The sequence below is a fragment of the Streptomyces sp. NPDC044719 genome, assembly GCF_056433405.1.
Window position 1 is genome coordinate 51,214 of the sequence record NZ_JBWKHE010000012.1, and the last position, 163,890, is coordinate 215,103.

135 protein-coding genes, 2 tRNA genes, 1 other RNA gene, 1 pseudogene and 1 riboswitch are annotated in these 163,890 nt (G+C 71.0%); of the genes and pseudogenes, 52 read left to right on the forward strand and 87 right to left on the reverse strand.

The features are described from left to right. Nucleotides 1-121: 121 nt before the first annotated feature. A complete protein-coding gene (locus AC07DF_RS37400; protein ID WP_478981345.1) occupies nt 122-841 on the forward strand; it encodes an ATP-binding protein in 720 nt (239 codons plus the stop codon). 138 nt (nt 842-979) lie between these two features. On the opposite strand, the gene AC07DF_RS37405 is transcribed toward AC07DF_RS37400, so the two are convergent. Together AC07DF_RS37405 and AC07DF_RS37410 are read right to left on the reverse strand one after the other, a co-directional pair. Beyond that, the gene (locus tag AC07DF_RS37405) at nt 980-2,440 is read right to left on the reverse strand and encodes an MFS transporter (RefSeq protein WP_478981347.1); all 1,461 of its coding nucleotides are present in this window, start codon (nt 2,438-2,440) and stop codon (nt 980-982) included. Nucleotides 2,441-2,570: 130 nt separating this feature from the next. After that, complete coding sequence (locus AC07DF_RS37410; RefSeq protein WP_478981349.1) at nt 2,571-3,902, reverse strand: DUF445 domain-containing protein; 1,332 nt, start codon at nt 3,900-3,902, stop codon at nt 2,571-2,573. Nucleotides 3,903-4,104: 202 nt separating this feature from the next. Between AC07DF_RS37410 and AC07DF_RS37415 the strand changes: the two genes are divergently transcribed. Further along, nucleotides 4,105-5,439 (forward strand): SGNH/GDSL hydrolase family protein, encoded by a 1,335-nt coding sequence (locus tag AC07DF_RS37415; protein WP_478981351.1) that lies wholly within the window; start codon nt 4,105-4,107, stop codon nt 5,437-5,439. A 31-nt stretch (nt 5,440-5,470) separates the two neighbouring features. On the opposite strand, the gene AC07DF_RS37420 is transcribed toward AC07DF_RS37415, so the two are convergent. The 5 genes from AC07DF_RS37420 to AC07DF_RS37440 all read right to left on the reverse strand — a co-directional run bounded on the left by AC07DF_RS37420 (nt 5,471) and on the right by AC07DF_RS37440 (nt 9,407). Continuing rightward, nucleotides 5,471-6,157 carry a DUF1707 SHOCT-like domain-containing protein gene (locus AC07DF_RS37420; protein WP_478981353.1) on the reverse strand — a complete coding sequence of 229 codons (687 nt, stop codon included), beginning with the start codon at nt 6,155-6,157 and terminating at the stop codon, nt 5,471-5,473. A gap of 33 nt (nt 6,158-6,190) precedes the next feature. After that, nucleotides 6,191-7,159 (reverse strand): ABC transporter ATP-binding protein, encoded by a 969-nt coding sequence (locus AC07DF_RS37425; RefSeq protein ID WP_478981563.1) that lies wholly within the window; start codon nt 7,157-7,159, stop codon nt 6,191-6,193. A gap of 25 nt (nt 7,160-7,184) precedes the next feature. After that, nucleotides 7,185-8,006 carry an ABC transporter permease gene (locus AC07DF_RS37430; protein WP_478981565.1) on the reverse strand — a complete coding sequence of 274 codons (822 nt, stop codon included), beginning with the start codon at nt 8,004-8,006 and terminating at the stop codon, nt 7,185-7,187. A gap of 13 nt (nt 8,007-8,019) precedes the next feature. Continuing rightward, nucleotides 8,020-8,820 carry an ABC transporter permease gene (locus tag AC07DF_RS37435; protein WP_478981567.1) on the reverse strand — a complete coding sequence of 267 codons (801 nt, stop codon included), beginning with the start codon at nt 8,818-8,820 and terminating at the stop codon, nt 8,020-8,022. A gap of 155 nt (nt 8,821-8,975) precedes the next feature. Then, nucleotides 8,976-9,407, reverse strand: coding sequence for a hypothetical protein (locus AC07DF_RS37440; RefSeq protein ID WP_454360189.1), 432 nt, complete (start codon nt 9,405-9,407; stop codon nt 8,976-8,978). A gap of 256 nt (nt 9,408-9,663) precedes the next feature. Between AC07DF_RS37440 and AC07DF_RS37445 the strand changes: the two genes are divergently transcribed. Then, complete coding sequence (locus AC07DF_RS37445) at nt 9,664-12,762, forward strand: transglycosylase domain-containing protein (protein ID WP_478981356.1); 3,099 nt, start codon at nt 9,664-9,666, stop codon at nt 12,760-12,762. Nucleotides 12,763-12,768: 6 nt separating this feature from the next. Here the strand turns inward: AC07DF_RS37445 and AC07DF_RS37450 are convergent, their stop codons facing one another. From AC07DF_RS37450 to AC07DF_RS37460, 3 genes are all read right to left on the reverse strand, one after another. Beyond that, nucleotides 12,769-13,089, reverse strand: coding sequence for a DMT family transporter (locus AC07DF_RS37450; protein ID WP_184593181.1), 321 nt, complete (start codon nt 13,087-13,089; stop codon nt 12,769-12,771). Nucleotides 13,090-13,121: 32 nt separating this feature from the next. After that, nucleotides 13,122-13,189: riboswitch (guanidine-III (ykkC-III) riboswitch) on the reverse strand. Between the two features lie 53 nt (nt 13,190-13,242). Continuing rightward, a complete protein-coding gene (locus AC07DF_RS37455; protein WP_094052261.1) occupies nt 13,243-13,599 on the reverse strand; it encodes a GroES family chaperonin in 357 nt (118 codons plus the stop codon). Between the two features lie 44 nt (nt 13,600-13,643). After that, on the reverse strand, nt 13,644-13,973 hold the full coding sequence (locus AC07DF_RS37460) for a DUF3618 domain-containing protein (protein WP_399025439.1): 330 nt from the start codon (nt 13,971-13,973) through the stop codon (nt 13,644-13,646). Nucleotides 13,974-14,068: 95 nt separating this feature from the next. Between AC07DF_RS37460 and bcp the strand changes: the two genes are divergently transcribed. From bcp to AC07DF_RS37480, 4 genes are all read left to right on the forward strand, one after another. Then, complete coding sequence (bcp, locus tag AC07DF_RS37465; RefSeq protein WP_478981359.1) at nt 14,069-14,536, forward strand: thioredoxin-dependent thiol peroxidase; 468 nt, start codon at nt 14,069-14,071, stop codon at nt 14,534-14,536. Between the two features lie 141 nt (nt 14,537-14,677). Further along, nucleotides 14,678-15,322 (forward strand): HNH endonuclease signature motif containing protein, encoded by a 645-nt coding sequence (locus AC07DF_RS37470; RefSeq protein WP_478981569.1) that lies wholly within the window; start codon nt 14,678-14,680, stop codon nt 15,320-15,322. Then, complete coding sequence (locus AC07DF_RS37475) at nt 15,319-15,828, forward strand: HNH endonuclease (RefSeq protein ID WP_478981361.1); 510 nt, start codon at nt 15,319-15,321, stop codon at nt 15,826-15,828. Before AC07DF_RS37470 ends, AC07DF_RS37475 begins: the two co-directional genes overlap by 4 nt. After that, nucleotides 15,828-15,911 (forward strand) — tRNA-Leu (locus AC07DF_RS37480). The genes AC07DF_RS37475 and AC07DF_RS37480 overlap by 1 nt, the downstream gene beginning before the upstream one ends. Nucleotides 15,912-15,964: 53 nt before the next feature. On the opposite strand, the gene rdgB is transcribed toward AC07DF_RS37480, so the two are convergent. The 4 genes from rdgB to AC07DF_RS37500 form a co-directional block, all read right to left on the reverse strand. Beyond that, nucleotides 15,965-16,567 carry an RdgB/HAM1 family non-canonical purine NTP pyrophosphatase gene (gene rdgB, locus AC07DF_RS37485; protein WP_478981363.1) on the reverse strand — a complete coding sequence of 201 codons (603 nt, stop codon included), beginning with the start codon at nt 16,565-16,567 and terminating at the stop codon, nt 15,965-15,967. A 142-nt stretch (nt 16,568-16,709) separates the two neighbouring features. Continuing rightward, nucleotides 16,710-17,108 carry a hypothetical protein gene (locus tag AC07DF_RS37490; RefSeq protein ID WP_478981365.1) on the reverse strand — a complete coding sequence of 133 codons (399 nt, stop codon included), beginning with the start codon at nt 17,106-17,108 and terminating at the stop codon, nt 16,710-16,712. A gap of 142 nt (nt 17,109-17,250) precedes the next feature. Continuing rightward, a complete protein-coding gene (rph, locus tag AC07DF_RS37495; RefSeq protein WP_478981367.1) occupies nt 17,251-17,988 on the reverse strand; it encodes a ribonuclease PH in 738 nt (245 codons plus the stop codon). 92 nt (nt 17,989-18,080) lie between these two features. Continuing rightward, the gene (locus AC07DF_RS37500; protein ID WP_020270294.1) at nt 18,081-18,314 is read right to left on the reverse strand and encodes a PTS sugar transporter subunit IIB; all 234 of its coding nucleotides are present in this window, start codon (nt 18,312-18,314) and stop codon (nt 18,081-18,083) included. Nucleotides 18,315-18,576: 262 nt separating this feature from the next. Here AC07DF_RS37500 and AC07DF_RS37505 point away from each other — a divergent pair, with 262 nt between their 5' ends. Beyond that, on the forward strand, nt 18,577-19,839 hold the full coding sequence (locus tag AC07DF_RS37505; protein ID WP_423569099.1) for a PTS transporter subunit EIIC: 1,263 nt from the start codon (nt 18,577-18,579) through the stop codon (nt 19,837-19,839). A 61-nt stretch (nt 19,840-19,900) separates the two neighbouring features. On the opposite strand, the gene AC07DF_RS37510 is transcribed toward AC07DF_RS37505, so the two are convergent. Then, the gene (locus AC07DF_RS37510) at nt 19,901-20,653 is read right to left on the reverse strand and encodes an MBL fold metallo-hydrolase (RefSeq protein WP_478981370.1); all 753 of its coding nucleotides are present in this window, start codon (nt 20,651-20,653) and stop codon (nt 19,901-19,903) included. Between the two features lie 214 nt (nt 20,654-20,867). On the opposite strand from AC07DF_RS37510, the gene AC07DF_RS37515 reads away from it, so the two are divergent. After that, a complete protein-coding gene (locus tag AC07DF_RS37515; RefSeq protein ID WP_478981372.1) occupies nt 20,868-21,317 on the forward strand; it encodes a type II toxin-antitoxin system PemK/MazF family toxin in 450 nt (149 codons plus the stop codon). 52 nt (nt 21,318-21,369) lie between these two features. On the opposite strand, the gene AC07DF_RS37520 is transcribed toward AC07DF_RS37515, so the two are convergent. From AC07DF_RS37520 to clpS, 7 genes are all read right to left on the reverse strand, one after another. Beyond that, nucleotides 21,370-22,320 carry a PLP-dependent cysteine synthase family protein gene (locus AC07DF_RS37520; RefSeq protein WP_478981374.1) on the reverse strand — a complete coding sequence of 317 codons (951 nt, stop codon included), beginning with the start codon at nt 22,318-22,320 and terminating at the stop codon, nt 21,370-21,372. Nucleotides 22,321-22,326: 6 nt separating this feature from the next. After that, complete coding sequence (locus AC07DF_RS37525; protein ID WP_184593209.1) at nt 22,327-22,605, reverse strand: MoaD/ThiS family protein; 279 nt, start codon at nt 22,603-22,605, stop codon at nt 22,327-22,329. Between the two features lie 116 nt (nt 22,606-22,721). Continuing rightward, nucleotides 22,722-22,817 carry a putative leader peptide gene (locus AC07DF_RS37530; RefSeq protein WP_311125941.1) on the reverse strand — a complete coding sequence of 32 codons (96 nt, stop codon included), beginning with the start codon at nt 22,815-22,817 and terminating at the stop codon, nt 22,722-22,724. Between the two features lie 122 nt (nt 22,818-22,939). Next, nucleotides 22,940-23,362 carry a M67 family metallopeptidase gene (locus AC07DF_RS37535; RefSeq protein WP_184593211.1) on the reverse strand — a complete coding sequence of 141 codons (423 nt, stop codon included), beginning with the start codon at nt 23,360-23,362 and terminating at the stop codon, nt 22,940-22,942. Nucleotides 23,363-23,496: 134 nt separating this feature from the next. Next, nucleotides 23,497-24,921, reverse strand: coding sequence for an amino acid permease (locus AC07DF_RS37540; RefSeq protein ID WP_478981378.1), 1,425 nt, complete (start codon nt 24,919-24,921; stop codon nt 23,497-23,499). A 364-nt stretch (nt 24,922-25,285) separates the two neighbouring features. Further along, the gene (locus tag AC07DF_RS37545) at nt 25,286-25,894 is read right to left on the reverse strand and encodes a DUF2017 domain-containing protein (RefSeq protein WP_478981380.1); all 609 of its coding nucleotides are present in this window, start codon (nt 25,892-25,894) and stop codon (nt 25,286-25,288) included. 32 nt (nt 25,895-25,926) lie between these two features. Beyond that, nucleotides 25,927-26,235, reverse strand: a complete 309-nt coding sequence (gene clpS, locus AC07DF_RS37550; RefSeq protein ID WP_478981382.1) for an ATP-dependent Clp protease adapter ClpS — start codon at nt 26,233-26,235, stop codon at nt 25,927-25,929. Between the two features lie 115 nt (nt 26,236-26,350). Between clpS and AC07DF_RS37555 the strand changes: the two genes are divergently transcribed. Both AC07DF_RS37555 and AC07DF_RS37560 read left to right on the forward strand, forming a co-directional pair. Next, on the forward strand, nt 26,351-27,748 hold the full coding sequence (locus AC07DF_RS37555) for a nicotinate phosphoribosyltransferase (protein WP_478981384.1): 1,398 nt from the start codon (nt 26,351-26,353) through the stop codon (nt 27,746-27,748). 115 nt (nt 27,749-27,863) lie between these two features. Beyond that, the gene (locus tag AC07DF_RS37560) at nt 27,864-28,454 is read left to right on the forward strand and encodes an isochorismatase family protein (protein WP_478981386.1); all 591 of its coding nucleotides are present in this window, start codon (nt 27,864-27,866) and stop codon (nt 28,452-28,454) included. A gap of 369 nt (nt 28,455-28,823) precedes the next feature. Here the strand turns inward: AC07DF_RS37560 and AC07DF_RS37565 are convergent, their stop codons facing one another. Both AC07DF_RS37565 and AC07DF_RS37570 read right to left on the reverse strand, forming a co-directional pair. Further along, nucleotides 28,824-29,165 carry a hypothetical protein gene (locus AC07DF_RS37565; protein WP_382494589.1) on the reverse strand — a complete coding sequence of 114 codons (342 nt, stop codon included), beginning with the start codon at nt 29,163-29,165 and terminating at the stop codon, nt 28,824-28,826. 122 nt (nt 29,166-29,287) lie between these two features. Next, the gene (locus tag AC07DF_RS37570; protein ID WP_478981389.1) at nt 29,288-31,648 is read right to left on the reverse strand and encodes an immune inhibitor A domain-containing protein; all 2,361 of its coding nucleotides are present in this window, start codon (nt 31,646-31,648) and stop codon (nt 29,288-29,290) included. Nucleotides 31,649-32,053: 405 nt separating this feature from the next. Between AC07DF_RS37570 and AC07DF_RS37575 the strand changes: the two genes are divergently transcribed. Continuing rightward, nucleotides 32,054-32,332: a hypothetical protein gene (locus AC07DF_RS37575; protein ID WP_478981571.1), complete on the forward strand. Its 279-nt coding sequence runs from the start codon at nt 32,054-32,056 to the stop codon at nt 32,330-32,332. A gap of 23 nt (nt 32,333-32,355) precedes the next feature. On the opposite strand, the gene AC07DF_RS37580 is transcribed toward AC07DF_RS37575, so the two are convergent. Together AC07DF_RS37580 and AC07DF_RS37585 are read right to left on the reverse strand one after the other, a co-directional pair. After that, nucleotides 32,356-33,030, reverse strand: a complete 675-nt coding sequence (locus AC07DF_RS37580; protein ID WP_478981391.1) for an RDD family protein — start codon at nt 33,028-33,030, stop codon at nt 32,356-32,358. A 76-nt stretch (nt 33,031-33,106) separates the two neighbouring features. Then, nucleotides 33,107-34,771 carry an RDD family protein gene (locus tag AC07DF_RS37585; RefSeq protein ID WP_478981393.1) on the reverse strand — a complete coding sequence of 555 codons (1,665 nt, stop codon included), beginning with the start codon at nt 34,769-34,771 and terminating at the stop codon, nt 33,107-33,109. 230 nt (nt 34,772-35,001) lie between these two features. Between AC07DF_RS37585 and AC07DF_RS37590 the strand changes: the two genes are divergently transcribed. Next, nucleotides 35,002-35,412, forward strand: a complete 411-nt coding sequence (locus tag AC07DF_RS37590; protein ID WP_478981395.1) for an SsgA family sporulation/cell division regulator — start codon at nt 35,002-35,004, stop codon at nt 35,410-35,412. A gap of 11 nt (nt 35,413-35,423) precedes the next feature. On the opposite strand, the gene AC07DF_RS37595 is transcribed toward AC07DF_RS37590, so the two are convergent. Continuing rightward, complete coding sequence (locus tag AC07DF_RS37595) at nt 35,424-36,839, reverse strand: FAD-binding oxidoreductase (protein ID WP_478981397.1); 1,416 nt, start codon at nt 36,837-36,839, stop codon at nt 35,424-35,426. 92 nt (nt 36,840-36,931) lie between these two features. Between AC07DF_RS37595 and AC07DF_RS37600 the strand changes: the two genes are divergently transcribed. Then, nucleotides 36,932-38,380: a tetratricopeptide repeat protein gene (locus AC07DF_RS37600; RefSeq protein WP_478981399.1), complete on the forward strand. Its 1,449-nt coding sequence runs from the start codon at nt 36,932-36,934 to the stop codon at nt 38,378-38,380. A gap of 547 nt (nt 38,381-38,927) precedes the next feature. On the opposite strand, the gene hppD is transcribed toward AC07DF_RS37600, so the two are convergent. Beyond that, a complete protein-coding gene (gene hppD / locus AC07DF_RS37605; RefSeq protein ID WP_478981401.1) occupies nt 38,928-40,073 on the reverse strand; it encodes a 4-hydroxyphenylpyruvate dioxygenase in 1,146 nt (381 codons plus the stop codon). 123 nt (nt 40,074-40,196) lie between these two features. On the opposite strand from hppD, the gene AC07DF_RS37610 reads away from it, so the two are divergent. The 7 genes from AC07DF_RS37610 to AC07DF_RS37640 are packed head-to-tail and all read left to right on the forward strand — an operon-like array spanning nt 40,197 to nt 45,199. Then, nucleotides 40,197-40,667, forward strand: a complete 471-nt coding sequence (locus AC07DF_RS37610) for an Lrp/AsnC family transcriptional regulator (protein WP_469415512.1) — start codon at nt 40,197-40,199, stop codon at nt 40,665-40,667. A gap of 18 nt (nt 40,668-40,685) precedes the next feature. Beyond that, complete coding sequence (locus AC07DF_RS37615; RefSeq protein ID WP_478981404.1) at nt 40,686-41,333, forward strand: ABC transporter permease; 648 nt, start codon at nt 40,686-40,688, stop codon at nt 41,331-41,333. Next, on the forward strand, nt 41,326-42,588 hold the full coding sequence (locus tag AC07DF_RS37620; RefSeq protein WP_478981406.1) for a betaine/proline/choline family ABC transporter ATP-binding protein: 1,263 nt from the start codon (nt 41,326-41,328) through the stop codon (nt 42,586-42,588). The genes AC07DF_RS37615 and AC07DF_RS37620 overlap by 8 nt, the downstream gene beginning before the upstream one ends. Further along, nucleotides 42,585-43,418, forward strand: coding sequence for an ABC transporter permease (locus AC07DF_RS37625; protein WP_478981408.1), 834 nt, complete (start codon nt 42,585-42,587; stop codon nt 43,416-43,418). Before AC07DF_RS37620 ends, AC07DF_RS37625 begins: the two co-directional genes overlap by 4 nt. Next, nucleotides 43,415-44,371, forward strand: a complete 957-nt coding sequence (locus tag AC07DF_RS37630; RefSeq protein ID WP_478981410.1) for a glycine betaine ABC transporter substrate-binding protein — start codon at nt 43,415-43,417, stop codon at nt 44,369-44,371. The genes AC07DF_RS37625 and AC07DF_RS37630 overlap by 4 nt, the downstream gene beginning before the upstream one ends. Before the next feature lie 56 nt (nt 44,372-44,427). After that, complete coding sequence (locus AC07DF_RS37635) at nt 44,428-45,012, forward strand: ArsR/SmtB family transcription factor (protein WP_478981412.1); 585 nt, start codon at nt 44,428-44,430, stop codon at nt 45,010-45,012. A 1-nt stretch (nt 45,013) separates the two neighbouring features. After that, nucleotides 45,014-45,199, forward strand: a complete 186-nt coding sequence (locus tag AC07DF_RS37640; RefSeq protein ID WP_478981414.1) for a hypothetical protein — start codon at nt 45,014-45,016, stop codon at nt 45,197-45,199. Here AC07DF_RS37640 and AC07DF_RS37645 read toward each other — a convergent pair. From AC07DF_RS37645 to AC07DF_RS37660, 4 genes are all read right to left on the reverse strand, one after another. After that, nucleotides 45,196-45,987 (reverse strand): S16 family serine protease, encoded by a 792-nt coding sequence (locus AC07DF_RS37645; RefSeq protein WP_478981416.1) that lies wholly within the window; start codon nt 45,985-45,987, stop codon nt 45,196-45,198. The genes AC07DF_RS37640 and AC07DF_RS37645 overlap by 4 nt on opposite strands. 86 nt (nt 45,988-46,073) lie before the next feature. Further along, nucleotides 46,074-46,715, reverse strand: a complete 642-nt coding sequence (locus tag AC07DF_RS37650; protein ID WP_189723962.1) for an IclR family transcriptional regulator — start codon at nt 46,713-46,715, stop codon at nt 46,074-46,076. 367 nt (nt 46,716-47,082) lie between these two features. Further along, a complete protein-coding gene (locus AC07DF_RS37655) occupies nt 47,083-48,882 on the reverse strand; it encodes a DEAD/DEAH box helicase (protein ID WP_478981419.1) in 1,800 nt (599 codons plus the stop codon). Between the two features lie 132 nt (nt 48,883-49,014). Continuing rightward, entirely contained in the window at nt 49,015-50,460 is a 1,446-nt protein-coding gene (locus AC07DF_RS37660) for an MFS transporter (protein WP_478981421.1), read from the reverse strand. Between the two features lie 223 nt (nt 50,461-50,683). Between AC07DF_RS37660 and AC07DF_RS37665 the strand changes: the two genes are divergently transcribed. Beyond that, a tRNA-Cys gene (locus AC07DF_RS37665) sits at nt 50,684-50,755 on the forward strand. Nucleotides 50,756-50,811: 56 nt separating this feature from the next. On the opposite strand, the gene AC07DF_RS37670 is transcribed toward AC07DF_RS37665, so the two are convergent. The 6 genes and pseudogenes from AC07DF_RS37670 to AC07DF_RS37695 form a co-directional block, all read right to left on the reverse strand. Continuing rightward, nucleotides 50,812-51,468 carry a hypothetical protein gene (locus tag AC07DF_RS37670; RefSeq protein WP_478981423.1) on the reverse strand — a complete coding sequence of 219 codons (657 nt, stop codon included), beginning with the start codon at nt 51,466-51,468 and terminating at the stop codon, nt 50,812-50,814. A gap of 24 nt (nt 51,469-51,492) precedes the next feature. Then, a complete protein-coding gene (locus AC07DF_RS37675) occupies nt 51,493-51,822 on the reverse strand; it encodes a hypothetical protein (protein WP_478981425.1) in 330 nt (109 codons plus the stop codon). A gap of 800 nt (nt 51,823-52,622) precedes the next feature. Beyond that, nucleotides 52,623-53,035: pseudogene (locus AC07DF_RS37680) on the reverse strand (tyrosine-type recombinase/integrase); the annotation flags it as partial. A gap of 357 nt (nt 53,036-53,392) precedes the next feature. Next, a complete protein-coding gene (locus AC07DF_RS37685; RefSeq protein WP_478981427.1) occupies nt 53,393-54,070 on the reverse strand; it encodes a DUF6082 family protein in 678 nt (225 codons plus the stop codon). Nucleotides 54,071-54,122: 52 nt separating this feature from the next. Continuing rightward, nucleotides 54,123-54,494, reverse strand: a complete 372-nt coding sequence (locus tag AC07DF_RS37690) for a DUF397 domain-containing protein (protein ID WP_478981429.1) — start codon at nt 54,492-54,494, stop codon at nt 54,123-54,125. Nucleotides 54,495-54,751: 257 nt separating this feature from the next. Further along, a complete protein-coding gene (locus tag AC07DF_RS37695) occupies nt 54,752-55,168 on the reverse strand; it encodes a DUF6083 domain-containing protein (protein WP_478981431.1) in 417 nt (138 codons plus the stop codon). 223 nt (nt 55,169-55,391) lie between these two features. Here AC07DF_RS37695 and AC07DF_RS37700 point away from each other — a divergent pair, with 223 nt between their 5' ends. Both AC07DF_RS37700 and AC07DF_RS37705 read left to right on the forward strand, forming a co-directional pair. Continuing rightward, on the forward strand, nt 55,392-56,204 hold the full coding sequence (locus AC07DF_RS37700) for an alpha/beta fold hydrolase (RefSeq protein WP_478981433.1): 813 nt from the start codon (nt 55,392-55,394) through the stop codon (nt 56,202-56,204). A gap of 14 nt (nt 56,205-56,218) precedes the next feature. Then, nucleotides 56,219-57,043 carry a MerR family transcriptional regulator gene (locus AC07DF_RS37705; RefSeq protein WP_478981434.1) on the forward strand — a complete coding sequence of 275 codons (825 nt, stop codon included), beginning with the start codon at nt 56,219-56,221 and terminating at the stop codon, nt 57,041-57,043. On the opposite strand, the gene AC07DF_RS37710 is transcribed toward AC07DF_RS37705, so the two are convergent. The 10 genes from AC07DF_RS37710 to AC07DF_RS37755 all read right to left on the reverse strand — a co-directional run bounded on the left by AC07DF_RS37710 (nt 56,998) and on the right by AC07DF_RS37755 (nt 70,264). Continuing rightward, on the reverse strand, nt 56,998-58,164 hold the full coding sequence (locus AC07DF_RS37710; protein WP_478981436.1) for an SUKH-4 family immunity protein: 1,167 nt from the start codon (nt 58,162-58,164) through the stop codon (nt 56,998-57,000). The two genes, AC07DF_RS37705 and AC07DF_RS37710, sit on opposite strands and share 46 nt — an antisense overlap. 316 nt (nt 58,165-58,480) lie before the next feature. After that, nucleotides 58,481-60,790, reverse strand: a complete 2,310-nt coding sequence (locus tag AC07DF_RS37715; protein WP_478981438.1) for a xanthine dehydrogenase family protein molybdopterin-binding subunit — start codon at nt 60,788-60,790, stop codon at nt 58,481-58,483. Further along, on the reverse strand, nt 60,787-62,901 hold the full coding sequence (locus tag AC07DF_RS37720; RefSeq protein ID WP_478981440.1) for a (2Fe-2S)-binding protein: 2,115 nt from the start codon (nt 62,899-62,901) through the stop codon (nt 60,787-60,789). The genes AC07DF_RS37715 and AC07DF_RS37720 overlap by 4 nt, the downstream gene beginning before the upstream one ends. Continuing rightward, the gene (locus AC07DF_RS37725) at nt 62,898-63,791 is read right to left on the reverse strand and encodes an FAD binding domain-containing protein (protein WP_382836586.1); all 894 of its coding nucleotides are present in this window, start codon (nt 63,789-63,791) and stop codon (nt 62,898-62,900) included. Before AC07DF_RS37725 ends, AC07DF_RS37720 begins: the two co-directional genes overlap by 4 nt. A gap of 260 nt (nt 63,792-64,051) precedes the next feature. Beyond that, entirely contained in the window at nt 64,052-65,662 is a 1,611-nt protein-coding gene (locus tag AC07DF_RS37730) for a beta-N-acetylhexosaminidase (protein ID WP_478981442.1), read from the reverse strand. A gap of 15 nt (nt 65,663-65,677) precedes the next feature. Then, a complete protein-coding gene (locus AC07DF_RS37735) occupies nt 65,678-66,523 on the reverse strand; it encodes a carbohydrate ABC transporter permease (protein ID WP_193478365.1) in 846 nt (281 codons plus the stop codon). After that, the gene (locus tag AC07DF_RS37740; RefSeq protein WP_478981573.1) at nt 66,520-67,464 is read right to left on the reverse strand and encodes a carbohydrate ABC transporter permease; all 945 of its coding nucleotides are present in this window, start codon (nt 67,462-67,464) and stop codon (nt 66,520-66,522) included. The genes AC07DF_RS37735 and AC07DF_RS37740 overlap by 4 nt, the downstream gene beginning before the upstream one ends. 407 nt (nt 67,465-67,871) lie before the next feature. After that, on the reverse strand, nt 67,872-69,170 hold the full coding sequence (locus AC07DF_RS37745) for an extracellular solute-binding protein (RefSeq protein WP_478981445.1): 1,299 nt from the start codon (nt 69,168-69,170) through the stop codon (nt 67,872-67,874). 210 nt (nt 69,171-69,380) lie between these two features. After that, nucleotides 69,381-69,662, reverse strand: a complete 282-nt coding sequence (locus AC07DF_RS37750; protein WP_010039914.1) for a DUF3039 domain-containing protein — start codon at nt 69,660-69,662, stop codon at nt 69,381-69,383. A 29-nt stretch (nt 69,663-69,691) separates the two neighbouring features. Then, nucleotides 69,692-70,264 (reverse strand): YqgE/AlgH family protein, encoded by a 573-nt coding sequence (locus tag AC07DF_RS37755; protein WP_478981447.1) that lies wholly within the window; start codon nt 70,262-70,264, stop codon nt 69,692-69,694. Nucleotides 70,265-70,517: 253 nt separating this feature from the next. On the opposite strand from AC07DF_RS37755, the gene murA reads away from it, so the two are divergent. Then, nucleotides 70,518-71,858: a UDP-N-acetylglucosamine 1-carboxyvinyltransferase gene (murA, locus tag AC07DF_RS37760; protein WP_399025524.1), complete on the forward strand. Its 1,341-nt coding sequence runs from the start codon at nt 70,518-70,520 to the stop codon at nt 71,856-71,858. Between the two features lie 310 nt (nt 71,859-72,168). Here the strand turns inward: murA and AC07DF_RS37765 are convergent, their stop codons facing one another. From AC07DF_RS37765 to AC07DF_RS37835, 15 genes are all read right to left on the reverse strand, one after another. Further along, a complete protein-coding gene (locus AC07DF_RS37765; RefSeq protein ID WP_003950507.1) occupies nt 72,169-72,450 on the reverse strand; it encodes an HU family DNA-binding protein in 282 nt (93 codons plus the stop codon). A gap of 299 nt (nt 72,451-72,749) precedes the next feature. Next, entirely contained in the window at nt 72,750-74,159 is a 1,410-nt protein-coding gene (locus tag AC07DF_RS37770; protein WP_478981450.1) for an NAD-dependent malic enzyme, read from the reverse strand. A 367-nt stretch (nt 74,160-74,526) separates the two neighbouring features. Continuing rightward, nucleotides 74,527-76,815 carry a HelD family protein gene (locus AC07DF_RS37775; protein ID WP_478981452.1) on the reverse strand — a complete coding sequence of 763 codons (2,289 nt, stop codon included), beginning with the start codon at nt 76,813-76,815 and terminating at the stop codon, nt 74,527-74,529. A 60-nt stretch (nt 76,816-76,875) separates the two neighbouring features. Further along, a complete protein-coding gene (locus AC07DF_RS37780; protein ID WP_478981454.1) occupies nt 76,876-77,703 on the reverse strand; it encodes an anti-sigma factor family protein in 828 nt (275 codons plus the stop codon). Further along, complete coding sequence (locus AC07DF_RS37785; protein ID WP_010039908.1) at nt 77,703-78,224, reverse strand: sigma-70 family RNA polymerase sigma factor; 522 nt, start codon at nt 78,222-78,224, stop codon at nt 77,703-77,705. The genes AC07DF_RS37780 and AC07DF_RS37785 overlap by 1 nt, the downstream gene beginning before the upstream one ends. Before the next feature lie 373 nt (nt 78,225-78,597). Continuing rightward, complete coding sequence (locus AC07DF_RS37790) at nt 78,598-79,191, reverse strand: CGNR zinc finger domain-containing protein (protein WP_478981456.1); 594 nt, start codon at nt 79,189-79,191, stop codon at nt 78,598-78,600. A gap of 306 nt (nt 79,192-79,497) precedes the next feature. Further along, nucleotides 79,498-80,649, reverse strand: a complete 1,152-nt coding sequence (locus AC07DF_RS37795; protein WP_478981575.1) for a uroporphyrinogen-III synthase — start codon at nt 80,647-80,649, stop codon at nt 79,498-79,500. A 116-nt stretch (nt 80,650-80,765) separates the two neighbouring features. Next, a complete protein-coding gene (locus tag AC07DF_RS37800) occupies nt 80,766-82,151 on the reverse strand; it encodes a nitrate/nitrite transporter (RefSeq protein WP_478981458.1) in 1,386 nt (461 codons plus the stop codon). 154 nt (nt 82,152-82,305) lie between these two features. Then, the gene (locus AC07DF_RS37805) at nt 82,306-83,265 is read right to left on the reverse strand and encodes a hypothetical protein (protein ID WP_478981460.1); all 960 of its coding nucleotides are present in this window, start codon (nt 83,263-83,265) and stop codon (nt 82,306-82,308) included. 93 nt (nt 83,266-83,358) lie between these two features. Next, entirely contained in the window at nt 83,359-84,570 is a 1,212-nt protein-coding gene (locus AC07DF_RS37810; RefSeq protein WP_478981462.1) for an acyltransferase family protein, read from the reverse strand. Continuing rightward, nucleotides 84,567-86,759 carry a bifunctional polysaccharide deacetylase/glycosyltransferase family 2 protein gene (locus tag AC07DF_RS37815; RefSeq protein WP_478981464.1) on the reverse strand — a complete coding sequence of 731 codons (2,193 nt, stop codon included), beginning with the start codon at nt 86,757-86,759 and terminating at the stop codon, nt 84,567-84,569. Before AC07DF_RS37815 ends, AC07DF_RS37810 begins: the two co-directional genes overlap by 4 nt. Before the next feature lie 141 nt (nt 86,760-86,900). Continuing rightward, complete coding sequence (locus tag AC07DF_RS37820) at nt 86,901-87,950, reverse strand: hypothetical protein (protein WP_478981466.1); 1,050 nt, start codon at nt 87,948-87,950, stop codon at nt 86,901-86,903. A gap of 167 nt (nt 87,951-88,117) precedes the next feature. Then, a complete protein-coding gene (locus tag AC07DF_RS37825) occupies nt 88,118-89,083 on the reverse strand; it encodes a LysR family transcriptional regulator (protein WP_478981468.1) in 966 nt (321 codons plus the stop codon). Between the two features lie 83 nt (nt 89,084-89,166). Beyond that, nucleotides 89,167-90,000 carry a hypothetical protein gene (locus AC07DF_RS37830; protein ID WP_478981470.1) on the reverse strand — a complete coding sequence of 278 codons (834 nt, stop codon included), beginning with the start codon at nt 89,998-90,000 and terminating at the stop codon, nt 89,167-89,169. A gap of 12 nt (nt 90,001-90,012) precedes the next feature. After that, complete coding sequence (locus AC07DF_RS37835) at nt 90,013-90,258, reverse strand: hypothetical protein (RefSeq protein WP_382499985.1); 246 nt, start codon at nt 90,256-90,258, stop codon at nt 90,013-90,015. A gap of 210 nt (nt 90,259-90,468) precedes the next feature. Between AC07DF_RS37835 and AC07DF_RS37840 the strand changes: the two genes are divergently transcribed. Beyond that, nucleotides 90,469-91,677, forward strand: a complete 1,209-nt coding sequence (locus AC07DF_RS37840) for an MFS transporter (RefSeq protein ID WP_478981473.1) — start codon at nt 90,469-90,471, stop codon at nt 91,675-91,677. Between the two features lie 76 nt (nt 91,678-91,753). Continuing rightward, nucleotides 91,754-93,970 carry an alpha-xylosidase gene (gene yicI / locus AC07DF_RS37845; RefSeq protein ID WP_478981475.1) on the forward strand — a complete coding sequence of 739 codons (2,217 nt, stop codon included), beginning with the start codon at nt 91,754-91,756 and terminating at the stop codon, nt 93,968-93,970. A 62-nt stretch (nt 93,971-94,032) separates the two neighbouring features. Here the strand turns inward: yicI and ssrA are convergent. From ssrA to ftsE, 5 genes are all read right to left on the reverse strand, one after another. After that, nucleotides 94,033-94,436: a transfer-messenger RNA gene (gene ssrA / locus AC07DF_RS37850) on the reverse strand. Nucleotides 94,437-94,556: 120 nt separating this feature from the next. Next, a complete protein-coding gene (gene smpB / locus AC07DF_RS37855; protein ID WP_478981477.1) occupies nt 94,557-95,036 on the reverse strand; it encodes an SsrA-binding protein SmpB in 480 nt (159 codons plus the stop codon). Between the two features lie 46 nt (nt 95,037-95,082). Continuing rightward, complete coding sequence (locus AC07DF_RS37860; RefSeq protein WP_478981479.1) at nt 95,083-96,252, reverse strand: S41 family peptidase; 1,170 nt, start codon at nt 96,250-96,252, stop codon at nt 95,083-95,085. Between the two features lie 68 nt (nt 96,253-96,320). Beyond that, the gene (gene ftsX / locus AC07DF_RS37865; RefSeq protein WP_382499996.1) at nt 96,321-97,238 is read right to left on the reverse strand and encodes a permease-like cell division protein FtsX; all 918 of its coding nucleotides are present in this window, start codon (nt 97,236-97,238) and stop codon (nt 96,321-96,323) included. Between the two features lie 39 nt (nt 97,239-97,277). Continuing rightward, on the reverse strand, nt 97,278-97,967 hold the full coding sequence (gene ftsE / locus AC07DF_RS37870; RefSeq protein WP_184593314.1) for a cell division ATP-binding protein FtsE: 690 nt from the start codon (nt 97,965-97,967) through the stop codon (nt 97,278-97,280). Nucleotides 97,968-98,187: 220 nt separating this feature from the next. Between ftsE and AC07DF_RS37875 the strand changes: the two genes are divergently transcribed. Further along, nucleotides 98,188-98,379, forward strand: a complete 192-nt coding sequence (locus tag AC07DF_RS37875) for a hypothetical protein (RefSeq protein ID WP_261683029.1) — start codon at nt 98,188-98,190, stop codon at nt 98,377-98,379. A 105-nt stretch (nt 98,380-98,484) separates the two neighbouring features. Here AC07DF_RS37875 and AC07DF_RS37880 read toward each other — a convergent pair whose 3' ends face one another. The 4 genes from AC07DF_RS37880 to AC07DF_RS37895 all read right to left on the reverse strand — a co-directional run bounded on the left by AC07DF_RS37880 (nt 98,485) and on the right by AC07DF_RS37895 (nt 104,201). After that, complete coding sequence (locus AC07DF_RS37880) at nt 98,485-99,117, reverse strand: hypothetical protein (protein ID WP_399025557.1); 633 nt, start codon at nt 99,115-99,117, stop codon at nt 98,485-98,487. Between the two features lie 291 nt (nt 99,118-99,408). Then, nucleotides 99,409-100,515: a peptide chain release factor 2 gene (prfB, locus tag AC07DF_RS37885; RefSeq protein ID WP_193478387.1), complete on the reverse strand. Its 1,107-nt coding sequence runs from the start codon at nt 100,513-100,515 to the stop codon at nt 99,409-99,411. A gap of 612 nt (nt 100,516-101,127) precedes the next feature. Continuing rightward, complete coding sequence (locus tag AC07DF_RS37890) at nt 101,128-102,375, reverse strand: serine/threonine-protein kinase (protein ID WP_478981483.1); 1,248 nt, start codon at nt 102,373-102,375, stop codon at nt 101,128-101,130. Nucleotides 102,376-102,497: 122 nt separating this feature from the next. Beyond that, entirely contained in the window at nt 102,498-104,201 is a 1,704-nt protein-coding gene (locus tag AC07DF_RS37895) for a serine/threonine-protein kinase (protein WP_478981485.1), read from the reverse strand. Between the two features lie 365 nt (nt 104,202-104,566). Between AC07DF_RS37895 and AC07DF_RS37900 the strand changes: the two genes are divergently transcribed. The 9 genes from AC07DF_RS37900 (at nt 104,567) to AC07DF_RS37940 (ending at nt 122,801) form a co-directional block, all read left to right on the forward strand. Then, complete coding sequence (locus AC07DF_RS37900; protein ID WP_478981487.1) at nt 104,567-108,637, forward strand: FtsK/SpoIIIE domain-containing protein; 4,071 nt, start codon at nt 104,567-104,569, stop codon at nt 108,635-108,637. Nucleotides 108,638-108,835: 198 nt separating this feature from the next. Then, nucleotides 108,836-110,242: an ABC transporter substrate-binding protein gene (locus AC07DF_RS37905; RefSeq protein ID WP_478981489.1), complete on the forward strand. Its 1,407-nt coding sequence runs from the start codon at nt 108,836-108,838 to the stop codon at nt 110,240-110,242. 4 nt (nt 110,243-110,246) lie between these two features. Beyond that, nucleotides 110,247-111,593: a carbohydrate ABC transporter permease gene (locus tag AC07DF_RS37910; RefSeq protein WP_478981491.1), complete on the forward strand. Its 1,347-nt coding sequence runs from the start codon at nt 110,247-110,249 to the stop codon at nt 111,591-111,593. Then, nucleotides 111,590-112,450 carry a carbohydrate ABC transporter permease gene (locus tag AC07DF_RS37915; protein ID WP_478981493.1) on the forward strand — a complete coding sequence of 287 codons (861 nt, stop codon included), beginning with the start codon at nt 111,590-111,592 and terminating at the stop codon, nt 112,448-112,450. Before AC07DF_RS37910 ends, AC07DF_RS37915 begins: the two co-directional genes overlap by 4 nt. Nucleotides 112,451-112,592: 142 nt before the next feature. Beyond that, entirely contained in the window at nt 112,593-114,839 is a 2,247-nt protein-coding gene (locus AC07DF_RS37920) for a bifunctional glycosyltransferase/CDP-glycerol:glycerophosphate glycerophosphotransferase (protein WP_478981495.1), read from the forward strand. 40 nt (nt 114,840-114,879) lie between these two features. Further along, nucleotides 114,880-117,090: a bifunctional glycosyltransferase/CDP-glycerol:glycerophosphate glycerophosphotransferase gene (locus AC07DF_RS37925; RefSeq protein WP_478981497.1), complete on the forward strand. Its 2,211-nt coding sequence runs from the start codon at nt 114,880-114,882 to the stop codon at nt 117,088-117,090. An 8-nt stretch (nt 117,091-117,098) separates the two neighbouring features. Beyond that, nucleotides 117,099-119,339 (forward strand): bifunctional glycosyltransferase/CDP-glycerol:glycerophosphate glycerophosphotransferase, encoded by a 2,241-nt coding sequence (locus tag AC07DF_RS37930; protein ID WP_478981499.1) that lies wholly within the window; start codon nt 117,099-117,101, stop codon nt 119,337-119,339. Next, nucleotides 119,336-121,141, forward strand: coding sequence for an arabinofuranosyltransferase AftB family protein (locus AC07DF_RS37935; protein WP_478981501.1), 1,806 nt, complete (start codon nt 119,336-119,338; stop codon nt 121,139-121,141). Before AC07DF_RS37930 ends, AC07DF_RS37935 begins: the two co-directional genes overlap by 4 nt. A 79-nt stretch (nt 121,142-121,220) precedes the next feature. Next, on the forward strand, nt 121,221-122,801 hold the full coding sequence (locus AC07DF_RS37940) for a hypothetical protein (RefSeq protein WP_478981503.1): 1,581 nt from the start codon (nt 121,221-121,223) through the stop codon (nt 122,799-122,801). On the opposite strand, the gene AC07DF_RS37945 is transcribed toward AC07DF_RS37940, so the two are convergent. Then, nucleotides 122,791-123,204, reverse strand: coding sequence for an organic hydroperoxide resistance protein (locus tag AC07DF_RS37945; protein WP_478981505.1), 414 nt, complete (start codon nt 123,202-123,204; stop codon nt 122,791-122,793). The genes AC07DF_RS37940 and AC07DF_RS37945 overlap by 11 nt on opposite strands. A gap of 93 nt (nt 123,205-123,297) precedes the next feature. On the opposite strand from AC07DF_RS37945, the gene AC07DF_RS37950 reads away from it, so the two are divergent. Genes AC07DF_RS37950 through galE form a run of 3 tightly spaced genes read left to right on the forward strand, consistent with a single transcriptional unit; the run spans nt 123,298 to nt 126,510 of the window. Next, complete coding sequence (locus AC07DF_RS37950) at nt 123,298-123,801, forward strand: MarR family winged helix-turn-helix transcriptional regulator (RefSeq protein ID WP_478981507.1); 504 nt, start codon at nt 123,298-123,300, stop codon at nt 123,799-123,801. Between the two features lie 56 nt (nt 123,802-123,857). After that, the gene (locus AC07DF_RS37955) at nt 123,858-125,474 is read left to right on the forward strand and encodes a glycosyltransferase family 2 protein (RefSeq protein WP_478981509.1); all 1,617 of its coding nucleotides are present in this window, start codon (nt 123,858-123,860) and stop codon (nt 125,472-125,474) included. Nucleotides 125,475-125,529: 55 nt separating this feature from the next. Further along, on the forward strand, nt 125,530-126,510 hold the full coding sequence (galE, locus tag AC07DF_RS37960; RefSeq protein WP_478981511.1) for a UDP-glucose 4-epimerase GalE: 981 nt from the start codon (nt 125,530-125,532) through the stop codon (nt 126,508-126,510). A 27-nt stretch (nt 126,511-126,537) separates the two neighbouring features. On the opposite strand, the gene AC07DF_RS37965 is transcribed toward galE, so the two are convergent. Then, the gene (locus AC07DF_RS37965) at nt 126,538-127,185 is read right to left on the reverse strand and encodes a TetR/AcrR family transcriptional regulator (RefSeq protein ID WP_478981513.1); all 648 of its coding nucleotides are present in this window, start codon (nt 127,183-127,185) and stop codon (nt 126,538-126,540) included. Between the two features lie 190 nt (nt 127,186-127,375). On the opposite strand from AC07DF_RS37965, the gene AC07DF_RS37970 reads away from it, so the two are divergent. The 4 genes from AC07DF_RS37970 to AC07DF_RS37985 all read left to right on the forward strand — a co-directional run bounded on the left by AC07DF_RS37970 (nt 127,376) and on the right by AC07DF_RS37985 (nt 133,050). Beyond that, on the forward strand, nt 127,376-128,302 hold the full coding sequence (locus AC07DF_RS37970) for an ABC transporter permease (protein ID WP_478981515.1): 927 nt from the start codon (nt 127,376-127,378) through the stop codon (nt 128,300-128,302). Continuing rightward, a complete protein-coding gene (locus AC07DF_RS37975) occupies nt 128,295-129,131 on the forward strand; it encodes an ABC transporter ATP-binding protein (RefSeq protein WP_478981517.1) in 837 nt (278 codons plus the stop codon). The genes AC07DF_RS37970 and AC07DF_RS37975 overlap by 8 nt, the downstream gene beginning before the upstream one ends. An 80-nt stretch (nt 129,132-129,211) precedes the next feature. Beyond that, entirely contained in the window at nt 129,212-131,407 is a 2,196-nt protein-coding gene (locus AC07DF_RS37980) for a CDP-glycerol glycerophosphotransferase family protein (RefSeq protein WP_478981519.1), read from the forward strand. Beyond that, the gene (locus AC07DF_RS37985) at nt 131,404-133,050 is read left to right on the forward strand and encodes a glycosyltransferase family 2 protein (protein ID WP_478981521.1); all 1,647 of its coding nucleotides are present in this window, start codon (nt 131,404-131,406) and stop codon (nt 133,048-133,050) included. Before AC07DF_RS37980 ends, AC07DF_RS37985 begins: the two co-directional genes overlap by 4 nt. A 425-nt stretch (nt 133,051-133,475) precedes the next feature. Here the strand turns inward: AC07DF_RS37985 and AC07DF_RS37990 are convergent, their stop codons facing one another. From AC07DF_RS37990 to AC07DF_RS38010, 5 genes are all read right to left on the reverse strand, one after another. Continuing rightward, nucleotides 133,476-134,966 (reverse strand): hypothetical protein, encoded by a 1,491-nt coding sequence (locus AC07DF_RS37990; RefSeq protein WP_478981523.1) that lies wholly within the window; start codon nt 134,964-134,966, stop codon nt 133,476-133,478. Continuing rightward, the gene (locus AC07DF_RS37995) at nt 134,950-135,408 is read right to left on the reverse strand and encodes a GtrA family protein (protein ID WP_478981525.1); all 459 of its coding nucleotides are present in this window, start codon (nt 135,406-135,408) and stop codon (nt 134,950-134,952) included. Before AC07DF_RS37995 ends, AC07DF_RS37990 begins: the two co-directional genes overlap by 17 nt. A 114-nt stretch (nt 135,409-135,522) precedes the next feature. Further along, the gene (locus AC07DF_RS38000) at nt 135,523-140,484 is read right to left on the reverse strand and encodes an NAD-glutamate dehydrogenase (protein WP_478981527.1); all 4,962 of its coding nucleotides are present in this window, start codon (nt 140,482-140,484) and stop codon (nt 135,523-135,525) included. A 618-nt stretch (nt 140,485-141,102) separates the two neighbouring features. Continuing rightward, nucleotides 141,103-141,768, reverse strand: coding sequence for an HAD family hydrolase (locus tag AC07DF_RS38005; protein WP_478981529.1), 666 nt, complete (start codon nt 141,766-141,768; stop codon nt 141,103-141,105). A gap of 80 nt (nt 141,769-141,848) precedes the next feature. After that, nucleotides 141,849-142,364 (reverse strand): DUF6912 family protein, encoded by a 516-nt coding sequence (locus AC07DF_RS38010; protein WP_478981531.1) that lies wholly within the window; start codon nt 142,362-142,364, stop codon nt 141,849-141,851. 334 nt (nt 142,365-142,698) lie between these two features. Between AC07DF_RS38010 and AC07DF_RS38015 the strand changes: the two genes are divergently transcribed. Next, nucleotides 142,699-143,463 (forward strand): Rv3235 family protein, encoded by a 765-nt coding sequence (locus AC07DF_RS38015; RefSeq protein WP_478981533.1) that lies wholly within the window; start codon nt 142,699-142,701, stop codon nt 143,461-143,463. A gap of 109 nt (nt 143,464-143,572) precedes the next feature. On the opposite strand, the gene secA is transcribed toward AC07DF_RS38015, so the two are convergent. Next, nucleotides 143,573-146,419, reverse strand: coding sequence for a preprotein translocase subunit SecA (secA, locus tag AC07DF_RS38020; RefSeq protein ID WP_478981535.1), 2,847 nt, complete (start codon nt 146,417-146,419; stop codon nt 143,573-143,575). Between the two features lie 279 nt (nt 146,420-146,698). Between secA and AC07DF_RS38025 the strand changes: the two genes are divergently transcribed. Both AC07DF_RS38025 and AC07DF_RS38030 read left to right on the forward strand, forming a co-directional pair. Beyond that, a complete protein-coding gene (locus AC07DF_RS38025) occupies nt 146,699-147,268 on the forward strand; it encodes a GNAT family N-acetyltransferase (RefSeq protein WP_478981537.1) in 570 nt (189 codons plus the stop codon). A gap of 219 nt (nt 147,269-147,487) precedes the next feature. After that, nucleotides 147,488-148,660 (forward strand): winged helix-turn-helix domain-containing protein, encoded by a 1,173-nt coding sequence (locus tag AC07DF_RS38030; RefSeq protein ID WP_478981539.1) that lies wholly within the window; start codon nt 147,488-147,490, stop codon nt 148,658-148,660. A gap of 35 nt (nt 148,661-148,695) precedes the next feature. Here AC07DF_RS38030 and AC07DF_RS38035 read toward each other — a convergent pair whose 3' ends face one another. From AC07DF_RS38035 to mtnA, 7 genes are all read right to left on the reverse strand, one after another. Further along, nucleotides 148,696-149,448: a response regulator gene (locus tag AC07DF_RS38035; RefSeq protein WP_478981541.1), complete on the reverse strand. Its 753-nt coding sequence runs from the start codon at nt 149,446-149,448 to the stop codon at nt 148,696-148,698. Nucleotides 149,449-149,653: 205 nt separating this feature from the next. Then, entirely contained in the window at nt 149,654-150,349 is a 696-nt protein-coding gene (gene hpf, locus AC07DF_RS38040; RefSeq protein ID WP_399025608.1) for a ribosome hibernation-promoting factor, HPF/YfiA family, read from the reverse strand. Between the two features lie 313 nt (nt 150,350-150,662). Then, nucleotides 150,663-151,556 (reverse strand): ComF family protein, encoded by an 894-nt coding sequence (locus AC07DF_RS38045; RefSeq protein ID WP_478981544.1) that lies wholly within the window; start codon nt 151,554-151,556, stop codon nt 150,663-150,665. 243 nt (nt 151,557-151,799) lie between these two features. After that, nucleotides 151,800-153,632: an LpqB family beta-propeller domain-containing protein gene (locus AC07DF_RS38050; RefSeq protein ID WP_478981546.1), complete on the reverse strand. Its 1,833-nt coding sequence runs from the start codon at nt 153,630-153,632 to the stop codon at nt 151,800-151,802. Beyond that, nucleotides 153,622-155,898 carry an MtrAB system histidine kinase MtrB gene (gene mtrB / locus AC07DF_RS38055; protein ID WP_478981548.1) on the reverse strand — a complete coding sequence of 759 codons (2,277 nt, stop codon included), beginning with the start codon at nt 155,896-155,898 and terminating at the stop codon, nt 153,622-153,624. The genes AC07DF_RS38050 and mtrB overlap by 11 nt, the downstream gene beginning before the upstream one ends. 1 nt (nt 155,899) lies before the next feature. Next, nucleotides 155,900-156,589 carry a two-component system response regulator MtrA gene (gene mtrA, locus AC07DF_RS38060; RefSeq protein WP_009188938.1) on the reverse strand — a complete coding sequence of 230 codons (690 nt, stop codon included), beginning with the start codon at nt 156,587-156,589 and terminating at the stop codon, nt 155,900-155,902. Between the two features lie 200 nt (nt 156,590-156,789). Further along, nucleotides 156,790-157,941: an S-methyl-5-thioribose-1-phosphate isomerase gene (mtnA, locus tag AC07DF_RS38065; protein WP_478981551.1), complete on the reverse strand. Its 1,152-nt coding sequence runs from the start codon at nt 157,939-157,941 to the stop codon at nt 156,790-156,792. A 140-nt stretch (nt 157,942-158,081) separates the two neighbouring features. Here mtnA and AC07DF_RS38070 point away from each other — a divergent pair, with 140 nt between their 5' ends. From AC07DF_RS38070 to AC07DF_RS38090, 5 genes are read left to right on the forward strand one after another with little or no spacing between them, the layout of a single operon-like run. Next, on the forward strand, nt 158,082-159,494 hold the full coding sequence (locus AC07DF_RS38070; protein ID WP_478981553.1) for a DUF7847 domain-containing protein: 1,413 nt from the start codon (nt 158,082-158,084) through the stop codon (nt 159,492-159,494). A 4-nt stretch (nt 159,495-159,498) separates the two neighbouring features. After that, on the forward strand, nt 159,499-160,269 hold the full coding sequence (locus tag AC07DF_RS38075; protein ID WP_478981555.1) for a DUF4129 domain-containing protein: 771 nt from the start codon (nt 159,499-159,501) through the stop codon (nt 160,267-160,269). Further along, on the forward strand, nt 160,266-161,462 hold the full coding sequence (locus AC07DF_RS38080) for a DUF4350 domain-containing protein (protein ID WP_478981557.1): 1,197 nt from the start codon (nt 160,266-160,268) through the stop codon (nt 161,460-161,462). Before AC07DF_RS38075 ends, AC07DF_RS38080 begins: the two co-directional genes overlap by 4 nt. Next, nucleotides 161,462-162,451 (forward strand): AAA family ATPase, encoded by a 990-nt coding sequence (locus AC07DF_RS38085; protein ID WP_478981577.1) that lies wholly within the window; start codon nt 161,462-161,464, stop codon nt 162,449-162,451. Before AC07DF_RS38080 ends, AC07DF_RS38085 begins: the two co-directional genes overlap by 1 nt. Further along, nucleotides 162,451-163,761, forward strand: coding sequence for a DUF58 domain-containing protein (locus tag AC07DF_RS38090; protein ID WP_478981559.1), 1,311 nt, complete (start codon nt 162,451-162,453; stop codon nt 163,759-163,761). Before AC07DF_RS38085 ends, AC07DF_RS38090 begins: the two co-directional genes overlap by 1 nt. Nucleotides 163,762-163,890: the final 129 nt, after the last annotated feature.

The following is a 163,890-nucleotide window of genomic DNA, read 5'->3' on the forward strand; positions in this document are numbered from 1 at the left end:
ACCATGTGCCGGGCCTCAGCCCGTAGGACGCCCATCAGGCTAAGTAGCGGCAACTGGGCTCACCACCCGATTCACCCGATAGATTCTGATGAGAAGCTACACAGTGCAATTTCTCTGTGTCATGCTCTCTGTCGAGCGCTACGCAGCGCAGCCGTACGGATACGGCGCGATCGAGCGCGTTGCGTGGCTACGTAGGGAGGACGTCATGCCTGGCTGCGAAGTCCCGGAGTCACGATTGCGCTGTGTGCTGCCCTTCGAAGCGGCGCCGACGGAGGTGCGCATGCTGAGAAGAGCCGCCGTGCAGCAGCTCTGTCGATGGGGGGTGCTCGTCGCTGCTGATGAAGCAGAGCTCCTCATCGCGGAGCTGGCCACCAATGTCGTCAAACATGTCGGTGAAGGGGCGTCGGCGACCCTGATCCTTGAGAGACGGCCGGAGCGCCTACGCCTCGAAGTGCACGACAAGAGCCCGGTCATGCCCACAATCAGAGAGGCGGGATGCGGAGATGAGTGCGGCCGTGGCTTACATCTACTCGCAGCGGTTGCAATCGACTGGGGCACCTTTGTGACCGCAGCAGGCAAGGCCGTCTGGTGCGAAATTCCCCTCAACGGCGGGGTGCGTGGCTGCCGCCGCGTCGAGCGTGCTGTGGCGGTACTCGAAAACTACGAGAGCGCCGCACGCGGGCTAGGCCCACACGGGCGAGGCGGTGACGTGAGCCTTGTCGAGTCGGCGGTCGAGTTGATCGCTGATCTGCTCCATTGGACCAGCGCCCGAGGCCATGATCCGGACGACATTCTCGACCGCGCTCAGATGCACTACGAGGCTGAGTCGGAGTTCGCCTGACCCAGGGGTTAACGGGACTCTCGCCGGACGCCGTTGAAGTCGTGGACACAGCCGGGGAGTTCGCTGAGGCTCTCGATATGGAAGGTCAGCAGCTCCCTGGCCTCGGTAACGCGGGTCTCCACCGCCGCCGCCTACCTGCTACGGCTCCTTCTCCGCCGTCAGCGGTTTCGCGATGTCCTCCAGGGAGCGGCGTTCCGCCTTCACCGCGAGGATCGCCGCCGCCAGGCCCGCGAGGCACATCAGGGTCGCGCCGATCTGGAAGGCGAGGGCCGTGTCGGCGACCACGCCCGTTTCGGTGAGGTCGGCGAAGAGGAGCGGGCCGCTGATGCCGCCGGCCGCCGTGCCGATGGCGTAGAAGAAGGCGATGGACATGGCGCGGGTCTCCATCGGGAAGACCTCCGACACCGTCAGGTAGGCGCTGGACGCGCCCGCCGAGGCGAAGAACAGGACCGCGCACCAGCAGGCCGTCATGGTGGCCGCGCTCAGCGAGCCCTGGTCGAAGAGCCAGGCCGTGCCGAAGAGGAGCAGGCCGGAGAGCAGGTAGGTGCCGGAGATCATGATCCGGCGGCCCACCGTGTCGAAGAGCTTGCCCAGGAGCAGCGGGCCGAAGAAGTTGCCGAGCGCGATGACCGCGAAGTAGTAGCCGGTGTTGCCGCTCGGGACGTCGAAGAACGTCGTCAGGATCGCGCCGAAGCCGAAGGTGATGGCGTTGTAGAGGAAGGCCTGGCCGATGAAGAGGGAGAAGCCGAGGATCGCGCGGCGGCGGTAGTCGGAGAAGACCGTGCGGCCGATCTCCAGGAAGGAGACGCTGCGGCGCTGGTGGATGGTGATCTCGCCCTCCGGGCGCGGCAGCGGCTCACCCCGCTCCTCCTCGATCTTGCGTTCGATGGAGGAGACGATGCGTTCCGCCTCGTCGTCACGGCCGTGGATGAGGAGCCAGCGGGGGCTCTCCGGGACGTGCCGGCGGACCAGCAGGATCACCAGGGCCAGGACCGCACCGAGCGCGAAGGTGAGGCGCCAGCCGACGTTCGCCGCGAAGATGTCGGTGTCCAGCGCGACGATCGACAGCAGGGAGCCGAAGACCGCGCCCAGCCAGAAGCTGCCGTTGATCATCAGGTCGGTGCGGCCGCGGTACTCCTTGGGGATCAGCTCGTCGATCGCGGAGTTGATCGCCGCGTACTCGCCGCCGATGCCGAAGCCGGTGAGGAAGCGGAAGAGGAAGAACCACCAGGTGTCGAAGGAGATGGCGGTCAACGCCGTCGCCCCCAGATACACCGCCAGGGTGATCATGAAGAGTTTTTTGCGCCCCCACTTGTCGGTCAGGCGGCCCCAGAACAGGGCGCCCGAGCAGGCTCCGGCCACGTACAGGGCGGCCGCCATGCCGGTGACCTCGCCGGAGGTGATGGGCAGGCCGCTGCCGGGCTCCGACAGGCGGCTGGCGATGTTGCCGACGACGGTGACTTCGAGGCCGTCGAGGATCCACACGGTGCCGAGGCCGATCACGATCGTCCAGTGCCAGCGCGACCACGGGAGGCGGTCGAGGCGGGCGGGGATGTCGGTGGTGATGGTTCGGCCGGTCCCGGCCTGTGCGGTGGTCATGGGCCCCCTCCTCGTCGAGCGGAACCGGGATCGAGTGCCCTGACCGGTTTTTCTCACGCCTCGAAGCGTGACGCCCCGAAGCGTGACGCCCCGAGGCGTGCCGCCCCGAACCCGTCGCACCCGGAGCGCGCTACGCACCCAGCGCGTGCGAGATCGTGTAGATCAGCAGGCCCGCCAGTGAGCCGACCACCGTGCCGTTGATCCGGATGAACTGCAGGTCGCGGCCGATGTTCGCCTCGATCTTCCGCGTGGTGTGCTCGGCGTCCCAGCTCGCCACCGTGTCCGTGATCAGGGAGGTGATCTCCTTGCGGTAGGTGGTGACGACGTACACGGCCGCGTCCTCCACCCACTTGTCGACCTTGTCCTGCACCTTCCGCTCGCCCGCCATCCGGGAGCCCAGCGACAGCAGCGAGGCCCGTACACGCAGCCGCAGCTCGCTGCGCTCGTCCTCCGCCGCGGCGACGATCATGGATCGTACGGCCGTCCAGGCGCTGGCGATGAGGTCCTGGACCTCGCCGCGGCCCAGCACCTCGCCCTTGAGCCGCTCGACGCGGGCGCGGGTCTCGGTGTCGGACTGGAGGTCGGAGGCGAAGTCGGTGAGGAAGCGGTCGAGGGCGCCGCGCGCGGGGTGGGCGGGCATGTCGCGCATCTCGGTGGCGAAGCGCAGCAGCTCCTTGTAGACGCGCTCACCGACCTTCTTGTCGACGAACTTCGGCGTCCAGCCGGGGGCCCCGCCCTCCACGGCGTCCATCACCTCGTCGCGGTGCAGCACCAGCCAGTCGTGCGCGCGGGTGACGACGAGGTCGACGACGCGTTTGTGGCCGCCGTCGGCGACGACCTTCTCCAGCATCTTGCCGATGCCGGGGCCGATCTCCTGGGCGTTGGCGCGCCGGGTGATGGCCTCGCCGACCACGGCCTGGACGTCGGAGTCGCGCAGGACCGTCAGGGCGCCCCTGAGGGCGGTGGAGAGCTCCGCCGTGACCCGGTCGGCGTGCTCGGGGACGGCGAGCCAGGCGCCGAGGCGGCTGCCGATGCCGACGGCGCGCAGCCGCTGCCGTACGACGTCCTCGGAGAGGAAGTTCTCGCCGACGAACTCGCCGAGGGAGACGCCGAGCTGGTCCTTCTTGGTGGGGATGATCGCGGTGTGCGGGATGGGGATGCCGAGGGGGTGGCGGAAGAGGGCGGTGACGGCGAACCAGTCGGCCAGCGCGCCGACCATGCCGGCCTCGGCGGCGGCGGCGACATAGCCCGCCCAGGGGCCGGCGCCGGAGTTCTGGGCCCACTTGGTGAGGATGTAGACCACGGCCACGAACAGCAGGAGCCCGGTGGCGGTGAGCTTCATACGGCGTACGCCGCGCTGTTTTTCCTCGTCCGCCGGGCTGAAGCTCGTCATCGCACGGTTCACGGCGGCGCCGGGGCGGGCATGCTGCCCCTCGGCACCGACCTTTTCTTCCACTTTCATCCGTTCCATCCGCTCCACCCGCTCGGTGATCCCGCACACATTGTCCCTTCCTGACCGACTCCTGGAACGGAACAGGAGTTCCCGGCGTCTGTCGGGAGGGGGTAATGCCAGGGGTCCTGTCAGCTTCCCCCTGCCCATGACGCATCATGGGCACATCAGATCGGAGCCTTGGGCTCCCATCGCTGGAGGAGAACTGAACAGCATGACCCGGGGTCGTGGTTACTCCCTGCTCGCGGCGATCGTCGCAGCGGTTGTGGCCCTTTCCGCCGCCATATATGTCGGAGTGGCGACCGACGACGGCACGCAGTCCCGTAACAGCCGGGCCGACGGCCGTCTTCCGAACAACTCCGCCGCCCCCGCCTCCACCGGCACCTGGGTCGGCACCTGGTCCACCTCGCCGGCGGGCGCCGAGCCCGGCACCGAGACGACCGGCATGGCCAACCGTTCGGTACGCAACGTCGTCCACACCAGCGTCGGCGGTACGAGTGCCCGCGTGACGCTGTCCAATCTCTACGGCCAGTCGCCGCTGAGCATCACGCAGGCCTCGATCGCCGTGGCCGCCGCCGCGGGTACGCCCGCCGCGCTCTCGGACACCATGCGGCAGCTGACCTTCAACGGCGGCCCCACGGTGGTCATCCCGCCCGGCCGGCAGGTGATGAGCGACGTCGTGCGCGTCGTCATCCCGCACGACGCCGACGTCCTGATCACCACGTACACACCGACCAGCTCCGGCCCGGTGACGTACCACCCGCACGCCCGGCAGACCTCCTACGTCGCCCGGGGTGACCACGCCCAGGACACGACGGGCACGCCGTACACCGAGCAGAGCACCTACTGGCGCTACCTGACGGCGCTGGACGTGCTGAGCAACGAGTCCGACGGCACGGTCGTCGTCCTCGGCGACTCCCTCACCGACGGCATCACCTCCACCGCGGGCGCCAACAGGCGGTGGACGGACGTGCTGTCCCAGCGGCTACGCGCGGAGATCGCCGCCGGGCGGGACCTGCCCCGCTACAGCGTCGTCAACCAGGGCATCAGCGGCAACCGGGTCCTCACGGACGGGCTGGGCCGCCCGGCCGACAACCCCAGCGGGCTCAACCGCTTCGGGCGGGACGTGCTGGAGCGGACGAACGCCAAGGTCGTCGTCATCGACCTCGGTGTCAACGACATCCTGCGCAACCGGCGGCTCGCCGACCCGAACGCGATACTCGACGGCCTGCGCACCATGGTGGGCCAGGCTCACGCCCGCGGCCTGAAGGTCGTCGGCGCGACCCTGATGCCGTTCTACGGGCATCGCGGCTACACGGACCCGCGGGAGTCGGTCCGGCAGCAGATCAACGCCGAGATCCGGGCGGGCCGGGTCTTCGACGCGGTGGCCGACTTCGACAAGGCGCTGCGTGACCCCTACGACCCGCGCCGGCTGCGTGCCGACTACGACTCGGGCGATCATCTGCACCCCAGCGACAAGGGGTACGCGCGGATGGCCGAGGAGTTCGACCTGGAGAGCCTGAAGGGTTCGGCGCCGGCCGAGCTGTAGGCGGACGACGCCGAGTACTGGCCGACGACGCTCAGTACTCGCCGTTGCTCCGGCGCTCCAGCTTCTCCCGCCGCCGCTCCTCCTTGAGCCGCTGCTTCTGCGCCCGCGTCACCTTCCGCTGGACCCCGACGCCGCCCCAGAAGGCGAACCCGGTCACGATCACGCGCGGCGCCCCGGGCTCCCCCGGCACACCCTCCTCGCGGTGGTCGAAACCGCCCATGATCCCGATGCCGCGCACCACGACCTCGACGCCGGGCGGCACGATGACGTCCACCCCGCCCATGATCGCGATCGCGTTGATCTCGACCTCGCGGTCCGCGAAGCTGGCCTCGCGCAGGTCGATCTCCCCGCCGCCCCAGAAGGCCAGGCAGGTGAACCGGCGGGGCATCGTCCAGTGCCCCTTGCGCTGGAAGCCGGACATCACGGCGACGGCCCACGTCGAGGACCCCTCGCCGCTGACGATCCGCCCGGGCCAGTCCGACCCCGTGGCGGGGTCCTTGCTCAGCGACACGGCGGGCACCGCGGCACCCGAGGCCGGCAGGTCCCGGGTGATCGGCACCAGGTCCCCGTACGTCCGCGCCTGGTAGGTCGCGTCCAGCCGCTCCTCGAACTCCGTCATGTCGAGACGTCCCTCCGCGAGGGCGTCCCGCAGGACTTCGGCGACCCGTTCACGGTCGGCGTCGGAGGCGCGGAGATCCGGGGCTGCGTCGTCGGTCATGTACAGCAGCCTACGAGTTACCGGTCACGGGCACTATGCGGTCGCGCGCTCGGCGTACATTTTTGCGATCACCGCTTCGATGTCCGGTTCCCGCACCGACAGGTCGACCAGCGGGTACTCCGCCGCGATCCGCGCCACCAGTGGCGCCGCCGACTCCGCCGCCGGGAACGCCAGCCACTGCCGCGGACCGTCCACCCGGACGACCCGGGCGGGTGCCGGGGCGTCGATCGGGGGCAGTTCCCGCTCGAAGTCCACCACCAGCGTCCGCTCGCTCTCCCCCGCCTCGTGCAGCCCGGCGAGCGGACCGTCGTACATCATGCGCCCGTGGTCGATGACCATCACCCGCTTGCACAACTGCTCGATGTCCTGCAGGTCGTGCGTGGTCAGCAGCACCGTCGTGCCGCGCTCGGCGTTCATCTCCCGCAGGAACTCCCGCACCTTGGACTTGGAGACGACGTCGAGACCGATGGTCGGCTCGTCGAGGTACAGCACCTCCGGGTCGTGCAGCAGCGCCGCCGCGATGTCGCCGCGCATCCGCTGCCCCAGGGAGAGCTGCCGTACCGGTACGTCCAGCAGGTCGCCCAGGTCGAGGAGTTCGACCAGGCGGTCGAGGTTCTCGCGGTAACGGGCGTCCGGGATCCGGTACATACGGTGCATCAGCCGGTAGGAGTCCACCAGCGGCAGGTCCCACCACAGCGTGGTGCGCTGCCCGAACACCACACCGATACGGTGCGCGAGCCGGGTGCGTTCGCGGGAGGGGTCGATGCCCGCGACCCGCAGCCGGCCGGCGCTCGGGGTGAGGATGCCGGTCAGCATCTTGATCGTGGTCGACTTGCCGGCGCCGTTCGGGCCGATGTAGCCGACCATCTCACCGCGTTCCACCCGGAAGGAGATCGAGTCGACGGCCCGTACCTGCCGTAGTTCCCGCTTCATGAAGCCGGTCTTCTTGCGTACGTCGAAGACCTTCTCGACACCGTCGAGTTCGATGAAGGCGCTGTCGATGAACCCGCTGTCCACCTCGGTCACCTCAACTCCCTGTACTCCGGTAGGAACGAAGCCCCGTCCGCCACGCCGCCCCCGCCAGCAGGCAGCAGGCCACCGCCACCAAGGGCGAGGCGAACGCCGCCCAGGGCGGCAGGCCGATGGGGTACGGACGGCCCAGCACATAGGCGGCCGGGACCCAGTTGACGAAGGCGAGCGGCAGCATGAAGGTCACCCCGCGCACCAAATCCTTCCCGAACACGCTCGGCGGATACTGCAGCAGCGTGGTCCCGCCGTACGTGAAGGCGTTCTGCACCTCGGCGGCGTCCTGCGCGAAGATCTGGAAGGCCGCGCCCGCCACGAACACCGCCGAGAAGATCGCCGCGCCGCTGACCACCATCACCGGCACCAGCAGCACCTTCGTCGCAGTCCAGTCGACGTCCACCGAGACCAGCGCCCAGCCCAGCACCACGGCGCCCTGGGTGATCCGGCCCAGGCGGCGCAGCGCGAAGCGGTCGGCGCCGACCTGGGCGAGCACCGGCGCGGGCCGCACCAGCAGCGTGTCGAAGGAGCCGTCGCGCATCCGGGCGCCCAGGACGTCCATCGAGCCGAGCAGCAGGTCGGCGATCCCGAACGCCGTCACCGACAGCCCGTACAGGAAGGCCACCTCGGGCAGTGACCAGCCGCCCAGGGAGTCGACCTGCGAGAACATCAGCAGGATCCCCACGAAGTCCAGGCCCGTCACCGTGAGGTTGCCGAACACCGTGACGACGAAGGAGGTGCGGTAGGTCATGCTGGACCGGATCCACATCCCGGCGATCAGCCGATAGGCCCGCAGCCCCTCGGCCAGGGCACCGCGCTCGGCCACCTCGGCACTTCGCTCACCCACCCTGCACCACCACCCGCCGTGTCGCCGCCGACTGCAGCAGCCGTCCGGCCGCCAGCAGCGCCACCGCCCACGCCGCCTGGAAGGCGAACGCCCGCAGCGGGTCGGTCTCCCCCATCAGCACATCCGCCGGCATCTGGATCTGCGCCGCCCACGGCAGCACCCGCACGATCTCGCCGAGCGCCCCGGGGAAGGCGTTCAGCGGCAGCACCATGCCCGAGAAGAAGATCCCCGTGACCATCAGGACCTGGTTGACGCCCATGCCGTCCATCAGCCAGAACACGCTCAGGGCCGCCAGGTAGCGGATGGCGAAGCTGACCACCGTCGCCAGCAGGAGCGTGACCACGAAGGCCAGCCAAGGGGTGACCGACGTCGGCAGCGCCATGGGGAAGAAGACCGCGCCGAACGCGAACGGGATCACGCCCCGCCCCAGCATCTGGAACAGCGCCCGCCCCACGTCGCCCGCGAGCCACCACAGTTGCAGATCGGCCGGCCGGTACAGGTCGACGGCGATCTCACCGGTGCGGATGCGCTCCATCAGGTCCTTCTCGGCGCCCCCGCCCTGGATCGCCAGCGTCGCGTAGAGACACTGCCCCAGCCAGACATACGTCACGGCCTGCGCCTGGTCGTACCCTCCGAGGTGCGGCTTCTCGTCCCAGAGCGCGAGATACGTGTAGACGAGGATGACGCCGAAGACCGTATTGGTGAACACCCCGGCCACCGTGGCCGCCCGGTACGTCGCGTACCGCCTGAAGCCGCCCGCCGCGACGGCCGCGTACAACCGTCCCGAGCCCACATCCACAGCCCTCCTCGCCTCGGGACACCGAAGCGCAGGAGCCTAGTGGGCCGGGGATCACGCGTGCCAAGGGTTTTCGCGTGCCGTGACTTTCCGTCCGGGGAACGCCGTGGGGCGCCCCGGGCCGTGCCCGGAGCGCCCCACGCGAAGTTCGATCAGGCGTCGGTCTGCGCCCAGCCGCTGCACTTCTCCCAGATGATCCCGGCGGTGGGGTTGTCCGGGTTGCCCTTCCAGTCGCCGATGCACGCCTTGATGGTGATCGGCGTGCCCTCCTTGATGTCGAGGTTCAGCGTGCGGGTCGTGTTCACTCCGTCACGGTTCCAGTAGTAGTACGTGTTGCCCTCGCCGCCGATCGAGATGATCCCGATGGTCGAGTGGCCGTCCTTGGCGAGGTCGGTGATGGTGAAGACCTCGCCGTACGTCTGGATGTGGGCCTTGCCGCCGGAGTCCGCGTGGGGCGTGACGTTCCAGTCGGCACCGGCCCAGACGGTACGATCCGTTCCGTCCGCGTGGGCAGAGGCGCCCGTGGCCAGGGCGAGCAGCGTGGCGGCGGTGCCGGCCAGGGCGGAGCGTGCGAGCAGTCGCATCTTCGGTCGAGTCCCCCTTCAGGCGAATCTCGCGCAAGCAAGATCGCGATTCGAACAGGCGTGCAGGATAGCTCAATTGACCCTGCGGCCGCCTGTACGTTCGCCCGCACGCCGCCCGCCTCTCCACACGGCTCGCGACACGGCCCTCGATCAGGGAACTGATCGCCGGATGGGACAGTCTTCATCACAGGGGCGCAAGAGCGAGCAGAGACGTACGGGAACGACGTACGACGCGAAACAGGAGTCCGTGCACGACATGAGTGACGAGCCTCAGCCGCAGCAGCCGACACCGGGGCGGGCACCGAGAGAGCCGCAGCCGGACGGCGCCCCGGGCACGCCACGGGACCGGGCTGACGACGCCCCGGGCACGGCACGACCCCGGCCGGAGGGCGACCCGACCGCGCCACGGACCGAGGGGGACGGCAATCCGGGCACGCCGCGGGCCGAGGGGGACGGGAACCAGGGCACGCCACCGGCCAAGGCGGACGGCAAGCCGGGCACGCCACCGGCCAAGGCGAAGAGCCACCCGGGCACGCCACCGGCCAAGGCGGACAGCGCCCCGGCCACCCCACGGCCCCAAGCCGACGACGATCCGGGCACGGTGCAGATCCGGGCCGTCAGCGCCTCCAGCACGCCACGCGCCCAGAAGAACAGCGACCCGGACACGCCACGCGCCCAGGCGGACGGCACCCCGGCCACACCTCGCCCCCAGGGCGACAACGACCCGGCCACGCCACGGCCCCAGGCCGACAACGACCCGGGCACGGTACAGATCCGAGCCGTCAGCGCCTCCAGCACGCCACGCGCCCAGAAGAACAGCGACCCGGACACGACACGCGCCCAGGCGGACGGCACCCCGGCCGCACCTCGCCCCCAGGGCGACAACGACCCGGGCACCGTGCGGATCCGGGCCGTCGGGGCCACGGGCACGCCGCGAGCCCAGGCGGCCGGCGCCCCGGCCACGCCACGGCCTCAGGCCGGCGACGGCCCGGGCACGGCGCAGATGCAGGCGATCGGCGACCCTGACGAACCGCAGGCCAAGCCCGGCGGGAAACGCAAGCGGACCGGCTGGCGCCGGGTGATCCCGACCTGGCGCATGACGCTCGGCGGCTTCATCATCGTCGTCCTGCTGCTGGTCGGCGGTTTCTTCCTGGGCTACTCGCTGGTCCAGATCCCGCCGGCCAACGCGCTCGCCACCAAGCAGGCCAACGTCTACCTCTACGCGGACGGCTCGGTGATCGCCCGCGACGGCGAGATCAACCGGGAGAACGTCACACTCCCGCAGATCTCCAAGGACGCCCAGCACGCGATCCTGGCCGCCGAGGACCGCGACTTCTACACCGAGTCCGCCGTCGACCCCAAGGCCATGATCCGCGCCGCCTGGAACACCGCCCTCGGCAAGGGCAAGCAGTCCGGCTCCACGATCACCCAGCAGTACGTGAAGAACTACTACCTGCGCCAGGAACAGACCGTCACGCGCAAGGCCAAGGAGTTCTTCATCTCCATCAAGCTGGACCGCGAGCAGAGCAAGGACCACATCCTCGAGGGCTACCTCAACACCAGCTACTTCGGCCGCAACGCCTACGGCATCCAGGCCGCCGCCCAGGCCTACTACGGCATGGACGCCACCGACCTCGACCCGGCCCGGGCCGCCTACCTCGCCGCGCTCGTCAACGCGCCCAGCCAGTACGACGTCGTCGCCCACCCCGAGAACCGCAAGGCCGCCGAATCCCGCTGGAACTACGTCCTGGACGGCATGGTCAAGAAGGGCTGGCTCAGCGAGTCCGAGCGGGCCGGCATGAAGTTCCCCATGCCGAAGGAGTCCACCCTCTCCACGGGCATGTCCGGGCAGCGCGGCTACATCGTCCGGATCGTCAAGGACTACCTCACCCAGAACAACATCATCGACGAGGACAAGCTCGACGCCGGCGGCTACCGCATCACCACGACCCTGCAGAAGAACAAGCAGGACGCCTTCGTGAAGGCCGTCAACGACAAGCTCATGTCCAAACTGGACAAGAAGAACAACAAGGTCGACACGTACGTACGCGCGGGCGGCGCCGCCGTCGACCCCAAGACCGGCAAGGTCGTGGCGATGTACAACGGCGTCGACTACGTCAAGCAGTACACCCCCAACGCCACCCGCAGGGACTTCCAGGTCGGCTCCACCTTCAAGCCCTTCGTGTTCACCTCGGCCGTCGAGAACGGCTCGCGGACCCAGGACGGCCGCGTGATCACCCCGAACACGATCTACGACGGCACCAACAAGCGAACCGTCCAGGGCTGGGCCGGCGACCCGTACGCCCCCGAGAACGAGGACCAGCACTCCTACGGCCCCATCACCGTCACCGAGGCCACCGACAGCTCCGTGAACTCGGTGTACGCGCAGATGGCCGCCGACGTCGGCCCCCAGAAGGTCAAGCAGACCGCGATCGACCTGGGCATCCCCGAGACCACCCCGGACCTCGCCGACGGCCCCGCCATCGCTCTCGGCACGGCCACCGCCAGCGTCCTCGAGATGGCGGAGTCGTACGCCACGCTCGCCAACCACGGCAGGCACGGCACCTACACGATGGTCGACAAGGTCATCAAGGCGGGCACGCCCGTGGAACTGCCCGAGCGGCGCACCCGGCAGGCCGTGAGCCGCGAGGCCGCCGACACCACCACCTCGATGCTGCAGAGCGTCGTCCAGAACGGCACGGCCTCCGCCGCACAGGCAGCGGGCCGCCCCGTCGCCGGCAAGACCGGCACCGCCGAGGAGGACACGGCGGCCTGGTTCGCGGGCTACACCCCCGAGCTCGCCACCGTCGTCTCCGTCATGGGCCAGGACCCGGTCACCGCCGCCCACAAGTCGCTGTACGGCGCGCTGGGCGAGGCCCGCATCAACGGCGGCGGGGCGCCCACGGAGATCTGGACGCAGTTCACCCAGGACGCCCTCAAGGGCAAGCCGGTCACCGAGTTCGACCTCAGGCTCCAGCCGGGCTCCGATGTCTCGCAGGCCCCCAGCACCGAGACCCCCGTCGACCCGACCACGGGCGGCACGGCCGACGAAGGCAGCACGCCCCCCGGCGACCAGGAGACCGGCACCGAGTCGCCCGGCCAGACCCCGAGCGCGCCCGAGGGCCAGACCCAGGGCCAGACCGACGGCGGCACCACCGACGGCAGCACGGGAGGCGAGTCCCCCACCGGCGGCGGCACCGCGGACGGCGGAACCGGCGACGGCGGCACGACGGAGGGCGGCGGCACGGCCGACGGCGGCACCACGGAAGGCGGCGGCACGGCCGACGGCGGCGCCGGCGGCGCTCCCACCGGCCCCGGCTGGGGCGTGGTCCCGCAGGGCGCACGCCGCGAATAGGCCGGCTCAGTGACCTGAGGTCGCCTTCAGCCCCACCACGGCGACCAGCAGCAGGCACACGAAGAAGATCCGGGCGGCGGTGGCAGGCTCCCCCAGCACGGCCATACCGACCACCGCCGCCCCGGCCGCCCCGATCCCCACCCACACGCCGTAGGCGGTACCGATGGGCAGGGTCTTGGCGGCCTGGGACAGCAGCAGCATGCTGACGACGATCCCGGCGCCGGTGAGAACGCTGGGGAGCGGGCGGGTGAAGCCGTCGGTGTACTTCATACCGATCGACCACCCGACTTCGAGCAGACCGGCGACGACGAGCAGAACCCAGGCCATGACGGACCTCCGGGAGACAGGCTGACGGTGTCGGTGCGTCGTCTTTGCCTTGGTCCCGGTACGGCGCGTCTCGTCGGGTCCCTCCAACGTAGCAAACGCCACGACGAAGGGGCCGGTGACAACGGTCACCGGCCCCTTCTTCTCCTTCTGGGACTACAGGTAGAGGCCCGTCGAGTCCTCGGACCCCTCGAACCGGTCCGCGGCCACGGCGTGCAGATCACGCTCGCGCATGAGCACGTACGCGATGCCCCGCACCTCGACCTCGGCGCGGTCCTCCGGGTCGAACAGAACCCGGTCGCCCGGCTCCACGGTCCGTACGTTCTGCCCCACCGCGACGACCTCGGCCCAGGCCAGCCGCCGGCCGACCGCCGCCGTGGCGGGAATCAGGATGCCGCCGCCCGAACGCCGCTCGCCCTCGCTGGTGTCCTGCCGCACGAGTACGCGGTCGTGCAGCATCCGGATGGGCAGCTTGTCCGGGTGGGTGCTGTGCTCGTTTCTGTTGGCGCTCACGCCCTGAAACCTACCTGTCTTCGCCGTGAACGTCCGCAGTCGGGTCAGCCCTTGCGCCGCCGCGTGCCGAGGGCGAGCAGCCCGACCACACCGACCACCACGAGGGCGACCGGCACGACCCGCTCCAGGCGCGGCGCGCCGTCCTCGCCCACGAACCGGGACCGCACGTCGGTGACGGCCCGGTTGACCCCCACGTACGCACGCCCGAGGGTGTGATCGATATTGGACGCCACCCTGGCCTTGGCGTCCCCGACGATCGTCTTGGGATGCACCCGCACCCCGATCTCGTCGAGGGTCTCGGCCAGGGTCTCGCGACGGCGCCTGATGTCCGCCTCGATCTGCGCCGGGGTCCTGGTGTCCGCCGTGTCCGCCACCGTGTCGCCTCCGAAGTCGGTATAAAGCCTGTGCCGGACAGTCTGTCAGCTCCACGGCTCATAGCACCGTCAGGACCCCCGGTTACCCTGGTCCGATGAGCGAGCGACTCCAGCCGGGGGACGTGGCCCCCGCCTTCACCCTCCCCGACGCCGACGGCACCGAGGTGTCCCTGGCGGACCACAAGGGCCGCAAGGTCATCGTGTACTTCTACCCGGCCGCCCTCACCCCCGGCTGCACCAAGCAGGCCTGCGACTTCACGGACAACCTGGAGCTGCTGACGGGCGCGGGCTACGACGTCATCGGCATCTCCCCCGACCAGCCCGAGAAGCTGGCCAAGTTCCGCGACAAGGAGTCCCTCAAGATCACCCTCCTCGCCGACCCGGACAAGCGGGTCCTGGACTCCTACGGCGCCTTCGGCGAGAAGAAGAACTACGGCAAGACCTACATGGGCGTCATCCGCTCCACGATCGTCGTGGACGAGGAGGGCAAGGTCGAGCGCGCGCTGTACAACGTGCGTGCGACGGGCCACGTGGCCAAGATCATCAAGGATCTGGGGGTCTGAGACACCGCGGGTTCCGCTGGAGCGGCTCGTACCGGGAAGACCCGGCACGAGCCGCTCCGCTTTTCGTGCGTGACTGTCCGATAGTCGGTTCGTTACTCCGTGCGAGACCACGAACGGGCGGTCGAGGACGGAGAGCGGGTCATGGGGGCCAGTGCGTACACCAGGGAGCGGCTGGAAGAGGCGGCTCGGGGGGCGAGGACGTTGTCGGAGGCGTTGGGAAGGCTGGGGGTGGATCCCCGGAGTTCGACACGGCGGTATGTGTTCGGCCGGATGAAGAAGCTCGGGGTGGACGTGTCGCACTTCGAGCGGGAGGGCGTGAAGTGGACGAGAGACGTCCTCGAACGTGCGGTTGGAGCGTCGACGAACATGTGCGAGGTGTTACGGCATCTCGGGCTTGAGGTGGTGGGCGGGCATCACACGCACATCAGCCGTCGGATCAAGGCGTACGGGATCGACACGTCGCATTTCACGCCGATGGTACGAACCGAGCGGATGAGGTACAACCAACGTCGCCGAACCGCCGACGAGATCCTCGTCGAGGTTACGTCGGCCCAGCGCGTCCCGAGCAGTCGGCTCAAGAGGGCCATGCGCGAGCTGGGTGTAGAGGAGCGCTGCGCCTTGTGCGGCGTTGAAGGGGTCTGGCTAGGGGAACCGCTACCCCTGGAGGTAGACCACATCGACGGCAACTGGTGTAACAACCGGGTCGAGAACTTGCGCCTTCTCTGCCCCAACTGCCACTCGACGACGGACAGTTACCGGGGCCGCAGCCGGAAGCGTGCCGCATGAGCCGTCGACGCGCACGGCCCACACCCGAGGAACTGCGCGTTGCGGTCGCCGAGTCCGTCTCCCTCGCAGAAGTGCTGCGCCGCCTGGGACGGCCGGACAACGGCGGGCAGAGGGCCACCCTGCGCCAGCGGATCGCCGAGGAACACCTCGACACGGCGCACTTCCTGGGACAGGCACACAATCGAGGCAAGCCCGGAACGATCCCTGCCAAGCGCCCCGCGGAAATTCTGGTCCGGCACGACGGCAAGCACAGGACCACGACCTCCCTGCTGCGCCGCGCCCTCAGCGATGTCGGCGTGCCCGAGCAGTGTGCACGGTGCGGGATCGGCCCCGAGTGGCGGGGCAAGCCCATGACGCTGGAGGTGGATCACATCAACGGGGACTGGAGCGACGACCGGCGCGAGAACCTGCGGCTGCTGTGCCCCAACTGCCACGCGATCACCAGCACCTGGTGCAGGGGAGGCAAGAGACGGCAAGCTGCTCCCGGTACGATGACAGGCGGCTAGCGGCGGTGGCGCAACGGCGACGCAGCAGGTTTAGGTCCTGTGGCCCCTGACCGGGCTTGAGGGTTCGAATCCCTTCCGCCGCACGAGATACGGCCTGCGAATCGAAGACTCGATGCGCAGGCCGTTTCTCCTGGGCTCAGCCCAACAGCTCCCGCACCACCGGCACCAGCGCCCGAAACGCCTGCCCCCGATGGCTGATGGCGTTCTTCTCGTCAGGGGTCAGTTCCGCGCAGGTCCGTGATTCCCCCTCCGGCTGGAGGATCGGGTCGTAGCCGAAGCCGCCCGAGCCTGATGGGGCGTGGCGGAGGGTGCCTCGGAGTTGGCCCTCGACCACGCGCTCCGTGCCGTCGGGCAGGGCCAGGGCCGCCGCGCAGGCGAAGTGGGCGGCGCGGTGGTCGTCGGCGATGTCCGAGAGCTGGGCGAGGAGCAGGTCCAGGTTGGCCTTGTCGTCGCCGTGTCGGCCGGACCAGCGGGCGGAGAAGATGCCCGGGGCGCCGTTCAGGACGTCGACGCAGAGGCCTGAGTCGTCGGCGACCGCGGGGAGGCCCGTCGCCTGGGCCAGGGCGTGGGCCTTGAGGAGGGCGTTCTCGGAGAACGTCACTCCCGTCTCCTTGACGTCGGGGATGTCCGGGTAGGCGTCGGCCCCGACGAGTTCGTGCGGCAGTCCGGCTTCGGCGAGGATCGCGCGGAGTTCGGTGATCTTTCCGGCGTTACGAGTGGCGAGGATCAGGCGGGTCATGGCCCCCAGTATCGCCGCAGCGCCGCCGGGCCGGGGTGCCCCTCCAGGGGCGCGGGGAACTGCGCGACCAGCCCCCGCGGACCCGCACCCGTCCTCCGACAGAAACCCGGCACACGAGAGGCCCGGCCCAGCTGGCGCAGCGTCACGGTGTGCAGACCTTCGTCAGTTCGCCCGCCGCGTCCGTGACCGGGCTGATGTCGGGCGTCTCGTCGCCGTTCTTGATCGACGTACGGACGTTGTCGACGGCCTTGTTGAGGTCGTCCACGGCCTTGTTGACGTCCGTGTTGTCGGTCTTGTCGCCGATCTCGCCGAGGTTCTTGTCGATGGAGTCGAGGGACTCGTCGAGCTGCGTCGGGTCGCCCGCCGCGTTGTCCACGGCCTGCTGGAGTTCCGTGACGCTGTCGGCGATGGCGTCGGCGGTCTGGACGCAGTCCAGCGCCTTGTCGACGGCGGCGCAGCCGGTGGTGAGTCCGGCGGTCAGCGCGACGGCCGCCAGGGTGGCGGCGACGGCTGCGGTGCGGCGTCGGCGGCTCGCGGCCATGGAACGGTCCCTCTCGTCGGTCGGGCCGGTCGGCCCGTGTGGCTGGCCGAGCGCCCGGGGATGAGCCGTGCGCCCGTACCTCTTCAGACGCGAGCATGCTCGGCACGGTTGCCCGTGCCGAGCATCTGCCTTGGTGCGCCCTTTACTTTTCGGGGACGGTATCAAGCGCGGTGCGCTGGTGGGTGGTGAGTTCCGCGCAGCCGGCGACGGCGAGGTCGAGGAGGGCGTCCAGTTCGTCGCGGGCGAAGGGTTCGGCCTCGGCGGTGCCCTGGACCTCGACGAAGCGGCCGTCGCCGGTGCAGACGACGTTCATGTCGGTGTCGGCCTTGACGTCTTCCTCGTAGCAGAGGTCGAGGAGGGGGACGCCGCCGACGATGCCGACGGAGACGGCGGAGACGGTGCCGGTGAGGGGCTGGCGGCCGGCCTTGATGAGCTTCTTGCGCTGGGCCCAGGCGACGGCGTCGGCCAGCGCCACGTAGGCACCGGTGATGGCCGCCGTGCGGGTGCCGCCGTCGGCCTGGAGGACGTCGCAGTCGAGGACGATCGTGTTCTCGCCGAGCGCCTTGTAGTCGATGACGGCGCGCAGGGAGCGGCCGATGAGGCGGGAGATCTCGTGGGTGCGGCCGCCGATGCGGCCCCTGACGGACTCGCGGTCGCCTCGGGTGTTGGTGGAGCGGGGCAGCATGGAGTATTCGGCGGTGACCCAGCCTTCGCCGCTGCCCTTGCGCCAGCGCGGGACGCCTTCGGTGACGGAGGCGGTGCAGAAGACCTTGGTGTCGCCGAAGGAGACGAGGACGGAGCCTTCGGCGTGCTTGCTCCAGCCACGTTCGATGGTGATCGGGCGGAGCTGCTGGGGGGTGCGGCCGTCGATTCGAGACATGCCGCTGAGCCTAGCCGTAGCTGCGGAAGGGGCCCCTCCCGCGGTGGTGAGGGACCCGTTCAGGGTGTGAAGCCGGGGACGATGCCGGCTCTTCACATGAGGTCTTCGATTTCGGCGGCGATGGGGTCGGCGTCGGTGCCGATGACGACCTGGATCGCGGTGCCCATCTTGACGACGCCGTGGGCGCCGGCGGCCTTCAGGGCGGCCTCGTCGACCTTGGCGGGGTCGACGACCTCGGTCCGCAGGCGGGTGATGCAGCCCTCGACCTCTTCGATGTTGTCGATGCCGCCGAGCCCGGCAACGATCTTCTCAGCCTTGGTGGCCATCTCTGTTCTCCCTGATCCGAACCGCTTGGTCGCGGTAGTCCAGTTGTCTACACCACAAGTCCGCCTCTCGACAAAGCACCGGGGCGTGATCGTCGAATCGGGCGGAATTCGCGGGTTCCACTCGTTCGGTCTACCGTGCTACAACTGGTCTACACCACTGACTGGTGGAGGTCGCGCGGCGGAGACCGCGCTCCCCTTTTGAGACGCCGCCGTCCCCCGTCGAACTCTTCCTGGGCGGCGCCGTGCCCCATGGAGGAAGTTCATGTCCACAGACACAGCCGCGCCCGCGAGCCCGAAGAAGGGGACTGCGGTGATGGCAGTCCTGCAGCGCATCGGCCGCAGCCTCATGCTGCCCGTCGCCGTGCTGCCGGCCGCCGCCCTCCTGGTCCGCCTCGGCAACACCGACATGCTGGGGCGGGAGTCGTTCCCCGCTTTCATCACCAAGATCGCGGGCTTCATGGCCGCCGGCGGCAACGCGATCCTGGACAACATGGCGCTGCTGTTCGCCGTGGGCATCGCGATCGGCTTCGCCAAGAAGTCCGACGGTTCCACCGCCCTGGCGGCCGTGGTCGGCTACCTCGTCTTCAAGAACGTGCTCGCCACCTTCACCGACCCTAACCTGCCGCAGGTGGCGACGGCCGTCGACGGCAAGGTCGTCATGGTGGACGCGCCGGTGGACGCCAAGGTGCTCGGCGGCGTGGTGATGGGCCTCGTCGTCGCGCTGCTCTACCAGCGCTTCTACCGCACCAAGCTGCCCGACTGGGCGGGCTTCTTCGGCGGTCGCCGCATGGTTCCGATCCTGTCCGCCTTCGCGGGCCTGGTCATCGGCATCGTCTTCGGTTACATCTGGCCGGTCCTCGGCACGGCGCTGCACAACTTCGGCGAGTGGCTGGTCGGCTCCGGAGCCGTCGGCGCCGGCATCTTCGGTGTCGCCAACCGCGCGCTGATCCCGATCGGCATGCACCACCTGCTGAACTCCTTCCCCTGGTTCCAGGCCGGCACCTACGAGGGCAAGAGCGGCGACATCGCCCGGTTCCTGGCGGGCGACCCGAGCGCCGGGCAGTTCATGACCGGCTTCTTCCCGATCATGATGTTCGCCCTTCCCGCCGCCTGCCTCGCCATCGTGCACTGCGCCCGGCCCGAGCGCCGCAAGGTCGTCGGCGGCATGATGTTCTCGCTGGCGCTGACCTCCTTCGTCACCGGTGTCACGGAGCCGATCGAGTTCACGTTCATGTTCATCGCCCCGGTGCTGTACGCGATCCACGCCGTGCTCACGGGTGTCTCGATGGCGCTGACCTGGGCGCTGGGGATGAAGGACGGCTTCGGCTTCTCGGCCGGCGCGGTGGACTTCTTCCTGAACCTGGGCATCGCGACCAACCCGTGGGGCCTGGCCCTGGTGGGCCTGTGCTTCGCGGCGGTCTACTACGTGGTCTTCCGCTTCGCGATCACCAAGTTCAACCTGCCGACGCCGGGCCGCGAGTCCGACGAGGAACTCGCCGAGCTGCAGAAGGCCGAGGCGAAGTAGTCCGCACACGGTGAAGGCCCCGGGACCGCTTCGGTTCCGGGGCCTTGTCGTGCCTGGGTCTTCAGAGCTCGTACGTCTGCCTCGGTGCCGCGAGGTCCACCGGCCCGTCGTAGACCGCGCGGGCGTCGGCGACATTGACCTGGGGGTCCGTCCACGGCGGGATGTGGGTGAGGACCAGGTGCCGGGCGCCTGCCCGGGCGGCCGTCTCGCCCGCCTCGCGGCCGTTGAGGTGCAGGTCGGGGATGTTCTCCTTGCCGTGCGTGAACGCCGCCTCGCACAGGAACAGGTCGGCGTCCCGGGCGAGTTCGTCCAGGGCCGGGGTGATGCCCGTGTCGCCGGAGTACGTCAGCACCTTGCCGTCGTGTTCGATGCGGATGCCGTACGCCTCCACGGGGTGGGCCACCCGCTCGGTGTGCACCGCGAAGGGGCCGATCTCGAAGGTGGACGGCTTGACCGTGTGGAAGTCGAAGACCTCGCTCATGGAGGAGGCGGAGGGGGTGTCCGCGTAGGCGGTGGTCAGCCGGTGTTCCGTGCCCTCGGGTCCGTAGACCGGGAGCGGGTCGCAGCGGCCGCCGTCGTGGCGGTAGTAGCGCGCGACGAAGTACGCGCACATGTCGATGCAGTGGTCGGCGTGCAGATGGCTGAGGAAGATCGCGTCGAGGTCGTAGAGACCGCAGTGGCGCTGCAGCTCGCCCAGGGCACCGTTGCCCATGTCGAGAAGCAGCCGGAAGCCGTCGGCCTCGACGAGGTAGCTCGAGCAGGCCGATTCCGCGGACGGGAACGACCCCGAGCAGCCGACGACGGTGAGCTTCATGAAGCAGAAACCTCCGCTGGCGGGAAAGTCTGTTTAAGGGGCGTCGGGGGTCGTGCGGTTTGTCGAGCGTAAGGCGCAAAACCTCCGGTAGCTCCTCCGCCAAGGGCTGTTGTGGGCGAACTCACCTGTGGTGTCACCGGTTCGGGCGGCAGGTCCGGGCGTGATCCTTGCGAGGGAGGGCGCAGGGGAGGGATGGCGCCGGTAACGTCTCAGTATGGACACGTCCTGGTGGCTGGCGCTCGCCGCGGTGGTACTGCTCGCGCTCGTGGCCACGCTCGTCGACGGCTGGGGGCGCCGGTCGTCGGCGCGGCGGCGGCGTCCGGTCGCGCCGTCCGCGGCGGTGGCGGGTCTGCCGCAGCCGGCGGAGATCTGGTGGGCGGACGTGCCCTACGAGGACGAGGCGCGGACCAAGACCAAGGACCGGCCGTGTCTGGTGCTGGCGGTGCGCGGGGAGCGGGCGACCGTCGCGAAGATCACGACACGGTTCCGGCACGAGCGGGTTGGGGTCATCCCGCTGCCGCCGGGTTCGGTCGGCGACGCCAGGGGCCGTGCGAGCTTCCTGGAGACGGACGAGTTGCGGGAGGTCCCGGTGTGGGGCTTCCGGCGCCGGGTCGGGGTGGTGGATCCGGCGCTGTGGGACCGGGTGCGGTACCTGGCGGGGTGAGACGCGAGAAGGGCTGGAGCGCGATGGCTCCAGCCCTTCTTGTCGGTGTGCGCTACGCCCAGAGCTGCCCCTGGAGCGTCTCGATGGCCTCCTCCGTGGTGGCCGCCGTGTAGACGCCCGTCGACAGGTACTTCCAGCCGCCGTCCGCGACGACGAAGACGATGTCGGCCTGCTCACCGGCCTTCACGGCCTTCTTGCCCACGCCGAGCGCGGCGTGCAGCGCGGCGCCCGTCGAGACACCGGCGAAGATGCCCTCCTGCTGGAGCAACTCCCGGGTACGGGTGACCGCGTCGGCCGAGCCGACCGAGAAGCGGCTGGTGAGGACGGAGGCGTCGTACAGCTCGGGGACGAAGCCCTCGTCGAGGTTGCGCAGGCCGTAGACCAGGTCGTCGTAGCGCGGTTCGGCCGCGACGATCTGGACGTCCGGCTTGTGCTCGCGCAGGAAGCGGCCCACACCCATGAGCGTGCCCGTGGTGCCGAGGCCCGCCACGAAGTGGGTGACGGAGGGCAGGTCGGCGAGGATCTCCGGGCCGGTCGTGGCGTAGTGGGCGCCCGCGTTGTCCGGGTTGCCGTACTGGTAGAGCATCACCCAGTCGGGGTGCTCGGCGGAGAGTTCCTTGGCGACGCGCACGGCGGTGTTGGAGCCGCCCGCGGCCGGGGAGGAGATGATCTCGGCGCCCCACATGGCCAGCAGGTCGCGGCGCTCCTGGGAGGTGTTCTCCGGCATCACGCAGACGATGCGGTAGCCCTTGAGCTTGGCCGCCATGGCCAGCGAGATGCCGGTGTTGCCCGAGGTGGGCTCCAGGATGGTGCAGCCCGGGGTGAGGCGGCCGTCCTTCTCCGCCTGTTCGATCATGTGCAGGGCCGGGCGGTCCTTGACCGAGCCGGTCGGGTTGCGGTCCTCCAGCTTCGCCCAGATACGGACGTCGGAGGACGGCGACAGCCGCGGCAGGCGCACCAGGGGGGTGTTGCCTACCGCGGCCAGGGGTGAGTCGTAGCGCATCGGTGATCAGACCATGCCGCCGGCCACGGCCGGCAGGATCGTGACGTTGTCGCCGTCCGACAGCTTGGTGTTGATGCCGTCGAGGAAGCGGACGTCCTCGTCGTTCAGGTACACGTTGACGAAGCGGCGCAGCTGGTCGCCGTCGACGATGCGGGCCTGGATGCCGGCGTGCCGGGTCTCGAGGTCGGTGAACAGCTCGGCGAGGGTGTCACCGCTGGCCTCCACCGCCTTCTGTCCGTCGGTGTACGTGCGGAGGATGGTCGGGATGCGGACCTCGATGGCCATGGCTTCAGGGCTCCTGTCGGGAGTAGTCAGTCGGGGCGCGCGGCAGCGCAGGAACGGCGGGGTGGTGCGTGGGTGCGGCGCCGCGGCTCACGGCCGTACGGCGGCAGGGACCCGCGTCAACAGATGGCGCTGGCGAGCCTGCACAGGTCGACGTGCAGCCGCGCCACGAGCAGCTCGCCCGGCGTCTTGTCGCTCACGTCGTGGAAAACCATGGGGTCATCGTATCGATTCCCGGTCCGGGTACTGGAATGTGATCCCACATCGCGGACGGTTCCCGGCCGGGGAGTGAGACCGCACTGCTCAGGGCTTGTTCAGGGGCTTGCTTCAGGCCTGCTCAGTACGCCTCGACGACCTGGACCTCTTCTTCCGTGACCTCGCCCTCGACGATACGGAAGGAGCGGAACTGGAACTCGCCGGCCCCGTCGGTGTCGGCGGTGGAGACGAGGACGTAGTGGGCGCCCGGCTCGTTCGCGTAGGAGATGTCGGTGCGGGAGGGGTAGGCCTCGGTCGCCGTGTGGGAGTGGTAGATGACCACCGGCTCCTCGTCGCGGTCGTCCATCTCGCGGTAGAGCTTGAGCAGATCGCCGGAGTCGAACTCGTAGAACGTGGGCGACATGGCCGCGTTCAGCATCGGGATGAAGCGCTCGGGGCGGTCCGAGCCCGCCGGGCCCGCGATCACGCCGCACGCCTCGTCGGGGTGGTCCTTGCGCGCGTGGGCGACGATCTGGTCGACGAGGGCCTGGGTGATGGTCAGCATGCTGGTCAGGATAAGCAGAAGGGCCGTTCCGTACCGAGGGTTGGTACGGAACGGCCCATATGCCGGACGCCCTGAGCGGCAGCGGCGGGGAGTGCCACGAGTACTCCCCGCCGCTGGGCGTCCGGGGCGGGATGTCAGCCGACCTTTTCGAACTCCGGGTCGCGGCGTTCGGCGATCTGCGGGTTGCGGCGCTTGAGGATCGCCCAGCCGACGCCGAGGGCGACGGCCCAGCCGGCCGCGACGTACAGGCAGATCCGCGCGTCCTTGTCATACGCGATCATGAAGGTCACGCCGATGAGGAAGAGGAGCGCGACCCAGCTGAACAGCGCTCCGCCGGGGGCGGGGAAGGACGAGGCGCGCAACCGGCCCGCGTCGACCGCTGCGCGGTAGCGGATGTGGCTGACGAGGATCATCATCCAGGTCCAGATGCCCGCCGCGGTGGCGACGGAGGTGACGTAGAGGAACGCCTTCTCCGGGACGACGTAGTTCAGGACCACGCCGATGCCCATGAGCGCCACGGAGACCGTGATGCCGACGGCGGGCGTCTTGCGGGCGTTGAGCTTGCCGAAGGCCTGCGGGGCCTCGCTGTTGGCGGCCAGGTCGCGCAGCATGCGGCCGGTCGAGTACATGCCCGAGTTGCAGGACGACAGGGCCGCGGTGAGCACCACGAAGTTGACGATGCCCGCGGCGAGCGGGATGCCGATCTCGCCGAACGCGTGGACGAAGGGGCTCTCGCCGGCGGAGAACTCGGTCCACTTGACGACGGAGAGGATCACCAGCAGCGCGCCGACGTAGAAGACGATGATGCGCCAGGGCAGCGTGTTGATGGCCTTGGGCAGGGTCTTCTCAGGGTTCTCGGACTCGCCCGCGGTGACGCCGACGAGCTCGACGGCGAGGTAGGCGAACATGACGCCCTGGAGCGTCATCAGGCTGGAGCCGATGCCGTTCGGGAAGAAGCCGTCGTGCGACCAGAGGTTGGAGACGGTGGCGGTGTCACCGGCGTCGGAGAAGCCGAGGGTGAGCACGCCGAGGCCGATGACGATCATGCCGATGATGGCCGTGACCTTGATCATCGAGAACCAGAACTCGACCTCGCCGAAGATCTTGACGGAGATCAGGTTGACGCCGAAGAGCACCACCAGGAACGCCAGGGCGCTGACCCACTGCGGGATCTCCGGGAACCAGAAGTGGATGTAGATCGCGGCGGCCGTGAGTTCGGCCATGCCGGTGACCACCCACATGAGCCAGTACGTCCAGCCCGTGACGAACCCGAAGAACGGGCCGAGGAACTCGCGGGCGTACTCGGCGAAGGAGCCGGAGACGGGCCGGTAGAGGAGCAGCTCGCCCAGCGCCCGCATGATGAAGAAGATGACGACGCCCGCGAGGGCGTACATGAGGATGATGCTGGGGCCGGCCTTGGCGATGTTCGCTCCGGCGCCCATGAACAGGCCGACGCCGATGGCGCCGCCGATGGCGATCATCTGGACCTGGCGACTGCCGAGTCCGCGCTCGTAGCCCTCTTCGGGGACGTTTTCCGTGTCGACCTGCGCAGAGGTCATGTGTGGTGCGCCTTTCTCCATGCCGACCCGGGCCTGCGTCGGCCTCGGATCGGGTCTCGATCCCCCCGGAATGATGGAGCTGAGCCGGCCCCGGAAGGCCGCTCGTGCCTGGCCGACGGTTGTCGGCTCGGTGGCGCACCCGGCCGGACATTCGGGTGGTGTCGGCCGGGCGGTCGTGAAGATTTATCACGGCCGCAACATTGATCACATGGCTGATTTGTGACGCACCACACAGGGAGAACCGGACAAAGCGCCGTCGAAGACGGCATAGAAGGCGGGCGTGGTGACGCGATCGTTATCCGGATTTGAGTGTCCCCTGAGCGAACACCGATCGGTCACCCGCCGGTCACAAGACCTGCACTGATCAGGGCATAAGCGTTCCGACCAGCGTCTCCTGGAGTCCACCCAGCCAGAGGTAGGCCATCACCATCGGCTTGCGCGGGTCCTCGTCCGGGAGGCGATAGAGGAGGTCGCTGTCCTCCTCGTCGGTGATTTCCAGCCGCGAGCCGATCGCGAGCCGCAGATCGTTCAGAGCGCCCAGCCACTGCTGGGACTCCTCCGGCGACAGCTTCAGCACGGCACCGCCCTCGCCGGCCGAGGCCGAGGAGAGCGCGTCCAGGGAGCGGATCACCGCGAGGGCGCTGTCCCGCTTGCCGGCCCGCAGGTCGTTCTCGGTGTAGCGGCGGAATTCCGAGGAGTACGCCCGCTGCTCCTCGGCGTCACGGGGCGAGGCGGGCCGCTCGGGGTCGCTGTAGGCGTCCGGGAAGAGCCGCTTGAGCACCGGATCGGCGGGCGGCTCACTCGGGCCCTCCGCGAACAGCTCGGCGAGCGGGTCGTCGGGGGTGTCCTCGGCGGGGCCGGGGCCGATGAGCTCCAGGAGCTGGACGGCCAGCGACCGGATGATGGAGATCTCGACGTCGTCGAGGGCGACGGCCGCGCCGCCGCCGGGAAGCGGTTCGAAGGTTCCGGGCATGAACGCCTTTTCGCTGCTGGGCGGGCTGCTGGCTACTTGCGGTCCTGCTGGAGAGTGGCCCACAGGCCGTAGCCGTGCATGGCCTGCACGTCGCGCTCCATCTCCTCGCGGCTGCCGCTGGAGACGACCGCCCGGCCCTTGTGGTGGACGTCGAGCATGAGCTTGGTGGCCTTGTCCTTGGAGTAGCCGAAGTACGACTGAAAGACGTAGGTCACATAGCTCATGAGGTTGACCGGGTCGTTGTGGACGATGGTGACCCAGGGGACGTCCGGCTCGGGGACGGCGAAGACCTCCTCCGCCGACTCGGTGCGTTCGATCTCCAGGGGTGCGGGTGACGTCACATGCCCATGCTGCCACCCGAGGGGGGTAGTCGCACAAACGGGCCTGGAAGCAAGGCGATCGCGTCGCCGGGAGGCGCAATCGTCAGATTGACGAAATGGGGGTAGCATCCCTGCCATGAACACAGCGGACCTTGGGCTGCCGAAAGAAGAAGGGCGCGAAGCGCTTCCCCGGAAGGGTGGCGGTGGGCGACGGGTGGGCGTTCCCTCGACGGCGCTCTTCACGGACCAGTACGAGCTGACGATGCTGCGGGCCGCGCTCGCGGCGGGCACGGCCGAGCGGCGGAGCGTGTTCGAGGTCTTCACCCGGCGGCTGCCGAACGGGCGCCGCTACGGCGTCGTGGCGGGCACCGGGCGGGTGCTGGACGCGGTGGAGAACTTCCGCTTCGACCCGGGCGTCCTCGGCTTCCTGCGCGAGCGGGAGATCGTGGACGAGCAGACCCTCGAGTGGCTCGCCGGCTACCGCTTCAGCGGGGACATCTGGGGCTACCCCGAGGGGGAGGTGTACTTCCCGGGCTCGCCGATCATGCGGGTCGAGGGCACCTTCGCCGAGTGCGTGATGCTGGAGACGGTGATCCTTTCGATCCTCAACCACGACTCGGCGATCGCCGCGGCGGCCTCGCGGATGTCGTCGGCCGCCGGTGACCGGCCGCTGATCGAGATGGGCGCCCGGCGCACGCACGAGCTGGCGGCGGTGGCGGCCTCCCGGGCCGCGTACGTCGGCGGCTTCGCGACCACCTCTGACCTGGCCGCCGGGTTCCGTTACGGCATCCCGACCGTCGGCACCTCCGCGCACGCCTTCACCCTGCTGCACGACAGCGAGCGGGACGCCTTCCAGGCGCAGGTGAACACGCTGGGCCGGGGCACGACCCTGCTCGTCGACACGTACGACGTCGCCGAGGCGGTCCGGACGGCCGTGGAGGTCGCCGGCACCGACCTGGGGGCCGTACGGATCGACTCCGGCGATCTGCTGCTGGTGGCGCACCGGGTGCGGCAGCAGCTGGACGAGCTGGGCGCGACGGGAACGAAGATCGTCGTGACCTCGGACCTGGACGAGTACGCGATCGCCTCGCTGGCGGCGGCGCCGGTGGACGCGTACGGCGTCGGCACGCAGCTGGTGACCGGCTCCGGGCACCCGACGTCCTCGATGGTCTACAAGCTGGTCGCGCGGGCCGAGTCCACCGACCCGAAGGCACCGCTGGTGTCGGTGGCGAAGAAGTCGACCGGGGGCAAGACGTCGGTGGGCGGGCGCAAGTGGGCCGCGCGGCGGCTGGATACGTACGGGGTCGCCGAGGCCGAGGTGATCGGGACGGGGCCGGTGCCGGCCGGGCTGGCGGACCGGCAGCTGCTGGTGGAGCTGGTCAAGGGCGGCGAGGTGGTGGCGCGCGAGCCGCTGGACACGGCGCGCGAGCGGCACACGGCGGCGCGCGCGGGGCTCCCGATGTCGGCCACGCAGCTCTCGCGCGGGGAGCCCGTCCTTCCCACGGAGTACGTGCACGGCGCCTCGGGTAGCTAATTGCGGTGTGCCGCGATGCGCCGACCCGTACCCCTCCCGCCCTCGCCCCCTCTGTCAATAGGCTCGGAAGTGCACCGGCCGGGCTTGCCGACCTCATAGCCGAAGGACACCGACCATGCGCCGCGCCTTGATCGTCGTAGACGTGCAGAACGACTTCTGCGAGGGGGGCAGCCTCGCGGTGGCCGGTGGTGCCGATGTGGCTGCCGCCGTCACGGAGCTGATCGGGCAGGCGGCCGGGTCCGGCTACCAGCACGTCGTGGCCACCCGCGACCACCACATCGCTCCCGGCGGCCACTTCTCCACGAACCCGGACTTTGCCCACTCCTGGCCCGCGCACTGCGTCGCGGGCACGGAGGGTGTCGGCTTCCACCCGAACTTCGCCCCCGCGGTCGCCTCCGGCTCGATCGATGCCGTGTTCGACAAGGGGGCGTACTCGGCGGCGTACAGCGGCTTCGAGGGGGCGGACGAGAACGGCACGAACCTGGCCGACTGGCTCCGCTTCCGCGAGGTGACCGAGGTGGACGTGGTCGGCATCGCCACGGACCACTGCGTCCGCGCCACGGCCCTGGACGCGGCCCGGGAGGGCTTCCGCACCCAGGTCCTCCTGGACCTCACGGCAGGTGTCTCCCAGGAAACCACCGAGCGAGCCCTGGAGGAGCTGCGCGAGGCGGGCGTGGAGCTGACCGGGAAGCCGGTCGTCCAGTAGGAAGCGGCTGAGCCCGCCCCGGGCGGGGACGGGGCCGTGGACCGGGACCAGCCGCGAGCTGCTGCCGCCGACCGGCGAGGTCCGCCGACACCCCGGCAGGCGCGCGGGCCCCGTCGCCACGGGCCGCCAGGCGGACCCGGGGGCCTGTCCGGCCAGGCCGGCGGGGTGATCGCACTCGGCAGAGACGGCCCGACAAGCCCGGGCGTGACAGGTCCCGCCGCATTCCGCCGCGGGCGCCCCGGCCCTGAGTCCGGACGAGCACGTCCGGCCCCGCGGCTGACAGACGCGCCGACTGTGGCCCGGGCCGATCACGACAGGGCGGCGCGCGGCCGGGCGGGTGTGGGCCCGCTCCCAGGGGGCGTCCCGGCGTCAGGTCTGGGCTGTCGGGCGTCTCAGGAGGGATCTGATCGGGCGCCACAGCTCCGTGGTGAGGTCCGGGGTCAGGACACCGTTGTCAGGGGCCGTGCGCCATATGAGCCCGTCGGGGTGGTGGAGGACCGCCGTGACCTCGTCGGGGGTCGGCGGCGCGGCGTTGCCCCGCAGGTAGACCGCCCTCAGGCCCAGATTGCGGAGCCTGGTCAGGGCTCGGGCGCGGTTGGCCGAGTGGACGAGCACGCGGACGGAGCCGGGGCCGTCGGCGGCGGGGCTGGGCAGATTCAGTGCCACCACCACCGTGCCGTTCGGCAGCTTGCAGAAGCCTCCTGCGGCCATGCGGTCATCCCCCCGTGTCGGTCGGTGTCAATAAGAGAACCACAGGACGCACCTAAACACGGATCGGCGGTGACCCGCCAGGGGGTCACCGCCGATCATGCTCTGAGCTGGGGAAACGCGTTTTACTTCGCTGCGGGGGCGACCTCGAGCTCGATCGTCGAGCCGTCCTTCGCCTCCTTGATGATCTTGATCTTCGTGTTGGTGTCAGTGATCTTGACGCCGCCGGTCTTGTTCGTCTCGTCGTAGTAGGTGTTCATGCGGTCGTTGAAGACCGAGACCCCCTTCGACGACTTGATCTTGGTCGCGACGTCCGCGTTGTGCAGCTTGATGCCGTCCGTGCCGTAGAGGCTGAAGGGCGAGTCGTAGGCCTGGATGCGGTTGCGCATCAGCGTGCCGTCGGACCACTTCATCGCCTTCGGGTGCGAGTCGATCGGCAGCAGCAGACCGGTGCCCGGGTGGACGCTGGTGTTGTTGTCCGCCTGGGAGGTGTCCCACTTCCAGATCAACAGACCGTTCTGGTACGGGTAGTGCTCCACCCAGTCCGGACGGGTCGTGGAGAAGCCGAAGTTGTACGGGCCGACCTTGAGGGTCTTGTCGTACGACACGTACTGGCGGTTCTCGGCGATGTAGTACTGCGCGTAGTCCTTGGTGAAGGACGCGCCCATGCGGGAGAAGCCCTTCGCCGTCCAGGCCGCGTCCGCGGACTCGGCGTCGTCGGAGAAGACGGCGGCACCGTCGGCGGTGACGGTGATGCGGTCGCCCGCGAAGCCCTTCATGGCCAGGCCGCCGTCGGTCTGGTAGCGGAAGCGCAGGTCGATCTTCTTGCCCGCGTAGGCGTCCAGCGGGAACGCCAGCTTCTTGTACGCGTCGACCGTGCCGGTCAGCGCCGGCTTGTCGCTGCCGTCACGCGGGATCGGCTGACCGTCCACCGTGCCGTCCAGGGCGGTCCAGTTGGCGCCGCCGTCGGTCGACACCTCGGCGTAGAGGTAGTCGTAGTTGGCCTCGATCTCGTACCAGCCGTCGAGGGTCAGCGACGCCGACTTCTTGCCGGTCAGGTCGACGGACCGGGTCAGCGTGTTCTTGAGGTCGTTGCCGCTGCCGCTCCACCACTGGGTGGCGCCCTGGGCCGGGGTGACCAGCTCGGTGGTGACGGCCTTCTTCGGCAGCTCCACCACGAGGCCCTGCTTGTGCTTGGTGTTGTACTCGGCGACACCCAGCTTGTGCCACGAGTTCGTCGCGGCCTTCGCGGTGTCGTACTTGAGCCAGCCCAGCTGCAGCTTGTCCCAGGCGGTCATGTCGCCGGGCAGGTCACCGATCTCGTTCTTGCCGGTGCCGAGCCAGGAGCCGGAGGACATCAGGGTCCAGAAGCCGGTGGAGTTGTCGCCGCCGCCGGTGGTGTCGTAGTGGTCCGGCAGGCCGAGGTCGTGGCCGTACTCGTGGGCGTAGACGCCGAGTCCGCCGTTCTCCGGCTGGACGGTGTAGTCGCCGACCCAGATGCCGGTGTCGCCGATCTTCGCGCCGCCGAGCTTGTTGTCCGCGGGGCCGGTGGCACCGGCGTCGGTGCCGAAGGCGTACCAGCGGTGGGCCCAGATCGCGTCGGTGCCCTGCGCGCCGCCGCCCGCGGACTCGTCCTCACCGGCGTGCACGACCTGGAAGTGGTCGATGTAGCCGTCGGACTCGTTGAAGTCACCGTCGCCGTCGAAGTCGTAGCGGTCCCACTGGTCGTACTTCTTGACGTCCGCCTTGATCTCGGCGTCGGTCTTGCCGGCCGCCTTCTGCTGGGCGACCCACGCGTTCAGACCGTCGCTGACGACGTTCCACACACTCGGGCAGTTGGTGTCACCGCAGGCGTTGTTGCCGTAACGGGCCTCGTTGTAGGGGACCTTGACCCAGTCGGAGACCTCGCCCTCGACCGAGTAGCGGCCGGAGGACTGCTTCTCGTAGTACTTCTTGACCGACTCGGTGTTCTTGCCGGTGCCGAAGTAGAGGTCCTCGAAGTACTTCTGGTTGTAGTCCGCCCGCCAGGCCGTGGAGTTGTCCTTCGTGCGGTCCGGCTTGGCTATCTTGTTGTGCAGCGGGCCCGGGGTGCCGCCGTACTTGCTGTCGATCTGGTCGCCGAACTCGACCAGGATCGTGAAGATCTTGTCGGTCTTCTCGCGGCCGAGCTCGACGTACTTGCTGTCGCCCTTCTTGCTCTTGAGCTGGACGACCTTGGAGCCCTCACGGTTCTTGACCGTGGACTTGCCGGATATGACCTGGTTCAGGGCCTCCTGGCGCTGCGCTTCCTGGGTCTTGCTCAGCGGGCCCTCGAGGTTGTGCTCGTCGTGCTTGTGCTCCGCCGGGTCGCGCCGGTCCACGGTGGTGGACCGGTCAGCGGAGGCGTCGTCGGCCTGGGCCACCGCATAGGTGGAGACGGTGGCGGTGGCCGCCGCGAGCGCCACACCGATGGCGGCCGCTCTGAACGTCCAGGGTCTACTGGTCACTTGAGTTCCTCCCCCGCGTCCGGGCGCGCGGAAGGAAGGGGGCCTGGTCGTGTCAAGGTCCGCGCGCGCGTGATCAACGCGTGTAGTCAAGTGACGACATTTGACTAGAGGTTAAGCAGAAAAGACAGACCTTGACTTGCACAAGTCAAGTGCACTATGCGGAGCCCACGTTCGTTTTGCGGACAACCAACCGCATGCCCACCTGGCAGCAGGCGCGCGCATATGTCCACTCCTTGGACGTCATGACCCCGTGCGCCCCCTGTGCTCCGGACCTGTTGATTAGGTCACGCTTACCGGCCGTTCCGCTCGGGCACCCTGCCCGTGAGAATGTCACTTGGCGGAACGCTCGGTATGCGGCGGAAAGCCAGGCCGACACCCCCGTGGACCCCCACTTTCGAGGACATGATGGCCATGCCCCGTCCGACTGCCGCACAGCTCGCCTACGGTTCGTGCACCGTGATCTTCTCGACTCTCGCCATGCTGCTGCTGTCACAGACGAGTTCGGGTCCGGGGATCACGATCATCGCCCTCGCGGCGCTCGCCCTCGGGCTGCTGGTCGCCATGACGGTGCCACTGCCCGGCAAACGCCGGACCGCGGTGGGACAGCCCGCCCCCGCGGAACCCGTACGGGCCTCGGTGCCCGCGCCAGTACCGGAGCCGGTGCGCGAGCGGGCGGCCTCCTGACCTCCCGCTGATTCCTCGCTGCCTCAACCGGTGCTGACCACGACCGTCTTGGCCGCTTTGTCGTGCAGGCCCTGCTTGTAGGGCCGGTCGAAGAAGCTCCAGCCGCCGCAGATCGCGGTCCAGACACAGGCGCAGCAGAAGGCGAACGGGATCCACAGCACCGCGGCACGCAACAGCGAGTTCTGCACGGAGGGCGTGTCGCCGTTGTCGAGGTTGGCCGCGCGCATGTGCAGCAGTTTCTTGCCGAGGGTCTGGCCGGTCCTTGCGGTCAGGACGGTGTCGTAGGCGATGTAGAGGACGGCGGCGACCCCCGACTGCCAGAAGGACTTGCTGACCTCGATGCGGTCGCTGTCCACGTCGTACTCGTTGACGTCGAAGCCCCAGGTGATCAGCCAGACGACGGCACCCACCAGGATCATGTCGATGATGCGGGCGAGCGTGCGCTTGCCGCTGTCGGCGAGCGGGGGCATGCCGGCCAGGGGGTCGGTGGGGTAGGAGCCGCCGCCGTACGGGTCTGCGCCGCCGTAGGGACCGCCCCCGGGGCCACCGGACGGCCCGCCGCCGCCCTGGTACGGCGGGGGTTCGCCGCCGTAGGGCGAGCCCGCGCCCCCGTCGGGCGGCTCGTTCGGGGGCCGCTTCCTGAACGGGTCGTCTTCCGGGGGCTGCTGCCCGGAGCCGGGGGGCGGTTCACTGCTCATGGGCCGAGTCGACCGCGAACCCCCCGCCTCCGCATCCGGCAGACGGCCGTCCGAGGTACGGAACCCTCCCGGCCGCTCAGCCCGCCACGAAGGTGTGGGCGGCCTTGTCGTGCCAGCACTGGCGCCACGGCTTGTCGAAGAGGCACCAGGCGACGCCGACGATCCCGACGACGAGGAGCCCGGGCACGCTGTAGACCAGCCAGCGGCGCAGGGCGGAGCCGAACTCCGGGGCCTCGTGGCCCTCGATGTCCCGCACCTCCAGCCCCATCAGCTTCTTGCCGAGGGTGCGGCCCCACTTGACGGTGGGCAGCACCTCGGAGACGACACCGACGAGCAGCAGGACGGCCACGATGATGCCGAGGTAGACCGACGTGGTGCCGTCGAGCAGCCAGACCGTGACGGTCTCGCCGGAGAGCTTGGCCGCGTCGATCTTCTCGTTGACGTGGTCGATGGCCATGGTGCCGAGCGGCACGGCGGCCGCGGCCGTGACGCCCAGGAGGACGACCGTGTCCAGCAGACGGGCGGCCAGGCGCTTGCCGAGTCCGGCGGGGCGGGCCGCCGCCTGGCGCCGGGCGGCCGCCTGGAACGGGTCCTCGGTCGGCGGCTTCCAGGGCGCGACGGGCTGCTCGTCACCGGTTCCGGCGAGCCGGTGCACCTGCTGGGCCCAGGACGACTGGCCGCCGCCGGGGCCCGCGCTGAGAGGGGTGGCCCCAGGCTGGGGTCCGCCGGACTGCGGGGGAACGGTGGGGGCCGCCTGGGGCCCGGACAGCGCCGTCGGGGCGGCCGCTGAGGACGGGGCGCCGACCGCCCCGGCACCGGCCTGCGCGGCGGCGGCGCGGGCGGCGGCCGCCTTGCCGGCGCCGAAGCCGCGCCCCGCTCCACCGGCCCCGGAACCTGCCGCACCGGGCTGCGCGCCGAAGGCTGGCCCCGCCGGGTTGCCACCGGCACCGGCCGGACCGGCCGGACCACCGAAGGCGGGTCCCGCCGGATTGCCACCGGAACCGGCCGAACCGGCCTGATCTCCGAAGGCGGGCCCCGCCGGGCCACTGCCGGCAGGACCGAAGCCAGCGGCACCCGGCGAGCCGCTGCCGGCAGGGCCGAAGCCGCCGGCTCCCGCGTCGCCGTCGGAGGCCGCCGGGGCCCCCGTGCCCTGGCGCGGTGAGACCGCGCGGAACGTCATCGTGCCCTCGTCGGGGGCGTCGGCGGATGTCGCCGCCCCTCCCCCGGACTTCGTCGGGCGGCGGAAGACGAACGTGCCGCCCGCGGACGCGGCGTCCGCCTCCTGGCCGGCGGAGTCGCCGTCGGGCCCGGGGTCGGCGTGCGGCACCCTCGGGTCGGATCCCTGCGCGGCGGCGGCCCCCTGTGCCCCCTGCGGGGCGCCCCATGAGACACGGCGGTCCTGGTCGCCGCCGAAGCCGGACTGGCGGGAGCGGTCGGCGCCCCAGGCGGACGCGGGTTCGGGACGGCTGCCGTGCTGCGCGTCGGCGGCGGACTGCTCCTGGACGGATTCCTCGGCCGGGTCCTCGTCGAAGAAGTGGGGGCCGGTCTCCTCGACGGCGGCGGAGCCGGACCCGGCACCGGCTGGCGGCGCGAGCGTCTCGCCGTCCTTGGGCGCCGGTCGGCTGGTGCCGGGCACCCAGGAGGCACCGTTCCAGTACCGGACATATCCGGGAATGGACGGGTCCGGGTAATACCCTTCGCGGGGCCTGTCGTCACCGGGGGCCGGGGTTGGGGCGCTCATGTCCGTCGGTCCCGTATCTGCTCGGGGGTCAACTGGGGGCCTCCACATCTATCAGACGAGCGCAAGCCCCACGGCCGCTCCCACCGGACCCACCCCATTCGAGCACCGATGTGCTACGCGCCGAGAGTCCTCGCGAAAATACTCGCGGATCCCGCGTAATGCTCCCGCCCCCGCCCGCTCTCTCCTCGTGACCGGCCCTCGGGGCCACCATCAGGAGAAGGGACACCGCCATGCGCACCGTGGTGGAACGCGAACTGGAGCTGAAGCTCGTCCTGTCGCCCGAGCGCGGGATCCCGGTACCGGCCCTGCTCGCATACCGCAGCGACGACCCGTACGCCGTCCACGTCACCTTCCACGTCACCTCCGAGCACCCCGTGCACTGGACGTTCGCCCGGGACCTGCTGGTGGAGGGCGTGTTCCGGCCGTGTGGACAGGGGGACGTGCGGGTCTGGCCGACCCGGGCCGACGGGCGCGGCATCGTCCTCATGGCGTTGAGTTCACCCGACGGGGACGCCCTGCTGGAGGCGCCGGCGGCCCCGGTGTCGGCCTGGCTGGAGCGCACCCTGCGGGTGGTCCCGCCGGGGACCGAGGGCGAGCAGCTCGGCATCGACGACGGGCTGGCCGGGTTGCTCGCCCAGTGAGGGCGGGCGGGTCAGAACAGCTTGCCCGGGTTGAGGATGTTCAGCGGGTCGAAGGCCTGTTTGACGGCCCGCTGCATCTCCAGCCCGACGGGGCCGATCTCGCGCGCCAGCCACTCCTTCTTCAGGACGCCGACGCCGTGTTCGCCGGTGATGGTGCCGCCGAGTTCCAGGCCGAGGGACATGATCTCGTCGAAGGATTCGCGGGCGCGCCGGGACTCGTCGGGGTCCGTCGCGTCGAAGCACACGGTCGGGTGGGTGTTGCCGTCGCCCGCATGGGCGACGACCCCGATGGTGAGCCGGTACTTCTCGGCGATCCGGTCGACCCCTTCGAGCATCTCGGCGAGCCGGGACCGGGGCACGCACACGTCGTCGATCATCGTCACGCCCTTGACGGCCTCCAGCGCGGTGAGCGACAGCCGCCGCGCCTGGAGCAGCAGTTCGGACTCGGCCACGTCGTCGGCCGGTACGACCTGGGTGGCGCCGGCGGCCTCGCACAGCGCGCCGACGGCGGCGAGGTCGGCGGCCGGGTCGGTGCTGTCGAACGCGGCGAGCAGCAGCGCCTCGGTGCTCTCCGGAAGGCCCATCTGCGCCAGGTCGTTGACGGCCTTGACCGTCGTACGGTCCATGAGTTCGAGGAGTGACGGGACGTGTCCGCCCTCCATGACACGGCACACGGCGTCGCAGGCGTCGGCCGCCGAGGAGAACTCGGCGGCCAGCACCAGCTGCTCGGGCGGCTTGGGGCGCAGCCCGAGGACGGCCCGTACGACGATGCCGAGCGAGCCCTCCGAGCCGACGAACAGCCGGGTCAGGTCGTATCCGGCGACGCCCTTGGCGGTGCGGCGGCCGGTGGACATGAGCCGCCCGTCGGCCAGCACCACGTCGAGGCCGAGGACGTACTCGGCGGTCACGCCGTACTTCACGCAGCACAGGCCGCCCGAGGCCGTGCCGATGTTGCCGCCGATGGTGCACATCTCCCAGCTGGAGGGGTCCGGCGGGTAGTACAGGCCGTGTTCGCCGACGGCGCGGGACAGGGCGGCGTTGATCACGCCCGGCTCGACGACGGCGATGCGGTCGACCGGGTTGATCTCCAGGATCCGGTCCATCTTCGTCAGGGAGAGCACGACGCAGCCGTCGGAGGCGTTCGCGGCTCCTGACAGTCCGGTGCGGGCGCCCTGCGGGACGACCGGGACGCGCAGGGCGGTGGCCGTGCGCATCACGTGCTGGACCTGCTCGACCGTGCGGGGCAGGACGACCACGGCCGGGGTGCCGGCCGGGCAGAAGCTCGCCATGTCGTTGGCGTAGGAGGCCGTGACGTCGGAGTCGGTGAGGACCGCCTCGGCGGGGAGGCCGTCGAGCAGGAGGTCGACCAGGTCGCCGGTCGTTTCGGCGTCCTCGGGGCTGCGCGCTTCGATACGGCTCATGATCACAGGTTCGCACCCGGGGCCATCGGTGTGAACCCCGTCTGCGGCACCCTTCGCCTGCCCGGGTGTGGTCGTCGTACTGACGCACAGTGAGCGCCATGGAGAACCATCAGGGAGGCCCGGAGCGACAGAAGAGCGGGAGTTCGAAAAGCCCCTTTCGCCGTCGGCGGGTGCGTGGTCGGCACGTGCTGATCGGCTCCGTCGCGGGATGCGCCGTGCTCGGCGGGGTGCTGGTGCTGTTGCCGTGGGACCGGCCCGCCCCGCCGGCTCCGCCGTCGCCGGGGGCGCAGGCCATGGCGGCGGTGTCCGGCGGAGTGCCGGCCGCGCTGCCCGGCCTGGCCGAGCTGATCGACGAGCGGGAGAAGCGGGTGCGGACGCACCCGAAGGACGCGCGGTCCTGGGCGGTGCTCGGTGCCGCATATGTGGAACAGGGGCGGCGGCTGGCGGACCCGGCCTACTACCCGCGGGCCGAGAAGGCGCTGCGTACGTCGCTGAAGGTGCGGCCGAAGCGGAACACCCGCGCCCTGGGCGGTCTGGCCGCACTGGCCAACGCCCGCCGGGACTTCGCCGCCGCGCGCCGGTGGGGTGAGGCGGCGCTGAGGCTCCAGCCGCGGCGCTGGACGACGTATCCGCCGCTCATCGACGCCTACACCGGGCTGGGCGAGCACCAGGCGGCCCAGCGGATGCTGGACCGGCTGACGGAGCTGCGCTCCGGGCCCGCCGTGCTGGCGCGGGCCGCCGCCGTCTACCGGGACCACGGCCGGCGGGAGGACGCGGCGGCCGCGCTGGCGGACGCGGCGGCGGGCGCGCACGCCCCGGCCGAGCGGGCGGCCTATCTGGAGCGGGCCGGGCAGCTCGCCTGGGAGCGCGGGGACCTTGAGGACGCGCTGCGGCACTTCCAGGAGGCGGTGCGTCTCGACCCGGACCAGCGGGCCGCGCAGGCCGGGCAGGGCCGGGCGCTGGCGGCCCTGGGCCGGACGACGGAGGCGCTGAACGCCTACCGGGTGGCGCTCGCCAAGCAGCCGTGCCCGCAGTACGCCCTGGAGCTGGGTGAGTTGTACGAGTCGCTGGGACTGCCTGAGGCGGCCCGGGTGCAGTACGACCTGCTGCGGGAGGGGGTGCGCGGGGCGACCGCGGCCGGGGCCGACGAGGAGCTGGTGCTGGGGCAGTTCGAGGCGGAACACGGCGATGCGAGGGCCGCGGTACGGCGGTTGCGGGCGGAGTGGCGACGGCAGCCGGGGACGGCGGTGGCCGATGCGCTGGGGTGGGCGCTGCACCGGGCCGGGGAGCACGAGGAGGCGCTGGTGTTCGCCCTGCGGGCGACGGAGGAGAAGCACTCGGGCGGGGTGCGCAGCGCGTTGTACATGTACCACCGCGGCATGATCGAGCGGGAGCTGGAGCGGTACGGCCCGGCGCGGCGGCACCTCGCGGAGGCACTGCGGATCAACCCACACTTCTCGCCGCTCCAGGTGCCCGCGGCACGGGCGGCAGGGGAGGCACTGGGCGAGCCACCGGACACGGAGGTGCCGGTCATGGACGGGGACTGACTCCGGGGTTGAGGCGGGGCTCGGGGCCGGGCGGGCGCCGGGGGCCGCCGGGCAAGCGCCGAGGGCCGTGCAGGCGCCAGGGCCGTCCGGACGCCAGGGGCCGTGTCATTGCCCGGGCCGATGCGAAGCCGGACCCGGCAGGCGCCGGGCCGAGGCCGAGCCCGGACCGGGGCGGCCGGGCGGCCGGGCGCGCGGGCCGTACAAGTGGCCGGGCCGTGCAGGTGGCCGAGGGCCGTGCCCGGGGGCCGTGCGGGGCGCACGGGGCCGCGCCCAGGCCCGGGCCGATGCGAAGCCGGACCCGGCAGGCGCCGGGCCGAGGCCGAGCCCGGACCGGGGCGGCCGGGCGCGCGGGCCGTACAAGTGGCCGGGCCGTGCAGGTGGCCGAGGGCCGTGTCCGGGCCCCAGGGCCGTGCGGGGCGCACGGGGCCGTTCCCGGGCCGGTGCGGAGCCGGGCCCGGCAGGTGGCCGGGGCCGAGGTCGGATCAGGCGGTGGCCGGGCCGTGCGGGTGCCCCGTGACACCCGGCGCGGCCCGGAGCCGGCGTCGGGCTACAGGTTGCCGCGGCGGGCCTGCTCCCGCTCGATCGCCTCGAACAGGGCCTTGAAGTTGCCCTTGCCGAAGCCCATCGAGCCGTGGCGCTCGATGATCTCGAAGAAGACGGTCGGGCGGTCCTGGACCGGCTTGGTGAAGATCTGCAGCAGATAGCCGTCCTCGTCGCGGTCGGCGAGGATCTTCAGCTCGCGCAGGGTGTCGATCGGGACGCGGGTCTCGCCGACCCACTCCCCCAGGGTGTCGTAGTACGAGTCGGGGGTGTTGAGGAACTCGACGCCGGCCGCCCGCATCGTACGGACCGTCTGCACGATGTCGTTCGTGTTGAGCGCGATGTGCTGCACGCCCGCGCCGCCGTAGAACTCCAGGTACTCGTCGATCTGGGACTTCTTCTTGGCGATGGCCGGCTCGTTGATCGGGAACTTGACCTTGAGCGTGCCGTCGGCGACGACCTTCGACATCAGCGCGCTGTACTCGGTGGCGATGTCGTCGCCCACGAACTCCTTCATGTTCGTGAAGCCCATCACCTTGTTGTAGAAGCCGACCCACTCGTTCATCCGGCCGAGCTCGACGTTGCCGACGCAGTGGTCGATCGCCTGGAAGGTGCGCTGCGCGGGCGGCTCGACCATCGGCTCGGCCGCGACGAAGCCGGGCAGGTACGGGCCGTCGTAGCCGGAGCGCTCGACGAGGGTGTGGCGGGTCTCGCCGTAGGTGGCGATGGCTGCCAGCACGACCGTGCCGTGCTCGTCCTTCAGCTCGTACGGCTCGGTGACCGAGCCGGCGCCGTGCTCGAGCGCGTAGGCGTACGCGGCGCGCGCGTCCGGCACCTCGATGGCGAGGTCGACGACGCCGTCGCCGTGCTCGGCCACGTGCCGGGCGAGGAAGCGGCCCCAGTCGCTCGTGGGCTTGATGACCGAGGTGAGGACGAAGCGGGCGGAGCCGTTCTCCAGGACGTACGCAGCGGTCTCGCGGCTGCCGTTCTCCGGTCCGGAGTAGGCGACCAGCTTCATGCCGAAGGCGGTGGAGTAGTAGTGCGCCGCCTGCTTGGCGTTGCCCACGGCGAAGACGACCGCGTCCATTCCCTTGACCGGGAAGGGGTCGGCCTGCCGGGCGGTGTCGGGAGTGTGGTGTGTGGTCTGCGTCATAGCCGCAGGGTCTCCCCGCTCGGCAAGGTGCGCAATAGTTTGCGTTTCCGCTGGGCAATCTGTTCAGCAACACGGCCGGGAGACCGGCCCTTCTGTACAGGATGACCACCTCGGGAGGCTGCTGTGGCGATCGATCATCTGGACGGCCGGATCATCCTGCTGCTGGCCCGGGAGCCGCGGATCGGGGTGCTGGAGATGTCCCGGCGGCTGGGCGTGGCCCGGGGCACGGCGCAGGCCCGGCTGGACCGGCTTCAGTCGAACGGAGTCATCCGCGGCTTTGGTCCGCAGGTGGACCCGGCGGCGCTCGGCTACCCGGTCACGGCGTTCGCGACGCTCCAGATCCGGCAGGGCCAAGGAGCCGACGTACGGGCCCACTTGGCGACCGTGCCGGAGGTGCTGGAGCTGCACACCACCACCGGCAGCGGGGACATGATGTGCCGCCTCGTGGCCCGCTCGAACGCCGATCTCCAGCGTGTGATCGACCGGGTCGTCGGTTTTGATGGCATCGTCCGGGCCTCCACGGCGATCGTCATGGAGAACCCCGTTCCGCTGCGGATCATCCCGCTGGTGGAGCAGGCAGCGGAGGAGACCTGAGTCGTGGGGTGAGCGCGTGTGAACTTCTTGGAGTATCTGGGCAACCGGAAAGAGCAGCTGCTCACGGACGCCTACCAGCACGCGAGCGTCGTCTTCCAGTGCATGGTCGTGGCGACCCTGATCGGAGTGCTGATCGGCGTCGTCTCCTACAGCAGCGAGTGGGCCGGGAACCTCGCGACCACGACCACCGCCACCATCCTGACCGTCCCGGCGCTGGCCCTGATCGGTCTGCTCATCCCGATCGTGGGTCTCGGCGTGCCGCCCACGGTGATCGCCCTGACGCTGTACGGGCTGCTGCCGGTCGTCCGCAACGCGATCGTCGGCCTGCGCGGGGTCGACCCGTCGCTGGTGGACGCGGCCAACGGCATCGGCATGTCCCGGCCGGCCCGGCTGCTGCGGATCGAGCTGCCGCTGGCCTGGCCGCCGATCCTGACCGGGATCCGGGTCTCCACCCAGATGCTGATGGGCATCGCGGCTATCGCGGCGTACGCCTCCGGCCCCGGCCTCGGCAACGTCATCTTCCGCGGCCTCGCCTCACTGGGCAGCGCGAACGCGCTCAACCAGGTCCTCGCGGGCACGCTCGGCATCATCGTCCTGGCGCTGCTGTTCGACGCCGCGTACGTCCTGATCGGACGGCTGACCATTCCCAGGGGGATCCGTGCCTGAGTCCGGCGACCACGGGGCCTCCATCGAGCTGGAGAGCCTGACCAAGCGGTTCCCCGGCAGTGCGCAGCCGGCCGTGGACAACGTGAGCATGGAGATCAAGGCGGGCGAGGTCGTCATCTTCGTCGGCCCCTCGGGCTGCGGTAAGTCGACCACGCTCAAGATGATCAACAGGTTGATCGAGCCGACCGGCGGCCGGATCCGCATCAACGGTGAGGACGTCACCGACATGGACCCGGTCAAGCTGCGCCGCAAGGTCGGCTACGCCATCCAGTCGGCCGGCCTCTTCCCGCACATGACGGTCGCGCAGAACATCGCCCTCGTGCCGAAGATGATCGGCTGGCCGAAGAACCGGATCAAGGAGCGGACCGAGGAACTCCTCGACCTGGTGGGCCTCGACCCCGGCGAGTTCCACGGCCGCTACCCGCGCCAGCTGTCGGGCGGTCAGCAGCAGCGCGTGGGAGTGGCACGGGCCCTCGCCGCCGATCCCCCGGTGCTGCTGATGGACGAGCCGTTCGGGGCGGTGGACCCGATCACCCGTGACCATCTCCAGGACGAGCTGATCCGGCTGCAGCACGAGCTCCACAAGACGATCGTCTTCGTCACCCACGACTTCGACGAGGCGATCAAGATCGGCGACCGGATCGCCGTCCTGCGCGAGCGGTCCCATATCGCGCAGTTCGACACCCCGGAGGCCATCCTCACCAACCCGGCGGACGACTTCGTGTCCGGTTTCGTGGGCGCCGGGGCGGCGCTGAAGCGGCTGAACCTGACCCGCGTACGGGATGTGGAGGTCACCGACTATCCGACCGTCACGATCGACGACCCGTTGCAGCAGATCTTCAACCGGCTGCGGGCCGGCGGCACCAACGAGGTCCTGCTGCTCGACCGGCGGGGCCGCCCCTACAAGTGGCTGCGGCGCGGCGACCTGATGCGGGCCCGGGGTTCGCTGGCCCGGGCCGGGACGCTGGTGCACGACACGGTCACCCGGGACGCGACCCTGCGGGACGCGCTGGAGGCGGTGCTCACGGACAACGCGGGGCGGGTGGCGGTGACCGGGCGGCGCGGCGAGTACACGGGCGTCGTCGACATGGAGACCCTCATCAACTCCGTGCACGAGCTGCTGGAGGCCGACCGGCTCGACGCGGTGGAGCACCAGCACGAGCTGGAGTCGCTGCGGGCCTCGCAGACGCACGCGGAGCAGGAGGGCGGCGGCGTCGCGGGCGTGGGCGGCTTCGGCGGGGAGCGGAAGGCGTGACCGCGCCCGAGGTGACGGACGTTCCGTCCGATCCGGCGGCCGATGAGCAGGCCGAGGAGCAGGCCGAGGAGTTCCGGAAGCCATCGGCTCCCCGGCCCTCGCGCATCAACTGGCAGAAGCTGACCGTCCTGCCCGCCGCCCTGGTGGCCTTGCTGCTCACCACCTATCTCTGGTTCCAGCAGGCCGACCTGGACGCGCTCTCCCGGAACGCCCTGTCGGGCGGCCAGGTCTCGAAGGCCCTGTGGCAGCACATCCAGCTGACCGTGATCTCCACGTTCTTCGTGCTGATCATCGCGATCCCGCTGGGCATCCTGCTGACCCGCCGGGCGTTCAGCAGGGCCACGCCGGTGGCGATGGCGTTCGCCAACATGGGCCAGGCGACCCCGGCGATCGGCCTGCTGGCGCTCCTCGTCATCTGGCTGGGCATCGGCCGCAGGGCCGCCCTGATCGGCATGATCATCTACGCCATCCTGCCCGTGCTGTCGAACACGATCACCGGCCTCAAGGCGAACGACCCGACCCTGCTGGAGGCGGCTCGCGGCATCGGCATGTCCCCGCTGGGCGTGCTGCGCCGGGTCGAACTGCCGCTGGCCGTCCCGCTGATCCTCGCGGGGGTCCGTACGGCCCTGGTCCTGAACGTCGGTACGGCGACCCTGGCGGTCTTCGGCGGGGGCGGCGGCCTCGGCGTACTGATCACGACCGGCATCACCAACCAGCGGATGCCGGTGCTGGTGCTGGGCTCGATCCTCACGGTCGCGCTGGCGCTGCTGGTGGACTGGCTGGCGTCGATCGCGGAGTTGGTGCTGCGGCCGCGGGGGTTGCAGTCATGAGGCGGGTGTGCCTGCCGGTTGCCGTCCTGTTGGTCGCGGGGTGCGGCCTGACCAGCGGCTCTCCCATGACCGACGACGTGAATCCGGGCTCGATCGGCCGGGGTGAGCCGCTGAAGGGGGCGCAGCTGACGGTGACGTCGAAGTCGTTCACCGAGCAGCTGATCCTCGGCTCGATCATGGGCATCGCGTTCGAGGCGGCCGGCGCGGAGGTGGTCGACCGCACCGGCATCCAGGGCTCCATCGGCAGCCGCGAGGCGGTCCGCAAGGGCGAGGCGGACGCCGGGTACGAGTACACGGGCACGGCCTGGATCACGTACCTCGGGCACAGCAAGCCGATCACCGATCCGCAGCAGCAGTGGGAGGCGGTGGAGAAGGAGGACGCGAAGAACGGGCTGGTCTGGTTGCCGCCGTCGAAGCTCGACAACACGTACGCGCTGGCGATGAACCAGCAGAACGCGAAGAAGTACGGCACGAAGTCGATGTCGGACGTGGCGAAGCTGTCGAAGGCCGACCCCGACGCCGTGAAGCTCTGCGTGGAGGTGGAGTTCGCGAACCGGGCGGACGGGCTGCCGGGCATGCAGAAGGCGTACGGGATGAACGTGCCGGCGCGGAACGTCACGCAGATGGACACGGGGATCATCTACACGCAGACGGAGAAGGGGAGTTGCCCGTACGGGGAGGTGTACACCACGGACGGGCGCATCAAGTCCATGAACCTTGCCGTGATGGACGACGACAGGAAGTTCTTCCCCAACTACAACGCGGCGCCGATGATCAACGCGAAGTCGCTGAAGGAGTGGCCGGCGATCGCGGAGGTCCTGAACCCGGTGACGGCGCGGCTGAACAACTCGGTGGCGCAGGATCTGAACGCGAAGGTGGATGTGGACGGGGAGGATCCGCATCAGGTGGCGTTGGACTGGATGGTGGGGGAGGGGTTCGTCAGGGAGGGGTGACCAAGAGTTGCAAAGAAACCCTTGCAAGTACTTCTTTGCAAGGATAGCTTTGCATCATGCCCGAACCCCAGAACCCTCAGGTGCGGCAACTCGACGCCCGTTCCTTGCGCGGACTCGCACACCCCCTGCGCATGCAGTTGCTGGACGCCCTGCGCTTCGGCGGCCCGGCCACGGCCTCCCAACTGGCCGGGAAACTGGGCGAATCCAGCGGTGCCACCAGCTACCACCTGCGCCAACTAGCGGAGTACGGCTTCGTCGAGGACGCCCCCGAGCGGGGCAAGGGGCGCGAGCGATGGTGGCAGGCAGTCCACCACGGCCTGCACTTCGACGACGCCCTGCTCAGCGACTCGGATCCGGCCGTACGCGGAGCTGCGGACCTGTACCTCCACGAGGTCGCCACCACGCAGACCCGGGAGCTGTCGACATGGCTGGGCAACCGTGACTCATGGCCCGAGGAGTGGAGCGACGCCTGGGACATGAGCAGCGCCACGCTGCGACTGACACCCGAACTCACGCGAGAGCTCGTCGAGAAGATGCACGCGCTGGTCGAGTCCTACCGCGACCGCACGCCCACAGAGGACGCCCCTGACGCCGAGCAGGTCCGCTTTCACACCCACGCCTTCCCGATCAGGACGGACTGAGATGCACCCGGACATCCACCTCGCCCTGCACCACGCCCGTGCCGCCGAGCTCCGAGCCGAGGCCCGGGCTCCGAGGCCCGTCAGAGGCAGGCAAGGTCACCCCCTGCGGGCCCGTCTCGGCTGGACCCTCGTGGAGGTCGGGCTGCGGCTCGCCACCCGGACACCGGGCCCTGCCACGGCCCATTAACAGCTGGGCACGGACCCCTTCCCCGTCTCCAGGGCCACCAGGGAACTCACCGTGCTCTTCAGCGTGGTCACCGGAATCAGCCGAAGGCCCTTCGGCAGCTCGGCCCGCGCATCCCCGCACTCCGCCTTCGGGACGAGGAACACGGTCGCGCCGTCCCGCTTCGCCGCCTGCGTCTTGAGGGCGACGCCCCCCACCGCACCGATCGTGCCGTCAGCGGCGATCGTGCCCGTACCGGCGATGACACGGCCCCCCGTGAGGTCCCCGCCGCTGCCGTCGCCGTCGAGCTTGTCGATGATCCCCAGGGAGAAGAGCAGCCCCGCGCTGGGCCCGCCCACGTCGGCGAGCTTCAGGCTCACCTTGACGTCCTTGGCGTTCAGGCCGAGGTAGCCCAGCGCGGCCTGCGTCGCCGCGTCCTGGGACTCCTTCATCTGCTCCTCGTTGTGCCGCTCGATCTCCTTGACGCTGTCACCGTTCGGATAGACGGCGTCGCGCGGCATGACCGCCTGGTCGGTGCGGAACCAGCTGTCGATGACGTCGGGGAGCGAGACGCGGGTGTCCGGGGAGGTCGCCTCGATGGTCGTCATACGCAGTTGCCCGCGGGTGTCCCGGGCCGGTGCGCCCGAGATGGTGATCACCTCGGCGCCCTTGTTCTCCCCGAGCACGTTCGCGGTCATCCCCGGCTGCGCCACCGAGAACGGCAGGGGCGCGAACACCGCCGTGGCGAACAGGGCGGCGACGGGCAGGGCACAGACGGCGATGGCCCGGGGGCGCGTGAGACGAGAGAACACGGGATCAATCTAACTCGGGGGTGGGATCCGTCCCGGATCAGGTCGCCCGGACCTTGGCCGGGGACGCTCGGGAGACATGGCGGAGGTCAGCGCAGCGCCTCCGCGACCTCCCGTGCCGCCTCGACGACCCGCTCCCCCACCCGCTCCGGCACCACATCCGCCAGCATCACCACGCCCACACTGCCCTCGACGCCCGTCACGCCCAGCAGCGGCGCCGCCGCCCCGCAGGCGCCCGCCTCCAGCTCCCCGTGCGTGAGCGTGTAGCCAGGGTCCGTCATCGGGTGCTGCCGGGCCGCGAGGATCGCCTTGCCGGCGGCGCCCCGGTCCAGGGGATGCCGGAACCCGGCGCGGTAGGCGACGTGATAGTCGGTCCAGGTCGGCTCCACCACGGCCACGGCGAGCGCGTCCGCCCCGTCGACCAGGGTCAGGTGCGCCGTGGCGCCGATGTCCTCGGCCAGCGACCGCAGCGCCGGCATCGCGGCCTCCCGGACCAGCGGATGGACCTGCCGCCCCAGACCGAGCACGCCGAGCCCGACGCGGGCACGTCCGCCCAGGTCACGGCGTATGAGTGCGTGCTGTTCCAGTGTGGCGAGCAACCGGTACACCACGGTCCGGTTCACGCCCAGCCGAACGGAGAGCTCGGTCACGGTCAGCCCGTGGTCCGTGTCGGCGAGCAGCTTGAGGACCCGCAGTCCTCTGTCGAGCGTCTGGGAGGTCTCCGCGGTCACGACGCCCACTCCTTAGTGGTGAGGTCGGCGGCCCCCTGGCGGCTGGTGCGTCACCGAGTCCCGTCGGCAACGCGCTTCAGAGGCCGCCGATCGGCCGGCGGCCCGGCCTGTCCGGACCGCGTCGCTTCACGGCTGCGCTCCGCGGCGGCGCTGCCACGGGGCGTATGCGTAGCGGGACAGTAGCGAAGCCGGTTCGCTGAGCGGAAGGCTCCGTCCAGAATCCGGGCACAGCCCAGGGGCAACTGGCTCCCTTTGCCCTCATACGCGCATCAGGAGCCTCGCGTCGCCCCACCGAGCACACACGACACCCGCACATCCGGAACCTGGCGTGGCGATGCCGGTGAGGGCGGTGAGGGCGGTGAAGGCGTCACTTCATCCGGGTCGCCCACTCCTGCACCTTGGCGATCCGCTGCCGCAGCTGCCCCGCCGTCGCCTCCGCCGCCGGAGGCCCCCCGCACACGCGCCGCAGCTCGGTGTGGATCACACCGTGCGGCTTGCCGCTCTGGTGGACGTACGCGCCGACCAGCCCGTTGAGCTGCCGCCGCAGCTCCATCATCTCCTTGTGGGAGACCACCGGCCGCCGCTCGGCGGGCATTTCGAGCAGGTCGGCCTCCTCGTCCGGCTTCTTGCGGCTGTGCGCGATCTGCCGGGCCTGCCGCTTCTGGAGCAGCAGCTGGACCTGGTCGGGCTCGAGCAGCCCCGGGATCCCGAGGTAGTCCTGCTCCTCCTCGCTGCCCGGGTGGGCCTGCATGCCGAACTCGGCGCCGTTGTACATGACCCGGTCGAAGACGGCCTCGGACTCCAGTGCCTCGAAGGAGAACTGCTCCTGCTCGCCGGTGTCCTCGTCCTGCTCCCTGTTCGCCTCGTCCATCTCCTTCTCGGACTCGGCGTAGGGGTCCTCTTCCCCCTGCTTCTTGGGCTTGTCGAGGACGTGGTCGCGCTCGCGCTCCATCTCGTTGGCGAAGGAGAGCAGGTCGGGCACGGTCGGCAGGAACACGGAGGCCGTCTCGCCGCGGCGCCGGGAGCGCACGAAACGGCCCACGGCCTGGGCGAAGAAGAGGGGCGTCGAGATGGTCGTGGCGTACACGCCGACCGCGAGCCGCGGCACGTCCACACCCTCGGACACCATGCGCACCGCGACCATCCAGCGGTCGTTACTGGCGCTGAACTCGTCGATGTTCTTGGACGCGCCGGTGTCGTCGGACAGCACGAGGGTCGCCTTGCTGCCGGTGATCTCACGGATCAGCTTGGCGTAGGCGCGGGCGGAGTCCTGGTCCGCCGCGATGACGAGCGCGCCCGCGTCGGGGATGGCCTTTCGCACCTCGGTCAGCCGCTGGTCGGCGGCGCGCAGCACGGAGGGCATCCACTCGCCGCGCGGATCGAGGGCGGTACGCCAGGCCTGGCTGATGGCGTCCTTGGTCATCGGCTCGCCCAGCCGCGCCGCGATCTCGTCACCGGCCTTGGTGCGCCAGCGCATGTTGCCGCTGTAGGAGAGGAAGATGACGGGGCGCACGACGTTGTCGGCGAGGGCGTTGCCGTAGCCGTAGGTGTAGTCGGCGGCGGACCGCCGGATTCCGTCGTTCCCCTCTTCGTACGTCACGAAGGGAATGGGGTTGGTGTCGGACCGGAAGGGCGTACCGGTCAGGGCGAGCCGGCGGGTGGCGGGCTCGAAGGCCTCCAGGCAGGCCTCTCCCCACGACTTGCTGTCACCGGCGTGGTGGATCTCATCGAGAATGACGAGGGTCTTGCGCTGTTCGACCCGGTTGCGGTGCAGCATGGGCCGCACACCGACACCGGCGTACGTCACGGCGACCCCGTGGTACTCCCTGCCGAGCGGCCCCGCGCTGTACTCGGGATCCAGCTTGATGCCGATCCGCGCGGCCGCCTCCGCCCACTGCTTCTTCAAATGCTCGGTGGGCGCGACGACGGTGACCTGCTGGACGACGTGGTGGTGCAGCATCCAGGACGCCAGCGTCAGCGCGAAGGTCGTCTTGCCGGCGCCGGGGGTGGCGACCGCAAGGAAGTCCCGCGGCTGCTCCTGGATGTACTTCTCCATCGCGCCCTGCTGCCAGGCGCGCAGCTTGCTGGCGGTACCCCAGGGGGCGCGGCCGGGGAACGCCGGGGACAGGTGGTGCGAGGCAGAGCTGGTGCCGGCGGTGGTAGTCACGGTCTCCGTAAGGGGTCGGGCGGCTCGTCCAAGCGAGGGGCTCGGCTACGTATGACAACCGGGCCACCCTACCGGCGGCCCGAGTCTGTCAACGCGCGGACAAGCCCGGACCACCCACGGGTGGGACCGACGTCACAGCTCCCGCAAGCGGGTCGTCACCCATGCCCCCACGAGCGCCACCGCCGCCATCGGCAGGAACACCGCGGCGAAGGCGGCGGGATGAGAACCGGAGGCGTGTGCGGCCGTGTGGCTCACCGTGCCACCGCCGAGGGCGGCGAAGGCGGCTCCCCCGGCGGACAGGAGGACGACGTTGGAGAGGCCGTCGGATATCTGCAGGGCGGCGGAGTTGGAGCCGGCTTCCGACGGGGCGGAGAGCTGGAGCAGGAGCACGCTCGTGGAGGAGATGACGAGCCCCATACCGAGGCAGCCGAAGGCCCATGCGACGGCCAGGGTCCAGACGGGCACGGAGTCGATCAGCACACTCGGTGCCGTGGCGATGGCCGCCGTCACCAGCAGCATCCCGACGGTCGTCAACCGCTCCCGGTACGGCTCGAAGCGCGACCGCGACTGCACCCACGAGCCCAGCGCCCACGTCCCGCCGCCCGCGGCGAGCGAGAATCCGGCCAGGGTCGGACTGAGCCCGCGCTGGGTCACGAGCATCAGCGGCACGAAGGACTCCGCGGCGATGAAGGACCCCGCGGCCACGCCGCGCAGCAGCACGACCGACGGCAGCCCGCGGGCGGCCCGGTAGGTGCCCTTCGGCAACAGCCCGAGCACGGCGGGCACCAGCAGGGCCACCCCCACGGCACCGGGCAGGAGCGAGAGGGGTCGCAGGTCCTGGGCGGCGTACTGGAGCAGCCCCGCGCCGAGGGAGATGGCCAGGGCGAGACGAATACGCCGACGGTCGAAGGACGTCGGGACCGCCTCCCCGATCGGACCGCCGGCCCGGCGCCGTATCTGCGGCAGCGCGAGCGCCAGCGGGAAGACGACGAGCACCGGAATCCCGACGAACACCCAGCGCCAGCCCAGCTGTTCCGTCACCGTGCCGGCGGCGAGCGGGCCGACGATCGACGGTACGACCCAGCTCGCCGCGAACGCCGCCATGATCGCCGGCCGCAGCCGCTGCGGATAGGCCCGCCCGACGACGACGTACAGCGCGACGATCACCAGCCCGCCGCCGAGCCCCTGCACGGCCCGCCCCAGGATGAACAGCCACATCACCCCGGCCGTCCCCGACAGCAGCAGCCCGGCCCCGAAGGAGGAGATGCCGACGGCCAGCGGCCCGAGGGGCCCACGCCGGTCGGACCACTGCCCGGCGAGCACCATCCCGAACAGACTCGTCGTGAAGTACCCGGAGAACGCGAACGCGTAGAGCGACACCCCGTCCAGCTCCCGCGCCGCGACCGGCATCGCCGTCCCCACGGCCGTCGCCTCGAAGGCGATGAGCAGCACGACGGAGACGATCCCGACGCTCAACGCCCGGTAGGCCCGCCCCAGCACGGTCTCCTCCACCTCGGCGACCGAGGGGGCTTTGGCGGCGTCTACGACCTCTGGGTCACTCGGCTTGGGGACGGTCATGCCCGCCAGCGTAAGGTCCACAGGGCCCGTTGACCCCTGTCTCGAGACGGCCAACCACCCCGACCTTGGTCGTACGACCCTGGCCCGGCACCCGCTCTGTGAACGCCGTATGGCAGTCCCGTTGCGGCACACCCGATGCCCTTGAGCACCGTTCCCCCACCGGCCTACGGTCAGTACACCGAGTTGGAACACGGCCGTGTGCCGAGCAGTTCCTCCTCGCCCCGGCCGTGTGCCCGAGTGGTTCAGGGGCTCGCCTGCAAAGCGAGTTACGTGGGTTCGAATCCCGCCACGGCCTCTGTCTGCCTGACCAGGCAAAATGAAAGGGCGGCGCCCTCCACGGGCGCCGCCCTTCTAGGCCTCCGTCTCGATCTCCGTCTCACTTGACGCCCGGTCGAGCCCGGCGCAGCCGGACAAGCATCGGTCGCATTTGAGCTGTACGCCGGGGCGGAACTGCGGGCCCAAGACGGCGCTGAGTTCCGCCGTCGTCCCCGCCGGGATGCTGGTGAACCTGGTGACCAGCTGCCGCGGGTTGGCCACGATGGCCACAGCCATTGCCTCGGCCCTAGTGATGACGCTCACGCACTCTCGGCCGTCGTACATCTCACCGGGCACGTGATCGCAGTCCTCCGGGTCGAGGTTGCAGATCGAACACTCGGACTCCAGCACTCGGATCTCAGGGCTCAGGCCCACCCGCAGATGGGCGAGATCCACCGGGCACTCCCGGTAGTAGGCGCCGTCGCGGTAGGGCAATACACAAGATTCGGAGTAGTGACGACGGAGAAGCGATCCGACCTCATCCACGAGTTCATGGGCTGACTCGAAGAGGGCTGGATCGCGGAACTCTGAGCGATCCATGACCTCCTGGAGCTGGCTACGCAGCCCGAGCAAGGTCGCTTTCGCTGCTGCGTCGGGATGTTGAGCTGTCCGCACACTTCCCAGATTGTCGACGCAGCTCTCGTGCAGATTCTGCTCAGTCCTCTGAGAGCTGACCACGCTCGTTCCCTCCACGCCAGTCGAGCTCCTCAATCGCCTTCAGGACGGAGGCGTGACCTCCTCGGGGGCTGGTGGGTCGGCCCCGTCTTGTCGCTTCACGATGTAGCGGGTGATCATCGCAGTCACTGCTGCGACGACCAGGTCCTTGCCCACATCAGTGGCGAACTCGATGACGGGCAACCAGATGTCGGCCGAGTCGTGTGTGTGGTAATCCCGCTCCGGCTTGGCATCCTCGAAATCAACGGTCACCCCGGCAGCCCGAAGGACCTTGGCCACGGTGATTGCCTCGTATGGGTAGTTCCCCCGGTCGCCCTGGCGGGGAATGCTCGGAAGCCCCGAGATCCCCCGCCTGATCAGCACATCGGTCATGATGACCCCTCCCGCGATCATTGCTGAGAGTCAGCATCCCATAGCTGTGGGTTTCCATGGTTGGGATTGCCTGTCCACCGAGTCGCACCTAGGCCGCAAATCGAATCGTGAGCAATGCGCGGGATGTGCCTCCGTGGCAGGGCCCGGTCCGCTAGACCGTCTCGCTCGACGCGGGCCTCGTCCAGACCGCCCGGTGATCACGACTCGATACGCGCCCTAGCAGCGACCGGTGGCCTAGCCCGAGGCGCATCCCACTGGCCGCGCAATGTCAGTTCACTGCCTACTCGTCAGGGACTCACGACATCGCCGCTGGATTTCACCCATCAGATCTTGAACTCGCTCTACCTTCTCGATGTGTGGCCGTATCAGGGGGAAGGGCGGGGCTGTTCTCCCATCCCGGGGCTCACCCCAGATCCAAAAGTCACGCTCGAAGAGGTCCGTGAAGTGTTGAGCGAGTTCGGCTGCTAAATCCGTGATCTCCGCTGGCGCCTCCAGATTGAGGGGCGCACGCGCGGCCTCGAACCTCCCAGGCACACGTTGGCGGATTCCAGGAACGCACTGTATGTCTCGCGGCGGACTTGTCTGAGCCATTGCTGATGTTGCGAGTCGGCCTGTCTGTCCGCTTGATACCTCGCGGCCCGAAAGGCAACCACTGCCGCTCCCCAGGCTCCCCCGGCGCCCAGCACGGCACCACCGAGTGCACCGACCAATCCGGCTACGGCTGCATCCACGAGCGCATAACCTACGCGACCCTCATGGCCTCCAGTAGGACGGCCGCAAAGCGACCGCCCCGAGCCCGATCACTCATGTTGCCGATCGTCGACAGACATCCAAAGCAAGCCGTCCACCTGTCGCGCGATGTCTGTCCGTACGGCATCCACCATGTGCTGATACCTCGCAGCCATGGCCGTGGTTGACCACCCCATAAGGCCCATGACGGCACGCTCGGGGGCACCGAGGATGAGCAGGACTGTGGCGGCCGTGTGGCGTGCGTCGTGCAGACGCCCGTCCCGGACTGTCGCCTCCGCTAGAAGAGCCTTCCACTCAGCCCAATCCCGACGGTGTGACGGGCTGTGGCCGTACTCGTCCGGGAACACCAGACCATTTTCACCCCATCCCTTACCGGCCGCCTCCCGCTCCGCTTCCTGCGCCTTGAGGTGGGCCGCAATAGGTCAACAAGCTGATTCGGGAGACCGACCGCACGGCGGCCGGCAGGGTGGACTCCGCAGAACGTCTGACTGTAGAAGCCTGTACGATCTGTCCGAGACTGCATTCCCACCGAAGGTGCGCTTCGATCGATACGACGAACAAATGCAGAGGTAGGGTATCCACTCAAAGCCGTTCGTTGTCCTGGTCGTTGTCCAGTGCACCGACGGACGCCACCGTTCACCGCTCGTCTAACCGCGAGCCGGCCATAGCTCCGCACGTCAACGTGGACGGGGACGACAGGCTGAGTTCCGGGAAGTAGTCGTTCAGCATGCAGCAGTGCTCACAGCGTCTGAACGACGTTGAACTCGCGCGAACGAGGCCGGATCGCGCCCTGACCCAGACGAACCTGCAAAGCGAGCCGTCAGACTTGAGGTGGTTCGAAGTAGGAGTTTGCCGCAACTGGTGGCCCTGCAGTTACAGCCCTCTCATACACATACTGAGTGAGTGAGATGAATTCCTGCTCTCGCCTATTCAGACTAGCCTTGGCCCAATTATTCCAACCCTGTCCGTAAATTCGCCAATGGCGGCGCGCCACCTCGCCTTTGAAGTGCACCTCCAATGTGATCCGAGTGGCTTCAAGAGTCACGCGGCCGACCAAGTAGTCCGTGAGCCAAAGTCGATAGATCAAATTGCAAAATGTGTGTTGCCGTGCCTCTAGATACGTTAAGGGCTCGGGCGGTGGTTCCCAGCAATACATGAGCGTCTCGTCATCCAAGGCTCGGAGTATAAGCTCTTTATGCATGGATGATCGGATCTCTTCATGCATGATACGAGTCTGCTTAGCCTGGTGCCAGATCGAGACCATTGCGCCAAAGAAAGCCGCTGCGGAGAAGAGTACGGCCACTGCTCCGTAGGCCTGACTAACTTCGCTCAACCTTTTCCAGTCCATCCCGGCAGGTGCCACTGCGTCCAGGACGAAAGGGGACCAGGCGACGAGTGCCACGACTCCTATCCCGCCAGCTATCCAGGGAATCCGTTGTTTCCATAGCCCGCGAAATGGCACCTGTACACCCCCGGCTCGGCCATAACTGGCAGACATCGCCTCTACCTACGGAGATCGCAGCAAGACGGCATAGCTGGACGAGGGCGCACTAAAGCAAACGAACGACAACGTGATGCAGGAAGCGTTCCCAGCTCGTCATTGTGAAGAGTAGTTGCGGGCTTGCCGGAATTTTCGAATCACGAATCCGTATGCCGTCAGGAGCGCATGCCATCTCAAGGCAATTCGCGCCCGTGACAGATCGTGGGCTCTTGCGCCAGACCTGCTCAGCCACTCGGCCTCCTCCGGTCGTCAACAGCCATACTCCCGAAGCCACACGCCGACGTCCAGTAGAGGAACCGTCGCCCAACGAAGATGGGAGCCGCGACCGCACACGAAGCCGGTGAAGGCGTCCGACAGCTGTAAGCGGATGCACCGGAACTGGGAGGATGTCACGCGTTCGACTGCCGGCGTTGGAGGACACCTCGACACACCGCCCCAGCGCCCGCGCAACACCGAAACCACCGCGGTCAGCGCCAACACAGAGCAGCGCCCGTCTCAGTTCCCGTCTCGTTCACTGCCGTCCGCAGGCATCCGCAGCCGTTCGTTCCACCGCGTCCTGCTAAGCGCCTCTAGGGGGGTTGAACACGCCTGTACGCATTCGGACCAAACTCTGGCCAGCACCGACAAACCTGCAAAGCGAGTTACGTGGGTTCGAATCCCGCCACGGCCTCCACAGCGTCAACCGGCGTCCGGAAGCGGCTCCTGGCCGGCCTCCTCGTCGGCCTTTCGCCAAGCCCGGCGGGCGTTCTCCGTGCGTACGGCGTCCAGCCAGCGCCAGAGACCGATCTCCTCGAGTCTCAGACCGGGGCAGGCGATCCGGTGCGGTACACGGCACACGGCTCCGGGCATGGGCTCGTCCGCGCGGCTGTTCCAGGCCGTTCCGTTGGAATCCACATACCAGCGGTGCCAGGCGGGCACCATGTGTGCCGGCACCGGCATGTCCGGTTCGAGGAGGACGTGCCAGCCGTAATAGGTGATACGCCGATCACCGACGAGCCCACAGTTGGGGCAGACGGGCGGGGCGGGCGGCTCGGGCCCTGTGGCGCCTTCCATCGCGGCCTGGGCCCGGTCGGTCTTCTCCCACGGCTGCGGCACGCCTGGTGGCGCCTGCCGGTGTCCGTCGGGGTCATGTAACGGGATGATGCTCGGCTCAGCTGTATCCCCCATGGGACCGAGCATCAGGGGGAGTTCGGGACTGGGGTAGGGCGCAATCAGGGCGCAACGGGAGCAGTCGGGTGGGGCAAGGAGCAGGCCACCGCTCCGCTCCCCCGGCCGTCGGTTGACCCTGACGCACGGGCAACCCCCCACCCTGATCCGCATGACTGCGACAGGCGACAGCACCACGCGGCACCTCACCGTCCAGCACGACGGCGTCACCATCCCGTTGTCCCGTGGGGGCCGGGGAAGACCCCTGGTCCTGTGCCCCGGGCTGAACTGCACACAGGCCGACCTGCATGAGCTGATCGATCTGCTGCGGCGCGATCATGATGTCGTGACCTTCGATCTCCGGGGGCACGGTCTCTCCTCCGCCGCCGAGCGGTACTCCTTCGACACGTTCCTGGGCGATCTCCATGCCGTGATGGGGGAACTCGAGCTGCCGTCGGCGCCCCTGCTCGTGGGGTACTCCCTGGGCGCGGATCTGGCGGTGCACTACGCCGCCGAGTGTTCCGACGCCGTCGCCGGGCTCGTGCTCCTCGACGGGGCGAACCCGCTGCCCGAGCCGTTCGTCACCGACGTCGACCTCGCGGAGTTCCGGGAGATGGCGCGGCGCACGATCGAGCGGAGCGAGGGCGGTGAGCGTGCGCGTCAGATATCGCTCAGCGCCGAAGAGGTCTTCGAGCTGGGGCTTGAGATGGATGTGGTTCGCGCCGGGATTCTCGAGCGGTACCGGAAGGTCGACGGAGCCGTGCACATGATCATGTCCAGCGCGATCGCCGGCCGCGGCGGCGCGGGGCGTGCGCCGCGGCACAACCGGCTCTGGCGGGCCGGCGTCGAGCGGCTCGTCCGGGAGCGGGCGAACGTCTCCGTCTCCTGGCTCGACGCCGACCACCGGCTGGTCTTCACGCACGCGCCGGCCATCGCCGAGATCATCCGGAGCGCACACCGGCCGGTCGGCGGGTCGGCCTCCTGAGCCAGACTGGGCCGATGCTGACGATCGGCGAGCTCGCGGCCTGCGCCGGAGTGACCGTACGCGCCGTGCGGCACTATCACGCCAAGGGACTGCTGCCGGAGCCCGAGCGGGATCACTCCGGCTATCGACGGTACGACGCCGGGGCCGTGGTGGAGCTGATCAGGATCCGGACTCTCGCCGAGGCCGGAGTTCCGCTGGCGCGGGTGCGGGAGTTGCTCCAGGCCGGCGAGGAGGAGTTCGCCTCGGCCGTCGCGGACATCGACAGGCGGCTGGAAACGGAGATCCGGGTGCGGCAGCTGCACCGTGCGCGAATCGCCCGCCTCGCCTCGGGAGACAGTCTCGCCCTGCCCCCTGAGGTGATCGGGTTCCTCGACCGGCTGCGGGCGCTCGGCGTCGACGAGCGGATCGTCCGGGCCGAGCGCGACGGCTGGATCCCGCTGGTCGCGCGCTCTCCCGAGCGGGTGCCGGAGTGGATCGCGCGCAAGCGGGAGCAGATCGCCGATCCGGAGTTCGTCGACTTCTACTTGGCCTTGAGTGCGGCTCTCGGGTCGGGCGACGACGATCCGCGTCTGGTCGAACTGGCCGACCGGGTGGCCGCCTACGTCACAAAGCTGGCCGAGGAGCGGGGCGAGGAGTACGTCGGCGACCCGGGCGGCGGCATTGAGCCGGAGCTTGCCGAGTTGATGGACGCGTTCGTATTCGACACCGTGCCGTCCGCACGTCGGCTCATCGAGCTGCTGAAGCAGCGGGGCTGGGCCGGCTGGACCACACTCCGGCGCGTGAATCCGGCCCCCTACAGCACCCCACCCGCCTCGTCCCGAAACACGTCCGTCCAGTAATGCCGCCCCGACCTCCCGGCCATGACCCCCGTGGGGTCGACCGCCGAGAGGACCTGGAGCATCGTCATGGCCAGCTGGTCGTACGTGTCGGTCGTCAGCTCGTGGTCCGACTGGGAGTCGATGGCGCGTTCGCGGTGGAGGAGCCAGAGGGTGAAGGCGAGGGTCGAGACGTCCGTGTTCAGCGGGTACAGGGTCGCCTCGGGTTCGCTCCAGTTCAGGACCGCGCCCGTCTCGCCGTCGACGACCAGGCTGTTGTCGTCGACCAGGCAGCCGAGGCGTATCAAGTGGTGGGCACGGGCGGGGAGTTGCGTCGGACTCTCCGCGTCCGCGTAGTACTCGGCCAGCGTCGCCAGGGGTACGTCCGTGTCCAGGGAGAAGACATGGGCGTCCTCGGGCAGGCCGGCCTCGCGGAGGAAGCGGCGGGTCGGCTCGTGGGTGAGCGTCGCGGGGAAGTCGACGTCCTCGAAGCGGACCACCTTGCCGGGGCCGAACTCCTGGTCCAGCAGGCGGTGCGGGAGGTCCAGGGAGAGGCCGGACGCGCCGCCCCGGCCCGCGACGAGGGAGAGCGGGCGGATGAGGGCCGCCATCTTCCAGAAGGGGGCCGGTTCGCCGTCCGTGCCGTCCCGGAACACCGCCAGGAGGTGCTGGGAGGCCTGCGCCACCGCCTTCGGGCCGTAGCGGCCCGCATAGGAGGCGAACTGGCCTCGCAGGCCCGCCAGTTCGTCCGTCGCCTCGGCGAAGCGGACCAGGGTGCGCAGCGAGGGGGCCAGGGGGCGGCGGTCCATCAGGTCGGGGCGGTCGTGCAGGCAGGGCGTCGTCGTGATCTCGCCCGTCGCACCGTCCAGCAGGACCGACTCCGTCTCCATGCCTCCGGGGCCCAGCAGTCCGCCTATCACCAGCTGCTCGCGCAGCTCGGCGGAGAGGCGGTCGTCCGGGTCGCCCGTCGAGTCCGCCACCGTGCGCAGGCCGTCCCGGCGCAGCTCCGCGAAGCTGAGAACGCCGTTCTCGGAGGGCAGTCCGGGGCCGGTCAGCCAGTGCCGCGTCGACGCGTGCGTCACCCACGGGTCCAGCTCGGACTCGGTCAGGGTGATCACCGCGGAACCGGCGTCGGTCGTACTCATGGGCTCCCCCGCATGTGCTTGCTCAGCGTCCCCAGGCGGAGCACGGCAGACCGCCCGGCCAGGCCCGGCAGCCGTCCCCCACTGCCCAGAACACTACGCCCCACCACTGACAACGCCCCGGAACAGCGACGCGTGCCCAGCGACTTCAGTCCAGCGAATTCACGTCCGGCGACGGCCACGTCCAGCGAATTCAGGTCGAGCGGCTGCGCGTCCATCTCACCAGACGCTCAAACACCCCTCGCGCGTTCCGTTCCCGCCGGAATCGCCTCCACGAGGGCCACGAGGGCGACCCCTTCCAGCGGGGACGGCAGGGACGTCAGGACCGTTCCGTGACCACCGCGGCCTGCGGGCGGATCGGCAGCCGGTTCACGGGGCGGCCCGTGGCGGCCCGTACGGCGGACGCGACGGCCGCCGGGGACGTCACCACCGGCACCGCGCTGACCGCCTTCGCGCCGAAGGGGGCGACCACGTCCCGTTCCTCGACCAGCCGGACGATGCGGATGTCCGGAGCGTCGAGGGCCGTCGGGAGGGCGTAACCGGTCAGGTCCGGGTGGCGGATCAGGCCGCGCGGGGTGCGCAGGTTCTCGGTCAGCGCGATGCCCACGCCCTGGGTCACACCCGCCTCGATGCGGGCGGCGAGCTGGGCCGGGTTCAGGACCCGCCCGACGTCCTGGGCGACGGCCAGTTCCACGACCCGAACGGAACCGATCTCGATGTCGACGTCCACCACCGCGCGGATCGCGCAGAAGGACATGCCCACGAAGGCGTCGCCCTGCCCGGCCTCGTTCAGCGGCTCGGTCGGGTGCGGGCGGCACTGGGCGGTGGCCCACAGTTCCTTGCCGTCCAGCGCCTCGGTGACGGTCGTCGAGAGGACTCCGTCGTACGACGTGATCTTGCCGTCGTTGATCTGGAGCAGCTCCGTGGACATGCCGAACTTGTGGGCGAGCGGCTGGAGGAGCTGCGTGCGGACCATCTTGGCCGCGCGCTCCACGGCGCCGCCCGACACCCAGGTGTGCCGGCCGTGGCAGGCCGCGCCCGCCGTGGGCTGGTCGGTGTCGACCGGCGCCACGTGCACCTCGTCGACGCCGAGCGTCTCCTGGACGATCTGCCGGGCCAGGGTCGTGAAGCCCTGGCCGGTCTCGACGGCCGCGCACAGGACCGTCGCCACACCGTCCTGGACCTTGACGGTCGCCGTGGAGACCTCGTCCGCGCCCTCCGCGCCGAGCATGTGCACCATGCCCACGCCGTAGCCCACGCCCCGGCGCACCGCGCCCGGTTCGCCCGCGCCCTCGGGGCCGCCGGGCAGCAGCCACTCGTCCTCGGGGGTGTCCTTGGGCAGTGGTGGCAGCGGGAAGTCCCGTACGGCCTGGAGCAGTTCGGCGACCGGGGCCGGGCACGTCACCGTCTGGCCGGTCGGGAGCACGTCGCCGGTGGCCATGGCGTTGCGCAGCCGCACCTCGGCCGGGTCGATGCCGAGCTTCTTGGCGATCTTGTCCATCTGCGCCTCGTAGGCGGCGCAGACCTGCATGGCCCCTTCGCCGCGTACGTGGCCCGACGGGGGGTTGTTGGTGCGTACGGCCCAGCCCTCGATGAAGGCGTTCGGGACGACGTACGGGCCGCAGGCGAAGCCGACCGCGGCGGCGAGGGCCTCGGCGGAGCTGTCGGCGTAGGCGCCCGCGTCGAGCAGGATCTGCGCCTCGACCTTGACGAGTGTGCCCTCGGCGTCCGCGTGGTGGCGGTAGCGCAGGAGGGTGGGGTGCCGGTGGGCGTGGCCGAGGAACGACTCCTCGCGCGTGGCCGTGAGCTTCACCGGGCAGCCGGTCCGCAGCGCCAGCAGGCCGAGCGGAAGCTGGAAGCCCTGGTCCTCGCGGTCGGCCGTGGCGCCGGGGACGCCGGTGACGACGACCTTGACGCGCTCGGGCTCCAGGCCGAAGGCGGCGGCGGCCGCGTCGCGGTCGGCGTGCGGGTCGGTGGAGGCGAGGTACAGCTCCACACCGCCGTCCGGGCGCGGTACGGCCAGGCCCGCCTCGGCGCCGATGGGCGCGGGGTCCTGGCGGCCGATGCGGTACAGGCCCTCGACGACGATCTCGCCGGTCGCGTCCGGGTCGCCGTGGTGCAGCGGGATGTGCCGGATCAGGTTGCCGTCGGGATGCAGGGGCTCGGCCTCGAAGGCATGCTCCGGGTCGGTCACCGGGTCGAGCGCCTCGTACTCGACGATGACGGCGGCGGCCGCCATGCGCGCGGTGTCCGGGTGGTCGGCGGCGACGGCGGCGATGGGCTCGCCGTGGTGGCGTACGACCTCGGAGGCGAAGACCGGGCGGTCGGCCGTGCCGCGGCCGTGGAACGGGCTGCCGGGGATGTCCTCGTGGGTGACGACCGCGCGTACGCCGGGCATCTCGCGCGCGTGGGAGGTGTCGATCGACACGATGCGCGCGTGCGGGTGCGGTGAGCGCAGCACGGCCGCCCACAGCAGTCCCTCGGCCCACAGGTCGGCGGCGTAGGGGAAGGTGCCCTCCGTCTTGGCGCGGGCGTCCGCGGCCGGGAGGGACACACCGAGGCCGTGCGGCGGCGCTTCGGGGGCGGGGGCGGCCTCCGCGGCCTGCGCGGTGGCTGCTTCGTTGCTCACGCGGGGCCTCCGTCCTGGCCGTAGGGCTGGTCGTGCGCGTCAGGGGAATGCGGGTCCGGGGAACGCTCGTCCTGGGCGTACGCCTCCGGGGGCGATCCGAAGGCCGAGGGGTGGACACCGCCGGCGCCCGGGCCCGCCTGGCGCGGGATACGGGCCTCGTCGGTGTCGCCCGCGGCGGGCGCGGCGTGTGTCTCGCGTTCGGCGACCACGTCCTTCACCGCCTCGACCACGCCCCGGTAGCCGGAGCAGCGGCACAGGTTGCCGCAGAGTGCCTGGCGGGTCTCCAGTTCGGTGGGCGCCGGGTTGCCTTCCAGGAGGTCGTGCACCGTCATCGCCATGCCCGGTACGCAGAAGCCGCACTGCACGGCGCCGCAGCGCGCGAGGGCCCGCTGGACGTCCGAGGGCTGCCCGTCCTCGGCCAGGCCCTCCACGGTGCGGACCTCGCTGCCGGCGGCGGTCACGGCCGGGACCAGGCAGGACGCGACGAGCCGCCCGTCGACCTGGACGTTGCACGCCCCGCACTCGCCCTGCGAGCAGCCGTCCTTGGCGCCGGCCAGCCCGAGCCGCTCGCGCAGCACGTACAGCAGGGACTCGCCGATCCACGCGTCGGTGACGGGGCGGTCGGTGCCGTTGACGCGCAGGACGTAGGAGGCGAGGGGGTGTTCCTCCTGTGGGAGGGCGGGTGCGTCCTGGGATGCGGAGGCCGCGTCGTCCGGGGCGCCGGAGGGGTCCTGCGGTGCCTGGTCGTCCGGGGTCTCGCCGTCGGCGGCCTCCGGTCCGGCATCGGTGTCCGCGTCCGCCATGTCGGGGAGGGGCACGGCGACCGGCTCGGCGGGGCTGTCGGCGCCCTCTGCGGCGTCCGGGACGTCCTCGGCGGGCCCGTCGGCCTCACCGGTCCCGGGAGCGGCCTGTGAGGCGTCCTGGACGGCCTCCGAAGGCGCGGCGGGCTCGGCGTGTTCGGCGTGTTCCTCGTACGGCTGGGCGGGCGCGGGGGGCGCGGGGTGTTCGTCCGGGTGTCCGGCGGGGCCGGACGGTTCCGCTGCGTGGCCGGGTACGGCGGACGGCTCCGCCGCGTGCTCGGGACGCTGCTCGCCCCGGTACTCGGGGCGGTGCTCGCTCCCGTGCTCGGCGCGGTGCTCGCCCCCGAGATCGACTCCGGGATCGACGCGATGGTCGGCGAAGCCCGACGGCTCCGGCGCATGGCCGAGCCCCTCGGGCTGTGGAGCGTGCCCGCCGCCCTGCGTCCGGTGTGCCGGGTCCGTCTCCTGCGGCAGGGGCCCGGCAGACGGCTGCTCCGGGGCGTGCGCGCTCTGGTCCGGGGCGTACACGGAGGGCGGTCCGGCGAGCCCCTGCGGCCCGTGGCCCTGCTCGTGTTCCCGCGGGTAGCCCGGCCCGGCCTGCTCCTGCCCCGGGGCGTCCTGCTCGGCCTGCTGCCCCCACGGCTCGCCCGCCGCCTGGGTCGCCCAGGGTGCGGGCGCGCCGCCCGGCAGCGTGGCGGGCGGGTTGCCGCCGCCCCACTGCTCGACCAGCGAGGACGTGGTGAACTCGCCCGACTCGTCCGGCAGGTCGCCCCCGGCGACGGGGATGGACCACTGCCCGGTCACGTCATGGCCGGGCGCGGGCTCCGCCGCCGCGGCCTCCTCGAAGTTCCACTGCCCGGTGGCTCCCGGGTTGTACGTGAACCGGTCGTCGCCGCCGTGCTGCCCCGCCCCGGGGTCGGAGCCGTACGGCGTACCGGTGCCGTAGGACGCGTCGGAGCCGTACGGCGTGTCGGCTCCGTACGGCTGCTCGGCGACCTCGTGGCCCTGCTGCTGGTGTGCCGCGTGCGGGTCGTGCCACTGGGCGCCGTCGACGGGCGCTCCGGGCACCGGCCACCCGCCCGTGGCGGCCGGGTCGGTTCCGGCGGTCGTGGCGGGGTCGACCGTTATCTGCGGCGGTACGTAGCCGTGGCCGGGCGCGGCCAGGGGGCTGTCGGCGGCCAGCAGGGCGTCGATGCCCCCCTCGGGGAGCTCGACGAAGGCGGTGGCGCCGTCGTCGTACTCACCCTGGGGCAGCGGGTCCCAGCGGCTGCCGCCCCGGGGTGTGCCCTGTCCGTGCTGGTCGTCGGTCACGACAGCGCCCTCCCCAGTGCTCGTCGGGCCAGCGCGGCGACGGTGCGCCGCAGGTGCAGTACGGCGGGCGGAAGCTGCGGTACGGAGCCGTCCTCGGCCGGGGCCGCGTCGGGGATGCAGGCCGTGGCGACGTACTCCCCGAAGGCGTTCAGCGCCTCCGGCACGATCGCGCGGTTGTTGTCCCAGTCGATGAGCCGGCCCACCCACTCCTCGGCCTCGAGGGGCCGCAGCGCCATCGGCGCTATGGCGCCCACCGCGCAGCGCACACCCCGGCGCGCGGGGTCCAGGACCAAGGCCACGGACGCCACCGCGCGCCCGGGGCCGGTACGGCCGGTCGCCTTCAGGAAGACCTGCGGGGCGTGCAGCAGCGGCACGCGCACGTAGCCGATGAGTTCACCGGCGCGCAGCATGTCCATCCCGGCCAGCAGGTGCGACACCGGGATCTCACGGCGGGCTCCGCCCGGGCCCGCGATGATCAGCGTCGCCTCCAGGGCCGCCAGGACCGGCAGCGCGTCACCGGTGGGGGCGGCCGAGGCGATGTTGCCGCCCAGGGTGCCCGCGTTGCGGATGTGCGGCGGGCCCGCGGCGCGCGCGGCGGCGGCGAGCGCCGGGATCAGGGCCGCGAAGTCGGGGCGTCCCATGCGCGCGTGGGTGAGGCCCGCGCCGAGCAGCGCGTGACCGTCCTGGTACTGCCAGCCGCGGATCTCGCTGATCCGGCCGAGTCCCACCAGCGCGGCGGGCCTGAGCTGCCCGGAGTTGACGGAGGCCATCAGGTCGGTGCCGCCCGCGACGGGCACGGCGGCGGGCACGGCGGTGAGTGCCGCCACGGCCTCGTCCAGCGTCGTGGGCAGCGTGACGGCCTGCGCCGCCTGCGGTGCGTGCGTGGTCAAACCGGCTGCCCCTTCCCGCTGCCCCACCTGGTCCCACCTGTGCTGCCGTACGGTACGTGCTGACAGGGCGGACGTGGCAACTCTGGCACATCTTGGCGAGAGCCGAAGACACGGGTCCGCTAGGAGGCATTCGCCCACCTCATCGGGGAGATGGTCCGTTTTCGCACGGGTTCACCAGTGCATACCGATTGGCACTTTCGGTGACCCTTGTGCGCATTTTCCGTGGCCTGTTCGAGCTGTTCGGTACCCGCGACCGGTTCCTAGCGGTGGGGCGGCGGGCCGTCGATCGGGCGCCCCAGCACTCCGGGGCGCCGCTGCCAGGGCAGCGGCCCGGCGGGTGGCCGGTAGGCGACGCCCAGGGCGTCGAGGCGCCGGTAGTGGGCCGTCATCCGGTGCTCGAAGCCGGCGAAGTCCCGTTCCGCCGGGACGGGCAGGGCACTCCAGGCGACCTCGGCGAAGGCCGCGAGCCGGGGAAACGCCTGGTAGTCCACGCGCGCGTGGTCCTCCATCACCTCGGTCCACAGGTTGGCCTGCGTGCCCAGCACGTGCCGGGCCTCCTCGGGCGTCAGCTCCGGCGGCACGGGCTCGAACCGGTAGACGTCCTCCAGGGTGCGCGCCCACCCGATCGGTACCGGCTCGTCGGGGCCCGGGTCCTGACGGTGATCCAGATACACCTGCTGCTCGGGGCACATGACGACGTCGTGGCCGGCCCGCGCGGCGGCGATGCCTCCGGCGTAGCCGCGCCAGGAGGACACGGCCGCGCCCTTCGCCAGCCCGCCCTCCAGGATCTCGTCCCAGCCGATCAGCCGTCGCCCGCGCGCGGCGAGCCACGCGTCGAAGTGCCCGATGAACCAGGACTGGAGCTCGTCCTCGCCCGCGAGCCCGAGTTCCCTGATGCGCGCCTGGGCCGTCTCCGACCGCCGCCACTGCTCCTTGGGGCATTCGTCGCCGCCGATGTGGACGAACTCCGAGGGGAACAGCTCGAGGACTTCCTCGAAGACGCCCTCGTAGAAGCGCAGGGTGTTGTCAGTGGGGGCGAGTACGTTCGGGTTGATTCCCCAGGTGTCCCAGACGGAGAGGGAGTTGGTGTCGATGACGTCGGTGTTGCCGAGTTCCGGGTACGCGGCGATGGCGGCCTGCGAGTGGCCTGGTACGTCGATTTCGGGGACGACGGTGATATGCCGCTCGGCGGCGTAGGCGACGATCTCCCGGATGTCGTCCCGGGTGTAGTAGCCGCCGTGCGGCTTCTCCTCCCACAACGGTGAGGCCCGGTGGCCGAATTTCGTGCGGGCCCGCCAGGATCCGACCTCGGTGAGCCGGGGGTACTTCTTGATCTCGACGCGCCAGCCCTGGTCGTCCGTCAGATGGAAGTGGAAGACGTTGAGTTTGTGGGCGGCCATCAGGTCCAGGTAGCGCAGGACGCCGTCCTTGGGCATGAAGTGCCGGGCCACGTCGAGCATGAGGCCGCGCCAGCGGAACCGGGGTGAGTCCCGGATCTCGGTCAGGGGCAGCCGCCACGTACGGCCGGGAAGGGGTGCGCGCCGGAAGGCGTCGGGGCCGAGGAGCTGCCGCATCGTCTGGGCGCCCCAGAAGACACCGGCGGGCGAGCCGCCCTGGACATGGACGCCGTGGGGGGCGACGACCAGGCGGTAGGCCTCGGCGTCGAGGCCGGGCCGGACGGACAGCTGGAGGACGTCGTACTCGTCCCCCTTCTTGGGCGGCAGCGCGAGCCCGGTCGCCGCGCCGAGCGTCGCGCGCAGCCATCGCGCGGTGTCCTCGGTGCCCGGCCCGGCCTCGATCCCGAAGCCGTCGCCGAGTTCGAGAAAGCCCTCGGCCCGCTCCGTCCGGTGAGGCAGCGGAATGAGATCCATGGATGATCAGGCCTTTCAGTCCTTGACCGCTCCGCCCAGTCCGGAGACCAGGCGCCGCTGTACGAGTACGAAGAAGACCAGGACCGGGATCGTCATCACCGTGGAGGCGGCCATGACGCCGCCCCAGTCCGGGTCGTCGGGCTTGTAGAAGACGAGCAGGGCCATCGGCAGCGTGGACTGCGAGGTGTCGCTGATGATGAACGACTTGGCGAACAGGAAGTCGTTCCAGGCGGAGATGAAGGAGAAAACGCTTGTGGCCACGAGGCCCGGCAGGACGAGGGGGAAAAGGATCTGCCAGAGGAATCGCGCCCGGCTCGCCCCGTCGATGTACGCGGCCTCCTCCAGGGCCTCCGGAACGCCTTTCACGAACCCCCGCAGCATCCAGATCGCGAAGGGCAGCGAGAAGGCGATGTGAGGCAGGATCAGCGAGCCGAGCGTGTTCAGCTGACCGAAGTCCCGCATGAGGAAGAAGAGGGGGATCGTGAGGGCTTCCACCGGCACCATCTGGGCCACCAGAAACATGATCAGCAGGGTGGTCCGGAGGCGGAAGCGGAATCGTGTCACGGCGGTCGCGGCGAGAAACGCGATCAGCGCGGAGGCGATCACGACACAGCTCGCGACGACGAGACTGTTGAGGAAGTAACGGCCGAATTCCTGCTGCCCGAAGACCCGCCGGAAGGAATCCAGGGAGGGCGCGAGAGTCCACGGCCGGGGCTCGCTCGACTCGATCTCCCCTGCCGGTTTGAAGGCGCTGAGCACCATCCAGTAGAGGGGGAAGGCCACGACGACCGCGATCAGCAGGGCCGAGGCCTCGGCGGCCAGCCGCCCCGGACGGCGGACACGGGCGCGTAGAAGATTCACAGTTCCTCCCCCTGCCGGCGCAACAGCCGCAGGTACACCAGCGTGACGGCGAGCAGGATCAGCAGCATCACGACGCCGATCGCCGAGCCGAGGCTGTACTGCGAGGACGCGAACGCCTGCTGGTAGGCGTAGACGTTCAGGACCATGTTCTGGCCGGCGATGCCGCCGCCGTTCGTCATGACGTAGATCTGGGTGAAGACCTTGAAATCCCAGATGACCGACTGGATGGTGACGACGACCAGGATCGGCCGGAGCATCGGGGCGAGTACGGAGCGCCAGATACGCCACTGCGAGGCGCCGTCCAGGGCGGCGGCCTCCAGAACCTCGGAGGGTACGGCGCGGATACCGGCGTACACGGTCACCATCACGAACGGGAAGGAGCACCACACCACTTCGAGCAGGACGAGGAAGAAGGCGCTGATCCGCCCGTACGTCCATGAGTGGTCGCCGAGGCCCAGCATCCGGTTGACCGGGCCGAAGTCCGGGTCGAAGAGGAACAGCCAGACCGTGGAGCCGGTGACGGCCGGGGTCGCCCAGGCGCCCAGCGCGGCGAGCATCAGCGCGAGCCGCGGTACGGCCCGCACACGGGTGAGGAGCACGGCGAGGGCACAGCCGACCGCGAGCGTGGAGACGACGCAGGCCGCCGCGAACAGCACGGTGGCGAGCAGCACCTGCCAGAACTGCGGGTCCCCGAACAGCTCCGCGTAGTTTCCGAACCCCTGGAACGTGGCCGGTTCGCCGCCGCTGACCTGGGCCTGGGTGTACTCGAAGAACGAGATCAGGCCGAGTTGGTAGATGGGGTAGACGAGCAGCCCGCCGAGCACGACGAGCGCGGGCGCGAGATACAGCCAGGGCGTCCAGCCGCCGGAGGTACCGACGGATCTGCCGGACGCTGCCCGACGCGCCCCCGGTCGCCTGCTCCGCGCCTCGCCGGCGACCATGCCCGAGGGCCGGCGCGGCGAACCGCCGCCCTCCTCGGCGCGGGCCTCGCCGGAACGATCCCCGGTCGGCCCGGTCGGCCCCGTCGGCCCGGTCGGACCGCCGGGCACTGCGGCGACGCTCGCGGGAACGGGAACGGAGGCGGAGGCGGGCACGGCACGGCCGCCGGGCAGCTCACGCGCTGCTCCCGCCGAGACCTTCCCGACAGGATCGCCCGCCGCCCCCGCCGCCCCTTCAGGCCCCGCAGGCCCCGCAGGCCCCGCGCGATCGACCCCCGCCCCGTCAGCCCCGGCAGGACCGTCCCCCGCCCCAGCGGATCCCGCCGAGCCGGCACCAGGCGGATCAACCCCGGCGGCGTCGGTCCCGGCCAGGTCGGCTCCCGCCGATTCCGTACGGTCGTTCATCCGGCTCACCCGGCGGAGCCGAACGCGGTGTTCATCTTCTTCGCGGCGTCCTCGGAGGCGGCGGGTACGTCCTTCTTGCCCGCGATGACCTCCTGGAACATCGTCGGCAGGACGAGCGAGGAGTCGATCTGGGCCCAGGCGGGTGAGGCGGGGACGAACTTGGTGCCGGCCGAGAGCGTCCGCACGAAGGGCTTCACGAACGGCTCCTTCGTCGCGACCTGCTGCCGTACGTCCGTGAAGGTCGGCAGGAAGCCCATCGCGCCGAAGAGCTCGGTCTGCGTCTTCTTCGAGGCGAGCTGTTCCATCAGCTCGACGGCGAGCGTGCGGTGCGAGGTGCTCTTCAGGACGCCGATGTTGTTGCCACCGGCGAAGGCGGGAGCGATCGAGCCGGACTTCACACCCGGCAGCGGGACGACGGCGTACTTGCCCTTGACCTTCCCGGCCTCGACGGCGGTGTGGCTGAAGTCGCCGCCGATCGCCATCCCGGCCTTCCCGGCGGCGAAGGCGGAGATCGTGTCGTTGCCGCCCATGCCCGCGCACTTGGCGGCCGGGCAGTTGTCGTCACCGAAGAGGGACGTGTACGCCTTGATGCCCTTCTGGGCTTCCGGGCTGTCGATGCCGGAGGCGTACGAACCGCCCTTGCCGTTGGCGAGTTCACCGCCGTTGGCCCAGACGAACGGCATCGCGCCGTAGGTGTAGGCGCCGCCGACGACGAGCCCGTAGAGGTCGGGCTTCGCGGCGCGGATCGCGCGGGCGGTGGAGGCGAGTTCGTCCATCGTCTTCGGGGGCTTCAGACCCAGTTCCTCGAAGACGTCCGTGCGGTAGTACAGGGCGCGGACGCCGACGTAGAACGGGGCGCCGTACATCTTGCCGTCCACCGTCACCGACTGCTTCGCGGTCGGGTCGGTGTCCTTCGCCTCGCTCCAGTCGCCGAAGTCCTCGGTGACGTCGAGGAGTCCGCCGTCCTTCACATAGCCGGCCGTGTCGGTGTTGCCGTACTCCATGACGTCGGGAGCCGAGGCGGGGTCGTTGAAGGCGGCCTTGACGCGCTGGGCGCGGGTCTCGATCGGGATGTACTCGACGTTGACCTCGGTGCCCTTGTGGGACTTCTCGAAGGCGTTGACGACCGAGTCGACGACCTTCTCCTTGGGGGCGTTACCGACCTCCTGGAAGAGCCAGACGCGCAGCGTGCCGCTCTTCTCGTCCTTGTCGGAGGAGGAGTTCGAGGAGGTCTGGGGCGCGCAGGCGGTGGCCAGGAGAGCGGCGAGCCCGGCGAGCCCGGCAAAACGGACGGACAGCTTCATGGAGTGCTCCTCCGAGGAGTGTTGCAACATGCGCAATGAAGGTTTCGCTGTGCACAACACATCGGAGGCTAGGGACTGCATGAACACGACCACAAGAGGTCTCAACCACTCTGTGACCGGCAGACGCATCCCGCGCAACGTCCGGACAGCACAAAAGCCTCCAGGGCGCGCAAAACGCACCCTGGAGGCCTTGGCCGCACGGGCCGGGCGCTACTTGTCGCCCTTGCCCTTGTCGTCGTCGCCGGAGCCCATGGACTCGTAGATCTCCTTGCACATGGGACACACGGGGTACTTCTTCGGGTCGCGGCCCGGCACCCACACCTTGCCGCACAGCGCCACGACGGGCGTGCCGTCCAGGGCGCTCGCCATGATCTTGTCCTTCTGGACGTAATGGGCGAAGCGCTCGTGGTCACCGTCACCGTGGGAGGTCTGCGGCGTCGGCTCTACGAGGGTCCCCGTACCAGTCCCGCGCTCGGGCTCGAGAGTGCTCATAGGCCCAAGGGTACTGAAGCTCACACGCATCAGTTGAGCGAAGGGTCGTCCGGATACGTCGCCACCATCGCCAGCTCGCCCCGCTGGCGGCGCAGGACCTCGCGCCAGAGCCGCTCGGGACACGGGGACGAGACATCGCCGGGCTCCGACTCCACGACGTACCACGCGCCGTCCACCAGCTCGTCCTCCAGCTGGCCGGGGCCCCAGCCGGCGTATCCGGCGAAGATCCGCAGGGAGCCGAGGGCGGAGGCCAGCAGCTGCGGCGGGGCCTCCAGATCGACCAGGCCGATCGCGCCGTGCACCCGGCGCCAGCCCAGCGGGGCGGCCTCCCCTGCCGCGCCGCCGGGGACCACCGCGACCCCGAGGGCCGAGTCCAGCGAGACCGGACCGCCCTGGAAGACGACACCGGGCTCGCCGGCGAGGTCTCCCCAGCCCTCCAGGATGTCGTTCACATCCACCGGGGTGGGGCGGTTGAGGACGACACCGAGGGAGCCCTCCTCGTCGTGGTCGAGGAGCAGCACCACCGCGCGGTCGAAGTTCGGGTCCGCCAGGGCGGGGGTGGCCACGAGCAACCGCCCTGTGAGCGAGGACACCTCGGTCATGCCAGACATGATCCCGCATCTTCCCTCCGTCTGGGGAGGCAATGCGGGGACGCGAGGGAACGCAGCTCAGGGCACACCGATGCGCCCGGGCGCGCACGAAAGCGACCGTGACCCCATGTGCCCGGCACGGAACGGTTCGTGTTGTGACAGACCTATGACGTGTCTGGGTCTGACTGAGGCTTACAGAAGGGGGGTGGAGGGCGATTACCCTTTCCCTTCTGACCCCTGCCCGACTCCACGGAACGCGAGATTCATGACCGTCAACGACGATGTCCTGCTTGTCCACGGCGGAACCCCGCTGGAGGGCGAGATCCGTGTCCGCGGTGCGAAGAACCTCGTACCGAAGGCCATGGTGGCGGCGCTGCTGGGCAGCGCTCCGAGCCGGCTGCGCAATGTTCCGGACATCCGTGACGTACGGGTCGTGCGGGGTCTGCTGCAGCTGCACGGTGTGACGGTCCGTCCGGGGGACGAGCCCGGCGAACTGGTGATGGACCCGACGCGCGTGGAGAGCGCCAACGTCGCTGACATCGATGCCCACGCCGGTTCGAGCCGCATTCCGATCCTGTTCTGCGGTCCGCTGCTGCACCGCCTCGGCCACGCCTTCATTCCCGGCCTCGGCGGCTGCGACATCGGCGGCCGGCCCATCGACTTCCACTTCGACGTGCTGCGGCAGTTCGGCGCGACCATCGAGAAGCGGGCCGACGGGCAGTACCTGGAGGCGCCGCAGCGGCTGCGGGGTACGAAGATCCGGCTGCCGTACCCGTCCGTCGGCGCGACCGAGCAGGTGCTGCTGACGGCGGTCCTCGCGGAGGGCGTCACGGAGCTGTCCAACGCGGCCGTCGAGCCGGAGATCGAGGACCTGATCTGCGTTCTGCAGAAAATGGGCGCGATCATCGCGATGGACACCGACCGGACGATCCGCATCACCGGTGTGGACAAGCTCGGCGGGTACACCCACCACGCCCTGTCGGACCGCCTGGAGGCCGCGTCCTGGGCGTCGGCGGCGCTGGCGACCGAGGGCAACGTCTACGTCCGCGGCGCGCAGCAGCGCTCGATGATGACGTTCCTGAACACCTACCGGAAGGTGGGCGGGGCCTTCGAGATCGACGACGAGGGCATCCGCTTCTGGCACCCCGGCGGCCAGCTGAAGTCCATCGCGCTGGAGACGGACGTCCACCCCGGCTTCCAGACCGACTGGCAGCAGCCGCTGGTGGTGGCCCTGACCCAGGCCACGGGCCTGTCCATCGTCCACGAGACGGTCTACGAGTCCCGGCTCGGCTTCACGTCCGCCCTGAACCAGATGGGCGCGCACATCCAGCTCTACCGCGAGTGCCTGGGCGGCTCCGACTGCCGCTTCGGCCAGCGCAACTTCCTGCACTCGGCCGTCGTCTCGGGCCCGACCAAGCTCCAGGGCGCCGACCTGGTCATCCCCGACCTCCGCGGCGGCTTCTCGTACCTCATCGCCGCCCTCGCGGCCCAGGGCACCTCCCGAGTCCACGGCATCGGCCTCATCAACCGCGGCTACGAGAACTTCATGGAGAAGCTGATGGAGCTCGGCGCGAAGGTCGAGCTGCCCGGCAAGGCGCTGGGCTGACCTCACGCGGGCAGCCCCACGCCCGGCTGCCCGCCCGAGGCACCACGCCCACCGGCTGGGGGTCCGGGGGTCATCCCCCGGGCAAGCACAGCATGGAGAAGCTGATGGAGCTCGGCGCGAAGGTCGAGCTGCCCGGCAAGGCGCTGGGGTAGTCGCGTGTACGCCGAGGGGCGGCCACCTGTAGTCACAGGTGGCCGCCCCTCGGCGTTTCATGCGGCTCGCGGTGGACCCGCGCCCTCAAGGGGCGCGGGGAACTGCGCGACCAGCCACAGGCGGCCCGCAGTTGCCCACGGCGCACACGATGGAACGGTTACTTGCCCTTCGCGGCTTCCTTGAGCTTCGAGCCCGCGGAGACCTTCACGCTGTAGCCGGCCGGGATCTGGATGGGCTCGCCGGTCTGCGGGTTGCGGGCGGTGCGAGCGGCACGGTGGGTGCGCTCGAAGGTCAGGAAGCCGGGGATCGTGACCTTCTCGTCGCCCTTGGAGACGATGTCGCCGACGACCTCGGCGAACGCGGCCAGCACGGCGTCGGCGTCCTTGCGGGTCACCTCGGCGCGGTCGGCCAGCGCGGCCACCAGCTCACTGCGGTTCATGTTGTTACTCCCGTGTTCATCTTGCCGTTGAGGCGTCAGATCGAAGCCGATGCTGCCAGGGTCCTCCGTGAGTCCCCGGACCGGGTCCGTCGTCAGACCCTCGCGCCCAGAGACGCATCCTGCCCCTACCTGCGGCGGGAAAGCCAATCCGGCACCCGCACGAGTCGTGAGTACACCCTTCAGGAGTCACACGAAACGAGGGCCTGAGCCTGACGGCCACGATAGGGCTCCGCTGCTCACAGAGGTCCTGCGACGCGCCGTTTTCCGGGCTGCCGTGGGGATACTCACAGTCAGAGGGCCTACGCCCCCACCGCCTTGGCGGCCTCCCGCACGGCCCCGGCGACCGCGCCCGCGACCTTGTCGTTGAAGACGCTCGGGATGATGTAGTTCGGGTTCAGCTCGTCCTCGGTCACCACGTCCGCGAGGGCGGTCGCGGCGGCCAGCATCATCTCGGTGTTGACCGTGCGCGAATGGGCGTCCAGCAGACCGCGGAAGACACCCGGGAAGACCAACACGTTGTTGATCTGGTTCGGGAAGTCGGAGCGGCCGGTCGCGACAACGGCGGCGGTCTCGCGGGCGATTGCCGGGTCGACCTCGGGGTCCGGGTTCGCGAGCGCGAACACGATGGCACCGTCGGCCATGGCGGCCACGTCGTCGCCGTCGAGGACGTTCGGGGCCGAGACGCCGATGAAGACGTCAGCGCCGCGCACGGCCTCCTTCAGCGTGCCGGTGAGACCCTCGGGGTTGGTGTTGTCGGCGATCCAGCGCAGCGCGGAGTCCGGGGCGGCGTCCACCAGGTCCTCACGGCCCGCGTGCACCACACCGTGGATGTCGGCGACGACGGCGTTCTTGACGCCCGCGGCGATCAGCAGCTTCAGGATGGCCGTACCGGCCGCGCCGGCGCCGGACATGACGACGCGGATGTTCTCGATCGCCTTGCCCGTGACACGAAGCGCGTTGGTCAGCGCGGCGAGGACGACGATCGCGGTGCCGTGCTGGTCGTCGTGGAAGACGGGGATGTCGAGGGCCTCGCGCAGCCGGGCCTCGATCTCGAAGCAGCGGGGCGCGGAGATGTCCTCGAGGTTGATGCCGGCGAAGCCCGGGGCGATGGCCTTGACGATCTCGACGATCGAGTCGGTGTCCTGGGTGTCGAGGCAGATCGGCCAGGCGTCGATGTCGGCGAAGCGCTTGAAGAGGGCCGCCTTGCCCTCCATGACCGGCATGGCGGCCATCGGGCCGATGTTGCCCAGGCCCAGCACCGCGGAGCCGTCCGTCACGACCGCAACCGTGTTGCGCTTGATGGTGAGGCGGCGGGCGTCCTCGGGGTTCTCGGCGATCGCCATGCAGACGCGGGCCACGCCCGGCGTGTAGACCATGGACAGGTCGTCACGGTTGCGGATGGGGTGCTTCGACGCCATCTCGATCTTGCCGCCGAGGTGCATGAGGAAGGTCCGGTCCGAGACCTTGCCCAGCGTGACGCCCTCGATGCCGCGGAGTTCCTCGACGATCTCGTCCGCGTGCGCGGTCGACGAGGCCGCGATGGTGACGTCGATACGGAGCTTCTCGTGACCGGACGCGGTGACGTCGAGGCCGGTCACCGAGCCTCCGGAGGACTCCACGGCGGTGGTGAGCTGCGAGACGGCGGTTCCGCTCGCGGGCACCTCCAGCCGGACCGTCATCGAGTAGGAGACGCTGGGCGCCGTTGCCATGGCCGACTTCCTCTGCTTTCACCTGACGCTGAGTTGTGCCGTCCGATAGTCGCACCTACCGCTGGGTAGCTGGTAGCCGCCTCCGATTGCGAACTTTTTGTTCGCGGAACAGGTCAGCAAAAGAGACCCACGTCACGTCGGACGTGGGTCTCTTGCAAGTCTCCTGTGAAAGTCAGGTGGCACCGGCCCGCCATGCTCGCCTCGCGGCAAGTGGTCGCTCGTAGCGACGAAGGTTGGGCCCGGGGGCTTGGATCGAGCCGGTGCCACATCCAGGCTAACAAACAGATCCCGTAAGGCCATTCCCGTACCGGGAGTTCATTTCGCCGACGAGTGGGTATCCGGGCGCGGTCCGCCGGCCGCCCCCGGATCAGTCCCTCAGCAGGTCCGGGACCCCCGCCGCGTCGGGCTCGTCCCGCTCCGCCGAGACGACCGTGAGCTGCTGGGTGGCCCGGGTCAGTGCGACGTAGAGCACACGCAGTCCGGCCGGGGACTCGTCGGCGATCTCGGCCGGTGAGACCACGACCGTCGCGTCGTACTCCAGGCCCTTCGCCTCCAGGCTGCCCAGTGCCACGACGCGGTCGCCGAGCCCGGCGAGCCAGCGCCGGGCCTCCGCGCGGCGCTGCATGGCGACGACCACGCCGACCGTGCCGTCGACCCGCTCCAGCAGCCGGGCCGCCTCGTCGCGGACGGTCTCTGCGAGGGTGTCCTCGACGACCGTGAAGCGGGGCTCGACGCCGGTGGAGCGGACCGCTCGCGGGGACTCGGAGCCGGGCATGGCCAGGGCCAGCACCTTCGAGGCCAGCTCGGCGATCTCCGCCGGGTTGCGGTAGTTCACGGTGAGCTGGAAGCGGCGGCGCGGACGGGTGCCGAGGGCCTCGTCGCGGGCCTGGGCGGCCTCGTCCGGGTCGGACCAGGAGGACTGGGCCGGGTCGCCGACGACCGTCCAGGTGGCGTGCCGGCCGCGGCGGCCGACCATGCGCCACTGCATCGGGGTGAGGTCCTGCGCCTCGTCGACGATGACGTGCGCGTACTCGGTGCGCTCCTGGGCGAGTCGCTCGGCCCGCTCGCGCTGGGACTCCTCGCGCACCGGCATCAGCTCCTCCAGGCCGGTGAGCTGGTCCAGCGGGTCGAGCTCGCGCTTCTTCCGGGGGCGGGCGGGAGCTCCGAGGATGGCCTGGAGCTCGTCGAGCAGGGCGATGTCGTGCACGGAGCGGCCGTCGCGCTTGAGGGAGCGGGCGACCTTGCGGACCTCGCCGGGGTTGAGGATCCGCCGGGCCCAGCGGCCGAGGCGCCGCTCGTCGCTCATGGCCTCCAGGACGGCCGCCGGGGTCAGCTCCGGCCACCAGGCGTCGAGGAACGTGATGAAGGCGTCCTCGGAGGTGATGTCCTCGTCGAAGGAGGAGCGCAGCTCGGCGGCCAGCTCCGGGTCGGTGTGGCGGCCCGCCGAGCCGGACCGCTCCCACAGGGCGTCCAGGAGCAGCTTGCGGGCGCGCGGGCGCAGCAGGTTGACGGGGGCGGTGCCGCCGAGGACGGCGCGGCGGATGCCCTCCAGTTCCTCGGCCTCCAGCTCCAGGCGGCGGCCGAAGGCGACCACGCGCAGCCGGGTCGGCGCGTCGTTCAGCTCCAGGGCGCCGCGGGCGGCCTTCCGCAGCACCTTGAGCATGCGGTAGGAGCCCTTGGCGCGGGCCACGGACGGGGCGTCGTAGAGCGCGGCCTCGCTGCCCTCGACGAGGGAGCCGATGGCGCGGATGGCGACCTGGCCCTCCTCGCCGAGGGAGGGCAGTACGCCTTCGGTGTAGGCGACGAGCAGCGGGGTCGGCGAGACGATCAGGATGCCGCCCGCGTAGCGGCGCCGGTCCTGGTAGAGGAGGTAGGCCGCGCGGTGCAGGGCCACGGCGGTCTTGCCGGTGCCGGGACCGCCCTCGACGTAGGTCACGGAGGCGGCGGGGGCGCGGATGACCAGGTCCTGTTCGGCCTGGATGGAGGCGACGATGTCGCGCATGGTGTGGCTGCGGGCCTGGCCGAGCGCGGCCATCAGGGCGCCGTCGCCGATGACGGGCAGCTCGTCGCCGTCGAGGAAGGCCGTCAGCTCGGGGCGCATCAGGTCGTCCTCGACGCCGAGCACCTTGCGGCCCTTGGAGCGGATGACACGGCGGCGGACGACACGGCCGGGGTCGACCGGGGTGGAGCGGTAGAAGGGGGCGGCGGCCGGGGCCCGCCAGTCGATCACCAGCGGGGCGTAGTCCTGGTCGAGGACTCCGATGCGGCCGATGTGCAGGGTCTCGGCGATGTCGGCGGTGTCGTCCTCACGGACGGCGCCCTCGGCGGGCTCCACCGCGGTGTACGCGCCGTCGGGGCCCTTCTTGCCGTCCTTGCCGGTCAGCAGGTCGATGCGGCCGAAGAGGAAGTCCTCGAATTCGTTGTTGAGCCGGTTGAGGTGGACGCCGGCCCGGAAGACCTGCGCGTCCCGCTCGGCGAGTGCGCCCGGCGTGCCGACCTGGCCGCGCTGGGCCGCGTCGTTCATGAGGAACTCGGCCTCGTGGATCTTCTCCTCGAGGCGTCGGTACACCCGGTCGAGGTGTTCCTGTTCGACGCTGATCTCGCGGTCTCTCAGGGAGTCTTCGAGCGCGGTTTCCTGTTGAGCCTGAGCGGCCACCGGGCCCCCTTCTGACGTGCATGGCAGCCGTCTACCGTACGCGAAGGGGACCCCGAAAGGCTACGCGTCGACCTCGACCAGACGCTTGCCGTCGAAGGTCACGATCTCGAAGTGGTCGATCTCGTTCGGCTGGAAGGCGGCGCCGCCCTGGACGTACAGCGGCTCCTTGGCCTTCTCCGTCGTCGCGTCCGGGATGCCGTAGCCCCAGTTCGGGACGGACCAGGACGAGAGGGTCTCGCGTTCGCCGTTCTTTCCGACCGCGACGAGGGCGCACTTCAGCGGGCCCTTGAGGTTCTTCGCCTCCAGGACCATGCCGGTGCCCCAGTCCTTCTTCTGGAGGGCGACCGTCGCGGTGACCTTGGTGGTCGGATCGGTGGCCGTGATCTTGTCGGAGATGCCGTTGAAGGCCTCCTTGGCCGGGCTGGCCGCGAGCGGGCGGTTCTCCGCGCCCGAGCTGTCGCCGCCGCCGTTCGTCGCGACCGCGACGAAGGGACCGCCGACGATCAGCGCGGCGGACGCGGCCACCATGTAGAAGCTGCGGCGACGCTTCTGGGCGCGGCGCTCGGCGACCTCGTCGACGAGCTTCTCCACCAGGCGCGGCCGGGGCTTCGCGGACAGCGACTCGCCGATCGCGGGTGTGCCGGAGCCGGGCAGGTCGGCGAGGGCGGCGAGCATCGGCTCCATGCCGGCCAGCTCGTCGAGCTGCTGGGCGCACCACTCACAGCCCGCGAGGTGGGCTTCGAAAGCGGTTGCTTCGGCGTCGTCGAGGATGCCGAGGGCGTAGGCGCCGACGGTCTCGTGCTCGTTCGGCACCGGGGACTCCTGCATGGGTCCTGACATACCCATGCCTCCCGTACCGAACCCTTGGTTACCCCCGTAAACACTCATCACGCCGTCACCCCCCGCTCCTCCAGTGCCAGCTTCATCGAACGCAGGGCGTAGAACACCCGCGAGCGGACGGTGCCGCTGGGTATGCCCAGGGTCTCGGCCGCCTCATTGACGGTACGCCCCTTGAAGTACGTCTCGACGAGCACCTCCCGGTGCGCGGGGGTCAGGTCGTCGAGTGCGTCCGACAGAGTCATCAGCCACAGCGCCTTGTCGATCTCGTCCTCCGCGGGGATGACCTCCAGCGGCGACGGGTCGACCTCCTGCGGCCGGGCCTGCCGGCTGCGGTGGCCGTCGATGACGATGCGCCGGGCGACCGTCACCAGCCAGGGGCGTACCGATCCGGTCGCCCGATTGAGCTGACCGGCGTTCTTCCAGGCACGTATGAGGGTCTCCTGCACGACGTCCTCGGCGCGCTGCCGGTCTCCGGCGACCAGGCGCAGGACATAAGCGAGCAGGGGTCCGGCGTGTTCTCTGTACAGAGCACGCATCAGCTCCTCGTCGGGTTCCGAGGGCTGGGACATGCGATGTCGGGCCCTCGGTGCACGTTCATTGGCCACGACGGAATCCTTGCGCACGCCCACCTCCGGTGTCCGGGGGTTCCCCCAGTCGGTCGCTCCACATGCCGTACGGAAACGAGCGGTTGGGCGTTCAACGAGACGTGACAGATTTCTTCGAGATGACGTGACGAGCTGGACATGGGGTCACATTCCCACCCCGCGATCTTCACATTTCTGCCACATGAGCAAGATCAATTCAGGCTTTCCCTACGGTGGCGTAGGTAAACGGTATGTAATCGAAATCACTTCGACAGCGCGTTCGCAGAAGTGGCATTTAGGGCACGGGAATTGATTGCACTTGCCACCCAACGTCCGTGCCGCGATGGGCAAAAGGGACTTAAGCGCGTGCGAGTGCCGCGCGGCGGCGATGCCGGGCGACTCGTTCGCGATTCCCGCAGACCTCACTGGAGCACCAACGCCTCCTGCGCCCCCGGGAGGTGTCGAGGTACACGATGGGGCAGTTGTCGCCCTCGCACTGGCGCAGCGCAGCGCGGGCGACGGGGTCCGTGAGCAGGTCCACCGCGTCCCGGGCGACGGCCGCGAGCAGGGCGGCGCAGTCGGGCGGGCCGTCCAACTGCCGTATGAGCTCGCCGTCTCCGTCGCGGACGGCGCGCGGGGCGGGGGGCGCGGGAGTGGCCAGGTCGTTGACGCGCGCGAGCGCGAAGTCGTACGCCCGGGCCCGGGGCGCCGACCAGCCGCGCACCAACCTCCCGATCTGGTCGCGCAGTTCACGGAAGGCGGCCGGCCAGGCGGCGTCGGCGTGGGCCAGGACGGTGTCCGCCGGGACGAGACCGGAGCCGGTGATCCAGGCGCGCAGCACGGCCACGGAGTCGAGCCGCTCCTCCGGATGCGTGGTGGAGAGCAGATCCAGGCAGATCCGCCCGGCATCGAACCGCAGCTCATACGGGGCCGTGGCCGTACCCAATGCCATGTGCCTGTCACCGCCTAGGGGTTCACCCCGGTCGCGAGAGGGCCGGTGAGATGCCAGTGAGAGGGCTGGGAATCCGTTCCCTCTTACAGTGCCTTCCCGCTCCCCCGCCGGAAACCCCTCGGCACAGGTCTGACGCCGGTGGCCGGCCGGCCGGTGCAGGCGTTCCGGCCAGGGGGCGGTGTCCGGGGTCGTACGACCTCGAGGGGCGCGGGGAACTGCGCGACCAGCCACGACGCGCCCGCGCCCGAAGGCCGGCGACACGCCCTGTGCCTCGATGGCGACTTTTCGCCCAACCCCCGCGCGGCCTCACGCGTCCGCGTACTTCGTCTCCGCTGCCGGGTCCAAGGCCAGGCGGTAGCCCCGCTTGACCACCGTCTGGATCAGTTTCGGGGCGCCGAGGGCCGTGCGGAGGCGGGCCATGGCCGTCTCGACGGCGTGTTCGTCGCGGCCGGCTCCGGGCAGCGCGCGCAGCAGGTCGGCGCGGGCGACGACCCAGCCGGGGCGGCGGGAGAGGGCGCGCAGGAGGGCCATACCGGCGGGCGGTACGGGCTTGAGGTCACCGTCGACCAGGACGGCATGGCCGCGGATCTCCACCCGGTGCCCGGCGATCGGCAGCGACCGCGCCCGCCCGGGCAGTTCCTGGCAGAGGAGCTGGACGAGCGGCCCGAGCCGGAAGCGTTCGGGCTGGACCGTGTCGATGCCGTGGTTCTGCAGCGGCAGCGCGGTGACCGGGCCGACACAGGCCGGCAGGACATCGTGGCCGAGCGCCGCCAGCACGTCGGGGAGCAGTCCGCGTTCCTCCGCCCGGGAGAGGAGGGAGGCCGCGGCGGGGGCACTGGTGAAGGTCAGCGCGTCGACACCACGGGACACCGTCGCGTCCAGGAGACGGTCGACCGGCCCGATGTCCTCCGGCGGCATCCACCGGTAGACGGGCACCCCGACGACCTCGGCACCAGCCGCCCGCAGCGACTCCACGAACCCGGGCAGCGGCTCCCCGTGCAGCTGGATCGCGATCCGCAGACCGTCGACGCCCTCCTCCAGCAGCCGGTCGAGCACCTCGGCCATGGACTCCGACGACGGCGACCACTCCTCCGTCAGACCGGCGGCCCGGACCGCGCCCTTGACCTTGGGCCCGCGCGCCATGATCCGTACGCCGCCCAGCCGCGCGAGCAGATCCTCGCCCAGACCCCAGCCGTCCGCGGCCTCGACCCAGCCCCGGAAACCGATCGCGGTCGTCGCCACGACGATGTCCGGCACCTGGTGGATGATCTCCTTCGTCGCGGCCAGCAGCTCGCTGTCGTCGGCGAGCGGCACGATCCGCAGGGCGGGGGCATGCAGGACTGTGGCACCGCGCCGCTGGAGCAGCGCGCCCAGCTCCTCGGCCCGGCGCGCGGCCGTGACGCCCACGGTGAATCCCGCCAGTGGGCCGTGTTCCGGTCGCTGTTGTTCCTCGTGCATGCTCTCGTCCCGCATTCGAGTCGTCGTACTCCATGGGTTCGGCGTACGTGTATGCCGAACGAGCCTGTCAACGGCTCGTGACAGGCTCGGTTCGGCTTGATGTCCGCGGTGTTACGTCACACCTTGGCGTAGCTGAGCTGCGGCTTCGCCTCCGAGGTCGCCGTCGTGACGGGTACCCGCGGAGTCGTACGCCGAAGGTATACGGCCCAGGTGATCCCGAAGCAGACCACGTAGAAGGCCAGGAAGGCGACGAACGCGCCGGTGCCGGAACCGTAGGAGAGGAAGGACTGGCGGAAGGCGAGGTTGATGCCGACACCGCCGAGCGCGCCCACCGCGCCGATGAGGCCCATGGAGGCGCCGGAGAGCCTGCGCCCGTAGGCCGCGGCCTCCTCGCCCTGCAGTCCCTTGGCCAGGGCCTTGTTCTGGAAGATGCCCGGGATCATCTTGAACGTCGAGCCGTTGCCGAGCCCGCTGAGCACGAACAGCACCACGAACGCCACGGTGAACAGTGCCAGCGACTTCTCCACGGAGGCGCCGATCAGGATCGCCGTCGCGACGCCCATGGCGACGTAGTTCCACAGGCTGATCTTCGCGCCGCCGTACTTGTCGGCCATCCAGCCGCCCAGGGGCCGGATCAGCGAGCCGAGGAGCGGACCGATGAAGGTGACGTACGCCGCCTCCAGCGGGGTGCGTCCGAACTGGTTCTGGAGGACCTGCCCGAAGGCGAAGCTGTATCCGATGAACGATCCGAACGTGCCGATGTAGAGGAAGGACATGATCCACGTGTGGGCGTCCCGCGCGGCGTCCTTGGCGGCACCGGTGTCGTTCTTCACGTTCTCGATGTTGTCCATGTAGAGCGCGGCCATGACGGCGGCCACGAGGATCAGCGGGATGTAGATCCCGAGCAGCACGCGCGGCCCGCCGCCGGCGCCGATGATCGCGAGCGCGGCCAGCTGGATCACCGGTACGCCGATGTTGCCGCCGCCCGCGTTCAGACCGAGGGCCCAGCCCTTCTTCCGCAGCGGGAAGAAGGCGTTGATGTTGGTCATGGAGGAGGCGAAGTTGCCGCCGCCGATGCCCGCGAGCAGGCCGACGAGCAGGAAGGTGGAGAAGGAGGTGCCCGGCTCCATCACGGTGAACGCGGCGACGGTCGGGACGAGGAGGAGGCCGGCGGAGATGATCGTCCAGTTCCGGCCACCGAAGATCGCCACGGCGAAGGTGTAGGGGACGCGGACCACGGCGCCGACGAGCGTGACCATCGAGGTCAGCATGAACTTGTCGGCGGGGGTCAGTCCGTACTCCGGGCCCATGAAGAGGACCAGCACGGACCACAGGGTCCAGATGGAGAAGCCGATGTGCTCGGAGAGCACGGAGAAGAAGAGGTTTCGGCGGGCGACCTTCTCCCCGGTCTCCTTCCAGAAGGTCTCGTTTTCCGGATCCCAGTGCTGGATCCAGCGTCCGCCCCTGCTCGGGGGTGCGGGTGCCGTGCCAGGGCCTGTCATGACGCCTCCACTTGCTCCGGGACTCGGTCGTAGTACGAGTGGCTGATCCCGAAGGTAGAGAGGGCGCGTTTCGTGACTGTGCCATCGAGTGACCTCGAGGGAACTTTGCTCTCACCCCGGGCCCGGGCGGGATGAGAGGTTCGGTGGTGTTGTGTCAGCGTTGCGGGTGCTGCCAGTGGGGGTTCTGCCCGGGGTGGGGCGGCTGCTGCGGCGCGTAGGGGCCGGGCTGCTGCTGCGGCGGATACGGCGAGGCAGGGGGCTGCGCCCCGTACGGACCGGGCGCGGGCTGAGGCGGGTAGGGGCCCGGGGCGGGCTGGGCGTACGGGCCCGGGGCCGGTTGGGCGTACGGGCCCGGTGCCGGGGCCGGCCCGGGCTGCTGATGTCCGTAACCCGCGGGCGCCCCGGCGGCCGGGCCGGGCATCTGGGGCGCCTGGCCCGGCGCACCGCCGTGCCCCGGCGCTCCAGCGCCCGGCGCCCCGCCGTACGGCCCCCCGCCGAAGGGGTTGCCGTGCCCGGGCAGCTGCGCCCCCGGCGGGAGGTACCGCATCCGGCCGTTCTCGTCCGTCACCGGCATGAAGCCGGCCGCCTGCAGCCGGGCGGCGAACTTCGCGTTGCGCTTGCGGGTGACCAGGAGGCCGATGCCGAAGATCGCCATGAAGAGCAGCCAGATCCCGCCCGCGGCGATGAAGGCGGAGGCATCCCCTCCGGAGCGCAGAGCAAGGATCACGCAGCCGACGGTGAGGCCGAGGGCCGCGTAGCCCATGCGCTTCTCGGCGCTCTTGCCGGTGAGGTCGAAGTTGATACGGGCCTTGAGGAGCTCGAAGGCGTCGGGCACGAGCGGCGGGAGGGAGACGCCGTCGGCGGCGCCCGGATACTGCGCCCAGTTCTGGGCGGCCCGGCCCCGGGCGTGCGGGCTGGGGTCGGGCAGGATCAACATCGTGAGCGCGCCGTTGCGGCCGCTGCTCTGCCGCACGTCCGCGTACTCGTAGCCGAACTGCTGGGCGACGAAGGCCAGCCGGGCGAGTTTCTTCACGGACGCCATCGGGCTGGTGAGCTCGACCGGCTCTCCGCTCGCCATCAGCCGCAGCATCTTCTGTGTCTGCCGCTTGCTCATCCCACTGCTCCCCCGGCCCGTCACTGATCCCAGTCGTTCACATGCGCAACCCGGGCAGTTTTCCACACCGGAGAAACGCCGGGGGAACGGGGATCAGCCGCCGAGTGGCGCTCGCCTCCTGCTCCCCCGAACCCTCACCCGGGGCTCACTCCTGGGCCACAACCGGGGCCGCTGCTTCGCCGCCAGGTCCTCCACCCAGCCGAACGCCAGGACACAGCCGCCGAGCAGCACCCAGACCAGGACCAGCACCGGCCAGGGGCTCTCCAGCAGGCCCGGGACGTGTCGCTCCAGCACGGTGACGCTCCACAGCCGGTCCCACTGGGTCGCGGCGATGAGGATGCAGGTGTTGTGCCACAGGTAGATCGTCACGGCACGGGAGTTGAGCAGGGTGATCGTCCCGGCCCAGCGGCGCAGCCTGGGCGGCCACTCGGACCAGGACGGGCTGATGTGCAGCAGCAGGAACACCGTGCCGAAGGACCACAGGGCCTGGGCGAGGGGCATGCTGTCCAGGTCGTTTCCGGTGCCGAAGTCGTGGTGCAGGGCGTACCAGAGGCCGGCCAGGGCGATGACGGGTGCCACCGACGGGACGACGTAGCGCGGCAGCCGCTTGAGGATGCCCTCCTGGTGGGCCATGCCGAGGATCCAGCAGGCGCCGAAGGTGGAGAAGTCGGTGAGCGCCGAGGGGAACCGCTCGCCGGGCAGCGTGAGGTAGCTGTGCTCCAGGGCGACCGCCAGGGCGATCGGCGCCAGGAGCGTGACGACCGGCAGGGCGCGCAGGGCCTTCAGGAGCAGCGGGGACAGCAGGACGTACCAGAGGTAGGCACGGATGTACCAGAGCGGGCCGGCGAGCTCGGCGGCCCAGTTCTCGCCGATGAAGCCGTGGATGCCGGGCAGTCCCTCGGCGTACGGCGGGTCGCTGAACGGGACGATCCAGAAGGTGAGGTGGAGCCACCACCAGCCGGGATGGCCGTCGTCGCCCGGCCCCCAGCCTTGGAGGACCATGCCGGTGACGCCGACGACGCCCAGCAGCCACAGTGGAGGCAGCAGCCGCCGCAGCCGGCCGCGGATCACCTGGACGGGCGGGCGCTTGAGCGAGCGGGCCATGAGGTTGCCGGCGAGGGCGAACATCACGCCCATCGACGGGAACACCAGCGGCAGCCAGGCCCAGCCCGTCAGGTGGTACAGCACGACACGGAACAGGGCGAGGGCGCGCAGCAGGTCGAAGTACCGGTCGCGGACGGGGCCGGTGCCGCCGGTCCGTTCCTTCTCCGGTGCGGCGACCGTGACTTCGGGGTGCGTGGTCATCCGGCCTGCCTCCCGGGCACCGGCTGCTGGGACGTGCCGCTGCCCGGGCCGGGCAGGCCCACCGCGCCCGTGCGCCGCAGCTTCTGCCAGCGCAGCCGGCCGCCGGTGAGGGCGGTGATCCAGGACTGGAGCAGCACGACGTACATGAGCTGGCGGTAGAGGAGCTGCTGGAGCGGGAGCGAGAGCAGATGGGTCATGCGTTCCTTGTCGAGGTGGAACGCGTAGGCCGCGCACACCCCCTGTACCGCGAGGACGCCCAGCCAGGCGCCGATGGTCTTCTCCGTCGGGCCGAACACCAGCCCGTACAGCAGGAACACGTCGATGAGTGGGGCCAGCAGCGGCGCCACGACCATGAACATCGACACCAGCGGCATGCCCACCCGGCCGAAGCGGCCCGAGGGTCCCCGCTCGACGAGGGAGCGGCGGTGCTTCCAGATCGCCTGCATCGTGCCGTACGACCAGCGGTAGCGCTGGGACCACAGCTGCTGGACGGACTCGGGGGCCTCGGTCCAGGCGACGGCCTTCTCCGCGTACACCACGTGCCAGCCGTCGCGGTGCATGGCCATGGTGATGTCGGTGTCCTCGGCGAGCGTGTCGTCGCTCATGCCGCCGACGCGCTCCAGGGCGCTGCGGCGGAACGCGCCCACCGCGCCGGGGATGGTCGGCATGCAGCGCAGCACGTCGTACATGCGCCGGTCCAGGTTGAAGCCCATCACGTACTCGATGTGCTGCCACGCGCCGATCAGCGAGTCCCGGTTGCCGACCTTGGCGTTGCCCGCGACGGCGCCGACGCGCGGGTCGCCGAAGGGCTGGACCAGTTCACGGACGGTGGTCGGTTCGAAGACGGTGTCGCCGTCCATCATCACGATGAGGTCGTACTTGGCGTTGGCGATGCCCCGGTTGAGCGCGGCGGGCTTGCCCGCGTTGAGCTGGCGCACGACGCGTACGCCGGGCAGGCCGAGGTTCTCGACGATGCGCGCGGTGCCGTCGCTGGAGCCGTCGTCGATGACCAGCACCTCGATGGGGTGGTCGCTCGCGACGAGGGAACGGACCGTCTGCTCGATGCACTTGGCCTCGTTGTAGGCGGGCACGAGGACGGACACCGGTTCCGTGACGGTCTCGCCCCAGCGGAAGCCGCGGCGGCGGACGCGGCGGGCGTGCGCGACGGAGAGGATCAGCATCAGCCCGAGGCGCGCGAAGACGAGCACGCCGACGACGGCGAGACCGGCGACGAGCACGCCGGTCGTCTTCTCGGAGGCCTGGACGAGGAAGACCCACGCGTTGCCCTTCAGCGCGTCGAGCCCGGCGACCGGGGTGTGCGCGCTGGGGGCGTCGAGGGCGGCGGTCAGGGTGTCGAAGCGGTAGCCCTGGTCCTTCAGGCCGGTGACGAACCGGTCGAGCGCGGCCACGGTCTGGGAGCGGTTGCCGCCGGAGTCGTGCATCAGCACGATGGCGCCGTCGCCGTTCTTGGGCGTGGCGTTGCGGATGATCGCGTCGACACCGGGCCTGCGCCAGTCCTGGCTGTCGGTGTCGTTGACGATGGTGATGTAGCCCTTGCTGCCGATGTACTCGGTCACCGGCCAGGTCCTGTTGTCCATGAGGTGGGAGAACGACGAGTAGGGCGGGCGGAAGAGCGAGGTGCGGATGCCCGCCGCCCCGGCCAGCGCGAGCTGGCTCTGGGACAGCTCCCAGTCGATCCGGCTCTTGCTCTGCAGCGACAGGTCCGGGTGGTTGAAGGTGTGCAGCCCGATCTCGTGGCCCTCGTCGACCATGCGCTGGACGAGGTCCGGGTAACGGGAGGCCATGGTGCCGGTGATGAAGAAGACGGCGTGGGCGTCGTGCTTCTTCAGCATGTCGAGGACCTTGGGCGTCCACACGGGGTCCGGCCCGTCGTCGAAGGTCAGCACCAGCTCACGGTCCGGGAGGTCCAGAGCGGTCGGCTTCTCGTCCCGGGTGTCAATGACGGGCCCGCCCTCGAGGATCTCCTTCGGGACCTGGTCGCTCGACGCGGACGGCCCGACCCGGTGGTCGGCGAGGATCTCGCTGTGCACGTATCCGCGCAGCATGAGCATCGCCATCAGGGCGACGAGGAGAAGCACGGGCAGCAGCAGGCGCATGGGCAGGCGGCGGCGCCTGGAGCCGCCACGGGCTCGGGACGCGCGCCCGGAACGGCTGGTACGGGATGCCATGGGTGGTGGTACTCCGGGTGGTGCGGGGAGCGGGGAGCGGGTGGTACGGCAGCGCCCCGAAGGGGCGCGGGGAACTGCGCGACCGGCCACGACGGTGCCGCAGACGAACGGCGGCACGTCGCGGCACCTTCAGCGAAGCGTTCAGGCGGCAGGCTGGTCGGCCGCCGGGGGCTCGGCCGCGGGCTGGTCGGCCACGGGTGACTGCGCGACCGGCTGGGTCGGAGCCGGGCCGTCGGCGACCGTGCCGGTGCCGGTCGTCTCGGTCGGCAGGGGCGTGGGTTCGCCGGGCGGCGACGGCTCGGTCACCGGCGTGCTCGGCGGGTTCGCCGGCTTGCTCGGGGTCGGATCGGTGCCGCCGGTACCCGGGGTCGGTGCGGTCCGGGACGCGGTAGGCGAGGGCTTGGCGGTCGTACCGGAACGGCCGGGGGCCGCGGGGGCCACGGGAGCCGCGGGGTCGCCGGCGCTCGCGCCGGGCGAGGGCACCGTGCCCACCTCGGTCGTCGGCGTGCTGCCCGGGGCGGTGGCTCCGGTGCCGTCGGTCGGCGCGGATCGCTCGGGCAGCGGCGGGGTGTCGACCTGCCCGGCCGGCGGGGCGTCCTTCTGGCCCGGTACGGGCAGCCAGGGCGCCTGCGAGTTGCCCGACATCAGCGTGGCGACGATCACGACGGCGTAGACCCCGCAGGCCAGCGCGACGGCCATGCCGATCCGGCGGAAGCGGCGGCTGCGGCGGCCGGACTCGTCGACGAAGACGGGCGAGTCGGCGGCCGCGGAGCCGGATCCGGTGCCTTCCTTGACCTGCCGGAGGAACCCGTCCCCGAGTTGGACGGCGTCGAGCTGGACGGTGACCTCGTGCGGGTCGTGGCTGTGCCCGGCCGGGTCCTCGGTGTCCCCGGCGGAGTCGTGGCCGTGCCCGGACGGGACAGCTTCCCCGGGCTCCTCCCAGGGGTCGCGGACGGCGGGCCTGGACCCGGGGTCCGGAACGAACGAGTCGGCCTCGCCCTCGCTCTGCCGGGGGATGCCACGCAGTATCTCCGTCGCGGCGGGCAGCCGGTGGCCGGTCCCCTGGAGGTCGCTCCCGGCGAAGAGCTGGGTGGCTCTGCGGTCCCGGGCTCTGCCGTCCGCGGGGAGTTCACCGGTCACCGCCGCGGCCTCGGGCCACTCGGGTTGGGCGTCTTCTCGCCACTTTTTCACGCGCACGCACTTCCCCCCACGGGATGGTTCAGGTGCGCTGACGACCTGAGCACCCGTCGTCGGACCGGGCCCCCTCGCCCGTCCGAGCGCCCCCCATTACCACACCGTGCTCAGGCGTTGAATGTAGCGCACGCGGAGGTTCCGTGTGGACCGCGTACCGAATCGTGTCAGCCGCGAGACGCCACGCGGACATCGTCTCCCGCCGGAATCCAGGCCCCCGCGGGCCTGTCCAGCCACCCTTCCTCGGCCGTGAGCCGGGCCGCGGCCCGTCGCAGCGCGTCGAACGCGGGGTGGGTCAGGCCCCTGCGCCACACCAGCGACACGGGAGACAGCGGAACGGGATCGACCAGGGGCCGCGACACCATCGACGGCAGGGCGGGGAAGCCCACAACGGCCAGGACCGGGTTGCGTGTTCTGGCCATGATCCGCTGGAACTCCTCCTCTCCCACGGCCAGCGGCGCGGGTGGCGCGATTTCGATGCCCCGCCCCTCGAACAGCTGCCGCGCGAGGCCGGTCCACTCGGGCGTGCGCGGATTGCCGGCGCCCGCGTAGACGGTCTCGCCGGCCAGCTCGGCGAGCGGCACCGTCTCCAGCGCGGCCAGCCGGTGGTCCTCGGGCAGCACGACCGCCACCGGCTCGTACCGCACGGGCTGGTGGTCGAGCCCGGCCCGCAGCGCCGGGTCCAGCCCGCCGAACCGTCCGAACGACGCGTCCAGCCGCCCGGCGAGCAGCTCCCCGGCGGCTCCGGTCAGGCCGCTCTCATAGCGGGCCATCAGCTCCTGCCCGGGGGCGAGTTCGCGCGCCCGGTGCAGCACGCGGTGCGGTGTGACCAGGCCCGGGGAGTTGAGGTCCACCAGCAGGGGCCGGGCCTGGCCGAAGGCGGCGAGCAGCTCTTCCTGCGCCCGCAGCACGCGCCGGGCGTACGGCAGCAGCCGTTCTCCCTCGGGCGTGAGCGTCACCTGCCGGGTGGTCCGCACGAACAGCTCGGCGCCCAGCTCCCGCTCCAGCCGCCGCACATCCCGGCTGAGTGCCTGCTGCGCCACGTGCAGACGCACCGCGGCGCGGGTGAAGTGGAGTTCCTCGGCGACGGTGACGAAGGCGCGCAGCAGCCGGGGGTCGAGGTGGGCGGGCATGCGGTGAACCTACAGCGGGGAGCGGCGGGGCGATGCCGCTCCCCGACAGCGCGATGGCACAGGCCACCGATCGCGCAGGAGCTTCAGGAACCGGTGCCCCGCCCGGGAGCCTCGCCCTGCCCCGTGCCCTCGCCGGTGTCGGCGCCGGGCATGTCCCGTGGTCCGGTCTGGCCCAGGCGGTGCCGGGGCATCGAGCGCAGGGGCGGGCGGGTCAGGGTGATCTGGCGGACGACCTGCTGGAAGCAGGCCAGGGCCGCCACACCCGGCAGGGCGGCCGCCGCGGTGCCGAGCACGGTCTTCGGCGCCTGGGCGACACAGAGCAGTACGGCGACGCAGGAGAAGACCAGGACCACACACCAGGAGTGCACGGCACGGCGCTGGTGGAGCGCGGCCCGCAGCACGGACAGCGAGGCCACCAGCCAGGGCCCGTACACCAGCAGGGGCCACCAGCTGCCGAAACTCTTCCCCTCGGGGGACACGCCGACCAGGCGCAAGGGGTCGTAGGCGACCATGCCGCCCAGGAGGCTCACCGCGGAGGCGATGACGGCCGCCAGGGCGGCGACGAAGAGGCTGGTGGTGCGGAGCAGGCCGAGCTTCTTGCGGGTGCGGACCTTGCGGTGGCGCCGGTGGACGTCCCGCACGGGCGGCAGTTCCTCGGTGATGTCTTGGAGCCGCCTCATGTGGACGCCCGGCACCGGGGCGGGTGCCGGCTCCGGGTCCAGCGGGTCCGGGTCCGCCTCCGCCACCTCTTCGCGGGGAACGGGAACCCTCGCCGCCTGCTGCCCCAGGGCCTCCTCGAGGATGAACGCCAGTTCCTCGGCCGGATCCCAGGTCGGGTCCGGTGGAGTCAGGGGGGTGAAGAATTCCCGGGCCGGAGCCCGGTGCCGGCCACTGCCTTCGATTTTATTGTCATACATGGCGTGACCCGACTATTCCGCAAGCGCGAATGCGGGCCATTCCGTCGCACTGATCCACCGTCGCGCAAGATCCTTTTCCAGCACGCTCATGGTGTCGATGAAATCGCGCAGAACCGGCTCGGTCACCTGCAGTGTGACCGGGCAACCGCCGTTGGTGAGCGTGCCGTTGACGGTGGCCGACGAGTGCGCCGGAGCGGGAATGTAGGTGTACGGGCCGAGCGTTACCGCCCAACCATTTTTCCTGGTCGCCTCGGTCATGTACCGACTAACCGTCGGCCCACTTCGGCGGATGCGCGGCAAACGAGTGAAGGATTTCCCGGTTGAGCATCTTTTCCATGCGCCATGAGAAGCATTAGGACTCTCCATATCTCTGTATGAAAAACACGGGGCGGACCTACAACCCAGGTGCGTGAATCCGTGCGGAACAGGTGTTGGACCGCTTGATCACCGCCGGGCGACGGTGGGGGCATGCCGCATCTCACCCCGTACCGCCGCCTCTTCCGCCTGCCGGGCGCCCGCGCGTTCACCGCCGGGAACCTCGTCGCCCGGCTGCCGATGGGCATGTTCAGCGTCAGCGCGGTCGTCATGATCGCCGGGACGCGGGGCTCGTACGCCCTGGCCGGCGCGGTCACGGGGACGGGGCTCGCGGCGACCGCGGTGGTCGCGCCGTGGACCGCGCGGCTCATCGACCGGCACGGCCAGGCCCGGGTGGCCCTGCCCGCGACGGTGATCGCCGTCCTCGGCTCCCTCGCGCTGCTGCTGTGCGTGCGCCACGACGCCCCGGACTGGACCCTGTTCGCCTCCTACGCGGCCACCGCCACGACCCCCAACACCGGCGGCATGGCACGGGCCCGCTGGGCGCATCTGCTGGCCGGCGACCCGAAGGGCCTGCACACCGCCCACTCCTTCGAGCAGGCCGCCGACGAACTGTGCTTCATGCTGGGCCCGGTGCTCGCGGCCTTCCTGTGCGGAACGCTCTTCCCGGAGGCGGGCACGCTCGTCGGCGCGGTACTGCTGCTGACGGGCATGCTCCTGTTCACGACCCGGCGCGCCACGGAGCCGCCGGTCCGCGAGCGGATACCCGCGAAGGCGCCGCTGCGCGCCCCCGGCATGCCCCCGCTGCTCGCGGTCTGCCTGGCGATGGGCGCGGTGTTCGGCTCGACGGAGGTCGTCACACTCGCCTTCGCGGACACCCGGGGACAGCAGTCGGCCGCCGGTGTCGTGCTCGCGCTCCAGGCGGCGGGTTCCTGCATGGCGGGCCTGCTGTTCGGCGCTGTCAAGCCGGCCGACCCGGCCTCGGCACGTCTGCCGTGGTGCGTGGCCGCGATGACCGCGCTGCTGACCCTGCCCCTGCTCGCGGCCGTCCTCACCGGCTCCCTCCTGGCCCTGGCGGGCGCGCTGCTGGTCGCCGGGATGGCGACGGCCCCGACGATGGTCACCACCATGACGCTGGTCCAGCAGCGCACCCCCGAGGGCCGGCTGAACGAGGGCATGACCCTCGCGGTGACCGGCCTGCTGGGCGGCATCGCCGCCGGCGGGGCGCTCGGCGGCTGGACGGTGGAGCATGTGTCGGCCACGGCCGGCTACGGCATCCCGGTGACGGCGGCAGCGCTGGCCCTGGCGTTGTCACTGGTCGCTGCGTCGAATCGCTTCACCAATTGCCTCACTGCCCATTGACGCCCTCACGCACCCCGCATACGTTCGACTGTCGAAGCGCTTCGACATCATGCGCCGGGAAGTTAGGGACCCCCACATGAAGTTCACCGACGGCTACTGGCTGCTGCGCGAGGGCGTCACCGCGGCCCATCCCGCCGAGGTCCTCGACGTCACCGAGTCGGACGACGCGGTGGAGTTCCACGCGCCGACCCGGCCCATCCGCTCCCGCGGCGACCTGATGACCGGCCCCGTCCTGACGCTGCGCGCCCACACCCCCATGCCCGACGTCGTCGGCCTGACGCTGACGCACTTCACGGGCGGGCAGCCCCGCGGCCCGGAGTTCGAGCTCACCGGTTCCCGGCCGCCCGCGCGGATCTCGTACGACGACGAGCACACGACCCTGACCTCGGGCGAGTTGTCGGTCCGGGTGGCCCGCGGTGGCCCCTGGCACGTCGAGTTCGCCGCCCGCGGCCGCACGCTCACCAGCAGCGGACACAAGAGCATGGGCATCATGCGGGACGCGACCGGCGCCCACCATCTGCGCGAACAGCTGGTGCTCCAGGTCGGCACCGCCGTCTACGGCCTCGGTGAGCGCTTCGGCCCGCTGGTGAGGAACGGGCAGGTCGTCGACATCTGGCAGGCCGACGGCGGCACGTGCAGCGAACAGGCCTACAAGAACGTGCCCTTCTACCTCACGGACGCGGGCTACGGCGTCTTCGTCGACCACCCGGGCCAGGTGTCCTTCGAGGTCGCCTCGGAAGTCGTCTCCCGGGTGCAGTTCAGCGCGGAGACGCAGGAGCTGACGTACTACGTCATCTACGGCCCGACCCCGAAGGACATCCTGCGCAAGTACACGGCCCTGACCGGCCGCCCGGCCCTGCCGCCCGCCTGGTCGTTCGGCCTGTGGCTGTCGACGTCCTTCACCACCTCGTACGACGAGGAGACGGTGACGTCCTTCATCGAGGGCATGCGGGAGCGCGAGCTGCCGCTCTCCGTCTTCCACTTCGACTGCTTCTGGATGCGCGAGTTCCATTGGTGCGACTTCCAGTGGGATCCGCGGGTCTTCCCGGACCCGGAGGGCATGCTGGCCCGGCTCAAGGCCCGTGACCTGCGTGTCAGTGTCTGGATCAACCCGTACATCGCCCAGCGCTCCCCGCTGTTCGCCGAGGGCAGGGAACTCGGGCATCTGCTGAGGCGCCCGGACGGCAGCGTCTGGCAGTGGGACATGTGGCAGCCCGGCATGGCCCTGGTCGACTTCACGAGCCCGGCCGCCCGCGACTGGTACGCCGCCAAGCTGGAGGCGCTGCTCGCGCAGGGCGTCGACTGCTTCAAGACCGACTTCGGCGAGCGCGTGCCGCTCGACGTGGCCTGGTCGGACGGCTCCGACCCGGAGCGGATGCACAACTACTACACCTACCTGTACAACCGCACGGTCTTCGAGGTGCTGCGCAAGCACCGCGGCGAGGAGGATGCCGTCCTCTTCGCCCGCTCGGCGACGACGGGCAGCCAGCGGTTCCCGGTGCACTGGGGCGGTGACTGCGAGGCGACGTACGAGTCGATGGCCGAGTCCCTGCGCGGCGGCCTGTCGCTCGGCCTGTCGGGCTTCGGCTTCTGGAGCCATGACATCGGCGGCTTCGAGGGCACGCCGTCACCGGCCCTGTTCAAGCGGTGGCTGGCCTTCGGCCTGCTCTCCTCGCACAGCCGGCTGCACGGCAGCTCGTCGTACCGCGTGCCCTGGCTGTTCGACGAGGAGTCGGTGGAGGTCACGCGCCACTTCACCCGGCTGAAGCTGCGGCTCATGCCCTATCTGTACGAGGCGGCCCGGACCGCCCACACCGAGGGCGTGCCGGTGATGCGGGCGATGGTGCTGGAGTTCCCGGACGACCCGGGGTGCGCGCACCTGGAGCGGCAGTACATGCTCGGCCCTGACCTGCTGGTCGCGCCGGTGTTCAGCGACGAGGGCGACGTCACCTACTACGTCCCCGAGGGCACCTGGACCCACTTCCTCACCGGGGAGACGGTGACCGGCCCGCGCTGGGTGCGCGAACGCCACGGTTTCCTGAGCGTGCCGCTGCTGGTCCGGCCCGGGGCCGTGATCCCGGTGGGCGCGGTGGACGACCGCCCGGACTACGACCATGCCGCCGGGGTGACCCTGCGGGCGTACGGCCTCCGGGACGGCGACAGCGTGACGGTGCCGGTCGGGGACGTGACCTTCACGGTCGTACGCGAAGGGGACACCCTGCGGGCGTCGTGCAGCGATCCGGCGATCGCCTGGGCTCTCGCCGGTGCCGACGGCCCCGATGTCCGGCTGTGACAGTCCGGCCATGACAAAGGCCCCGTCGCTCGGAAGCGGCGGGGCCTGTGCCCACATGGGATGAGTGGAGATGGCGGGAATCGAACCCGCGTCCAACGGTGCGGAAGGAGGGCTTCTCCGTGCGCAGTCGGCTGTGCTTTTCTCGGCCCCGGAGATCACGCCGACAAGTCTCCGACGGGCCCAGTCACTGTTTGGTTTCCCTCTTCACCCCGTGACCGGGATCAAGGTTTAGTCCCCTAGATGATGCCAGGATCCGGGTCGGGAACACCCCCGGGCTGACACTCCCTTAAGTAGGGGAGCCGCTGCTCGCTACCTGAAAATCAGGCAGCGAGGGCGAGCTCGCCCTGGGAGACAGATCGCTTGGAATTGGCGATTATTTTTTTCGGCCTGTGGTTTACGAGATCATGGCCGCTTCCTCGGCACGCTTCCCCTGCTTCGACAGCCGCTGTCGAAACCGATCATCCCCATGTTGATTTTTCAAACCGTGCGCCCTGCGTGGGGTGCAGGTGCCATCGTACGTGACCAACGCGGGTCGGTGCCAGCGTATTCCCCCACCCGCCGGAGACCCCGGGTGACGTGCGGGGACCTACGCTCCCTGCCTCCTGCGCACCGCGGAGACCGCCCGCTCCGTCTCGCGCCGGTCCTGCTTCTCGCGGAGCGTCTGGCGCTTGTCGTACTCCTTCTTGCCCTTCGCCAGCGCGATCTCGACCTTGGCGCGGCCGTCCTTGAAGTACAGCGCGAGGGGCACGATGGTGTGCCCCGTCTCCTGGGACTTGGACTGCAGCTTGTCGATCTCGAGGCGGTGCAGCAGCAGCTTCCGCTTGCGGCGGGCGCTGTGGTTGGTCCAGGTGCCCTGGCTGTACTCCGGCACGTGCACGTTGTGCAGCCACGCCTCGTCGCCGTCGATCTGCACGAAGCCGTCGGCCAGCGACGCTCGTCCCTGGCGCAGCGACTTCACCTCGGTGCCGGTGAGGACCAGACCGGCCTCGTAGGTGTCGATGATGAGGTAGTCGTGCCGCGCCTTCTTGTTCTGCGCGATCATCTTGCGCCCTTTTTCCTTAGCCATAGTGCCGTCCATTTTCGCACTACGGAGGGGGCCGCGGGAAAGCCGATTACGACGGGCCGGCGAGGCCGCGCAGCAGGGTCTCGGCCCGCTGGAGGGCTCCGTCGTCGGTTTCCAGGTCGGGCGTGATGCCCCGGCCGTCGACTCCCCGGCCCGAGGGGGTGCGGTAGTGCCCGACGGTCAGCTCCGCCACGGAGCCGTCGGGCAGCCTGCTCGGCATCTGGACCGAGCCCTTGCCGAAGGTGCGGGAGCCCACGACGAGGGCCCGTCCGCGGTCCTGAACAGCACCGGTGAGAAGCTCGGCCGCGCTCATCGTCCCGCCGTCGACGAGCGCGACCAGGGGTCTCGTGGTGTCGCCGCCGGGGTCGGCGTGCAGGGCGCGCTGTTCGCCGTCGACGTCGTAGGTGGCGACCAGGCCACCGTCGAGGAAGGCGGAGGCGGCGGTGACGGCCTCGGTGACCAGGCCGCCGGAGTTGCCGCGCAGGTCGAGGACGATGCCGGCGCCGCGCGGGGCCTGCCGGACGGCCGCGCGGATCTGGTCGCCGGAGCCCTTGGTGAAGGTGTCGACCCTGATGACGGTGACCGAGTCGGCGACTTCCCGGACGCTGACCGAGTCCCTGGAGAGCTGGGCGCGGCGCAGGGTCTCGCTCCACGCGCGCGTGCCGCGCTCCAGACCCAGCCGGACGGTGGTGCCGGCGGTGGCTTCGGTGGCGTCCCCGCGCAGTAAGGAGACGACCTCGGTGACGGGCCGCCCGTCGGTCTTCGCGCCGTCGACACTGCGCAGCAGGTCCCCGGGGCGGATCCCGGCGGTGGCCGCGGGCGAGCCGGAGCGCACCTTCGTCACCTCGATACGGCCGTCCCGTTCGCTGCGGGCCCACAGGCCGACGCCGGTGTACTGGCCGTCGAGGGAGTCCTCGAACTCCTCGTACTCGCCCTGGGAGTAGACGGCGCCCCAGCGGTCTCCGCTGCGGCTGACCGCGCGCTTCGCGGCCTCCATCGGGGACTTGCCGTCGGCCATGGCCTCCTCGGCGGCCCTGGCGACATCGGCGTGGCGCCCGGCCGGGATGGCCGAACGGGCCTCGTCCGGAGCGGACTTGCGGTCGGCCTGAGGGAGGGACCCGGTGGCCGCTCCGGCGACGAGCACGCTCGTGAAGAGCAAGGTCAGGGCGGCCCCGCGGCGGATGCGGCGGGGCTGACAGAACGGGTCACGACCTGACATGCCGGTGAGTCTAGGACAAGGGGAAGGGCCGTACGGTCTGTTGTCCGTACGGCCCCTGTTGGCATGCGTCACACCTTCAAGTACTTGCGCAGCGCGAAGAACGCGGCCAACGCGGGCATCAGCAGGCTCGTGGCGAGGATGAGCGGCAGCTTGGTCAGGACCGCGTCCCAGCCGATGAAGTTGATCAGATTCAGCTTCTCGGACAGCGCCAGACCGTGGTCGATGATGAAGTATCTGGCGACCACCAGGAACCCGCAGGCGACCGTCCCGCCGATGAGTCCGGCGACCGCGGCCTCCATGATGAACGGCGCCTGGATGTAGAAGCCCGAGGCGCCGACCAGGCGCATGATGCCGGTCTCGCGCCGTCGGCTGAACGCCGAGACGCGCACGGTGTTGACGATCAGCATCAGCGCGACGACGAGCATCAGCGCCATCACCGCCCGCGCCGCCCAGTTCATACCGTTGAGCAGCCCGAACAGGTTATCCAGAATGCCCTTTTGATCCTGAACGGACTGAACGCCGTCCCGCCCGTCGAAGGCGGTCGCGATGACCTGGTACTTCTGCGGGTCCTTCAGCTTGATGCGGTACGACTCCTGCATCTGGTCCGGCGTGAGGGAGCTGGCCAGCGGGGAGTCGCCGAACTGCTCCTTGTAGTGCTTGTACGCCTGGTCCTGGGACTCGTAGGTGACCTTCTCGACCACGCCCATCTTGCCGAGGTCGGTCTGGATCTGCTTCTTCTGGTCGTCGGTCACCGCGCCCTTGGCGCAGTTGGGGTCGGACTCGGCGTCGCTCTTGTTGCAGAGGAAGACCGAGACGTTGACCTTGTCGTACCAGTAGCCCTTCATGGTGTTGACCTGGTCGCTCATCAGGAGCGACCCGCCGAACAGGGCGAGCGACAGGGCGACGGAGACGATGACGGCGAAGGTCATCGTCAGATTGCGGCGGAGACCGACGCCGATCTCCGACAGGACGAACTGGGCGCGCATGGCGACTGGTTATGCCTTTCCGTGATCTAGGGTGCGGTCTCAGTGCTGGTAGCCGTAGACACCGCGGGCCTGGTCGCGGACGAGGCGGCCCTTCTCCAGTTCGATGACGCGCTTGCGCATCTGGTCGACGATGTTCTGGTCGTGCGTGGCCATCACCACGGTCGTGCCCGTCCGGTTGATGCGGTCGAGCAGCTTCATGATGCCGACGGAGGTCTGCGGGTCGAGGTTGCCGGTGGGCTCGTCGGCGATGAGCAGCTTGGGCCGGTTGACGAAGGCCCGCGCGATGGCGACGCGCTGCTGCTCACCACCGGACAGCTCGCCGGGCATCCGGTCGTCCTTGCCGCCGAGGCCGACGAGGTCGAGCACCTGGGGGACGGACTTGCGGATCTCGCCGCGCGACTTGCCGATGACCTCCTGCGCGAAGGCGACGTTCTCGCCGACCGTCTTGTTCGGCAGCAGGCGGAAGTCCTGGAAGACCGTCCCCAGCTGGCGCCGCATCTGCGGCACCTTCCAGTTGGAGAGGCGTGCGAGGTCCTTGCCCAGGACGTGCACCTGCCCGTGGCTGCACCGCTCCTCGCGGAGGATCAGCCGCAGGAAGGTGGACTTTCCGGAGCCGGAGGACCCCACGAGGAAGACGAACTCGCCCTTCTCGACCTCCAGGGAGACATCCCTGAGGGCGGGGCGGGTCTGCTTGGGGTAGACCTTGGAGACGTTGTCGAATCGGATCACGGATGCACCACGGGTCGCCGGGGGTAGATGAGCGTGACCATACGCGAACCGGGGAGCAGACCGCAGTCACCGACAGTGGTTGCGCAAGGGATGTGCCGTTTTGTACGTCCCTGTGAGAGCGAGCCGCGCGCCCTCCGGAGGAACCTGGCACAGTGGAGAGGGAACGTTCGCACCCGCACGAGCGTTACATACAAGGAACCGGCGCAAGGAGGGCGAGCGCATGACGTACGACCGGTTGGTGTGCGCGAACTGCGCGGCCCCCGTGAGCGAGGGCAGGTGCCCCGTCTGCCGCGCGAACCGCGAGCGGCTGCAGCAGGAGAACTTCCTCGCGAATCTGAACCCGATGACGCTGATCGCACTGCTGACGGTGCTGATCGCCGCGGTGGCGCTGCTGGCGCACCAGACCGCGTAGCACTCGCGGAACACCACACCACAGACACGGCCGAGGGCCCGGAGCGATTCGCTCCGGGCCCTCGGCTTCGCGCTGTGCCTACGGTCCGTACGGACGCGGCTACCGTCAGGCGGCAGCCCCGCCGCGGCCGCCCACGAGGCGCGGCAGGAGGCGGAAGCCGACACCGCCGGCGATCATCGTGGCGGCGCCGATCACCAGGAAGGTGGTCTGCGCGGCACCCGTCTCGGCGAGCTCCGCGCCGTTGCCCTGGGCCTGGGCCTGGCCCTGCGGGGCCGCCGGGGTGGAGTCCGAGCCGGTGTCCGTGATGGAGGAGGAGCCCTCCTCCTGCGGGGAGGTGCCGCCGTCGGGGTCGGTGTTGTTGCCGCCGCCGTTGTTGCCACCGTTGCCGTTGCCGTTGCCGCCGCCGTTGCCGTTCCCGTTGCCCGGGTCGGTCGGCGCGTCGGTCGGGTCCTCGGTCGGCTCGGTGGGCTCGTCCGTGGGCTCCGTCGGCTCGTCCGTGGGCTCCTCGGTCGACGGCGGGTCGGTCGGGATGTCCGTGGGCGGGTCGGTCGGGATGTCGGTGGGCGGGTCCGTCGGCGTCGGGACCGGCGTGGGCGACTCGTTGGCGCACAGGATGCCGAGCAGGCAGTCCTCGGCCTCCGCGGCGGATGCGGCACCGGCGGCGGTCAGCGAGGCACCGGCCGCGATCACGGCGCCGGCCGCTATCCGTGCGACACGGATCCGCGTCTTCTTCGTCATATGGTTGCTACCCCCAGTAGCTCATCGTCATTAGGCATCGCTCGGGGCTGTGCTCGACGGGGAAAGCTGCGGTGAAGAGGCCCCCCGGTTCACATGCGCCCCAGAGACACGCATGCCGCGCTTTACCCTTCCCATTTTTCAAGAACACGTCAAGGGCGTTTGCGGGCGCCATGTCCAACTCTGGGAGCTATGCGGAGAGTCGAACTCTGTGAGTGTGATGTAAAACCCAGACATCCGGGCACAGAAAAGGCAACTGCCGTGCCCATGGCGGCAGTTGCCTTGTCGACAAACTTACTTCTCCTGCTGCTTGCGCCAGCGAATTCCGGCCTCGAGGAATCCGTCGATCTCGCCGTTGAACACGGCCTCGGGGTTACCGACCTCGCACTCGGTACGCAGGTCCTTGACCATCTGGTACGGGTGCAGCACGTACGAACGCATCTGGTTGCCCCAGGAGTTGCCGCCGTCGCCCTTGAGGGCGTCCATCTTGGCCTGTTCCTCCTGGCGGCGGCGCTCCAGCAGCTTGGCCTGGAGCACGTTCATGGCCGTCGCCTTGTTCTGGATCTGCGACCGCTCGTTCTGGCAGGAGACGACGATGCCGGTGGGGATGTGGGTGAGGCGCACCGCGGAGTCGGTGGTGTTGACGCCCTGGCCGCCGGGGCCGGACGAGCGGTACACGTCGACCCGCAGTTCGGACTCGTCGATCTCGATGTGGTCGGTCTGCTCGACCACGGGCAGGACCTCGACGCCCGCGAAGGAGGTCTGGCGGCGCCCCTGGTTGTCGAACGGCGAGATGCGCACGAGCCGGTGCGTGCCCTGCTCGACGGAGAGCGTGCCGTACGCGTAGGGCGCCTGGACGGCGAAGGTGGTCGACTTGATGCCGGCCTCCTCCGCGTACGACGTCTCGTAGATCTCGGTCTTGTAGCCGCGCTGCTCGGCCCACCGCAGGTACATGCGCTGGAGCTTCTCGGCGAAGTCGGCGGCGTCGACGCCACCGGCCTCGGCGCGGATGTTCACCAGGGCCTCACGGGAGTCGTACTCGCCGGAGAGGAGGGTGCGGACCTCCATCTCGTCCAGCGCCTTCTTCACCGCGGCGAGCTCGGACTCGGCCTCGGCGCGGGTGTCCGGGTCGTCCTCCTCCTCGGCCATCTCGAAGAGAACGCCCAGGTCGTCGAGGCGACCGCGCAGGGCCTCGGCCTTGCGCACCTCGGCCTGGAGGTGGGACAGCTTGCTGGTGATCTTCTGCGCCTCATCGGGGTTGTCCCACAGGGACGGCGCGGCCGCCTGCTCCTCGAGCACGGCGATGTCTGCCCTCAGCTTGTCGAGGTCCAGAACGGCCTCGATCGACTCCATGGTCGAGGAGAGGGACTTGAGCTCTTCGGATACATCGACGACTGCCACGCCTCCAGCGTAACGGCTCCGCCCGGCGGCCATCGCCGGGTGGGCGCGCGGGCTGCCGAAGGCGCGCCGGGCTCCGCGCCCCGGCCGGGGGTCGGGGCGGGGCGCGAGTACCGGGTGCCCGGCGCCGCCCCCGGGGGGCAGGGGGGCCGGGTGCCTTGTCCCCGGAGTCCCGGCGGGGCGGGGCCTGGCGTGCCGACGGGACGGCGTCCCGGCGACGCGAGTCCCGGCACGGCGGGTCTGGCGTGCCGACAGGACGGCGACGCGACTCCCGGCAGGGCGGGTCTGGCGTGCCGACAGGACGGCGACGCGACTCCCGGCACACGGCGGCACGGCAGCACGGCAGCACGGCAGCACGGCAGCACGGCGGCACGGCGGCACGGCGGCACGGCGGCACGGCGCAACGGGGCACGGTGCTCCGACGGAACTGCGGGCTCGGACACCCGGCGGCGGCAGACCGGCCCGCGCTCCGACCGTCATAGCCCCACCCCAGCATGGCGTTCAATGCCGCGGGCATCGGGCCGGCGCCGGTTCTCGGAACGGGTCGAGCAGAACGCGGAGCCGAGTTCCCGGTCCGGCGGCGGCGCACCCGGACCCCATCGAAGACCCGGCCCGTCAGGGCGACTGCGGGGCCGAGTTTCTCGTGTCCTGGGGAGGGGTGCTCGCGTCGTCGTCCGACGTGGACAGCCATACCCCGACGCCGATCGCGGCCACCAGGGCGACCGCGCCGGCTCCCAGCGCCACGCGACGGCGCCGGGCGGCGGCGCGGTTGCGGGCCGAGCCGGGCCGCGGCGTGCCCGACGTGCGCGGGGCGCGGGCCGTGCCGTGGGCGCCGCCGGCCAGTTCGTCAGGAGCCGGGACGCGCATCGAGGTGTGGGTGTCCCGGTTGGAGTCGGCCGGTTTCGCGCCCGGGACCAGGGGGACCGCGCCGCGTCTGCGGACCCGCTCCCCGGCCGGTGCCGGTCCGGCCGGCTGCTCCTCCCGGTCGTCCTCCTCGGCGGACTCCGTGTCCGGCTCGTCGACCTCCAGCGGCGGCATGCCCGCCAGCATCGGCAGCAGTTCCCGCAGCCGCGCCCCGAGCTCCGAGGCCCGCAGCCGCGAGGCCGGTGCCTTGGCCAGGCACTGCACGAGCAGCTGCCACAGCTCGTCGGGGATGCCGGGCAGCGGGACGACCGTCTCCGTGACGTGCCGGCGCAGCACCGCGCCCGGATGGCCGCCGCCGAACGGGGTGAAGCCCGCGAGCAGCTCGTACAGCACCGTGGCGAGCGCGTAGATGTCGACGGACGCGCGCGGGGGCAGGCCCTCGACGATCTCCGGGGCGAGGTAGTCCGGCGTGCCGATGATCTTCGTGGCCTTGGTCCGGCGCGGGGTGTCGATGAGCTTCGCCACGCCGAAGTCGGTGAGCAGCGCGCGGTGGGAGCCGCCGGGGCCGAGCGGGCCCTGCATGTCCAGGAGCACGTTCTCCGGCTTCACGTCCCGGTGCACGACACCCGCGGCGTGCGCGGCCGCCAGCCCGTCGGCGATGTCGGCCGCGATCGCCACGGCCGCCTCGGGCGGCAGCCGGCGTTCCCGCTCCAGCCGGGTCCTGAGGTCCGTACCGCGGACGAGGTCCATGACCAGCGCCAGGTCGTTGCCGTCCACCACCAGGTCGCGCACGGACACGACGTGCGGGTGCTCCAGGCCGAGCAGCGCCGTCCGCTCCTGCACGAAGCGTCCGACGAGTTCCTGGTCGGACGCGAGGTCCTCGCGCAGCAGCTTGATGGCGACCGGGCCTTCGGGACCCTCGCCCAGCCACACCGTGCCGGCGCTGCCCCGCCCCAGGATCTGGTGGGCGGTGTACCGGCTGCCGATCTTCCGTGCCAAGGCTGCTCCTACCGACGCGTGTTGTCGCTAAAACTACGCGCAGGAAGAGCCAACCTTCACCGCCCGGGCGGAAATCACCCGCCAGGTGTCGACAAATCACCAACCCCGCAGGCCGGTTCGGGTCAGTTCGTGCCCGAAGAGCCGCCGAGCTTCTCGATCCAGCCGGTCACCGTGCTGAACCAGTCGGTGAGCTGGTCCCAGTAGCCCTTGCCGGTGCCGATCCACTCCTGGAGGGGACTCAGTTCCCAGATCAGCCAGCCGGCGACGAACAGGATGACGATGGTGAACAGGCAGCCCTTCAGACAGCCGAGTCCGGGGATCCGCATCGGGTTGGCGCTGCGCTGCCGCGGCTGCCGGGGCTCGCGCTGGGGCTGCTGGGGCTGCTGCGGCTGAGGAGGCGGCGGGGGCGGGGCGTAGCGCTGCGGCTGCTGGGGCTGATGCTGCGGGGCGTACTGCTGAGGCTGCTGCTGCGGATGGCCGTAGCCGGGTCCGGGCTGGGGCTGCCGGCCTCGCTGCGGGGGCTGCTGCGGGGCCTGTTGCGGCCGGGCGACCTGGCGCTGGGGGCGGCGGCGCAGCGGGTCCTGACCCGGGTCGAGGTAGTTCTGGACCTGCGTCTGCTCGTTGCGGTCGCGGGCGGCCCGCAGCTGGTTCTGCCAGGGGTGCGGGTCCTCGGGCCCGCCGCCCTGGCCCTGCTGGCCGGGGTGGCCGGGCGATCCCGGCGGGACCGGCGGCATGACGGCGGTCGGGTCGGCCGCGCCCCGGTGGGGCAGGACCGAGGTGGGGTCGGAGGCGCCGGCCGGGCCGCCGGTGTGCGGCATGACGCTGGTCGCCGCGTTCGGGTCGTACGAACCCGCGCCCTGCGGGAGGACCTGGGTGGGGTCGGCACCGCCGGACATGTCCGGTACGGGCGCGGGCGCCGGGTCGGGCGCCAGGAGCATGCCGACGCCCTCGGCGGCGGCGATCTGCGCGGAGTTGGCGTGCACGCCGATGCCCTCGGCGACGACGCGCAGGCCGCGGGCGAGGTTCTCGGCGCTGGGCCGCTCGTCCGGGTTCTTGCGCAGACAGCGCTCGATGACGGTCCACAGCGGGTCCGGGACCGTGGAGGGGCGGCGCGGCTCGGCGCTCAGGTGCTGGTGCAGCACCTCGAGGGCGGAGCCGCCGGCGAACGGCGGACGGCCGGTGACCAGCTCGTACAGCAGGATGCCGGCGCCGTAGATGTCGACGGCGGAGGTCTGCGGACGGCCTTCCGCGCCCTCGGGCGCGACGTACGCCGGGGTGCCGACGAACTCCTGGGTCCGGGTCAGCCCCGGGGAGTCGGCGAGGCGGGCGATGCCGAAGTCCGTCAGCAGCGGGTGCATCCGCCCGTCGTACTGCTGGAGCAGGACGTTCGCCGGCTTGAGGTCGCGGTGGACGACGCCGTCGGCGTGGCTGGCGGCGAGCGCGTCGGCGATCTGGGCGGTGAGCAGGGCCGCCGCGACGGGGCTGAAGGGGCCGTTGTCGCGCAGGTAGCGGTGCAGGTCGGGGCCCTCGACGAGGTCCATGACCAGGGCCAGCAGATCGCCCTCGACCACCAGGTCACGGACCCGGACGATGTTCGGGTGGGTCAGCCGGAGCAGGACGGAGCGCTCCCGGAGGAACCGCATCACGACGTCCGCGTCGTTGGCCAGCTCCTCCTTGAGGACCTTGATGGCGACGGTCTCGCCGGGCTGCCCCGGCACGGCCGCCTCGGCGCCCGCGGTCTCGCGCTGGCGGGCTCGCCAGACGGTGCCCGTGGCGCCGCGTCCGAGCGGCTCCTCGAGCAGGTACTTGCTGCCTACCGGCCGCACGTCATGCGCTCCCTGCTGCTTGCCTTGCCTGCTGGCCTGTGTCCGACCCACTGTAGTGCCGCGATGCCGGGGACCGGCGTGTCGGCTTTCTGTGGGTCTTACGTAGCCGTTCTCACATCCGTTCGAAGCAAAGACGCTCACCTCGGTCTTGTGGTTGCCGGGAATGAACGTGACCGATCTCAAGGCGTCGCCTGTGGGTCATCTCTCAGGCACTTTTGCGGGCAGAGCCGACCAATCAAGATCACCTTTTCCCGAGCGAGGGGCGCGGTGTCAGTGGCAGGTGCGAGGATGCCTGCAGGTATTGGCCGACGTGCTGGGGCGGGGCGGGGGACTCCGCGCCCGGGCAGAAGGGACCGCTGACGGCGATGCAGATCCGGCTGACCGTCGTAGATCCGCTGGGCCCGTCGGCGCCGGCGCAGGGCCGCGCCCCACGCAGCGACGTGCTGGTCACGGCGCCCGCCGGTACGGCGCTCGCGGCGGTGTCCTCGGCGCTCGCCCAGGTGGTCTCCGGCGGGGACGGCTCGGGCACGGTGGTGCTGTACGCCGGGGAGCAGCGGCTCGACGCCCAGCGCTGCACGCTCGGCGAGCCCCCGCTGACCGATGGCGCCGTGCTGTCCGTGGGCGCGCCGGGCGAGCCGGAGCCGCACCCCGAGCTGGACGACGCCCCGGCCCAGCTCCAGGTGGTCGCGGGCCCCGACGCCGGCGGCGTCCATCTGCTGCACGGCGGCGAGATCCGCATCGGCCGCTCCGCCGACGCCGACGTGCCCCTGGACGACCCGGACGTCTCCCGGCTGCACTGCGCGGTGACGGTGGGCGCCGACGGCCGTGTAGCGGTGGCCGACCTGGACTCCACGAACGGCACGTCGCTGGACGGCAGGCCGGTGGGCGGCAGGGCCGTCCGGTTCGCGCCCGGGGCGCTGCTGCGGATCGGCGAGTCGGCCCTGCGGCTGGCTCCCGCCGGAGGACCGGGTGCCCGGGTCGGCACGACGCCGGACGGGGAGGGCCACGTGCGCGTGCCGGGCCCTGCCGGGGACGGTCCGACGCCCCACCCGCGCGCGGCGGACCCGACCCCGGCCGGCCCTTCCGGTCCTACGCGGCACGTCTACGGCTCGGCGGCCTGGGGCACCCCGGGCGCTGCCGGGCAGGGCTCCGTCGACTCGGCCGTGGTGCCGGGGCAGGGCGGGGCGCCCCGGGTCGAGAGCAGGGGTACGGGGGCGGCCGAGCGTGAGGCGTACCCGGGGCCCGGACAAGGCAGGTCCGGTGCCGTGCCGGGTGCGCGGGGGCGGCGTGTCTCGGGGGCGGCCCGGGGAGACGGTGCTGCTGTCTCCCCTGAGGACTCCACGCGTGCGGCGTCCCGGGAAGAGACGCGTGCGGCTTCGCCGGACGGGGTGGTCCGGGCCCCCCGGCAGCGCGGTGCCGGCGAGGGCTCGTCGCCCATGACCTCCCCGGACGGCCGGGCGCCGACGTCCCGGCAGCGCGATGCTGCCGAGGGCTCGTCACCCACGGCCTACCCGGACGGCCCGGCCCAGGCGTCCCGGCAGCGCGGTGCGTCGCAGGCGGGGCTCGGCGACGGGGACACCCACGCGGGGCGCTTTGGCGCGGGGGCGCTGGGCGGGGCGTTCGCCGGTGGCGGGGGTGACGGCATCGGTGGGGCGCATGGCACTGGTGGGGCCCATGGCACTGGTGGGCCGCAAGGCACTGGTGGGGCCCATGGCACCGGTGGGGCCTATGGCACCGGTGGGGCGCGGAACACCGGTGGGACTGGCGACAACGGTGGGGCACACGGCACCGGTGGGACCTACAGGGCCGGCGGGGCCCACAGCGCTGGCGGGGCCCACAGCGCTGGCGGGGCCCACAGCACCGGTGAGACTCACGGCACCGGCGCGTCTTACGGCCCCGGCGGAGCCCACAGCACCGGTCCTCGGGCCGGAGCCGTCGGCGGGCCCGCTCCCGCGGACGCCGGGCCCGCTTCCGCGACCTCCGGGCCGGGACGGGACGCTCGTTCCGGTGGCGGACAGGGTCCGGGCACCCCGGGCGGCTCCCCGGAAGAGCCCTCCGGGCGCGGGCGCAAGGGCACTCCCCTCCGGGGGACCGACATACCGCAAGGGGCCCGCAGGCGTGGCGGGCTCGGGGCGTGGGCCCGGCGGCTGGCCGGTGGGCGCGGCGAGCAGGGGCCCGACACGCGCGAGGCGTACGGGGACGAGCCGGCCGACCAAGTGGTGGAGCGCCCGGCCGTCGTGCCGGCGGTGCCGGAGACCTGGCCGGATCCGGCCACCCTGCTGCTGACGGCACTGGGTCCGGGGCCCCGGCTGTGGGAGCGCGGTCCGGGCCACCCGGAGGCGCTCGCGGTGCGCCTCGGTACGGCCGACCGGGCGGTGCCGGACGGCTCGGGCCTGCTGCCCGCGGTGCCGGTGACCACCGGGTTGCGTGAGGTCGGCGCTCTGGGTCTCGCCGGGCCGCGGGCTCGGCTCGGCGGACTGGCCCGTTCCCTGCTGGCCCAGCTCACCGCGTTGCACTCCCCCGACATGCTGGAGATCGTGCTGATCGCCGCGGACCGCTCGCGCCCCCTTGAGGAGCGCACCGCCGAGTGGTCCTGGCTGGGCTGGCTGCCGCATGTCCGTCCCGGGCACGGCCAGGACTGCCGGCTGCTCCTCGCCCATGACCGGGAACAGGCGGCGGCCCGTACCGACGAGCTGCTCCGGCGTCTGGAGGACCAGCTGGCCGAGGCCGGGGCGGGAAGCGCCGCTCCCCTCACCGGCATCGCCCCGGATCCCGCCGGCGAGCCCTCCCGAGGCCACCGGGCACCGGACGACGCCCTCGCCGCCCTTGGTACCGACGCTTCCGTCCCCTTCCCCGGCCCGTTCACCGTGCTCGTCGTGGACGGCGACCCCGGCGGGGCCGATCTGCGCGAGGCCGTGGCGCGGCTGGCGGCGCAGGGCCCGCGGGCCGGAATACACGTGGTGTGTCTGGCCGAGACGGCCGCCGCCTCCCCGGCCTCGCCGGTGACGGAGACGTACGAGGCGGCCTGCGCGGTGTCGCCGACGTTCCGGCAGTGCGGCGCGGTCGCGCTGCTCAGCGGGGACGTGGCGACGGCGCTGCGGTTGATGCGCGTGGCCCGGGCCGGAGCGGGCTCCGCGCCGGCCGGTCACGGCACCATCGCCACCGTCGACGCCGTGTCCCCCGCCTGGGCCGAGCGGTTCGCGCGGGCGCTGGCGCCCCTGCGGACGGACGTGGCGACGAGTGAGCGGCAGCCGCGGGTCTCCGCGCCGCTGCCCCAGGCGGCCCGGCTGCTGGACGAGCTGGGCCTGGCCCGGGCCACCCCGGCGTCGTTGATGGCGCGCTGGGCGGACGCGGCCGACGACGCGGACGCGCTGGGCGGCCGGGTGCGCGCGGTGCTGGGCGCCGGGCCGCGTGGCCCGGTCGGCGCGGACCTCGCGGCCCAGGGACCGCATCTGCTGATCGAGGGCCCGCCGGGCAGCGGCCGCACCGAGCTGCTGCGGGCGATCGTCGCGTCCCTGGCCGCCGCCGAGCGGCCGGACCGGCTGGGCATCGTGCTGGTCGACGGCCGGGGCGGCTCCGGCGCGGGCGCCGGGCACGGCGAGGGACTGCGGGTGTGTACGGACGTACCTCATGTGACCACGCATCTCTCGGCCCACGACCCGGTCCGGATGCGGGAGTTCGCGCAGTCCCTGAGCGCCGAGCTGAAGCGGCGCGCCGAGCTGCTGGGCCGGTCCGACTTCGCCGAGTGGCACAGCGGTCGTGAGCTGTCGGGCCGTATGGTCGCCCAGCGCACGGCCACGGCCCGGGGCGGCGTTCAGGGCGAGCCGGCCGCCGGGGCCGGTGCCGGGGATCTCGACTCCCCGTCCAGTTCGACCATGCGGCTGCGGCCCGGAGCGGCCCGGCGGCGGACGGAGGCGGCGCCGCCGCTGCCCCGGCTCGTCGTGGTCGTCGACGATCTGGACGCCCTGGTCTCCCCCGCGCTCGGCTCGACCGGGCGGCCCGCCGCCGGCTCGGTGATGCGCGCGCTGGAGGCCGTGGCCCGGGAGGGCGAGCGGCTGGGCGTCCACCTGGTGACGGCCTCCGGCCCGTGCCCCCGTACGGCGGAGACGGAACCGGCCCGCCGGGCCACTCTGCGCGTCTCGCTCGACGCCCCGGCACCGGGTCCGGACGAGCCCGCGCCCGGCCGGGGCAGCCTGACGTGCGCGGACGGGCGGGTGACACCGCTCCAGGGCGGTCGGGTCACCGGCCGTATCCCCCGGACGGCGACCCTGCGCCCCACGGTCGTACCGCTGGAATGGCACCGCATGGGTGACCCTCCGGCCCGGCGCCCGGTGCGGGAACTCGGAAACGGCCCGACCGACCTGGCACTGTTGGCCAGCGCGCTGGAAAGGGCGGCGAGGGAGGTCTCGGCGGCGGAGGTGCCGTCACTTCTGTAGCACTCGTCAGCACGCGTACGTGGTGCTGGCCGGAAGCCGACCCCGTCCGATGATCAGAGGTTCAGCCCCTGGTCACGAGGGGGTCACGATCCCCCGCTTGACAGCCGACGCCATCTTGCCGCCCCGCACACCCAGGCGTAGACCAGATCGCACGGGAGCGCGCTCGACGTTCGACGAGGAACGAAGAACGGGGCAGTCATGCGCATGACGAGCAGCACCATCCGGACACGCTGGTCGCCCGACAAGGCGACCCCTCAGAGCCGCAGAGCCATCAGGGCAGCGGCCGCCGTCGCCGCGGGAGCGCTCGCGCTCTCGCTCACCGCCTGCGGAAGCAGCGACAACGACAGCGGTGGAAGCACGGGCGACACCCAGCCGACCGCGAACAACGTCACCCTTCCGAAGCTGGACGGGACGAGCCTGGAGGTCGCCGCCGTGTGGAGCGGCACCGAACAGGCCAACTTCAAGAAGGTCCTGGAGGAGTTCGAGAAGCGCACGGGCGCCACGGTCACGTTCGTGCCCGCGCAGGACCCGATCATCAACTTCATCGGCTCGAAGGTGGCCGGCGGGCAGCCGCCGGACATCGCGATGCTGCCGCAGCCGGGCGCCATCAAACAGGCCGTCGACCGGGGCTGGGCCAAGCCTCTCGGCTCCGACGCCCTCAAGGAGCTCGGCGAGAACTACTCGCAGGGCTGGCAGGACATCGGCAAGGTCGGCGGCAAGGAGTACGGCGTCTACTACAAGGCCGCCAACAAGTCCCTGATCTGGTACAACAACCAGGTCTTCGAGAACGCGGGGGCGAGTGAGCCCGAGACCTGGCCGGATCTGCTCAACACCGCGCAGACGGTCTTCGACTCCGGCGTCACCCCGTTCTCCATCGGCGCCGCCGAGGGCTGGACGCTGACCGACTGGTTCGAGAACGTCTACCTCTCCCAGGCGGGCCCGGAGAAGTACGACCAGCTGGCCAAGCACGAGATCAAATGGACGGACCCGTCCGTGAAGGACGCGCTGACCACCCTCGCGCAGGTCTGGGGCAAGGCCGACTGGATCGCGGGCGGGGCGAACGGGGCGTTGCAGACCGACTTCCCGGCCTCCGTCACACAGGTCTTCACCGGCGGGGACCAGCCCAAGGCGGCCATGGTGTCCGCGGGTGACTTCGCGCAGGTCAACATCCCGTCCAGCATGAAGATCGGGACGGACGCGAAGGTGTTCCCGTTCCCCGCGGTCGGTGACAACGGCCCGGTGGTCTCGGGCGGTGACGCGGCCGTGATCCTTCAGGACTCGAAGGGCTCCCAGGCCCTGGCCACCTGGCTCGCCTCGCCCGACGCGGCGGAGATCCAGGCCAAGCTGGGCGGCTACCTCTCGCCGAACAAGAACGTGCCGAACTCCGCGTACCCGAACGCGGTGCAGCAGAAGATCGCCAAGGCGCTCATCGACGCCGGTGACGACTTCCGCTTCGACATGTCCGACCAGGCCCCGCAGGCCTTCGGCGGCACGCCCGGCAAGGGTGAGTGGAAGATCCTCCAGGACTTCCTGAAGAACCCGAAGGACATCGCGGGTACGCAGGCGAAGCTGGAGGCCGAAGCGGCCGCGGCCTACGGGAACTGATGCCATGACGTCAGCCACGGCGGCAGGGGGCAGCGGGCCCCCTGCCGCCCCCAAGACGCGCAAGAGTGTGACCGGCACCCGCAGGACCGTCGCGGCGCTGTTCCTGCTGCCCGCGCTCGTCCTGCTCGGCGCGCTCGTGGTGTACCCGATCGGGTACTCGGTCGTGCGCAGCTTCTACGACCAGTCCGGTGACGGCTTCGCCGGAATAGACAACTACAAGTCCCTCTTCACCGACGAGGGCATCCGCACCGCGCTGAAGAACAACGTCATCTGGGTGGTGTTCGCGCCCACGGTCGCGACGGCACTCGGTCTGATCTTCGCGGTGCTGACCGAACGGGTGCGTTGGGGTACGGCGTTCAAGCTGGTCGTCTTCATGCCGATGGCGATCTCGATGCTCGCGGCGGGCATCATCTTCCGCCTGGTGTACGACCAGGATCCGGACAAGGGCGTGGCGAACGCGGTGTGGGTGGGCGTGCACGACACGTTCGCCCCGTCGTCGGCGTTCCCGAAGGCCCACCCGGGCCGGAACTCGCCGCTGGAACCGGCCGGCGGCGGCGCGTTCATCACCAAGTCGCCCGTGCGCGCGGGCGAGGCCGTCTCGCTGCCCCTGGTGGGCGTGGCGCCCGATCTGATGCCCGGCGACGCGAAGACCGCGGTGGCGCCGAAGCCCGAGCCGGACAAGGTCACCGGTACGACCTGGCAGGACTTCACGCGCGGCAAGGGCGTGGGCAAGCTCAACGGCGTCGACCCGGCCGAACTGGGTTATGCCGGCATGAAGGTCGAGGCCGTGAAGGACGGCAGGGTGGTGGCGTCGGCGACGGCGGCCGACGACGGCACCTTCACCCTGCCCGCCTCGGCCGACGGGTCCCAACTGCGGCTTCCCGCAAGCAACTTCAAGGAGCCGTACAACGGCCTGGACTGGCTCGGCCCGTCCCTGGTCACCCCGTCCATCATCGGCTCGTACATCTGGATGTGGGCGGGCTTCGCGATGGTGCTGATCGCGGCCGGACTCGCGAGCGTGCCCCGGGAGCTGCTGGAGGCCGCCCGGGTCGACGGCGCCTCCGAGTGGCAGGTGTTCAGACGGGTCACGGTGCCGCTGCTGGCGCCGGTCCTCGCGGTCGTCATGGTCACCCTGATGATCAACGTGCTGAAGGTCTTCGACCTGGTCTTCATCATCGCCCCGGGCTCCTCCCAGGACGACGCGAACGTCCTGGCCCTGGAGCTGTACCGCAAGGGCTTCTCCGAGGACCAGCCGGGCATCGCCAGCGCCATCTCGGTGTTCCTGCTGCTGCTCGTGATCCCGGTGATGTGGTTCAACGTACGCAGGCTCAGGCGGGAGGTGCGGCGATGAAGGCGAAACAGTCGCTGGGGTCCCGGCTCGCCGAGGGCGTCAGCGGTGGGCTGCTGCGGGTGTTCCTCATCGTGGTGGGCCTGTTCTGGCTGGTGCCCACGATCGGTCTGCTGCTGTCCAGTCTCCGCTCGCCGGAGGACATCGCGGCGAGCGGCTGGTGGAAGGTGTTCACGGAGCCGTCGCAGATCACCTTCGACAGCTACGCGAAGCTGCTGGAGAACGACGACATCACCAGCTCCCTGCTGAACACCGTGTGGATCACCGTCCCGGCGACCCTGCTGGTCGTGATCATCGGCTCGCTGGCGGGCTACGCCTTCGCCTGGATGGAGTTCCCGGGCCGGGACTGGTGGTTCCTCGGTGTGGTCGGCCTGCTGGTCGTACCGGTGCAGGTCGCCCTGATCCCGATCGCCGAACTCTTCGGCAACATCGGCCTCTTCGGCTCGGTGCTCGGCGTGGTGCTCTTCCACGTCGGCTTCGGCCTGCCCTTCGCGGTGTTCCTGCTGCGGAACTTCTTCGCCGAGATCCCGAGAGAACTGCTGGAGGCCGCGCGCCTGGACGGAGCGGGTGAACTGCGCCTGTTCTTCCGTGTCGTGATGCCGCTCGGCGGCCCGGCGATCGCCGCCCTCGGCATCTTCCAGTTCCTCTGGGTGTGGAACGACCTGCTGGTCGCGCTGATCTTCTCGGACTCCGGGAGCCAGCCGATCACGGTCGCGCTGCAGACGCAGGTACGGCAGTTCGGCAACAACATCGACGTGCTGGCACCCGGTGCGTTCATCTCGATGGTGATCCCGCTGGCGGTCTTCTTCGCGTTCCAGCGGCAGTTCGTGTCCGGCGTGATGGCCGGCGCGGTCAAGTAGCAGACATCGCAAGGGAGTTGGAGGGGCGGGCCGGTGGCGGGCCGCCCCTTCCGCATTCCCCCGGATGACGTAGCCGCCGTAACCAAGTGGCCTTCTGGGCCGTTCCCGGGCCGAACGCCCGCGCCGACCGATGGATGGCCTCTTGCCCAGGTTCAGTGTCATTGTCCCCGCGTACCAGGTTCAGGCGTACCTGCACGAGTGTCTGGAGTCGGTGCTCTCCCAGTCCTGTCCCGATCTGGAACTGATCGTCGTCGACGACTGCTCGCCGGACGCGTGCGGCGCGATCATCGACGAGTTCGCCGCCCGCGACGCGCGTGTACAGCCCGTCCATCTGCCCGAGAACGTCGGCCTGGGTCCCGCCCGCAACGCCGGCGTGGCGCATGCGAGCGGCGACTACCTGCTGTTCCTCGACAGCGACGACACCCTCACGCCCCACGCGCTGCGCTCCATCGCCGACCGGCTGAAGGAGACCGGCGAGCCGGACGTCCTGGTCTTCGACTACGCGCGCACCTACTGGACGGGCGAGGCGGTCCGCAACCAGGCGGCCCTGCAGCTCTCCGAGCAGGGCCCGGCCCCGTTCCGCCTGGAGGACCGGCCGGGCCTGCTGAAGCTGCTGATGGTCGCCTGGAACAAGGCCTACCGGCGGGAGTTCGTCGAGGAGCAGGGGTTCGCCTTCCCGCCCGGCTACTACGAGGACACGCCGTGGACGTACCCGGTGCTGATGACGGCCGAGTCGATCGCGACCCTCGACCGCGTCTGCGTGCACTACCGGCAGCGGCGGATGGGCAGCATCCTGCGCACCACCAGCGAGCGCCACTTCGACGTCTTCGACCAGTACGACCGCGTGTTCGCGTATCTCGACGAACGCCCCGAGCTGGACCGGTGGCGGCCGGCGCTGTTCCGCCGCATGGTCCACCACCTGGCGATCGTGTACTCCCGGCGGGACCGGCTGCCACGCGGTTCGCGGGCGGACTTCCTGCGCCGGGCCCGCGCCCACTACCGCCGCTACCGCACCCCGGGCCCGCCCGTCCCCCTGCGCGCCCGGGTGCACCACACCCTGATCCGCTTCGGCCTGCACCGCACCTACCGCACGCTGCACCTGGCGGCGGCCCTGCACCGCGCCGCCGCCCGGACCACCGGGAAGCTGCTGCACGGCCTGCGGACCGCCGTGCTCAGGGTCCACTACGGCGTCCAGCGCTGCCTGCCCGTGCGCTCCGACCGTGCCGTCTTCGCCGCCTACGACGGCCGCGGCCACGGCTGCAACCCGGGCGCGCTGGAGTCCGCGGTCCGCGGCCTCGCGCCGCACATCCGCACGGCGTGGATCGCCCGTCCGGAGCACCACCACGCCAGTCCGCCGGGCCCGCGCTGCGTCGTCCCCGGCACGGCCGCCTACTGGACGGCGCTCGCCCGTTCCCGGTACCTGGTCAGCAACACCGACTTCGACCACCGCCTGGTCAAACGCCGGGGCCAGGTCCTGATCCAGACCGGACACGGCACCCCGCTGGGCCACATCGGCCTGGACCTCCAGGAACGCCCGGCGGCGGCGCGTGGCAGGGACTTCGCCCGGCTGCTCAAGGGCGTCGACCAGTGGGACTACGTGCTGTCCGCCAACCGCCACACCACCCTGACCCAGGAGCGCGTCCACCCCGGGCGCTACACCACGCTGGAGTACGGCTACCCGCGCAACGACGTGTTCCGGACGGCGACCACGGCGGACGTGGCCCGGCTGCGCGCCTCGCTGGGCATCCCGGAGGGCACGGTGGCGATCCTGTACGCGCCGACCCACCGCGACTACCGCCGCTCCCAGCACCGCACCCTCGACCTCCAGCGGATCGTGCGCCGCCTCGGCCCGCGCTTCATCGTCCTGGCTCGCGCCCACCACGCCTACGGCGCCCCGCTGGCCACCACCCGCGGCCGGGTCGTCGACGTCAGCGACCACCCGAGCGTGGAGTCGCTCTGCCTGGCCTCGGACGCCCTGGTCACGGACTACTCGTCGCTGATGTTCGACTACGCCAACCTGGACCGGCCGATCGTGATCCACGCCGACGACTGGGAGGCGTACGAGGCGGCCCGCGGCACCTACTTCGATCTGCGGGCCTCCCCGCCAGGCGCCCTCGCGCGCGGCGAGGACGAGCTGATCGACATCTTCGCCACCGGCCACTGGCGGGGCTCCCGCTCGACCCAGCTGCGCGCGGCGTTCCGCGAGCGGTTCTGCACCTACGACGACGGACGGGCCGCCGAGCGGGTCGTCCGCCGCGTCGTTCTCGGGGAGTCGGAGCTGCCGCCGGTCGTCCCGCTCGGCGAGCGCCGTCCGGTGCCGTCGGCGGCGGCCTCGCTGGCGCGTGAGCCGCTCGCCACGGTGCCGCGCCCGGCCGGTCCCTCGTCCTGAGAAGCCCACAGGTCCCCAAGCCCCTGACAGAAAGAGCAGAATGCCCCGCTTCAGCATCGTCGTCCCGTCCCATGGGGTCGCGGGCCGGCTGTCCCTGGCACTGGACTCGATCCTCGCCCAGTCGTTCGGCGACTTCGAGCTGATCCCGGTGTGCGACGCACCCGACGCGCCTGCGGCCGACGTCGTCGCCGGGTACGCCGAGCGGGACTCCCGGGTGACGCCGGTGCACTCCCCGCCCTCGGCCGGCCTGGCCGGGGCGCGCAACACCGGGCTGCGGGCGGCCGTCGGCGGCCATGTGCTGTTCCTCGACGGCGACGACGTCCTGGTCCCGGGGGCGCTGGCGGCACTGGACGCCCGGCTGAGCGCGGTGGGCGACGGGGACGCGCCGGTGGATGTCCTGTACTTCGAGCACGAGCGCACCCCCTGGTGGGAGGGTGAGCCGGCCAACCCGGCCGCGCCCCTGCTGGCCAGGACCCCGGACGGGGTCTTCTCCCCCGGCCGGGCCCCGGAGCTGACGGGCGTGACGCTCCCGGCGTGGAGCGCGGTCTACCGCCGGGCCTTCCTCACCGAGCGGGACATCGCCTTCCCCGGGGACCACTTCACCGACGTCGGGTTCGGCGCCCTGGTCGCCCTGCGGGCGGAGCGGATGGCGGCCCTGCGCACGGTCGTCGTCCGGCATCTGCTGCGCCGGCAGGGCAACCGGCTGAACCTTCCGGGCGAGCACCATGCCGAGCTGCTCGACCAGACCGAATTGGTGCTGAGGCGGGCCGCGGAAGAGGGGCTGTCGGCGGACCGGCTGAAGCCGTTGTTCTCCCAGCTCTTCGCCGCCGTACTGAAGACGGCCGCCCACCCCCGGCGGCTGCCCGCCGGACGCCGCGCCTTCTTCCGCCGGGCGAGCGCGCTCTACCGGCGGCACCGCCCCGCCGGCTACCGGGCGCCCGGCGGCAGTCTCGGTGTCCAGCACCGGCTGCTGGCGGCCGGTTCGTACCCGGCGTTCCACGCCCTGCGCGCCGCCAACCGGAAGGCGACGCGGGCCGCCGCGCTGCTCCCGCGCCCCCGGGGGCTGCGCACCCGCCTGCGCTACGCGGTGAGCCTGCGCCTCCCGCTCGACAAGAACCTCGTCGTGTACTGCGCGTACTGGGGCCGGGGCTACGTCTGCAACCCGGCCGCGATCCATGCCAAGGCCCGGGAACTCGCCCCCCACCTGCGCTCGGTGTTCCTGGTGGAGCCGGACGCGGTGGAGGCCGTGCCGAAGGGCGTGGAGTACGCGGTCATCGGCAGCCGGAAGTACTGGGAGGTCCTGGCCCGCGCCCGGTACCTGGTCAACAACGCCAACTTCGCGGACGCCGTGGTGAAACGCCCAGGCAGCACGCACCTCCAGACCCAGCACGGGACACCGCTGAAGACGATGGGCGCGGACCAGGCGACGTATCCCGTGGTGGCCGCGGCGACGGGGAGCTTCGCCAGGCTGCTGGCCCGGGTGGACCGCTGGGACTACAACCTCACCTCCAACCGGCACTCCACCGAGATGTGGGAGAAGGCGTTCCCCGGGGCGCACGAGACCCTTGAGTACGGCTATCCGCGCAACGACGTCTACTGCACGGCGTCCGCCGAGGATGTCGCCCGCGTCCGCAAGGAACTCGGCGTCCCCGAGGGCAAGAAGGCGATCCTCTACGCCCCGACGCACCGCGACTACGCCACCGGCTTCGCGTCCGGCCTGGACCTGGCCGAGTTCTGCGAGGCGATCGGCGACGAGTACGTGGTGCTGCTGCGCGCCCACTACTTCTACGACCAGGGGCCCGGCCGGGGCGGCGGCCGGATCATCGACGTCACGGGGCATCGCTCGTCCGAGGACGTGTGCCTGGCCGCCGACGCGCTGATCACCGACTACTCGTCGATCATGTTCGACTACGCCAACCTGGACCGGCCGATCGTGGTGTACGCCGACGACTGGGACGTCTACCGGGAGACCCGGGGCGTCTACTTCGACCTGATGGAGCTCCCGCCCGGCCGGGTCGCCCGTACGCCCGAGGAACTGGCGGCGGCCTTCGTCGACGGCGGCTACGCGGACGAGTCCGCGACGGCCCTGCGGGCCGCGTTCCGGGAGCGCTTCTGCCAGTTCGACGACGGGCGGGCCGCCGAGCGCGTCGTACGCCGGGTGCTGCTGGGAGAGCCGCCCGAGTCGATCCCGCCCGTGATCCCGCTCGCGGAGCGCGTCCCGGCCCCCGCCGCCACCCTCGTAAGGAGCTGACCGAAGAAGTGCCCCGCTTCAGCATCATCGTCCCCGTCTACAAGGTGCAGGGCTTCCTGCGCGAGTGTCTCGACTCGGTGCTCTCCCAGTCGTACGGCGACTTCGAGGTGATCGCCGTGGACGACCGCTCCCCCGACGGCAGCGGCGCGATCCTCGACGAGTACGCCGCCCGCGACGCCCGGGTACGGGTGCTGCACCTGCCCGAGAACGTCGGCCTGGGCCGGGCCCGCAACGCCGGACGGGAGCGGGCGGCCGGCGACTACGTCCTGTTCCTCGACAGCGACGACCGCTACACGCCGGGTCTGCTGGCCGCCGTCGCCGCGCGTCTCGAGGCGACCGGCGACCCGGACATCCTGGTCTTCGACCATGTGCGCACCCACTGGTGGGGCCGGGGCGGGCGCAGTGAGGCGGCGGACCTGCTGGCCGAGGCGGGCACGGAGACGTTCGGCATCCGGGAGAGCCCTCGGTACCTGAAGCTGTTCCTGGTCGCCTGGAACAAGGCGTACCGGCGCGCCTTCCTCGAGGAGCACGGCCTGGAGTACGCGCCGGGGCTGTACGAGGACGCGCCGGTCACCTACCGGGCGATGGTGCTGGCGGACCGCATCGCCTGTCTGGGCCGGATCGGGGTGGAGTACCGGCAGCGCAGGCAGGGCGCGATCACCAGGACGCCCGGACGGCGGCACTTCGAGATCTTCCCGCAGTACGAAGGGCTGTTCGCGTTCCTGGAGCGGCGCCCCGACCTCGACTGGGCGCGGCCGCCGCTGCTGGAGCGGGCGCTGGACCACATGCTGTTCGTGCTCGGCCGCGAGGACCGGGTGCGGCCCGCGGACCGGGGCGACTTCTACCGCGAGATCCGCTCCTTCCACCGCCGTCACCTCCCCGAGGGCGGCTTCCCTGAGCCGGACGGCTGGCGCGGGGTCGAGATGCGGCTGCTGGCCTCGTCGCCCTACGCGTCGTACGCGGCGGTGCGCCGGCTGCGGGATCTGCGCGCGAGTGCCCTGGGCAGGAAGCGGCGGGTGGTGCGGAAGGCGTCGGGGGCCGCTCTGCGCACCTGGTACGCGGCACAGTCGAAGCGCCCGCTCGATCCGCACCTCGCCGTCTACTCGGCGACCCACCACCGGGGCGTGTCCGGCGACCCGGCCGCGATCCACGCCAAGGCGAGCGAGATCGCCCCGCACATCCGGGGCGTGTGGGTGGTCCGGGAGGACGCGGTGGAGACGCTGCCGCCCGGCATCGATCATGTGACACCGGGCTCGCGGCGCTACCACGAGGTCATGGCGCGGGCCACGTACTGGGTGAACAACGTCAACTGGCCCGGCACCCTGGCCAAGCGGCCCGGCAGCGTCCACATCCACACCCACCAGGGCACCCCGCTCAAGTACATGGGCGCCGACCTGCTGACCAAGCCGGGCGCCCGGCACGGCTTCGACGTTCCGCAGATGCTGCGCCGGGCCGACCGCTGGGACTACAGCCTGGTCGCGGGTCTGCACGCGGAGCGGGCCTGGGAGCGGGCGTACCCGTGCCACTTCGCCTCACTGCGGACCGGCAGTCCGCGCAACGACGTCCTGGTCGGCGCGGACCCGGAACGGGGCCCGGAGGTCCGCGAGCGGCTCGGCGTCCCCGCCGGTCACACGGTCGTGCTGTACGCGCCGACCCGGCGCGACTACCGCAAGGGCGGCCATGTCGACCGGTTCGATCTGGCCCGGTTCGCCGAGGATCTCGGCCCCGGTCACACCCTCGTCGTCCGGCTGCACCCCTCGCTGGCCGGGGGTGTGGCACGCGGCCTGGGGCTGGCCGAGCTGCACCGGCGGGGCGTGCTGGTGGACGCGACCGACGAGCCGCACGTCGAGGACGTGCTGCTCGCCTCCGACGTGCTGGTCACCGACTACTCGGCCCTGATGTTCGACTACGCCCTCCTCGACCGGCCGATCGTGGTCCACGCCGACGACTGGGGCGCGTTCGCGGCCAGCCGGGGCGCCTACTTCGACATCACGGCCGACGCGCCGGGGCATGTGTCGCGCTCCTACCGGGAGCTGGCCTGGCTGTTCGCGTCCGGCACCTGGCAGGACGGGGAGTCGGCGCGATTGCGGGCGGGCTTCCGGGAGCGGTACTGCGAGTTCGAGGACGGCCGGGCCGCCGAGCGGGTCGTACGCCTGCTGATGCTGGGCGAAGGGGGCGGTGCGCCGCTGCCCGCCGCCCGCCGGACCCCCGGTGCCGGTGCGAGGTCCGGGGCGCTGGTCGAGCGATGAGAACACCCGCCACCCCCGAGGCCGTCCCCTCCCTGCCCGGCCAGCGGGCCGCCTCGGCCCGTCCGCCGGCCGCCGCCGAGCGGCTGCGGCCGGTGCACTGGTGGCACGCGGCGCTGGTCGCCGTGCCCACCGCGGCCCTGTTCGTGCTGGGCTACCGGCGCCGCTGGATCTGCGACGACGGGCTGATCTATCTGCGGCCGGTCCGGCAGATCCTGGCGGGCAACGGGCCCGTGTTCAACGTGGGAGAGCGGGCGGAGAGCTCGACCGGCACCCTGTGGCAGTGGCTGCTCGCGCTCGCCACCTGGGTCACCGGCGAGGACCCCGCGTTCCTCGCGGTCGGACTCGGGCTGCTGCTGAGCGCCGCCGGGTTCGGGCTCGCCCTGTACGCCACGTGCCGGCTGCACCGGGGCGCCCGGCTGCTGCTCCCTGCGGGTGTGTGCGTGCTGCTGGCCGTGCCGCCGTTCTGGTCGTACATGACATCGGGCCTGGAGAGCGGCCTGGGCGCCTTCTGGACCGGCCTGTCGTGGTGGCTGCTGACGCGCACCCGGCGCGGGCAGCCGGCCCGGCCGCTGTACGGGGCCGCCTTCGTGTTCGGTCTTGGTCCGCTGGTCCGGCCCGACCTCGCGGTGGTCACGGCGTGTTTCCTGGCGGCGCAGTGGTGGGTGCTGCGTCCCTCCCGGCGGGGCACCGCCGCGATGCTGGCCTCGGCGGGAGCGCTGCCGCTGGCCTACGAGGTCTTCCGGGCGGGCTACTACGGGATCCTGGTGCCGCTGCCCGCCATCGCCAAGGAGGCGAGCGCCAGCGACTGGAGCCGGGGAGCCGGCTATGTGCAGGAGACGCTCGGGCCCTACTGGCTGTGGCCCGTCGTCCCCGTGCTGGGCGCGCTGACCGTCCTGCTGGTGCGGCGCACACGCCGGGAACGGCGCTACCGCGCCCCGGGGCGGACCTCGCTCGCGGTGCTGCTGGCTCCACTGGCCGCGGGCCTGCTGCTGTCCGGGTACGTGATCCGCGTCGGCGGTGACTACATGCACGCGCGCATGATCCTGCCCGCCCTTCTGCTGCTGCTCCTGCCGGTGCTGGTCGTCCCGGCGAACCGATTCACCGGCGTCGCGAGCGCGCTGCTGCTGGTGTGGCTGTGCGCCGCGGTCAGCCCGCTGCGGACGCCGTTCGACGTGCGCGGCACGCCCGGGTCCTTCAATGTGCGCAGCTCCGACGTGGAGGCCCTCGGCGACCACAACCCGGTGCGCACCGCCACCTGGGTGGCCAACTGGCCCGCCCTGCCGGAGGGGCGCGGCATGCTGGCGGAGGCGGTGCGCGCTGCCGGGCCGACGCTGCTGTACTTCGACTCCGGGCGGCGGCTGCACGCCACGCCGATGCGGCCGGACTCCCGGTACCACGTGGTGATCGTGGGCCGTCATCTCGGCGTCACGGGAGCCGCGGCACCGCTCGACGCCTACGTCAACGACGCCTGGGGGCTTGCCAGTCCCGTCGGCGCGCATCTCGCGCTGGAGCGGTGGAGCTGGCCCGGGCACGAGAAGTTCCTGCGCAACCACTGGGTCTTCGCGGAGTGGGCCACGCGGCGCCCGCCGCAGCGCGATCTGCTGCGGGCCGGGGCCTCGCTGGAGACGGTCGTGGCGGCCCGGGCCGCGCTGGACTGCGGTGAACTGGCCGAGCTGAAGGAGTCGGTGCGCGCGCCGCTCACCGCCGAGCGGTTCTGGCGGAACCTCACGGGGTCCGTCGAGCGGACGGGGTTCCGGTTCGCGCGCTGGCCCGCGACGGCGGAGAAGGCCCTGTGCGACTGACCCGATGAGGTGACCCGGGGTCAGAGCACGCACCGGGCGGGAACATCTGGCGCATGCCCGAGACCCCTCCCCCACTCCTGTGAGCGCCCCGGTCCTCGTCCGGCGGACCGTGCGCGGTGCGACGGCGCTGCGCGGCGGGCCGATGGGCCGGCTCACCCCGTACCAGCTGTTCGGCACCCTGTTCTGGCTGGTGATGACGCTGGCGTACTGGCGGGTCCCGCTGTGCTGCGACGCCGGACTGCACGCGGCGGTCGTGGAGCGGCTCAGGGCTGATCTGCTGCATCCGGCCCACCCCGTGGCGGACCTGCCGGGCGAGGGCAGCCCCTCCTACGGCCCCTACGCCGTCGCGCAGGGCGTGCTGGCCCGGTTGACGGGGCTGTCCGGCTGGGGCGTCGTGAAGCTGGCGGGGCCGGTGCATCTGCTGGTGCTGCTGACGGGGCTCGGCCGTTTCGTCCGGACCCTCACCCCGCGCCCCTGGGCGCCGGTCCTGGGCCTGCTGTTCATGACGCTGCTGTGGGGCACGGCGCGGATCCGGTGGAGCGGCGGCCTCGGTCTGCTGCCGATGACGACGAACCTGGGCCATCCGTCCACGCTGGCGATCGGGCTGACGCTCTGGGCGTGGGCCTGGACGGCGACCCGTGCGCGTGAGGACGCGCCCGCTGTGCGATTCGTCGGCCCGAGCGGGCTCGACGGCCGGCCGGGGTACGCGGGGCTCGGCGCCCTGTACGGGCTGATCCTGCTCACCCACTTCGTCACAGCCGCCTCGGCGCTCATCGGCGCGGTGGCGATCGTGGCGTCCCGGCAGCGCGGGTGGCGCCGGCCGGTCGTGACGCGCTGGGCGCTCGCCGGGGTCGTCTGCGGGGCGGTCGCGGTCGCGTGGCCGTACTACGACGTGCTGGATCTGGTGAGCGGGACCGGCGTGGACACGAGGGACCGGCGGCTGTACGAGGAGATGTTCGCCGGCTCCTGGCTGGCGCTGCTCGGGCTGCCCGCGCTGTGGGTGCGGGCGCGTGGGTCCTCGCGTGATCCGCTGGTGCTGATGTTCCTGCTGCAGTGCCCGCTGGTGGCGTACGGCTGGGTGAGCGGGCACTACGCGTATGCCGGTGCCCTGTGGGCCGTACTGCTGCCGCCGCACTGCGCGCTGGCGGTGGAGCTGGCGGCGCCCCGGCCCTGGCGGCGGGCCCGGAGGGTGCTGGGCGGGGCGGCGGCGGCCGGGGCGTGCGCGGGGTTCGTCACCGTGCACGCCGGGGCGGTCGTGCCGCGCTCGGTCGACCCGGTGGGGTTCGCACAGCCCGTGCGCCGGCCGGCGTACGACTGGGCGGCACGGCACATCGGGCCGGGCGAGGTGGTGATCACCGACGGGTATCTGGCCGGCGACTCCCTAGCCGGGTACGGGCCGAACCTCGTCGCGCCCGTCCGGTCCGACCCGGCCCTGGACGAGCGGGTGCGGGAGCGCCGGGCGGCCGATATCCGGGCCTATCTGTCCCCCGGTTCGACCCGCGCCCAGCGTGCCGCCGTCGTACGCCGCTACCACGTGCGCTGGCTGCTGCTGACGCGCTGGCACCCGGTGCCCGAGGAGGCCGTGGTGGTGGCGTGGAGCGGGGAGACGGGGGAGGTGCTGGCGCGGGTCGGGGGTGACGCGCGGGTGGTTACTCGATAACGAGGTCGACCTCGATGTTGCCGCGGGTGGCGTTGGAGTACGGGCAGACCTGGTGGGCCTGCTCGACCAGCTTGCGGCCGGTCGCCTCGTCCACGCTGTCGGGCAGCTCGACGCGCAGCGTGACGGCGAGGCCGAAGCCCTCGCCCTGCTTGCCGATGGAGACCTCGGCGGTCACGGCGGCGTCGCTGACATCGACCTTGGCCCCACGGCCGACGAGACCGAGGGCGCTGCCGAAGCAGGCGGCGTAACCGGCGGCGAAGAGCTGCTCCGGGTTGGTGCCCTGGCCGTTGCCGCCCAGCGCCTGCGGCGTGCCCAGCGCGAGGTCCAGGGTGCCGTCGGAGCTGACGGCCCGGCCCTCGCGGCCGTGGGTGGCGGTGGCGACAGCGGTGTAGAGCGCGTCCATGGAAATCTCCCTCTCGCATCACGTTCCGGCGGCCCGCTTCCGGGCCGCCTGACACCCATGATTAGAGCACACAATTAAGTTGTGCGCAATTGAATGGCGGGTTCGGGCTACCCTGGACGCATGAACACGCCGGATGACGACTGGCTCCGACTGGACCAGCAGATCTGCTTCTCCCTGCACGCGGCCTCCCGCGCCTTCAACGGCGTCTACCGCGTGATCCTCAAGGACCTCGGGCTCACCTACCCGCAGTACCTGGTGATGCTGGTGCTCTGGGAGCAGGGCGAGCTGCCCGTGAAGAAGCTCGGTGAGCACCTGCGCCTCGACTCCGGCACCCTGTCACCACTGCTCAAGCGGCTGGAGGCGTCCGGCCTGGTGCGCCGGGAGCGCAGCGCGCGCGACGAACGGTCGGTGGAGGTGCGACTGACCGAGGAGGGCACGGCACTGCGGACGCGGGCACTCCAGGTGCCGCGCCGGATCGCCGGGGCGACCGGCTTCGACGCCACCGAGATCCGCGCCCTGCGCGCCCGCCTCGACGAGCTCACGTCGGCGCTGGACGCGGCGGCACTCTCGGAGGTGCCGGGAGACCGGCAGTCGTAGCCCCATAGGGCGTTTTGTCGCTTTCACAGCATTCACCCGATTTACGATCCGTTGTAATGAATGCCGCTGTGGATGCCGACAGGCCTCGCCCCCAGGTCGCCGTCGTGGTCATCGGCTACGACGACGCCGCCCATGTGACGGACGCCGTGCGCTCGGCGCTCGCGCAGGGCCCGGCCGTGCGCGAGGTCGTGGCCGTCGACGACTGCTCGGCGGACGGCAGCGCCGCCCTCCTCGACCGGCTCGCCGCGTCGGAACCCCGCCTGCGGGTGATCCGCCGCCGGGTCAACAGCGGCGGCTGCGGCACCCCGCGCAACACCGGGCTCGACACGGTGACATCGCCGTACGTGATGTTCCTGGACAGCGACGACGTCCTGCCGCCCGGCGCGGTCGACGCGCTGCTCGGGGCCGCGACGGGCGCGCACGCCCAGGTCGCGGGCGGGCTGTGCGTACGCCGGGAGCTGCCGTCGGGGCGTGAAGTGCCCTGGCAGGCGCGTCTCTACGCGCTCCACGCCGTGGTACCGCGCCCCGCGCTGCGACCGCATCTGGTCCAGGACCCGCTCTGCGTCAACAAGCTCTACCGCACCGACTTCCTGCGCGAGCACGGCATTCGCTTCCCCGAGGGCCGCTTCCCATACGAGGACATCGTCTTCAGCGCGCGCGTGCTGGCCGCGGACCCACGCATCGTCCTGATCCCGGACCTGGTGTACGTCTGGCATGTGCGCTGGTCCGCCGAGCGGCTGTCGATCTCCCTGGACCGGACCGGCGTCGGCAACTGGCGGGCCCGGACGGAGGCCTGCCGCCAGGCGTACGAGACCCTGCTGGGCGCCGGGCAGAAGGAACTCGCGCGGGCCGCGCGCGCCAGGTTCCTCGACCACGAGCTGCGGATGTACGTGCGCGAGCTGGGGTTGCGTGACGCCGCCTACCGGCGCGCGTGGTGGGAACTGACGCGGGCGCATCTCGCGGAGTACGACGCCGACGACTGGGCGCTCGACCCGGCCGCTCCGGGCCGGCTGGCCGGGCGGGTCGTCCTGGCCTGCCCGGAGCCGCGCGACCTGCCCCGGCTGCGGGAACTGGCGGCCCGTCCGGCCCGCCTCTGCCCGCCGTACGCCCGTGCCTCCGACGGCACGCCCGTCTGGTCGGAGGACCTCCCGGAGGTCTCGCTGGAACCCCTGCTGACCCGGCCGGTGCGCGCGCTGCCCCTCGCCGTGGACGCGGAGCTGCGGCCGCGCGCGCGTGGCGCCCGGCTGCGGCTGCGCCTGCACGAGCTGTACGGCCGGGTGGAGCGGGCGGGCCCGGCGGCGGTGGAGGTGGAGTGGCGGCACCGGGACGACGGGGACGCCCGCGTCCGCGCCACGACGGAGTTCGCGGCCTCCGCCGGCGGCTGGTCGGCGGAGGCGGACGTCGATCTCCCCGCGCTGGCCGCGCTCGGTACGGCCACCTGGGATCTGCGCCTTCGTGTCCGCTTCCGGGACGGTGCGAGCCGCGAGGTCACGGCGCACGCGCTCGCGGGCGCCGGCCTGCTGCGCCGCAGTGCCGTCCCGAGCGCCCGGCACGGCGTGGTGCTCGTGCAGCCGTACGCCACCCACTCCGGCGCGCTGGCGCTGCGGGTGGCGCCCGGCGTACGCGGTGTGCTCTCCGTCGTACGCGCGCGACTGCGCCGCCTGCTTCACTGAATCCGCCTGCTTCACTGAGAACCCGACGGGACAGCTGACGAGGGGACGGTCGCACATGACCTGGTTGATCACCGGCGGCGCCGGCTACATCGGCGCGCACGTCGTACGGGCGATGACCGCGGCGGGGGAAGGGGCGGTGGTCTACGACGACCTGTCCACCGGTATCGCCGAGCGCGTGCCCGAGGGGGTGCCGCTGGTGGTGGGCTCGACCCTGGACGCCGAGCGGCTCGCGCGCACCCTCGCGGACCACCCGGTCACCGGCGTCGTCCATCTCGCGGCGAAGAAGCAGGTGGGAGAGTCGGTCGAGCAGCCGCTGCGCTACTACCGGGAGAACGTCGAGGGGCTGCGGATCCTGCTGGACGCGGTGACGGCGGCGAAGGTGCCGTCCTTCGTGTTCTCCTCCTCGGCGGCGGTGTACGGCATGCCGGACGTGGACCTGGTCACGGAGGAGACGCCCTGCGTGCCGATGTCGCCCTACGGCGAGACGAAGCTGGCCGGTGAGTGGCTGGTCCGGGCGACGGGCCGGGCCAGCGGCCTGTCGACGGCGTCCCTGCGCTACTTCAACGTGGCGGGCGCGGCGAGCCCGGAGCTCGCGGACACGGGGGTCTTCAACCTCGTGCCCATGGTCTTCGAGAAGCTCACGGAGAACGCGCCGCCGCGGATCTTCGGCGACGACTACGCGACCCCGGACGGCACCTGCGTACGCGACTACATCCACGTCGTCGACCTGGCCGAGGCCCATGTCGCGGCGGCCCGGGCGCTGCGCTCCTCGCCCGGCCGCGCCCTCACGCTCAACATCGGCCGGGGCGAGGGCGTCTCCGTCCGCGAGATGATCGCCCGCATCAACGCGATCACCGGCTATGACCTGCCGCCCACGGTCACCCCCCGCCGCCCGGGCGACCCGGCCCGCGTCGTCGCCTCGGCCGACCGCGCCGCCACGGAGCTGGGCTGGAAGGCCCGGCACGACGTCCAGGACATGATCGCGTCGGCGTGGGAAGGGTGGGTACGGCTGCACCCTGAGGCGGTGCGGGGCTGAACCCGCGTCACCTGCCGGCAAGCCCGCTCACAACGCCCGCAACGCCCCCGCCGTGGCCCGGGCCAGCGACCCCAGGTAGCCCTGCGGCAGCTTCGGGCTGCGGATCACCACCGAGCGCCAGTAGAGCGGGCCCGAGATCAGGTCGAGGGCCAGGTCGTGGTCGAGGCCCTCGCGGAGCTCACCGCGGCGTTCCGCCGCCGTGACGATGCCGGTCGCGACGCCGTCCTGCCCCTCGCGCAGGGCCTTCTGGAGCGCCTCGGCGATATCGGCGTTGCGGGCCGCCTCGGCCTGGAGGTCGGGGATGATCTGCGAGGCGACGGGGTGGCGCAGGGCGCGCGACGTCACCTCGTACAGCAGCCGCAGGTCGCCCTCCAGGGAGCCGGTGTCCGGCGCGGGCAGGCCCTGCACGGCGAGCGCCGAGACGATGTCCAGCACGAGGTGCAGCTTCGAGCGCCAGCGGCGGTACACCGCCGTCTTCCCGACGCCCGCCCGGCGGGCGATCCCCTCGATGGACATCCGCGCGTAGCCGACGGCCGCGAGCTCCTCGAAGACGGCCGCCCGGATCGCGTCCGTCACATCCTCCCGCAGCACGGCCGCCCCCGCCGGGGCCCGGCGGCGCGGACGCGGCTGCGGACGCGGCTGCGGCGGCTCGTCGGCGTTCGCGTTCGTCGTCATGCCGACAGCATAGGGGCGTCACGACGAAACGGTTGCGTTCCGACGCTCGAAAGGCCTACGCTCGCGTTGCGACGATACGGTCCCGTCCCGACGTAAGAATTCGTGAAGAGTCTGGTAAAAACCCACTTTCCCGCTCCTCACGACCCAGGCCCCACGCCCCACACCCCTCCCCCGAACGAAAGCAGCGGATGTGAGCCAGGTCCTCGACACACCGCCCCAGCCACCGGCCCCGGCCCCGGCCCCCGCCGCCGCTGACCTCGCGGCCCTCGCCGCCCGCCACGGCCTCTCGGTCAGCGGCGCCCGGCCCTCCCTGCCCGCGTACGTGCGTCAGCTGTGGGCCCGCCGTCACTTCATCACCGCGTTCGCCACCGCCAAGCTCACCGCCCAGTACAGCCAGGCGAAGCTGGGCCAGGTCTGGCAGGTGATGACCCCGCTGCTGAACGCGGCGGTCTACTACTTCATCTTCGGTGTCCTGCTCGGCACCAAGCACGGCGTGCCGGACTACATCCCGTTCCTGGTCACGGGCGTGTTCATCTGGACGTTCACGCAGAGCTCGATCATGGCGGGCACCCGCGCCATCTCCGGCAACCTGGGCCTCGTCCGCGCCCTGCACTTCCCGCGCGCCGCCCTGCCCCTGTCGTTCTGCCTCCAGCAGCTCCAGCAGCTGCTGTTCTCGATGGGCGCCCTGGTCGTCATCCTGCTCTGCTTCGGGGTGCCGGTCGGCGTGTCCTGGCTGCTGGCGCTCCCGGCGCTGTTCCTGCAGTTCACGTTCAACGCCGGCGTCTCCATGGTCATGGCCCGGATGGGTGCCAAGACCCCCGACATCGCCCAGCTGATGCCGTTCGTGCTGCGCACCTGGATGTATGTCTCGGGCGTCATGTGGAGCATCGACAAGCTGGCCGACAAGGACAGCCTGCCCCGTGTGGTGACGGTCCTGCTGGAGACCAACCCGGCCGCGATCTACATCGACCTGATGCGCTTCGCCCTGATCGACAGCTTCCACGCGAGCCAGCTCCCGGCCCACGTGTGGGCGCTCGCCGTCGGATGGGCCCTGGTCGCCGGTGCCGGTGGCTTCATCTACTTCTGGAAGGCTGAGGAGACGTACGGCCGTGGCTGAGCATCCGAGCGAGAAGATCCCCACCGTCGTCGCCGACGGCGTCGACATCGTCTACCGCGTCAACGGCACCGGCGCCGGACGCGGCTCCGCGACCGCCGCCCTCAACCGCATCGTGCGCCGCAAGAAGACCGAGAAGGCGGCCGGCGTGCGCCGGGTGCACGCCGTGCGGAACGTGTCCTTCGTCGCCTACAAGGGCGAGGCGATCGGCCTGATCGGCACCAACGGCTCCGGCAAGTCGACCCTGCTGAAGGCCGTGGCCGGACTCCTCCCCGTGGAGAACGGCCGCATCTACACCCACGGCCAGCCCTCCCTGCTCGGCGTCAACGCGGCCCTGATGAACGACCTGACCGGCGAGCGCAACGTGCACCTCGGCGGCTTGGCCATGGGCATGTCCCGTGAGCAGATCAGGGAGCGGTACGAGGAGATCGTCGACTTCTCCGGCATCAACGAGAAGGGCGACTTCATCACGCTGCCGATGCGGACGTACTCCTCCGGTATGGCCGCGCGGCTGCGGTTCTCCATCGCCGCCGCCAAGGACCACGACGTGCTGCTGATCGACGAGGCGCTGGCCACCGGCGACCGCTCCTTCCAGAAGCGCTCCGAGCAGCGCATCCGCGAGCTGCGCAAGCACGCCGGCACGGTGTTCCTGGTCAGCCACAACAACAAGTCGATCCGCGACACCTGCGACCGGGTGCTGTGGCTGGAGCGCGGCGAGCTGCTCATGGACGGGCCGACGGAGGACGTCCTCAAGGAGTACGAGGCGTTCACCGGGGACAAGTCCGCGAAGCCCAAGCCAAGCCCGAAGCCGAAGGTTCCCGTTCGCTCGTGAGGCGTACTCCGGTCGGCCGTTTTGTCTTATTGATGAAACCATGACCGAATACGACGCATCAGTGAGAAGGAGCCCTCGCGATGGCCGAGCTCAGCCTCATCGTCCACGGGGCGAACGTTCAGGACCATCTGACGGAACTCCTCGACTCCCTCGCCGCGCATCCCCTCCCCGACGCCGAGGTGATCGTGGCCGCCGTCGGCGACTGGGCCCGGGAGACCGCCGAGCGGCACACCCCGGACGTCCAGGTGCTGCCGGTGCCGGACGGCATGGGCGACGCGGCGGCCCGCGCGGCGGGCGCGGCCCGGGCCTCGGGCCGCTGGCTGCACTTCGTCCACGCCAAGGACGGCCTGCCCGCCGGCGCCCCGCGCACGGTCGCCGAGCGGGTGGCCGAACTGCCCGCCGAAGTGGACGTCCTGCTGCTCGACCACGTCCGCAGCACCTGGCATACCTCCGGCATGCCCTCCCCGAACGGCTCCCTGCTGGCCCGGGCGGGCCGCGCCGACGTCACCCTCGACGTCTGCGCGCCCCTGTTGCGCCTCACCCCGCTGCTCGGCACCCGCGTCCTGCGCGCGGACTTCTGGCGGGCGCACGAGCAGCAGCTCACCACCGACGACGAGCCGCACGCCGCCCTGGCCGCCCTGCTGCTCGCCGACCGCGTCGCCTGTCTGCCGCACGTCGCCTACGAGGACCGCGCCCTGCGCCCCGCGAGCCTGCCGCCGGTCACTCCCGAACAGCGCTACGGCCTCGTCGAGCGCTACGAGTCCCTCCTCGACCTCACCCGGGGCCGCCCCGCCGCCCACGCCGTCCTCTACGACGTCATGGTCCGCGACTGTCTGCGCGTCTTCGCGCGCGGCGGCATGGAGGAGGAGGTCGCGCGGGAGTTCTTCCGCCGGGCGTCCCTGGCCGCCCTGCGCCGCCGCCCCGAGGGCTACAGCCGCCCCGCCGGTCTCGAAGGCGTCCGCCGCTCCCTGCTCGAAGAGGGCGCCTACGCCAGGTACCGGGCCTTCCAGGCCGTCAACCGCACCCGCCGCACCGCCAAGTCGGCCGTACGGACCCGGAAGCGCCAGGTCGGCGCCAAGCTCCGCGACCACCAGTACCGCCGGGCACTCGCCCGCCCGGTCGACCCCCACCTGGCGGTGTTCGCGGCGTACTGGAACCGCGGCGTCGCCTGCAACCCCGCCGCGATCGCCGCCGAGCTCGCCGAACTCGCCCCGCAGATCCACCCGGTGTGGGTGGTCACCCAGGAGAACGAGGCCCTCCTCCCGCCCGGCACCGACCATGTCGTGCCCGGCAGCCGCCGCTACTGGGAGGTGCTGGCGACCGCCAAGTACCTCGTCAACAACGTCAACTTCCCGGGCGCGGTGGTCAAACGCCCGGACGCGATCCACGTCCAGACCCACCACGGCACGCCGCTGAAGCGCATGGGCCTGGACCAGATGGCGTACCCGGCCGCCGCGCAGGGCCTGGACTTCAAGGCGCTGCTGGAGCGCATCGACAAGTGGGACTACAGCGTCTCCGCCAACAGCCACACCACCCGTATGTGGGAGCGCGCGTACCCCTCGCACTACGTCTCCCTCGACCACGGCTATCCGCGCAACGACGTCTACTACACCGCCACGGCCGAGGACATCCGCGCCGTCCGCGACCGCCTCGGCATCGACCCGGGCCGCCGGGCCGTCCTCTACGCGCCGACCCACCGCGACTACGAGGCCGGCTGGACGCCGCGCCTCGACCTCGCCGCCCTCGCCGACCGCCTCGGCGACGACACCGTCCTGCTCGTGCGCGGCCACTACTTCTACGGCGGCGCGGCCTCCCCGCTCACCAACCTGCGCCGCAGCGGCCGGATCATCGACGTCTCCTCCTACGACCCGGTCGAGGATCTGTGCCTGGCGGCGGACGCCCTGGTCACGGACTACTCCTCGATCATGTTCGACTACGCCAACCTCGACCGGCCGATCGTGATCCACGCCGACGACTGGGAGACGTACCGCACCACCCGTGGCGTCTACTTCGACCTGATGGACCAAGCCCCGGGCCCGGTCGCGCGCACCCAGCAGGAACTGACGGAGATCCTCACCACCGAGGCCTGGCGCGACGAGAGCGCGGCGAAGACCCGGGCCGTCTTCCGGCGCCGGTTCTGCGAGTACGACGACGGACGCGCCGCCGAGCGCGTCGTACGCCGGGTCTTCCTCGGCCAGGACGAACGCTCCCTGCCGCAGGTGCTGCCGATCGAGGAACGCACCCCGGCCCCGACCCCGCAGGAGGCGACCGCATGAGCACCCCCGACGTCACCGTGACGGTCATCGTCTACAACGACGCCGAACGCCTCACGCGCGCGGTCGACTCGGTCCGCCGGCAGACCCACGCGAACGTCGAGATCATCATCAGCGACGACCACTCCACGGACGGAACCGCGGACGTCGCACGGCGTCTCGCCGCCCAGGACCCCCGCGTCCGCCACCTCCGCCTGGAGCAGAACAGCGGCGGCTGCGGCGTCCCGCGCAACCGCGCCCTGGACATCGCGCGGGCGCCGTACCTGATGTTCCTCGACAGCGACGACGAACTTCCCGACGACGCCGTCGCCCTGCTGCTCGCCGCGCACCGCGAACGAGAGATCGACTTCGCGATGGGGGCGGTGCAGCGGGTCCGGGTGGACAACGGCCGCCGCTCGACCTGGATGCCGCACCTGGTCGCCGAGCGCCGCACCCTCGACGGCATCGAAGCCGACCCGCGCCTGCTCTTCGAGCACCTGTCGACGAGCAAGATGTACGCCCGCGCCTTCCTCGACCGGCACGGCCTGCGCTTCCCCGAGGGCATCCACTACGAGGACCAGCTGTTCTCGGCGCGGGCGTACTGCCTGGCCAAGAGCTTCACGATCGTCCCGAAGCCGGTCTACCGCTGGTACGTGGCGCCCTACGCGGCCTCCGAGGCGGCCTCGATATCGAACCAGCGGCACAAGCTCGACAACGTCCGCGACCGGATCCACGTCCAGCACCTCATCGACACCTTCCTGGCCGACAACGGACACGAGGCGCTGCGCGAGGACAAGGACTACAAGTTCCTCAAGCACGACTTCAGGATGTACGCCGGTGACCTGCCCTACCGGGACGAGGCGTGGCTGTCCTCCTTCGCGGACCTGGTCACCCCGTACCTCGACACGCTCTGCCCCGGCGCGTTCGCCCGCCTCCCGCGCGCCGAACGCGTCGTCCTCCAGCTGATCCGCGACCGGCGCCTGGCAGAGGCCCGGGTAGCGGCCCGAGGACTGGGCCACGGCGTGGGGCCGCGGCGGATCACGACGGACGGGGAGGGCCGCACGTACTGGGGCGACCGGATCCCCACCTCGGAGTGGGCCCGCCGCGAACTGGACATCTCAGACCTGGATCTGGAGACCCGTCCCTTCCCGAGCGCCCAGTTCCGCCATGAGATCACGGAGATCACCCGAGGCCCGGGCGCCTCCGTCGACCTCGCGATCCGCACCTACGACCCGGCCCTGCGCCTGCCCGTCGGCCCCCGGCGCGCCACGCTCCTCATCGCCCCCGGCGGCCACCGCCTCCACGTCCACTTCCGGCTCTCCCCCGTCGGCCCCGGCGTCTTCGAGGGCCACGCCCACCTGGACCTCGGAGCGGCCCTCCTTCCCTTCTACGGCTTCTCCGGAGTCCGCCACCCCCTGCTCCGCCTGCAACACCAGGGCGTCTCCAACACCGGCCTCCTCCTGGCCCCCCTGACCTTCCCGGCCTTCACCACCCAGGTCCCCCACCACCACCTCACCCTGGAACCGGAAGGCCACGCCCCCGGCCGCCTACAGGCCCGCTGGGAACCCACCGGAGTCACAGCCAACCTGATCCGCCCCACAGTCCGCCGCCTGGCCCGCCCCAGAGTGAAACGAGCAGCACGGTTGCTGGCCAGCGCACTGAAGTAGACATCCAGCAGAACCGCGGGCCCACCCATTCCCACCTAGCTGCGGGCCGCCTCCCGCCCAGCTGCGGGCCGCCGTTCCCGCTGAGCCGCAAACCGCCCGCTCTCACCCAGCTGCGGGCCGCCGCTCCCGCCTAGCTGCGGCCGCCCGGTCCCCCTGAGCCGCGAGCCGCCCGTCCCCGCTGAGCCGCGAGCCGCCGCTCCCACCTAGCTGCGGCCGCCGCTCCTGCTGCGCCGCAAACCACCCGCTCCCACCTAGCTGCGGGCAATCGTGCCGCTAAGGGCGGCACGGGTGGGCGGTGGGGGTCCCCCCGCTCGAGCGAAGCCGAGAGTGGGGGAGTCACCCCGCTCCGCCGGGCTGCGGACCCACCCGCCCCCAGCAGCGACGCCCCGGGCACCTCAACACGGGTGAGAACAGCCCGCTCAACGTCACCGCACCACCGCGTACAACACCTGCCCCTCAGGCCCCCGAGCCACCTCCCGCAACCCGCCCCCAGGCCGATCCACCCCCGTATCCATCACCCACCGCACCCTGTACTCCCGCAAAATCTCCCCCCGCTCCCCCTCCGACACCCCACCCCCGAAATACCTCCGCACCGCCTCCTCCCTCCGCCCCACATCCGGCAGGAAGAAGTCGGGATACCCAGGCGCCACGGTGTAAGCCCCGTACGCCGGAATCTGCGCACTAGGCCGCCCCAACCGCGCCATCACCACATCCCCGTACTTCACCCACCGCGTCATCCACTGGTACCCCACCCACGGCTCCCGGTACTTCTCCGCGACGACCCCCGGCAGATTCCCCGGCAGATCCCCCGGCCTCACCACGTACCCCACCGTCCCCACCTGCGTCCACGCCCCCACAACCAGCGCCACCCCCAGCACACACCCCCACCCCACCCGCACCGCACGCCGCCCGGCCTCCCCCACCTCCACCGCCACCGCCACCTGCGCCGGAATCAGCACCGCCGGCAACGCCCGCCCCCACGCGTACTGCCCGCTCACCCCACCCACGGCCACCACAAGGAACCCCAGCACGAAGAACAGCACCAGCGGATCCCACCGATCCCGCCACCACCGCACCCCCAGGGCCACCACCCCGAGCAACACCAGCCAGTACCGCCCGAACAGGTCCTCGTACAACGGCCGATGCACCGACTCCAGCCCGCCCCACGCCCCGACCAGAGCGAAGAAGTCGTAGTACGGCCACACCAGCAGCACCACAAGCCCCAGCACCACCCCGCACCCCAGCCGCCCCCACACCGCCCGCCCCGGCCGCGCGGCGACCACCGTCGCGAGCGCCCCCAACGAGGCCACCACTCCCGAGAACTGATGACACAGCAGGATCACCGCCCACAGCACCCCCAGCCCGAGCCACACCCCCCAACCCCCGTTCTGCCGCACCGCCCGCCCCAGCCAGGCCCAGAGGTGAAACGCCAGCCCCAAGGCGAACACGCTCGGATACGACACGGTCAGCGCGAGGGAGTTGAGCCCGTAGAAGCCGCTCCATTTGAAGACCACGGTTCCCCACAGGAGCAACAGGCTCAGCACGGCCAGCGCGGGAGCGGCACGACGGCCACTCAGCGTCCGCACATACCGCCAAACCCCGGTCACCAGCAGCGCGAGCCCGACCAGTGCCCCGATCCGCAGCACCCAGAACACCGACAGATCGCCCATCCGCGCGACGCAGCCGAGCACCAGCATCCAGGGCGAGTAATACGGACTCGGCGTGTCCGCGTCGACGAGCGGATTGCCGGGGTCGAGGAGGTTGTGCCGCAGACGCTGGACGGTCGCCGCGTGCACGCCGAGATCTCCTGCCCAGGGCAGCCTGACGATCACGAGGAGCAGCAGCACGACGACCGCCACGGCGGCCACCACGGCGGCGGCCTGCGCGACGAGGACCGGTCTAGTCGCGGCGCGCATCGTGCTGGAACACCCATGTGCGGTAGACGAGGAAACGGAAGGCGGAGGCCAGAACGATCGAGGCTGCCTTGACCGCGTTCGACTCGAGGGGACCGGCCAGGCCGAGGCCGTGGTATCCGACGTAGAACAGCCCGCTTTCCAGGGCGACGCCGACAGCGCTGAAGCCGAAGAACAGCGCGATCTGGCGCCGCGTACGGGACGCCCTGTCGCGGTAGGTGATGTACCGGAATCCGAGGTAGTTGCCGCCCATGGCGACCAGGCTGGCCAGCACGGTCGCGACCATGGCGGCCCGGTGCAGCCCGTGCAGGAGCACGTTGAACACCAGGAAGTTCACCGCGACACCGCTCCCGCCGACCAGGGCGAAATTCAGCACTTCGAGAACGAAGCGTCTGACCGGCAGGGGGGAAGCGGCCGCTCGCTCCTCGGAGAGGTTCACCGTCACGGCACAAGCCTTAGCCGGAAACGGTAAGTCCTCCAGTCGAATCGCCCTAAGGCTCGCCAAGAAGAAAGCGCCCCGGGCCGGCAGCGGCCCGGGGCGCCCAAGAGGCCGTACGCCCTACGAATGCGTCCGCAGCAGCGTCCTCATCGTGCGCATCGCCACCGACAGGTTGGCGAGGTCGAACGCGTCGGAGCCCTGGATCTCCTCCAGTGTGGTGCGGGCGCGGCCGAGGATCGCCGCGTTCTTCTGCTCCCACGCCTTGTAGCGCTGCTCGGGCGTCGAGGTGCCGTTGCCCACGGCCAGGACGTCGGCGGTCAGCGCCGCGTGGGCCGCGTACAGGTCCTCGCGGATCGCCGCACGGGCCATGGACTGCCAGCGGTCGGCACGGGGCAGCTCGGAGATGCGGTCCATCAGCTGGGTGATGCGCAGCCGGTCGGCGAGGTCGTAGTAGACCTCGGCGACGTCCAGCGGCTCCCGGCCCATGCGGTCCGCGACCGAGACGATGTCGACCGTCGGGAAGGCGGAGGAGAAACCGGCCACCCGGGTGGCGAGTTCGTCCGGGACACCGACGCCCGTCAGCTCGTCGAAGATCTTCTGGTACCACTCCAGATCGGCGCCGCGCAGCAGATTCGGCAGCTCACCCCAGACCTGCTCGACCCGGTCGGCGAAGAAGTCGACCGTCTCGGCGAGGTCCAGCGGCTGCGGCCGGTTGTTGAGCAGCCAGCGCGTGCCGCGCTCGACCAGGCGGCGCGAGTGCAGGCGGATGCGGGTCTGGACGTCGGCCTCGACCTTGTTGTCGAGCGCCTCGACCCCGTCCCACACCGGGGACTGGCGGAAAATCGCCCGGGCCGCGGTCTGCGCCCGCACGATCTCCTCGAGCGACGCCCCGGTCTCCTCGCGCAGCCGGTGCAGATACGTCGTACCGCCGGTGTTGACCGTGTCGTTGACCAGGACGGTCGTGGTGATCTCACGGCGCAGCGGGTGGCTGACGAGGTGCTCGGGGAACTGCTCGCGCAGCTCGGTCGGGAAGTACGCGTGCAGCAGGGTGCTCAGGTACGGGTCGTCCGGCAGCGAGGTGTGCAGCAGCTCCTCGGCGACCGTGATCTTCGTGTACGCCAGGAGTACGGCCGTCTCCGGGCCGGTCAGGCCCTGGCCCTGGGCGAGCCGCTCGCGGATCTGCCGGTCGGTGGGCAGGAACTCCAGCGCCCGGTTGAGGTGGCCCTCCCTGACCAGGTGCTTCATGAAGCGCTGCTGGGCGTGGAGCATGGAGCCGGACTGGGCGAGGGCGTTGGCGATCGCCGTGTTCTGCGCGTAGTTGTTGCGCAGCACCAGGCGGCCGACCTCGTCGGTCATCTCGGCGAGCAGCTTGTTGCGCTGCTTGACGGTCATGTCGCCGTCCGAGACGAGGCCGTTGAGCAGGATCTTGATGTTCACCTCGTGGTCGGAGGTGTCCACGCCCGCGCTGTTGTCGATGGCGTCGGTGTTGATCCGGCCGCCGTGCAGCGCGAACTCGATCCGGCCGAGTTGGGTCAGGCCCAGGTTGCCGCCCTCGCCGACGACCTTGACGCGCAGGTCCTTGCCGTCGACGCGGATGGCGTCGTTGGCCTTGTCACCGACATCAGCGTTCGACTCGGCCGAGGACTTGACGTACGTGCCGATGCCGCCGTTCCACAGCAGGTCCACCCGCGCCTGGAAGATCGCCTTCATCAGGTCGGCCGGGGTCAGCTTGGTGACCTTGGCCTCGATGCCGAGGGCCTCGCGGATGTGCGCGTTGACCGGGATCGCCTTGGCCGTACGCGGGAAGATGCCGCCGCCGGCCGACAGCAGGTCCTTGTTGTAGTCCTCCCAGCTGGAGCGGGGCAGCTCGAACAGACGGCGGCGCTCGGCGTAGGAGGTGGCGGCGTCCGGGTTCGGGTCGATGAAGATGTGCCGGTGGTCGAAGGCGGCCACCAGCCGGATGTGCTCGGACAGCAGCATGCCGTTGCCGAACACGTCACCGGACATGTCGCCGATGCCGACGACCGTGAAGTCCTCGGTCTGGGTGTCCACGCCCAGCTCCCGGAAGTGCCGCTTGACGGACTCCCAGGCGCCACGGGCGGTGATGCCCATGCCCTTGTGGTCGTAGCCGGCCGAACCGCCGGATGCGAAGGCGTCACCAAGCCAGAAGTTGTACTGCTCGGCGACCCCGTTGGCGATGTCGGAGAAGGTGGCGGTGCCCTTGTCGGCGGCGACGACGAGGTAGGTGTCGTCCTCGTCGTGCCGGACGACGTCCGCCGGGGGCACGACCTCGCCGGCCACCATGTTGTCGGTGATGTCGAGCAACGCGGAGATGAACGTCTTGTAGCTCGCGACGCCCTCGGCCAGCCACGCGTCCCGGTCGACGCTCGGGTCGGGCAGCTGCTTGGCGACGAAGCCGCCCTTGGCGCCGACCGGCACGATGACGGTGTTCTTCACCATCTGCGCCTTGACCAGGCCGAGGATCTCGGTGCGGAAGTCCTCACGCCGGTCGGACCAGCGCAGGCCACCGCGCGCGACCTTGCCGAACCTGAGGTGCACGCCCTCGACCCGCGGCGAGTACACCCAGATCTCGAACGCCGGACGCGGCGCCGGGAGGTCGGGGATGGCCTGCGGGTCGAACTTCATGGAGACGTAGTCGTGCGGCTTGCCGCCCGCCGCCTCCTGGAAGAAGTTCGTCCGCAGCGTCGCCTTGATGACCGTGAGGAACGACCGGAGGATCCGGTCCTCGTCGAGCGAGGCCACCTGGTCGAGGGCCGCGTCGACCTCCTCCAGCAGCGCGTCCACGATCTCGTGCCCCGCGCGCTGCCGGTCCGGCGACATCCGCGCCTCGAACAGGGAGACCAGCAGCCGGGTGGTGTGGACGTTGTTGCGGAGGGTGTCCTCCATGTAGTCCTGGCTGAACGTCGAAGCCGCCTGGCGCAGGTACTTCGCGTACGCCCGCAGCACCATCGCCTGGCGCCAGGTGAGCCCGGCGCTCAGCACGAGGGAGTTGAAGCCGTCGTTCTCCGCCTTGCCGGTCCAGGTGGCGGAGAAGGCGTCCTGGAAGCGCTCGCGGGCGTCGTCACCGAGGTAGTCCCCGCTGCCGTTCTGCGAGCGGGGCATGCGCAGGCCGAAGTCGTAGATCCAGGCCACGCTGCGGTCCGGGCAGCGCAGGTCGTACGGCCGCTCGTCCACGACCTCGACGCCGAGCCGGTTGAGGACCGGCAGCACCGCTGAGAGGGAGATGGCGTCGCCCGTGCGGTAGATCTTGAAGCGGCGCTCCTCGGGCGCGGCGCCCACCGGCTCGTACAGGCTGAGCGCGAAGTCCTTGCCCTCCTCCGCGTTCAGCTGTTCGAGGTGGACGAGGTCGGCGACCGCGGCGCGCGGGTTGTGGTCGGCCTTGTAGCCCTCGGGGAAGGCGTGCGCGTACCGGCGCATCAGTTCGGCCGCGCGCTCCTCGCCGAGCTCGGCGTTGAGCGCCTCGGCGAAGGCGTCCTCCCAGGAGCGGGCCGCCTCCACCAGCCGGGCCTCGATGCGGTCCTTGTCGGAGTCGGACAGCTCCGGCAGCTCGGTGCCCTGCGGAACCCGGACCACGAAGTGCAGCCGGGAGAGGATCGACTCGGTGTTCCAGGCGGTGAAGTCGACGCTGATGCCGCCCAGTTCCTCCTTGAGGATCTCGATGATCCGAAGGCGCACGGCCGTGGTGTAGCGGTCGCGCGGGAGGTAAACGAGGGCCGAGTAGTAGCGCCCGTACTCGTCCTGGCGCAGGTAGAGCCTCAGCCGCCTGCGCTCCTGGAGGTAGAGGACGGAGGTGACGATGGACCGCAGTTCGTCGACCGGGGTCTGGAAGAGCTCGTCGCGCGGGTACGTCTCCAGGATCTGCAGCAGGTCGCGCCCGTCGTGGCTGTTGGGCGAGAACCCGGCCCGCTCCAGGACCTCCTCGACCTTGCGCCGGATGACGGGGACCCGGCGCACGGACTCGGTGTAGGCGGCGGACGAGAACAGCCCGAGGAAGCGCCGCTCGCCGACGACATTGCCGTCGGCGTCGAACTTCTTCACCCCGATGTAGTCCAGGTACGACGGCCGGTGCACGGTCGCCCGGCTGTTCGCCTTGGTCAGGACGAGCAGCTTGTGCTCGCGTGCCTTGGCCCGGGCGTCGGCGGGCAGCCGCTCGAACGACGGGCTGACCGGGTGGCTCTCCTCGGCGGCGTGGTGCGGGTCCGAGCGCAGTATGCCGAGCCCGGTGCCGGGGACGGCGGCCAGGGAGTCGTCGTCGCGCAGCTGGTACTCGCGGTAGCCGAGGAAGGTGAAGTGATCGTCGGCCAGCCAGCGCAGCAGCTCGCGGGCCTCCTCGACCTGAGGTCCGGGCAGATCACCGGGGATGGACTCGTCCGGCAGCCCCTCCGCCAGCCGGGTCGCCGCGTCCCGCATCTTGCCCCAGTCCTCGACGGCCTCACGGGCGTCGGACAGCACGCGCAGCAGGTCGGCGGTGATCTGCTTCAGATCGGACCGGTCCGTCTCGCGGTCGATCTCCACGTGGATCCAGGACTCGACGTGCGCGTCGTGCGGGAGGTCGCCGGCGCCGGTCGCGGGCGTGGGCAGCACCTCGATGAGCTTGCCGGTCACATCGCGCCGCACCACGAACTGGGGGTGGATGACGACGTGGATCCCGCGCCCCTGCCGGGTCAGCTCATTGGTGACGGAGTCGACGAGGAAGGGCATGTCGTCGGTGACGACCTCGACGACCGAGTGGCTGCACGTCCACCCGTTCTCTTCCACGGTGGGAGTGTGGACCCGCACGTTGGCCGTGCCCTGGGGGCGGTTCTCGGCCAGCCGGTAGTGGGATACGGCGGCTCCGAAGACATCGACCGGGTCGCGGTCGGCGAGGTCCCACGGGGCCGTGTGCAGGTAGTAACGCTGGAGGAACGAGATCAGGGATTCGCGGTCCGGGGCTTCCTGGGCGGCTGGGGTCTCCTCGCCCGTCGACCCGGTCGGTAGGTGCCCCCCGACCGGGCTGTTCTCAGCTACCCGGGCGGCCCTCTCGAGCAACTCGGCCTTGGCTTCGTCCAGCTTGGTCTGCATTGTCCTCTGGCTCCTGTCGCGCGCCGTTGCGTGACGTAGAAGGAAGTACGGTCTCTGCGCTGACGACGTCACGCCGTGACACGGGGTATCCGGTCTGTTCCGACGCTATGCCGCCAGGCGAGAGGAGCGGGGGTGTCTGAGCCATTCTTGAGCTGCCCCACGGGTGTGACGCTGCTCTCTGCGACGCCTCGGTCCCGGTGGTGCTCGGCGTCCCGGGAGTCATCGATGCCCCGTACCGCCCGCGAAGACCAGCGACCGCCGCCCGGTCACGGATGTGGTCCGTGCTCTCCGGGCGCAGGGCAGGGACGACGACGTCCCCGCGAACTATCGCGCTGATCACGCCACCAAGGCTATCGCTCCTTACAGGGGCCCCGTCATGAGCCGTATGTGTACAAAACCAGGCCCGGAAGTTTGACGTTCTGCACAGTGCGCCCCTCTTGGCTGCGCCTCAGCTGCGGGCATGCGCGCCGCCCCCGCTGCGGGCATGCGTGCCGCTAGGGGCGGCACGGGTGGGCGGTGGGGGTCCCCCCGCTCGAGCGAAGCCGAGAGTGGGGGAGGCACCCCGCTACGCCGGGCTGCGAACCCCCCACCCCAGCCACCCACACCGAGCACCTCGGGCTACGCCGCCAGCCGCTCGGCCTCAGCGACCGCTTCCTCCAGCGTGTCCACGACCGGCACACCCACCGCCTCAAGACTCACCCGGCTGTGCGACCCCCCGGTGTACAGCACAGCCCGAGCCCCCACATGCAGCGCGGCCACCGCATCATCCGCCGCATCCCCGATCACCACGGTCCGCCCCGCCTCCACCCCCGTCAGCGACGCGAGATGCCGCACCATGTGCTCGGCCTTGCTGCCCCCCGACGGCCCGGTCCGCCCGTCCACCCGTATGAAGTGCGGCTCGATCCCGAACCCCCGCACCAACGGCACAAGCTCCTCGTGCACATACATGCTCAGAATCGACTGGCTGCGCCCCGCCGACCGCCACCCTGACAGCAGCTCCACGGCCCCCACCGTGAGCCCGCACGCCCCCCGGTGCTCGGCGTAGTACCGGTGGAAGATCTCGTCCATGACCTCCCACTCGGCCTCGGTCGGCAGCCGCCCCATCAGCCGCTCGTAGAACTTCGGCACCGGCACGCAGTACAGCTCCCGGTACTTCTCCAGCGTCAGCGCCTCCAGCCCCAGCTCGGCGAAGGCCGCGTTCGTCGCCCCGATGATCGCGTCGATGTCATGGAACAGCGTCCCGTTCCAGTCCCAGACAATGTGCGCGCCCGTCTTCATCCCCATGCCCGAAAACGTACCCGCCCCCACTGACAATCAAGAGAACAGCGCCCCAACGCGCCCCCGGCGCCCGAACCCGGAGCCGCTCAGTCTCCCTGCCCCACCAGGTTCGGAATCTCCTGCGTGGCGAACCACAGCAGCTCGTGATCCTCGGCCCCGTCCACGACGAACTGCGCGTCGTCGTCCCCGGCATCCGCCGCCCCCAGCGCCGCGGCAGCCGCCGTCACATCCGCCTCCGCGTCATCCGCGTCGACATGCACCGCCGCCGCCCTGGCCAGCGCTACGGGAGCCGAAACCCGTACCTCCCCCAGCGCCGCCTGATCGAGCCCCCGGTCAGGATCGGCAATCGCGGCCCGGTCGGGCACGTCCACGGCCACCACGACCCGGCGCCGCGGCACCCCCGGCTCGATCGCCAGCAGCCGCAAGGAAGCCAGCGCGGCCCGGTTCAGCGCCGCGTACTCCAGTTCCTCGATGTCGTCGGAGACGTACCACTCACGCAGCGCGGGCGTCACGGCGTACGCCACGAACGGCCCGGCTCCCAGCTCACCCGTTTTGTACGCCTCGGCGAGACCGGGGAGGGTCAGGGGCACGTAGACACGCATGGCTGGCCACTTCTTTCGTGGTCGGTTCAGGTCGGAGGGCCCAGGAGGCTCAGGAGGGCCCCGGAAGGCCCCGGAGGGCCTCCAGGATACGTGCGGGGGTCCCCTTTCGAGTTCCGGCCCGTGACGCCCGACGCGTCCACCCCGGGCCCGAAATTCACCCGGCACACCCCGGCCCCGATGGGCTCCTCACTCCCCGGATCACCCGGATAGGTGAACATTCCGGCACCCGCGGCCCGAGGCGCTCTTCCTTGCTTCTGCCCCCGCCCACCCCGTACAAGATCACCAACCCGAAGTTACTCACCGGTATCCATCGGCCCACGAAACGGGGACCCCCATGAACAAGGTCATGACCAGGGCACAGCACCGCCCGGCGAGCCGCCCCCCGGCCCGCCGCGACCCCCGCCGCCCCGGCAGCACCACCTCACGCACTCCCGGGAGCACGGCCTCCCGCGCCCCCGGCGGCGCAGCCCCTCCGCGCATCCCCGCCGGAGGCCCCGCCCGCGCCTCGGCGGCCGGAGACCGCCCGCCGGCAGCCGGCCCCGCCAAGACCGCCCACACCCGCCCCGCGGACACCCGCCCACCGACCCCCTCCGGATCCCGCACAGCAGCCCGGCCAACGCCCGGCACCCCCACGGCAAACCGGCCGACGCCCGGCACCCCCACGGCAGCGCGGCCGACGCCCGGCACCCCCACCCACCCCACGCCCCGCGTCCCCACCCAAAGCCCCCGCCGGCCGGTAGCCCAGCCGGTCCCCCAGCCGCTCCTCCCCACCGACCGCTTCGCCGACCTCCTGCTCGCCGTCCTCAGCGGCCGCCGCCCCGTCCACTCGATGCTCCGCCACACCCGGGGCCGCGCCTATGACGAACTGGCCTGGCTCGCCGAACGCGGCCCCCTGCGCACCCGCGGCGCCCGCCCGGTAGTCCGGGACATCGGCTGGTACGAGCCCCGTCCCGGCGCCATCGAGGCGTTCGCCCGCATCGGCGCCGGCGACCGGCTCCGCGCCATGGCCTTCCGCCTGGAACTCGGCCAGGACCTCCGCTGGCGCTGCACGGCCGTGGAACTGGGCGGCCCCCGCCCACCCCGCCCAGAGGCCTGCTGAGGGGCCGAGGCTGAGGGGCCGAGCCGAGCCACGACCGCCCCAGGCAAGCCGAAGGGCCGGACACCCTCGGTGCCCGGCCCTTCAAGCCGCTACGGTGCCGCGACCGCCGTCACTTCTTACGGCGCCCCCGGCTCTTCGCCTGCTTCCGGCGCTCCGCGCGCGTGAGGCCGTCGGACTCCGAACGCACCGGCTCGCCGTCTTCGGTGAAGTCACCCTCGATGGTGCCGCCCTCACCGTCGACCGTCGGCGCGGAGAAGTGGAGGTTGCGCCGCTGCGGGACGTCGAGCCCCTTGGCACGGATCTCCGGCCGGGAGCCCGCCTGTGCCGGCACCGCGTCCTGCTTCTCCAGGTCGGCCACCGGCTTGGTGTCCTCGACCGGGACCTCCTCGACCTGCTGCTCGACCTGGACCTCCAGGTTGAACAGGTAGCCGACGGACTCCTCCTTGATGCCCTCCATCATCGCGGTGAACATGTCGAAGCCCTCGCGCTGGTACTCGACCAGCGGGTCCTTCTGCGCCATCGCGCGCAGGCCGATGCCCTCCTGGAGGTAGTCCATCTCGTAGAGGTGCTCGCGCCACTTGCGGTCCAGGACCGACAGCACGACCCGGCGCTCCAGCTCACGCATGATCTCGGAGCCGAGCTGCGCCTCACGCGCCTCGTACTGCTCGTGGATGTCGTCCTTGATGGAGTCGCCGATGAACTCGGCGGTCAGGCCCGCCCGGTCGCCGGCGGCCTCCTCCAGTTCCTCGACCGTGACCTTGGCCGGGTAGAGCTGCTTGAACGCGCCCCACAGCCGGTCGAGGTCCCAGTCCTCGGGGAAGCCCTCGGCGGTCTCGGCCTGCACATAGGCGTCGATGGTGTCGTCCATGAAGTGCTGCACCTGCTCGTGCAGGTCCTCGCCCTCCAGGACGCGGCGGCGCTCGCCGTAGATGACCTCGCGCTGGCGGTTGAGGACCTCGTCGTACTTCAGGACGTTCTTACGGGTCTCGAAGTTCTGCTGCTCGACCTGCGACTGGGCGGAGGCGATCGCGCGGGTGACCATCTTGTTCTCGATCGGCACGTCGTCCGGGACGTTCGCCATCGACATCACGCGCTCGACCATCTGGGCCTTGAACAGCCGCATCAGGTCGTCGCCGAGCGAGAGGTAGAAGCGGGACTCGCCCGGGTCGCCCTGACGGCCGGAACGGCCGCGCAGCTGGTTGTCGATCCGCCGCGACTCGTGCCGCTCGGTGCCCAGCACGTAGAGCCCGCCGAGCCTCTCGACCTCGTCCTTCTCGGCCTGGACGGCCTTCTCGGCCCGCTGGAGCGCCTCGGGCAGGGCGTGCGCCCACTCCTCGATGTGCTCCTCGGGGTCGAGGCCGCGCTGGCGCAGCTCCGCCTCGGCGAGGTCCTCGGGGTTGCCGCCGAGCTTGATGTCCGTACCACGGCCGGCCATGTTCGTGGCGACCGTGACGGCGCCCTTGCGGCCGGCCTGGGCGACGATCGTCGCCTCACGGTCGTGCTGCTTGGCGTTCAGCACCTCGTGCTGGATGCCGCGCTTGCTGAGCTGCTGCGAGAGGTACTCGGACTTCTCGACGGAGGTGGTACCGACGAGGATCGGCTGACCCTTGCGGTGCTTCTCCTCGATGTCGTCGACGACCGCCTCGAACTTGGCGACCTCGGTCCGGTAGATCAGGTCCGACTGGTCCTTTCGGACCATCGGCCGGTTGGTCGGGATCGGCACCACACCGAGCTTGTAGATCTGGTGGAACTCGGCGGCCTCGGTCATGGCCGTACCGGTCATGCCGCACAGACCGGGCTGCTCCTTGCCGTTGTGGTCGTGGCGCTTGTAGAGGCGGAAGAAGTTCTGCAGGGTGATCGTGGCGAGCGTCTGGTTCTCGTCCTTGATCGGGACCGCTTCCTTGGCCTCGATCGCCTGGTGCATGCCCTCGTTGTAACGGCGGCCGGCGAGGATACGTCCGGTGTGCTCGTCGACGATCATGACCTCGTCGTCGATGATGACGTAGTCCTTGTCCTTCTTGAAGAGCTCCTTCGCCTTGATGGCGTTGTTCAGGTAGCCCACCAGAGGGGTGTTCACCGACTCGTAGAGGTTGTCGATGCCCAGCCAGTCCTCGACCTTGCTGACGCCGGACTCGTGAATGGCGACCGTGCGCTTCTTCTCGTCGACGTCGTAGTCGCCGGTCTCCTCGATGCCCTTGAGCGGCTGGCCGGCCTCGCCGCGCTTGAGTCGCTTCACCAGCTTGGCGAAGTCCCCGTACCACTTGGTGGCCTGGTCGGCCGGGCCGGAGATGATCAGCGGCGTACGGGCCTCGTCGATGAGGATGGAGTCGACCTCGTCGACGATGGCGAAGTTGTGGCCGCGCTGGACGAGCTCGTCCTGGGACCACGCCATGTTGTCGCGCAGGTAGTCGAATCCGAACTCGTTGTTCGTGCCGTACGTGATGTCGGAGGCGTACTGCTCGCGGCGCTGAGCCGGCGTCATGTTGGCGAGGATGCAGCCGACCTCGAGGCCCAGGAACCGGTGGACGCGGCCCATCATCTCGGAGTCGCGCTCGGCCAGATAGTCGTTGACCGTGATGATGTGGACGCCCTTGCCGGACAGTGCGTTCAGATACGCCGGCAAGGTGCCGACGAGGGTCTTGCCCTCACCGGTCTTCATCTCCGCCACGTAGCCCATGTGCAGGGCGGCGCCGCCCATCATCTGCACGTCGTAGTGACGCTGGCCGAGGACGCGCTTGGCGGCCTCGCGGACGGTGGCGAACGCCTCGGGCAGCAGGTCGTCCAGGGTCTCGCCGTCGGCGTAGCGCTGCTTGTACTCATCGGTGAGGGCGCGCAGCTCGGCGTCGGAGAGGTCGACGAAGTCCTCTTCGATGGAGTTGACCTGGTCCGCGATGCGGTGCAGCTTGCGCAGGATCTTACCTTCGCCTGCACGCATGATCTTCGAGAGGACGGACACGGGGGTTGGTCTCCTTGCCGGTCGGGCCTGGGACGGTCGGTTACCACTTGACTTACTGAGCAACGGCCATCGTATGCGAGGACCCCACCGCGCCGGGAGGGCCTGCCATGACGGCGACCGTCCGCTGCTTCAATTCTGATTCACGTCTGCTTCAAAGGGGACAACGTCCGGGGACTACGGATAGTGCCGCATCCTCCGACGGAATTAGGCGAAGCGTGATAACGCGCTCACTCACCGCAAACAGATGACACCTTCGACGACCTCCGAGAGGATCGGCCGATGGACCCCGTCACCCTCACCACGGACCGCCTCCTGCTGCGCACGGTCGGCCCTCAGGACACCGACGCGGTGTACGACGCCTGCCAGGACCCCGACATCCAGCGCTGGACCACGATCCCCTCGCCCTACCTGCGCGAGCACGCCCAGAGCTTCACGGAACAGATGGTCCCGGACGGCTGGAGGGACGGGTCCATGTTCACTCTCGGCGTCTTCCTCCACTCCGGAGAACTGGCGGGCATGCTCGGCATCACCATGCGCGCCCTGGGCGTGGGCGAGATCGGCTTCTGGGCCACCAAGCAGCACCGCGCCAACGGCTACATCACGGAGGCCGTCCGCACCGCCTGCCGCTGGGCGTTCGTCCACGCCGCGCTCGACCGCATCGAATGGCGCGCCGAGGTGGGCAACCACGCCTCCCGCGCCGTAGCGGAACGCTCCGGCTTCACCATCGAAGGCACCCTGCGCGCCGCGGTCAACAACAAGGGAGTCCGCCGAGACTCCTGGGTAGGCTCCCTCCTCCCCTCAGACCTGAGCCTCCCGTCAACGGCCCCGTACCTACCGGCGCCGGCCTAGCTGCGGCATACGTGCGCCCCCGCTGCGGGCATGCGTGCCGCTAAGGGCGGCACGGGTGGGCGGTGGGGGTCCCCCCGCTCGAGCGAAGCCGAGAGTGGGGGAGGCACCCCGCTCCGCCGGGCTGCGCAACGCCCCACCCTCAGCACCAACGCCCAGCACCCAGCACCAAACCCCCAGCTCACCCACCACTGTCAGTCCCACCCCCTATCGTGCGGACCCATGACCACCCCGCGCCCCTCCGCACAGCTCTCCGCAGACGAAGCCCGGCGACTGGCGCTCCGCGCCCAAGGCTTCCTCGGCGCCCCAGACCGCCGCTCCGGCGTCCGCGGCATCCTCCGCCACCTGGGCGCGATACAGCTCGACACCATCTCGGTCCTGGCCCGCTCCCACGAGCTCGTCCCGTACGCCCGCCTGGGCGCGGTGGGCCGAAAGACAGTCGAGAACGCGTATTGGAAAGACACGCACGCCTTCGAGTACTGGTCCCACGCGGCCTGCATCCTCCCCATCGAGGAGTGGCCCCACTTCGCCTTCCGCCGCCGCGCCTACCGCAACCGCCCGCACTGGAACCACGAACTCCCGGCCGGTGTCTACGACCAGGTCATCAAGCAGCTCCGCTCCGAAGGCCCCCTCACCGCGACGGAGTTGGGCGGCGCGAAGAAGACGAACGACTGGTGGGACTGGTCCGGCACGAAGGTCGCCGTCGAACGCGCCCTGATGTACGGCGAGGTGGTCTGCGTGGAGCGCCGCGGCTGGAAGCGCCTCTACGACCTCGCCGAGCGCGCCGTCCCGGGCCCCCTGCTGCACGACGAACTCGACGACACCGAGTGCGTGCGCCGCCTGGTCCGCCTGGCGGGTGAGTCCCTCGGCGTGGGCACCCGCGCGGACATCGCCGACTACCACCGTCTCAAGGGCGAACAGGTCGACGCGGTGATCGCCGACTCGGGCCTGGTCCCGGTCTCGGTCGAGGGCTGGTCCAAGCCGGCCTGGGCCGACCCCGCGGCCCTGGAGACACCTCCGCGCGGCCGTCACCGCACCACCCTCCTGTCGCCCTTCGACTCCCTGATCTGGGAGCGGGCGCGCACGGAGCGGATCTTCGGCTTCACCCACCGCCTGGAGGCCTACGTCCCCAAGCAGAAGCGGGTGCACGGCTACTTCGCGATGCCGGTCCTGGCCGGCGGCCGGCTCGTCGGCCGCGTGGACCCGGCCCGCGAGGGCGGCACGCTGGTGGCCAGGCAGGTCACGCTCGACGGCCCGAAGGCGGTCCCGGCCGTCGCCCAGGCCCTGGCCGAGGCGGCGACCTGGGTGGACTGCACGGACGTGCGCGTGGAGCGGGTCGACACACCGGCCCTACGCGAGCCCCTCACGAAGGAGATCGCGCGCGTCCTCGGCTGAGCTCTAGCGGATCACCGTTTCGCCGTTTCGCCGTTTCACCGGATCTCGAGAATCTTCTCCCGCATCGCGTACACCACCGCCTCCATCCTGGAGTGCAGCTGCAGCTTCTCCAGGATGTTGCGCACATGGTTCTTCACGGTGTTCTCGGAGATGAACAACTCCTTGGCGATGTCACGGTTGTTCATCCCCGTCGCGACGAGTTTGAGGACTTCGAGTTCGCGGTCCGTCAGTCGCGGCGCGGGCACCAGCCGGCGCTCGTCCGTGCGCTGGATCATCGACTTGAACTCGGTGAGCAGCTTCGACGCCATGGACGGGCTGATCTGCGACTGCCCGTCGGCCACCGCGCGAATGGCGGTGGCCACCTCGTCCGTCGAGATCTCCTTGAGGAGATAGCCGGTCGCTCCCGCCTTGATGGCGTCGTAGAGATCGGCTTCCTCGTCGCTGATCGTCAGCATGATGATCTTGGCGCTGGGTGCGACTTCCTTGATGGAGGTGCACGCCTCGATCCCGCCCCGCTTGGGCATCCGCACGTCCATCAGAACGATGTCGGGCAGCAGGTCGGCGGCCTTCTCGACGGCCTCGGCGCCGTCGCCGGCCTCCCCGATGACCTGGATGTCCTCCTCGGCCGCGAGCACGATCTCCAGGCCACGGCGGAACAGGGCGTGGTCGTCCACCACAAGGACTCTGATCGGCTCCTTGCGTGGAGAGTCCGTGTCCGTGTCCGGGCCCATGCCGACGACGCCGTCGTCGGCATCCTCGTCACGCATCGGTCCGAAGCTGTCCGCCATCGTTCCTCCCCCTGAAGGCTGTGGCCTGAGGTCCTGAGCCATCGCCAACCCAGAGCAACGACCCACCGGTTGGGTCGTTGCCACCATGATTTCATGCCCGGACGGCACCGGGGCGACCGAGCGGGGCGCGCAGTGGTCGCACAGGGGTGCCCCTGGGGGCGCACACGCGCTCCAGGGGCACCTGCTCCGCTGTCACCCGGCACGGTCAGCCGCCGAGCGCACCGCCCGCATCGGGGGCGTGCACCTGCGTGACCATCGTGTCCGTGCTGAGGTGGATCACGCCGTAGTCGTAGGCGTGCCGTCGGTAGACGACACTCGGTTCCTTGGTCTCGGAGTCGACGAACAAGTAGAAGTCGTGCCCGACCAGCTCCATCTCGTAGAGAGCCTGGTCGAGGGTCATGGGCGCTGCGACGTGGGTCTTCTCGCGGACGACGATGGGGCCGTCACCCTGTACTTCCAGCGAGCCGATCTTCTTCGTGGGCACGGCCTCCGGCTCTTCCTGCGCGGTCGGCACCAGACCGTTGCCGTTGAGCGTCGCCACACCCGGGACGTGATCGGCGACCTCGGCGGCCGGGATCCGGCGCGAGCCACGACGCGAGAACCGCTTGTCGTGTTGCCTGCGCAGCCGGGCTTCCAGCTTTTCCGCCGCCAGGTCGAGCGCCGCGTACGGATCGCTCGCCGCTGCCTCCGCCCGGATCACCGGACCGCGGGAGCGGAGCGTGATCTCCACTCGGTCACAGCGGTCGGCCTGCCGGGGGTTGGGCTCCTTGGACACCTCGACGTCGAGGCTGATCACCTTGCCATCGAGCTTCTGGATCTTCTCCAGCTTCAGCTTCTCGGCCACGTGCTTCCGGAACCGCTCGGGCACCTCGGTCTTGCGGCCCTTGACGACGATGTCCACGCAGAACTCCGTTCCCGGATCACTCCGCTTCGGCGCGGAGCATCTCCCTTTTGCACCAGGTTCCGGTGAGGTCCGGAACCTCGGACACTCGGTGACTTCCACCTCCTCCCCCGTGAGCGAGATCTCCACTCCACCGTCGCGAGTGATGAAGAAAAACCCGCAGCACGGCATTCGGTTTTGAGAGGTGTGGCCTGCGGCTTTCCCTCTCAACCGAACATATCTCGCCCGGACGGATGTCGTCACCCTCTACTGCGGCGTACCTCCGTTCAGGTGAATAGGCCCTCTCGTTACCTGCAACGACGCAAGTTCTCAGTCAGTTCCGGTTTATTTCGAAAGAGTCCGGCGATGCCGCCACCACAGCCGCGCACACCACGTCAACGACTCCGCCGGCGTCGCCCGCGCCCGTGATTCCCTGCCGGGCGGGCCATCGGCCCGTCCTCTCTCCCCTTGTTCCGACGTTCTGTTCTTCTCTGCTTTCCCACGTCTCTCCCCTGTACACGGCCCCGGTCCCCGCGGCGTTCGAAACCAGCCCCGCCACCGACCGCACGGCACGCGCCGCTTCCGCCAGGGACGCCCCCGTGGTCATCACGTCGTCGACGAGGACGACCGGGCCCTCCGAGAGCAGCCGGGCACCACCGGGCACCACCGCCAGTGCGCCCGCGAGATTGTCCAGCCGCTGCCGGGAGTTGAGTCCCGACTGGTCGGCCACGGCCCGCCGCTGCCGCAGCACGCCCAGCGCCCTGGCCGGCACGCCGCTCCGCCGCAGCTCACCCGCCGCCGCGAGCGCGATCCGCCGCGCCGGATCATGCCCCCGGGCCCGCACGGCCCGCCGCCCGGACGGAACGGGCACGAGCAGCACAGGCGCCCCGCTGCCCCGCGCCCCCGCTCCTCCGGCCCTGGGCCCGATCCGCGCTCGTGGAAGCCCCGCCCGCACTGCTCCCGCCAGAGCAGCCCCGAGGGGACCGGCGAGCACCAGAGCACCCCGTTCCTTGTGGGCCAGCAGCGTCGCCCGGACCTCGTCCGCGTACCGTGCCGCCGCGTGCACCACCGGCAGCCCCGGTGGCTCAGGCACCGGCCGCACCCGATGCGCCACGGCTCCGCTCAGCACCGCACGGCACTTCGCGCACAGCACCGTGCGAGGCGCCCCGCAGCCGCCGCACTCGCCCGGAAGCACCAGGTCGGTGAGGTCCTGCCACCACCCCCGCATGGCCACCACTGTGCCAACGGCGAGGACCCCCCGCCACCCCTGTGGATAACTCCCTGTGGACAACGCACGGGGCCGGGCCGACGGCCCGCTCTCACCGGCCCCCGCCAGGACACCTCACGCCCCTACCGGGACGCCTCGCACCCCCACCGGGACGCCCCACATCCCTACCAGGACGCCTCGCACCCCCACCGGGACGCCCCACATCCCTACCAGGACACCTCACGCCCCCACCGGGACGCCGCCTCACCCCGGATAGACCGGCGCCGTCCCCTCCGTCACCTTCTGCCACTGCGCGCCCGACGGCAGCCGGACGATCCCGTCCACCGAGTACGCCACCAGCGGCAGCCGGTCGTCCTCGGCGGCGGTGACCTCCTTGACGCCGGTCAGCGCCGCGGGCGCCGGCACGTCCGGTGTGGAGCCGTCGACCTGGACGTACCGCATCTGCTCCACGCCCCCGTGCTCGCGCCCGACCACCACGAGCCGGCTGTCCCCGGCCCACGACATGGCCGTGACCTCCTCCAGCTCCGGCGTCGCGGAGCGAAGTTCGACCACTCTGACGGCTGGCTTCTCGCCCGGCTTCTCCTCCCGCTCGATCAGCCCGATGAGCAGGGTCTTCTTGCCGCCCTTCTCCACGACGAGCGCGATCCGCACCCCGTCGGCGGCCACCCGCACGGACTGGATCCGCCCGTCCAGGTGGGGTGTGCGGACCTCCAGCGGATCGCCCTTGCCCTCCTCGAACAGAAGCAGCCGGGGATCGTCCGGGTCACGGTCGGCCACCCACAGGCCGTCGTCCGCGTCCCAGCTGGGCGTCGTCAGCCGGTCCTCCTCGGTCCGGCCGTGGCTGCGCAGCAGCGGCTCGCCCAGCGAACCGCCCGAGACCAGCGACCCCACGTACAGGGACCTGCCGTCGAGGCCGACACCGGCCGCGGTGTGCTCGTCCCGCGACACCGCCACCGACCGGAGCGCCGTGTCACCCTCGCCCAGCGCCCCCGGCGCCGTGTCCGGCTTGGTGTCGCTGCTGCCCGCTGGGATCCGTACGAGCCGGTCCTTGGCGTCGACGAAGTACAGGTAGTCGGGGTGGCGCGCCGTGGTCCGGAAGGCCGCCGCGTCGGCCGCTTCCTGCGTGAGCGAGCACAGCTCCGCCCCGCCGGCCCGCAGCTCCACCTCGTCCACCGCCGGGCTGAGGTTCCGCAGCGTGAACAGCATCTGGGCGGCCATCTCCTGGCACCGGTTGGTGCCGATGCCCGCGGCCCTACCGTTGAGCGGGACCGTGAGCTTGTTCCGCTCGTCGGGCGTCAGCGCGCCGGCGTCCTTGGCCAGCGCCGTACCCGTGGGCACGCTCGACCTGACCACGGGACCCAGCCACCGCGTGGGCCCGTTGAGCAGGGAGCGCACCATCTGCGTCATGGGCTGCACGCGCCGGCGGACGTAGACGGGGTCGGCGACCGCCGTGGGCTGCGTGTTCGCCCCGGCCGCCATGGTGTTCGAGGCGAAGTAGTACTTGTTGACGGACATGTAGTTGCGCTGGAAGTCCGACTGGCCCATGAGGACGCCCTGGGGCAGCACGTCGATCCGCCACTGCCCGCTCTTCTCGTCCTGCGTCAGGTGCACGGTCCTGGCGTAGGCCCCGGTCGCCGGCGCGTACGACTGCTGCGCGTCGACCGTGGCCACCTTGGTGCCGGTCAGCGTGTACGAGATCTCGCCGGTGTCCTCCCGGCCGCCCGCGCCCTCGGCCTTGGCCCCCGGCCCGTCCGTGAGCACCGTGGTGGACAGCTCCGGCCGCCAGGTCTTCGCGGCGTCGCCGGTCAGGTACTGGCGCGCGGTCTTGTAGTGCGGATCGTCGCTGGTGAGCGCCTCCAGGAAACCCTGAACGATCTCCGAGGGCGGTGCGTCCTCCCCCGGCGGCACGGCGAACACCCGCACCTGGGTGTCCTGGCGAGGTGTGGACTCCACGCCCCGCAGATCCCCGCTGTCCGGCATCGAGGCACACCCCGCCAGCACCAGCACGCCACCGGCGGCGTACGCCATCACGCGCGCGGACGTACGCCGACCGCGCCCCTCGCGGTCAGCGCCCACGAGATGCCTCCCCTTGCCTGTCCACGTCTCCCGGCTCGGCTTCCCTGCCCGAGCCCGCAGAGCCGTTGTCCTTGTCCCGCGGCCCGCTCACGACCGATTCCCGGGCCGCCCCCGCAGGACCACTGCCGGCCATGTCACCAGCCGCTCCGGCCGGATCGCCCACATCCTGGCCGTGAGCCGCCCCCGCCGTACCACCCACACCGCCGGTGCCGACCGGGCCCGCCGGGCCCTCCGCACCCCCACCGCGAGCCGACTGCTCCGATGCCTTCGAATCGTCCGGCGGCCGCGTGCCCGAGGCGGGCCGCGGCACCACGCGCGCGCCGTTACCGGGCAGCGCCGTCGGATCGGCCGTAGGAGCCACCGTGGCCGCCCGCGGCGGTATCGGGTTCCGCGCCGGTCCAGGCGGCACCGGACCGCTCGCCGGCTGCGCCGGTACGGTCGCCCGCTTCTCGCCGTCCCCGCCACCGCACGGCAGACCCGCGTCGTCGAGCCCCCGGTTGCGCCGTGAGTCCTTGGGCTCCAGCGGTATCGGGGAACCCCGCAGCGGCTCGTCGGCGGTCCTGGGCAGCGTCAGCCGGAACTGCGAGCCGCCGCCCGGCTCACCCCATGCCTGCAGCCAGCCGCCGTGCAGCCGCGCGTCCTCCAGGGCGATGGACAGCCCCAGGCCCGTACCACCCGTGGTACGCGCGCGTGCCGGGTCGGCCCGCCAGAAGCGGCTGAACACCCTGGTCGCCTCACCCGGCTTCAGCCCGACCCCGTAGTCCCGCACCGCGACGGCGACCGCGCCGCCTGCCGCGGCGAGCTTGACGACGACGTCCCTGCCCTCACCGTGCTCCACGGCGTTCACGACGAGGTTGCGCAGCACGCGCTCCACGCGCCGGGCGTCGGCCTCGGCGACGACGGGCTGCTGGTCCCCGGACACCCGGATCTGCGTGCCCTTGCGCTCCGCGAGCGGCTCGGCCCCGCTGACCACCCGCCGCACGACCTCCCTGAGATCTATCGGCTCCGCCTCCAGCGCGGCGGCACCGGCGTCGAAACGGCTGATCTCCAGCAGGTCCGCGAGCAGCGACTCGAACCGGTCCAGCTGGTCGGCGAGCAGCTCCGCCGACCGCGCGGTGATCGGGTCGAAGTCCTCCCGCGCCTCATGGATGACGTCCGCCGCCATCCGTACGGTCGTCAGCGGCGTCCGCAGCTCGTGCGACACGTCCGACACGAACCGGCGCTGCATCCGCGACAGGTCCTCCAGCTGGCTGATCTTGAGCTGGAGGTTCTGCGCCATCTTGTTGAAGGCCTCACCGAGCCGCGCGATGTCGTCCTCGCCGGTGACCTTCATACGCTCCTGGAGCCGCCCGGCCGACAGCCGCTCGGCGATCCCCGCCGCCATCCGCACCGGCGTGACGACCTGGCGCACCACGAGCCAGGCGATGGCCCCGAGCAGCACCACGACGAACAACCCGGCGGTCGCCAGAGTCCCCTTGACCAGGCTCAGCGACTTCTCCTCCTGGGTGAGCGGGAAGAGGTAGTAGAGCTGGTAGGGATCGCCGTTCGGGTCGTTGACCTGCTTGCCGATGACCAGGGCGGGCTGGGAGTCCTTGGTGTCGTTGTTGTAGATGACCCGGCTGTAGCTCTGCGCGGCCGCCGTACTGCTGCCGATCCGCTCCCGCAGCGCCGCGGGCACACTCTTGCTCCAGTCCACCTCACCGGAGGCACGCGGACCGCGCCCGCCGGCACCGTCGGCGTCGGAAGCCGGAAGCGTGACCACGTCAAAAGCGCCCTGCCCACCACTGGACAGCGAGGACACGAGATCACTCATCCACTGGATGACGTTCTGCGCGGGACGGCCGTCCGCCGTGGCGACATCGTCGCCGGTCCCGCTCGCCGCCTCGTCGGCCCGCTGCTTGGCCACGGCGAACCCGCCGGTGGCCTGGCTCTGGGAAGCCTTCACCTTCGCGTCCAGCAGGCCGTTGCGCACCTGCCCGATGACGACGAAGCCCAGCAGCAGCACCACGCCGAGCGACATCAGCAGTGTCGTGACGACGACCTTGAGCTGGATGTTGCGCCGCCACAGCCGCATGACCGGCAGCAGTGGCCGGCGCACCCACCGCATGAACAGGCGGATGACCGGACTGCCCTGAACCCCGCCCTGGAGCAGCAGTCCGCTCTCCAGGAACCGTCCCCAGCGGGAACCCGCCCTCTTCCGCCCGACAGGCCGCCCCGGGCGGGCCCCGGACCGTCCGGGCGCCGAAGCGGCACTGTCGCCGGACATGTCAGCTCGGTCCTGCCTTGTACCCGACACCACGGACGGTCACCACGATCTCCGGCTTCTCCGGGTCCTTCTCGACCTTGGAGCGCAGCCGCTGCACATGCACGTTGACCAGCCGCGTGTCCGCCGCGTGCCGGTAGCCCCACACCTGCTCCAGCAGCACCTCGCGCGTGAACACCTGCCACGGCTTGCGCGCGAGCGCGACCAGCAGGTCGAACTCCAGCGGCGTCAGCGCGATCGACTGCCCGTCCCGCTTCACGGAGTGCCCGGCCACATCGATGACCAGGTCACCGATGGCGAGCTGCTCCGGAGCGGGCTCCTCCGACCTCCGCAGCCGCGCCCGGATCCGGGCGACCAGCTCCTTCGGCTTGAACGGCTTCACGATGTAGTCGTCGGCACCCGACTCCAGGCCCACCACGACGTCGACCGTGTCGCTCTTCGCCGTGAGCATCACGATCGGCACCCCGGACTCCGCCCTGATCAGACGGCACACCTCGATGCCGTCCCGACCGGGCAGCATCAGGTCCAGCAGCACCAGATCGGGCTTGGCCTCACGGAAAGCGGCCAGCGCCTTGTCACCGTCGGCAACGAAAGACGGCTCAAAACCCTCACCACGCAGCACGATGCCGAGCATCTCGGCCAGTGCGGTGTCGTCGTCGACGACAAGGACTCGTCCCTTCATAAACGACATCATCCCATTCTCATAACAGTGGCGAAGGCAGTGGTGAGGTAGGTCACCGGCCAGTGACCATAGTCGCAGCAAGCGCTACTGTCTGCCCTCGCCGGCCCACAGTTGATCTCGACGACGCCCGTCGGCCCGGGCCCGGGCACACGGGCGAGGGACGCGGCTGCCGGAGCCCACCCGCCCCGCACACACCGCGGCAGCCGTACGGCTCAGCCCGCCGTCACCCTGGGCGACCGCGCGCACACCTCGGCCAGCGCCTCAGCCGTCACCGGCGACACCACACCCTCCTCCGTGACGATCGCCGTCACCAGCTCGGCCGGGGTCACGTCGAACGCCGGGTTGTACGCCTGCGTCCCCAGCGGCGCCACGGGAATGCCACCCCCCGCCTCCGGCGCACCGGCCACCGGCACCTGCGGCGCCACCACCTCGGTCACCTCGTGACCGGGACGCTGCTCGACCTCGATGGACGCCCCGTCCGGGGTGTCCGGATCCACCGTCGTCACCGGCGCCACCACGATGAACGGCACATGGTGGTACCGCGCCAGCACCGCCAGCGGATAGCTCCCCACCTTGTTCGCGACCGACCCGTCCGCCGTGATGCGGTCCGCCCCGATCAGCACCGCGTCCACCTCCCCGGCGGCGAACAGCGACCCCGCCGCGTTGTCGGTGAGCAGCGTGTACGCCATCCCGCTGCGCGCCGCCTCGTACGCCGTCAGGCGAGCGCCCTGCAGCAACGGACGCGTCTCGTCCACCCACAGCCGCCGCAGCCTGCCCAACCGGTGCGCCGCGAGTGCCACCGCGAACGCCGTCCCCTCCCCGCCCGACACCAGCGAACCGGTGTTGCAGTGGGTGAGGATCCGGTGCCCGCCGCCGGGCAGCAGCTCGTCCAGCAGCGTCAGCCCGTGCTCGGCCATCCGCGCACTGGCCTCGGCATCCTCCCGGTGCAACTGCCGCGCCGCGGCCAGCGCCGCCGAGGCCGCCTGCCTGACATCACCGCCCTTGGCGAGCGCCGCCTCATGGGCCGACTGCGCCCGGCGCACACCGAGGGCCAGGTTCACCGCGGTCGGCCGGGCAGTCGCCAGCGCCTCCGCGGCCTCGTCCACGTCGAAGCCCCGCACGGCGGCGAGCGCGACACCGTAGGCCCCCGCGATACCGAGCAGCGGCGCCCCGCGCACGGCCAGCGAGCGGATCGCCTCCACCAGCGCGGGCGCGTCCGTACAGACCAGCTCGACCTCCTCGGCCGGCAGCCTCGTCTGGTCGAGAAGGACCAGAACGGGCCCTTCCGGTGGCTCCTCCCAACGGATCGCGGAGATCTCGGTCGGCCGCTTGTCGTCGCCGCTGTACGCGTACTGATCAGCCATGCGGTCAGTCTGCCCCCAATCGAGCGGACAATTGAAGGTACGCAGCCCATACCGCGGCCGGTCATTCCAAGACCACCCCATGGCACGATGGCTGCCAACCTGCCGCCGCGACCGCGGACGGGCACCGTGAAGGAGCGACGATGAACGACACTCCGGGCTGGGCCTCGCCCGGATCCGCCCCGTCCGACGGGCAGAAGCCGGACCAGTCCGGCCCTGCCGAGCCCACCGACCGCCCCGGCCCCGCACAGCCCGCGGACCAGCCCGGCCAAGCGGCCCAGCCGGGCCAGGCCCCGCAGGGCCCCGGCCCGCAGTGGTCCAAGGACCAGCCGCCACCCGCCCAGTGGTCCGCCCCCAGCGGCCCGACCGTCCCCGGCCAGGCGCCCCCGCCCCCGCCACCCGGCCCGGGCTGGGGCACCCAGCCCCCCGGCGGCCACGGCCCGGCCGGATACGGCACCGGCGGCCCCACAGGCCCCGGCGGATACGGCGGCTACGGAGCCCCCGGCAGCCCCGGTAGCCCCGGCCCCTACGGCGGCTGGGGAAGCGGCTGGGGCGGCCCCCCGCCCGCCGCCAAGCCCGGCGTCATCCCGCTTCGCCCGCTCGGCGTGGGCGAGATCCTCGACGGCGCCGTCTCCACCATGCGCACCTACTGGCGCACGGTCCTCGGCATCTCCCTGACCGTCGCGGTCCTCACCGAGATCATCGTCGTCCTGTTCCAGGGCCTCGTCCTGGACAACTCCAGCACCGAAGCCCTCAACGACCCGAGCGCCACCCTCAGCGAGCTGAGCCGCGCCATGAGCGACGCCCTGCTCAACTCCAGCGTCGTCTTCGTGATCTCCCTGGTCGGCACCGTCATCGCGACCGCACTGCTCACCACCGTCACCAGCCGCGCCGTACTCGGCAAGCCGGTGACCATCGGCGAGGCCTGGCGGGACGCCCGCCCTCAGGTCGTCAAACTGTTCGGCCTCATCTGCCTGCTGCTGCTCATCACCGCCGGCATCGTCACCGTGGGCACCCTGCCCGGCATTCTCATCACCGCCTCCGGGAGCACTGGGCCAGGCGTCGCCCTCACCGTCCTGGGCGTCATCGGCGCCGGCATCGTCGCCCTCTGGCTGATGATCCGCTTCTCCCTGGCCTCGCCCGCCCTGATGCTGGAGAAGCAGGGCATCAAGAAGGCCATGAGCCGCTCCGCGAAGCTGGTCCAGGGCACCTGGTGGCGGATCTTCGGCATCCAGCTGCTCGCCACGATCATCGCGAACGTCGTCGCCTCGATCATCGTCATCCCCTTCACCTTCCTCGCCGCGGCCCTCAGCGGCGACGGCGTGACCGGCTGGCTCAACAGCGGCGGCGCCGGCCTCGGCTGGACCTTCCTCATCATCAGCGGCATCGGCGCGGTGATCGGCTCCATGATCACCTTCCCGATCACCGCCGGCGTCACCGTGCTCCTCTACATCGACCAGCGCATCCGCCGCGAGGCCCTCGACCTCGAACTGGCCCGCGCCGCAGGCGTCCAGGGCTACGGCCCCAACGCCCCCGGCACCACCCCGGGGAGCTGATGCCGTGAGCTGGGCGGGGGAACCTCTCACAACGGCACTGCCACGCACCGCCATACGGACACTGCTACGCGCCGGCGACACCGCCGTACTGTCGTCGGCGCGCTCCACCGACGAGCCGCCCCTCACCACCCCACGCGACCCAGCGCGCGAGGCGGCCCAACGCGAGCTGTCCAAGCGGATGTACCACGAGAACGACCCCAGCCTGTTCCAGCGCGCCCTCGACGCCTTCTGGGACTGGCTCGGCAAACTGTTCAACGCAGCCTCGTCCGCGACCCCCGGCGGCACACTCGGCCTGGTCGTCATCATCCTGGCCGTCATCGCGGTCCTGGGCACCCTGTGGTGGCGCCTCGGCACCCCGCGCCGCCAACCCACCTCGTCCGCCGCCCTGTTCGACGACCGCCCCCGCAGCGCCGCCGACCACCGCGCCGCCGCCGAGGCACACGCCGCCCAAGGCCACTGGAACCAGGCCGTCCAGGAACGCATGCGGGCCCTCGTCCGCGCCCTGGAGGAACGCGCACTCCTCGACGTCCGCCCCGGCCGCACCGCCGACGAGGCCGCCGCCGAAGCGGGCCGGGCCCTGCCCGCCCACACCGACCGACTGCGCGCCGCCGCCCGGGACTTCGACGACGTGACGTACGGCGGCCGCTCGGCGACCGAGCAGTCGTACCACCGCATCGCCGAACTCGACCGCGACCTGGAACGCACCAAGCCCCAGCTCGCCACGAGCAGCGCCCAGAGCACGGCCCCCCACACCCGCCAGGGAGCCGACGAATGACCACCGAGGCCACGCTCCCGTCCACCTCGGCCTCGCCCACCGCCCGCCAGGTGTGGACCCGCGCGCGCGGTATCGCGCTGGCCCTCGTGCTGCTCGTCGCGGGAGCCATCGCCATCGCCGTGATCCGCTCCGACGCCCGGCACGGCGAACTCGACCCGCGCTCGGTCGACCCCAACGGCAGCCGCGCCGTCGCGGAACTCCTCGCCGACCGTGGCGTGGACACCCGTGTGGTGACCACCCTGGACGAGGCGGCCGCCGCATCGGGCCCGGACACGACCCTCCTGGTCGCGGTCCCCGACCTGCTGACCCGAAGTCAGCAGTCCCGCCTGCACGACTCGTTCGCCGGCTCCGGTGGCCGAACCGTCCTGGTCGCCTCCGGCAGCGCCTCCGTCGAACGGCTCGCCCCCGGCGTCACCGCCGACCCCGCCACCAGCCTCGACTCGACTCTCGCCCCCGACTGCGACCTGCCCGCCGCCCAGCGCGCGGGCACCGCCGACACAGGCGGCGTTCGCTACACCACCACCCACCTCGACGCCGAACAGTGCTACCCCAGCGAGCGCCTGGCCACCCTGCTGCGCATCCCGGACACCACCGGGAACGGCGACACCGTCGCCCTCGGCGCACCCGACATCCTCCTCAACGACCGCCTCGACCAGCAGGGCAACGCCTCGCTCGCCCTCCAGCTCCTCGGCTCCCGCCCCCATCTGGTCTGGTACCTCCCCTCGCTCTCCGACACGTCGGCCACCGGCGCCGACGACGAACGCGGCTTCTTCGACCTGCTCCCCTCGGGCTGGCTCTGGGGCACCCTGCAACTCTTCATCGCCGCAGCCCTGGCCGCCCTCTGGAGGGCACGCCGACTCGGCCCCCTCGTGCCCGAAAAACTCCCCGTCGCGATCCGCGCCTCCGAGACCGCCGAAGGCCGCGCCCGCCTCTACCGCAAGGCCGACGCCCGCGACCGCGCGGCAAACGCTCTTCGCTCCACGACCCGCACCCGCCTCGCCCCCCTCACAGGCATCCCGGTCACCCAGGCGCACTCGCCCGAGGCCCTGCTCCCCGCCCTGTCCGCCCACCTCCACGGCGACGGACAGGACCTGCACGCACTCCTCTTCGGACCACCGCCCAGCGACGACGCAGCACTCATCGCACTCGCCGACCGACTCGACGCCCTCGAAAGAGAGGTACGCCGTCCATGATGGACCCGACCACTGACAACGCCGGGCAGACCGGGGACCCGGGCACCGCCCGAGCCGCCCTGGAGGCCCTGCGCGCCGAGATCGCCAAGGCCGTGGTCGGCCAGGACCCCGCCGTGACCGGCCTCGTCGTCGCCCTGCTCTGCCGCGGCCACGTCCTCCTCGAAGGCGTCCCCGGCGTCGCCAAGACCCTCCTGGTCCGCGCCCTCGCCTCGGCCCTCGAACTCGACACCAAACGCGTCCAGTTCACCCCCGACCTCATGCCGAGCGACGTGACCGGCTCCCTGGTCTACGACACCCGCAGCGCCGAGTTCTCCTTCCAGCCCGGCCCCGTCTTCACCAACCTCCTCCTCGCCGACGAGATCAACCGCACTCCCCCCAAGACCCAGTCGTCCCTCCTCGAAGCCATGGAGGAACGCCAGGTCACGGTCGACGGCACCCCCCGCCCCCTCCCCGACCCGTTCCTGGTCGCAGCGACCCAGAACCCGGTCGAGTACGAGGGCACCTACCCCCTCCCGGAAGCCCAGCTGGACCGCTTCCTCCTCAAACTCACCATCCCCCTCCCCTCCCGCCGGGACGAGATCGACGTCCTCACCCGCCACGCCGAAGGCTTCAACCCGCGTGACCTGCACGCCGCCGGCGTACGCCCCGTAGCGGGCCCCGCCGACCTGGAAGCAGCCCGCGCGGCGGTCGCCAAGACGACCATCTCCCCAGAGATCACCGGCTACGTCGTCGACATCTGCCGCGCCACCCGCGAGTCGCCGTCCCTCACCCTCGGTGTCTCCCCCCGAGGCGCCACGGCCCTCCTGGCCACGGCCCGCGCCTGGGCCTGGCTGACCGGCCGCGACTACGTCATCCCGGACGACGTGAAGGCCTTGGCCCTCCCCACCCTCCGCCACCGCGTACAACTCCGCCCGGAGGCCGAAATGGAAGGCGTGACAGCCGACTCGGTCATCAACGCGATCCTCACCCACGTCCCCGTCCCCCGCTGATGGCACTCACCGGACGCGCCGCCCTCCTCGCGGCCCTGGGCTCCCTCCCCGTCGGCATCTGGGAACCCAGCTGGACGGGCATCCTGGCTGTGAACGCACCCCTGGCCGTGGCCTGCGCCTGCGACTTCGCTCTCGCCGCGCCCGTACGACGCCTGACCCTGACCCGCTCCGGCGACACCTCGGTACGCCTGGGAGACACAGCGGACGTCACTCTCACGATCACCAACTCGTCCCGCCGCCCACTGCGCGCCCACCTGCGCGACGCCTGGCCCCCCAGCAGCTGGCGGCCAGGCACGGAAACGACGGCCTCCCGCCACCGTCTCACCGTCCCCGCAGGGGAACGCCGCCGCGTGACGACCCGTCTCCGCCCCACTCGCCGAGGCGACCGCCAAGCCGACCGGGTCACCATCCGTTCCTACGGCCCCCTCGGCCTCTTCTCCCGCCAAGGCACCCACAGGGTTCCTTGGACGGTTCGCGTCCTGCCTCCGTTCACCAGTCGCAAGCACCTGCCCTCAAAACTGGCCCGCCTCCGCGAACTGGACGGCCGCACCAGCGTGCTCACCCGCGGCGAAGGCACCGAATTCGACAGCCTCCGCGAGTACGTCCCCGGCGACGACACCCGTTCTATCGACTGGCGCGCGACAGCCCGCCAGTCCACGGTCGCCGTACGCACCTGGCGCCCCGAACGCGACCGGCACATCCTCCTGGTCCTCGACACCGGTCGCACCTCTGCAGGCCGCGTGGGCGACGTGCCCCGCCTCGACGCCTCCATGGACGCGGCCCTTCTGCTCGGCGCCCTCGCGTCCCGAGCACGCGACCGCGTCGACCTCCTCGCCTACGACCGCAGGGTCCGCGCCCTGGTCCAGGGCCGCACCGCAGGCGACGTCCTTCCGTCCCTGGTCAACGCGATGGCCACGCTGGAGCCGGAGCTCGTGGAAACGGACGCCCGAGGCCTCACCGCTACCGCCCTCCGAACGTCTCCCCGCCGCTCCCTGATCGTCCTGCTCACCACTCTGGACACGGCCCCCATCGAAGAAGGCCTGCTCCCGGTTCTCACTCAGCTCACCCAGCGCCACACAGTCCTACTGGCATCGGTGGCAGACCCGCACATCACCGAGATGGCCAAGGCACGCGGAAACACCGACGCCGTCTACGAGGCCGCAGCGGCAGCCCAGGCCCAGTCCGAACGCCACCGCACGGCAGAACAACTCCGCCGTCACGGCGTCACAGTCGTGGACGCGACACCGGACGACCTGGCGCCGGCATTGGCAGATGCATACTTGGCGTTGAAGGCGGCCGGACGCCTATGAAATTCAGGGCAGGGCCCCACGGGGCCCTGCCCTGAACGCAGAAAACCCCGTGCCGAATGGCACGGGGTTTTCTTCAATATTTGTTCGGCGGCGTCCTACTCTCCCACAGGGTCCCCCCTGCAGTACCAT

Coding starts and splice junctions, on each gene's coding strand:
- AC07DF_RS37580 (WP_478981391.1), bottom strand. CDS start 33,030: ATGAGCAGTGAACCGCCCCCCGGCTCCGGGCAGCAGCCCCCGGAAGAC.
- AC07DF_RS37915 (WP_478981493.1), top strand. CDS start 111,590: ATGAAGGCGAAACAGTCGCTGGGGTCCCGGCTCGCCGAGGGCGTCAGC.
- AC07DF_RS37740 (WP_478981573.1), bottom strand. CDS start 67,464: ATGGTCGCCGGCGAGGCGCGGAGCAGGCGACCGGGGGCGCGTCGGGCA.
- AC07DF_RS37945 (WP_478981505.1), bottom strand. CDS start 123,204: ATGGACGCGCTCTACACCGCTGTCGCCACCGCCACCCACGGCCGCGAG.
- AC07DF_RS37635 (WP_478981412.1), top strand. CDS start 44,428: ATGCCCGAACCCCAGAACCCTCAGGTGCGGCAACTCGACGCCCGTTCC.
- AC07DF_RS37470 (WP_478981569.1), top strand. CDS start 14,678: ATGGGGGCCAGTGCGTACACCAGGGAGCGGCTGGAAGAGGCGGCTCGG.
- AC07DF_RS37900 (WP_478981487.1), top strand. CDS start 104,567: ATGCAGATCCGGCTGACCGTCGTAGATCCGCTGGGCCCGTCGGCGCCG.
- AC07DF_RS37840 (WP_478981473.1), top strand. CDS start 90,469: ATGCCGCATCTCACCCCGTACCGCCGCCTCTTCCGCCTGCCGGGCGCC.
- AC07DF_RS38085 (WP_478981577.1), top strand. CDS start 161,462: ATGGACCCGACCACTGACAACGCCGGGCAGACCGGGGACCCGGGCACC.
- AC07DF_RS37685 (WP_478981427.1), bottom strand. CDS start 54,070: ATGTCTGCCAGTTATGGCCGAGCCGGGGGTGTACAGGTGCCATTTCGC.
- mtnA (WP_478981551.1), bottom strand. CDS start 157,941: ATGGCTGATCAGTACGCGTACAGCGGCGACGACAAGCGGCCGACCGAG.
- AC07DF_RS37880 (WP_399025557.1), bottom strand. CDS start 99,117: ATGACGAAGAAGACGCGGATCCGTGTCGCACGGATAGCGGCCGGCGCC.
- AC07DF_RS37565 (WP_382494589.1), bottom strand. CDS start 29,165: ATGGCCGCAGGAGGCTTCTGCAAGCTGCCGAACGGCACGGTGGTGGTG.
- AC07DF_RS37910 (WP_478981491.1), top strand. CDS start 110,247: ATGACGTCAGCCACGGCGGCAGGGGGCAGCGGGCCCCCTGCCGCCCCC.
- AC07DF_RS37630 (WP_478981410.1), top strand. CDS start 43,415: ATGAGGCGGGTGTGCCTGCCGGTTGCCGTCCTGTTGGTCGCGGGGTGC.
- AC07DF_RS37765 (WP_003950507.1), bottom strand. CDS start 72,450: ATGAACCGCAGTGAGCTGGTGGCCGCGCTGGCCGACCGCGCCGAGGTG.
- AC07DF_RS37825 (WP_478981468.1), bottom strand. CDS start 89,083: ATGCCCGCCCACCTCGACCCCCGGCTGCTGCGCGCCTTCGTCACCGTC.
- AC07DF_RS38045 (WP_478981544.1), bottom strand. CDS start 151,556: ATGCGGGGGTGGTGGCAGGACCTCACCGACCTGGTGCTTCCGGGCGAG.
- AC07DF_RS37535 (WP_184593211.1), bottom strand. CDS start 23,362: ATGCTGACCATCACCCAGGCCCTCGTCGACCAGATCGTCGCCCACGCG.
- AC07DF_RS37490 (WP_478981365.1), bottom strand. CDS start 17,108: ATGGCCGCGAGCCGCCGACGCCGCACCGCAGCCGTCGCCGCCACCCTG.
- AC07DF_RS37710 (WP_478981436.1), bottom strand. CDS start 58,164: ATGAGTACGACCGACGCCGGTTCCGCGGTGATCACCCTGACCGAGTCC.
- AC07DF_RS37985 (WP_478981521.1), top strand. CDS start 131,404: ATGAGCACCCCCGACGTCACCGTGACGGTCATCGTCTACAACGACGCC.
- AC07DF_RS37530 (WP_311125941.1), bottom strand. CDS start 22,817: ATGGTTTTCCACGACGTGAGCGACAAGACGCCGGGCGAGCTGCTCGTG.
- AC07DF_RS37730 (WP_478981442.1), bottom strand. CDS start 65,662: ATGGATCTCATTCCGCTGCCTCACCGGACGGAGCGGGCCGAGGGCTTT.
- AC07DF_RS37525 (WP_184593209.1), bottom strand. CDS start 22,605: ATGGCCATCGAGGTCCGCATCCCGACCATCCTCCGCACGTACACCGAC.
- AC07DF_RS38070 (WP_478981553.1), top strand. CDS start 158,082: ATGAACGACACTCCGGGCTGGGCCTCGCCCGGATCCGCCCCGTCCGAC.
- AC07DF_RS37905 (WP_478981489.1), top strand. CDS start 108,836: ATGCGCATGACGAGCAGCACCATCCGGACACGCTGGTCGCCCGACAAG.
- AC07DF_RS37815 (WP_478981464.1), bottom strand. CDS start 86,759: ATGGCATCCCGTACCAGCCGTTCCGGGCGCGCGTCCCGAGCCCGTGGC.
- AC07DF_RS37515 (WP_478981372.1), top strand. CDS start 20,868: ATGGACACGTCCTGGTGGCTGGCGCTCGCCGCGGTGGTACTGCTCGCG.
- AC07DF_RS37790 (WP_478981456.1), bottom strand. CDS start 79,191: ATGGCATTGGGTACGGCCACGGCCCCGTATGAGCTGCGGTTCGATGCC.
- AC07DF_RS37450 (WP_184593181.1), bottom strand. CDS start 13,089: ATGGCCTGGGTTCTGCTCGTCGTCGCCGGTCTGCTCGAAGTCGGGTGG.
- AC07DF_RS37965 (WP_478981513.1), bottom strand. CDS start 127,185: ATGACGACGAACGCGAACGCCGACGAGCCGCCGCAGCCGCGTCCGCAG.
- AC07DF_RS37835 (WP_382499985.1), bottom strand. CDS start 90,258: ATGACCGAGGCGACCAGGAAAAATGGTTGGGCGGTAACGCTCGGCCCG.
- AC07DF_RS37500 (WP_020270294.1), bottom strand. CDS start 18,314: ATGGCCACCAAGGCTGAGAAGATCGTTGCCGGGCTCGGCGGCATCGAC.
- AC07DF_RS37785 (WP_010039908.1), bottom strand. CDS start 78,224: ATGTCCCAGCCCTCGGAACCCGACGAGGAGCTGATGCGTGCTCTGTAC.
- AC07DF_RS38090 (WP_478981559.1), top strand. CDS start 162,451: ATGGCACTCACCGGACGCGCCGCCCTCCTCGCGGCCCTGGGCTCCCTC.
- AC07DF_RS38035 (WP_478981541.1), bottom strand. CDS start 149,448: ATGGCGGACAGCTTCGGACCGATGCGTGACGAGGATGCCGACGACGGC.
- AC07DF_RS37405 (WP_478981347.1), bottom strand. CDS start 2,440: ATGACCACCGCACAGGCCGGGACCGGCCGAACCATCACCACCGACATC.
- AC07DF_RS37555 (WP_478981384.1), top strand. CDS start 26,351: ATGAACACAGCGGACCTTGGGCTGCCGAAAGAAGAAGGGCGCGAAGCG.
- AC07DF_RS37545 (WP_478981380.1), bottom strand. CDS start 25,894: ATGCCCGGAACCTTCGAACCGCTTCCCGGCGGCGGCGCGGCCGTCGCC.
- AC07DF_RS37420 (WP_478981353.1), bottom strand. CDS start 6,157: ATGACCGACGACGCAGCCCCGGATCTCCGCGCCTCCGACGCCGACCGT.
- AC07DF_RS37540 (WP_478981378.1), bottom strand. CDS start 24,921: ATGACCTCTGCGCAGGTCGACACGGAAAACGTCCCCGAAGAGGGCTAC.
- AC07DF_RS37415 (WP_478981351.1), top strand. CDS start 4,105: ATGACCCGGGGTCGTGGTTACTCCCTGCTCGCGGCGATCGTCGCAGCG.
- AC07DF_RS37640 (WP_478981414.1), top strand. CDS start 45,014: ATGCACCCGGACATCCACCTCGCCCTGCACCACGCCCGTGCCGCCGAG.
- mtrB (WP_478981548.1), bottom strand. CDS start 155,898: ATGTCCGGCGACAGTGCCGCTTCGGCGCCCGGACGGTCCGGGGCCCGC.
- AC07DF_RS38080 (WP_478981557.1), top strand. CDS start 160,266: ATGACCACCGAGGCCACGCTCCCGTCCACCTCGGCCTCGCCCACCGCC.
- AC07DF_RS37935 (WP_478981501.1), top strand. CDS start 119,336: ATGAGAACACCCGCCACCCCCGAGGCCGTCCCCTCCCTGCCCGGCCAG.
- AC07DF_RS37705 (WP_478981434.1), top strand. CDS start 56,219: ATGCTGACGATCGGCGAGCTCGCGGCCTGCGCCGGAGTGACCGTACGC.
- AC07DF_RS37590 (WP_478981395.1), top strand. CDS start 35,002: ATGCGCACCGTGGTGGAACGCGAACTGGAGCTGAAGCTCGTCCTGTCG.
- AC07DF_RS37830 (WP_478981470.1), bottom strand. CDS start 90,000: ATGTATGACAATAAAATCGAAGGCAGTGGCCGGCACCGGGCTCCGGCC.
- AC07DF_RS37520 (WP_478981374.1), bottom strand. CDS start 22,320: ATGCGCTACGACTCACCCCTGGCCGCGGTAGGCAACACCCCCCTGGTG.
- AC07DF_RS37585 (WP_478981393.1), bottom strand. CDS start 34,771: ATGAGCGCCCCAACCCCGGCCCCCGGTGACGACAGGCCCCGCGAAGGG.
- AC07DF_RS37575 (WP_478981571.1), top strand. CDS start 32,054: ATGGCCATGCCCCGTCCGACTGCCGCACAGCTCGCCTACGGTTCGTGC.
- AC07DF_RS37810 (WP_478981462.1), bottom strand. CDS start 84,570: ATGACCACGCACCCCGAAGTCACGGTCGCCGCACCGGAGAAGGAACGG.
- AC07DF_RS37560 (WP_478981386.1), top strand. CDS start 27,864: ATGCGCCGCGCCTTGATCGTCGTAGACGTGCAGAACGACTTCTGCGAG.
- hppD (WP_478981401.1), bottom strand. CDS start 40,073: ATGACGCAGACCACACACCACACTCCCGACACCGCCCGGCAGGCCGAC.
- AC07DF_RS37795 (WP_478981575.1), bottom strand. CDS start 80,649: ATGCACGAGGAACAACAGCGACCGGAACACGGCCCACTGGCGGGATTC.
- AC07DF_RS37755 (WP_478981447.1), bottom strand. CDS start 70,264: ATGACCGAGGTGTCCTCGCTCACAGGGCGGTTGCTCGTGGCCACCCCC.
- AC07DF_RS37925 (WP_478981497.1), top strand. CDS start 114,880: ATGCCCCGCTTCAGCATCGTCGTCCCGTCCCATGGGGTCGCGGGCCGG.
- bcp (WP_478981359.1), top strand. CDS start 14,069: ATGAGCGAGCGACTCCAGCCGGGGGACGTGGCCCCCGCCTTCACCCTC.
- AC07DF_RS37675 (WP_478981425.1), bottom strand. CDS start 51,822: ATGACCGATGTGCTGATCAGGCGGGGGATCTCGGGGCTTCCGAGCATT.
- AC07DF_RS38005 (WP_478981529.1), bottom strand. CDS start 141,768: ATGGGGATGAAGACGGGCGCGCACATTGTCTGGGACTGGAACGGGACG.
- smpB (WP_478981477.1), bottom strand. CDS start 95,036: ATGGCTAAGGAAAAAGGGCGCAAGATGATCGCGCAGAACAAGAAGGCG.
- AC07DF_RS37410 (WP_478981349.1), bottom strand. CDS start 3,902: ATGAAAGTGGAAGAAAAGGTCGGTGCCGAGGGGCAGCATGCCCGCCCC.
- AC07DF_RS38015 (WP_478981533.1), top strand. CDS start 142,699: ATGAACAAGGTCATGACCAGGGCACAGCACCGCCCGGCGAGCCGCCCC.
- AC07DF_RS37510 (WP_478981370.1), bottom strand. CDS start 20,653: ATGAAGCTCACCGTCGTCGGCTGCTCGGGGTCGTTCCCGTCCGCGGAA.
- rph (WP_478981367.1), bottom strand. CDS start 17,988: ATGTCTCGAATCGACGGCCGCACCCCCCAGCAGCTCCGCCCGATCACC.
- AC07DF_RS37955 (WP_478981509.1), top strand. CDS start 123,858: ATGAATGCCGCTGTGGATGCCGACAGGCCTCGCCCCCAGGTCGCCGTC.
- AC07DF_RS38010 (WP_478981531.1), bottom strand. CDS start 142,364: ATGCGTGTCTACGTGCCCCTGACCCTCCCCGGTCTCGCCGAGGCGTAC.
- murA (WP_399025524.1), top strand. CDS start 70,518: ATGACCGTCAACGACGATGTCCTGCTTGTCCACGGCGGAACCCCGCTG.
- ftsX (WP_382499996.1), bottom strand. CDS start 97,238: ATGCGCGCCCAGTTCGTCCTGTCGGAGATCGGCGTCGGTCTCCGCCGC.
- AC07DF_RS37805 (WP_478981460.1), bottom strand. CDS start 83,265: ATGAGCAAGCGGCAGACACAGAAGATGCTGCGGCTGATGGCGAGCGGA.
- yicI (WP_478981475.1), top strand. CDS start 91,754: ATGAAGTTCACCGACGGCTACTGGCTGCTGCGCGAGGGCGTCACCGCG.
- AC07DF_RS38030 (WP_478981539.1), top strand. CDS start 147,488: ATGACCACCCCGCGCCCCTCCGCACAGCTCTCCGCAGACGAAGCCCGG.
- galE (WP_478981511.1), top strand. CDS start 125,530: ATGACCTGGTTGATCACCGGCGGCGCCGGCTACATCGGCGCGCACGTC.
- AC07DF_RS37860 (WP_478981479.1), bottom strand. CDS start 96,252: ATGTCAGGTCGTGACCCGTTCTGTCAGCCCCGCCGCATCCGCCGCGGG.
- AC07DF_RS38000 (WP_478981527.1), bottom strand. CDS start 140,484: ATGCAGACCAAGCTGGACGAAGCCAAGGCCGAGTTGCTCGAGAGGGCC.
- rdgB (WP_478981363.1), bottom strand. CDS start 16,567: ATGACCCGCCTGATCCTCGCCACTCGTAACGCCGGAAAGATCACCGAA.
- AC07DF_RS37475 (WP_478981361.1), top strand. CDS start 15,319: ATGAGCCGTCGACGCGCACGGCCCACACCCGAGGAACTGCGCGTTGCG.
- AC07DF_RS37660 (WP_478981421.1), bottom strand. CDS start 50,460: ATGACCGTCCCCAAGCCGAGTGACCCAGAGGTCGTAGACGCCGCCAAA.
- AC07DF_RS37780 (WP_478981454.1), bottom strand. CDS start 77,703: ATGAGTGTTTACGGGGGTAACCAAGGGTTCGGTACGGGAGGCATGGGT.
- AC07DF_RS37400 (WP_478981345.1), top strand. CDS start 122: ATGCTCTCTGTCGAGCGCTACGCAGCGCAGCCGTACGGATACGGCGCG.
- AC07DF_RS37950 (WP_478981507.1), top strand. CDS start 123,298: ATGGCGGGTTCGGGCTACCCTGGACGCATGAACACGCCGGATGACGAC.
- AC07DF_RS37745 (WP_478981445.1), bottom strand. CDS start 69,170: ATGAAGCTGTCCGTCCGTTTTGCCGGGCTCGCCGGGCTCGCCGCTCTC.
- AC07DF_RS37445 (WP_478981356.1), top strand. CDS start 9,664: ATGAGTGACGAGCCTCAGCCGCAGCAGCCGACACCGGGGCGGGCACCG.
- AC07DF_RS37800 (WP_478981458.1), bottom strand. CDS start 82,151: ATGACAGGCCCTGGCACGGCACCCGCACCCCCGAGCAGGGGCGGACGC.
- AC07DF_RS37700 (WP_478981433.1), top strand. CDS start 55,392: ATGACTGCGACAGGCGACAGCACCACGCGGCACCTCACCGTCCAGCAC.
- AC07DF_RS37875 (WP_261683029.1), top strand. CDS start 98,188: ATGACGTACGACCGGTTGGTGTGCGCGAACTGCGCGGCCCCCGTGAGC.
- AC07DF_RS37980 (WP_478981519.1), top strand. CDS start 129,212: ATGGCCGAGCTCAGCCTCATCGTCCACGGGGCGAACGTTCAGGACCAT.
- AC07DF_RS38025 (WP_478981537.1), top strand. CDS start 146,699: ATGGACCCCGTCACCCTCACCACGGACCGCCTCCTGCTGCGCACGGTC.
- mtrA (WP_009188938.1), bottom strand. CDS start 156,589: ATGATGTCGTTTATGAAGGGACGAGTCCTTGTCGTCGACGACGACACC.
- AC07DF_RS37770 (WP_478981450.1), bottom strand. CDS start 74,159: ATGGCAACGGCGCCCAGCGTCTCCTACTCGATGACGGTCCGGCTGGAG.
- AC07DF_RS37990 (WP_478981523.1), bottom strand. CDS start 134,966: ATGCGCGCCGCGACTAGACCGGTCCTCGTCGCGCAGGCCGCCGCCGTG.
- AC07DF_RS37440 (WP_454360189.1), bottom strand. CDS start 9,407: ATGCGACTGCTCGCACGCTCCGCCCTGGCCGGCACCGCCGCCACGCTG.
- AC07DF_RS37505 (WP_423569099.1), top strand. CDS start 18,577: ATGTCCACAGACACAGCCGCGCCCGCGAGCCCGAAGAAGGGGACTGCG.
- AC07DF_RS37750 (WP_010039914.1), bottom strand. CDS start 69,662: ATGAGCACTCTCGAGCCCGAGCGCGGGACTGGTACGGGGACCCTCGTA.
- AC07DF_RS37600 (WP_478981399.1), top strand. CDS start 36,932: ATGGAGAACCATCAGGGAGGCCCGGAGCGACAGAAGAGCGGGAGTTCG.